This is a genomic window from Mycoplana azooxidifex (genome assembly GCF_014196765.1).
In the GTDB taxonomy this organism is placed as follows: domain Bacteria; phylum Pseudomonadota; class Alphaproteobacteria; order Rhizobiales; family Rhizobiaceae; genus Mycoplana; species Mycoplana azooxidifex.
Map to the genome: position 1 here is coordinate 109,654 of NZ_JACIEE010000005.1, position 228,632 is coordinate 338,285.

Annotated in this window: 208 protein-coding genes, 2 tRNA genes and 3 pseudogenes (2 of these 213 only partly in view); 100 read left to right on the forward strand and 113 right to left on the reverse strand. The window is 64.9% G+C overall.

The genetic code is table 11. The features are described 5' to 3' along the window. Positions 1-171, forward strand: the final stretch of a protein-coding gene (locus tag GGQ64_RS12435; RefSeq protein WP_183804632.1) for an SPFH domain-containing protein. Its footprint begins 843 nt before the window's first position; 171 of the gene's 1,014 nt are visible here — the last part of the coding sequence; its start codon lies off the left edge, out of view; its stop codon occupies positions 169-171. A 4-nt stretch (positions 172-175) separates the two neighbouring features. Continuing rightward, a complete protein-coding gene (locus GGQ64_RS12440; protein ID WP_183804634.1) occupies positions 176-634 on the forward strand; it encodes an NfeD family protein in 459 nt (152 codons plus the stop codon). An 83-nt stretch (positions 635-717) separates the two neighbouring features. Here GGQ64_RS12440 and GGQ64_RS12445 read toward each other — a convergent pair whose 3' ends face one another. Further along, entirely contained in the window at positions 718-1,713 is a 996-nt protein-coding gene (locus GGQ64_RS12445) for a KpsF/GutQ family sugar-phosphate isomerase (RefSeq protein ID WP_183804636.1), read from the reverse strand. A gap of 411 nt (positions 1,714-2,124) precedes the next feature. Between GGQ64_RS12445 and GGQ64_RS12450 the strand changes: the two genes are divergently transcribed. Beyond that, positions 2,125-3,609 carry an outer membrane beta-barrel protein gene (locus tag GGQ64_RS12450; RefSeq protein WP_183804638.1) on the forward strand — a complete coding sequence of 495 codons (1,485 nt, stop codon included), beginning with the start codon at positions 2,125-2,127 and terminating at the stop codon, positions 3,607-3,609. Positions 3,610-3,702: 93 nt separating this feature from the next. On the opposite strand, the gene galU is transcribed toward GGQ64_RS12450, so the two are convergent. Continuing rightward, on the reverse strand, positions 3,703-4,590 hold the full coding sequence (galU, locus tag GGQ64_RS12455) for a UTP--glucose-1-phosphate uridylyltransferase GalU (protein ID WP_183804640.1): 888 nt from the start codon (positions 4,588-4,590) through the stop codon (positions 3,703-3,705). A 204-nt stretch (positions 4,591-4,794) separates the two neighbouring features. Here galU and GGQ64_RS12460 point away from each other — a divergent pair, with 204 nt between their 5' ends. The 3 genes from GGQ64_RS12460 to GGQ64_RS12470 all read left to right on the forward strand — a co-directional run bounded on the left by GGQ64_RS12460 (position 4,795) and on the right by GGQ64_RS12470 (position 7,810). Beyond that, on the forward strand, positions 4,795-6,018 hold the full coding sequence (locus GGQ64_RS12460; protein ID WP_183804642.1) for a lytic murein transglycosylase: 1,224 nt from the start codon (positions 4,795-4,797) through the stop codon (positions 6,016-6,018). Positions 6,019-6,197: 179 nt separating this feature from the next. After that, positions 6,198-7,412 (forward strand): SGNH/GDSL hydrolase family protein, encoded by a 1,215-nt coding sequence (locus GGQ64_RS12465; RefSeq protein ID WP_183804644.1) that lies wholly within the window; start codon positions 6,198-6,200, stop codon positions 7,410-7,412. Beyond that, on the forward strand, positions 7,409-7,810 hold the full coding sequence (locus tag GGQ64_RS12470; protein ID WP_183804646.1) for a VOC family protein: 402 nt from the start codon (positions 7,409-7,411) through the stop codon (positions 7,808-7,810). The genes GGQ64_RS12465 and GGQ64_RS12470 overlap by 4 nt, the downstream gene beginning before the upstream one ends. Before the next feature lie 87 nt (positions 7,811-7,897). On the opposite strand, the gene GGQ64_RS12475 is transcribed toward GGQ64_RS12470, so the two are convergent. Then, positions 7,898-9,355 carry a glutamate synthase small subunit gene (locus GGQ64_RS12475; RefSeq protein ID WP_183804647.1) on the reverse strand — a complete coding sequence of 486 codons (1,458 nt, stop codon included), beginning with the start codon at positions 9,353-9,355 and terminating at the stop codon, positions 7,898-7,900. Positions 9,356-9,538: 183 nt separating this feature from the next. Further along, positions 9,539-14,260: a glutamate synthase large subunit gene (gltB, locus tag GGQ64_RS12480; RefSeq protein ID WP_183804648.1), complete on the reverse strand. Its 4,722-nt coding sequence runs from the start codon at positions 14,258-14,260 to the stop codon at positions 9,539-9,541. 559 nt (positions 14,261-14,819) lie between these two features. On the opposite strand from gltB, the gene GGQ64_RS12485 reads away from it, so the two are divergent. Then, positions 14,820-15,872 carry a threonine aldolase family protein gene (locus GGQ64_RS12485; protein WP_183804649.1) on the forward strand — a complete coding sequence of 351 codons (1,053 nt, stop codon included), beginning with the start codon at positions 14,820-14,822 and terminating at the stop codon, positions 15,870-15,872. Between the two features lie 22 nt (positions 15,873-15,894). Here the strand turns inward: GGQ64_RS12485 and GGQ64_RS12490 are convergent, their stop codons facing one another. Further along, positions 15,895-16,752, reverse strand: a complete 858-nt coding sequence (locus GGQ64_RS12490) for a LysR family transcriptional regulator (protein WP_183804650.1) — start codon at positions 16,750-16,752, stop codon at positions 15,895-15,897. 108 nt (positions 16,753-16,860) lie between these two features. Between GGQ64_RS12490 and GGQ64_RS12495 the strand changes: the two genes are divergently transcribed. Beyond that, positions 16,861-17,853: a bile acid:sodium symporter family protein gene (locus GGQ64_RS12495; RefSeq protein ID WP_183804651.1), complete on the forward strand. Its 993-nt coding sequence runs from the start codon at positions 16,861-16,863 to the stop codon at positions 17,851-17,853. A gap of 76 nt (positions 17,854-17,929) precedes the next feature. On the opposite strand, the gene GGQ64_RS12500 is transcribed toward GGQ64_RS12495, so the two are convergent. Continuing rightward, entirely contained in the window at positions 17,930-18,391 is a 462-nt protein-coding gene (locus GGQ64_RS12500; RefSeq protein WP_183804653.1) for an Hsp20 family protein, read from the reverse strand. A gap of 434 nt (positions 18,392-18,825) precedes the next feature. Here GGQ64_RS12500 and GGQ64_RS12505 point away from each other — a divergent pair, with 434 nt between their 5' ends. Beyond that, complete coding sequence (locus tag GGQ64_RS12505) at positions 18,826-19,788, forward strand: alpha/beta fold hydrolase (RefSeq protein ID WP_183804655.1); 963 nt, start codon at positions 18,826-18,828, stop codon at positions 19,786-19,788. Between the two features lie 52 nt (positions 19,789-19,840). Here GGQ64_RS12505 and hisN read toward each other — a convergent pair whose 3' ends face one another. Continuing rightward, positions 19,841-20,614 (reverse strand): histidinol-phosphatase, encoded by a 774-nt coding sequence (gene hisN / locus GGQ64_RS12510; protein ID WP_183804657.1) that lies wholly within the window; start codon positions 20,612-20,614, stop codon positions 19,841-19,843. Between the two features lie 316 nt (positions 20,615-20,930). Next, positions 20,931-21,812 (reverse strand): N-formylglutamate amidohydrolase, encoded by an 882-nt coding sequence (locus GGQ64_RS12515; protein WP_183804659.1) that lies wholly within the window; start codon positions 21,810-21,812, stop codon positions 20,931-20,933. Between the two features lie 188 nt (positions 21,813-22,000). Between GGQ64_RS12515 and cpdR1 the strand changes: the two genes are divergently transcribed. Continuing rightward, positions 22,001-22,363 (forward strand): response regulator CpdR1, encoded by a 363-nt coding sequence (gene cpdR1, locus GGQ64_RS12520; RefSeq protein ID WP_097137193.1) that lies wholly within the window; start codon positions 22,001-22,003, stop codon positions 22,361-22,363. A 67-nt stretch (positions 22,364-22,430) separates the two neighbouring features. Here the strand turns inward: cpdR1 and GGQ64_RS12525 are convergent, their stop codons facing one another. Next, positions 22,431-22,979, reverse strand: coding sequence for a Pycsar system effector family protein (locus tag GGQ64_RS12525; protein ID WP_183804661.1), 549 nt, complete (start codon positions 22,977-22,979; stop codon positions 22,431-22,433). A gap of 95 nt (positions 22,980-23,074) precedes the next feature. Here GGQ64_RS12525 and GGQ64_RS12530 point away from each other — a divergent pair, with 95 nt between their 5' ends. The 4 genes from GGQ64_RS12530 to pbpC all read left to right on the forward strand — a co-directional run bounded on the left by GGQ64_RS12530 (position 23,075) and on the right by pbpC (position 36,489). Further along, on the forward strand, positions 23,075-26,797 hold the full coding sequence (locus tag GGQ64_RS12530) for a FecR domain-containing protein (RefSeq protein ID WP_246422616.1): 3,723 nt from the start codon (positions 23,075-23,077) through the stop codon (positions 26,795-26,797). Continuing rightward, positions 26,797-28,776 (forward strand): CHASE2 domain-containing protein, encoded by a 1,980-nt coding sequence (locus GGQ64_RS12535; protein ID WP_183804663.1) that lies wholly within the window; start codon positions 26,797-26,799, stop codon positions 28,774-28,776. Before GGQ64_RS12530 ends, GGQ64_RS12535 begins: the two co-directional genes overlap by 1 nt. 170 nt (positions 28,777-28,946) lie before the next feature. Continuing rightward, entirely contained in the window at positions 28,947-34,394 is a 5,448-nt protein-coding gene (locus GGQ64_RS12540; RefSeq protein WP_183804665.1) for an alpha-2-macroglobulin family protein, read from the forward strand. A gap of 10 nt (positions 34,395-34,404) precedes the next feature. Continuing rightward, entirely contained in the window at positions 34,405-36,489 is a 2,085-nt protein-coding gene (gene pbpC, locus GGQ64_RS12545; protein ID WP_425488510.1) for a penicillin-binding protein 1C, read from the forward strand. Positions 36,490-36,888: 399 nt separating this feature from the next. Here the strand turns inward: pbpC and GGQ64_RS12550 are convergent, their stop codons facing one another. From GGQ64_RS12550 to GGQ64_RS12565, 4 genes are all read right to left on the reverse strand, one after another. Then, a complete protein-coding gene (locus GGQ64_RS12550; protein ID WP_183804667.1) occupies positions 36,889-38,874 on the reverse strand; it encodes an acetyl-CoA carboxylase biotin carboxylase subunit in 1,986 nt (661 codons plus the stop codon). A 100-nt stretch (positions 38,875-38,974) separates the two neighbouring features. Continuing rightward, on the reverse strand, positions 38,975-39,358 hold the full coding sequence (locus GGQ64_RS12555) for a RidA family protein (RefSeq protein ID WP_183804669.1): 384 nt from the start codon (positions 39,356-39,358) through the stop codon (positions 38,975-38,977). A gap of 21 nt (positions 39,359-39,379) precedes the next feature. Next, a complete protein-coding gene (locus tag GGQ64_RS12560; RefSeq protein WP_183804671.1) occupies positions 39,380-40,987 on the reverse strand; it encodes a carboxyl transferase domain-containing protein in 1,608 nt (535 codons plus the stop codon). Continuing rightward, a complete protein-coding gene (locus GGQ64_RS12565) occupies positions 40,987-42,135 on the reverse strand; it encodes an isovaleryl-CoA dehydrogenase (protein WP_183805442.1) in 1,149 nt (382 codons plus the stop codon). Before GGQ64_RS12565 ends, GGQ64_RS12560 begins: the two co-directional genes overlap by 1 nt. A 352-nt stretch (positions 42,136-42,487) precedes the next feature. Here GGQ64_RS12565 and GGQ64_RS12570 point away from each other — a divergent pair. From GGQ64_RS12570 to GGQ64_RS12610, 8 genes are all read left to right on the forward strand, one after another. Next, positions 42,488-42,562 (forward strand) — tRNA-Val (locus GGQ64_RS12570). A gap of 103 nt (positions 42,563-42,665) precedes the next feature. Beyond that, positions 42,666-43,010 (forward strand): helix-turn-helix domain-containing protein, encoded by a 345-nt coding sequence (locus tag GGQ64_RS12575; protein ID WP_183804673.1) that lies wholly within the window; start codon positions 42,666-42,668, stop codon positions 43,008-43,010. Positions 43,011-43,660: 650 nt separating this feature from the next. Beyond that, positions 43,661-43,996, forward strand: coding sequence for a hypothetical protein (locus GGQ64_RS12585; protein ID WP_183804677.1), 336 nt, complete (start codon positions 43,661-43,663; stop codon positions 43,994-43,996). Positions 43,997-44,167: 171 nt separating this feature from the next. Next, positions 44,168-44,374 (forward strand): hypothetical protein, encoded by a 207-nt coding sequence (locus GGQ64_RS12590; protein WP_183804679.1) that lies wholly within the window; start codon positions 44,168-44,170, stop codon positions 44,372-44,374. 611 nt (positions 44,375-44,985) lie between these two features. Continuing rightward, positions 44,986-45,237, forward strand: a complete 252-nt coding sequence (locus GGQ64_RS12595) for a hypothetical protein (protein WP_183804681.1) — start codon at positions 44,986-44,988, stop codon at positions 45,235-45,237. A gap of 597 nt (positions 45,238-45,834) precedes the next feature. Then, positions 45,835-46,065 carry a hypothetical protein gene (locus tag GGQ64_RS12600; RefSeq protein WP_183804683.1) on the forward strand — a complete coding sequence of 77 codons (231 nt, stop codon included), beginning with the start codon at positions 45,835-45,837 and terminating at the stop codon, positions 46,063-46,065. Beyond that, positions 46,062-46,322, forward strand: coding sequence for a hypothetical protein (locus tag GGQ64_RS12605; RefSeq protein WP_183804685.1), 261 nt, complete (start codon positions 46,062-46,064; stop codon positions 46,320-46,322). The genes GGQ64_RS12600 and GGQ64_RS12605 overlap by 4 nt, the downstream gene beginning before the upstream one ends. After that, complete coding sequence (locus GGQ64_RS12610; protein ID WP_183804687.1) at positions 46,312-46,482, forward strand: hypothetical protein; 171 nt, start codon at positions 46,312-46,314, stop codon at positions 46,480-46,482. The genes GGQ64_RS12605 and GGQ64_RS12610 overlap by 11 nt, the downstream gene beginning before the upstream one ends. A gap of 158 nt (positions 46,483-46,640) precedes the next feature. Here GGQ64_RS12610 and GGQ64_RS12615 read toward each other — a convergent pair whose 3' ends face one another. Beyond that, the gene (locus GGQ64_RS12615; protein ID WP_183804689.1) at positions 46,641-47,012 is read right to left on the reverse strand and encodes a DUF1515 family protein; all 372 of its coding nucleotides are present in this window, start codon (positions 47,010-47,012) and stop codon (positions 46,641-46,643) included. A 107-nt stretch (positions 47,013-47,119) separates the two neighbouring features. On the opposite strand from GGQ64_RS12615, the gene GGQ64_RS12620 reads away from it, so the two are divergent. Beyond that, positions 47,120-47,353 (forward strand): hypothetical protein, encoded by a 234-nt coding sequence (locus GGQ64_RS12620; RefSeq protein WP_183804691.1) that lies wholly within the window; start codon positions 47,120-47,122, stop codon positions 47,351-47,353. Here GGQ64_RS12620 and GGQ64_RS12625 read toward each other — a convergent pair. The 8 genes and pseudogenes from GGQ64_RS12625 to GGQ64_RS12655 all read right to left on the reverse strand — a co-directional run bounded on the left by GGQ64_RS12625 (position 47,326) and on the right by GGQ64_RS12655 (position 54,951). Continuing rightward, positions 47,326-47,499, reverse strand: a complete 174-nt coding sequence (locus GGQ64_RS12625; protein WP_183804693.1) for a hypothetical protein — start codon at positions 47,497-47,499, stop codon at positions 47,326-47,328. The two genes, GGQ64_RS12620 and GGQ64_RS12625, sit on opposite strands and share 28 nt — an antisense overlap. A gap of 11 nt (positions 47,500-47,510) precedes the next feature. Beyond that, on the reverse strand, positions 47,511-47,828 hold the full coding sequence (locus tag GGQ64_RS12630; protein ID WP_183804696.1) for a cell wall anchor protein: 318 nt from the start codon (positions 47,826-47,828) through the stop codon (positions 47,511-47,513). Between the two features lie 13 nt (positions 47,829-47,841). Continuing rightward, the gene (locus tag GGQ64_RS12635; protein WP_183804698.1) at positions 47,842-48,501 is read right to left on the reverse strand and encodes a glycoside hydrolase family protein; all 660 of its coding nucleotides are present in this window, start codon (positions 48,499-48,501) and stop codon (positions 47,842-47,844) included. A gap of 884 nt (positions 48,502-49,385) precedes the next feature. After that, the gene (locus tag GGQ64_RS12640; protein WP_183804700.1) at positions 49,386-49,796 is read right to left on the reverse strand and encodes a hypothetical protein; all 411 of its coding nucleotides are present in this window, start codon (positions 49,794-49,796) and stop codon (positions 49,386-49,388) included. Then, the gene (locus GGQ64_RS12645; protein WP_183804702.1) at positions 49,786-50,208 is read right to left on the reverse strand and encodes a hypothetical protein; all 423 of its coding nucleotides are present in this window, start codon (positions 50,206-50,208) and stop codon (positions 49,786-49,788) included. The genes GGQ64_RS12640 and GGQ64_RS12645 overlap by 11 nt, the downstream gene beginning before the upstream one ends. Before the next feature lie 6 nt (positions 50,209-50,214). Next, the gene (locus GGQ64_RS12650) at positions 50,215-54,273 is read right to left on the reverse strand and encodes a phage tail protein (RefSeq protein ID WP_183804704.1); all 4,059 of its coding nucleotides are present in this window, start codon (positions 54,271-54,273) and stop codon (positions 50,215-50,217) included. 58 nt (positions 54,274-54,331) lie between these two features. Next, positions 54,332-54,712: pseudogene (locus GGQ64_RS28290) on the reverse strand (DUF6950 family protein); the annotation flags it as partial. Further along, entirely contained in the window at positions 54,712-54,951 is a 240-nt protein-coding gene (locus GGQ64_RS12655; protein ID WP_183804706.1) for a hypothetical protein, read from the reverse strand. The gene GGQ64_RS12655 and the pseudogene GGQ64_RS28290, both read right to left, overlap by 1 nt. Positions 54,952-55,132: 181 nt before the next feature. Between GGQ64_RS12655 and GGQ64_RS12660 the strand changes: the two genes are divergently transcribed. After that, positions 55,133-55,513, forward strand: a complete 381-nt coding sequence (locus GGQ64_RS12660) for a hypothetical protein (RefSeq protein ID WP_183804708.1) — start codon at positions 55,133-55,135, stop codon at positions 55,511-55,513. On the opposite strand, the gene GGQ64_RS12665 is transcribed toward GGQ64_RS12660, so the two are convergent. The 12 genes from GGQ64_RS12665 to GGQ64_RS12720 form a co-directional block, all read right to left on the reverse strand. Continuing rightward, entirely contained in the window at positions 55,514-56,461 is a 948-nt protein-coding gene (locus tag GGQ64_RS12665; RefSeq protein WP_183805484.1) for a C40 family peptidase, read from the reverse strand. Beyond that, entirely contained in the window at positions 56,437-58,332 is a 1,896-nt protein-coding gene (locus GGQ64_RS12670) for a phage tail length tape measure family protein (protein WP_183804711.1), read from the reverse strand. Before GGQ64_RS12670 ends, GGQ64_RS12665 begins: the two co-directional genes overlap by 25 nt. Next, entirely contained in the window at positions 58,332-58,622 is a 291-nt protein-coding gene (locus GGQ64_RS12675; RefSeq protein WP_183804713.1) for a hypothetical protein, read from the reverse strand. Before GGQ64_RS12675 ends, GGQ64_RS12670 begins: the two co-directional genes overlap by 1 nt. 71 nt (positions 58,623-58,693) lie before the next feature. After that, positions 58,694-59,113: a hypothetical protein gene (locus GGQ64_RS12680; RefSeq protein ID WP_183804716.1), complete on the reverse strand. Its 420-nt coding sequence runs from the start codon at positions 59,111-59,113 to the stop codon at positions 58,694-58,696. Continuing rightward, positions 59,113-59,307, reverse strand: a complete 195-nt coding sequence (locus GGQ64_RS12685) for a hypothetical protein (RefSeq protein WP_183804718.1) — start codon at positions 59,305-59,307, stop codon at positions 59,113-59,115. The genes GGQ64_RS12680 and GGQ64_RS12685 overlap by 1 nt, the downstream gene beginning before the upstream one ends. Further along, a complete protein-coding gene (locus GGQ64_RS12690; RefSeq protein ID WP_183804720.1) occupies positions 59,304-60,236 on the reverse strand; it encodes a phage tail tube protein in 933 nt (310 codons plus the stop codon). The genes GGQ64_RS12685 and GGQ64_RS12690 overlap by 4 nt, the downstream gene beginning before the upstream one ends. Before the next feature lie 30 nt (positions 60,237-60,266). Beyond that, positions 60,267-60,695: a hypothetical protein gene (locus GGQ64_RS12695; protein ID WP_183804722.1), complete on the reverse strand. Its 429-nt coding sequence runs from the start codon at positions 60,693-60,695 to the stop codon at positions 60,267-60,269. Positions 60,696-60,698: 3 nt separating this feature from the next. Beyond that, positions 60,699-61,097: a hypothetical protein gene (locus tag GGQ64_RS12700; RefSeq protein ID WP_183804724.1), complete on the reverse strand. Its 399-nt coding sequence runs from the start codon at positions 61,095-61,097 to the stop codon at positions 60,699-60,701. Next, the gene (locus GGQ64_RS12705; RefSeq protein ID WP_183804726.1) at positions 61,054-62,802 is read right to left on the reverse strand and encodes a terminase large subunit; all 1,749 of its coding nucleotides are present in this window, start codon (positions 62,800-62,802) and stop codon (positions 61,054-61,056) included. The genes GGQ64_RS12700 and GGQ64_RS12705 overlap by 44 nt, the downstream gene beginning before the upstream one ends. Then, positions 62,780-63,214 carry a P27 family phage terminase small subunit gene (locus tag GGQ64_RS12710; protein WP_183804728.1) on the reverse strand — a complete coding sequence of 145 codons (435 nt, stop codon included), beginning with the start codon at positions 63,212-63,214 and terminating at the stop codon, positions 62,780-62,782. The genes GGQ64_RS12705 and GGQ64_RS12710 overlap by 23 nt, the downstream gene beginning before the upstream one ends. 125 nt (positions 63,215-63,339) lie before the next feature. Then, a complete protein-coding gene (locus GGQ64_RS12715) occupies positions 63,340-63,570 on the reverse strand; it encodes a hypothetical protein (protein WP_183804730.1) in 231 nt (76 codons plus the stop codon). Positions 63,571-63,587: 17 nt separating this feature from the next. Further along, positions 63,588-63,920: an HNH endonuclease gene (locus GGQ64_RS12720; protein WP_183804732.1), complete on the reverse strand. Its 333-nt coding sequence runs from the start codon at positions 63,918-63,920 to the stop codon at positions 63,588-63,590. 146 nt (positions 63,921-64,066) lie between these two features. On the opposite strand from GGQ64_RS12720, the gene GGQ64_RS12725 reads away from it, so the two are divergent. Beyond that, a complete protein-coding gene (locus GGQ64_RS12725) occupies positions 64,067-64,243 on the forward strand; it encodes a hypothetical protein (RefSeq protein WP_183804734.1) in 177 nt (58 codons plus the stop codon). Between the two features lie 252 nt (positions 64,244-64,495). On the opposite strand, the gene GGQ64_RS12730 is transcribed toward GGQ64_RS12725, so the two are convergent. Both GGQ64_RS12730 and GGQ64_RS12735 read right to left on the reverse strand, forming a co-directional pair. After that, complete coding sequence (locus GGQ64_RS12730; RefSeq protein ID WP_183804736.1) at positions 64,496-64,729, reverse strand: hypothetical protein; 234 nt, start codon at positions 64,727-64,729, stop codon at positions 64,496-64,498. Positions 64,730-65,028: 299 nt separating this feature from the next. Beyond that, positions 65,029-65,102 (reverse strand) — tRNA-OTHER (locus GGQ64_RS12735). A gap of 1,008 nt (positions 65,103-66,110) precedes the next feature. Between GGQ64_RS12735 and GGQ64_RS12740 the strand changes: the two genes are divergently transcribed. Further along, complete coding sequence (locus GGQ64_RS12740) at positions 66,111-66,263, forward strand: exopeptide (RefSeq protein ID WP_183804738.1); 153 nt, start codon at positions 66,111-66,113, stop codon at positions 66,261-66,263. Positions 66,264-67,089: 826 nt separating this feature from the next. Here the strand turns inward: GGQ64_RS12740 and GGQ64_RS12745 are convergent. Together GGQ64_RS12745 and GGQ64_RS12750 are read right to left on the reverse strand one after the other, a co-directional pair. Further along, a complete protein-coding gene (locus tag GGQ64_RS12745) occupies positions 67,090-67,491 on the reverse strand; it encodes a hypothetical protein (protein WP_183804740.1) in 402 nt (133 codons plus the stop codon). Then, entirely contained in the window at positions 67,488-67,697 is a 210-nt protein-coding gene (locus GGQ64_RS12750; RefSeq protein WP_183804742.1) for a hypothetical protein, read from the reverse strand. Before GGQ64_RS12750 ends, GGQ64_RS12745 begins: the two co-directional genes overlap by 4 nt. Positions 67,698-67,825: 128 nt before the next feature. On the opposite strand from GGQ64_RS12750, the gene GGQ64_RS12755 reads away from it, so the two are divergent. Both GGQ64_RS12755 and GGQ64_RS12760 read left to right on the forward strand, forming a co-directional pair. Continuing rightward, positions 67,826-68,092, forward strand: a complete 267-nt coding sequence (locus GGQ64_RS12755) for a DUF982 domain-containing protein (RefSeq protein WP_183804744.1) — start codon at positions 67,826-67,828, stop codon at positions 68,090-68,092. Between the two features lie 143 nt (positions 68,093-68,235). After that, positions 68,236-68,484: a DUF982 domain-containing protein gene (locus tag GGQ64_RS12760; protein WP_183804746.1), complete on the forward strand. Its 249-nt coding sequence runs from the start codon at positions 68,236-68,238 to the stop codon at positions 68,482-68,484. A 38-nt stretch (positions 68,485-68,522) separates the two neighbouring features. On the opposite strand, the gene GGQ64_RS12765 is transcribed toward GGQ64_RS12760, so the two are convergent. From GGQ64_RS12765 to GGQ64_RS12785, 5 genes are all read right to left on the reverse strand, one after another. Then, the gene (locus GGQ64_RS12765; RefSeq protein WP_183804748.1) at positions 68,523-68,762 is read right to left on the reverse strand and encodes a hypothetical protein; all 240 of its coding nucleotides are present in this window, start codon (positions 68,760-68,762) and stop codon (positions 68,523-68,525) included. Beyond that, positions 68,759-69,025, reverse strand: a complete 267-nt coding sequence (locus tag GGQ64_RS12770) for a hypothetical protein (RefSeq protein WP_183804750.1) — start codon at positions 69,023-69,025, stop codon at positions 68,759-68,761. The genes GGQ64_RS12765 and GGQ64_RS12770 overlap by 4 nt, the downstream gene beginning before the upstream one ends. Then, positions 69,022-69,708, reverse strand: a complete 687-nt coding sequence (locus GGQ64_RS12775) for a P-loop NTPase family protein (protein WP_183804752.1) — start codon at positions 69,706-69,708, stop codon at positions 69,022-69,024. Before GGQ64_RS12775 ends, GGQ64_RS12770 begins: the two co-directional genes overlap by 4 nt. A gap of 72 nt (positions 69,709-69,780) precedes the next feature. After that, positions 69,781-70,065 (reverse strand): hypothetical protein, encoded by a 285-nt coding sequence (locus tag GGQ64_RS12780; protein WP_183804754.1) that lies wholly within the window; start codon positions 70,063-70,065, stop codon positions 69,781-69,783. Then, on the reverse strand, positions 70,062-70,295 hold the full coding sequence (locus tag GGQ64_RS12785) for a hypothetical protein (RefSeq protein ID WP_183804756.1): 234 nt from the start codon (positions 70,293-70,295) through the stop codon (positions 70,062-70,064). The genes GGQ64_RS12780 and GGQ64_RS12785 overlap by 4 nt, the downstream gene beginning before the upstream one ends. 334 nt (positions 70,296-70,629) lie before the next feature. On the opposite strand from GGQ64_RS12785, the gene GGQ64_RS12790 reads away from it, so the two are divergent. The 9 genes and pseudogenes from GGQ64_RS12790 to GGQ64_RS12825 all read left to right on the forward strand — a co-directional run bounded on the left by GGQ64_RS12790 (position 70,630) and on the right by GGQ64_RS12825 (position 75,461). After that, positions 70,630-71,271, forward strand: a complete 642-nt coding sequence (locus GGQ64_RS12790; protein WP_183804758.1) for a helix-turn-helix domain-containing protein — start codon at positions 70,630-70,632, stop codon at positions 71,269-71,271. A 79-nt stretch (positions 71,272-71,350) separates the two neighbouring features. Beyond that, positions 71,351-72,046, forward strand: a complete 696-nt coding sequence (locus tag GGQ64_RS12795) for a hypothetical protein (RefSeq protein WP_183804760.1) — start codon at positions 71,351-71,353, stop codon at positions 72,044-72,046. Positions 72,047-72,119: 73 nt separating this feature from the next. After that, on the forward strand, positions 72,120-72,464 hold the full coding sequence (locus GGQ64_RS12800; protein ID WP_183804762.1) for a hypothetical protein: 345 nt from the start codon (positions 72,120-72,122) through the stop codon (positions 72,462-72,464). After that, positions 72,461-72,856: a hypothetical protein gene (locus GGQ64_RS12805; protein ID WP_183804764.1), complete on the forward strand. Its 396-nt coding sequence runs from the start codon at positions 72,461-72,463 to the stop codon at positions 72,854-72,856. Before GGQ64_RS12800 ends, GGQ64_RS12805 begins: the two co-directional genes overlap by 4 nt. A 17-nt stretch (positions 72,857-72,873) precedes the next feature. Next, a complete protein-coding gene (locus tag GGQ64_RS12810) occupies positions 72,874-73,236 on the forward strand; it encodes a hypothetical protein (protein WP_183804766.1) in 363 nt (120 codons plus the stop codon). After that, positions 73,230-73,547 (forward strand): hypothetical protein, encoded by a 318-nt coding sequence (locus tag GGQ64_RS12815; RefSeq protein ID WP_183804767.1) that lies wholly within the window; start codon positions 73,230-73,232, stop codon positions 73,545-73,547. The genes GGQ64_RS12810 and GGQ64_RS12815 overlap by 7 nt, the downstream gene beginning before the upstream one ends. Continuing rightward, positions 73,547-73,684 (forward strand): annotated as a pseudogene (locus GGQ64_RS28295) (excisionase family DNA-binding protein); the annotation flags it as partial. The gene GGQ64_RS12815 and the pseudogene GGQ64_RS28295, both read left to right, overlap by 1 nt. 14 nt (positions 73,685-73,698) lie before the next feature. Beyond that, positions 73,699-74,724: a tyrosine-type recombinase/integrase gene (locus GGQ64_RS12820; RefSeq protein WP_183804769.1), complete on the forward strand. Its 1,026-nt coding sequence runs from the start codon at positions 73,699-73,701 to the stop codon at positions 74,722-74,724. Between the two features lie 377 nt (positions 74,725-75,101). Continuing rightward, positions 75,102-75,461, forward strand: coding sequence for a hypothetical protein (locus GGQ64_RS12825; protein WP_183804771.1), 360 nt, complete (start codon positions 75,102-75,104; stop codon positions 75,459-75,461). A 399-nt stretch (positions 75,462-75,860) separates the two neighbouring features. On the opposite strand, the gene GGQ64_RS12830 is transcribed toward GGQ64_RS12825, so the two are convergent. From GGQ64_RS12830 to GGQ64_RS12840, 3 genes are all read right to left on the reverse strand, one after another. Next, the gene (locus GGQ64_RS12830) at positions 75,861-76,085 is read right to left on the reverse strand and encodes a hypothetical protein (protein WP_183804773.1); all 225 of its coding nucleotides are present in this window, start codon (positions 76,083-76,085) and stop codon (positions 75,861-75,863) included. A gap of 403 nt (positions 76,086-76,488) precedes the next feature. Next, positions 76,489-77,766, reverse strand: a complete 1,278-nt coding sequence (locus GGQ64_RS12835; protein ID WP_183804775.1) for an alpha/beta hydrolase — start codon at positions 77,764-77,766, stop codon at positions 76,489-76,491. A gap of 262 nt (positions 77,767-78,028) precedes the next feature. Beyond that, positions 78,029-78,814, reverse strand: coding sequence for a FadR/GntR family transcriptional regulator (locus GGQ64_RS12840; RefSeq protein ID WP_183804777.1), 786 nt, complete (start codon positions 78,812-78,814; stop codon positions 78,029-78,031). A gap of 255 nt (positions 78,815-79,069) precedes the next feature. Here GGQ64_RS12840 and GGQ64_RS12845 point away from each other — a divergent pair, with 255 nt between their 5' ends. Continuing rightward, positions 79,070-80,599, forward strand: a complete 1,530-nt coding sequence (locus GGQ64_RS12845) for a UxaA family hydrolase (protein ID WP_183804779.1) — start codon at positions 79,070-79,072, stop codon at positions 80,597-80,599. Positions 80,600-80,724: 125 nt separating this feature from the next. Beyond that, positions 80,725-81,168, forward strand: a complete 444-nt coding sequence (locus GGQ64_RS12850) for an SRPBCC family protein (RefSeq protein ID WP_183804781.1) — start codon at positions 80,725-80,727, stop codon at positions 81,166-81,168. Between the two features lie 27 nt (positions 81,169-81,195). Here the strand turns inward: GGQ64_RS12850 and GGQ64_RS12855 are convergent, their stop codons facing one another. Next, a complete protein-coding gene (locus tag GGQ64_RS12855) occupies positions 81,196-82,224 on the reverse strand; it encodes a GntR family transcriptional regulator (protein ID WP_183804783.1) in 1,029 nt (342 codons plus the stop codon). 237 nt (positions 82,225-82,461) lie between these two features. On the opposite strand from GGQ64_RS12855, the gene ilvD reads away from it, so the two are divergent. Beyond that, a complete protein-coding gene (ilvD, locus tag GGQ64_RS12860; RefSeq protein WP_183804785.1) occupies positions 82,462-84,297 on the forward strand; it encodes a dihydroxy-acid dehydratase in 1,836 nt (611 codons plus the stop codon). Positions 84,298-84,384: 87 nt separating this feature from the next. Here ilvD and GGQ64_RS12865 read toward each other — a convergent pair whose 3' ends face one another. Continuing rightward, a complete protein-coding gene (locus GGQ64_RS12865; protein ID WP_246422618.1) occupies positions 84,385-84,792 on the reverse strand; it encodes a lysozyme inhibitor LprI family protein in 408 nt (135 codons plus the stop codon). Between the two features lie 188 nt (positions 84,793-84,980). Here GGQ64_RS12865 and GGQ64_RS12870 point away from each other — a divergent pair, with 188 nt between their 5' ends. The 14 genes from GGQ64_RS12870 to GGQ64_RS12935 all read left to right on the forward strand — a co-directional run bounded on the left by GGQ64_RS12870 (position 84,981) and on the right by GGQ64_RS12935 (position 108,040). Continuing rightward, positions 84,981-85,715 (forward strand): DUF899 domain-containing protein, encoded by a 735-nt coding sequence (locus GGQ64_RS12870; RefSeq protein WP_183804787.1) that lies wholly within the window; start codon positions 84,981-84,983, stop codon positions 85,713-85,715. A 103-nt stretch (positions 85,716-85,818) separates the two neighbouring features. Beyond that, positions 85,819-86,583, forward strand: coding sequence for a VOC family protein (locus GGQ64_RS12875; RefSeq protein ID WP_183804789.1), 765 nt, complete (start codon positions 85,819-85,821; stop codon positions 86,581-86,583). Between the two features lie 214 nt (positions 86,584-86,797). Continuing rightward, positions 86,798-87,832: an aldo/keto reductase gene (locus GGQ64_RS12880; RefSeq protein ID WP_183804791.1), complete on the forward strand. Its 1,035-nt coding sequence runs from the start codon at positions 86,798-86,800 to the stop codon at positions 87,830-87,832. A 122-nt stretch (positions 87,833-87,954) separates the two neighbouring features. Next, on the forward strand, positions 87,955-91,269 hold the full coding sequence (locus tag GGQ64_RS12885; RefSeq protein WP_183804799.1) for a transglutaminase family protein: 3,315 nt from the start codon (positions 87,955-87,957) through the stop codon (positions 91,267-91,269). A gap of 63 nt (positions 91,270-91,332) precedes the next feature. After that, positions 91,333-93,684 (forward strand): circularly permuted type 2 ATP-grasp protein, encoded by a 2,352-nt coding sequence (locus GGQ64_RS12890; RefSeq protein ID WP_183805446.1) that lies wholly within the window; start codon positions 91,333-91,335, stop codon positions 93,682-93,684. 12 nt (positions 93,685-93,696) lie between these two features. Beyond that, positions 93,697-94,584, forward strand: coding sequence for a transglutaminase family protein (locus GGQ64_RS12895; protein ID WP_183804801.1), 888 nt, complete (start codon positions 93,697-93,699; stop codon positions 94,582-94,584). Positions 94,585-94,852: 268 nt separating this feature from the next. After that, complete coding sequence (locus GGQ64_RS12900; RefSeq protein ID WP_246422619.1) at positions 94,853-96,055, forward strand: vWA domain-containing protein; 1,203 nt, start codon at positions 94,853-94,855, stop codon at positions 96,053-96,055. Positions 96,056-96,276: 221 nt separating this feature from the next. Then, positions 96,277-98,736, forward strand: coding sequence for a glycogen/starch/alpha-glucan phosphorylase (locus GGQ64_RS12905; RefSeq protein ID WP_183804805.1), 2,460 nt, complete (start codon positions 96,277-96,279; stop codon positions 98,734-98,736). Then, entirely contained in the window at positions 98,736-100,937 is a 2,202-nt protein-coding gene (glgB, locus tag GGQ64_RS12910) for a 1,4-alpha-glucan branching protein GlgB (protein WP_183804807.1), read from the forward strand. Before GGQ64_RS12905 ends, glgB begins: the two co-directional genes overlap by 1 nt. Positions 100,938-100,959: 22 nt before the next feature. Next, on the forward strand, positions 100,960-102,222 hold the full coding sequence (glgC, locus tag GGQ64_RS12915) for a glucose-1-phosphate adenylyltransferase (RefSeq protein ID WP_183804810.1): 1,263 nt from the start codon (positions 100,960-100,962) through the stop codon (positions 102,220-102,222). Between the two features lie 3 nt (positions 102,223-102,225). Then, positions 102,226-103,665, forward strand: coding sequence for a glycogen synthase GlgA (glgA, locus tag GGQ64_RS12920; protein WP_183804812.1), 1,440 nt, complete (start codon positions 102,226-102,228; stop codon positions 103,663-103,665). Between the two features lie 3 nt (positions 103,666-103,668). Continuing rightward, positions 103,669-105,297 carry an alpha-D-glucose phosphate-specific phosphoglucomutase gene (locus GGQ64_RS12925; RefSeq protein ID WP_183804814.1) on the forward strand — a complete coding sequence of 543 codons (1,629 nt, stop codon included), beginning with the start codon at positions 103,669-103,671 and terminating at the stop codon, positions 105,295-105,297. A gap of 179 nt (positions 105,298-105,476) precedes the next feature. Further along, on the forward strand, positions 105,477-107,438 hold the full coding sequence (glgX, locus tag GGQ64_RS12930; protein WP_183804816.1) for a glycogen debranching protein GlgX: 1,962 nt from the start codon (positions 105,477-105,479) through the stop codon (positions 107,436-107,438). Positions 107,439-107,551: 113 nt separating this feature from the next. Continuing rightward, positions 107,552-108,040: a MaoC family dehydratase gene (locus GGQ64_RS12935; RefSeq protein ID WP_183804818.1), complete on the forward strand. Its 489-nt coding sequence runs from the start codon at positions 107,552-107,554 to the stop codon at positions 108,038-108,040. Positions 108,041-108,045: 5 nt separating this feature from the next. Here GGQ64_RS12935 and GGQ64_RS12940 read toward each other — a convergent pair whose 3' ends face one another. The 6 genes from GGQ64_RS12940 to GGQ64_RS12965 form a co-directional block, all read right to left on the reverse strand. Beyond that, positions 108,046-108,333 (reverse strand): type II toxin-antitoxin system RelE/ParE family toxin, encoded by a 288-nt coding sequence (locus GGQ64_RS12940; protein WP_183804820.1) that lies wholly within the window; start codon positions 108,331-108,333, stop codon positions 108,046-108,048. A gap of 3 nt (positions 108,334-108,336) precedes the next feature. Beyond that, the gene (locus GGQ64_RS12945; RefSeq protein ID WP_183804822.1) at positions 108,337-108,618 is read right to left on the reverse strand and encodes a CopG family ribbon-helix-helix protein; all 282 of its coding nucleotides are present in this window, start codon (positions 108,616-108,618) and stop codon (positions 108,337-108,339) included. Positions 108,619-108,686: 68 nt separating this feature from the next. After that, positions 108,687-109,235: a sarcosine oxidase subunit gamma gene (locus GGQ64_RS12950; protein ID WP_183804824.1), complete on the reverse strand. Its 549-nt coding sequence runs from the start codon at positions 109,233-109,235 to the stop codon at positions 108,687-108,689. Then, the gene (locus GGQ64_RS12955) at positions 109,228-112,221 is read right to left on the reverse strand and encodes a sarcosine oxidase subunit alpha (protein WP_183804826.1); all 2,994 of its coding nucleotides are present in this window, start codon (positions 112,219-112,221) and stop codon (positions 109,228-109,230) included. The genes GGQ64_RS12950 and GGQ64_RS12955 overlap by 8 nt, the downstream gene beginning before the upstream one ends. Next, positions 112,218-112,562: a sarcosine oxidase subunit delta gene (locus GGQ64_RS12960; protein ID WP_183804828.1), complete on the reverse strand. Its 345-nt coding sequence runs from the start codon at positions 112,560-112,562 to the stop codon at positions 112,218-112,220. The genes GGQ64_RS12955 and GGQ64_RS12960 overlap by 4 nt, the downstream gene beginning before the upstream one ends. A 227-nt stretch (positions 112,563-112,789) precedes the next feature. Further along, complete coding sequence (locus GGQ64_RS12965) at positions 112,790-114,043, reverse strand: sarcosine oxidase subunit beta family protein (protein WP_183804830.1); 1,254 nt, start codon at positions 114,041-114,043, stop codon at positions 112,790-112,792. 325 nt (positions 114,044-114,368) lie between these two features. On the opposite strand from GGQ64_RS12965, the gene rpsU reads away from it, so the two are divergent. Further along, positions 114,369-114,599, forward strand: coding sequence for a 30S ribosomal protein S21 (gene rpsU / locus GGQ64_RS12970; protein ID WP_183804832.1), 231 nt, complete (start codon positions 114,369-114,371; stop codon positions 114,597-114,599). Between the two features lie 300 nt (positions 114,600-114,899). Further along, positions 114,900-115,787, forward strand: a complete 888-nt coding sequence (locus tag GGQ64_RS12975; protein ID WP_183805448.1) for a tetratricopeptide repeat protein — start codon at positions 114,900-114,902, stop codon at positions 115,785-115,787. Positions 115,788-115,904: 117 nt separating this feature from the next. On the opposite strand, the gene GGQ64_RS12980 is transcribed toward GGQ64_RS12975, so the two are convergent. The 6 genes from GGQ64_RS12980 to GGQ64_RS13005 form a co-directional block, all read right to left on the reverse strand. Beyond that, positions 115,905-117,302 carry an NAD(P)(+) transhydrogenase (Re/Si-specific) subunit beta gene (locus GGQ64_RS12980; protein WP_183804834.1) on the reverse strand — a complete coding sequence of 466 codons (1,398 nt, stop codon included), beginning with the start codon at positions 117,300-117,302 and terminating at the stop codon, positions 115,905-115,907. 10 nt (positions 117,303-117,312) lie between these two features. Next, positions 117,313-117,723, reverse strand: a complete 411-nt coding sequence (locus GGQ64_RS12985; protein ID WP_183804836.1) for an NAD(P) transhydrogenase subunit alpha part 2 — start codon at positions 117,721-117,723, stop codon at positions 117,313-117,315. Further along, positions 117,723-118,874, reverse strand: a complete 1,152-nt coding sequence (locus GGQ64_RS12990) for a Re/Si-specific NAD(P)(+) transhydrogenase subunit alpha (RefSeq protein WP_183804839.1) — start codon at positions 118,872-118,874, stop codon at positions 117,723-117,725. Before GGQ64_RS12990 ends, GGQ64_RS12985 begins: the two co-directional genes overlap by 1 nt. An 84-nt stretch (positions 118,875-118,958) precedes the next feature. After that, a complete protein-coding gene (locus GGQ64_RS12995) occupies positions 118,959-119,183 on the reverse strand; it encodes an aa3-type cytochrome c oxidase subunit IV (protein ID WP_183804841.1) in 225 nt (74 codons plus the stop codon). Between the two features lie 200 nt (positions 119,184-119,383). Further along, complete coding sequence (locus GGQ64_RS13000) at positions 119,384-120,148, reverse strand: N-acyl amino acid synthase FeeM domain-containing protein (RefSeq protein ID WP_183804843.1); 765 nt, start codon at positions 120,146-120,148, stop codon at positions 119,384-119,386. Positions 120,149-120,311: 163 nt separating this feature from the next. Next, positions 120,312-122,624 (reverse strand): putative bifunctional diguanylate cyclase/phosphodiesterase, encoded by a 2,313-nt coding sequence (locus GGQ64_RS13005; protein WP_183804845.1) that lies wholly within the window; start codon positions 122,622-122,624, stop codon positions 120,312-120,314. 477 nt (positions 122,625-123,101) lie between these two features. Between GGQ64_RS13005 and GGQ64_RS13010 the strand changes: the two genes are divergently transcribed. After that, positions 123,102-123,881 carry a gamma-glutamyl-gamma-aminobutyrate hydrolase family protein gene (locus GGQ64_RS13010; RefSeq protein ID WP_183804847.1) on the forward strand — a complete coding sequence of 260 codons (780 nt, stop codon included), beginning with the start codon at positions 123,102-123,104 and terminating at the stop codon, positions 123,879-123,881. Between the two features lie 10 nt (positions 123,882-123,891). On the opposite strand, the gene GGQ64_RS13015 is transcribed toward GGQ64_RS13010, so the two are convergent. The 4 genes from GGQ64_RS13015 to GGQ64_RS13030 form a co-directional block, all read right to left on the reverse strand. Continuing rightward, positions 123,892-124,305 carry a hypothetical protein gene (locus GGQ64_RS13015; RefSeq protein WP_183804850.1) on the reverse strand — a complete coding sequence of 138 codons (414 nt, stop codon included), beginning with the start codon at positions 124,303-124,305 and terminating at the stop codon, positions 123,892-123,894. A 100-nt stretch (positions 124,306-124,405) separates the two neighbouring features. Further along, complete coding sequence (locus GGQ64_RS13020; protein WP_183804852.1) at positions 124,406-125,368, reverse strand: 2-hydroxyacid dehydrogenase; 963 nt, start codon at positions 125,366-125,368, stop codon at positions 124,406-124,408. Positions 125,369-125,397: 29 nt separating this feature from the next. After that, the gene (locus GGQ64_RS13025) at positions 125,398-126,429 is read right to left on the reverse strand and encodes a LacI family DNA-binding transcriptional regulator (RefSeq protein WP_183804854.1); all 1,032 of its coding nucleotides are present in this window, start codon (positions 126,427-126,429) and stop codon (positions 125,398-125,400) included. A 52-nt stretch (positions 126,430-126,481) separates the two neighbouring features. Then, positions 126,482-127,003, reverse strand: a complete 522-nt coding sequence (locus GGQ64_RS13030) for a MarR family winged helix-turn-helix transcriptional regulator (protein ID WP_183804856.1) — start codon at positions 127,001-127,003, stop codon at positions 126,482-126,484. Between the two features lie 96 nt (positions 127,004-127,099). Between GGQ64_RS13030 and GGQ64_RS13035 the strand changes: the two genes are divergently transcribed. The 5 genes from GGQ64_RS13035 to GGQ64_RS13055 all read left to right on the forward strand — a co-directional run bounded on the left by GGQ64_RS13035 (position 127,100) and on the right by GGQ64_RS13055 (position 131,542). After that, positions 127,100-127,894 (forward strand): creatininase family protein, encoded by a 795-nt coding sequence (locus GGQ64_RS13035; protein WP_183804858.1) that lies wholly within the window; start codon positions 127,100-127,102, stop codon positions 127,892-127,894. Positions 127,895-127,999: 105 nt separating this feature from the next. Next, positions 128,000-129,109 (forward strand): CobW family GTP-binding protein, encoded by a 1,110-nt coding sequence (locus tag GGQ64_RS13040; protein ID WP_183804860.1) that lies wholly within the window; start codon positions 128,000-128,002, stop codon positions 129,107-129,109. A gap of 58 nt (positions 129,110-129,167) precedes the next feature. Next, positions 129,168-130,157, forward strand: coding sequence for a WD40 repeat domain-containing protein (locus GGQ64_RS13045; protein WP_183804862.1), 990 nt, complete (start codon positions 129,168-129,170; stop codon positions 130,155-130,157). 95 nt (positions 130,158-130,252) lie between these two features. Beyond that, entirely contained in the window at positions 130,253-131,086 is an 834-nt protein-coding gene (gene cysE / locus GGQ64_RS13050) for a serine O-acetyltransferase (protein ID WP_183804864.1), read from the forward strand. Between the two features lie 57 nt (positions 131,087-131,143). Beyond that, complete coding sequence (locus GGQ64_RS13055; protein ID WP_183804866.1) at positions 131,144-131,542, forward strand: VOC family protein; 399 nt, start codon at positions 131,144-131,146, stop codon at positions 131,540-131,542. Positions 131,543-131,585: 43 nt separating this feature from the next. Here GGQ64_RS13055 and GGQ64_RS13060 read toward each other — a convergent pair whose 3' ends face one another. The 3 genes from GGQ64_RS13060 to GGQ64_RS13070 all read right to left on the reverse strand — a co-directional run bounded on the left by GGQ64_RS13060 (position 131,586) and on the right by GGQ64_RS13070 (position 134,116). Next, complete coding sequence (locus GGQ64_RS13060; protein WP_183804868.1) at positions 131,586-132,029, reverse strand: glyoxalase superfamily protein; 444 nt, start codon at positions 132,027-132,029, stop codon at positions 131,586-131,588. A 194-nt stretch (positions 132,030-132,223) separates the two neighbouring features. Continuing rightward, the gene (locus GGQ64_RS13065; protein ID WP_183804870.1) at positions 132,224-133,258 is read right to left on the reverse strand and encodes a serine hydrolase domain-containing protein; all 1,035 of its coding nucleotides are present in this window, start codon (positions 133,256-133,258) and stop codon (positions 132,224-132,226) included. A gap of 159 nt (positions 133,259-133,417) precedes the next feature. Further along, the gene (locus GGQ64_RS13070; protein WP_183804872.1) at positions 133,418-134,116 is read right to left on the reverse strand and encodes an OmpW/AlkL family protein; all 699 of its coding nucleotides are present in this window, start codon (positions 134,114-134,116) and stop codon (positions 133,418-133,420) included. A gap of 427 nt (positions 134,117-134,543) precedes the next feature. Here GGQ64_RS13070 and GGQ64_RS13075 point away from each other — a divergent pair, with 427 nt between their 5' ends. Next, a complete protein-coding gene (locus GGQ64_RS13075) occupies positions 134,544-136,472 on the forward strand; it encodes a hypothetical protein (protein ID WP_183804874.1) in 1,929 nt (642 codons plus the stop codon). A gap of 42 nt (positions 136,473-136,514) precedes the next feature. Here the strand turns inward: GGQ64_RS13075 and GGQ64_RS13080 are convergent, their stop codons facing one another. Together GGQ64_RS13080 and odc2 are read right to left on the reverse strand one after the other, a co-directional pair. Continuing rightward, entirely contained in the window at positions 136,515-137,105 is a 591-nt protein-coding gene (locus tag GGQ64_RS13080; RefSeq protein WP_183804876.1) for a GNAT family N-acetyltransferase, read from the reverse strand. Between the two features lie 94 nt (positions 137,106-137,199). Further along, positions 137,200-138,333, reverse strand: coding sequence for an ornithine/lysine decarboxylase (gene odc2 / locus GGQ64_RS13085; protein ID WP_183804878.1), 1,134 nt, complete (start codon positions 138,331-138,333; stop codon positions 137,200-137,202). 548 nt (positions 138,334-138,881) lie between these two features. Between odc2 and GGQ64_RS13090 the strand changes: the two genes are divergently transcribed. The 3 genes from GGQ64_RS13090 (at position 138,882) to GGQ64_RS13100 (ending at position 141,606) form a co-directional block, all read left to right on the forward strand. Then, on the forward strand, positions 138,882-139,784 hold the full coding sequence (locus tag GGQ64_RS13090; RefSeq protein WP_183804880.1) for a LysR family transcriptional regulator: 903 nt from the start codon (positions 138,882-138,884) through the stop codon (positions 139,782-139,784). A gap of 107 nt (positions 139,785-139,891) precedes the next feature. Beyond that, positions 139,892-140,533, forward strand: coding sequence for a DUF1007 family protein (locus GGQ64_RS13095; RefSeq protein WP_183804882.1), 642 nt, complete (start codon positions 139,892-139,894; stop codon positions 140,531-140,533). Then, complete coding sequence (locus GGQ64_RS13100; protein WP_183804884.1) at positions 140,527-141,606, forward strand: nickel/cobalt transporter; 1,080 nt, start codon at positions 140,527-140,529, stop codon at positions 141,604-141,606. Before GGQ64_RS13095 ends, GGQ64_RS13100 begins: the two co-directional genes overlap by 7 nt. Before the next feature lie 15 nt (positions 141,607-141,621). Here GGQ64_RS13100 and GGQ64_RS13105 read toward each other — a convergent pair whose 3' ends face one another. The 4 genes from GGQ64_RS13105 to GGQ64_RS13120 form a co-directional block, all read right to left on the reverse strand. Continuing rightward, positions 141,622-141,837 carry a hypothetical protein gene (locus tag GGQ64_RS13105; RefSeq protein ID WP_183804886.1) on the reverse strand — a complete coding sequence of 72 codons (216 nt, stop codon included), beginning with the start codon at positions 141,835-141,837 and terminating at the stop codon, positions 141,622-141,624. Further along, positions 141,834-142,526: a GNAT family N-acetyltransferase gene (locus GGQ64_RS13110; protein ID WP_183804888.1), complete on the reverse strand. Its 693-nt coding sequence runs from the start codon at positions 142,524-142,526 to the stop codon at positions 141,834-141,836. Before GGQ64_RS13110 ends, GGQ64_RS13105 begins: the two co-directional genes overlap by 4 nt. Before the next feature lie 99 nt (positions 142,527-142,625). Next, the gene (locus GGQ64_RS13115; protein WP_183804890.1) at positions 142,626-143,366 is read right to left on the reverse strand and encodes a tellurite resistance TerB family protein; all 741 of its coding nucleotides are present in this window, start codon (positions 143,364-143,366) and stop codon (positions 142,626-142,628) included. Between the two features lie 144 nt (positions 143,367-143,510). After that, on the reverse strand, positions 143,511-144,149 hold the full coding sequence (locus GGQ64_RS13120; RefSeq protein ID WP_183804892.1) for a 2-dehydro-3-deoxy-phosphogluconate aldolase: 639 nt from the start codon (positions 144,147-144,149) through the stop codon (positions 143,511-143,513). A 202-nt stretch (positions 144,150-144,351) separates the two neighbouring features. Here GGQ64_RS13120 and GGQ64_RS13125 point away from each other — a divergent pair, with 202 nt between their 5' ends. The 3 genes from GGQ64_RS13125 to trhO all read left to right on the forward strand — a co-directional run bounded on the left by GGQ64_RS13125 (position 144,352) and on the right by trhO (position 146,737). Then, entirely contained in the window at positions 144,352-144,849 is a 498-nt protein-coding gene (locus tag GGQ64_RS13125; RefSeq protein WP_183804894.1) for a CYTH domain-containing protein, read from the forward strand. After that, complete coding sequence (locus GGQ64_RS13130) at positions 144,824-145,726, forward strand: CHAD domain-containing protein (RefSeq protein WP_183804896.1); 903 nt, start codon at positions 144,824-144,826, stop codon at positions 145,724-145,726. The genes GGQ64_RS13125 and GGQ64_RS13130 overlap by 26 nt, the downstream gene beginning before the upstream one ends. Positions 145,727-145,792: 66 nt before the next feature. Next, complete coding sequence (gene trhO / locus GGQ64_RS13135) at positions 145,793-146,737, forward strand: oxygen-dependent tRNA uridine(34) hydroxylase TrhO (RefSeq protein ID WP_183804898.1); 945 nt, start codon at positions 145,793-145,795, stop codon at positions 146,735-146,737. Positions 146,738-146,771: 34 nt separating this feature from the next. Here the strand turns inward: trhO and GGQ64_RS13140 are convergent, their stop codons facing one another. From GGQ64_RS13140 to GGQ64_RS13165, 6 genes are all read right to left on the reverse strand, one after another. Continuing rightward, on the reverse strand, positions 146,772-147,170 hold the full coding sequence (locus GGQ64_RS13140) for a GFA family protein (protein WP_183804900.1): 399 nt from the start codon (positions 147,168-147,170) through the stop codon (positions 146,772-146,774). Between the two features lie 364 nt (positions 147,171-147,534). Continuing rightward, positions 147,535-148,719: a Gfo/Idh/MocA family protein gene (locus GGQ64_RS13145; RefSeq protein ID WP_183804902.1), complete on the reverse strand. Its 1,185-nt coding sequence runs from the start codon at positions 148,717-148,719 to the stop codon at positions 147,535-147,537. Between the two features lie 204 nt (positions 148,720-148,923). Next, positions 148,924-149,976 (reverse strand): sugar phosphate isomerase/epimerase family protein, encoded by a 1,053-nt coding sequence (locus tag GGQ64_RS13150; RefSeq protein WP_183804904.1) that lies wholly within the window; start codon positions 149,974-149,976, stop codon positions 148,924-148,926. A 210-nt stretch (positions 149,977-150,186) separates the two neighbouring features. Beyond that, a complete protein-coding gene (locus tag GGQ64_RS13155) occupies positions 150,187-151,131 on the reverse strand; it encodes a substrate-binding domain-containing protein (protein WP_183804906.1) in 945 nt (314 codons plus the stop codon). 68 nt (positions 151,132-151,199) lie between these two features. Next, positions 151,200-152,210 (reverse strand): ABC transporter permease, encoded by a 1,011-nt coding sequence (locus tag GGQ64_RS13160; RefSeq protein WP_183804908.1) that lies wholly within the window; start codon positions 152,208-152,210, stop codon positions 151,200-151,202. A 64-nt stretch (positions 152,211-152,274) separates the two neighbouring features. Continuing rightward, complete coding sequence (locus GGQ64_RS13165) at positions 152,275-153,801, reverse strand: sugar ABC transporter ATP-binding protein (protein ID WP_183804910.1); 1,527 nt, start codon at positions 153,799-153,801, stop codon at positions 152,275-152,277. Positions 153,802-153,974: 173 nt separating this feature from the next. On the opposite strand from GGQ64_RS13165, the gene GGQ64_RS13170 reads away from it, so the two are divergent. Further along, positions 153,975-154,994 (forward strand): substrate-binding domain-containing protein, encoded by a 1,020-nt coding sequence (locus tag GGQ64_RS13170; protein ID WP_183804912.1) that lies wholly within the window; start codon positions 153,975-153,977, stop codon positions 154,992-154,994. Positions 154,995-155,148: 154 nt separating this feature from the next. Here the strand turns inward: GGQ64_RS13170 and GGQ64_RS13175 are convergent, their stop codons facing one another. The 7 genes from GGQ64_RS13175 to GGQ64_RS13205 all read right to left on the reverse strand — a co-directional run bounded on the left by GGQ64_RS13175 (position 155,149) and on the right by GGQ64_RS13205 (position 163,933). Next, positions 155,149-155,400: a GlsB/YeaQ/YmgE family stress response membrane protein gene (locus tag GGQ64_RS13175; protein ID WP_183804914.1), complete on the reverse strand. Its 252-nt coding sequence runs from the start codon at positions 155,398-155,400 to the stop codon at positions 155,149-155,151. Positions 155,401-155,525: 125 nt separating this feature from the next. Next, positions 155,526-156,836 carry a xylose isomerase gene (gene xylA, locus GGQ64_RS13180; protein WP_183804916.1) on the reverse strand — a complete coding sequence of 437 codons (1,311 nt, stop codon included), beginning with the start codon at positions 156,834-156,836 and terminating at the stop codon, positions 155,526-155,528. A 168-nt stretch (positions 156,837-157,004) separates the two neighbouring features. Further along, complete coding sequence (xylB, locus tag GGQ64_RS13185) at positions 157,005-158,462, reverse strand: xylulokinase (protein WP_183804918.1); 1,458 nt, start codon at positions 158,460-158,462, stop codon at positions 157,005-157,007. Positions 158,463-158,474: 12 nt separating this feature from the next. Then, the gene (locus GGQ64_RS13190) at positions 158,475-159,539 is read right to left on the reverse strand and encodes a LacI family DNA-binding transcriptional regulator (RefSeq protein WP_183804920.1); all 1,065 of its coding nucleotides are present in this window, start codon (positions 159,537-159,539) and stop codon (positions 158,475-158,477) included. A 99-nt stretch (positions 159,540-159,638) separates the two neighbouring features. Next, complete coding sequence (locus GGQ64_RS13195; RefSeq protein ID WP_183804922.1) at positions 159,639-160,775, reverse strand: metallophosphoesterase; 1,137 nt, start codon at positions 160,773-160,775, stop codon at positions 159,639-159,641. 95 nt (positions 160,776-160,870) lie between these two features. Further along, complete coding sequence (locus GGQ64_RS13200) at positions 160,871-162,466, reverse strand: DHA2 family efflux MFS transporter permease subunit (protein WP_183804924.1); 1,596 nt, start codon at positions 162,464-162,466, stop codon at positions 160,871-160,873. Positions 162,467-162,703: 237 nt separating this feature from the next. Next, entirely contained in the window at positions 162,704-163,933 is a 1,230-nt protein-coding gene (locus GGQ64_RS13205; RefSeq protein ID WP_183804926.1) for an HlyD family secretion protein, read from the reverse strand. A gap of 140 nt (positions 163,934-164,073) precedes the next feature. On the opposite strand from GGQ64_RS13205, the gene GGQ64_RS13210 reads away from it, so the two are divergent. The 4 genes from GGQ64_RS13210 (at position 164,074) to lysS (ending at position 169,270) form a co-directional block, all read left to right on the forward strand. After that, positions 164,074-164,763 carry a TetR/AcrR family transcriptional regulator gene (locus tag GGQ64_RS13210; RefSeq protein ID WP_183804928.1) on the forward strand — a complete coding sequence of 230 codons (690 nt, stop codon included), beginning with the start codon at positions 164,074-164,076 and terminating at the stop codon, positions 164,761-164,763. Between the two features lie 181 nt (positions 164,764-164,944). Beyond that, on the forward strand, positions 164,945-165,703 hold the full coding sequence (locus GGQ64_RS13215; RefSeq protein ID WP_183804930.1) for a TerC family protein: 759 nt from the start codon (positions 164,945-164,947) through the stop codon (positions 165,701-165,703). 423 nt (positions 165,704-166,126) lie between these two features. Continuing rightward, positions 166,127-167,596, forward strand: coding sequence for a glutamate--tRNA ligase (gltX, locus tag GGQ64_RS13220; protein WP_183804933.1), 1,470 nt, complete (start codon positions 166,127-166,129; stop codon positions 167,594-167,596). A gap of 177 nt (positions 167,597-167,773) precedes the next feature. Beyond that, positions 167,774-169,270: a lysine--tRNA ligase gene (lysS, locus tag GGQ64_RS13225; RefSeq protein WP_183804935.1), complete on the forward strand. Its 1,497-nt coding sequence runs from the start codon at positions 167,774-167,776 to the stop codon at positions 169,268-169,270. Between the two features lie 260 nt (positions 169,271-169,530). Here the strand turns inward: lysS and GGQ64_RS13230 are convergent, their stop codons facing one another. Next, a complete protein-coding gene (locus GGQ64_RS13230) occupies positions 169,531-170,220 on the reverse strand; it encodes a hypothetical protein (RefSeq protein WP_183804937.1) in 690 nt (229 codons plus the stop codon). A 267-nt stretch (positions 170,221-170,487) separates the two neighbouring features. On the opposite strand from GGQ64_RS13230, the gene GGQ64_RS13235 reads away from it, so the two are divergent. From GGQ64_RS13235 to GGQ64_RS13260, 6 genes are all read left to right on the forward strand, one after another. After that, complete coding sequence (locus GGQ64_RS13235; protein WP_183804939.1) at positions 170,488-171,384, forward strand: metal ABC transporter substrate-binding protein; 897 nt, start codon at positions 170,488-170,490, stop codon at positions 171,382-171,384. A gap of 2 nt (positions 171,385-171,386) precedes the next feature. Further along, positions 171,387-172,268, forward strand: coding sequence for a manganese/iron ABC transporter ATP-binding protein (locus GGQ64_RS13240; RefSeq protein ID WP_183805450.1), 882 nt, complete (start codon positions 171,387-171,389; stop codon positions 172,266-172,268). Between the two features lie 32 nt (positions 172,269-172,300). After that, positions 172,301-173,131: a metal ABC transporter permease gene (locus GGQ64_RS13245; RefSeq protein ID WP_210300260.1), complete on the forward strand. Its 831-nt coding sequence runs from the start codon at positions 172,301-172,303 to the stop codon at positions 173,129-173,131. Next, a complete protein-coding gene (locus GGQ64_RS13250; protein WP_183804943.1) occupies positions 173,128-173,991 on the forward strand; it encodes a metal ABC transporter permease in 864 nt (287 codons plus the stop codon). Before GGQ64_RS13245 ends, GGQ64_RS13250 begins: the two co-directional genes overlap by 4 nt. Before the next feature lie 149 nt (positions 173,992-174,140). Then, the gene (locus GGQ64_RS13255; protein WP_183804945.1) at positions 174,141-175,379 is read left to right on the forward strand and encodes an NAD(P)/FAD-dependent oxidoreductase; all 1,239 of its coding nucleotides are present in this window, start codon (positions 174,141-174,143) and stop codon (positions 175,377-175,379) included. Between the two features lie 20 nt (positions 175,380-175,399). Continuing rightward, positions 175,400-176,362: a nucleoside hydrolase gene (locus GGQ64_RS13260; protein ID WP_343059480.1), complete on the forward strand. Its 963-nt coding sequence runs from the start codon at positions 175,400-175,402 to the stop codon at positions 176,360-176,362. Between the two features lie 165 nt (positions 176,363-176,527). On the opposite strand, the gene ung is transcribed toward GGQ64_RS13260, so the two are convergent. Beyond that, positions 176,528-177,223 (reverse strand): uracil-DNA glycosylase, encoded by a 696-nt coding sequence (ung, locus tag GGQ64_RS13265; RefSeq protein ID WP_183804949.1) that lies wholly within the window; start codon positions 177,221-177,223, stop codon positions 176,528-176,530. Between the two features lie 215 nt (positions 177,224-177,438). Between ung and GGQ64_RS13270 the strand changes: the two genes are divergently transcribed. Continuing rightward, entirely contained in the window at positions 177,439-177,753 is a 315-nt protein-coding gene (locus GGQ64_RS13270; protein WP_183804951.1) for a plasmid stabilization protein, read from the forward strand. Between the two features lie 22 nt (positions 177,754-177,775). On the opposite strand, the gene GGQ64_RS13275 is transcribed toward GGQ64_RS13270, so the two are convergent. The 14 genes and pseudogenes from GGQ64_RS13275 to GGQ64_RS13335 form a co-directional block, all read right to left on the reverse strand. After that, entirely contained in the window at positions 177,776-179,044 is a 1,269-nt protein-coding gene (locus tag GGQ64_RS13275) for a glycerate kinase type-2 family protein (protein ID WP_246422625.1), read from the reverse strand. 6 nt (positions 179,045-179,050) lie between these two features. Continuing rightward, complete coding sequence (locus GGQ64_RS27790) at positions 179,051-179,368, reverse strand: Dabb family protein (RefSeq protein WP_246422626.1); 318 nt, start codon at positions 179,366-179,368, stop codon at positions 179,051-179,053. A 9-nt stretch (positions 179,369-179,377) separates the two neighbouring features. After that, on the reverse strand, positions 179,378-181,033 hold the full coding sequence (locus tag GGQ64_RS13280; RefSeq protein ID WP_183804953.1) for a GMC family oxidoreductase: 1,656 nt from the start codon (positions 181,031-181,033) through the stop codon (positions 179,378-179,380). A 283-nt stretch (positions 181,034-181,316) separates the two neighbouring features. Beyond that, positions 181,317-182,114, reverse strand: coding sequence for a 3-ketoacyl-ACP reductase (locus GGQ64_RS13285; RefSeq protein WP_183804955.1), 798 nt, complete (start codon positions 182,112-182,114; stop codon positions 181,317-181,319). Then, positions 182,114-183,622: a GMC oxidoreductase gene (locus GGQ64_RS13290; protein ID WP_183804957.1), complete on the reverse strand. Its 1,509-nt coding sequence runs from the start codon at positions 183,620-183,622 to the stop codon at positions 182,114-182,116. Before GGQ64_RS13290 ends, GGQ64_RS13285 begins: the two co-directional genes overlap by 1 nt. A gap of 9 nt (positions 183,623-183,631) precedes the next feature. Next, positions 183,632-184,747: an ABC transporter ATP-binding protein gene (locus GGQ64_RS13295; RefSeq protein ID WP_183804959.1), complete on the reverse strand. Its 1,116-nt coding sequence runs from the start codon at positions 184,745-184,747 to the stop codon at positions 183,632-183,634. Between the two features lie 5 nt (positions 184,748-184,752). Further along, on the reverse strand, positions 184,753-185,634 hold the full coding sequence (locus GGQ64_RS13300) for a carbohydrate ABC transporter permease (protein ID WP_183804961.1): 882 nt from the start codon (positions 185,632-185,634) through the stop codon (positions 184,753-184,755). Then, positions 185,631-186,512 carry a carbohydrate ABC transporter permease gene (locus GGQ64_RS13305; RefSeq protein ID WP_183804963.1) on the reverse strand — a complete coding sequence of 294 codons (882 nt, stop codon included), beginning with the start codon at positions 186,510-186,512 and terminating at the stop codon, positions 185,631-185,633. Before GGQ64_RS13305 ends, GGQ64_RS13300 begins: the two co-directional genes overlap by 4 nt. Positions 186,513-186,713: 201 nt before the next feature. After that, positions 186,714-187,955: an ABC transporter substrate-binding protein gene (locus GGQ64_RS13310; RefSeq protein WP_183804965.1), complete on the reverse strand. Its 1,242-nt coding sequence runs from the start codon at positions 187,953-187,955 to the stop codon at positions 186,714-186,716. A gap of 186 nt (positions 187,956-188,141) precedes the next feature. Then, positions 188,142-189,650: an aldehyde dehydrogenase family protein gene (locus GGQ64_RS13315; RefSeq protein WP_183804967.1), complete on the reverse strand. Its 1,509-nt coding sequence runs from the start codon at positions 189,648-189,650 to the stop codon at positions 188,142-188,144. After that, positions 189,650-190,429 carry an enoyl-CoA hydratase/isomerase family protein gene (locus GGQ64_RS13320; protein ID WP_183804969.1) on the reverse strand — a complete coding sequence of 260 codons (780 nt, stop codon included), beginning with the start codon at positions 190,427-190,429 and terminating at the stop codon, positions 189,650-189,652. Before GGQ64_RS13320 ends, GGQ64_RS13315 begins: the two co-directional genes overlap by 1 nt. Further along, positions 190,422-192,032 (reverse strand): acyl CoA:acetate/3-ketoacid CoA transferase, encoded by a 1,611-nt coding sequence (locus GGQ64_RS13325; RefSeq protein ID WP_183804971.1) that lies wholly within the window; start codon positions 192,030-192,032, stop codon positions 190,422-190,424. The genes GGQ64_RS13320 and GGQ64_RS13325 overlap by 8 nt, the downstream gene beginning before the upstream one ends. A gap of 148 nt (positions 192,033-192,180) precedes the next feature. Further along, positions 192,181-193,209, reverse strand: coding sequence for a Gfo/Idh/MocA family protein (locus tag GGQ64_RS13330; RefSeq protein WP_183804973.1), 1,029 nt, complete (start codon positions 193,207-193,209; stop codon positions 192,181-192,183). A 49-nt stretch (positions 193,210-193,258) separates the two neighbouring features. Further along, a pseudogene (locus GGQ64_RS13335) lies at positions 193,259-194,269 on the reverse strand (LacI family DNA-binding transcriptional regulator); the annotation flags it as partial. 472 nt (positions 194,270-194,741) lie between these two features. Between GGQ64_RS13335 and GGQ64_RS13340 the strand changes: the two are divergent. Continuing rightward, on the forward strand, positions 194,742-195,908 hold the full coding sequence (locus GGQ64_RS13340; RefSeq protein ID WP_183804977.1) for a dihydrodipicolinate synthase family protein: 1,167 nt from the start codon (positions 194,742-194,744) through the stop codon (positions 195,906-195,908). 12 nt (positions 195,909-195,920) lie between these two features. Here GGQ64_RS13340 and GGQ64_RS13345 read toward each other — a convergent pair whose 3' ends face one another. After that, complete coding sequence (locus GGQ64_RS13345; protein ID WP_343059469.1) at positions 195,921-196,757, reverse strand: pseudouridine synthase; 837 nt, start codon at positions 196,755-196,757, stop codon at positions 195,921-195,923. Positions 196,758-197,301: 544 nt separating this feature from the next. On the opposite strand from GGQ64_RS13345, the gene GGQ64_RS13350 reads away from it, so the two are divergent. Both GGQ64_RS13350 and GGQ64_RS13355 read left to right on the forward strand, forming a co-directional pair. Continuing rightward, the gene (locus GGQ64_RS13350; protein WP_183804981.1) at positions 197,302-198,399 is read left to right on the forward strand and encodes a carboxynorspermidine decarboxylase; all 1,098 of its coding nucleotides are present in this window, start codon (positions 197,302-197,304) and stop codon (positions 198,397-198,399) included. A 50-nt stretch (positions 198,400-198,449) separates the two neighbouring features. After that, positions 198,450-199,688, forward strand: a complete 1,239-nt coding sequence (locus GGQ64_RS13355; RefSeq protein WP_183804983.1) for a saccharopine dehydrogenase family protein — start codon at positions 198,450-198,452, stop codon at positions 199,686-199,688. 83 nt (positions 199,689-199,771) lie between these two features. Here the strand turns inward: GGQ64_RS13355 and GGQ64_RS13360 are convergent, their stop codons facing one another. Further along, a complete protein-coding gene (locus tag GGQ64_RS13360; RefSeq protein ID WP_183804985.1) occupies positions 199,772-200,494 on the reverse strand; it encodes a GntR family transcriptional regulator in 723 nt (240 codons plus the stop codon). 243 nt (positions 200,495-200,737) lie between these two features. Between GGQ64_RS13360 and GGQ64_RS13365 the strand changes: the two genes are divergently transcribed. The 6 genes from GGQ64_RS13365 to GGQ64_RS13390 all read left to right on the forward strand — a co-directional run bounded on the left by GGQ64_RS13365 (position 200,738) and on the right by GGQ64_RS13390 (position 206,682). Next, a complete protein-coding gene (locus GGQ64_RS13365) occupies positions 200,738-201,826 on the forward strand; it encodes an ATP-binding cassette domain-containing protein (protein WP_183804987.1) in 1,089 nt (362 codons plus the stop codon). 55 nt (positions 201,827-201,881) lie between these two features. Then, positions 201,882-203,171, forward strand: coding sequence for an ABC transporter substrate-binding protein (locus tag GGQ64_RS13370; RefSeq protein WP_183804989.1), 1,290 nt, complete (start codon positions 201,882-201,884; stop codon positions 203,169-203,171). A gap of 161 nt (positions 203,172-203,332) precedes the next feature. Beyond that, positions 203,333-204,244 carry an ABC transporter permease gene (locus GGQ64_RS13375; protein WP_183804991.1) on the forward strand — a complete coding sequence of 304 codons (912 nt, stop codon included), beginning with the start codon at positions 203,333-203,335 and terminating at the stop codon, positions 204,242-204,244. A 3-nt stretch (positions 204,245-204,247) separates the two neighbouring features. After that, positions 204,248-205,066 carry an ABC transporter permease gene (locus GGQ64_RS13380; protein ID WP_183804993.1) on the forward strand — a complete coding sequence of 273 codons (819 nt, stop codon included), beginning with the start codon at positions 204,248-204,250 and terminating at the stop codon, positions 205,064-205,066. Between the two features lie 12 nt (positions 205,067-205,078). Then, a complete protein-coding gene (locus tag GGQ64_RS13385; protein ID WP_183804995.1) occupies positions 205,079-205,825 on the forward strand; it encodes an aspartate/glutamate racemase family protein in 747 nt (248 codons plus the stop codon). Continuing rightward, the gene (locus GGQ64_RS13390; RefSeq protein WP_183804997.1) at positions 205,822-206,682 is read left to right on the forward strand and encodes a GNAT family N-acetyltransferase; all 861 of its coding nucleotides are present in this window, start codon (positions 205,822-205,824) and stop codon (positions 206,680-206,682) included. The genes GGQ64_RS13385 and GGQ64_RS13390 overlap by 4 nt, the downstream gene beginning before the upstream one ends. Positions 206,683-206,719: 37 nt before the next feature. Here GGQ64_RS13390 and GGQ64_RS13395 read toward each other — a convergent pair whose 3' ends face one another. Beyond that, positions 206,720-207,358, reverse strand: a complete 639-nt coding sequence (locus tag GGQ64_RS13395) for a TetR/AcrR family transcriptional regulator (RefSeq protein ID WP_183804999.1) — start codon at positions 207,356-207,358, stop codon at positions 206,720-206,722. 248 nt (positions 207,359-207,606) lie between these two features. Between GGQ64_RS13395 and GGQ64_RS13400 the strand changes: the two genes are divergently transcribed. The 10 genes from GGQ64_RS13400 to GGQ64_RS13445 all read left to right on the forward strand — a co-directional run bounded on the left by GGQ64_RS13400 (position 207,607) and on the right by GGQ64_RS13445 (position 221,110). Further along, the gene (locus GGQ64_RS13400; RefSeq protein WP_183805001.1) at positions 207,607-209,706 is read left to right on the forward strand and encodes an oxidoreductase; all 2,100 of its coding nucleotides are present in this window, start codon (positions 207,607-207,609) and stop codon (positions 209,704-209,706) included. 9 nt (positions 209,707-209,715) lie between these two features. After that, positions 209,716-210,999, forward strand: coding sequence for an MFS transporter (locus GGQ64_RS13405; RefSeq protein WP_183805003.1), 1,284 nt, complete (start codon positions 209,716-209,718; stop codon positions 210,997-210,999). After that, entirely contained in the window at positions 210,996-213,014 is a 2,019-nt protein-coding gene (locus tag GGQ64_RS13410) for a CocE/NonD family hydrolase (RefSeq protein ID WP_183805005.1), read from the forward strand. Before GGQ64_RS13405 ends, GGQ64_RS13410 begins: the two co-directional genes overlap by 4 nt. Before the next feature lie 259 nt (positions 213,015-213,273). Continuing rightward, positions 213,274-214,218: an ABC transporter permease gene (locus tag GGQ64_RS13415; protein ID WP_183805007.1), complete on the forward strand. Its 945-nt coding sequence runs from the start codon at positions 213,274-213,276 to the stop codon at positions 214,216-214,218. Position 214,219: 1 nt separating this feature from the next. Further along, the gene (locus GGQ64_RS13420) at positions 214,220-215,128 is read left to right on the forward strand and encodes an ABC transporter permease (RefSeq protein WP_183805009.1); all 909 of its coding nucleotides are present in this window, start codon (positions 214,220-214,222) and stop codon (positions 215,126-215,128) included. Further along, the gene (locus GGQ64_RS13425) at positions 215,125-216,102 is read left to right on the forward strand and encodes an ABC transporter ATP-binding protein (protein ID WP_210300249.1); all 978 of its coding nucleotides are present in this window, start codon (positions 215,125-215,127) and stop codon (positions 216,100-216,102) included. The genes GGQ64_RS13420 and GGQ64_RS13425 overlap by 4 nt, the downstream gene beginning before the upstream one ends. After that, the gene (locus tag GGQ64_RS13430; RefSeq protein WP_183805019.1) at positions 216,099-217,112 is read left to right on the forward strand and encodes an oligopeptide/dipeptide ABC transporter ATP-binding protein; all 1,014 of its coding nucleotides are present in this window, start codon (positions 216,099-216,101) and stop codon (positions 217,110-217,112) included. Before GGQ64_RS13425 ends, GGQ64_RS13430 begins: the two co-directional genes overlap by 4 nt. 59 nt (positions 217,113-217,171) lie before the next feature. Continuing rightward, positions 217,172-218,728: an ABC transporter substrate-binding protein gene (locus GGQ64_RS13435; RefSeq protein ID WP_183805021.1), complete on the forward strand. Its 1,557-nt coding sequence runs from the start codon at positions 217,172-217,174 to the stop codon at positions 218,726-218,728. 290 nt (positions 218,729-219,018) lie between these two features. Further along, positions 219,019-220,542, forward strand: a complete 1,524-nt coding sequence (locus GGQ64_RS13440) for a trimethylamine methyltransferase family protein (protein ID WP_183805023.1) — start codon at positions 219,019-219,021, stop codon at positions 220,540-220,542. 109 nt (positions 220,543-220,651) lie between these two features. After that, positions 220,652-221,110: a DUF6790 family protein gene (locus GGQ64_RS13445; RefSeq protein ID WP_183805026.1), complete on the forward strand. Its 459-nt coding sequence runs from the start codon at positions 220,652-220,654 to the stop codon at positions 221,108-221,110. Between the two features lie 63 nt (positions 221,111-221,173). Here the strand turns inward: GGQ64_RS13445 and GGQ64_RS13450 are convergent, their stop codons facing one another. From GGQ64_RS13450 to GGQ64_RS13485, 8 genes are all read right to left on the reverse strand, one after another. Beyond that, positions 221,174-221,920, reverse strand: a complete 747-nt coding sequence (locus GGQ64_RS13450) for an SDR family NAD(P)-dependent oxidoreductase (RefSeq protein ID WP_183805028.1) — start codon at positions 221,918-221,920, stop codon at positions 221,174-221,176. A 43-nt stretch (positions 221,921-221,963) separates the two neighbouring features. Continuing rightward, the gene (locus GGQ64_RS13455) at positions 221,964-222,863 is read right to left on the reverse strand and encodes a carbohydrate ABC transporter permease (protein WP_183805030.1); all 900 of its coding nucleotides are present in this window, start codon (positions 222,861-222,863) and stop codon (positions 221,964-221,966) included. Positions 222,864-222,876: 13 nt separating this feature from the next. Further along, positions 222,877-223,809, reverse strand: a complete 933-nt coding sequence (locus GGQ64_RS13460; protein ID WP_183805033.1) for a carbohydrate ABC transporter permease — start codon at positions 223,807-223,809, stop codon at positions 222,877-222,879. Positions 223,810-223,928: 119 nt separating this feature from the next. Beyond that, on the reverse strand, positions 223,929-225,236 hold the full coding sequence (locus tag GGQ64_RS13465) for an ABC transporter substrate-binding protein (RefSeq protein WP_183805035.1): 1,308 nt from the start codon (positions 225,234-225,236) through the stop codon (positions 223,929-223,931). A 162-nt stretch (positions 225,237-225,398) separates the two neighbouring features. Then, a complete protein-coding gene (locus GGQ64_RS13470) occupies positions 225,399-226,466 on the reverse strand; it encodes an ABC transporter ATP-binding protein (protein ID WP_183805037.1) in 1,068 nt (355 codons plus the stop codon). 103 nt (positions 226,467-226,569) lie between these two features. Continuing rightward, positions 226,570-227,346: an SDR family oxidoreductase gene (locus GGQ64_RS13475; RefSeq protein ID WP_183805039.1), complete on the reverse strand. Its 777-nt coding sequence runs from the start codon at positions 227,344-227,346 to the stop codon at positions 226,570-226,572. Beyond that, the gene (gene denD / locus GGQ64_RS13480) at positions 227,346-228,329 is read right to left on the reverse strand and encodes a D-erythronate dehydrogenase (protein ID WP_183805041.1); all 984 of its coding nucleotides are present in this window, start codon (positions 228,327-228,329) and stop codon (positions 227,346-227,348) included. Before denD ends, GGQ64_RS13475 begins: the two co-directional genes overlap by 1 nt. Before the next feature lie 42 nt (positions 228,330-228,371). Beyond that, a protein-coding gene (locus GGQ64_RS13485; protein ID WP_183805043.1) for a FadR/GntR family transcriptional regulator crosses the window boundary here: on the reverse strand, positions 228,372-228,632 show its 3' portion. 516 nt of this gene lie beyond the right edge of the window; 261 of the gene's 777 nt are visible here — the last part of the coding sequence; its start codon lies off the right edge, out of view — the gene reads right to left on this strand; the stop codon is at positions 228,372-228,374.

A 228,632-nucleotide genomic window follows, 5' to 3' on the forward strand; every position in this document is an offset into this window, starting at 1 on the left:
ATGCCGATGGAAGCCTCTTCCCTGATCGGCTCGCTCGGCGGCATCGGCGCGATCGCGCGCGAGGTCTTCGGCGATGGCCCGCAGCCGGCCCCGCCCCGTCCGCGCGCCTCGACGCCGGCGACCGCCACGGCCGTCCGCAACCCCTTCGACACCACCCAGCGGGAAAGCTGAGTCCATGATCGCCAAGATCGCAGCCGAACTCGGCCCCTGGGCCTGGTGGGTGCTCGGCGTCGTGCTCCTGACGCTGGAAGTGCTGATGCCCGGCGTGTTCCTCGTCTGGATCGGCGTCGCCGCCGTGCTCACCGGCGCCCTGTCGCTGCTCCTGTGGGAGGCGGGCTGGTGGGTCTGGCAGGTGCAGTGGCTCGTCTTCGCCGCCCTCTCCATCGCAGCCGTATTGGTGGGACGCCGGCTCGTCGCCCGCAACGAGAAGCGCACCGACGAGCCCTTCCTGAACCAGCGCGGCCAGAGCCTCATCGGCCGCACCGCCACGCTCGAGCAGCCGATCGCCGAGGGCCGCGGGCGCATCCGGCTGGACGACACCATGTGGAACGTGCAGGGGCCGGACCTGCCGGTCGGCACGCGCGTGCGCGTCGTGGCAAGCTCCGGCCGCGACTTGACGGTGGAGCCGGTTTAGCCGTCGACCCGAGAAACGAAAAATTCCGCCGCGGCGGTGCCGGCGGCGGGACCATGATCGTCAGCGCATGCCGGCTGCAGCCCTCAGGCGACGCCGATGCGCAGGAGGTCGTGGAAATGCACGATGCCGACCGGCCGCACGGTCTCGTCGGTGACGATCAGCGCCGAGATGTTGTGCTGGTTCAGGAGCCCGAGTGCCGCCGTTGCGAGCGTCGTCGGGCGCACGGTCTTCGGCGTGCGCGTCATGATGTCATCGACGTCGAGCGCGGCCAGGTTGCGCGACAGGTTGCGGGCGATGTCGCCGTCGGTGACGATGCCGACCAGCTTGCCTTCGTCGCTGACGACCCCGACACAGCCGTAGTGCTTCTGCGACAGAAGCAGGACGGCGGCCGGCATCGAGGTGCCGAGCGGCACGAGCGGCATGTTCTCGCCGCTATGCATGATATCGCCGACATGGGTCAGGCTCGCGCCCAGCTTGCCACCGGGATGGAAGGTCTTGAAATCGGTGGCGGTGAAGCCGCGCGCCTCGAGCAGGGCCACGACCAGCGCGTCGCCGAGCGAAAGCTGCATCAGCGTGGAAGTGGTCGGCGCCAGCCCGTGCGGGCAGGCTTCCTGCGCCTTCGGCAGTAGCAGCACGATGTCGGACTCGCGCGCCAGCGCCGAGCGTTCGCCGGAGGTGATCGCGATCAGCGGGATCGAAAAACGCCGGGAATAGGAGACGATCCCCTGCAACTCGGAGGTCTCGCCGCTCCAGGACATGGCGAGGATGACGTCGTCCGGGCCGATCATCCCCAGGTCGCCGTGATTGGCCTCGACCGGGTGAACGAAAAAGGCGGGGGTGCCGGTGGAGGCAAGCGAGGCGGCGATCTTGCTGCCGATATGGCCGGACTTGCCGATGCCGGTGACGATGACCCGTCCCCGGATGTCGCCGATCGTGCGCACCGCTTCGCAGAAGGCCGCGTAGAGGGAGCCGTTCAGCGCGTCGGCCAGGGCTTCGAGGCCGGCACGCTCGGTTTCGACGGTACGGAGCGCAGAGGCGATCGCACCGCTGCTTTCCACGAGAGCTTGTCTTTTGATCATGCCAGCCTGTTAGCGCTTTTGCCCCGCGATGTCCATCAGGCGCCGCATCCGACCCGGTCACACAGCGTAATACCAACCTGCACTGATATTGACCGATTGCGTGGGACCGCCTGCGGTCATCCGGCGAGGAGCATACCGCAGAGCGATGCCTGGGCATCGGTCGAGGATTGCGACGCTGTCGGTGGCCGACAGACGGCCCACCCGGAGGGCCGGGCGCTTTTGGCCTGCGGACGGCGTCGAAAATCCTCGCCGGACCGACAGGTCCGGCTGCGGTTTTCTCCTGGCCGCAGGCCAAAATCGCTCCGGCGCAATCGGTCAATATCAGCGCAGGTTGGTATAAGCCACGGAAACCGAACGTTAACCCTGTTGCTTTACCTGTGGTTAGGAATTTCAGAAATCATTGCGAACACCATGGCATACCGGCACGACAAACCAGACACGGTGCGACAGATCGCTCCGCCGCACCGCAAGGCTGCCGGCGTGCTCGTCGTCGCCACGCTGCTGGCCGTCGCCCCGGTGCACGCGCAGGAAGCCGATCCGTCCGCGCTCGGCACCGTCGAACCCATAGGCACCGCGGCCTCGCTCCAGGCGCTGGATGCCGCAGCCACGGCCGCCCCCCAGGGCGCCTCGTTCGCAGCGCCCGCCCCGACCGCTCCAGCCGCACCCGACGCGATCGAGACGAAAGCCGTCGAGGCGGCGCCGGATGCCGGCCGGCAGAACCTGCCGACGGCCTCCGTCGAAGGCTTTCGCGCCGGCGGCGTCCCCTATTCCGAAGACCCTCCGGGCATCGGCATCGGCACCTTCACGCTGCGGCCCTCGATCTCCCAGGGCATCGGCTACGAACGCACCAAGACCGGCGACCAGACCGACACGCGCAGCTTCTCCACGACCACGCTGCGCGGATCGCTCGTCTCCGACTGGTCGCGCCACCAGTTGACGATCGACGGTGCGGGCACATACGAGCGCAACTTCACCAGCAGCGACAACACCGAGCCCGAGCTCGATATCGGCGCCGACCTGCGGCTCGACCTCTCCGACCAGACGACCGCCGACCTCACCGCCGGCTACAGCCTGGAGCGGGAGGACATGGCCGATCCGAACGCCATCTCGGGCGCTGCGGTGCAGTCGGCGGTCCAGACGTTCAGCGGCGGCGCCCGCATCCAGCGCGACTTCGGCCTGATTCGCGGCACGCTGGGCGGAACGGTCGACCGCGAGACCTATGGCGACGTGGAGCTGTCGGATGGCTCCGAACTGTCGCAGAAGGATCGCAACACCACCACCGGCATCCTCACCGCCAGGATCGGTTATGAGATCTCGCCGGCGCTGATCCCCTTCGTCGAAGCGTCGGGCGGGCGCGTCCGCTACGACGAGGAGCGCGATTCGTCAGGCTACGCGCGCTCCGGCGACCTCTATGCCGGACGCGCCGGCGTGGAACTCGATCTCGGCGAGAAACTGCGCGGCGAACTGGGCATCGGCTTTGATCGCCAGACCTTCGACGACGACCGCCTGAAGGCCATCAACGCCTTTGCCGCTGACGGCGCAGTCGACTGGTCGCCCCAGCGCGGCACGAACGTCAACCTGGGGCTCAGAACCTCGATCGAGCCCTCCACTGCGCCCGGTGAGAGCGGCTACGTCTCCTATCTCGCCAGCAGCGAGATCACCCAGGACGTGCGCAGCAATCTCGTGGCGCGGCTGACCGGATCCTACGAGTGGCGCGATTTCCAGACGGCCTCGGCGTCCGACCAGAACGTCTACATCGTCGGCACCGGGCTCGCCTGGAACTTCAACCGCTACGTGGCGCTGAGCGGCGACGTCTCCTATGAACTGACGACGCAGAAGAACACCGAGGACACCGGCGTCACGCGCGCCGGACTGGGACTTGTCCTGCGCCGTTGAGCCTTCGGTTTTCCAGAAAAAGAGACGCCGGCCCGGAGCATGCGGGCTCCGGCGGAGGTTCCGCGCCGGAGCCGGCGCGGAACGGGAAGCGACCTACTTCAATCCCTTGAGCAGGGATGCAAGCGGGCCTTCCACCGTGGGGCGGATGTCGGCGCGCGCCAGCGCAAAGGCGACGTTGGCGAGGATGAAGCCGTCCTTGGCGCCGCAGTCGTAGGTCTCGCCCTCGAAGTGGTAGGCAGCGAACGGCTGGTCCTTCAAAAGCTTCAGCATCGCATCCGTCAGCTGGATCTCGTTGCCGGCACCGCGCTCCTGGGTGGCGAGAATCGAGAAGATCTCCGGCTGCAGGATGTAGCGGCCGTTGATGAAGAAGTTCGACGGGGCCGTGCCCGGCGCCGGCTTTTCCACCATCGCGGTGATCCGGCGGCCGTCGCCGACCTTCTCGCCGACGCCGACGATGCCGTATTTGTGCGCCTGGTCCGGCGCGCATTCCTCGACGGCGATCACGTTGCCGCCATCGTGGTCATAGAGCTCGACCATGCCCGACAGGCAGCCCTTCGGCGCCTTCATGATCATGTCCGGCAGAAGCAGCGCGAAGGGCTCGTTGCCGACGAGATCGCGCGCGCACCAGACGGCGTGGCCAAGGCCCAGCGGCTCCTGCTGGCGGGTGAAGCTGGTCGAACCCGCGACCGGCAGGATGCTCTCCAGGAGCGTCAGTTCCGCGGCCTTGTTGCGCTGGCGCAGCGTCTGCTCCAACTCGACCTGGATGTCGAAATAATCCTCGATGACCGCCTTGGAGCGGCCGGTGACGAAGATCAGGTGCTCGATGCCCGCCTCCAGCGCCTCGTCGACGACATACTGGATCACCGGCTTGTCGACGACGGTCAGCATTTCCTTCGGAACAGCCTTGGTGGCGGGGAGGAATCGCGTCCCCAGACCCGCAACCGGGAACACTGCTTTTCGTACCTTGCGTTTTTCGGCCATCATCAACCTCATATTGGCCCCTCGATCATCGAGGGCTTAGTTCAGTCCTGCATTAGCTTCAATTTGCTATCATTTTGCAAAGAGAGACGCGCTGGGGATTCCATGGTAAAGAATTTGTTGACTTCATGTCTGTAGGCTGAGCTTTCCACCGGAAGCTTACTGCTCCGCCCTGTCGAAATTTCGAAAGACGGAAACCAACGACCGATGCATCAGCTTAGCAACTCCAGGCTCCTTCGCTCCGCACGCGCCATTGTCGTCTCCGCAGCTCTCCTGGTTCCCGCCACGGCCGCGCATGCCGACGCGGGCTTCCAGAAGTGGATCGCCAATTTCTACGCGACGGCAGCCAAGGGCGGCATCTCAAAATCGACCTACCAACAGGCGTTCAAGGGCGTCAAGACGCCCGATCCCGACGTCCTGGAAAAAGCCGGCTACCAGCCGGAGTTCAAGCACAAGATCTGGGACTACCTCGATTCGCGCGTGAACCCCTACACCGTCAAGATCGGCCAGGAAATGGCTGCCAAGTACGGCCGCACCCTCGCCGCCGTGGAGAAGCGCTACGGCGTCGACCGCAACATCCTGCTCGCCATCTGGTCGATGGAATCGAACTATGGCGCCGTGCTGTCGAAGGAGGACCGCCTCCATTACGTGCCGCGCGCGCTCGCTACCCTTGCCTATGCTGACCCGAAACGGGCCAAGTTCGCCCGCACCCAGCTAATCTCCGCCCTCAAGATCATCCAGAACGGCGACATCCCGGCCTCCGAGATGACCGGCTCCTGGGCAGGCGCGATGGGCCACACCCAGTTCATTCCGTCGAGCTACCTGCTCTACGCTGTCGACGCGGACGGCAACGGCCACCGCGACATCTGGAACTCGGTTCCCGATGCGCTGGCAACGGCCGCCAATCTGCTCCACAAGAACGGCTGGCAGCCGGGCAGGACCTGGGGTTACGAGGTGGTGACGCCTGGCGGCGGCAGCGCCTATGAAGGCCAGACGAAGACGCTGGCGCAGTGGCAGAAACTCGGCTTCAAGCGGCCGACCGGCAGCGGCTTCAAAAACGGCGGCGAGCGCGCCGAATTGCTGATGCCGGCCGGCGCGGACGGCCCGGCATTCCTGATGACGCGCAATTTCTTCGTCATCAAGCGCTACAATGCCTCGAACTCCTATGCCATGGGCGTCGGCATGCTGGCCGACCAGCTCGCCGGCTACGGCGGCGTCAAGCAGCGCTGGCCGCGCCCGGACGGCGCCCTCGACATTTCCGAGAAGTTCGAGCTGCAGACACGGCTGAAGGAACTCGGCTACTACGAAGGGGAAGTCGACGGCAATCTCGGCTCCGGATCCAAGGCCGCCATCGAGGCCGTCCAGAGCCGACTCGGGCTGGCGGCGGACGGCCAGCCGAGCACCCGCCTGCTGCAGGCCCTGCGGAAGTAGGGCCAGCCACATCGCAGACCCATGACGGGCGCCATCCGGCGCCCGTATTCGTCAGCCCGGCACGCATGAACCGCACCTTGATGGGCATTGACGCTTTCCCGATCCCGCGCAATTTGCGATGATCGCCTGAAAGGGATGCCGGCTGCCCGGCTCAGACAGCAACGAGGACCCCGCCGCGCATGGTACGCTTCCACCGCCTGCTGGTGTTTCTGGCCTGCCTTGTGATCGCCGTGCCACCGGCCGCGATCTATTCGGACGCCGTTGCGCAGGAGCGGGTACAGCGCCGCACCGTGCTTGATTTTCTCTTTGGCGGATTCCGGCGCCGGCCCCGGGCGGAAGCGCAGCCGCGCGCGCAGCAGCGGGTGCAGCCCCGCCGCACCCAGGCGAGGAGCCAGAAGCCCAAGGCCCGCACGAAGGCGCCGCAGGTCGCCGCTCCCGCAGCCCCCGTCGTGGTCGATAAACTTGCCGACGCCCGCCGGGTGCTCATCGTCGGCGATTTCGTCGCAAGCGGCATCGGCGACGGCCTGACCGAGGCCTTCCTGCAGATACCGGGGGTCGCGATCGAGGCGCGCACAAACGGCTCGTCCGGCCTCGTGCGCCAGGACTACTATAACTGGGATCAGGAACTCCCGGCGCTGATCGACGAGATAAAGCCGGCGGTCGTCGTCCTCAGCCTCGGCGCCAACGACCGCCAGATGATGTCGATCGGCGGCGCCAAGGAGAAGTTCCGCAGCGAGGCCTGGACGGCGGAATATGCACGCCGCGTCGCAAAACTCGCAACCGACATCCGCGCCAAGGACGTGCCGCTCCTGTGGGTCGGCATGCCTGCCTTCCCCACGGCGTCGATGACCGCCGACATGTCCGCGTTCAATACCGTCTATCGCAGTGCGGTGGAAAAGGCCGGCGGCACCTTCATCGACATCTGGGACGGCTTCGTCGACGAGGGCGGCAAGTTTGTCGTCACCGGCTCCGACATCAACGGCCAGCAGGTGCGCCTGCGCGGCTCCGACGGGATCTCGATGACCAAGGCGGGCAAGCGCAAGCTGGCCTTCTACGTCGAGAAGGACATCCGCCGGCTGCTGGGCGACGCCATGACCACGGACGGCCAGCAGCCAGGCGGCGAGGCGGTTTCCGACACCCTCGTAATGGCCCCCGCCGATCCGGCCGATATCCTCCGGACCCAGCCGATCAGCCTGACCGACCCCACGCTCGACGGCGGCCTGGTCCTTCTGGGCGGCACCGCGCCCGACAAGGCCAGCGGCCGCAGCCCGCGGGACCGGATGATCGAAAAAGGCGATTTCGCCGAAGCCCCCGCCGGCCGCGTCGACGACTTCCGCCTGGACAAGCTCCGCCCGGCGATCAATGCGGCACCGGCAAGACAGGATTCCCCATGACAGACGACACGGCGGCCAAAGTCCGCTCGACCTTCCTCGCCGTTGAGCCGCAGCTCTTCGTCACCAATGTCGAGGCGGCTTGCGACTATTTCAGCGACAAACTCGGCTTCGCCGTCGCCTTCCTCTACGGCGAGCCGCCCTACTATGCGCAGGTCCATCGCGACGGCGTGCATCTGAACCTGCGCCAGGTAGACGAGCTGCCGCTCAGTGCCGACTTCCGCGCAAGGGAGGAGGACGCGCTCGCAGCGACGATCCTCGTCGAGGACGTGGCAGGACTTGCAGCAGAATACGAGGCCTCGGGCGCCACGTTCCACCAGATCCTGCGCACGGAGGAATGGGGCACGAGCACCATCATCGTGGCCGACCCGGACGGCAATCTGATCGCCTTCGCCAGTTGAACCGGCGCCGAAACGCAATATGCGAATAGCCCCGCATGTCGGCCGGACATGCGGGGCTTTCGTGTCTCGCGAGATCGACGGGCCTCTTCAGCGCGGAAGCGTCGTCGAGCCCATCAGCGCCTCGTCGATCGCGCGCGCGGCCTGGCGGCCTTCGCGGATCGCCCAGACGACCAGCGACTGGCCGCGGCGGACGTCGCCCGCGGTCCAGAGCTTGTCGACCGAGGTCTTGTAGTCGCGGTCGTTGGCGACGACGTTGGAGGAGCCGCGCTTGTCGGTGTTGATCGTCAGCCGCTCGCCGAGGTCGTCCAGCACGCTGTCGGTGAAGGGGCCGCGGAAACCGATGGCGATGAAGACGAGATCGGCCTTGATGATGAATTCCGTACCGGCGATCGGCTTGCGGCGATCGTCCACCTGGCAGCACTTTACGCCTGTCAGGACGCCGTCCTCGTCGCCGACGAATTCGAGCGTGCCGACCTGGAACTCGCGAACGGCGCCTTCGGCCTGCGAGGAGGACGTGCGCATCTTTGTCGCCCAGAACGGCCAGACGGCGAGCTTGTCTTCCTTCTCCGGCGGCTGCGGGCGGATATCGAGCTGGGTGACCTTGACCGCGCCCTGGCGGAAGGCGGTGCCGACGCAGTCGGACGCCGTGTCGCCGCCGCCGACGACGACGACATGCTTGCCGCCGGCCAGGATCGGATCGGACGGCCAGCCGACGCTGTCGACATTCTCGCGGCCGACGCGGCGGTTCTGCTGCACGAGGTACGGCATGGCATCGTGGACGCCGGCGAAACCGACACCAGGAATGCCGGCGTCGCGCGGGGTTTCCGAGCCGCCGCAATAGAGCACGGCGTCGAATTCGGAGAGAAGCTCGTCCATCTTCTTGTCGACGCCGACATTGACGCCGCAATGGAAGGTGACGCCCTCGCCGCGCATCTGGTCCACACGGCGGTCGATGAAGTTCTTCTCCATCTTGAAGTCGGGAATGCCGTAGCGCAGCAGGCCGCCGGCCTTGGATTCGCGCTCGAAGACGTGGACTTCGTGGCCGGCGCGGGCAAGCTGCTGCGCCGCCGCCATGCCGGCCGGGCCGGAACCGATGACGGCCGTCTTCTTGCCCGTCTTCACCGTCGCCGGCTGCGGCACGATGTAGCCCATCTCGTAGGCCTTGTCGGCGATCGCCTGTTCGACCGTCTTGATCGCGACCGGCGCATCCTCGAGGTTCAGCGTGCAGGCTTCCTCGCAAGGCGCGGGGCAGACGCGACCGGTGAATTCGGGGAAGTTGTTGGTCGAGTGCAGGTTGCGGATCGCCAGTTCCCAGTTGCCGCTGTAGACGAGGTCGTTCCAGTCCGGGATCTGGTTATGGACCGGACAACCCGTCGGGCCGTGGCAATAGGGAATGCCGCAGTCCATGCAGCGCGCGGCCTGCTTCTGGACCTCCTGGTCCGACATGGGGATGGCGAATTCGCGGAAGTGGCGGATGCGATCGGACGCCGGCTGGTACTTCGCAACCTGACGATCGATCTCCAAGAAACCTGTAACCTTACCCACGAGTGTAGTCCTCACTTCATAGCGGGGGAACCGATGGTCCCCAGTACCAGTAGGCAAATCCCGTTGCCGCACCCAGTACGATAAACTCAAAACCGATTTCGCCGTTCATCCAAAAGGCGGCCGCCGGAACAGCGACCGCGATGCCGACAGAAATCACCCGGTGAATGATGGCCGGCCGGCCACTCACTCCGCTGCTTCGGCCATATTCATGCGCTCCATCTCCTCGAGCGCGCGCCGGTATTCGACCGGCATGACCTTGCGGAACTTCGGACGGTAGTCCGCCCAGTTGTCCAGGATGTCCTTGGCGCGTTTCGAGCCCGTGTAGTGCAGGTGGTTGGAAATGAGCTGGTAGAGCCGTTCCTCGTCGTGGCGCGTCATGTCGCCGGAAACGTCGACCCTGCCCTTGTGCATCAGGTCGCCGCCGTGATGGTGCAGCTTCTCCAGCATGTCGTCTTCTTCCGGCACCGGCTGCAGCTCGACCATCGCCATGTTGCAGCTGCGGGCGAAATCGCCCTCCTCGTCCAGCACGTAGGCGACGCCGCCCGACATGCCGGCCGCGAAGTTGCGGCCCGTCTGGCCGATGACGACGACGACGCCGCCGGTCATGTACTCGCAGCCGTGGTCGCCCACGCCCTCGACGACGGCCACCGCACCGGAGTTGCGCACGGCGAAGCGTTCGCCGGCGACGCCGTTGAAGTAGCACTCGCCCGCGATCGCGCCGTAGAGCACGGTGTTGCCGACGATGATGGACTCTTCCGCAACCGTCTTCGATGTCTCCGGCGGACGGACGATGATCTTGCCGCCGGACAGCCCCTTGGCGACATAGTCGTTGCCGGCGCCCACGAGGTCGAAGGTGACGCCGCGCGCCAGGAAGGCTGCGAAGGACTGGCCGGCCGTGCCGTTCAGGCGAACGGTGATCGTGTCGTCCTTCAGGCCCTTGTGGCCGTAGCGCTTGGCGACTTCGCCAGACAGCATCGCGCCTGCCGAGCGGTCGACGTTCTTGATGTCGACCTCGAAGGCGGTCGGCGTCTTGTTCTCGAGCGCCGGCCTGGCCTTTTCGATCAGCGTGCGATCGAGGATGTCCTGGATCGGGTGGTTCTGCCGCTCGGTCCAGTAGGTTGCTTCCTTCGGCGCATCGACCTTGTGGAAGATGCGGCTGAAATCGAGGCCCTGCGCCTTCCAGTGCGAGATCAGCGCCTCCTTCTCCAGAAGCTCCGACGCGCCGATGATCTCGTCGAGCCTGCGCACGCCGAGCGATGCCAGGATTTCGCGAACCTCCTCGGCGACGAAGAAGAAGTAGTTGACCACATGCTCCGGCGCACCCTTGAAGCGCTTGCGCAGGACCGGATCCTGCGTGGCGACGCCGACCGGACAGGTGTTCAGGTGGCACTTGCGCATCATGATGCAACCAGCCGCGATCAGCGGCGCGGTGGCGAAGCCGAATTCGTCGGCCCCGAGCAGCGCGCCGACGACGACGTCGCGGCCGGTCTTGAGCCCGCCGTCGACCTGCAGGGCAATGCGCGAACGCAGGCCGTTCAGCACCAGCGTCTGGTGGGTTTCGGCCAGGCCGATTTCCCAAGGCGAGCCCGCATGCTTCAGCGAGGTCAGCGGCGAGGCGCCGGTGCCTCCGTCGAAGCCGGAGACGGTGATATGGTCGGCGCGCGCCTTGGCGACGCCGGCGGCAACCGTGCCGACGCCGACTTCCGAGACGAGCTTGACCGAGATGTCGGCCGAAGGATTGACGTTCTTCAGGTCGTAGATCAGCTGCGCCAGATCTTCGATGGAATAGATGTCATGGTGCGGCGGCGGCGAGATCAGGCCGACGCCCGGCGTCGAATGACGAGTCTTGGCGATCGTCGCATCGACCTTGTGGCCGGGCAACTGGCCGCCCTCGCCGGGCTTGGCACCCTGCGCGACCTTGATCTGCAGCATGTCCGCATTGACCAGGTATTCGGTGGTGACGCCGAAACGTCCCGACGCGATCTGCTTGATCGCCGAGCGCTCCGGGTTGGAGGACCCGTCCGGCAGCGGCAGATAGCGGTCCGCTTCCTCGCCGCCCTCGCCGGTGTTCGACTTGCCGCCGATCCGGTTCATGGCGATCGCGAGCGTGGTATGCGCCTCGCGGCTGATCGAGCCGAACGACATCGCACCGGTGGAGAAGCGCTTGACGATCTCGTTTGCCGGTTCGACCTCGTCGATCGAGATGGGCTCGCGGCCCCAGGCGCTCGCACCCTTGATCGAGAACAGGCCGCGGATCGTGTTCATGCGCAGCGACGAGGCGTTCACCATCTCGGCGAACTCCGTGTAGCGATCCTGCGCATTGCCGCGCACGGCATGCTGCAGCGAGGCAACCGCATCCGGCGTCCAGGCATGTTCCTCGCCGCGCATGCGGAAGGCATATTCGCCGCCGATGTCGAGCGTGTTGGCCAGGATCGGGTCGCGGCCGAAGGCGGCCTTGTGGCGGGAGACGGTCTCGCGGGCGATCTCCTCCAGCCCGACGCCCTCGATGGTCGTCGCGGTGCCGAAGAAGTACTTGTCGACCAGCGCCGACGACAGGCCGATCGCGTCGAAAATCTGCGCACCGCAATAGGACTGGTAGGTCGAGATGCCCATCTTGGACATGACCTTCAGAATGCCCTTGCCCACCGCCTTGATGTAGCGGTAGACGACTTCGCCCTCATCCACTTCCTTCGGGAACTCGCCGCGCTTGTGCATGTCGGTGAGCGTGTCGAAGGCAAGGTACGGGTTGATCGCCTCCGCGCCGTAGCCGGCGAGCAGGCAGAAGTGATGCACTTCGCGTGGTTCGCCCGTCTCCACCACGAGGCCGACCGAGGTGCGAAGCCCCTTGCGGATCAGGTGGTGGTGCACGGCGGCCGTCGCCAGAAGTGCGGGGATCGCCACCCGGTCCGGGCCGATCTGGCGGTCGGAGAGCACGATGATGTTGTAGCCGCCCTTGACCGCCGCTTCGGCCCGCTCGCACAGGCGATCGAGCATTTCCGGCATCGCTTCCGCACCGCGCGAGACGTCGTAGGTGAAGTCGAGCGTCTTGGTGTCGAAGCGGTCTTCCGTGTGCCCGATCGAGCGGATCTTCTCGAGATCACCGTTGGTCAGGATCGGCTGGCGCACTTCCATGCGCTTGGCATGCGCCGCGCCCTCGTGATCGAGGATGTTCGGCCGCGGACCAATGAAGGAGACGAGGCTCATCACCAGTTCCTCGCGAATCGGATCGATCGGCGGGTTGGTGACCTGGGCGAAGTTCTGCTTGAAATAGGTATAGAGCAGCTTGCCCTTGCTCGACATCGCCGAGATCGGCGTGTCCGTGCCCATCGAGCCGATCGCCTCCTGGCCCGTCGTCGCCATCGGCGACATCAGGAGCTTGGTGTCCTCCAGCGTGTAGCCGAAGGCCTGCTGGCGATCGAGCAGCGAGACATCGCGGCGCAGCGCCCGCGGCTCCACCGGACGCAGTTCCTCCAGGATCAGCTGCGTGTTGTCGAGCCACTGCTGGTAGGGGTGCTGGGAGGCGAGGTCGGACTTCACCTCCTCGTCGGAGATGATGCGGCCCTTCTCCATGTCGATCAGCAGCATCTTGCCCGGCTGCAGGCGCCACTTCTTGACGATGTTCTCCTCCTTGACCGGCAACGTGCCGGCTTCGGAGGCGAGGATCACGCGATCGTCGTCGGTGACGATGTAGCGGGCCGGACGCAGGCCGTTGCGGTCGAGCGTGGCACCGATCTGCTTGCCGTCGGTGAACGCGACCGCCGCCGGGCCGTCCCACGGTTCCATCAGCGCAGCGTGATATTCGTAGAAGGCTTTCCGCTCGGGCGACATCAGCTGGTTGCCGGCCCAGGCTTCCGGGATCAGCATCATCACCGCATGCGCCATCGAATAGCCGCCGCGGATCAGGAATTCGAGCGCGTTATCGAAACAGGCGGTATCGGACTGACCTTCGTAGGAGATCGGCCAGAGCTTGGTGATGTCGTCGCCGAACAGCGGCGAGGACACGGATGCCTGCCGCGCCGCCATCCAGTTGACGTTGCCGCGCAGCGTGTTGATCTCGCCGTTATGGGCGACCATGCGGTAGGGATGCGCCAGCTTCCAAGACGGGAAGGTGTTGGTGGAGAAGCGCTGGTGCACCAGCGCGACGGCGCTTTCGAAGCGCGGATCGGCCAGGTCCTTGTAGTAGGCGCCGACCTGATAAGCCAGGAACATGCCCTTGTAGACGATCGTCGAGGACGACAGCGACACGGGATAGAACCCGCTTTCCTCGCCCTCGTACTCGTCATAGATACGGTTCGAGATCACCTTGCGCAGCGTGAACAGGCGACGCTCGAACTCGGCGGTCGAGGCGGCATCGCGCCCGGCACCGACGAAGATCTGCACATGCCGCGGCTCGGTTGCGGCGATCTCGGACGCCTTGGAGAGCGACGAATTATCGACCGGCACGTCGCGGAAGCCGAGCAGCACCTGCCCCTCTTCGGCAACGACGTCCCCGATGACCTTCTTGAAATGCGCGATCAGGGTCTCGTCCTGCGGCATGAAGATGTGGCCGACGGCATATTCGCCGGCCTTCGGCAGGGTGACGCCCTGCTTTGCCATCTCCTCGCGGAAGAAGCGATCCGGGATCTGGACGAGGATGCCGGCACCGTCGCCCATCAACGGGTCGGCGCCGACGGCGCCGCGATGCGTCAGGTTCTCGAGCATGAACAGCCCGTCCTTGACGATCTGGTGCGACTTCTGGCCCTTCAGATGCGCGACGAAGCCGACGCCGCAGGCGTCATGCTCGTTGCGCGGATCGTACAGCCCCTGCCTTTTCGGAAGACCGACGCGTCGCGCCGTCGTTTTGGCGTCCGTCGCATTCGTCTGCGCGCGGTTCAAACCAAAACTCTTCGACGCGAAATCCGCCATCGTCTTCCCTCCTGTGGCCCGCTCGGGCGCGGGCAGGCTTTCGCCCGCGTGCCGACCGTCTGCAATCCTTGCAGTCCGGCCCCGCGGGCATCATCGTTGCATGAACCGTACCGGGCGGCAAACTGAAGCCGGCCCGATCAGGCATAAACGTCAGAAACCGTCGCAATCTGCATAGCATTCGCGATCGGCTTGCGATCCGCGGCACTTGCATCGCGCCCGAACGCCCGCAAAGGGCGAGAGATCGGACAGCGTTTCGGTCCCTTGACCGAAATAGGACAGCAAGACTGTCCTATTTCGTAGGTTCTATGCCAGAAACGGCCCGGCACCGCAAGGGCATCTGGCCAAAATATTAACATCCAATGACGAAAGATTGCGAATGGGCGCGTCACTTTTGAAATTTAATTACGACATTGCGACCGAAGGTTTCGGTTAATTCCAAAATCGCGCCCCGCCACCGTTTTGCCACCGTTTCGCCGCCGGATCCCGTTGATCGCCGTCCACGCTCGGCTATGGTCGCATCGATCGATGACACTGGAGCCGGCCGAGCCGGAAGAACCGCATGTATTTCGCCTCCGACAACTGGGCAGGCGCCCATCCCGAGATTGCCCGCAGCCTTGGCGAAGCCGCCGGCGGTTTCGCCAAGGCGTATGGCGCAAGCGATCTCGACAAGAAGGTGGAGCACACCTTCAGCGAGATCTTCGAGCGCGACGTCGCCGTCTTCTTCGTCGGCACGGGAACGGCGGCCAATTCGCTCGCGCTCGCGAGCTACAACCGCCCCGGGGGCCAGGTCTTCTGCCACGCCGAGGCCCATGTGAACGTCGACGAGTGCAACGCGCCGGAGTTCTTCGCAACCGGCGCCAAGCTCGTTTCCGTCGCAGGGCAAGAGGCACGTATGGCGCCCGAGGCGCTGGCAGCCGCGATCGCCCGCTTCCCGCCCGATTTCGTCCATGGCGGCCAGCCGATGGCCGTCACCCTGACGCAGGCGACCGAGGCCGGAACGGTCTATGGACTGGACGAGATCGCCGCGATCGGCAGGATCGCCCACGACGCGAAGTTGCCTCTTCACATGGACGGCGCGCGTTTCGCCAATGCGCTGGTGACGCTCGACACCACGCCGGCGGAAATGACCTGGAAGCGCGGCGTCGACATCCTCTCCTTCGGCGGAACCAAGAACGGCTGCTGGTGCGCCGAGGCGCTGGTGCTCTTCGATCCCGGCCGCGCCCGCGAGATGCACTACCTGCGCAAGCGCTCCGCCCAGCTCTTCTCCAAGTCCCGCTTCATCGCCGCCCAGTTCGACGCCTATTTCCGCGACGGCTTGTGGCTCGAGCTCGCCCGGTCGTCGAACGCCATGGCGTCGCGACTGGCAGACGGCTTCGCCGCGGCGAAATCCGCTCGCCTCGCCTGGCCGACCGGATCCAACGAGGTCTTCGCCATCCTGAAGAATGCCACCCTGCAGGCCCTGCGTGACGAGGGAGCCGTCTTCTACGACTGGCCCGCCCCGGCCGGCATCCGCGAAACCATGGCCGCGGACGAGACGATGATCCGCCTCGTCACCAGCTTTGCCACGACCGGGGACGACGTCGACCGCTTCCTGTCGATCTGCACGCGCTGAATCTGCAAGCGCTGCGCGCGCATCAGTCGGCGCCGTGCGGCAGGATGCGGGCGACGATCAGGCTGGAAAGCGCCTCCGTCAGCGCCGCATCGGCTCCGCGCCGGGGAATCAGCATGAACTCGACGTCCTCGAGCTGCGGCAGGCGGTCGGCGGGGATCTCTTTCAGCCCGGACGGCACCATGCTGCGCGGCTGCACCAGCACGCCCATGCCGGCGCGCGCCGCCGCCGTAAGCCCGCTGAGGCTGCCGCAGGTGCAGACGATGCGCCAGGCGATCTTCGCCCGGTCGAGCGCCTCCTGCGCTGCCCGGCGGGTGATGCTCGGCGCCGGGAAGGCGATCAGCGGCAGGGCGTCGCCCCGCGACATCACCAGATCCGGATCGCGCGCCAGCCAGACCAGCGGCTCGCGATAGAGAAGCTGCCCCTGTGTCTCGCCGGCGTGCCGCTTGGCGAGCACCAGATCGAGGTCGCCGGCCTCCTGCATCTGGTAGAGCACCGCGCTCAGCGCCACGGTCAGTTCGAGGTCGACGAACGGATGCAGCCGGATGAAATCCTCCAGGATCGCCGTCAGCCGGTTCGCCACCACGTCCTCCGAGACGCCGAGCCGCAGCCGCCCGCGCAGGCGGCTCTCGGAAAACAAGGACGTCACCTTGCCGTCGAGGTCCAGCATGCTGCGCGCATGACCGAGCAGCGCCTCCCCCTCGCCGGTCAGCCGGACATGATGGGTGTCGCGGAAGACCAACTGCCGGCCGAGCGCCTTCTCCAGCCGCTGGATATGCTGCGTCATGGTCGACTGGCCGATGCCGAGCCGCTCGGCGGCCGCGGTGAAGCTGCCGGTCTGCTCCAGCATGACGAAGCTGTTGAGATGGGTCAGGTTCAGCATGGTTATCTCAATTCGTGATAACTGTTAGTGTTTGCATCCTGCTTCATGATGAGCGAGGGGTAAAGCCGAAACCCAAGGAACCCCGACAGCCAAAGGGAATACCAGAGCATGAGCCGCTTCCTGCCCGACCGCTTCACGATCATGCTGGTCTGCACCGTCATCCTTGCCTCGCTCCTGCCGGTGAGCGGCGTTGCGGCCGACTATTTCTCGATCGCCACCAATCTCGCCATCGCGCTGCTGTTCTTCCTGCACGGCGCCCGCCTGTCCCGCGACGTCGTGGTCGCCGGCATGCTGCACTGGCGCCTGCACCTGGTCATCATGCTGACGACCTTCGCGATCTTCCCGCTGCTCGGCCTCGCAATCGGCTTCCTGCCCGAATCGATCCTGCCCAAGCCGCTCTATCTCGGCATCCTGTTTCTCTGCGTCCTGCCTTCGACCGTCCAGTCCTCGATCGCTTTCACCTCGATGGCCGGCGGAAACGTGCCGGCGGCGATCTGCGCGGCATCGGCTTCCAACATCCTCGGCATGTTCCTGACGCCGCTTCTCGTCGGCCTGCTGTTTTCGATCGGAGGCCATGGCGGCTTTTCTTGGGATGCGCTGCAGAAGATCCTGCTGCAGTTGCTGGCGCCGTTCGTGCTCGGCCAGTTGCTGGAGCCCTGGATCGGCAACTGGATCCGCAGCAAGAAGAAGATCCTTAGCCCCGTCGACCGCGGCTCGATCCTCATGGTCGTCTACCTCGCCTTCTCAGAGGCCGTGATCCAGGGCATCTGGCGCACCTTTTCGGCCGGCGACATCGCCACGCTGGTCGCAATCGACATCGTGCTCCTCGCCGCCGTGCTGCTGATCACCTTCTACGGCAGCCGCCTGCTCGGATTTTCACGGCAGGACGAGATCACCATCGTCTTCTGCGGTTCGAAGAAGTCGCTTGCGAGCGGTGTCCCGATGGCCAACGCGATCTTCGCCGGCCAGCCGGTCGGCGCGATCCTGCTGCCGATCATGCTGTTCCACCAGATCCAGCTGATGGCCTGCGCGGTGATTGCGCAAAAATATGCACAGCGGACGAAGGAGCGGGAAGCGCTGGCGGCCGCAGCCGCTGCTTGAGGATAACTGGATCCCCCAACGAAAAACGGCGCCCTTTCGGGCGCCGTCCGCATTTTGGCGAATGGGTAAGCGATCGTTAGGCAGTCTGGGCCTCGATCTGCTTGGCCTCGCGGCTGACCGAGGCGATCTCGATCTTGCGCGGCTTGGCGGCTTCCGGGATCTCGCGGACGAGATCGACGTGGAGCAGGCCGTTCTTCAGCTGCGCGCCGCGGATCTCGACATGGTCGGCAAGCTGGAAGCGGCGCTCGAAGGCGCGCTTGGCAATGCCCCGATAGAGGAACTGCGGCTGGTCGGCGCTTTCCTCGGCCTTCTCGCCCTTGACGGTGAGCACATGCTCGCGGGCCTCGATCGAAAGCTCGCTTTCATCGAAACCGGCAACCGCCATGGTGATGCGATAGGACGTCTCGCCGGTGCGCTCGATGTTGTAGGGCGGATAGCTCTGGCCCTGGTCCGGCTGGCCGAGGCTGTCGAGCATCGTGAACAGGCGGTCGAAGCCGACGGTGGAACGGTAGAGGGGGGAGAAATCGAAATGACGCATGGTGTCCTCCATTTGAGCAACGTGATTGCGATCGGAAGCCGACACCTGATTTCAGGGGTGCCGGCCGGTTCTAAGGGCCCCCACCCCGATTTGGCGGTGAGTGCCCATGCAGCAGGCCCTTCCGGCGCCCGCACGGTTGAGATGGTGATACCGGCCGGGCAGTTCAAGACCACTGCGACGGGGATGCGGGTCCGCCCGGCGCCCCCCTGAACGGCCGATGAACGCGGCCTTCCGGCTCCGTTCACCTGTCGCCGGATACACCTTGACCATCGGAAGCACGATCTTCCGCGACCGGGGTGAAACGTCCCTTCCACCCCGGTCAGCTCGGCCGGCACACGCTGACGTTCCCGCGTCGCGTGGCCGGCTTTTTTCTTTGACGCGAACCGGACGAGCCCCTACCCTCGTGCGAAATCGCATCCTGAGCCCGGCCGGACATGGACGAACTCCTTTTCGCAACGCCAGACAATCCCGTTCCCGACAATCATTTCACCGGCTTCTTCGAAGGCAGGGGCGGCGTGAAGATCCGCTACGCCGTCTTCCGCTCGGCGGCGCGCGAGGCGAAGGGAACGGTCGTACTGCTCCAAGGGCGCAGCGAGCAAATCGAGAAGTACTTCGAGACGATCAACGAACTAACCGCGCGCGGGCTCTGGGTCGCGACCTTCGACTGGCGCGGACAGGGCGGTTCCGGCCGCATGCTCGGCGATCCGCTGCGTGGCCACGTGGTCCGCTTTTCCGACTACGAGGCGGACCTCGGCCAGTTCCTCGAGCAAGTCGTCCTTCCCGATACAAGACTGCCGTTCTTCATCGTCGCCCACTCCATGGGTGCGCTCGTCGCCCTGTCGCAGGCGCCCGAACTGGAGAGCCGGATCGATCGCATGGTGCTGGCTGCTCCCTTCCTGGCGCTCGCCGGCCAGGTGATGAGCCAGCGCAAGATCACCATGATCGCCAACACGGCAAGCCTCTTCCAGCTTGGCGGCCGCACCTTCCGCAAGCATCCGCCGGCGCAGCCGTTCGAGGGCAATGCTTTGTCCAGCGACCGGCGCCGCTTCGAGCGCAACATGGCGATCTGCAACGCTTTCCCGGATCTGACCCTCGGCCAGCCGACCGCCCGCTGGCTCAAGGAATCGCTTTCTGCCATCGCCCGCGTCTCGCGCCAGGAACACCTGACGCGCATCCGCATCCCCACGCTCGTTCTCTGCCCGACGCTGGACCCGATCGTGCCACGTTCTACGCTGAACGCCTTCGCCAGGAAGTTTCGCGCCGGCCGCCTGATCGAGATCGACGGCGCCCGCCACGAACTCTTCAGCGAAGCCGACCGCTACCGCGCGCAGGCGATGGCGGCGATCGAGGCCTTCATCCCCGGAAGCCAGGCGGAGCAAACCGCACTCGGCGCGTGAGCCGACGCGCGCGGCGTTTTTCGACGCGATGGAAATTTCGACCGGGCTCCGGTCAGCTGCGAAGGATTGCCATCGCCTCGTCGTAGACGGCGCGGCTGCCGGCCGCGATCACCCGGCCGCCCATCTCCGCGCGCCCGCCATCCCAATCGGTGATGATCCCGCCCGCCTGCTCGATGACCGGGATGAGGCCGCCGACGTCATAGGCTTTCAGCGACGTCTCGATGACGAGGTCGACATGGCCGGCGGCCAGAAGTGCATAGGCATAGCAGTCGACGCCGTAGCGGAACAGGCGCACCTTGTCCTGCACCGCTTCGTAGCGCCGGCGGTCGCCGTCGACGAAGATATGCGGCGACGTCGTGAACATGATCGCGTCCGAAAGGCCCGCACAGGCGCGCGTACTCAGCACGCGCTCGCCTTCCGGGCCGCTGTAGAACGACTGCTTGCCGTCGGAAAAATAGCGTTCGCCCGTGAACGGCTGGTCGACGAGCCCCATCACCGCCCGGCCGTTCCTGTAGAGACCGATCAGCGTTCCCCAGACCGGCACGCCCGAAATGAACGCGCGCGTGCCGTCGATCGGATCGATCACCCACACATATTCCCGATCGAGCCCCACCGAACCGTGCTCCTCGCCGAGGATGCCGTGCTCGGGAAAGCGCTCGGTGATCACGGCACGGATCGCAGCCTCGGCGGCGCGGTCGCCCTCGGTCACCGGATCGAAGCCCTTCTCCTCCTTGTTCACCACATGGGCGCCGACGCGAAAGCGCGGCAGCGTCTCCGCCTTGGCGGCATCGGCAAGAAGGTCGAAGAAGGCGCGGTCGGGAAGCATGGCAATCTCACATTTGGCTCGGGTCGATCGTCCTTAGAGCAAGACGGGACGAAACGAAACCTCGGGCATCAACCCGGAAGGCTCCGGGGGGCGGGCAGAAGATCAATCGAATGGCAGTTGCCCTGGAGGACTTGACATTTGTGCAGCGCAATATTAAGGTTTTGTCACAGTCATTCGTGACTGTAATACCCTCCTTGGGTGTTTCCTCCCTAGACTTAACCGCGCCCAAAGCGCGGTTTTTTTTGACCGGCCCGGACATAAGCGCTCGAGACACGAGGCGCTCAAGACAAGGGGCGTTCAAGCGAGCGCCCGGCCCTCACTCCGCGGCAAGGGCGCTTTCGGAGGCATATTTCTCGACATAGCTGGAAAGTTCGGCGAGCGCCCAGGCGATCCCCGCCCTAACCGTTTCGAATTCCGGCTTCTTCCGGAGCGTCGTCTCGTCCACGTAGAGCGCCCGGTTCACCTCGATCTGGATGGCGTGCAGCCCCTTGGCGGGCCGCCCGTAGTGCTCGGTGATGAACCCGCCGGCATAGGGCTTGTTGCGCGCAACCACGAAGCCCATGTCCTCGAACAGGCGAACGACGGCGCGGGACAGATCGCCGGCGGCACTGGTGCCGTAGCGATCGCCGATGATGAAGTCCGGCTTTCCGCCGCCGGCGATGCGGATGTTGCCGGGCATGGAGTGGCAGTCCACCAGCACGGCAAAGCCGAATTTCAGGTGCGTGCGCACGATCAGGCTGCGCAGGCAGGCATGGTAGGGCTTGTAGATCGTCTCGATGCGCTCCAGCGCCTCGCCGACCGGCATGCGGCGTTGGTAGATCTCCATGTTCTCCGCAACCACCCGCGGCACCGTGCCGAGCCCCCCGGCGACCCGCATCGAAGAGACATTGGCATAGGGCGGAAGCGTGCCTTCGAACATGCGCGGATCGAGCTCGTACGGCTCGCGGTTGACGTCGAGGAAGGCGCGCGGGAAGTGCGCGAGCAGCATCGGCGCACCGAGTTCGGGTGCCGCGCCGAACAGTTCATCGACATAGTGATCCTCCGACCGGCGGATCGAAAGCGCGTCCAGGCGCGAATCACGGACAAATCCCTGTGGATAGGCACGCCCGCTATGGGGGGAATTGAACACCAGTGGAAGGGTCTGCGAGGCCGGCTCCAGGACCTCGAAGAGGCCTTTGTCGCTGAATTCCGGAGCCATTTCGGTCCTTTACCATATGACAAGATCGCGATGTCCTGTATGTTGCCAGCCGCGGACACCCGTGTCCATAGTCGCAGCGACGCAACGAGGCCGCGATTCGTCCGTTCATCGGATTTTTACCGGAATCGTTATTTCGTATCAGAACCGCCGCACCGGCAGAACAACCAGCAGTAACGGCTCCCACGTACATGAGTTCAAAGATCCTCCTCGCCGAAGACGACAACGACATGCGCCGCTTTCTCGTGAAGGCTCTCGAGCGTGCCGGCTACAAGGTCACTTCCTACGATAACGGCGCGAGTGCCTATGACCGGCTTCGCGAGGAGCCGTTCTCGCTGCTCCTGACCGATATCGTCATGCCGGAGATGGACGGCATCGAGCTCGCCCGCCGCGCCACCGAGCTGGACCCGGATCTCAAGGTCATGTTCATCACCGGCTTCGCCGCCGTTGCGCTGAACCCGGATTCCAAGGCCCCGAAGGACGCCAAGGTCCTCTCCAAGCCCTTTCACCTGCGCGACCTCGTCGACGAGGTCAACAAGATGCTGGCCGCCTGAGCGCCGGCTTCCCTGCAGGGAAATCTGTCTTGTCGAGTGCCGCGGCCCGGATGGGTGCGCGGCATTTCTATTGGCGCAGAAGCAGCAGCGCCACATAGGCGACCACGGTCAGGAGCAGCCCGCGAAAGGCGAAGCGCACCATGCGGTACTTGTCCAGCGCAAGCTTCGCCATCGCATCGGCGTTCTCCACGTACTGCCCGAAGAGATAGTCCATGTCGCCTGCGGCACTGGCGGCGAGCAGGCGAGCGCGCTGGTCCTTCCACGCACCCCAGAACAGCGAGGTGCCGTGTTCGGCCTGCCGCGGCAGCACGACGAGGATGGCGCAGACGATGGTAAAGACGACCGACGCGGCAAGGACAGCGGAGGCCAGCGCCCAAAGATGCGCGCTGCCGGTGTATCGCGACAGCTGAAAGACGCCCTGGCCTTCGGCAGACCACATGAGAAAGGCCAGCATGAAGGTAAAGATGTAGGCCGCTTTCTGGTCTGCCGACCTTAGCTGGTCGTAGAAGACGTCGTTCACCTTCTTGATGTGGTTGAAATGCTCGATGGAAATCGGCCCCTCATCCGTCTCTACAGGGTTACTGCCATCCTTCAAGATATATCCGATGCCCGCCATGAACTTGTCGCCCCGTCCCCAGCCCCGTTTCCATGTGTTTCCATGTGTTTCCCTGTTAATACAGCAAGGGATAAAAGCAAGCGAAAGCCCCCTGCATGCTTGACATTTGCCTCGCCACCGGCAGTTCTTCGCGCATGGGACTAGGGACGGGCTGGAGGATGATTGCGGCGCTGCCGCTTCTTCTCGCATGCGGGCATTCGGCTGCCCTCGGCGAGCCGATTACGCGTGCCGCCCCGGCGGCCGGTTCCGTCATCGCCCGCAAGACGGGCGAGGAAGTCCGCTTCTTCGACGTCTCCAGCTGGAACCATGTCGACCTCAACCAGGATCTTCTGATCGGCGACGAACTGCGCACCAACGCGGTCGGCCAGTTGGCGATCCTGTTTGCCGACAACACCCAGATCCGCCTCGGCCGCAACTCTTCGCTGCTCGTCCGGCAGATGGGAGCAACCGGCGACACCGTGCTGGATCTCAACAGCGGCACCATCTGGGCGCGCGCCCAGCGCGGCGGACGGGGCCTGAAGGTCGAGACCCCCGCCGCCGCCGCCGCCATCCGCGGCACCGACTGGTCGCTGACAGTCGACGGCGACAAGACCTCTCTCGCCGTGCTCGAAGGCACGGTCGAGCTCACCAACGCCCAGGGCACAGTCCAGGTCCGCCAGGGAGAGGCGGCCGTCGCCCGCATCGGCCAGGCGCCGCAGAAGGTCATCGTCGTCAATTCCGACGACCGCGAGCAGATGCTGTTCTACCTGCCGCTGCGCGACGCCTTCGTCTACATGCAGGCCTCGCCGCTGACGGCGCAGGAGATGCGCGGGGCGATCGACCGCATAGAGCAAATCCCGGAACAGGCCCGCAGCGCCGAAGACTGGCTGACGCTCGCCGAGGCGCAGTTCACGCTGGATGGCCGGCAGAAATCGGTCGCCTCGCTGGACAGGGCGCGCGCCATGTCGCTTTCCACCGCGGGGCGCGCCCGCCTCGACCTGATGGACGCCATGGTCGCCGGCGCCGAACGCCGCTTCTCCGATTCCGCCCGGCTCTTCGCCCGTGCCGTGCCGGGCCTCGATCCGAAGCGCGCCAGCGTCGCCGACTTCGGCGGCTACTTCGCCCGCGCGCTGGCCTACCCCGACCACCTCGAAAAGCAGCCGCGCCGTGTCACCGGCCCGAACGGCGCCTTCGGGCAGGCCTATGCCGCAGGCTTCCTCGAAAGCATCCGGGCAAGTATGGAGGTGCTGAAGGAGGCCGAGAAGACCTATCCGGACGATGCCCGGCTGCCGGCCTACCGCTCCGCCTTCGCCTTCATCATCAACGACCGCGAACAGGTGAAGGAAGCGATGGGCCGCGCGCTGGCGCTGGATCCGAACCAACCCTACGGGCTATGGTCGCTCGCGCGCTATCAGGGCGGCATCGAAGGCGATATCGACGCCGCGATCGCCACGCTCGAAAAGGCGGTGAAGGTCGCCCCCGGCTGGAGCACGCTGTGGAACGATCTGGGCAACGCCCAGGACGCGCGCGGCGACTGGCAATCGGCCGAAAAAGCACTGAAGCGCGCGATCGAACTCGACCCCGAGGATGCACTGGCCCGGTCGAACCTCGCAGGCCTCTACCTTCAGCAGGATCGGGTCCGCGAAGCCAAGCGGGAGATCGAACGCGCGCTCGCCGCGGACCCCGGCTTCGACCTCGCGCTCATCACGCGCGGCCGCTACCATCTGGCAACCGGCGAACTGGAGAAGGCGACCGAGGACCTGCTGGCAGGCACCGTCGCCAATCCGGCCTTTGCCAAGGGACAGCTTCTGCTGGCGGTCGCGCAACAAGAGCAGCGCAACCGCGTCGCAGCGCAGCAGGCGCTGGACAACGCCGACAGGCTCGATCCGAACGATCCGTTCGTCCCCGGCTTCCGCGCAAGCTTCGCAATGGATGAATACGATTCCGACACAGCCATCGCCGCAGCCAGGGAGTACATGCGCCGTCTGCGCGCGCGGGGCAGCGATTACCAGTCCGTCAGCTTCAACCACGACGCCGGTTCGGTCCTGAACAACGCCTTCCGCCTGCAGGGCCTGAACGCCTGGGGCCAGTACTACGGCGACATCACCTTCGACCCGTTCACCGGCACATCCTACGCCGACCAGTGGCTGCATGGCAGCGTCAATCCGTTCTTCAACGATTATCTGTATGGCAGCGATCGCATTGAGCCGACGACGAATCCGTCGACGTTCTCGTCGCTGCTGCAGGGTTTGATGTACAGTCCTTTTATGCTCACGGGTCCCGTAGCCCGGCCCTACTACATTCACCACCCTTTCGCCGAAGTCGAACTCGGCTATGGCATCTCGACCTATAACGGCAACTCTCGGCCTGTCTATCAGGGCGGCTGGAACAGCTTCGCCAATTGGCCTTTCCCTGTCAGCACCATGGGCCAGCTCGAATGGTCGAATATGTCCCTGGCGGGAGACCTGCCGGACGTACCGTCCCGTATCGACGGCGACATCGAGGTCGTCGGCGGGACCGGTTATTTCATGGCGACCCCGACGCCGAACGACCGGATCATCGCCTACGCACAGCATGCGAAAACGACACTAGATCTCCCCTACGATTTCTATGAAGCGCCATCGCCGTTGACCCTGGATCGGGACAACGATTCGAAAGGCACAGCGGTCGGCGTCGGCTGGAGCCATACGATCAGCTTTGAGAACGTGATCAACGCTGCCATTTTCTACAGTGATATCGATCGCCGGAGTCTGGCCGAAATATCGGCCGCCGGTACTATCAGTCTGGACCAGAAATCGTCGCAGACAAGCTATATCGGGGCCATCAATCATACGATCGCGTCCGGCGACCTGATCTGGCGCTACGGCATCGAAGGCGGTATCGTCAACCTGACATTCGACCAGGACATCACCGGCCTACCTTCCGAGTCCATTGAGACGCGGGTCGACTACGGACGCCTGTATGTCGACGTAATGCACGACATCAATCGCCAGCTCAAGGCCGAGTACGGCCTATTCGGCACCTATGCCGATGGCGATCTCATCGAAACTCGACGGCTGGAACCACGGGCGGGCATTGCCTACGCACCTTCCGACAAACAATGGCTGCGTGCGGCGTTCATCCGCCAGAGCTATGACTATGACGTCAACACGCTTGCTCCTGTCAGCATTGTTGGCATCCAGCCCAATCAGGTGGAGTTGGCGACCGATGGCTATGCGGATACGCTCGCCCTGAGATGGGACGCAGAATGGACAGATCGGATCTTCACGGCGCTCGACTACCAGCACCAAGAGCTGACGGGCCTTGCTCTCGGCTATCCGCTACTATGGCCGACACCGCTCTTTCCCGATATGGCGGGCGTGGCGGAAGGCCGCATCGATCGTCTCAGCCTGACCTCCAACATCCATATCGGCAACGGCTTCGGCCTCTCCGGGACGCTAGCCTACATCGATTCGGAAAACCGCGATCCGGACAGCTTCGACGAGGGCGCTTCGCTGCCTTTCATCCCCGAATGGGCGGGGCAGGTCGCCCTGACCTGGGTGAACGAGGCCAATGTGAGAGCGACACTGGCCGCAAATTACATCGGCACGCGTCCCGGCAACGAAACCTTTCTCGTTTCCGACGAGGGCACGGCTGATCCGGCGGACGACCTCTACCTCTTCCCGCAAGACCTCGGCGCCTTCTGGACCCTCGACGCCAGCGTTACCTGGGAACCGTTCGAAAAGCGCGTCGAGATGAGCCTCGCCGCCTTCAACCTGCTGGACGAAGACTTCGAGGTCGCGACCGGCATTCCGGGCTGGGGACGGAGCTTCAAGGGCATCCTCAAAGTGCGGTTCTGATGAAACGGACCTGGCCGTTCCGCCCCGGTGCCGTCCTGAACGCGGGGACCCGGCCAAGCCGCAGGCTGCGGCTCGTGCTCCTGACGCTCGCCACCATCCTCGTCGTCGCCACGCTCACCCGCTTCCCGTTCTGGACGCTGCAGGAACTGCGCAGTTTCGACTTCCTGTCGACGCTCCACGATCCCACCCCGCCCGCCGACAGCCCGATCGTGGTGGCGATCGACGAGCCGTCGCTGGCCGAGATCAACATGCAATGGCCCTGGCCGCGCGATATCCATGCAAGGCTGATAGAGGCGCTGCGGGCGGCCGGCGCCAGGGCGATTGGGCTCGACATCATCTTCGCCGAGCCCTCCACGCCGGAGGGGGACGCAGCACTCGCAGCAAGCCTCGGCCCTGACGTCGTGCTCGCCGGCGACGAGAGCGTGATCGTCACCCCGCAGGCCGAACAACTGGTGCGCACCACGCCGCTGCCGGCTTTCTCCGAGGCGGGCGCGGTCACCGGGCTTGCATCCATCTCGCTCAGCGGCGACGGCATCTTCCGCGACCTGCCCCGCTACGAGGACGGCTTCGCCCGCCAGATCGCCCGCGTCGCCAGCCATCCGTCCGGGCTGCCGGCGGGCGAATGGATGATCCAGTCCTACGGCCCCGCCCGCAGCTATCCGACCGTCTCCTATTACCAGGCGCTCGATCCGCAGGCCTTCCTGCCGGAGGGCTTCTTCCGCGACCGCGTCGTCATCGTCGGCCTGAGCCTGCAGAACGCGCCGGAGATCAACCACGGCGGCGCCGATGCCTTCGCCACCCCCTATACGGTACACACCGGGCGGCTGGTGGCGGGCGTGGAGATCCAGGCGACGATCTTCGACAACATCGTCCACGCCAGCGCCATCCGCCGGGCCGGGGCGCCGGTCGTCCTTATCGGCATCGCTCTTGCCGCAATCCTTGCCGCCGGCACCGTATGGCGATCGACGCGCTGGCAGACGGCCGTGATCGCGCTTGGCGCGGCACTCGGCTTCGCCGCCATCAGCTTCCTGCTGATCCGCCATGCCCAGTTGTTCGCCTCGCCGCTCGGCCCAGCGCTCGCCTTTGCCGGTATCGCAGTCGGACAGGCGGCGTTCGACTATGCGGACGAACGCCGCAACCGCAAGCAGATCACCCGCGCCTTCTCGCAATATCTGTCGCCGGCACTGGTGGAGCGGCTCGCCCGCGATCCGTCGCAGCTGCGCCTCGGCGGCGAACGGCGCACGCTCTCGATCCTCTTCTGCGACGTGCGTGGCTTCACCACCATCGCCGAGACGATGAAGGACGACCCCGAGCAGCTGACAACGCTGATCAACCGCCTGCTGACGCCGCTCTCCGACATCGTGCTCGGCCACGGCGGCACGATCGACAAGTACATCGGCGACTGCCTGATGGCCTTCTGGAACGCACCACTGGACGACGAAGACCATGCCAACCACGCCGTGGCCGCCGCGATCGACATGCTGGCCCGCATGGAGACGCTGAACGTCGAACTGAAGCGCGAGGCCGCCGAGCGCGGCAGCGTCTACCACCAACTGAAGATCGGCATCGGCATCAACACCGGCGAATGCGTCGTCGGCAACATGGGGTCCTCCCAGCGCTTCGACTATTCGGTGCTGGGCGACGCGGTCAACCTCGCCTCGCGCCTGGAAGGCGCGTCGAAGAACTACGGCGTGCCGCTTTTGATCGGCGAAGGCACCGCCATGCTCGCCGACCGGTTCAGCGTGCTCGAACTCGACCGCATCACGGTCAAGGGGCGCACGACCGCCTCGCCCGTCTTCACCGCCCTTGCCGGCGTGCCGGAGGAGGCCCTGACGCAGCACAGGCGCCTCATGGCCGCCCGCGAGGCGGGAATGCTCGTGGCGACCGACCCGCTCTTCGACCAGCTGTTGGCCGCCCTTCCGGCACTTTCGCCCTACTATGCGATCGTGCGCGCCGAGCGCGCTGCCGGCACCGCCTGAGCACAGGCCGCCGATTCCGCTTCGCGCGGCGATGAAACCCGCCGCCTGAGCCGTCCTAGTGGTTGGAAGTACCACTTCTCCCCCGCCATAACACCTTCGGTTGACATCGCTTTCCGAAGCTTCGAGAGTGGCCGGTGCCGGGCCTGATTTATCTTGGAGGACAAGGGTTTATGCGCGCGTTCATCGGTTTCCTCTGCGTCGTTCTGTTCACCCTCACGACAGGCATCCACCCCGGACATGCAGCCGAAACGCGGCGCACCGTGGTGACGACGGACAACGCCGACTATTTCGGCTTCGACCTTCGCACCGTCCAGAACGTGACGCTCGACCAGTGCAAGGCGCAGTGCATCGACGACATGTCCTGCCGCGCCTTCACCTACAACCCCAAGGTCAAGTGGTGCTTCCTCAAGTCGGATTTCAGCCAGCTGAACGGTTTTGAGGGCACGGTCGCCGGCAAGATCGCGCTCACCGACGGCGAGGCCGACATCGGTGCAGCACCGTCGCTCGCCTTTATCTCCGACGGCCTGCAGCAGGAAGCGCGCGCGCTGCGGTCCAGCCTGTCGCTGCTCAGCGCGCAGGACGGGCAAGGCGTCGAGAGCCTGGCCGCGCTCGGCCGGATCGAAGCCTCGTCCAGCCGCTATTCCGAAGCGCTCGACGCCTATAAGGGCGCGCTGTCGCTCTCCCCTGACGATCGCTTCCTCTGGACCGAGATGGCGCAGACGGCTTCGCAGGTGACCGACAACAGCTATCTCACAGGACAAGGCCCGCTCGCCGCCCTCAACGCCTACTGGCTGACGCGCACTACCTCCGCACGCGCGGAAACGCTCGCGGTTCTCGCGCTGGCGCTGGACAAGTCCGCCAACTACCGCGCCGGCATCGACGCCTACAGGGCGAGCCTTGCCCTTGTCGACGACCCAACCGTGCGCGCCGCCTACCTCGATCTCAAGGCGCGCCAGGGCTTCCGCGTCGTCCAGCACACGATCGACAACGACAGCGTCAGCCCGCGCGCCTGCGTTCAGTTCTCCGAGCCGCTGGTGAAGTTCGGCACGGACTATGCGGGTTTCGTGACCCTCGACGGCACAGCACCGAAGGGCGTCGAGGCCAAGGACAACCAGATCTGCGTCGAGGGACTGAACCATGGCCAGCGCTACCGTCTCGCCTTCCGCCCCGGCCTGCCGTCTTCGGTCGACGAGAGCCTCGAGGCCGCAGTCGAGCTCGACATCTACGTCCAGGACCGCAGCGCCAGTGTGCGCTTTACCGGCGACAGCTTCGTCCTGCCGAGCACGGCCCGGCGCGGCATCCCGATCGTCTCCGTCAACACCGACAGCGCCGACCTGAAGCTCTACCGCGTCGGCGACCGCAGCATCGCCGCCCTGCTCACCGGCTCGCAGTTCCTGACTCAGCTCGACGGCTACGGCGCCGGCCGCATCGAAAGCGAACTCGGCGAGCTCGTCTGGCAGGGCCAGATCGAGATGCAGCGCGACCTGAACAAGGACGTCGTCACCTCCTTCCCCGTCGACGAGGCGCTGCCGGAACGCAAACCCGGCATCTATGTGCTAACGGCAGCGGCCGCGAACGGGGCGAAGCGCGACTGGGATGCGAAGGCCACGCAGTGGTTCCTCGTCTCCGACATCGGGCTTTCCACCTTCGCCGGCACCGACGGGCTGCACGTCTTCGCCCGCGCGCTCGGCAGTGCCGCGCCGATGGCCGGCGTGGAACTGCAGCTGCTCGCCAAGAACAACGAGATCCTCGGCACGGCGACCACAGACGCGGACGGCCGCGCCACCTTCACGGCCGGCCTGATCCGCGGCACGGCGGCGACGATGCCGGCCGTGCTCACCGCCCGCAACGGCAGCGCGGACTACGTGTTCCTCGACATGACCCGCGCCGGCTTCGATCTCTCTGACCGCGGCGTCACCGGCCGCGCGGCACCCGGCGCAATCGATATCTTCGCCTGGACCGAGCGCGGCATCTACCGCGCCGGCGAGACGGTCCACGCCGCAGCCCTTGCCCGCGACATCGAGGCGAACGCGGTGGAGGGCCTGCCGCTGACCTTCGTCTTCCTCCGCCCCGACGGCGTGGAAGACCGCCGCGTCGTCAGCAACGACAGCCAGCTCGGCGGCCACACGATCGATTTCCCCGTCCTGTCGAACGCCATGCGCGGCACCTGGACGATGCAGATCTTTGCCGATCCCAAGGCGCCATCGATCGGCGAGAAGACCTTCCTCGTCGACGACTTCGTGCCCGACCGCACCGAATTCGACCTCACCAGCGCGGCAACCGAGATCATCGGCGGCACGCCGGTGGCGATCGATGTCGACGGGCGCTATCTCTACGGCGCCCCCGCCGCCGGCCTTGAGATCGAGGGCGACGTGGCGCTGAAGCCGACGCGGACGAGCGAGGCCTTCAAGGGCTATGTCTTCGGCCTCGCCGACGAGGAGGCGATGGAGGAGAACCGCATGCCGATCGAGGGGCTGGAGCCGCTCGATGAAGACGGCAAGGCACGCTTCGAGGTGGACATCGCCGAGCGCCCGGCGACGACGCAGCTTCTCAACGCCGACATCACCCTCCGCATGAGCGAGGCGGGCGGCCGCGCCGTCGAGCGCTCGCTGACCCTGCCCGTGCGTCCCGAGGGACCGATGATCGGCATCCGGCCGGCTTCGGACGGCGACGTTGCCGAGAATTCGACCGCCCGCTTCCACGTCATCGTGACGAGCCCGGACGGCGGCAAGCAAGAGATGGCGGGCCTGCCCTGGAAGCTTCTCAGCGTCGAGCGGGACTACCAGTGGTATCGCGACGGCTCGTCCTGGCGCTACGAGCCGATCCTTTCGACCCGGCAGGTCGAGGCGGGCGTCATCGACGTCGGCCCGGACGGCGCCGACATCGCAGCCCCCGTCGGCTGGGGCCGCTACCGGCTGGAGGTCGAGACCGCGGCCGCGGACGGCCCGGCGACCAGCATCGAGTTCGATGCCGGATGGTATGTCGCGGCGACATCGACGGAGACGCCCGACGCGCTCGAGATCGCCCTCGACAAGGAGAGCTACAAGGTCGGCGAGACGGCCAAGCTCAAGGTCTCCTCCCGCTACGCCGGCGAACTTCTGGTGACCAACGGCACCGAGACCCTGATTTCCGTCAGCACCGCCGAAATCGGCGACAGCGGCGGCGAGGTCGAGATCCCCGTCACCGCCGACTGGGGCGCCGGCGCCTATGTCACCGCCACGCTCTATCGTCCCGGCGACGCCCGGGAAAGCCGCATGCCGATGCGCGCCATCGGCGTCAAATGGCTGAAGGTGGACCCGGCCGAACGCAAGCTCGCCATCACCCTCGACGCGCCCGAAAAGACGCTGCCGCGCCAGCCGCTCGACATTTCCGTCTCCGTCGCCGGAGCAGGGGCGAACGAGGACGCCTATGTCACGGTCGCAGCCGTCGACGTCGGCATTCTCAACCTCACGCGCTACGAGGCGCCAGACCCGGATGGCTGGTACTTCGGCCAGCGCCGCCTCGGCCTCGAGATCCGTGACCTCTACGGCCGCCTGATCGACGGCTCGCTCGGCGCCACCGGCAGGCTGCGCACCGGCGGCGACGGCGGGCAGACGGCGGTGGAGGGCAGCCCTCCGACGCAGAAGCTGGTCGCCTACTTCTCCGGTCCGGTGAAGCTGGACGGCGAAGGCAAGGCAAGGGTCTCTTTCGAGATCCCGCAGTTCAACGGCACCGCCCGCGTCATGGCCGTCGCCTGGTCGAAGGAGGGGATCGGCCACGCCGAGCGCGACGTCATCATCCGCGATCCGGTCGTCATCACGGCGAGCCTGCCGAAGTTCCTGGCGCCGGGGGACCGCGCCAGCCTGCGGCTCGACATCGCCAACACCGACGCGCCGGCCGGCGACTACCAACTGGCGGTCACCCACAATCCCGCCGTGATGGTCGAGCAGACCGGCGCATCGCAGACCGTGCGGCTGGAAGCGGGCGGCAAGGCCGACCTGACCCTGCCGCTGATCGGCGGCGAGGTGGGCGATGGCATCGTCACCGTCTCGCTTTCGGACGGCAGCGGCCAGCGCTTCGAACAATCGCTCGACATCCCCGTCCGCCCCGCCTCCCTGCCGGTGACCACCCGGCGGGTGCTGGAGCTTGCCGCCGGCAGCAGCCTCACGATCGACGACCAGTTGCTGGCCGACAGCCTGCTCGGCAGCGCGTCTGTCGCGCTCAACGTCTCGCGCGCCTCCGCCTTCGACATCCCCGCCATGCTGATGACGCTCGACCGCTACCCCTATGGCTGCGCCGAGCAGACCACCAGCCGCGCATTGCCGCTGCTCTATCTCAGCGAACTGTCGAAGGAGAGCGGCCTGCCCGACGACGCGGAGACGGGCAAGCGGGTACAGGACGCGATCTATCGCGTGCTCTCCTACCAGTCCTCCTCCGGCAGCTTCGGTCTCTGGGGTCCGGGCTACGGCGACCTCTGGCTCGATTCCTACGTCACCGACTTCCTGACCCGCGCCCGCGAACAGAAGTTCGAGGTGCCGGAACAGGCGATGGTGCAGGCGCTCGACAACCTCCAGAACGCGCTGTCCTACGACAACGACGTCAAGGTGCGCGGCAACGAGATCGCCTATGCGCTCTACGTGCTCGCCCGCAACCGTAAAGCCGCGATCAGCGACCTGCGCTACTATGCGGATACGCGGCTGTCGGAATTCCCCACGCCGCTCGCCAAGGCGCATATCGCAGCCGCCCTCGGTCTCTATGGCGATGCGCAGCGCTCCGGCCAGATTTTCGGGCAATCGCTGCGCATGGCGGGCGACGTGACCAATGTCAGCCTGGTCCGGTCCGACTACGGCTCGGCGCTCCGCGACGGCGCGGCCGTCCTGGCACTCGCCGCTGAGGCGCGCCCGGCGCCCGCGATCATCCCCGAACTGGCACGGATCGTCGAGCGCGAATGGGAGCGCAAGGCCTATACCAGCACCCAGGAACAGACCTGGATGCTGCTGGCCGCCCGCGCCATTCGCGGGCAGGACGATTCCCTGAAGCTCGAGGTCAACGGTGCCGGCCACGACGGCCGCTATGCCGCCCGCATGAGCGGCGAGGACCTGTTGAAGACGCCGGTGACCATCGTCAACCGCGGCACCGAACCCGTCTCGGCCGTGCTGACCACGGTTGCGGCCCCGGTCCAGCCGCTGCCGGCCGGCGGCGATGGCTTTGCCATCGAGCGCAACTACTACACGCTCGACGGCGAGCCGGCCACCATCTCCGAAGCCCGCCAGAACGAGCGCTACGTCGTCGTGCTGAAGGTGCGGGAAGACAACACCTGGCCGTCGCGCGTGCTGATCGCCGACCTGCTCCCGGCAGGGCTCGAGATCGACAATCCGAGCCTCGTCAACAGCGCCAGCCTCGCCAATTTCGACTGGATCGGCGAGGTCGAGGCCGCCCACACCGAGTTCCGCAGCGACCGCTTCGTCGCCGCCTTCGACCGCTCGGGCTCGAGCAACGACGACATCACGCTCGCCTATGTCGTGCGCGCGGTGACGCCGGGAACCTACGACCATCCGGCGGCAAGCGTGGAGGACATGTATCGCCCGCAGTTCTCGGCCCGGACCGCGACCGGCCGCATGCAGGTGCTGGCGGAATAGGAGACGGCCCGTGTCCCCCTTCCGCTTCGGGCTGCTGGCTCTTCTCGGCAATGCGGTGCTCTGCACCGCGCTGCTGCAAGGGCTGAACCGCGCCGACGAGACCTTTCCGCCGCCGGTCGAACGGGCGAAGGAAACCTCCCGCGAAGTGGTGGATGCCGATGGGCGCCTGCTCAGGGCGTTTTCGAACTCCGAAGGCCTCTGGCGGCTGCGGACGACGTCTGATGACGTCGATCCGCAGTTCGTCCGGATGCTGCTGGCCTACGAGGATCAGCGCTTCCACGCGCACAAGGGCGTCGACCCGCTGGCGCTCCTGCGTGCCGTCGGCCAGTTCGTCCGCAATGGCCGGATCGTCTCCGGCGCTTCGACGCTGTCGATGCAGGTCGCCCGTCTCATCGAGCCGCGCGACGGCCGCTCGCTCCTGGCCAAGGCCAGGCAGATGGCGCGCGCGATCCAACTCGAGCGACGGTTGACCAAGGCGGAGATCCTCGACCTCTACCTGACCCACGCCCCCTACGGCGGCAATCTGGAAGGCGTGCGCGCGGCGAGCCTTTCCTATTTCGGCAAGGAGCCGAAGCGGCTCTTGGTCGCCGAGGCCGCCCTCCTGGTCGCCCTGCCGCAACTGCCCGAACGGCGCCGGCCGGATCGCTTCGCCAAGGCCGCGGAGGCGGCGCGCGGGCGCGTGCTCACTCGCATGGCCGTCTCGACCGTGATCGGTGAGGGCGAGGCCGAGCGAGCGTCCGCGGAAGCCGTCCCGATCCGCCGCCTGCAACTGCCGGCCCTTGCGCCGCATCTTTCCGAACTTGCGCTGCGCAAGGAGCCCGGCCGCCAGCGCCACGAGACGACGATCCGCCGCGAGGTCCAGCAGGCGCTTGAAACGGTTGCCCGGAGCGCTGCCGTGCGCCTCGGGCCGAAGCTTTCCGTCGCCATGGTCATGGCCGATGCTCGCACCGGCGAGATCGTCGGAGAGGTCGGCTCGGCCGACTATTTCGACGCCTCCCGCTCTGGCTGGATCGACATGACGCGCCAGCTTCGGTCGCCAGGCTCGGCGCTGAAGCCCTTCATCTACGGCCTCGCCTTCGAGGAAGGGCTGGTGGCGCAGGAGACGATCGTCGAGGACCGCCCGGCCGACTTCTTCGGCTACCGGCCGCGCAATTTCGACATGAGCTACCAGGGCGACGTCAGCGTGCGCCAGGCGCTGCAGCTGTCTCTCAACGTGCCGGCGGTGCGGCTGCTCGACGCCGTCGGGCCGACGCGGCTCATGGTGCGGCTGCGTCGGGCCGATGTCCGCCTGGCGCTGCCCACAGCCGAGGCGCCGGGGCTTGCCATCGCGCTCGGCGGCGCCGGCATCACCTTGCGCGATCTGGTCCAGCTCTATGCGGCGCTTGCCAACCAGGGCAAGGTGGTCCGCCTCGGCAACGGCGTCGAGCGCGTGCCCGAAGTCGTCGTCGGCGATCCGCTGGTCGAGCCGGCCGCCGCCTGGAACGTGAGCGACACGCTTTCCGCCGTGCTACCCCCGCGCGGCAGCCGCCGGCTCGGCATCGCCTACAAGACCGGCACGAGCTACGGTTACAGGGATGCCTGGTCGGCCGGCTATGACGGCCGGCACGTGCTCGGCGTCTGGGTCGGCCGCGCCGACAATGCCGCCGTCCCCGGCCTGACCGGCTACGAGGCCGCAGCCCCGATCCTGTTCGAGGCCTTCTCCAAGTCCGGCATCGCCGTCACTCCGATGCCGGGCGCGCCGAGCGGCGCCGTGCGCATCGCCCAGTCCGAGCTGCCGATCGGCCTGCGCCGCTTCGCCCGCACCGCCTCCGGCCTCGTCTCCGCCACCGCCCGCGAGCCCGCGCCCCAGATCGTCTATCCGCCGGAGGGCGCCCATGTCGAACTCGGCGCCCGCACCGGCAGCGACATCGCCCCGCTCGCGCTCAAGCTGCAGGGCGGCCGCGCCCCCTTCCGCTGGCTCGCCAACGGCCGCATGCTCCCCGAAAGCTCCCGCCGCCGCACCACCCATTGGATCCCCGACGGCGCCGGCTACTCGACGCTGACGGTGATCGACGCGGTCGGCCGGGCCGCGAGTGTGCGGGTGTTCGTGGAGTAGCGCTGGAGGGTTCCTCCGCGTCAGCCGAACCACACGTCACCCTCCAAAGCCGTTGCAAAGCCCCTCACCCCAACCCTCTCCCCGCAAGCGGGGAGAGGGGGACCGAGGCGTCGCGGCATCCCTCCTTCTCCCCGCCTGCGGGGAGAAGGTGCCGGCAGGCGGATGAGGGGCAGACGAGAACAACGGACTTTGCCCGCAAGGCCCGGGAGCGACAGCGGACGACCATGACCGCCTCGCACGACGGCCGCCGCGGTCTCCCGCTTCTCCCCTCGGGGAGAAGTGCCGAACGAATGTAAGGCGATGAGGGGGGCCACCGCGAACGCCGAGTGCCGCCGCCCCCTCATCCGGCGCTTCGCGCCACCTTCTCCCCGGTGGGGAGAAGAGGAACCCGCGGTATCCCTACTCCGGCTCCTCCTCCACCAGCCGCAACAGCACCGCGCCCTCGCTGACCTGGTCGCCGGCCGCCACCGCCACCGTTTCGACCGTGCCGTCGCGCGGGGCGGTCAGCACCAGTTCCATCTTCATCGCCTCCATGGTCACCAGCGGGTCGCCCCTTGCGACCGTTGCCCCCGCAGCCACCTGGACGAGGCGCACGAGCCCGGGCATCGGCGCAGCGAGCACGTCGCCGCCGGCTTCGTCCTCCCCCTGCAGGCCGGCCGCTTCCTCGGCGTGGAAGACATGGCTCTCGCCCCCGGCAAAAAGCGTGATCTGCAACCCGTCGCGCACGACGGTCGCCTCGACGCTGCGATCGCCGAAATCGACGAGCACCCTTCCCTCCGCACCGCTCCGAATCGCAAGCGAGAGCCCGACATCGCCCACTGCGACATCGAATCGGCGGCCGTCCCCGGCTGCGACGCGGACCTCCAGCACCTGGCCCTCCTGCTCGATGAAGACCGATTGCCACGAAGCGCCCCACAGCCGGAAGCCGCGCAGGCGCTGCCAGGGATCGTCCTCGCCCGGAGGGTCCAGCAGGCCGAGTGCCGCGATCGCGGCCAGCGCCTGCACGCGCGCACTGGGTAAAGGGTTCGGCAGGAGCGTCGCGGCCTCCCGCTCGATCAGCCCCGTATCGACATCGCCGGCCGCAAAATGCGGCTCCCGGCAGAGCCGACCGAGAAAGCCCGCATTGGTCGTGACGCCTGCGATCCGGCATTGCGAAAGCGCCCCCGAAAGCCTACCGAGCGCCTCGGCGCGGTCTTTGCCGTGGGTGATCACCTTGGCGATCATCGGGTCGTAGAACGCGGTGATCTCGTCGCCGGCGCGCACGCCGGAATCGACGCGGATGCCGTCGGGAACGTCGAACCGCGCCAGCCGGCCGGTCGAGGGCAGGAAGTCGCGCGCCGCATTTTCGGCATAGAGGCGCGCCTCGAAGGCCCAGCCGTCGATCGAAAGCTCCGCCTGCGTCTTCGGCAATGGCTCGCCCGCAGCCACGCGCAATTGCCATTCGACCAGGTCAAGGCCAGTGATCGCCTCCGTCACCGGATGCTCGACCTGCAGCCGCGTGTTCATCTCCATGAAGAAGAAGCGGTCGGCCCGAAGCCCGCCGGAGACGTCGGCGATGAACTCCACCGTGCCCGCGCCGCTGTAGGAGATCGCCTGCGCGGCGCGCACCGCTGCCGTCCCCATCGCCTCGCGCATCTCCGCCGTCATCCCCGGCGCCGGCGCCTCCTCGATCACCTTCTGGTGCCGCCGCTGCGCCGAGCAGTCGCGCTCGAACAGGTGGACGACACCGCCGTGGTTGTCGCCGAACACCTGCACCTCGATGTGCCGCGGCTTGGCCATGTACTTCTCGACCAGCACGCGGCCGTCGCCGAACGAGGCCTCGGCCTCGCGCCGGGCGCTCGCAAGGGCCGCGGCGAAGGCCTCTGGCCGTTCCACCCGCCGCATGCCCTTGCCGCCGCCGCCGGCCCGCGCCTTGATCAGCACGGGATAGCCGACCGCCTCGGCCTGCGTGGAAAGGAATTCCGCTTCCTGGTTCTCCCCGTGATAGCCGGGCACCACGGGCACGCCCGCCTGCTCCATCAGCACCTTGGCCGCGTCCTTCAGCCCCATCGCCCGGATCGCCTGCGCCGACGGGCCGATGAAGACGAGCCCGGCCGCCGTCACCGCCTCGACGAAGTCGGGGTTCTCGGAGAGGAATCCGTAGCCCGGATGCACTGCCTCGGCGCCGCTTTGCCGGCAGGCCTCGATGATCGCACCGCTGTCGAGATAGCTGCGCGCCGCCTCCGCAGGCCCGATGCGATAGGCCTCGTCGGCCATCTGCACGTGCAACGCCGCGCGGTCGGCGTCCGAGTAGACCGCAACAGTGGCGATGCCGAGCTTGCGGGCCGTGCGGGTGATCCGGCAGGCGATCTCGCCGCGATTGGCAATGAGGATCTTCTTGAACATCGTCTCTCCCGGCTGTGCCCGGCCCGGTTGCAGGTCCTGTCATGTCCCCCGGCCCCGGGCAGAGCCGGGCCGGAAGGTTGCCATTGCCGTTACGCCGCACTCACTGCGCGGCGACCGCTTCGATCTCCAGCATCCACCGCTCGTCGAAGATGCCGCAGATCACCACCGTCATCGCCGGGGCGACGGCGCCGAGATATTCGCTGCGCAGCTCCCGGTTGGCGCCGGCATGCTGCCGGTCGGCCAGATAGGTCGTCAGCTTGACGAGATTGGACTTGTCCATGCCCGCCGCCTTCAGCTGCGCGTCGATGTTGCGCCAGACCTGGCGCGCCTGCGCCTCGAAGCCGTCGGGGACCTTGTCGTCGGAGTCCGCCGGTATCTGGCCGCTGATGAGGACCAGCCGGTCATACGCCTCGAGCTTCACCGCTTGCGAATACCCCCCGTGCGGGTCCGGTGCATTCTTCGCGTTGATGTTCTCCCGTTTCATGGTCGTCCTCCAGGGTTGGATCTACATGCGGAACAGGCCGAAGCGTGTGGGCTCGATCGGGGCATTGAGCGCGGCGGACAAGGACAGGCCGAGCACGTCGCGCGCCTTGCGCGGATCGACGATGCCGTCGTCCCAGAGCCGCGCCGAGGCATAGAGCGGATGGCTCTGGCGTTCGAACATTTCGATCGTCGGTCGCTTGAACTCCGCCTCCTCCTCAGTCGACCAAGCAGCGCCCGAGCGCTCGATCCCCTCCCGGCGCACCGTGGCCAGCACACCCGCCGCCTGCTCGCCGCCCATCACGGCGATGCGGCTGTTCGGCCAGGTCCAGAGGAAGCGCGGCGAATAGGCCCGCCCGCACATGCCGTAGTTGCCCGCGCCGTAGGAACCGCCGATCAGCATGGTGATCTTCGGCACGCCGACGGTTGCGACCGCCGTGACCAGCTTGGCGCCGTGCTTGGCGATCCCGTCCGCCTCGTACTTTCGCCCGACCATGAAGCCGGTGATGTTCTGCAGGAACACCAGCGGCACGGAGCGCTGCCCGCACAGCTCGATGAAATGGGCGCCCTTCAGCGCGGCCTCCGAGAACAGCACGCCGTTGTTGGCGACAATCCCCACCGGCATGCCATGGATAGCGGCGAAGCCGCAGACGAGCGTGGTGCCGAAGCGCGCCTTGAACTCGTCGAAGCGCGAACCATCGACCACGCGCGCGATCACCTCGCGCACGTCATAGGGCACCTTCGTGTCGGAGGGCACGAGGCCAAGGATCTCTTCCGGATCGTAGAGCGGCGCCTCGCCGTCGCCCTTTTGCGGCAGCGGTTGCTTGCGGCCGTTGAGATTGGCGGCGATCCGCCGCGCCAGCGCCAGCGCATGCCGGTCGTCGCGCGCCAGATGGTCGGCGACGCCCGAGAGCCTCGTGTGCACGTCGCCGCCGCCGAGGTCTTCGGCGCTCACCACCTCGCCGGTGGCAGCCTTCACCAGCGGCGGGCCGGCGAGGAAGATCGTGCCCTGGTTCTGCACGATCACGGTCTCGTCGCTCATCGCCGGCACATAGGCGCCGCCCGCCGTGCAACTGCCCATGACCACGGCGATCTGGGCGATGCCCTTCGAAGACATCTGCGCCTGGTTGTAGAAGATGCGGCCGAAATGGTCACGGTCGGGAAAGACCTCGTCCTGGTTCGGCAGGTTCGCGCCGCCGGAATCGACGAGGTAGATGCAGGGCAGCCGGTTCTGCTCGGCGATCTCCTGGGCGCGCAGATGCTTCTTCACCGTGATCGGATAGTAGGTCCCGCCCTTCACCGTCGCATCGTTGCACACGATCATGCATTCGAGCCCGGAGACGCGGCCGATGCCGGCGATCATGCCGCCCCCCGGCGAGGCACCACCATAGAGACCGTGCCCGGCCGCAATCCCGATTTCCAGGAAAGGCGAGCCGGGATCCAGCAACTGCGCCACGCGGTCGCGCGGCAGCAGCTTGCCGCGCCCGAGATGGCGTTCGCGCGCCTTCGCCCCGCCCCCCTCGAACGATAGCACGGCGGCTGCTTCGGTCGTCGCGATCGCCTCCAGCATCGCCGCCCGGTTGGCGGAAAACGCTTCGCTGCGCGGGGAAATACCGGACCGCAGAACTGCCATCACGCGGTCTCCTGGAAAATCTCTCTTCCCATCAGCATCCGGCGGATCTCCGACGTGCCGGCGCCGATCTCGTAGAGCTTGGCATCACGCAGCAGACGCCCGGTCGGGTAATCGTTGATGTAGCCGTTGCCGCCGAGCGCCTGGATCGCCTGCAGCGCAGCCTGCGTCGCCTGCTCCGCCGCATAGAGGATGCAGCCTGCGGCGTCCTTGCGCGCGGTTTCCCCCCGGTCGCAGGCGGCCGCCACCGCATAGACATAGGCGCGGGCGGAATTGAGCGCGACATACATGTCGGCGACCTTGCCTTGCATCAGCTGGAACTCGCCGATCGGCCGCTCGAACTGGCGGCGCTCGTGCGCATAGGGCACGACGACGTCGAGGCAGGCGGCCATGATGCCCAGCGGGCCGCCGGAGAGAACCACGCGTTCGTAGTCGAGGCCGGACATCAGGATGTTGACGCCGCGCCCCTCGCCGCCCATCACGTTCTCGGCCGGCACCTCGCAATCGGCGAATACCAGTTCGCAGGTATTGGAGCCGCGCATCCCGAGCTTGTCGAGCTTCTGGGCGGTCGAGAAGCCCTTGAAACCCTTCTCGACCAGGAACGCGGTGATGCCCCGCGGGCCGGCATCGGGATCGGTCTTGGCATAGACCACGAGCACGTCGGCATCCGGCCCGTTGGTGATCCACATCTTGCTGCCGTTCAGAACGAAGCGGTCGCCCCGCTTCTCCGCCTTCAGCTTCATCGACACCACGTCCGAGCCGGCGCCCGGTTCGGACATGGCGAGCGCGCCCACATGCTCGCCGGAAACGAGCTTCGGCAGATAGGCCGCCCTCTGCGCGTCCGAGCCGTTGCGCATGATCTGGTTGACGCAGAGATTGGAGTGCGCGCCGTAGGACAGGCCGATCGACGCCGAGGCCCGGCTGATCTCCTCCATCGCCACGCAATGGGCCAGATAGCCCATGCCCGCCCCGCCATAGGCCTCCGAAGCGGTAATGCCGAGCAGCCCGATATCGCCGAGCTCCCGCCACAGCGGCATGGGGAAGGCATTGCTGCGGTCGACCTCCGCCGCGATCGGCGCGATCCGCTCGGCGGCGAACCGCCGGACCGTGTCGCGCAGCGCCTCGACGTCTTCGCCGAGCCCGAAATTCATTCCGGCCGTATACATCCTCACATCCTCCCGCAGCGACCGCCCGGCATGGGTGCCAGGCATTGCCGGACCGCAGGAAGGCTGCACCCTGCGACAGTGCCCGACACAGCGTCGCGCCTCGTCGCCGGCCTGCCTCCCGCAGATCCGCCAGCGTTCCTCCCCGAACGCCAACTCCAGACATAGGGTGCCATTTTCTCGCGGGGAGAGCGATCCCCATTTTATCCCCAGCCCTTTTCGGCAGCCCGATCCCGGCGAAATCGCGGCCCCGAAACCGGCGTCGAAAAACGGTGAAAAAAGCTTCACAGAACCTATTGACGCCGCTCGGGCTTTTGTGGTCTATGCGCCCACATCGGATGGGCGTGTAGCTCAGCGGGAGAGCACTACGTTGACATCGTAGGGGTCACAGGTTCAATCCCTGTCACGCCCACCATTCGAATTCTAAATGTATCAAGGGCTTAGCGAGAGATCGCTGAGCCCTTTACATATTTCCCGGTAGGTTCAGTGAACCGCCACATGATGCTGGTGATATGGTGTTGGGCGATCTGCAAGTGACGACAGACGAGCCAGAAACAAAGCTCCTTTACAGCACCGCTGAGACAGCCGCACTCCTGAGCATATCGACCAAGACTCTTCGGGAATTCGTGCGGGCCGGGGAGATCGTCTATGTCCCCCTCGGCCGCGGGCAGAGCAAGCCGCGCCTAGGCTTTCACATCGACGACATCAATGACTTCGTTAGGGGACGCAGGACACGCGAGTGTCCGCCCGCCAGCACACAAATGGTCCGTACTGCGTCGATCTCCAAGTCTCCGGTCTACGACATTCTGGCGCTACGCGAACAGCGAAACGCAGAGAAACAGAAGAAGAAGGGCAAGGCGTAGCCCAGGGTGCCGCACTGCCCATGCAGGTAAGGTGCAGCACCGCTCAACTACCTCGACGACAGCGGCGTCCTATCATCCACTGCCGGCCGCATCCACTTAGGGTCCTCGCCAGTGACCCCTTTGATTGTTTCGCAAATGGAATCATTGAGATTCGTGAGTGCGCGGTAGTCCGCTCCTGACGTAGCCAGGTCTCGACTGGCCTCCATCATCATTTTGTGAAGCGCTGTGGCGCGGGTGACGAACTCCGCGCGCTCTGCGTCGTACAGGCTTTCTCTACGGGAGTGGCGTCGAGACATGGCCATATTCCTTCTTGCATTCTGGTGGGGCCGCATGCCTCATTGGCGTGATGGCATACCAAGAACAAAAATGGAACATGGAATCGCTGACTGAAGCGATTACACCCGAAGCGTTCGTAGCCAAGCTGAGGGAGGCAGGTATTGATATTTACGAGCGGAAGCTTAGAGAGACGGCGCGCGCTGGGCTTCGCTCAAAAAAAAGGAGCCGGGCGGCGGCCGGCAAGGAAAAGTCCGCCGCTCCATTTGACAATTCGAACGACGCTCGTACTCTGAAGGTATAGGCTTGTTCCGTTTTCACGGACTGTTTATCCGGGATACGGTGGCGGCACGGGAAGGAAGTAAGTGGGGTCTCCGATGACCGTCTATGTCGCCGAGATTTTCGGAAGCGGCATTGCCGCTTTTGACGCAGCCAGTGCACATGAAGCAAGAGCGCATCTGACTGACGAGGGGTTCCAGCGGGACCTGATCGTCATGCAGAGCAAGGGCCGTCCGCTATGGGACGGCGTCGCGGAGATCCACGTGCGGATAGCGACCCCGGAAGAGAGCGTGATTTGGCAGACTGGCCTAGCGACGGCAACTCAGTCGACCGATTTTCCCGGCGACAGAACTCGTCATGTCTTCCTTGTGCCCGTAGTCGACCCGTCTTTAGAAAGGTCCGTTGACGATGATGACGACGATGATCGTGACTGAATAAAGCGGTGCTCGGCGGTGCTCGGTGCCGCGTTCAACAGTGAGCTAGGATTGAGTTCTCGCTTTCAGTTCCCCGAGGCAAACATGCGCAGGTTTTTCGCTTTGGCCGCTCTTTCCCTTTCGATCCCTGCGAATGCTGGCGCGGACGTGGCTGTAGCTACGGGAAACCTCATGAGCGCCATGCTCGTCGAATGGATGGTCGCCCACTGCCAGCAAGATCAGATCCCGCCTGCCTCCATCAGTCTCGCCAGTATGGTGATTAACGGCTCGGAGAAGTCGGAAGTCGAACTTATGCGAGGCGCTGTGCATGACCATGTCAAGCGCACCTATTCGAACGATACAGCAGCCTGCGCAGCGCTCCTCTCAACGCTGAAGTGAATGCCCCGTCCGGGTGCGCCAGTTCAGGACCATGGCGTGCCGCACTTTGCGGCCCAACCACTTCCCGATGGCCGAGGCGGAGGCCCCCAAAGCCCCGGCGAGTGGTGCTATTCCAGCATGGATCGAGGCTTTCAAACCGAAGCCAATTGCCTCTCAAAAATGAGGAACGAGCGACCCGCTTTGGCGGGTTTCTTTTTACCGGCAAACTTCGCCCTATCAAGACGTTCAACCTCAAGCCCGTTTACCGAATGTTCAGATCCCGAGCGCACCGTCCCTGTAGGCGCGACATGTCACTGCGTACGCGCTGATTTTTCTCTGGCCCGCTTCGGCGGGCTTCTTTTTACCTACTGGCTGCGATCGTTTCGGTGTGTCAGCGGATATCTCTCTTGAGACCGCAGGCAGCCAGCGGGGTCTCCTCCCACTCGCCGGTGCAGATTGGCGACATGGCGGCTTATTGAAAGCTCTATGGCGGCGGTCACACCCGTTCACGGTTTTCTAGAGTAATTCTAATATACATCGTGGCCCAAGACGCGCATAGTGGGTCATCGTCCTATCTGCAACGGCACATGGCGACTGGGGGTCTAGGATCTCTCGCCCAACGGGAGATTAAAATGACCCAAGTTCCGCAGACCGATGGCACGCACGTGTTCCCTGACGACCATGATCAAAGGGGCAGCTTTTCGCCCGATGAACTGTCCTTGATTCACGAGATGATGAATGCGGCCGTGGCTGAGTGCGGCGTGTCTGCGCCTGGCGACACCGCTCACGCGCTCGGTCGTGCCGTGATTCGGCTCTTCCGCAATGGCGTACGGGATCCGGCAATAGCGGCGCAGATGCTCACCAAAGCATTCAAGAGAGCTTAGGTGCACGCAAGGGCGGCGGCTTCCAGCTTTTGTTTCTGGATATGTCTTTGTTAATGGCAGTGTTTGCGGCCCTCGAACACACTGTCGTCTGTCGGGCTTCATGAATGGACGAAGAAGATGGTAAGCATAAACTACGATGCCGCCGGCTATCCCATGTTTCCGGGGGGCAGTGAGTTCAACACGCAGTTCGGTCCTGATGACCTGAATCGACTTCAGGAACTGTTCGACGACTGCCTTAATCAGTGCCACCTTCCGGTCGACAGCGAAAGGGCGCGCATACTGGGACGGGCGCTTGTTCGCCTCTACTCCCAGGGACAGCATGATCCCGACTTGATACGGGCGCTGCTGGTACCGCCTTTTAGGCGGCATTCCTAGGCGGGAAGGGGTGAGCCTTCGAAAAAAAACTTCAGCAGTGGCTCTAGCGCGATTGTCAGCTTGGGAAGCTCGTGACGTTGCCGCGAAATCAATATGTTGCATGTGCAAACTTGCAAGACGCGCCCCTAACAGCGTCTATGGATTAGCGGCCCGCCGGCGCCCAGGTACCCGTGACCTGTAAAACCAGTTGGCACGCCCTATCCTCCATACAGGAGGAAGCCAATGTCCGAGATTTCCCCGCCCCGAACCCCGATCAGCATGGACCGCCTTCTCGAATGTGAGGAGGCGATAAAGGAAGAACTGCAGAATCTCGTCTGGCGAGCGGTGAAGGCGGGATGGGACGAGATCGAGGTCTGCACTGCGATCGCCACGCTGGCCGATCACCATATCCTTGCGGTCATGGAGAATCGGATGACGGAAACCGATCTAACTTGGGCGCGGAAGAAGCCGTGACCTGGCAGAAGAAATACCGATGGGTGCGAACCTGGGGCGATGAGACCGGCATCGACGGCAAGCCACACGAGGACTATCAGGGGTTCGACGGGGAGCAGAACGTCGGCCGGATATTCCTCGACCTCCAGACCTTGAAGGAAGGCCAGTGGCGGTGGGCCGGGGGCTTCATCCGTGGCGTGCCGGTTGCGATGCCGAATAGCGCGCATGGTCGAGGAATACTGGGACAGGCTGAAGGGGAAATGACGAATGTCGGATGAACAGCAGAACGGCAGCAAGCCGGCCGGCGTACACGTCGATCACTGGTGCCAGCATCCTGGATGCAAGAAGTGGGGATTCTTCGGCTACGACCGCGGCAAGGGTGCGACGGATTGGTGGTGCCTGGAGCATCGCCCGGTGGAAGGCGGGAAGCACCAATAGCAGATAGATTGCTTCACTAAGGAACAACAGGACCCCGAGCGTGTTTCCTACACCGCGGAGGTCAATGCCCCTCCCTCCGCAACACGGAATCTGCCCGTCGTTTTCACCCAACGCGACGGGCAGCTTCTTGCGTGAACGATCCGATTCCTCGCCGCAGACTAACCTTTGCCGATGATCACCAGCCCAATGCGCCGGATCGCATCGGCGAATGTCACGCCGAGCACCATCCCGCCGATGCCGATCACGCCGAGTGCGCCGATCCCCATCAGCTTCCAGCGCTTCACGTCGTCGGTGACCGGCTTCATCTCGGAGACGTCCTCTTTCATCTCGGACATGCCCGTCTCGAGGTGACCGACGCGCGACACGATCTCGTCCATCCGCTTGTGGACCACCGCCCGGCTTTCAGCCGATTTGTCCTCGGATCGCTGCCCACTCTCCTCGATCCGCCGCAGGGATTGCTGCAGCCCGCGCATCCCCTCGGCGAGTTCGCCAAGCTGACGGTGTACATAGGCATCCTCATTTGGCGACATCTCTGCTCCTGGTTGTCACGGGATATTGACGCCCGCGACACGAATTTCCATCTTAGTATCGTTTTTCGGGGCGCCACGGGCTGACGCCCCGAAGAGGGAGAAACGTCATGATCCATCGTCACCTTCCGAAGGAAGGCTTCATCGATCCTGCTGGTCTCTCAATGCTGGGGGACGTGTTCGACGAAGTGTGCCGGCAACGGCAAATCGTGGCTGAGAGCGAGGCAGCGTTCGCTTTGGCCAAGCACTTGCTCAGCCTTTACCAGCAGGGCATCCGCAATCGCGAGAAACTGCTCGCGATAGTGGAACCACCCGATCAGGACTTGTTCGCGGGCGCGATGTAAGTCAGCATGGCCGGCAGCAGCGTCGTGATGGCGTAGAGCGCAAGATAGCCGTACCAGGGCGTGCCTTCCGGCATGAACGGCAGGCCGATGGTTCCGGTTGCTGCACCGCCGGCTGCTGCTGCGATGGCTTTCGAGATTTTCTGCATGGTCGTGCTCCTTATTCGGCGGATTTGGCTTCGCGCAGGGCGAGCGTGATGGCGGCATAGGCCTCGGCAGCCTTCACCAGCGCCGTCGCGGCGGTGACGCTCTCAGGGGCCGCGCAGACGGCTTGCAGAGCGGAGAAGGCCGCGGCCTCCTTGCGGACGGTGGACTCCTTGATATCGCCGGTGCTGGCGACGATGACGAAGGCGGAGTGAGCGGTTGCTGCGGCAGAGCAGATCTGCGGCAGGTTCTTCTTGATGGCCCCGTCGATGTTCGAGGTGGTGGTGCAGGCGGACAGGGCAATCGCCGCCGCCGCGATGATGAGGTATCGCATGGGTTGATCCTTTTCAGGGTTTGATGAAGAGGGCACGTTCAGATGCGCGGCGGTTGACGAGGCCCTTGAGAACCCGCCCGCCCGCCTTGTTCCAGACGATGAACTGATCTGCTGCCCCGGCCCGATCACCGGCATTCAGCTTCTTGACGAGCGTGGATTTCGAGAACGCGCTGACGCCGATGTTGAAGGCCAGCGAGACGAGCGCGTCGAACTCGTTCTGGTTCAGCGGCACCTTGACGGCGGAGCGAACGCCGGCTTCGAATGTCTTGAGGTCACGCGACAGGATTTCATCGCTCTCCGCTGCGGTGATCTTCATGCCTCTGACGACCTTCGGCGGCCCGGCGGCACTCGTATGCCCGACGCCGATCGTCCACGGCTCCCCGCCCGTCGCCGGGTCCGGATATGCCGTGAGGACGTTGTCCTCGTGCGCTGTGATGGCCTTGCGGCCGGCGGCGCTGGTCGTCATCTCGCCAGAGGATTTCGGTGCATCCGTCTTTTCGCGGAGCCGCGCCCATGTCTTGGGGCCAGCGATGCCATCGACTGGCAAGCCTTCCGCAATCTGGAATATCCGGACGGCGGCCTTGGTCTTCGCTCCGGGGATGCCGTCGGCCGGACCAGGGTTATAGCCAAGCACGGTCAGGCGCCGCTGGAGGTCCAGCACGGTCGTGTTCATGGTGATGATCCTTGGAAAGTGTTGCAGGGGTGCACTCGACGTCTTCCGACGCGAGGTGTTTCAATGCCGATCTCAAGAGAGGTGCTGGCGATGGCGTATGATTGGGACGCTCAGCGCGCCGGGCGCGCGAGGCTATTCAAACTGGTTTTTGTAGTGGCAGCGGCGACGTTCACTGTCGGACTTCCAGTTGGGCACGTCCTGGTGGCTCTGATGTCCGACTAGTCACAGCCTCACGCAAGGTAAGCCTCTTAAATGGACAGCGTTCGACCGCACTTCGAGCACTCGCGCAGGCTTTCCCTCCCGCCAAGAGGGGAACCTGCGCCTTCCCCTCCCAGCGCTATACGCAACCGCGCGCAGGTGGAGCGGCGATTGTGCTGGGTGTATCTTTCATCCTAAGCGGACGCGTCTCAGCTAGGGTCTGTCGGACGGAACTGCGACAGATTGAGACGCGCGCGTGACAATGAGAGCCCCGTGGCCCCCGCGGGGCTCTTTTTGTGCTTCATGCGCCGTTGCACGGGCCACCGGTCGTCGGTGGCCGTCAGCGAACAACTGGCGGATGGTGGTTGTACGAATGCAAAAGAGGTAGAATGATAGGGCGCTGAAATGTTGCAGCTTTTGATACCGTATAAAGATGCGACAAAGCCCGCGTGAGACTGAGCCCCGTTCTCCCCGAGCGGGGCTTTTCTCTGTCACAGTTTTTTTGCTTTTAATGAGCTGCAAATCCTGCCTGGCCATGTCCATGATGATTTCTTTGATGCGAGGGAACTTCAGTTGGGCAACGGCGTTTAGTGACGTCGTCCATGGAGGATGCAACGATGTATGACGGGTTTGTGGAGTTGTCAGTCTTCGGAATTGCGGCGCTGTTTGTGTTCCTGGTGATCCTGTTAGTCTGATGTCGCAACGGCGACGATATCGGTCCAATCGACGTCTGCAGCGCCACGTGCAGCGAAAGTTGAAGTTGCGGCTTGCACGGCAGCCTTGGCGGAAAGGCGTCGCGTCTCGATCATGGCGGAAACGCTACTCCAAGCGGCAGCTTGCGCGAGGATCTCAACTGCCTTCTCGGCACGCGTCACATCGAATGCGGCTGCCTCGCCGGAAATATGCGGCGTAAGCTCGTGCGCTATAGCCGGGTTGGCTTGCAGAGCCTCCGCCTCGCGCCGCTTCTCCTGATAGATCATGTCCTGTCCGGGCGCGTCGGTGATGAACAGCAGCCGGATTTCCCCGGCGCCTCGATCGATATCCGCCTGCAGCTTCAGCTTCAGCGTCGACAGATCATCGCGAACGTCAAACCGCATAGGTCGCCTCGATGGTGATGGTTCGGGGAATGTAGGGAAAAGGCGGAGCGAAATCGAAAACGTAGCGGCCGGGAATATCGGTGGTGAAGGCGAACAGATCGTCAGCCGTAACGTCCGTCTCGCCCCGAAAGGTGATAGTGGTGCCGACCGGCAGGGGAACCGTCACTTCCTCCTGAGCGTCAGCAGCGATCGTGAAGCTGAAGGCGCCAGCAAGTGTCGGGCGGGGCTCCGGCGCGCCTGCGACCATATAGTGCGTCTCGCCGTCGACCGCTTCCGAGTAGACGTAGTGATCAGGCCACCCGTCGAGTTGGTTAGCCACACTGTCCGCAGGGGAACAAAGGCCAGAGCACATCACCTCCCCGGTCTCCGGGTCGTAGATCGAGTAGTATGATTGGTTCGTGTTCTGCACCATGGGTGCTTACCTCCTAAGCGCGGTTGCTTCCACGAAGCGATTGCGGAAGTCGAAATCAAGAGTGGTCGTCCTCGCCGAGGCAATACGGATCTGGCAGTTGAAGGTTGTAGATGTCCGACCACTCGGGGGAGACCAGGCCGAGTAGATTTGGCAAGTCCCATAGGGATAGATGTTGGTGAAAGTCTCGATAATGTTACCCGTGTTGCTATCCACAAAGCGCATATCGACTAGGGGGAAGTCTCCCTGCAATTTCGGGATGTCGGCGCTGTGGGTACAGATGCCCTTAAGAAGCACCTTACCTCCGGTGTTACCATGGGCTAGCGTCACGGACCCGATGCCCGCCCAGCTATTGGTAACGGAGATAGTGGTAATCGAGTTCGTATAGGCCGTCGCAGTAACCGTGACTTCATTGTTCCCTATCTCTTCGTAGGTGACACCCCCGAGGATCAGCTTATCCGCGGTAATAACGCGAGTGGCGATCTTAGCTGCGGTGATGGCAAGGGCCGCGATCTTGCTGGTTATGACCGAGTTCGTCGCAAGCTTGTCGGCGATGATCGCCCCATCCACGATCAGTTCAGAGTTCTTCTTGCGACGGATAAGCAGGTTCGCCACAAAGGCAGCGCCATCGCCAGTGCTGCCCGCGGCACGCCGCATCTGAACAAATCCGATGGTGACCGTGCCCGCTGGCGCCGTGATCTCGCCGCTGGCGGTAGCCCAACCCGTAGAACTGATGGTCGCGGACACGGTGCCGTTGCCAATGGATGCACCAGCGGCATCCCTAAAATTCATCAGCAGTTGGAACGTCCCGGCGATGGACCCGCCGCTGCCGGCATAGTCAAACTGGGCGTGGAACTTGTCACCGGGTGAGCATTGAATAGTCCGCGAGGTGGCCATCAGATCAAGAGTAGCGGTGGCCTCGTACCGAGCGATGAAAGGCGAAGGTGCTGGGGACCTAGAGGTGCCTTGCACCACAGAGATGTTAGTGGAGATGGTATCCCATCCGTCCAGTGTCCCGACAGCCGTGCCAAAGAACCCGTTCGGGATGACGTTCTCAAAGTCGACCAACAGGAGCTCTCGTGCGGTGATCGAGTTCGCCACCATCTTGTCGGACGTGATCGTATTGGCTGCGATCTTCGCCGCAACAACGGCCTCGGCCGCAAGCTTAACCGTGGTAACAGCCTCAGCACCAATCTCGGTAGCAGTGACTGCCCCCGCTACAATTTTGCTCGTCGTGACCGAGTTCGTCGCAAGCTTGTCGGCGATGATCGCACCATCCACGATCAGTTCAGCCGTATTGCGCTTGCGCATCGAGACGTTGGTGAAGAAAGCGAATTGCCCAGTAGAGGTTCCCAGCCGAATAACGGTAAGCCGACGAATAGCAGCAGCCCCCGCCGGCGCTACCACTATGCCGGCTGCAGTTATCCAACCCGCACCCGTCGAGGGTGCTACAATGTTTGAGGTGGAAAGCTGGCTCCCACTTTCGTCGTTCCAAGCGACCTGAAGCTGGGCATTCAAGGTCGGAGGGGACCCGCCACCGGCGACATCCATGCTCACATAGTATTCATCACCCTCCTTGGTAGGCACGTTGAGCGTGAAATTTGCGGACTGGTTGGACGCATCAACAGCGAGAGTGCCGATATAGGGAGACTTTCCCGAGCGATTGGAGCCGGGAACTACTCCGGCAAAACCTGAGCCACTCCAGCCATCACCCGACCCGCCGGCGAACTGGCCATTCATCACGACATCGGTCGTATCGCTGACCAGGATCTTACCCGCGGTGATGGCGTTTGCCGCCACCTTGTCACCAACAATGGCACTGGCCACGATCTTGGGCGTGGTGATCGCGTCATCTGCGATAGTCGTGGTGGTGACCGCGTTGTTTGCGATCTTACCAGCAGTGACAGCCAGAGCCGCAAGCTGCGCATCGCCAATAGCCGCGTTGGCGATCTTCGACTGCACGATAGCCGCATTGTCGACCAGCTCAGTCTTGATGGCGCTCAGCTTCACCTTGATGGTGCTGATGGCACGATCGGCGATCTTGAGTTCTTCAACTGCACCGTCCATCAGCTTGGCAGCAGTGATGGCCGCATCCGCGATCTTCGACGCAACAACCGCGCCATCGAGAATGTCCTCGGCGATGAACTGCACGTCGGGCGTGGTCACCGGCTGCCAAGTGCTCCAGGCGAACAGTTCGGTGTTGCTGTTCGTGATGAACTTGGCCCGGACTTCGTAATCCTCGTTCCCCACCAGCGAGAACGGGGCGAGCAACACCTGCCCATCTTCAGGCTGGTCGAAGCGGCCGACAAAAACCTTCTTTTCATCGTCGGCGCGGCGCACCTGGAAGGCGATGGCACGAATAGCAACATCTTCCGCATTCCAGGGCCAGACCAGCAGGATTGCGGGCCGGCGATCGTTGCCGTTGGCATCCTTCACCGTGTCAGGGAACACGCCGAAGCCGGTCAGAACCTGCGGCTGGGGCTTGACGCGGCCGATTGGTCCGACGCTGTCCGGCAGTTCGTAGTCGGTTGACCAGTCGTAGTCGGCCGGATCAAGTTCCGAGAACGCGGCCGACTGGTTGACGTTGCTCAGGTCATCGATCGCGCCGAGCTGGAAACGCTTGTTGTCGTACCCGTTGCGCGCCGACGTCCACGAAATAACGTCCAGCGGTTCTAGAAGCTTGGCCGCCGGTGCGAACACGCCCTGATGCGACCGGAAACGACGGTTCGCTTCAAGCGCCGCGCGCATGAGCCTCTGCACCTGGCGCTTGTAGGGCACGGCCTCATAGGTGAGGTTGGCGATCAGTCGGCGGCCGTCGTCTTCCTCTTCGAGGTCGGCCCGGTAGCGCGGCGGCGCATCCTTCGCGGCCCATGCCTCATCAGGCTCCGGATAGCTGGCATGCGCGCCGTTGTAGACCTTCTCCAGGCCGGGGAACGGATTGAAGCTCTGCGGCTCGGAGACGATGAGGTTTTCATCGGTGAAATAGTAGACAGGCATTCCGGGGTTGCCGCTCACGGTCTTGTAGATGCCGCCGTTCTCGGCCGTCTTGCCGTTGCAGGCGCGGTCCAGCTTCTGGCAAAGTTCGATCGGCTCGAGATCGCCCTTCACCTCGAAGCCGCAACGGAAGTTCATTTCCGTGCCGCCGGCCTTGATCGGCACCAGGCGGTCGCATTCGTTCATGGCGGCAAACCACGACGAAACCGGCAACTGGAACGCGCGCATCCCCTGGCCGCCATACACCCACTCGCCGCCGTAGTAGATGCCGCGCATCACGTTGTACTGGATGACCTTCGGATTGTCCGACCATTCATAGGTGCTGCGGTCGCCCCACCGGTGCGCCCCGGAGCCACCGGCCGTCGTATCCTTGCGAGGATCGTAGAGCTTGATCCCCTCGACGACGAAGGTGCAGCGCGGCGGGCCCGTCAGGACGTCCCGCTTGAACTGCGCCGTGACGATGGCGTAGGGCACGCCGCGACCGAGCATGTCGGACGTCCACGGGCGTTCGGGATGATCCCCGAATTCGGCGATCAGCAGTGGATCGGCGGTGGTCTGCGTCCCGTCATAGAACTTGATCCACAGCGCGTTGTCGCCGTCGTCCTCGAAATCGGTGACCGGAAAGCCCCAGTCGCCATACTTGGTCTCGTCGTAGTCGATCGTGCATTTTTCGCCGTTGACGAACAGATCGACGAGCCCATTGACCGGCAGATCGCCGAGCGAAATCACCTGCGTCAGATAGGCGTTCGGCGTTTTCCCGGCCGTTCCGAACGTGCCGACATATTCCAGTTGCCCGGTCGTGGCGTATGTCCCCACGATGAAGGAAATAGGATTGTCGCCGCCGACCTCGATCTGCCCCCGGACGCCGACAGGGTCCGGTTCCTTCGTCATCGCCTTCGCCAGGAGGCTGGCGCCGATCTTCAGCGCCAGGCCGAAAATTGCCTGCCCGAACGCACCGAGGCCGCCGATCGCCGAAGCAATGGCCGTCACAAGCGCGGTGATTGGATCGGCATGCGCAGCCGAAGGCATCGCCAGGACGAACCAGGCGGCCAGAAGGAGAACCAGAAATTTCATGGAGAACCCGGAGCGTTACGCAGAGAGCCAGCGGCGGCGGATGGAGGAGATCAACAACGCCGAGGCCGAGCGTGCCGGGCTGCGCGACATAGATTCGCGAGCCCTGGACGATGCCGAGGCCGTGGCCGGTTTCGGTATCGATGACGGCGATGTCTCCGACTTGCGCCATGGCAGGATGGACCTCAGCGAAGAGCGAGGCGGCATAGTCGACGTGACTGTCAAAGCCGAGCGTCTTCAACTGCAGCATCCCGCCGCGCAGCGTGCGATAGCGGCCGAGGAAGTTGGCGTAGAGATTGACCCCCGTCATCGCCTCGACGGCGCCGGCCGCGAACAGCGTGCAGTCGAACTCGCCATAGGCAAACGGCCTGCGGAAAGCGCCGTCGATGTAGGTAGACAGGCTCGAATACCAGTCGTCTTTGCGAACGATTTCCATCGGCATCACCCCATCGTCTCGCCTTCACGCTCGCCCCACCAGTATTGCCACTGGCCGGCGACGGTGTTGTATTGGCGGAACTTGTCGCCCGACCGGAGCTTTTGCGCCTCGTGCGACTTCTTCGCAGGGTTCGTCCGGGTCAGCATGCGGCTGTGCGACACGCAATCGAGTTGGATAAGCGTCACGTCGCCCCGCCACAGACGCGGCGCGAGGTCGGCGACCAGGAAGTCACCCCCGCCCGTCAATGACGCCTCCTGGTGCTCCTGTAACCACCAGCGCACGGACTGGATGCGGAGCTTGTCAGCGAACTCCGGGGCGGTTAGGGGGAAGGTTAGAGCCATGCGCCACCTTTGCTGGAAATTAACTCGTTAATGGGATATGCGGCCGCGGCGATGCAATGGAGCATCCCCGCGCATTGGGCATGACATGGAAAAGACATTCACCGGAGCACCTGCCGAAGCCATCCACTTTCTCGCAGACCAAGTGTCAGGTCTCTCCAGCCGCATCCGGCAACTTGAGTACGAGCGTATAGCCGATCAGATTATCGCCAAGATCCTGCTATCGGCCCTGAAGGCTGGAGACAGCGCCGCGTCCGAGGCCGCCATTTACCTGCTGCAGTCGAGCAGAGACGACTACGCCTCAATGCTGATCAAAACCGATTTTGGAGAGACAGGAATTTCCGCCGTCGAACTCGACCGCATGCGTTGGAGCTTTCAGGTCACGATTGACCGGATCGACTATCTCTTGAATTCAAGCAAATCCCCAAATGCGCCTGCGCTCACCATCATCGACGGGGGCAAGAAGTAGTTATCCCCTCGCATGCGGGTCGTCGTTGTAGCGCTTGATGTCGTCCTGCACGCCATTCCGGCGGTACTCGCCAAGCCCCTGCTGGACGGTGCTGGCGCTTTCCTCGCGAGAGAGTTTCCTGACATGCGCATCCAGCGTGCCATCCTTTTTCATGAAGACCTCCACGTCGACCTTGACCGAACCGGCGCTATTGCTGTTCGCCGCCGAGGAAAGCAGGTGCTCGGTCTTGTGGTTCGGAACCACCTGTGAGCCTCGCGGCAGGTTGACAAGCTCGCGGCCGCGCTCTCCGACGATGGCCAGCCCGCCCGGCGCCGATTGTGTTCCATCGGCAAACAGACCGGGCAGCAGGCTTCCGGAAACGGCCGCAGCCCACTGCGTTCCTGCGCCATTGGTCAGATTGCCCCAGAAATTTCCGAGCAAGGTGCCCAATCCGCCGCCGCTGACGCCACCACCTGGAGCCGCCGGGAAGAGGCCGGCGAGATTGCTTCCCAATGCGCCGAGGCCGGACCCGAACTGGCCGAGCCCCTGCGTCGCGCCGGCTGAGGTCGAAGCAAGACTTGCCAGCGCATCCGACGCGTCAGTCGCGCGACGCACCTGCAGATCGACAGCGTTGAACCAGTCGGTTCCGACGCCGTTGCTATAGTTCCCCGACAGCATCTCTAGCTGCGACTGCCCGTTGAACATTCGCGTCGCGCCGGTCGCAAAACCGACATGGCCGCCCGTCTGCATGGATGATAGGCCGTTCGACTTCAGAAGCACGTCGCCGCGGAGCACCTGGCTCGGGTCAACCTGGCTGCCCCAGTTCTGGAACGAGTTCGCGAGGAGCGAGCCGCTGCCATCGACCCCGACCTGTTGCAGCGACGAGTTGACGAAGGCCGCACACCAGGCGGTGCGCGCCGCATCGATGTCGACGCCACCCTGCTTCAGGAAGCTGTTGATCTGCGACACATTGGCGGTCTCAGTCGAGCCGAGCAGCGCACCGGCGAGATCGACGGCGCCACCGGGGCTGGCGACGTTCGAATTTGCCGGGTTGAACATCCGCGTGGTACCGGCAGCAGTGCTAGATCCGCGCGAACCGAAGATCGAGCCCACGACCGAGCCTGCGACGCCGCTACCGCCTGCGCCACTGCCGGCCGAAGCCCCTTGATCTCTTCGCGCTGCTGCGCGGTGATCTCGCGGCCCTTGTCCTGCGCCTTCTGCAAAAGATCCATCTCGAACCGGAGCGCCTGCGCTGCAATACCCGCCTGTCCCGAGACTTCGGCCTCAAGCTGCATCTGGGCTACGCGGTCGTTGGCGGTCTTGATCAGATCGCGATAAGCGTTCTCGGCGCGCTTCGCTTCCGTCTCCGCCTTTCTGTCCGGTTCGCCGGCAAGCGGAGACGGCTTGCGTTCCGGAATCGGCACACCGACAGTGACGCCGTCCGAATTCGTGATCGTCGCACGATCGGGGTCGCGGTCGAGTTCGTAGAGCGGCCGGCGCTCCGGCACCGGCGTGGCGCGCGGAACGAAGTCGGTATCGCGATAGGTGCGGCCGTTGTCGGTGAACGTCCGATTGCTGAGGATGTCCTGAACGGTGGCGGCGCCCGCTGTCGCCGCGGCCCATTCGCCTCGCGCCTCCTTTGCCGCCTCTAAGCTACGATAGAAGGCCGAAGAGACATCATCGATGCTGGCGCTGAAATCCTTGAGAGCCTGTAGCCCGAACTTGGTGATGGCGTCGTCAAGCGTGCTCCTGGCCTTGTCGAAGTCGGCAACCGTCGCCGTGCCGGCCGTGACACGTTCCCTCAGATCGTCCCAGGCATAGCCCAGCGCACGCACGGTGTCGTCCGAACCCGGTCGCGCCCGCAGCGCGGCGAATGCCGAGACGGCCTTGTCGCGCAGAGCGTCGAGTTTGGTGGACGTTTCCTCCAGGATCTTGGTGGCAAGCACCCCGCCGGCCTCGCGGCCCTGGTTCAGCTTGTCGGCGCGATCGAGTTCATCGACATAGGCCTTGAGCGCAGGCGTTGCATCACCCCAGATCTTGGCGGCATTGCGGATGATGTCGTTCTGCTCCTTCAGGAGCTTGTTCGCTTTTTCGGCAGAGCTCTCCGCGGTCATGAAATACTGGATCAGCGCGGCGCTACCTGCCACAAGACCGATTGTGATAAGCGAGAGCGGGCTTACAACCGAGGCGAAGGCGGCGGCCAGGGCCGACCCGGCGCTCTGCCCGCTCGCCTTCATCTGCTCGAACACCATCGACAACTGCGTGCCCTGCTGCAGGGCGATTTGCAGCGGCGCCATGCCCATGGCGGCGGTTACGCCGATGTCCTGGAACTGCGCAGCGATGTTGGCGGTCTGGAAGCTCCCAGGATTGAGGTTCGCCGGTCGCTGACCGAGGACGCCGTTCTGGTTCGCAGGTGTGATCTTCTGCTGCGCTGCCAAGCGGGTATTGGCCTGCTCGACAGCGCGGGCAAGATCCAGTTGGCCGCGCTGCGCGATCTGCGCGGCATCGGCCATCAACCCGTAGCGCTTGTAGATGCCATCGAGGATGACGGTCGCCTGCGTCATCTCGATCTTGCCGAGCTCGACGCCGCGCGTTAGCTGGTTGATGGCGGCATTGAAGCGCTGTGCGGAGGCGAAGCCGTCGACATACTGCCGCGACAGCCGCGCAAGCACATTGCCGGTCTGGCTCACTTTCTGGTCGGTCTCCGTAAACTGGAAAACGACCTCCTTGCCAGAGGCGGACATGGCCTTGTCGGCAGCCACCTTGCGGGCAGCGCCGGCCGTGTAGGCGCTCTCGTCCATGTCGGCGACGACGCGAAGACTGCGAACCTCAGTGACCATTACCGCTTCGCCTCATCTTGCTTTTTCTGGCGATCGTCGGCGTCGGCCTTCTCCTTCTGGAGTTTCAGCCATTCGCCGTCGACGGCGTTCATGAACAGGTGGAAGTGGCGAAGATCGTCGCCGTGGATGGAGTGGTCGCGCGCATATTGGCTGAGGGCGAGGTAGCTGATCGGCCCCTCGCCCCCAAAAGTCCCATAGAAGCGGTCGTATTGAAGCGCGTCGAAGGCGCGGAAATAGAGCTCGTGCCAGTGCTCCGGCTCGAACTCCTCGTCGTCTCCCTCCGGCTGCAACCATTCCTCATCCGGGAAGGCTGCAGCCAGTTCGTCGAGCCAGTCGTAGAAGGCAACCGCCCCCGCCCGCTTTATGCGGCTGCGGAAGGCTTTGCGGAGTTTCCCACCTCGTCCTCGACGAACTCGATATCCGTCTCGGACACCTGGCCGGCGCAGTATTCGACGGCGGCGACAACGTTGCGGTACTCGGGGTCGGCCAGGATCTCCAGCGCCTTGTCCATGGAATAGGTGACGTCCAGGCCGCGCCAGCCGTGCAGGATGTGCTTGGCATAGAGCTTTCCGAGTTCCCCTACCATGACCGCGGAAGGGATCGCCGTCTTCTTGTGTTGCCGCGACAGCCGCTTGAAGAGGATATCCCGGGCGGTCTGGTAGGCCGGCAGGTGGAGCGACGAGACATTGAACTCGACGCCGGGCCAGTCCGGAAACTCGATCCAGTCGCCTTTTTCTTCGCGCTTCAGATCTGCCTTGAGAGAGGAGAGCTTTACGACCATCAGAGATCACCTTCGGGAGTGGAGACGAGGCCCTTTTCACGCATCAACTGCGCGAACTCGGCCGATACCGGGGCGCTTTCCACCCCGGCGATGAACTGGACCGGCGTTTTCCCATCCGGGTAGCCGGTGAATGAAACCGCCGGAACAAAGGTTTCGGCAGGCGTCGGGGACGAAAGTTCACGCTTCCTGGTCATGCCGGCGTCCGCGTGATGGTGATGGAGGCGCCCGACGTGCTGTCGTAGCGCGCCTGGAACGGCACCTCGAGCAGCACAGCCCGGCCGTTGCCGCCTACGGTCGGCCCGCCGTCGAGAAGCTTCACCTTCGGCAAGGCGATGGCGTAGGAATTGCCCAGTTCATCGGTGAGCGTCGTCGAGAGCGCCACGTCGTCATGATCGAGGATGGCCTTGTAGGTGTCCATGTTCTCGAACAGCGTCGTCAGTGAGCCGGTCACCTCGAAGCGACCGAGACCGTGCGAATAAGGCTCGTAGGAGCCGATGACGTCGTTGGCATAGATGTTGTTACGGATGCTGACGTTCATCGCCTGCACCTTCGGCGCGTTGGCAATGCCGGTGAAGGACATGGCGGAGACGTTCAGGCCGGCATTCATGACCGGCGTATCGGTCGCAGCCGTGTACGTGGCACCAGACAGGATCGCGCTCGTCGGAGCGGGCGAGCGGATACCCATGATGCCCCAGTTCGCGCCGATCGACTGCTTGGAGGAAAGGCGAAGATCCAGCGTGTTCCAGCGGCAACCGACGTAGCGGATGAACGTGTCCGTCGCGCCCTGCTCGAACATCTTTTCCAGCGTGCCCGCCTGGTGCGCCACGCCGTTCTTCAGCACGTTGGTCGCCCAGTTCGCGCAGAGCAGCCGCTCGAACCACGTGTCATAGGTTCCGTAGGAGAGCAGCGTATTGATGGTGCCCTGGACCATCCGGCCGACGTCGACGATCGACGCGACGTTGCGGTCGGCGCGGATCTCGTCGGGAATGTCGGTCTGCTTCGAAATGCGGATGTCCGAAGAGACATAGCGCATGGTCTGGAACGTGGGGGTCGTCGGTGTGGTGCCGATGACGGTTTCCGTCACGTCGGCAAGGCGGACCTGTGAGCCGTCAGCTACGGTCATGGTAATCTCCTATGGTTGAGAGTGCCGGCGTTACGGCGTGGGGAGGCTGGTGGTATCGCGGCGATACCAACGGACGGTCGCCGCGATGGAGAAATATCCGGGGAAGTCCTGTCCGGGTTCACCCGCTCCGATCGACATTTCCGGCATGAACAACGAGCCGATCGGCTGCTCGCGAAAGAGGTTCAGGAGGTCATTCGCCCAGACACGCGCCTGACGGCTGCCTTCGCCCGATTTGGTCATGACATGCAGGTAGGCCACGCCCTCCTCGAGGAACTGGTTCGCCTGTGGCGCTCCGAACGTCTCCTGCGCGTAGCTGTCTCCGTAGACCTCGACGAAGACGAACGGCGCGCCGGCATCGAGCAGGTGTTGCGCGAACTCGTTTTCGAAGACGAGCGCGGTTGCCGCCCAAGCCGTCTTCAAACGGTTCTCGAAGGCGTCGAACGTTGCGGGACTTGCCATGTGTCAGACCTGATTGATGACGACGGAGGGATAGGTGATCGGCATACCGGTCTGCCGGTCCCTGCGCGGGGCGAGCGTGGTGCGGCCAGCCCTGAACGCACTGGATCGGCGGTTCGTGGCCGCGACACCGCCTACAGTGCCTCCCTTGAGGATATACGGGATGTCAGGATGGAGGCCCGAACCGAGCTCAAGCCAACGCGTCTCGAAGCTGAACGCCGACGAATTGCGCCCCTCATTGCCGAAGGCTCTTGCCAGCGCCCGCTTGGTGCCGTCGAAGATCGCAAACCGCTTCGTGCCGAGGACGCCGCTTTCTGCTTTGCGGATGTAGGGCTGGAAGTTCGTGATGATCACTTCGTCCTCAGGCCCGATGCCGTCGAAATTGGTGACGATCGCCCGGTTCACGATGACGATGAAGGAATTCCGGAACCGCCCGCTTTTGACGGGTGTTCTGCGGATCGGCCTGAATAGCCGCGTTGCCGGAACACCACTTCGTCACCGGGCTCTCGTCGATCGCGATCTGCTTCGTCAGGATCATGTCTTCGAGCTGCTGGAGGCTGCGGGGCATCCAGAGCGCCTTTTTCGACTGCATCCCCATCCGGCCTTGGCCGTGGATCATGATCTTGAGGCCGGAGCCATACTCCTCCTCCGGAGACCACACCCAGGTTTCGAGCCCGATACGGTCGCACGCCTGACGGAAATCCGTGAGGAATGCCGGGTCGACGACCATCACCTCGACGTCGAAGTCGTTGACGAGCTTTTGGACCTCGGTCGACACGAAATCGTATTCGATCGAGCGACCCGGCACAGCGTTGATCAGCTTTGCCGCCGCCCACTCGACATATTGCGCGTGGTCCTCTTTGGCCCGTTCGGCGAGCTTGTATTCTGGCTTCCAGTACCGGACAGTAGCGTGCAGCACGTCGTCATCGTCCCGGAAGCCGACGCCAAGCGCTGTGAGGTCGTTCTTCTTCGACAGATCGAGCGACAGGAACACTGTCCGACGCTTCGCCTGCCTCAGGTCGACTTTCTGCTGAACACCTTCCCAGGCGTCCAAATCGATCCAGTATTCCGACGAGCCGACCGGCACTCCAAAGTAGAGCCTTTCCGTCTGCAGCCGCGTCCCCACCGAGTGCCGCGACGAGTTGACCTCGATCCGGACGTTCTCGATCGGGAATGTGATGCCGAGGCACGGCATGGACTTCGGCCAGCAGCTTTCGTCCTCGAACGGCTTGTCCTTGGCGTCCACCCTGGCGATGAAAGCGAAGGCGGAATCGTCATCGGCCTCGCCGCGCAAGATGCGCTGATGCGTCTCGCTCCATTCGGTGGCGATGATCTGGTCGGCGGCCGGCGTATTCGTGCTCATCCAGAGCAGGAAATCGCCCGGCATCTTCGCGCCGGCAGAGCGCCACGTCTTGAGCGACCCGTCCGACTTCCATTCGTGGATCTCGTCCGCCGCCACAAACGACGGCCGGGGACCGTTCACCTTCTCGTCACCTGCAAGCGCCCTGAACTTCGATCCTGTCGCCGGGTGCTCAAGCATCCATGTCATGTCGCCCGTGCCGCGCGGCAGGACGTCGCCGCGGCCAACGAGGGATTCCCCTTCATAGGCCGGGTCGGGCATCTCGGCATTCGCCATCGCGACGGCATCACCGAACAGGACGTTCGCCTGGTTCCGGTCTTTCGCGATCGCGTAGCATTCGGCGCGCGGGATGCCACGATAGGCCAGCGTGTAAAGGCCGATGGCGGCAGCTACCGGCGATTTGATCTGGCCCTTGCCTGCCTCGACCCACGCAGTGCGGAACCGGAGCCGGCTGCTTTCCTTCCGAAACCATCCGAACAGCGAACCGACGACGAACGTGGTGTAGCTCGGAAGGTTGAACGGCTCGCCAGCCTTGGCGCCAGCCGTCACCGTCAGCATTGCCGGGAAGAACCCGAGCGCATGGGCTGCCTTCTCCGGACGCCACACCAGGCCGCGCTTGTGGCCGTTCTCCAGGTCGTCGAGGTGGCGCCGGCAAGCGCGTATCGCAAACTCGCCAGCAACGGTCCTCCCTTCCACGACATCGCGTGCCCAGGCGGTGGTTGGATCTTCAACCTCGACCGGTGTAGGCATCCGCCGCCCTTGGTTTCGGCTGCTTGCGATCGATCTTCGTCGCCGAGCCACGCCGACGCGGAGAGATCCCGAGCTCGGCCTCGAGCGATGCGGCGTCAGATCCGGCTTCGCGCATGGCCGTGAAATATGGGCTGATACGCGCAATCGCCTTGCTGTTGCCCCGCCGCGGCTTCGTCACCACGCCGTTTTCAGCAACCTCGCGATACATGCGATCGAACATGATGTAGGCGCAAACCAGGCGCTGGATCGAATGCCCATTGGCTGCCGCGAGCAACTGGCGCTCCTTGAGCTCCGTCGTCACGATGCGCCAGTGTTCCTTTGCTGCGGTCTGCTCCAGTTCGTCGTTGAACAGATGCGACCATTCCGGCTCCGACACGACAGCGCCGGAACCCACGATACTGGTTAGGGTCATGTCACCTCATCCCTTCGGGATGGCTTCAACTTTTTGGTCTGAAATTGGTCTCACTGCAAACGATGGCCCCGGATGGTCAGGCCCCCTGACCGCCTTTGAAGGCGACCCTCCCCCTCCCTGAGGGCTCATGCGGGGTCTACGGGAGTTGCCCTCGCCGTGATGGTGGCTGCCGTCGTGCCGATCACTCGGTCGATGGTGACCGTGACCAGCGGCGCGTCAGGTATGATGTCACCCTCGACGATGAGGCGGACTGCTTCGCCGCATGCCTCCGATCCTATAACCCTGATCCCGACCATCTCGAATGCCGCGCAAATCTGAGGGAGGCATTCAACGTCCACGTCTACTGTTGACCTCATCGCCATTCCCTCCTGCGCTAAGACCCTGCTCGGTGCCATGGGTGATTGGGGTCGAGTGGCGTCCCGTCCGATCGGGCACCCTTGACGATCAGCTTGCCGTCCTGCCTGCGCTTCCCCGTCGCCGTCTCCTTTACGAGGGCGTCGTGATTGCCACAGAGCGTGCGGGTGTTGCTCATCACGTCATAGGCTGTCGGGCCGTCCACGTTCGGCCGACGCTTGATGTGGTCGCAGGTGAGACGGTGTGTCGGTGTCTGGCAGCCCGGTACGATGCAGCGCCATCCATCCCGCTCGTGTGTCGCTTTCTTCAGCGCTCGCCAGTGGGGGGATCGGTAGTAGGTGTTACGTGCCATGGAACGCCTGATACATCTTGCGGCACTCCTCCGCTTCTGCTGATCTGTTTGCATGCCGCCCGCTTCAGGACTGGCATGGTCAACCTTGGGAGGATGGAATGTAGCTTGAACTACACGACAAAGAGGGGCGCAGCATTTTTGTGAACATGGCCGTGGCGACCGAGTTCAGAAAATGGAATCCTGACGATCCCTACACGAACATTTACATGGAATCTTTCGGGGAGAAGGGACACACCGTCCTCGTAGTTGAAGAGCCGAACGACATCATGAACATGATTGTGGTCGAGCAGAGAAGGCTGGCAGAACTGGCCCAGCCTCAATAGTTTGTCTCGGTGCCATCGGTGGCGGAGGTAGGCGGTTTTCATTTGCACTCCCGGCGCACCACGACGCGAGGTCGATAACCTCGCCATCCGGGCCAAGCAGTACCCAAGGCACGATGACGACCTTGCTGCAGGCGCCGGCGTCTGGCTGGGCCTCGATCGTCTTCTTTGGCTGGATGCGTATTTCCGGCTTCACCTGTTCTACTGCTGCCAAGGCTTGGGAGGATATGAGGGCAGCGAGGAGAGCGAGGCGGGTCATGTACGGCAAGTCTGACCTTCCGCCAGACCAGATACGATGCTGCTATCCTTGGGGTGTCTCCGCAGAGACCTCGTAAGGACCTCTGCCCAGAAGTCTGCCCTGCCGCCGCAGATTTCGACCACCTCATATCCGATCAGGATGGCGGTGCCATGAGCGGTGCTCACGATCTTGGCGAAGGCGCAGTCATCGATGGCGCGTTCAATAGCTTCTTCTTCGAGACTCTGGCGCATGGGATCTCCTGCTTCGGTAGGTTGGGAGATTGACTGCTTCTGATCGCCCAGCCGGAGCCTTTGCCGATCTTCATCGCTCTCTCCAACGAAAAAGCCCCGCCGGTTAAGGCAGGGCTATGCGGCTCTAGGCCGGGGTGATCGCTAAACGGCCAGCCGGCCAGGTCAAAACGCTGGTTTCTCAGGGCTTTGAGGGTGATCGCCTCGCGAAGACCGGCAGGAGCGCTGATGATGGTGGCAACTGCTTCCAAAATGGAAGTGGTTCGATCCTCGCCTGCCTACAGGCTCATGCCCCAGAGGCAGGCTCCCGACGGGATTCGAACTCCGCGACCTCTCAGGATTAGCCAAGCGCTCTATCCGGCTGAGCTACGGGAGCCTGTTTGCCCTCTGAGACTTCCAGGACGGCCGGGGCGCAACTCCCGGCTTTCGACGCGGGGTCCTCAACGATTGCTGATGAGGTTCGTCCGCTGCGCAGCATCGCGCCGTCCTGTTCCCTTGCGGGATGATGTGCGAGGGGCCGGGATGCTCCCCGGCTGTCAGACCCTACCCTCCGAAGTCTGCAGGATGAGTGCAGTCCTCGTTTGTGGGATCAACGGGCCATGGCGCACTTGCCAACCCTCGCTTCCGGGAGGCTGGGCATTACGCGCCGGTCACTGGCTTCCCAGCTTCCGCTTCTATCCGACGCGCTGCTCCCGAACTGTGAAAGGCGACCGGTGCCGCCTTAATACTGACCACTCGTGCATGGGGTGAACAGCCGACGAACGCACGGTGAACCTGAGTTTAGCGCTCCGGAATATGCGGAACGACTCACGATCGATTCACGAACCAACTATCCCAATGGCTTAACCCAATTGGGTGAGCCGGCGATGGCTAGTGCAGCATGCGCCCTACAAGCAGCAGAAACCCGATCAGCAGTAGTGCAGCAGCAACACCGATGACAACATCGCGGTAGTTATTGTCCATGAGTGAGGCATGGAGGAGTCGGCCGTCACAATCAACCCGTACCGTTGTCTTATGCCGCCTCGCGGGCGCGGCGCTGCTCCCGACCTATGATTGGTGGGCCAAGCCGGCGCTCCGTCACATCCACGGCTTCACTTGTCTCGGATCGGTGGAACATCAGCATCCCATTCACTCAAAACCCTTGCCACCAGAGGCAATTGGAATGAAAATTTCCGCACTAGAACCGCAAGAGTGGAGGATGCCGTGACCAGGCGCTTCTTATTCGTTGTGACGCTGACAGTCTTGGCTCTATTGGGCTGTCAATCTGAGCGGACAGACACTTCTCAATCACCAGCCAATGATACCAGTCGAGGCGATTCCGGCGGCGACAGTTCAGGCGGCTCCGGCGGTTCCGGCGGTTACTGAGACGACGCTAGGATGATCCATGGACAAGTCCGGCCTCTCCTTCGTGATCCTTTTATGCGCCTTAGCCGCCATGGTGCTGAGTGTAGGGCTCATGAACACCCGGGAACCAGTTGTGCCGCCGGACGATGCATCGCTGATACCGCCGCCAGATGTTCAGGACCAGCCGCTTTAGCGCTATGCCGCCTCTCGCGCTGGCAGCGTATCGCTTTCCGCTTTGCCGCCCACGAAATGGTTCCTTGCTATTCCGATGTGCTGCGCGCACTGTGATTTGTCGGCAGTCTTTTTCAGGGCGCTGCTGCTTGAGGGCTAGGTACCCTGGCCCCGGCGCGAAAGGAGGACGCAATGTCTTCCACGAAGCATGTCGATTTCCGGATTTGTGACATCTGGATCATTCAAAGTATGCTCAAGCGAGCTAACTACTTGACCGCCAATCTCCGTCCCTTGCAGGGCCCCTTGTTCTGCCGCTCGAGTGAGGTCCTTGGACGCTTTCTGAGGGCAGCATGAGCGGCTTGGCAACAAAGAACGGCTTTGAGCCCCGACTGGACCCCAACGGAACATGGAGCGTGTTCGACACTCTGTCGGGTATGCCCGCAACACGGTCGATTGTGCCTATCTGCAATCTCTCTCAGGTCAAGGCGACAGATATCGCGAGGGCGATGAACCGAGCTCCCGCGATCTCACCATCACGCCTGCACCGCTATGCAATCCAAGGACTTCCGCCCATCCAATGATTTCGGATCAAAGCCGCGGCCGCGTGTCCTAACCGGGATGCGGTTTTGGGGGCAGGAACACGTTGGTGGTGGCAGCCACGACCTGTTCGCGGGTAATACCGCCGTGCCGGCGAAGCCCGATGCCTGCATGCTGCCCGAAGAATGATCTTAGGAATTATGGCATTGTTCTTCATGGGAGCGGAGTGGTGAAACCTCCGCGTGGCCCGGCGAGTATTCCCTCTGATGAGGTCCGCACTGGACAACCACAAATCACCTATACGCGAGATTCTATGCGACTGCGTCGACTGGCGCAAGCCCCTCGCAACTCTCCAGGGTGTCCAACTCCTTGATAATCCCCAATACTCGCTGCTTCAGGCCATCCGGGAGGGACTGGATTGCCTTCTGCGCCTGCTCGCGAACATTGAACCGAACTGCCCTGCCTTTTCGTGGGATGAACCGGCGCAACTGCCCGTGCAGAGCGTCGCGCCTGGACAGGCGCTCGGCCTCGGCGTGCTGCGCCATGCCAAACTGGAACCTCTGCGTTTCGTCGAACTCCTCCAACAGAAGCATGCGCATGTCCGCTTCAGAGAAGCGCAGCGGGCCACTCTCCCGGCTCGACTGCAGGAAGCACATGACACCGTCTACGGACCGTACCTTTTCGAAATCAAGGCTCGGCAGATTCACGATCACGTAATCCAAACCCGTGACGGCGGGTCGATCCGGTACCAACTGCCATCCGCGTCGAGGAAGTACTGCAGCCCCTCGGTGATGAAGTCGCCGGCCATGTCGTTGAACAGCAATTCGCAGATCGTGCCGTCCGCCTTGACGTCCTTCATCGGGCGCCACGGGTTTTCGCGGTCGTGGGCCTCGCGGGCCTGTCGTTCGGCGATGGTCACGCTGCCCCCTTCACAAATGCAAGTGGGGGCGTCGTCAAGTTTGCGGCAGCCGCGTTCTGCCTGCCGATCGTGTCAGTCATCGGAACATGTTGCGAGTTGGGTGGTTGTTGGACGCGGAGGTCGAGTTCATGACCACACACAAAACCGGAAAATGGCTGAGAGCCGTCTTCGTTGAGATTGAGTTTGAGGAAGAAACAGCAGTGCTCCAGATCGACAACACGCGGGAGGCTGCCGAGTGCCTTTCGAACCTGTGGCCCTACGACGACGGGATCGAGTTCTTGAATGCTGTTCGGCTTTGCTCGGCAGCGATGGATGGGAGAACTGACGACGAGAGCGCCCGAGTTGCGTTCATGGCGGCGGCCATGGAAGCCGACATCGCCGTTCCGATACATTGACACGTAATGCTTCATGCTGCTGCCCCTTGCTTAGGGCCCAGTTCCCGCGCATCCAGGCAAAAAACGCTTGCAATGCTGCGATTGGAGGGCGACTTACCGCCGAGGAAGCCCGAGTTGCCAAGCACTAGTCCGAGGACCGGAAGATGGACCCGAAGTTTTGGAACAAGCCGATCTGTTTTGAAGCTGCCAGCTCGCAGGAGTGGCGCATAGTGAATAGCACGGCTGAGGCCGCGTTGATCTTGATGAACCAATGGCCTCTGGCGAGCGGAAAGAAGTTGGTCAAAGCCAAAAAGGTCTGCATCAAAGTGCTCGAAGGAAAGCGCTCGGTCGATAAAGCCCGCGTCGCCTTCATGAAGGCCGCCAAGGAAGCGCGCATACCTGTCGAAGGTTAGCACACAGCCCCAAAGGCGTGCTCCTATCTGCCGCACGTTCATATCCCGCCCCTCTCTCGCTGTGCGTCCCTTTCAGCGGTTTCCCCAGCCAGAATAGCCGCGAGGAAGCTGCATGCGTCCCCAGCATCGCCGGCGCCGGGTGATGCCCACATCTCCATCCGGACCAACTCGCCGAGTTGTCGTGCTTCCTCGTCGCCAAGCTTCGCGCAGAAGTCTTCCGCAGCCTTGCGGAAGCCGTAAGCGAGGTTGCAAAAATTGGCGTAATCAGAATCCGTCATGCCGCCACCTCGCCCTGACGAGGGTGCAACTCACGCGCCTGGTGCAACGCTTCAATGAAACTTGAGTGATCGACCCACTGTTTTGTCGACATATGAGCAGGCCACATCTCGTGATGAACATCGCGTGCGGCTATCCAGTAGCCGGTTGCACCTGGAACCTCCTCCAGCACGAAATTCGTCACTCTCCACTGATCGTTGCGCCACAATTCTACCTCTCCGGCGAGCAAACGGTTGTCGTCTAGACCGTGTTCGTCTCTGGTCATATGTCTTCCTTTCCAAGCGGCTGATAGCTGTCTGGGATTGCTACAAAGCGCCGATCCACGCCGACGAATTCGAAGCGGACGGACCCGACCATTCCGCAAATCGGTTGGCGGCGAATCTTCTTGGCGATGACGAAGGTTTGCCCCCTCTCGTAGTCGCGGTAGACCACGATCCCGGCATCGGCTTTGTTGCGCCAATGTGCACTGCCGGCCAGGTCGTACAGGCTCGGCACTGGGTCCTTGCCGTCTTCCGTCGCCTTCAGCTTTGTAGGGTGGATGACCATCCAGACGGTGCAGTCGTGAAGCTTCCCGAACCGCTTGCACTTCGAGATGAGCTGCGAGACAAACTCGGTTTCCGTCATCTTGTCCGGTCGCGATGCTTCGATCTCGTTGTAAGGATCAAACACCACGTTTCTCACGCCGTATCTGATGACCGCCGCCCTCGCGCGCTCCAGAAGCCAGTCGATCGACGGCGTGTGCTCGATCGTTCCGAGGAGGAAGACGCGCTCGCGAAGCCACAGCATTGCGTCCTCGACGTCGCCCGCACTCATTCGGATTGTCGGCCCGTCGTAAAAAGGATTACCCGCCCAGATTTCGCAGAGATCCGCAACCTGGTTTGCAAAGCCTGTCTCTGGCGAGAAGATTGCCCACTTCTCCTCCCGCATACGGGCGGTCTGAACGATCACCTGCGAAAGCCATCGGGACTTGCCGTGGTTAGGGCAACAGGCAGTGTTGGAAGTCTGGGACATAATCGATGTTCATTGGCGATCGTCCTCGCGTGACTTCTGCTGCCTTCTTTCCTGTCGATCACACCAGCGATGAGCATCGCTGATGCTTTTCGCTTCCTTGTCCCAGTCATACTCGGCGCCGTACCATTCGAGCTTGTCGCCGAACCGCAGCGCCCTGAGCAAAAAATGTCGGCCGAGCGCCGTCATGGGCAACCTCACCACATTCCCAGCGGACTGGTCGAAGGCGCAACCAGATCGTGTCAGATGAACAGGAAAGAGGAATGTGCCGTCGCGCAGTGGAATGACCTTGATCATCGATCGGGCCTCATGCGTATCTCCGGTGCATCCGGTCGCTCGGCGGCGCGCTGATAGTCTTCAGCCGCCTGCTGCAACACGCCCAGATGTTTTCGTTGAGTTTGGATTTCGTAATCGGGCCGCTTTTTCGGCCCGTTCGAGAATGTTTCCAGCCAGTCAGCCTTGGATGCCGCCATCCTGCGGATATCCTCGGCCATGTCGGCACAGGATAGTCGCTCCGGCGCCGACATCAGGCAACCGCTCCCTCGGATCGCTTGCCAACGTAGACCTGCCGCACCTGAGCCCAAGACGCAGTCGTCACCTGGCCTTCGCTAATCATTTCCATCCGCAACAGGAGGTCGATAGGCGGGACACGCTCGCCGGTTTCATATCTCTGCCAGGTTCTCGCAGCGTTCTTTCCGGAGATGCCAAACATCGTCGCCGCGCCTGCCATCGTCAGCTTTCGAAGCTGTCGCCAGCGCTTTGGGGTTAAGGATTGATTTGCCATTCCGAAATATAGCCATAACAGCTATATCCTAGTCAACCCCACCCTTAGCCAATTCGGTTATATATTTGGTAACGGCGTTGAGCCATAGTGGCTATATGAAAAATCCTCAATCAAACCGCCTTTCCCAAGTTCGAAAAAGCAAAGGACTGACTCAACAGGCCTTGGCAGACAAACTCGGCATTCATTGGATCACCGTGAGCAAGCTGGAGCGCGGGGTCATGCAACTCACGTTCACCTGGATCGAACGGCTAGCCGAAGCTCTGGGCGTCCCGCCATCCGAACTATGGGCTCCACCCGTTAAGCGAACATTTGAAGTAGAGGCCAGAATTGTCGACGATGGCTCCCTCAAGAAGTTTGAAGCCCACGATGTCATTGCATTTTCGACCTATAGCCCCATAAATCTTGATGCCGGGCATCTTGCCTACATTGTCGCAACGCGTGCGTTTGAGCCATTTCTGTGTGCCGGAGATGTAGTGGTGTTCGAGCCATACCTGTACGGTGGCCCTTTGCCCGAGATGATGACGGGCCGCCTCAGCATCGCCCGCCCCACCCCGCGTGACGGCCTGGTCCTTACCTCCTTTCAAGGTCTTGATCGGGAAGGGAAACCAGCGTTCCGCCGGATGAATGGTGAACGATTTGAAATCCAACAAGACGACTTAGTCCTGTTTTTGAGCGGCTATGTTCCGTTATGGCTTCTCGGCAGTCCTGATGAACCATAGCCATTAAGGCTAAATTATAATTTGACTTTCGCATAGCAGATATGGCTATATCCCTTCATCTGAACCGATGGAGAGATAAATGGAAATTTCCACGCCCGAGAAATTGACGCCTGGCAGGCCTGAGGGCACGCCCCGAAAATTAAGCCCGATCACTCGCAACGCGCAGACCGTCGCAGCGATACTGGTCCATGCTGCCGGCCGAAACTTTGTGCCGTACGACGTCGTCGCGACCAATGTAGAGGCCGAGATCCGGGCGGGCACGTTCGGCGGATGCAATCTAGAACCAGACGAGCAGATCCAAGGTGTGATCATGGGCATCACATCGCGTCTGATCCGTTGCGGACTTCTGGAATGCAATAGATACGATGAACCCCGCGGACGAGTTAGCTACGGCCAGAACACCGCGATCCGCGTCTCAGACGCCATGTCGATTTGCCTGGAGCAAGAGGCATACCGCATCGCCGACCCGGCAGAAGATGTCCCTTATTTTGGAAGCGATGTAGCCGATGCGCTCGTGGAGCGAATGGGCAATGTCTATTTCAAAGTAATGAACAGCGCGGGACTGCATACGCAGAAGGACCATCTGTCCTTTACCTTCGGCAACGACATCACCTTTGAAAATATAGCCGCCGCGCAGGAACTCGCGCACCTGTTCGATACGGATGTCGAGGTCCGCAAGGGCATCGTTGCGCGCTGCTTTGCAGACGGCGCCGTCTATCTTGATCTGGGTGATGCCGATCTCGGCTTCAAGGACCACGACAGCGCACTGAACTAAACGGGCAGCAGACGGGCCGTGTCGCCAAACCCGCCCGTCGCTGCGAGATCCACATCAACAAGGGATGTCAAAAATGGACAAGCAGTCCAATAGCACAACTGCGCCCGCAGTTTCAATCGGGGAAGCCGCCGCGGCAGTCGTCGAGACCGTCGCAATGAAACGGAAGGACGCGAAGGCTCTTGAAGCGCTCCGCGACCTGGAAAACGAGATCTTCGATCTTGCCAGCATGGCCCAGATCATGGGTGACTTGCTCGACAACCTGACGAACCAGAATGAAAACGGGTCTGGGACTGTCCGTTACGACATTCCCGAGAAGACCATGTCTATGCTCTGGTTCACCTGGCACGACGTCATCAAGCGCACCACGCGCCTGGAGAAGGCATTTTCTGCGGCATACCACGGGAGGGCCGCAGAATGACCGGGCGTGCCTTCAATTTCACCCGTCGCCAATCCCTCGGCCTCCTTGCCGCTGTCTCCGTCCCGCCAACGGCGGTCGTAGCCGTCGCGGCACAGCCGACTGAAAAGCCCTTCGATCTGCAGCACTGGCTTGATACGGCCGACGCCAGCGACGTCATTGCCTATCACACCGCCAAGCTCGTCGAAGCCATGGACGGCAAGGATGAGACCCGGGCCTACCGTGCCACCATCGACCACGAGAACGGCTTCATTCTCATCGTCGGCCATCCGAGCAAGGGGCGGGCCGGCACGGTCGCGAAGGTCCATATCGATGATGGTGCGCCGCTTCTCCCTGACGATGTAACCAGCACGACGGCCTTTGCGGACTGGGAGGCACGCCAATGCAAAGCATGAGGCCCGACCAGATCAACATGGCCGGCATCTCCAGCTACGGATGGCAGGCGGCCCTCGACGCGCTCCAACTTGCCATCAACGGCATATCCGGTATCCGCGAGCAACCACGATGCGCAGGCAAGAACTCCCGCCAGTACAATGCCGCCGGGGAATATCTGGAGGATTTGCAGGGTATCCTGAACCGCGAGGTCGAGCGGTTGATCGCCGCGGCGACGTCGGACCAATGCGACGAAGAAGAGTGGCAGCACCGTGCCCAGATCCGTATCCAGGTCGCGGCCAGGGACAACGAGCTGAACCTTCTCGAAATGGCTGACTTTGCGTTGCGACTTCACAAGGAAGGACGCAACCGCCTCTCGGCTGAGGAGGGCAGCGAATGCTGACCGCCCTTATCGCCGAATACAAAGCAGCCGACGCAGCCTTCCGCAAGGCTTGCGACCTCTCGCTCCTCGATGCCGAGACTGATCCTCTGTACGATGCAAAGGAAGCCGCAGAACTCGATGTTCTGCGTGCTCCCTGCCTCACGCTCGACGACGTGCAGGCAAAGACCCGGCTCGCCCTCGCGGACGAGAGCATCTTCGACAGCCTCACGAATTGCACGACCAACGGTGGCGAGCACGTCCTGACGATCTTCCTGTGCTCGTTGCTGGGTGAGGCTGTGGATAACATTGTGAACAGCGGGGAGAACCAGTGATGGAGACTATCTTCACGCCGGCGACCCTCGCCAAGCGGTGGGATTGCTCGGAACGTCATATCCGAAATCTGATCAATGAAGGAAAGCTCGGATGCTTCCGGCTCGGCGGCAAGCTGGTCCGAATCCGCGCGAGCGATGTGGAGAAGTTCGAATGTCAGAATGGAGAATCACCCGTCTCCGGGGAAAACTCGCCCTCACCTTCGAGCGCGACGGAAAACGTCAGCGTCATTCACTCGGCACCGATGATCCGCGCCAAGCTTACCTCATTGCGCCGGCCCTTTTCGCAGAGCTGACACGCCCCACCGGCAGGACCGTCCAGGATCTCTGGACGGCCTACATTCAAGACAAGGCCGGGAAAGCCGTTCTGGTCACCATGGAATACACATGGAAGGCGCTCAAGGAGCGCTTCGGTGCCAGAGACGGGGAAAGCATCACGAAGGAAGATTGCCGGGCGCATACGATCGCACGGCACCAGTCGGGGATAAGCGACGGCACCATTCACACCGAGCTCGGGCACCTTCGCACGGTGCTGGTCTGGGCGGAGAAGAACCGGCTGATCGACAAGGCGCCGCAGATCGAGCGCCCGGCGAAGCCCGATCCGAAGGACCGATACCTCACGAGAGAAGAGGCACAACGCATCCTGGCAAGCGCAAAAACCCCTCACCTACGCACTGCCATTCATTTGATGCTCGGCACCGCGGCTCGCGTGACAGCAATCCTCGAACTGAAATGGGATCGCGTCGATTTCGACCGCAAGCTTATCCACCTGCGTGATCCTGACGACAAAGTGAAGAGGAAAGGGCGCGCGATCGTGCCGATCAATTCTACCCTGCTCACGGCGCTAAGGGATGCCCAGGCGGGTGCCCTTACTGACTACGTGGTGGAATGGGGCGGAGAGCCTGTGAAGAGCCTCAAGCGAGGCATTGCGACGGCGGCGCGGGAAGCGAAGATCAAGGACGTGTCGGCGCACGTCTTCCGGCACACGGCGGCGGTATGGATGGCCGAGGCCGGCGTGCCGATGGAGGAGATCAGCCAGTACCTCGGACACAGCAGCGCCGAGATCACGAGGAGGGTCTACGCCCGGTATTCGCCCGACCACTTGAGAAAAGCCGCCGACGCACTGAACCTCGGACTATACGTAGCACCCTCCCAAAACGGCAAAGCGCGGCGGGGCTAACGAACGGTGAACATCGGCCCTATACGTAGTGCCCGCAGGTTCACTTGAACCTCGAAAACGGAACGCAGGGTGAATCAGCGCCGAAGACGCACTTTACGAAGCGCCCATTTCCAGGCTATTCCGAGGTTTCATTGGCGGGCCACTCTTTGACATCGTAGGGGTCACAGGTTCAATCCCTGTCACGCCCACCATTCGAATTCAGGCAGGGCCTTTCGGGAAACCGGAAGGCCTTTTGCATTCTTCTCCATCCACGCAATCACGGTCCGATCCGATTGCGGGAAACGCCGAAGTGGACTATCCGGACGGACGAATGCGGGGGGCAGATCTCCCTGCAGCCCTCTCGAAGAACACGGCAACGCACAGCGGGAGACGACACCTTGAAGCCTGGCGCGCGAAGCAACCATCCGCAGGAGCAGTTTCACCTGGCCATGCTGTCGCTCTACGCCGCCTGCGCCAAGCTCGGCTTCCGGCCGGTGCTGTTCCGGCGCTACGTCATCCTCAACTGCGGCGTGGCCGCGGCGAAGGAACTCGTCTTCAAGCCCGGCACCACCGGCCTCGAGCGCCTGATCGATCTCGGCAAGACCGAGATCTCCATGGAGGCGACGATGCTGCGAAGCGAATTCCAGCCGCTGTTCGCGCCAGGTGAACTGAAAGAGGCGCGAGAGAGGCTGGCAAGCGCGAACCGCACCCGCTCACGCGGACGCCTGACCGCGCAGCCAACGGAGCGCCGCGGGTAGGCGGCCAGCTTCGGAGCAAGTCCCGGGGTAAGCCACCGGAGGCAAACTCGACCGAAGGCAGGCTCCGGCAATGGCCGAGGGCGCCGCGCGAAAACATTTCACGCAACGCCCTCACGCCATGCAAGCCTGATCCGATACGCAGGACACGATCTTCGGCTTGCATTCAGGCGCAAAGGTGGGGATGGGCGATCCCGCCACCGGCGAAAGGCCTATGGGATCGGCTGCATGGCGTCGATGCAACGGGCGCAATACCGATCAGTTGCGTCGAGCGCCATGAGACGGATGAGCAGATTTCGTACTGATGTCCGAGGCGCCGTTGCAGGATCCCCGATCCTGGCCCTGGGCCAAGCCTGCTTTGCCTCGACGACCGGGTCGCGGGGTAGCCGGACGACATCCGCCTCAGGCGTGGAGGCGGCTCCGTGCAACGATCGGACCTTGCAGGCCGACAAGGGCGTCGTCACGCCCCTGCAGGCGGGCTTCGGCAACGATGACTGCAATGGTTTCGGTGATGATGCGCGAGCAATCCGGAGACATCGCCGGAAGCATGAACCGCGGGTCACTTGCCTGCATCTTCGCTAGGGTACTGCCAAGCAGCGCCCCCCATTCCTCCGGCGTTCGGGCCATGGAATTCCCCTTTGAAGCGTGACTGTTGTGGCTAGTCTTTGTAATTGTGAATATATAAACACAACCACACACACAATTCCACAAAAATGTGGGAACTTCACAAGAATAAATCACGGGCTTAGAACGTTTCACCCTGCAAGCCGATCTGCGTGGCAGCGCCCCCGCGCCGCCGTGGTCTCGCGCGTCCTGAACGCAGGCGATCAAACCGCCGTCAGGAACCACTATCTATCCAAAATTATCGTATTAAAACAATACATTGGCGCTCAGGCTACCGCCGCACAGTGGGCGCGCCCACCGCTACGGCTCTTGCGCCACGAGGAAGGCAAGCTATCTCACATAAACGAGGGTTTAAGTGGAATTAGCGAACTACACGAGGGAAGTCGTGTGGTTTTGTGGTGCGCCGCTACCGCACCGGTTGCGGGGCCGGTTTCGGGGCCGGTTGAGTGGCCAGTTGCGGGGATTCCTGCGCCTCATCGTCGAACATCAGCGCCGGATCGACCTTGCCGCTAAGCCTTTCTTCCGACGGCGACATGGTCAGAAGATCGATCGGCGTCGCGACCGTGGTGGCCGCAACGCGACCGATGCCACCCGCCGTGCCGGCGACGATGGCGGTGATGCCTTCGCCGAGCGAGACATCCGAATCCGTCAGCGTCTGGCCGTTGACGAGCCTTTCGCCGATCAACTGGACGATCTGCGGGCTCTCTGCGAACTTGCCGTGGGCCAACCGGTCGCCCGTCTTCACCTTGGTCAGGTCGACCACCGTGATCCCGGCTTTCTCGAACTGGCTGCGATAGGGTTCGTCGGCGGGGTTGATCTGCCCGAGACGCTGCACGTCGCCCGAAATGAAGCGCGAAAGCGCCAACGCCTTGTCGTCCTGCGAGACGAAGATGGTGAAGGTCGGCCTGTGGGCGCCGAGTTCCGACCATTGGCGGGCGAACACGTCGACATCGAGGTCCGGCGAGGCGAGGACCACATTTTCGATCTTCGACGCAACCCGGCCGTCGCGAATCGCCATCTGGCGCAACGCCTCCATCGCCAGCCACGTTCCCATCGAATGGGCCAGGATGGTGATGTCGGTGACGCCCTTTTCCTTCTGCAGCGCCTGCAGCAGCCGCTCCAGCCCGCTGCGGGAGTAGTTGGTGCTTTCCTTGTCGTAATTGTAGTCGAACAGCTTGGCACGGGACGGCCAGGTAAACAGCACCGGCGTCACCTGCGCACCAGAATCGTGGACGATCTGCGCGAAGCGGAACACCGCATCCTCGTAGCGGTTGTTGAACCCGTGCACGAAGACCATCACATGGCCGTTCCGATTGTGCACGCGGAACCATTCCTCGCCGCTTTCGAGCGAGGACAGCTGCTGGATGCGCAGGACCGAGAAATCCTTCTCCGGATTGGGCGGGAGCTTCTTCGGCCACTGCACGCTGCCCGGCTTGCGGTTCTTTTCCGGCGGGATCGAGACAGCGATGTCGGTCAGGTAGGGGCGAGCGCTGCGTTCGCCGGAGAAGAGCGTGTTAGGATCGCCTGACGGCGTACGCGTCGTGGCCACCAGCATGTTGACGGTCGAGGTACCCGGGACTGCCGCCGTTTCCGGGATCGGCGCCATGTAGCCCTTCTTGCCGCCGCAGGCCGCAAGCGCCACAGAAAGCGACAGGACAATCGCGATACGCCACACACTTCGCATCCCGTCACACCCTATATGACCATGCCGCGCGACGCGGCTCCCCCAATTCTTAAGCATTGTTTAATGGGCAAAGGGGAGCCAGGCAATCGGTTATCGCCCGCGCGCCGGGCCGGAAGAGAGAAACGCCCCGGGCCTGCGGCGCTTCGGACACAATGGAGCCGTGGGGGAACCCCGTAGGCGCGCGCCCACGCTGCCGTCGGCGTGACGCCGGACGGGATTGCGCCGGCGGGAAGACGTGTGATGTGAGCCGAATCGGGCCCGCTCAGGACCCGTCGGCATCCTGCCGGCCGCCGCGCAGGGCGGGCGCCAGATCCCGCACGGCGGTGTCCAGCATCCGGTGCGAGGCGGCGCGCGCCGCCGCCCCGTCGCGCAGCCGCAAGGCCTCGACGAGATCCCTGTGGATATCGAGCGCCTCGTCGCGATGATCGATCACCTCGTTGGAGCGGTGCAGCGAATACATCAGCGCGGCATGGATGATGGAAGAGAGCTGGCGGAAGACCTGGTTGTGGCTCGCCTTCAGCAGGATCTCGTGGAACTGCACGTCGGCGCGGGTGAAGGCTTCCGTGTCGGGGCCAGCGTCGTGCATCCTCTTCCACGCGGCCTCGAGATCGGCGATCTCCTGCACACTCGCCCGTTCCGCGGCGAACTCGGCCGCAACGGGCTCGACGGTGCGGCGCGTCTCGAGGATGCAGCCGAGCAGGTCGAGATCCTGGATGCGCGGCCCCATCCATTCGAGGATCTGCGCATCCAGCAGGTTCCATTCCGCCTTGTCGCAAACCACGGTGCCGACGCGCGGGCGGCTGTTCACCAGCCCCTTGGTGGCGAGGATCTTCAGCGATTCCCGCACCACGGTCCGGCTCACGCCGTACAATTCGCAAAGATCGCTTTCCTTGGGAAGTGCTGTGCCGACCGGGTAGCGCTCGGAGCAGATGTCGAGACCGAGAGCGGTCGTCACGTTCTTCTGCACCCGTGGCCTGCGGGCCGGGGGTGCAATCTCACCGCCGGCATCCGGTCCACCCGCCTGCCCGGTCACGGGCCCCGTCTCCATCCCAGTATCCACGTCCACCCCATCTCCCCCGACGCACCTTGGCGCATCGCTCCACCATCGATCCCGCGTGCCTTCGGTGTCAATAGGTCTTTGTCTGACTTAATCCATAAATAGTATGACTATACGGGAAGAGAGCTTTCATGCGCCGTCCTTTGCCGACGACACGGCGAACCGTATCACACGGCCGCTCCGCATCAATTGACTTTTGCAGACATTGTGCATAACTGCGCAGATCAATTGCCGCAGGAGCCTGTCATGCTTGCCGAGATCCCCGCAGTCCTCGTCCTCAACCCCAAGGACAATGTCGGCGTCGTTCCGGCAAACCTCGACGCCGGGCGCTCGCTGCCGAACGGCGTCGTCACCACTGAGCGCATCCCGCGCGGCCACAAGGTGGCGATCGCCCCGATTACCGAGGGCACGCCGGTGCTGAAGTACGGCCAGATCATCGGCTACGCGACCCGGGCGATCCGGCCGGGCGAACATGTCCACCTGCAGAACCTCGCGATCCTCGAGGTCGCCCTGAAGCACGAGTTCTGCGTCGACAACGCCCCGCCGGTGATGGTGCCGGAAGCCGAAAGGCGCACCTTCGACGGCTACGACCGCGGCAACGGCCGCATCGGCACCCGCAACTACATCGGCATCCTCTCGACCGTGAACTGTTCCGCCACGGTCTCGCGCTATGTCGCCGAGCACTATGCCAGGCGGTTCCGCGAGGCCGGCCACGACAACATCGACGGCGTCGTGGCGCTCACCTATGGCGGCGGCTGTGCGCTGAACCTGAAGTCAGAGGGCGGGCGCATCCTCACCCGCACCTTCAAGGGCTATGCGAGAAATCCCAACTTCGGCGGCATCCTGATGATCGGGCTCGGCTGCGAAACCTTCCAGTATGGCCCGCTGGTCGAGGAGGCGGGCCTGGAGGAAGGCAAGACCTTCCGCACCATGATGATCCAGAACCAGGGCGGCACCCGCAAGACGATCGAGGCGGCTTGCGAGATGATCGACGACATGCTGCCCGACGTGGGCGCGATCCGCCGCACGCCGCAGCCGCTCTCCGGTATCCGACTGGCGCTCGAATGCGGCGGCTCGGACGGCTATTCCGGTATTTCCGCCAATCCCGCGCTCGGTGTCGCCTCGGACATGCTGGTGAAGGAGGGAGCGACGACCGTTCTCTCCGAGACGCCCGAGATCTACGGTGCCGAGCACCTGCTCACCCGCCGCGCCGCCCGGCCGGAGGTGGCCGAGAAGCTCCTGTCGCGCATCGACTGGTGGCGCGATTACACGGCCAAGAACGACGCCGAGCTCAACAACAACCCCTCGCACGGCAACAAGGCCGGCGGGCTGACGACGATCCTGGAAAAGTCCCTCGGCGCTGTCGCCAAGGGCGGCTCGATGCCGCTGAACGCCGTCTACGAATATGCCGAAGAGGTCAAGGAAAGCGGCTTCGTCTTCATGGACACGCCCGGCTACGACCCGGCCGCCGTCACCGGCCAGATCGCCGGCGGCTGCAACCTCGTCGCGTTCACCACCGGCCGCGGCTCCGTCTCCGGCTACAAGCCCGCCCCCTGCATCAAGATCGCCACCAACACGCCCATGTACGAACACATCAAGGACGACATGGACATCAACTGCGGCACGATCGTCGACGGCACCGAAACCATCGAACAAGCCGGCCGCCGCATCTTCGACTTCGTCGTCGAGACGGCGTCAGGGAAGAAGACGGCAAGCGAAGGCTTCGACTACGGTGACAACGAATTCGTGCCGTGGCAGGTTGGGGCTATTACGTAAGCTTCGGCTCGGCAGCACCGGCTTCGGTAAAATTCGTTGAATGAAAAACGAATCCCGTGTCGGATCGGCATAGCCCCGTTCGTCCTTAGGGCCGTCTATTCCGACGTATCAAGAGGATCACGACCATGCCGAACACCGTAAATCTGCACCGCGTTCTCGCCACCACCCCGGAAAAGGTCTATCGCGCATTCATCGAGGCGGACGCGCTTGCCAAGTGGCTTCCGCCGAACGGCTTCATGTGCACCGTACACCACCTGGAGCCAAAGACCGGTGGCACGTTCCGGATGTCGTTCCGGAACTTTACGACAGGCAAGAGCCACGCCTTTGGCGGCGAATACCGCGAGCTCGTCCCCGGCGAACGCCTGCGCTACACGGACAAGTTCGACGATCCGAACCTGCCCGGCGAGATGGAAGTCACGGTGACGCTGAAGAAAGTGTCGGTCGGAACCGAGCTGGAGATTACGCAGGCCGGCGTGCCGGACGTCATCCCGCTTGAGGCTTGCTATCTCGGCTGGCAGGACTCGCTGCGGAATCTGGCGAAGCTCGTTGAGCCGGAGATCAACGAATAGCGCATTGCAATCGACTGTGTCGGCGTCTCAATGCCCGATGTCGCCGACATAGGCCGATACATCCGGCCGGTGCGTCTCACGAAACTCGGTGACGCGCCCGATCACCTTCGGCAGCGAGATCGCGATGTGGTGGCGGAGCGCCTCGGCCGCCGCGTCGACATCCCCCGCCTCCAGCGCCGAAAACACTACAAGGTGTTCGGAGATGAACGGCTCGTCCTTTGGCATCACGTGCGAGACACCCATGATGTGCTTGCTGACGTTGAGCATGAAGCGGGCGCGGCGCAGCGCGATCAGGATCTCGCGGTTCGGGCAGTGGCCGAGGCAGGTGATGTGGAGATCGGTCTCCATCCCGTCCATCTCCGCAAGCGAGAGGTCGGGATAGCCGGCGAGCGCGCGCTCCAGCCGCGCCGTCATCGCCGCGCGCTCCTCTTCCGGCATGAAGGGAAACGCCTGCTTCAGTGCTACCGGCTCCAGCGCCACGCGGATGTCGTGCAGGTCGCGCATGCGCTTTTCGTCGAGCGGCACGACGGTCCAGCGCATCCGCTCGTCTTTCTCGACGATGCCGACCGCCTCGAGCCGTGTCAGCGCATCGCGCGCCACCTGGCGGCCCACCCCCTTGGCACGCGCCAGTTCCACCTCGTTGATGCGGTGGCGCCCGAAGACGGAGAGATGCACCATCTCGCGCTCCAGCGCCTCGTAGATCGCCTCCCAGGCCGGCGCCTTGCGCAACGCCTGCGCCTCGCAGCCGTCGCCGAACATCGCCGCTGTCAGGGCGAGCCGGCGCGGCGCTTCCCGGCCCGGGCCGACGATGAAGCCGCGGCCTTCGAAACGGCGGATCGCGCCGGCGGCTTCCAGCAGCGCAAACGCCTGGCGCACCGGCGTCCGCGTCGAGGAGAAGATGCCGGCCACGTGGCCTTCGAGCAGAAGCGCGCCCTTCGGCAGCCGTCCGGCGGCAATGGCATCGGCGAGCGCGTCGCGGATGCGCAGGTAGAGCGGGCCCGTCTCCGTTGGCTCCGCCCTGTCGGCCTGTCTGCTGCCGGCCTGTTCCTTCGCCATCACCCTTCCCATGCCTTTCAAAGGCGGACAGTCTCACAAATGCCTCGTGCCGACAACGGTCATTGCTGCAGGGCAACGCGACAAAAAATTCCAAGTTTCGGCATGAAAAATGACATTCCTTTCGTGACGCCGCGGGGGATTTGCGCTAGGGAACCCAGGACAACGGCTGGCGGAAGGGGCCTTTCGACCCTACTTTCCCCGAGATGCCGTGCCTGATCGGATCTGAGGAACACGTCGATGCCAGCCTATCGCTCCCGAACCACCACCCACGGCCGCAACATGGCCGGTGCCCGCGGCCTGTGGCGCGCGACCGGCATGAAGGATGCTGACTTCGGCAAGCCGATCATCGCGGTGGTGAATTCGTTCACGCAGTTCGTGCCCGGCCACGTGCACCTGAAGGACCTCGGCCAGCTGGTCGCCCGCGAGATCGAGGCCGCCGGCGGCGTCGCCAAGGAATTCAACACGATCGCCGTCGACGACGGCATCGCCATGGGCCATGACGGCATGCTCTATTCGCTGCCGAGCCGCGAGATCATTGCCGACTCGGTCGAATACATGGTCAACGCCCATTGCGCCGACGCCATGGTCTGCATCTCGAATTGCGACAAGATCACCCCCGGCATGCTGAATGCCGCCATGCGCCTGAATATCCCCGCCGTCTTCGTCTCCGGCGGGCCGATGGAGGCCGGCAAGGTCGTGCTCCACGGCAAGACGCACGCACTGGATCTCGTGGACGCCATGGTCGCCGCCGCCGACGACAGCGTCTCCGACGAGGACGTCAAGGTCATCGAGCGCTCCGCCTGCCCCACCTGCGGCTCCTGCTCGGGCATGTTCACCGCCAACTCGATGAACTGTCTGACGGAAGCGCTCGGCCTGTCGCTGCCCGGCAACGGCTCGACGCTCGCGACCCACGCCGATCGCAAGCGGCTGTTCGTCGAGGCCGGACACCTGATCGTCGACATCGCCCGCCGCTACTACGAGCAGGAAGACGAGAGCGTGCTGCCGCGCAACGTCGCCAACAAGAAGGCGTTCGAGAACGCCATGTCGCTCGACATCGCCATGGGCGGCTCGACCAATACGGTCCTGCACATCCTCGCCGCCGCCTACGAAGGCGGGATCGACTTCACGCTGGAAGACATCGACAAGTTGTCGCGCAAGGTGCCGTGCCTCTCCAAGGTCGCGCCGGCGAAGGCCGATGTGCATATGGAAGACGTCCACCGTGCCGGCGGCATCATGCGCATCCTCGGCGAACTGGACCGCGGTGGCCTGATCCATCGCAACAGCCCGACCGTGCATGCCGAGACGCTCGGCGACGCGATCGACCGCTGGGACATCACCCGCACGAGCAGCGAGACCGTGCGCACCTTCTTCCGCGCCGCCCCCGGCGGCATCCCGACCCAGGTGGCGTTTTCGCAGGAAGCCCGCTGGGACGATCTGGATACCGACGGCGAAAAGGGCGTCATCCGCTCCGTCGAGCATCCGTTCTCCAAGGACGGCGGCCTCGCGGTCCTGAAGGGCAACATCGCGCTCGACGGCTGCATTGTGAAGACCGCCGGCGTCGATGAATCGATCCTGAAGTTCACCGGCCCCGCCATCGTCTTCGAAAGCCAGGACGCGGCCGTGAAGGGCATTCTCAGTGGCGACGTGAAGGCCGGCGACGTCGTCGTCATCCGCTACGAGGGCCCGAAGGGCGGCCCCGGCATGCAGGAAATGCTCTATCCGACGAGCTACCTGAAGTCGAAGGGGCTCGGCAAGGCCTGCGCGCTGATCACCGACGGCCGCTTCTCCGGCGGCACCTCGGGACTTTCGATCGGCCATGCCTCGCCAGAGGCAGCACAGGGCGGCACGATCGGCCTCGTCCGCCAGGGCGACACCATCGAGATCGACATTCCGAACCGCACGATCAACCTGGTGATCAGCGACGCCGAGCTTGCCACCCGCCGTGCCGAACAGGACAAGCTCGGCTGGAAGCCGGCCCAGCCGCGCAAGCGCAACGTCACCACCGCGCTGAAGGCCTATGCCGCCTTTGCAAGCTCCGCCGACCTCGGCGCCGTGCGCATCCTGCCGGAATGACATCCATCCGGCCCAGCTACGCCTGAGCCGCATGCCATCGCGAAGAACCTGGAACGATCGGTCCGACCTCGCGACCGGTCGTTTTCGTCAGAACGGCCGGCTGATGTTCTTGTAGGCCTCGTCGAGTTGCTGCATGCGCCTGTCATAGGCGCCCTGGATGCAGGCGACGTCGGCGGCACAAGCCTGCCGCTCCTTCAGCCACAGCGTCTGCTGGTCCTGCATCTCGCCGCGCGCGCCCATGGCCACGAGGCCCGACAGAATGTCGAAGGTGGTAACCATCCGCACGTCCGCATCGTTCAGCACCCGGTTGTCGCAGATCGCCTTCTCGTCCTGGGCGAGGTCGCCCCGTTCGCAGTCGAAGCTGGCCGCGACGGCCGGCTCGGCCAGGGTCAGAGACAGGATGGAACAGGCGACCGCGAATACGGGTGCGAGAATGCGGCCGGCGGGGCGGTAAACAGGCTCATGGATAGGGCGGTGAACTGGCAGTCTTTCCATAATCGAACTCCTCGTGAGCGGCGTTAGATATGGCCTGCGCGTTTTTTGACAAGGGAATGTCGGATTGCCCGGTTATGCTTCGTCCTTGAGACAACCGGCCCTCGAGCGCCGGCAACTTTGACAGGCACGGTAAACGTTGATATCAACGCAACCAGTCGAAATGTCCCGTGAAAAGAGGAGTTACGAGCATGAGACAGCATCATGAGGTCGTGTCCCGCGAGGAATGGCTGAAGGCGCGCCAGGCGCTTCTCGCCATGGAGAAGGAGGAGACGCGCCTGCGCGACAAGGTGCGCACGGAGCGGCAGGCGCTACCATGGGTCAGGGTGGAGAAGACCTACACGTTCGACACGCCGGCCGGAAAGAAGACGCTGGCCGATCTCTTCGACGGCCGCAGCCAGCTGATGGTCTATCACTTCATGTTCGGCCCCGACTGGGAGGCAGGCTGCCCCGGCTGCTCTTTCGTGGCCGACCATGTCGACGGCATGCTGCCGCATCTGAACCACCACGACGTCACCTTCGTCTGCGTCTCCCGTGCACCGCTCGACAAGATCGAGGCCTACAAGAAGCGGATGGGCTGGAAATTCCCGTGGTTCTCGTCCTTCGGCAGCGACTTCAATTTCGACTACCACGTCTCCTTCACCAAGGAGGAACTGGCGCGCGGCAAGGTCTACTACAACTACCGTGAGACGGCCTCGGAAGACGCCCATGACGAACTGCCCGGGATGAGCGCCTTCTTCCGTGACGACGACGGCACCGTCTACCACACCTATTCGGAATATTCCCGTGGCGGCGAGGAACTGCTCGGCACGCTGATGACGCTCGACCGCGCGCCGAAGGGCCGCAACGAGACGGGCACGCTGAGCTTCGTCAAGCGCAAGGACGAATACGAGGATGCGCCGAAGGTGCAGTCCTGCTGCAGCTGACGTAAAATGTGCACATGTCGACTGCAGACTGCCGATGGCGGAATGCGGTCGACGGCACCGACCTCATCCACTTTGCAAAGTTTGAACCACACTGGAGGAACCCATGTCCAGCAACCAAGGAAAGTTCGTCTGGTACGAACTGATGACAGGCGATACCGACGCGGCCGAGGCCTTCTACAAATCCGTTGTCGGCTGGACGGCCAAGGACACCAGCATCCCCGGCATGAAGTACACGACCTTCTCCGCCGGGGAGCAGATGATCGCCGGCCTGATGGCCATACCGCAGGAAGGCGAGGGCATGCCGCCGGCCTGGTTCGGCTATATCTGCGCCGACGACGTCGATGCGACCGCCAAGGAGATCACCGCGAAGGGCGGGCAGGTGCATCGCGAGCCGGACGACATTCCCGGCATCGGCCGCTTTGCTGTGGTCGCCGACCCGCATGGCGCCGTCTTCTGCCTATTCAGCGCCAATGACGACGGCCCGCCGGCCGGCGACCAGATGGCGCCCGGGCATATCGGCTGGCACGAGTTGATGGCGGGCGACCTCGACGGCGCCTGGAACTTCTACTCGTCCATGTTCGGCTGGGAGAAGGACGAGGCCCTCGACATGGGCGAGATGGGAACCTACCAGCTCTTCAAGATCCACGGCCAGACGGCGGGCGGCATGATGACGAAGCCGAAGGACCTGCCGGCCCCGCCGCACTGGGGCTTCTACTTCGTCGTCGGCAACATCGATGAGGCCATCGAGCGCGTCAATGCCGCCGGCGGCAAGGTGGTGATGGGACCAATGGAGGTGCCCGGCGGCGCCTGGATCATCCAGGGCGTCGACCCGCAGGGCGCCCATTTCGCCCTCGTCGGATCGAGGTGATCGACCGATCCCGGTCCAACCAGACGACCCCCGGCGCGTCCGCGCGTCGGGGGTACACCGGACGCGTCGACAACCGGGCGGCGACGGCCGCCAGCGGCCGATACGTGAATTCAAATCACAGATACTGTTCCCGCCTGCCGTCTAGTGGCGGGATATATCCGCGTCCATCTTGATGGCGGACGGTGGCTTTGCGCCGTAACGACAGGAGACGGACATGGAATACAGACGATTGGGGGCATCCGGCCTGATGGTGCCGGCCTTGAGCTTCGGAACCGGTACCTTCGGCGGCGAAGGACCGCTGTTCGGCGCCTGGGGCAACACGAACGAAGCGGAGGCGCGTCGACTGGTGGACATCTGCCTGGAAGCGGGCGTCAACCTGTTCGACACCGCCGACGTCTATTCGAACGGCGCTTCGGAAGCCGTGCTCGGGGCGGCGCTGAAGGGACGCCGCCATGAGGCACTGATCTCCACCAAGATGGCGCTGCCCACGGGCGACGGCCCCAACGACGCCGGCACCTCGCGCGCCCGCATCCTCACTGCGGTCGATGCGGCGCTCAGGCGGCTCAGCACCGACTACATCGACCTCCTGCAACTGCATGCCTTCGATGCCGGCACGCCCGTCGAGGAGGTCCTGGCAACCCTTTCCAGCCTCGTCGATGCCGGCAAGCTGCGCTATGTCGGCGTCTCCAATTTCGCCGGCTGGCAATTGATGAAATCGCTGGCGGCCGCGGAAAAGCACGGCTATCCGCGCTACGTCGCCCACCAGGTCTACTATTCGCTGGTCGGCCGCGACTACGAATGGGAACTGATGCCGCTGGCCCGCGACCAGGGCATCGGCGCGCTCGTCTGGAGCCCGCTCGGATGGGGACGGCTGACCGGCAAGATCCGGCGCGGCGCCCCGCTGCCCGCCGGAAGCCGGCTACATGCGACGGCCGACTTCGGCCCCCCGGTCGACGAGGCCCGTCTCTACGACATCGTGGATGCGCTGGAGGCCGTCGCCGAGGAGACCGGAAAGACGGTGCCGCAGGTGGCGATCGCCTGGCTGCTCGCCCGCCCGACCGTCGCCAGCGTCATCATCGGCGCGCGCAACGAGGAACAGCTTCGCCAGAACCTCGGCGCCGTCGGCTGGCAGCTTTCGGACGATCAGATCGAACGGCTTTCCACAGCCAGCAGCACGACCGCCCCCTACCCATACTTCCCCTACTATCGCCAGGAAGGGTTTGCCCGGCTCAACCCGCCGATCCGCTGAACCCGAACCATGCGTAGAAAGACGTAGGTGCTGCGGCCATTGCCGCTTGCAATCCGTCTTCGCATTGCACAAACTTCCCCTCGATGGCGGCGAAGACCCGTCACGAGGGGAAAAATGAGCCTATGTCGATCAAGGCCAGCATCTACCATCTGACCCACTACAAATACGACAATCCGGTCCGCCTCGGGCCGCAGATCATTCGCCTGAAGCCTGCGGCACATTCCAAGACGAAGGTGATCAGCCATTCGCTGCGCGTCTCGCCGTCGGCCCACTTCGTCAATCTGCAGCAGGACCCCTACGGCAACTATCTCGCCCGCTACGTCTTCCCCGACCCGGTGACCGAGTTCAAGATCGAGGTCGACCTCGTCGCCGACATGACGGTCTACAATCCGTTCGATTTCTTCATCGAGGAAGAATCGGAGCACTGGCCCTTCGCCTATCCGGAAGACCTGCGCGAGGACCTGCATATCTACATGGAACCGGAACCGCTGACGCCGGCCCTTGCTGCCCTCCTCGATACGGTGGATCGCTCGCGCCAGCGCACTGTCGACATGGTTGTCGGCCTCAACGCACGGCTGCAGCAGCAGGTCGGCTATGTCATCCGCATGGAGCCCGGCGTGCAGACGCCGGAGGAAACGCTGATCGCCGCCCGCGGCTCCTGCCGCGATTCCAGCTGGCTGCTGGTACAGATTCTGCGCAACCTCGGTTATGCCGCGCGCTTCGTCTCCGGCTACCTGATCCAGTTGGCGCCCGACTTGAAGGCACTGGACGGCCCCTCCGGCACCGACCACGACTTCACCGACCTCCATGCCTGGTGCGAGGTCTATCTGCCCGGCGCCGGCTGGGTCGGCCTCGACCCGACCTCGGGCCTTTTGACCGGCGAAAGCCACATCCCGCTGGCCGCGACGCCGCATTTCCGCAATGCCGCGCCGATCACGGGCGGCTATTTTGGCGAGGCGAATACCAGCTTCGACTTCGACATGAGGATCACCCGCGTCGCCGAGCACCCGCGGATCACCAAACCCTTCTCCGACGATTCCTGGGAGGCGCTGAACGCGCTCGGGCAGGACGTCGACCGGGTGCTGTCGCAGAACGACGTGCGGCTCACCATGGGCGGCGAACCGACCTTCGTCTCGATCGACGACTTCGAATCCGACGAGTGGAACACCGACGCCGTCGGGCCGACCAAGCGCGAAAAGGCCGACGCGCTGATCCGCCGCCTGCGCGAGCGCTTCGCCCCCGGCGGCTTCCTGCACTACGGCCAGGGCAAGTGGTACCCCGGCGAAAGCCTGCCGCGCTGGACGTTCTCGCTCTACTGGCGCCGCGACGACAAGCCGATCTGGTCCGATCCCGGCCTGATCGCCGAGGAAAACGCCGACCACCCGGTCTCCAACGGCGACGCCGAGCGCCTGCTGACGACGATCGCGGCAGAACTCGGCCTCGAGACGGACATGGTGTTGCCGGCCTACGAGGACCCGGGAGAATGGCTGCTGAAGGAAGCGAACCTCCCCGACAACGTCGATCCGTCGAATTCGAAGCTGGAGGATCCCGAAGCCCGCAGCCGCCTCGCCCGGGTCTTCGAGCGCGGCCTGACAAAGCCGAGCGGCTACGTGCTGCCGGTGCAGGCGTGGAACGCGCGGGCGGCCGGCCACCGGTGGATCAGCGAGAAATGGCAGACCCGGCGCGGCCGCCTGTTCCTCGTCCCCGGCGACAGCCCGGTCGGCTACCGCCTGCCGCTCGGCTCGCTGCCTTGGCTGCCGCCCTCGTCCTATCCCTACATCAACCCGGTCGATCCCACGGTCGAGCGCGGCGAATTGCCGAATTTCGCCGAGCCCCATCGTCAGATCAAGGTGGACTTTCACGCAGCCGAGGGCCAGCAGGAGCAGGTCGAACAGGTCGTCTCCGACATCGCCGGCAAGGTCCGCACGGCCATCAGCGTGGAGGCACGCGACGGCCGCCTGTGCGTCTTCATGCCGCCGACCGAGGGCGTCGAGGAATATCTCGAACTCATCGCCACCGCCGAGCGCGCGGCGAGCACGCTGGGCCTTCCCTTGCATATCGAGGGTTACGCGCCGCCGCATGACGAGCGCCTGAACGTGATCCGCGTCGCACCCGATCCGGGCGTCATCGAGGTCAACATCCATCCCGCCTACAGCTGGGGAGACTGCGTCGACATCACCACCGCGGTCTACGAGGAGGCGCGACAGAGCCGGCTCGGCGCCGACAAGTTCATGATCGACGGCCGCCACACCGGCACCGGCGGCGGCAACCACGTCGTCGTCGGCGGCAAGAACCCGAACGACAGCCCCTTCCTGCGCCGGCCGGACCTGCTGAAGAGCCTGGTGCTGCACTGGCAGCGCCATCCCTCGCTCTCTTATCTCTTCTCCGGTCTCTTCATCGGCCCGACGAGCCAGGCCCCGCGCATCGACGAGGCCCGCCACGACGGTCTCTACGAACTGGAGATCGCGATGGCGCAGGTGCCAGCGCCCGGCGAAGGTGCGCCGCCCCTTCCCTGGCTGGTCGACCGGTTGTTCCGCAACCTGCTCGTCGACGTCACCGGCAACACCCATCGCTCCGAGATCTGCATCGACAAGCTGTTCTCGCCCGACGGCCCGACCGGCCGGCTCGGCCTTGTCGAGTTCCGCGGCTTCGAGATGCCGCCGAATGCGCGCATGAGCCTGGCCCAGCAGCTTCTGATCCGCGCCCTGATCGCGCGCTTCTGGCTCAGGCCCGTCGCCGGTTCCTTCGTGCGCTGGGGCACGACGCTGCACGACCGCTTCATGCTGCCGCACCATGTCTGGCAGGATTTCCTCGAGGTGTTGGCCGACCTGCGCGAAAACGGCTTCGACGTGCGCCCAGAGTGGTTCGAGGCCCAACTGGAATTCCGCTTCCCCTTCTGCGGCGAGGTCGAATACGATGGCGCGAAGCTCGAGCTCCGCCAGGCGCTGGAGCCGTGGCACGTGATGGGCGAACAGGGCGCGATCGGCGGTACGGTGCGCCATGTCGATTCGTCCATGGAGCGCCTCCAGGTGAAGCTTCAGACGGCAAATTCCGAACGCTACATCGTCACCTGTAACGGGCGGCGCGTGCCGCTCGCGGCCACCGGGGCCAGCGGCGTCGCCGTCGCGGGCGTCCGCTACAAGGCGTGGCAGCCCTCGTCCGGCCTGCACCCGGCCCTGCCCGTCAACACACCGCTTACCTTCGATGTATATGATACATGGTCGCGCAGGGCAGTGGGTGGCTGCATTTACCACGTTGCCCATCCGGGCGGACGACACTATGACACCTTCCCTGTGAACGGAAACGAGGCGGAAGCCAGAAGGCTGGCCCGCTTCGAGCCCTGGGGGCACAACCCGGGCAGCTACGGGGTGTACGAGGAGACGATCTCGCGGGAATTTCCGCTGACGCTCGATCTTCGACGCCCGCCAGGAGTGTAGGACTTGACATCGAAGGCGGCAGAGGCGGAGCGTATCGCGGGGAACCCGCTGCTGGAGGGGCTCATGACCTATGCGCCCTTGCCGGGCATCGCCGACGAGATGGTCTCGCCCGACGGTTCGATCCGTCCGGCATGGCAGAAGCTGCTTTCCGCGCTCGGCCGGATGGACGAGACGGAGCTCGCCAACCGCTTCGCCCGCGCCGACCGCTACCTGCGCGACGCCGGCGTGTTCTACCGCGCCTATGGCAAGGACGCCGGCGGCGAGCGCGCCTGGCCGCTGTCCCACATCCCCGTCGTGATCGACCAGGCCGAATGGGAGAACCTGTCGCGCGGGCTGATCCAGCGCGTCGAACTGCTGGAGATGATCGCGGCCGACATCTATGGCCCTGCCCGGCTGGTATCGGAAGGTCTCCTGCCCGCGCAGCTGATCGGCACCAATCCGGAATATCTTCGCCCCGTCGTGGGCGTGGCCCCGGCAGGCGGCCATTTCCTGCATTTCTGTTCCTTCGAGGTCGGCCGCGGCCCCGACGGAAACTGGTGGGTCCTCTCTGACCGAACCGAGGCTCCCTCCGGCGCAGGCTTCGCACTGGAAAACCGCGTCGCCACCGCCCGCGCCTTCTCCGACGTCTACGCCGAGACCCATGTGCACCGGCTCGCCGGCTTCTTCGGCGCCTTCCGCGATGCGCTGCTGGCCGGGCGCCAGTTCGAGGACGATCGCATCGCCGTGCTCTCGCCAGGCCCCGCGAACGAGACCTATTTCGAGCACGCCTACATCGCCCGCTATCTCGGATTCATGCTCCTGGAGGGCGAGGACCTCACCGTCGTCAACGGCCGCGTCATGGTGCGCACCGTCGCAGGCCTGAAGCACGTCAGCGTGCTCTGGCGGCGGCTCGACGCGAGCTTCGCCGATCCGTTGGAGCTGAACCACCAGTCGCAGCTCGGCACGCCCGGCATCGTCGAGGCGCTGCGGGCCGGGTCCGTGCGGATCGTCAACGCGCTCGGTTCCGGCATCCTCGAGACGCGCGCGTTGCTCGCCTTCACGCCGACGATCAGCCGGCACCTGACCGGCGAGGACCTGCAATTGCCGAGCATCGCCACCTGGTGGTGCGGCCAGCAGGCCGAGCGCGACCATGTCGCCGCCAACATCGAGAACATGGTGATCGGCCCGGCCTATTCGACGCGCCCCTTCTTCGACGACAACGGCCGCTCCGTGCTCGGCTCGACCCTGCGCGAGAACGCAAAACTCCCGATCGCCGACTGGCTTTCGAACGATGGCGCCCGCCTCGTCGGCCAGGAGGCGGTAACGCTGTCGACGACGCCGGCCTATGTCGACGGCAGGCTCGTGCCACGGCCGATGAGCCTGCGGGTCTTTGCCGCCCGCACCCGCGACGGCTGGCAGATCATGCCCGGCGGCTTCGCCCGCATCAGCTCCGGCAGCGACGTCTCGGCGATCACCATGCAGGAGGGCGGCTCCGCCGCCGACGTCTGGATCGTCAGCGACCGGCCGGTCGACCGCACCTCGCTTCTGCCCGCCGACGAGGCCTTCACCCGCAACCTGCCCGGCAGCCTGCCGAGCCGCGCGGCCGACAATCTCTTCTGGCTCGGCCGCTACATCGAGCGCGCCGAAGGGGCGCTGCGCATCCTGCGCGCCTGGCACGGCCGCTTCGCCGAATATGCCGACCCGGACCAGCCGCTCCTGAAGGACGTCTCCGATTATCTGAAGCAGCTCGACGTCGATACCGCCGAGCCGGTGCCCTCCACCCTGCTCGCCAGCATCGACAGCGCCGTCTTTTCCGCCAGCAACATCCGCGACCGCTTCTCCCCGGACGGTTGGCTGGCGCTGGCCGATCTCGCCAAGACCGCGCGCCGCTTCCACGACTCGATCCAGCCCGGTGACGACGCCACCCGCGCCATGACCGTGCTCCTGCGCAAGCTCGCAGGCTTCGCCGGCCTCGTGCACGAGAACATGTACCGCTTCACCGGCTGGCGCTTCCTGTCGGTCGGCCGCTACCTGGAGCGCGGTCTGCACATGACGCGGCTGCTGCGCCATCTTTCCGGCGAGGATGCGCCCGATGGCGCGCTCGACATGCTGCTGGAGATCGGCGACAGCGTGATGACCCATCGCCGCCGCTACAATGTCGCGACCGCCAGGCTGACCGTCACCGACCTTCTGGCACTCGACCCGCTCAATCCGCGCTCGGTGCTCTACCAGCTGAACGAGATCAAGACCGAGATCGAGCAACTGCCGAATGCCTATTCGAACGGCCAGATGTCGCCCTTCTACCGCGAGGCGATGCGGCTGCATGCCGGCCTTGCGGTGATGACGCCGGAGGGAATGACGCCCGAGGCCTACCGGCACTTCGAGACCGAACTGGAAAAGCTCTCCGACATTCTCGGCGAAACCTATCTGAGCTGAGACGGGTCCCCCATGCTCTATGACATCAACCTGCGCATCGAGTACGACTACGACTTCCCCGTCTCGGGCGGCCGCCATATGGTGCGCGTCCTGCCGCGCTCGATTGCGGGCCGGCAGCGCCTGATCGCCGGATCGGTCGGCATCAGGCCCCAGCCGGTCGAGCGCACGGGCGTGATCGATTTCTTCGAGAACCAGGCGACGCTGATCCTCTTCCGCAACGCCCACGACCGGCTCGAGATCGACATGCAGGCGCGGGTGCAGGTCGACGCGACAAACGACCAGCCCGATTTCTCGCCGCAGATCGGCGAGCTTTCCCGCGAGATCGCCGCCTGCTGGTCGCTCGCCCCCGCCTCGCCGCACCATTTCACCGGCCACAGCCCGCGTCTCCCCGATTGTTCGGAAATCTCGGACTATGCCCTGTCGGTCGCGGCACCGGGCATGACCGTCCGTGAAATCGCCTCCGCCCTGTGCACACGCATCCACAGCGATTTCACCTACGACGTGGACGCCACGACCGTGGACACCACACCCCAGGAGGCCTTCCGGCTGAAGCGCGGGGTCTGCCAGGACTTCGTCCACGTCATGATCGTGGCACTGCGCAGCCTCGGCATTCCCGCCGGCTATGTCAGCGGCTTCCTGCGCACCATCCCCCCTGCCGGCAAGGAGCGCCTGGAAGGTGCGGACGCCATGCACGCCTGGGTGCGGCTGTGGTGCGGCCCGACCAACGGCTGGGTGGAGCTGGATCCGACCAACGACATGCCGGCCGGAACCGACCACATCGTCGTCGGCTACGGCCGCGACTACGCCGACGTGGCGCCGGTGATCGGCATCGTCAAGAGCTACGGCCAGCAGCAGACGAAACAGGCGGTGGACGTCGTGCCGGTGCGCCAGCCCGCGTAAGGGGCGGCGAACGGAGAACGGCTGCCGGTGTCGCAAGCCGGTGCAGCGAGTCCCGATTGGAGACAGCCCGTCCCGGCCTTAAACAGCTGCTTTCAGGGGCTTTCTGCCGGTTCGATCGTATTTTAGCAATCCCGGAAACCGGCTGATCATTTATCCAAGCTAATGTCCGCCCAACATTATGATGATGGGGTGGCGCAAAATGAAATCGGCAACGGAAAAGCAGGGTGTCCTTTCCCGCCTTCTAAAGGACCGTCTTGGAAATTTCGGCATGATGACCGCATTGCTGCTGCCGGTGCTGCTGGGCGCCGGCGGCATTTCCATCGACCTGACCAAGATGATGATGACCAAGAACCGGCTGCAGGACGCCTCCGATTCGGCGGCGCTCGCAGCCGCGTCCGCACTCGCAAACGACAACATGAGCATCGAGGATGCGAAGCTCCTCGCCCTGGAGTTCCTCAAGACCCAGATGCAGAGCGGCGGCGCCTCGCCCGGCGACCCGGACAGCGCAGACACCGGCGGCCAGCCGGAGGAGACCAACGCCTATGCCTCCAGTCTGGTCCAGATCGACGAAACGTCCACAGTTGGAACCGGGAAATCCTGGGTCATCAACGTCAGCGCAAACTACGACATGCCGCTCAATCCCCTGACCCGCCTTCTCGTCAAGGACAAGACGACCATCAGCGCCAGCACCACGGCGGAAAGCGCCACGGAATCGAAGAGCGCGCTCTCCATGTTCCTCGTGCTCGACCGGTCCGGCTCGATGTCGTTCAAGACGGGCGACATCGCCAGCAGGACCGTGCCCTGCAAGAACTGGATAGAGAGCAACTGGCTGAAACCCGAAGTCACGGCAACGACGCCTTGCTACATCAGGAAGATCGGCGCCCTGAAGTCGGCCGTCGCCAACCTGACGACGCAGTTGAACACGGCCGATCCCGAGATGGAACTCGTCCGCACCGCTGCGGTGTCCTACAATGACCAGATGCAGACGGAGACCCAATTGGCGTGGGGGACGGCAGGCGCTTCGACCTACGTCAACGCGCTGCCGACCGAGCCCACGGGCGGCACGGATTCGCACGCCGCATTCGCGAAGGCGCTGGATAAGCTGGTTCCGTCGGACGCCTCCGACGAAACCGAAATTCCGGCGCACAAGGACAAGAACGGCCAGGTTCCGACCAAGTACATCATCTTCATGACGGATGGCGAGAACACGGCCTACAACGGCAAGTCGAACGACGCGAATGGCAAGAGATCCGACACCGAGACGAAGGCCTCCTGCGACAAGGCCCGTGCCGCCAAGGTCGAGGTCTTCACCGTGGCCTTCATGGCGCCGACCCGCGGCCAGACGCTTCTGAAGTATTGCGCCACCACGCAGTCCAACTACTTCGAGGCATCGAACATGACCCAGCTGGTAGCCGCGTTCAAGGCGATCGGCGAGAAGGCCGTCGCTGCGGTCGCCCGCCTGACCCACTGAACCGCGGCAGATCCCGACAAAACTGAAAGCCCGCTGACGCCCTGCGCGCAGCGGGCTTTGCCTGTCCGGCGTCTATTCCGCAGGCATCCGCTCTGCGCCAGCCGCATGGCTCCTTTCTCGCCGGGCCGTATTGCAAGCGCTTCGGATAGATGCAAAATGGCCTCGAGAGGTCACGCTTCGATGGCTTCGGAATACAGCGAAGGGGTTCGTGGTCGCTCATGATGAACAGGGTCTCCTCCAGCGAAATTCCAGCCCCCGCATTACGTTCGACCGAGCCGTCGCAACTGGCGACCGAGCTGGTCGAACGCCTCAAATACCGCATCGGCAAGGATCCCAAGGTCGCAAAGCCGCATGACTGGCTGACCGCCGCGATCCTGGTGGCGCGCGACCGCATCACCGACAAGTGGATGGATTCGACGCGGCGCACCTACGCCACCGGTTCCAAGCGCGTCTACTATCTGTCGCTGGAATTCCTGATCGGCCGCATGATGCGCGACGCCATGACCAATATCGGCATCATGGACGAGATGCGCGAGGCGCTCATGTCGCTGGGCGTCGACCCCGACATCATCGCCGAACTCGAACCGGATGCAGCGCTCGGCAATGGCGGCCTCGGCCGGCTTGCAGCCTGTTTCATCGAATCCATGGCGACGACCGACGTGCCGGCCTACGGCTACGGCATCCGCTACGTGCACGGCCTGTTCCGCCAGGAGATCGCCGACGGCTGGCAGGTCGAGCTGCCGGAGACCTGGCTGGCACACGGAAACCCCTGGGAGTTCGAGCGCCGGGAAAGCTCCTACGAGATCGGCTTCGGCGGCGGCGTGGAGACGCTCGATCTCGGCGACGGCAGGCAGCGCTCCGTCTGGAAGCCCGCGGAAAGGGTGATCGCCACCGCTTACGATACCCCGGCCGTCGGCTGGCGGGCGAAGCGGGTCAATACGCTGCGCCTGTGGTCAGCCTACCCGATCGATCCGATCCTGCTCGACGCCTTCAACGCCGGCGACCACATCGGCGCGCTGCGCGAAAGCAACAAGGCCGAGAGCCTCACGCGCGTCCTCTATCCGGCCGATGCCACGCCGGCCGGCCAGGAACTGCGGCTGCGCCAGGAGTTCTTCTTCTCCTCCGCCTCGCTGCAGGACATTCTGCGCCGCCACCTGCAGCAGTATCCGGATTTCACCTCGCTGCCCGATGCCGTGGCGATCCAGCTGAACGACACGCATCCGGCTGTCTCCGTCGCCGAACTCGTCCGCCTGCTCACCGATGTCCACGGCATGGATTTCGACACCGCCTGGGGCATCGCCCGCGAGACGTTCGCCTATACGAACCATACGCTGCTGCCCGAGGCGCTGGAAAGCTGGCCGGTGCCGCTGTTCGAGCGCCTGCTGCCGCGGCACATGCAGATCGTCTATGCGGTCAACGCCAAGATCCTCTTGGAGGCGCGCAAGGAGCACGGCTACGACGACCAGCAGATCCGCAACATCTCGCTGATCGAGGAAGGCGGCGAGCGGCGCGTGCGCATGGGCAACCTCGCCTTCGTCGGCTCGCACTCGGTCAACGGCGTCTCCGCGCTCCATACCGAACTGATGAAGGAGACGGTCTTCGCCGATCTCCATCGCCTGTACCCGGCCCGCATCAACAACAAGACCAACGGCATCACCCCGCGCCGCTGGCTGATGCAGTGCAATCCCGGCCTGTTCAACCTGATCCGCGAGGCGATCGGCCCGGAATTCGAGGACGATGCCGAAAAGCTGAAGGCACTCGACGCCTTTGCCGGCGACAGCGCCTTCCAGAAGCGCTTTGCCGCGATCAAGCGCGAGAACAAGATCAGGCTCGCAAACCTGGTGCAGGCCCGCGTCGGCGTGCGCATCGACCCCGACGCGATGTTCGACATCCAGATCAAGCGCATCCACGAATACAAGCGCCAGCTTCTCAACATCGTCGAGGCGGTAGCGCTCTACGATCAGATTCGCTCGCGGCCGGAACTCGACTGGGTTCCGCGCGTTAAGCTGTTCGCCGGCAAGGCGGCGCCGAGCTATCACAACGCCAAGCTGATCATAAAGCTCGCAAACGACGTTGCGCGCGTCATCAACAACGACCCGGCCGTCCGCGGCCTGCTGAAGGTGGTCTTCGTGCCGAACTACAACGTCTCGCTCGCCGAGATCATGGTTCCCGCCGCCGACCTTTCGGAGCAGATCTCGACCGCCGGCATGGAAGCGTCGGGCACCGGCAACATGAAGTTCGCCCTGAACGGCGCGCTCACGATCGGCACGCTGGACGGCGCCAATGTCGAGATGCGCGACCATGTCGGCGAGGACAACATCATCATCTTCGGCATGACGGCGGACGAAGTGGCGCGCGTGCGCACCGAGGGACACGATCCCCGCGCGATCATCGAAGGCTCGCCCGAACTCTCGCAGGCGCTGGCTGCCATTTCCTCCGGTGTCTTCTCGCCTGATGACCGCAGCCGCTTCACCGGGCTGATCGACGGCCTCTACAACCACGACTGGTTCATGGTCGCAGCCGATTTCGATTCCTATGCGAAGGCCCAGCGCGACGTCGATGCGCTCTGGAACGACAAGACCGGGTGGAGCACCAAGGCGATCCACAACACCGCCCGCATGGGCTGGTTCTCGTCCGACCGCACCATCCGCCAGTACGCAACCGAGATCTGGGGCGTCTGATGGCAAGCAAAGACCCGCTGGAGAAACCATCGACGGGTCTGGCGGATGCCGACATCGAGGCCATTCTGGGAAGCCGCCATCCGGATCCCTTCGCCGTCCTCGGCATCCATCAGGCCGGCGACAAGTTCGTGGCGCGCTGCTTTATCCCGCACGCTGCGGCCGTCACCGCGGAAACCATCGCCGGAAAGGCGATCGGCGAACTTGACTGCCTCGATCCCGCCGGCATTTTTGCGGGTGCGATCTCCGTCCGCAAGCTCCAGCCGATCCGCTACCGCGCCCGCAACGAGGGCGGCGAGTGGATCGTCGTCGACCCCTACTCCTTCGGCCCGGTTCTCGGTCCAATGGACGACTACTATATCCGCGAGGGCTCCCACCTCAGGCTGTTCGAGCGCATGGGTTCGCACCCGCTGACGCTCGAGGGCGTCGATGGCTTTCATTTCGCCGTCTGGGCGCCGAACGCGCAGCGTGTTTCCGTCGTCGGCGACTTCAACGAATGGGACGGCCGCCGCCATGTGATGCGGCTGCGCGGCGACACCGGCATCTGGGAGATCTTCCTGCCGGGCGTCGTGGCCGGCCACGCTTATAAATACGAGATCGTCGGCAAGAACGGCGAGGTGCTGCCGCTGAAGGCCGACCCGTTCGCCCGCCGCTCCGAACTGCGCCCGCGGACCGCCTCGATGACGACGGGCGAGATCGAGCAGGTCTGGGAGGACGAGGCCCACCGCGACCACTGGGCGACGATCGATCCGCGCCGGCAGCCGATCTCCATCTACGAGGTGCATGCCGCCTCCTGGCAGCGGCGCGACAACGGCGACATGCTCTCCTGGGACGAACTCGCCGAACGGCTGATCCCCTACTGCGACGAGATGGGCTTCACCCATATCGAATTCCTGCCGATCTCCGAATACCCCTTCGATCCCTCCTGGGGCTACCAGACGACCGGGCTCTACGCGCCGACGGCGCGCTTCGGCGATCCGGAAGGCTTTGCCCGTTTCGTCAACGGCGCCCACAAGGTCGGCCTCGGCGTCATCCTCGACTGGGTGCCCGCCCATTTCCCGACCGACGAGCACGGCCTGCGCTGGTTCGACGGCACTGCCCTCTACGAGCATGAGGACCCGCGCAAGGGCTTCCATCCCGACTGGCACACGGCGATCTACAATTTCGGCCGCCAGGAGGTGTTGGCCTTCCTCATCAACAACGCGCTCTACTGGGCCGAGAAGTTCCATGTCGACGGCCTGCGCGTCGACGCGGTCGCCTCGATGCTCTACCTCGACTATTCGCGCAAGCACGGGGAATGGGTGCCGAACGAATATGGCGGCAACGAGAACCTGGAAGCCGTCCGGTTCCTGCAGACGATGAATGCACGCGTCTACGGCACCCGGCCGGGCGTGATCACCATCGCCGAGGAATCCACCTCCTGGCCGAAGGTCTCCCACCCCGTCCACGAGGGCGGGCTCGGCTTCGGCTTCAAGTGGAACATGGGCTTCATGCACGACACGCTGCAATACATGTCGCGCGAGGCCGTGCACCGGAAGTTCCACCACAACGACATGACCTTCGGCCTGCTCTACGCCTTCACCGAGAATTTCGTGCTGCCGCTCTCCCACGACGAAGTGGTGCACGGCAAGGGCTCGCTGATCGCCAAGATGGCGGGCGACGACTGGCAGAAATTTGCCAACCTGCGCGCCTACTACGGCTTCATGTGGGGCTATCCGGGCAAGAAGCTCCTGTTCATGGGCCAGGAGTTCGCCCAGTGGCGCGAATGGAGCGAGGACCGCGCGCTCGACTGGAACCTGCTCGAATATCCGATGCACGAGGGCATGCGCCGGCTGGTGCGCGACCTGAACGGCACCTACAGGCGCAAGGTCGCCCTGCATGGCCGCGACTGCGAGGGCGAAGGCTTCGAATGGCTGCTCGCCGACGACCGAGACAATTCCGTCTTCGCCTGGCTGCGCAAGGCGCCGGGCGAAAAGACGATCGCCGTCGTCACCAACTTCACGCCGGTCTACCGCGAGCGCTACCGCGTTCCGCTGCCCGTCGAAGGGCGCTGGAAGGAGATCCTGAACACCGACGCCGAAATCTACGGCGGCTCGGGCAAGGGCAATGGCGGCGCCGTGCAGGCGGAGAGGGACGCCAACGGGAACGTTTCAGCCGTGATAACATTGCCGCCGCTGGCGACACTGCTGCTGGAACAGGAATGAGTTAGTGGTCGGGGAGGACACGATGGAGCAGAAGCGCAATCAGCCACTCGCGCGTGACGCGATGGCCTATGTTCTGGCAGGCGGAAGGGGGAGCCGCCTGAAGGAATTGACCGACAGACGCGCGAAACCCGCGGTCTATTTCGGCGGCAAGGCCCGTATCATCGATTTCGCCCTCTCGAATGCGCTCAATTCCGGCATCCGCCGCATCGGCGTCGCCACCCAGTACAAGGCGCATTCGCTGATCCGCCACCTGCAGCGCGGCTGGAACTTCTTCCGGCCGGAGCGCAACGAGAGCTTCGACATCCTGCCGGCCAGCCAGCGCGTTTCCGAGACGCAATGGTACGAGGGCACGGCGGACGCGGTCTACCAGAACATCGACATCATCGAGGATTACGGCGTCGAATACATGGTCATCCTCGCCGGCGACCATGTCTACAAGATGGACTACGAGCTGATGCTGCAGCAGCACGTCGATTCCGGCGCCCAGGTGACGATCGGCTGCCTCGAGGTGCCGCGCATGGAGGCCACCGGCTTCGGCGTGATGGCGGTGAACGAGAGGGACGAAATCAGCGCCTTTGTCGAGAAGCCGGCGGATCCGCCGGGCATTCCGGGCAATCCGGAGATGGCGCTTGCTTCCATGGGCATCTACGTGTTTCACACGAAGTTCCTGATGGACCTCCTGCGACGCGACGCGGCCGACCCTAATTCGACCCGCGACTTCGGCAAGGACATCATCCCCTATATCGTCGAGCACGGGAAGGCCGTCGCCCATCGCTTCGCCTCGTCCTGCATCCGCTCCGATTTCGAGCGCGAGGCCTACTGGCGCGACGTCGGCACCATCGACGCCTACTGGCAGGCCAACATCGACCTGACCGACATCACCCCCGAACTCGACATCTACGACAGCACGTGGCCGATCTGGACCTTCGCGGAGATCAAGCCTCCGGCCAAGTTCGTCCACGACGACGAGGACCGCCGCGGATCGGCGATCTCCTCGCTGGTGTCCGGCGACTGCATCATCTCCGGCTCCGCCCTGCATCGCAGCCTGCTCTTCACCGGCGTCCGCGCGAACTCCTATTCGCGCCTCGAGGGCGCGGTCGTCCTGCCGGACGTCACGATCGGCCGCCATGCGCAACTGCGCAACGTCGTCATCGACCGCGGCGTCGTGATCCCGGAAGGGCTGATCGTCGGCGAGGACCCGGGTCTCGACGCGAAGCTGTTCCGCCGGTCCGAAAACGGCATCTGCCTGATCACCCAGGCGATGATCGACAAGCTGGACCTCTAGGCCATGAATGTTCTGTCCGTCGCATCGGAAGTGTTCCCGCTGATCAAGACCGGGGGGCTTGCCGACGTGGCGGGCGCGCTCCCGATTGCGCTCGACGGCCAGGGGGTGCGGATGCGCACCCTTTTGCCCGGCTACCCGGCGGTGATGCAGCAGCTGACGCGGCCCCACAAGATCGCCTCGCTGACAAGCACCTTCGGCGACGAGATGCGCATCCTCGCCGCGCAGCAGGCCGGGCTGGACATCCTGATCCTCGACGCACCCGCCTATTTCGACCGCAGCGGCGGACCCTACCTGGACGTGACGGGCCTGGACTATCCCGACAACTGGAAGCGCTTCGCCGCCCTTTCGTACGCGGCCTGCGAGATCGCCCGCGGCCTTCTGCCGGACTGGCGGCCAGACATCGTCCATGCCCATGACTGGCAGGCGGCGATGACGCCGGTCTACATGCGCTATACCGGCCTGGAGCGCGTGCCGAACATCATCACCGTCCATAACCTCGCCTTCCAGGGCCAGTTCGGCCCGGAGATCTTCCCCGGGCTCGGCCTGCCGCAGGAAGCCTTCGGCGTCGAGGGGCTGGAATTCTACGGCCACGTCAGCTTCCTCAAGGGCGGCCTGCGCACGGCCTGGGAAGTGACCACCGTCAGCCCGACCTATGCGCAGGAGATCACCACGCCGGACTTCGGCATGGGGCTCGACGGGCTGGTCAACGCCCGCGCGCACCAATTGATGGGCATCGTCAACGGGATCGACACGACGGTCTGGGACCCGGCCACCGACCCGCACATCGCCGCCCGCTACGGTGCCGCCTCGCTGCGCCAGCGCGGCGAGAACAGGAAGGCGCTGATGGAACGCTTCGACCTCGACGACGGGGCCGGCCCGCTCTTCTGCGTCGTATCGCGGCTGACCTGGCAAAAAGGCATCGACCTGATCGCCGAGGCGGCCGACTGGATCGTGGCGGAAGGCGGCAGACTTGCCGTCCTGGGTGCGGGCGATGCGGCCCTCGAGGGCGCGCTGCTTTCTGCGGCCGCGCGCCATCCCGGCCGCATCGGCGTCGTCATCGGATACAACGAGCCGCTGTCCCACCTGATGCAGGCCGGCGCCGACGCGATCCTGATCCCGTCCCGTTTCGAGCCCTGCGGACTGACCCAGCTCTACGGCCTTCGCTACGGCTGCGTGCCGATCGTCGCCCGCACCGGCGGCCTTGCCGACACCGTGATCGACGCCAACGAGGCGGCGCTCACCGCCCGCGTCGCCACCGGCTTCCAGTTCGCGCCCGTCACCGCGGACGGGTTTCGACAGGCGCTCCGCCGTGCTTTCACCGCATTTGCAGAACCTAAGGTCTGGGCCCGGTTGCAGAACCAGGGCATGAAGTGCGACGTTTCCTGGGAACGAAGCGCAGAGCGCTACAGCAAATTCTATTCCAGCCTCCTTGCGAGAGTCTAAGCGATGATCAAGACCGTATCCACCACGCCCTACAGCGACCAGAAGCCCGGCACGTCGGGCCTTCGAAAGAAGGTGCCCGTGTTCCAGCAGCAGAACTATGCGGAGAACTTCATCCAGTCGATCTTCGATTCCCTGGAAGGATTCGCCGGCCAGACGCTCGTGATCGGCGGCGACGGCCGCTATTACAACCGCGAGGTCATCCAGATCGCGATCAAGATGGCGGCCGCGAACGGCTTCGGCCAGGTTCTCGTCGGCCGCGGCGGCATCCTGTCGACGCCGGCCGCCTCCAACGTCATCCGCAAGCACAAGGCTTTCGGCGGCATCATCCTGTCGGCGAGCCACAACCCCGGCGGACCGACCGAGGACTTCGGCATCAAGTACAACATCGGCAACGGCGGCCCGGCCCCGGAAAAGATCACCGACGCGATCTTCGCCCGCTCGAAGGCGATCGACAGCTACAGGATCGCCGATGCCGCCGACGTCAATCTCGACATCGAAGGCACGCAGACGATCGAGGGCATGACCGTGACGGTCATCGACCCGGTCGCAGACTATGCCGAACTGATGGAGCAACTCTTCGACTTCGCTGCGATCCGCGCCATGTTCGGCGGCGGCTTCCGCGTCGTGTTCGACGCCATGAGCGCCGTCACCGGGCCGTATGCGAAGGAGATCATCGAGAACCGCCTCGGCGCGCCCAAGGGCTCGGTGCTGAACTTCATGCCGCTGCCCGACTTCGGCGGCCATCATCCCGATCCCAACCTCGTCCACGCGCGTGCGCTCTACGAGACGATGATGGCGGACGACGCGCCCGATTTCGGGGCCGCCTCCGACGGCGACGGCGACCGCAACCTCATCATCGGCCGCAGCATCTTCGTCACCCCATCCGACAGCCTCGCCATGCTCGCCGCCAACGCCCATCTCGCGCCCGGCTACGCCAAGGGGCTTTCCGGCATCGCCCGCTCGATGCCGACGAGTGGTGCTGCCGACCGCGTGGCCGAGAAGCTCGGCATCGGCATGTACGAGACGCCGACGGGCTGGAAGTTCTTTGGCAACCTGCTCGATGCCGACAAGGTGACGATCTGCGGCGAGGAAAGTGCCGGCACCGGCTCCAACCACGTGCGCGAGAAGGACGGCCTCTGGGCGGTGCTCTTGTGGCTCAACGTACTCGCCGTGCGCAAGGAAAGCGTCATCGACATCGTCCGCGAGCACTGGGCGACCTACGGTCGCAACTACTATTCCCGCCACGATTACGAGGAAGTGGATTCGGCCGCCGCCAACGGCTTGATGGCCGACCTGAGGGCGCAGCTTGCCGATCTTCCCGGCAAGAGCTTCGGCGGCCTGACCGTCGAGACGGCGGACGACTTCGCCTACCACGACCCGATCGACAAGTCCGTCAGCGAGCACCAGGGTGTGCGCATCCTCTTTGCCGGCGGCTCTCGCATCGTCTTCCGCCTCTCCGGCACCGGCACCTCCGGCGCCACGCTGCGTGTCTATATCGAGCGCTACGAGCCGGATGCCGCGCGCCACGACGTCGAGACGCAGACCGCGCTCGCCGACCTCATCGCGATCGCCGACGAAATCGCCGGCATCAAGTCCCGCACCGGCCGCGACGCGCCGAGCGTGATCACCTGATCGCCCATTGACGTCCGCTCCCGCTTCTCCCCTCGAGAAAAGCGCGGAGCAGGCGGCTGCAGGCGACCTTGCCGCAAGTGCTGAGGCCGCACGGTCACAGCCCTCTTCCGGTCCTTCGGACCACCTTCTCCCCGGATGGGGAGAAGGAACCCCCTTTCCGCCGGAGGCTCGTCCAAGCGATGCCAGAACCGCTCGATGCGACATTGGGGGCAAGGGTCCGGGATGGCGGCGTCGCCTTTGCCGTCCGATCGCAAGATGCCGCCCGGATCGACCTTTGTCTCTTCGACGACGAGGGCCGGCAGGAAGTCCGCCGGATTCCGATGCAGCGCGACGGCGATCTCCACTATGTCTTCGTTTCGGGTCTGGGCGCCGGCAGCCGCTACGGCCTGCGCGCAGACGGCGTCTATTCGCCCGACGACGGCCTCTGGTTCGATCCGGCGAAACTTCTGGTCGACCCCTACGCCAAGGAACTCGACCGCCGCTTCACCCACGACGTCCGCCTCACGCAACATGGCGAGGACACCGCTGATCTCGTGCCGAAGGCGATCGTCACGGTAGACCGGCCGGTGGAGCTCGCTCCCCCGCGCTTTCGCCGCGGCGGCGTCATCTACGAGGTCGCCGTCCGCGGCTTCACCATGCTTCATCCCGATATCCCGGACCACCTCCGCGGCACGATCGCAGCGCTCGCCCATCCCGCGGTGATCGCGCATCTGAAGCGCATCGGCGTCGATGCCGTCGAGCTGATGCCGGTCGTCGCCTGGATCGACGAACGCCACCTCCCCCCGCTCGGACTGCACAACAGCTGGGGCTACAACCCGATCGCCCTGATGGCGCTGGATCCGCGGCTTGCGCCGGGCGGCATGGCCGAACTCGCCTCGACGGTGGCGAAGCTGCACGCCGAAGGCATCGGCGTCATCCTCGACCTCGTCTTCAACCATTCCGGCGAGAGCGACCGCTTCGGCGCGACGCTGTCCATGCGCGGCCTCGACAACCGGACCTACTATCGCCACGACGCCGGCAACCCGGGCACCCTCGTCAACGACACCGGCTGCGGCAACACGATCGCCTGCGACCATCCCATCGTCCGCCGCCTGATCCTCGACAGCATGCGCCATTTCGTCGTCAATACCGGCATCGACGGTTTCCGCTTCGACCTCGCCTCGATCCTCGGCCGAACGGCCGACGGCTTCGATCCGAAGGCGGCGCTCTTCGGGGAGATGCGGGCCGACCCGGTCCTGGCCGACCGGATCCTGGTCGCTGAACCGTGGGATATCGGTCCCGGCGGCTACCAACTCGGCAATTTCCCCGAACATTTCCTCGAATGGAACGACCGGTTCCGCGACGATACCCGTCTGTTCTGGCGCGGCGATCCTTGGCGGCTCGGCGCCTTTGCCACTGCGCTCTGCGGCTCGTCCGACGTCTTCGGGCGCAACGGCGCAACGCGCACCCGCAGCGTCAATTTCGTCGCCGCCCATGACGGCTTCACCCTGACGGATCTCGTCTCCTACCGCGAGAAGCACAACGAGGCGAACGGCGAGGACAATCGCGACGGCCACAACGACAACCACGCCTGGAACAACGGCATCGAAGGCGAGACGGACGACCCGGACATCTGTGCCGCCCGCCGCCGCGACGCGAAGGCGCTGCTGACAAGCCTCTTCGTCTCGAAGGGAACGGTGCTTCTGACCGCCGGCGACGAGGGCGGACGCAGCCAGAAGGGCAACAACAACGCCTATTGCCAGGACAATGCCATCACCTGGCTCGACTGGACGACGCTCGACGAGGGGCTGATCGCCCATACGACCGCCCTTGCCGCGATCCGCCGGCGCTTCGCCGTGTTCACTGATCCGGAGTTCTTCGGGGACGATGGCGAGATCGTCTGGCTTCGCCCCGACGGTGCGCCGATGCAGGTTTCAGACTGGGAGGCACCATCTGCCGGCGCCCTGGTGATGCTGCTCGAGAGCGACGACGAAGCGGGGCGCATGGCCCGGCTGGCCGTCTGCATCAACCGGGGCGCTGAGCCTGTGGCGCTTGCGCTTCCGGCTGCAGGCGGTTCATGGCGCAGCCTCCTCGCAGAGAGCAGCGGGCCGCCGGAAGAGATCGCACCGCGCAGCATCGACGTCCTTCTCGCTTCATCCTGATCCCGCGCGCTCTCCGGGCGGAAATCGCAGCGAAACCAGTTATCAATCGGCTCGGCTTAGGCTAAAGATCGCGTGAGGACATGCGCGCGTTTTACCGGACGAAAGGATCCAGAATGCCTCGCGAAGTTCATCTTGCCGACGTCAATGGCCTGGTCGGGCAGGAGATCGGCGTGTCCCGCTGGTTCACGGTCGACCAGACCATGATCGACCGCTTCGCCGAGGCGACCGAGGACCACCAGTTCATCCACACCGATCCGGTCCGCGCCGCCGCCGAAACCCCGTTCGGCGGTACCATCGCCCACGGCTTCCTGTCACTGTCGCTCCTGTCGGCGATGAACTACGATTGCCTGCCGCACGTGATCGAGCAGACGATGGGGATCAACTACGGCTTCGACAAGGTGCGCTTCATGACGCCGGTGAAGTCCGGCGCACGCGTCCGCGGCCGCTTCACCATGGCCGACGCCCGCTTCCGCGGCGCCGGCATGCTGATGATCACCTACGACGTCACCGTCGAGATCGAGAACGAACGAAAGCCCGCGCTCACCGCCAACTGGCTGACCATCATCCAGTTCGATCCGAAGGATCGACCGGAAGATGCTTGATCCCATCAGACGCTGAACCTCCCAGGATCGCCGCGCTGATCCCACACGCGCAGGATTTCCACGCGTTCCGATCTTATGCGATAGATGAACGTGAACGGCGTTCGGCGGATGGGAAACTCGCGAACGTCCGCAATTCCCAGCATCTCGCCAACATGCGGATTTCCGGATAACAGTCGTTCTGTCGCAACGACCTGTTCGCGCGCACGTTTGGCGCCCTGAGGAAAGATGGAAACATAGTAGCGGCGCATCCATCGGAGATCGGCCACAGCCTGCGGAAGATAGACGACCTCCACCAGTCAGCGTCCGGCGGGCTTGACATCCGCTTCGGGGTCTGGCGCAGGCTCACCCCCATCCCATCCGTCCATCCATCGATGCACTGCGGAAGCTGACACAAACACGCCGGCGTCTGCATCGCTGATTGCCTGTTCGATGGCCTCGCGTTTGGCATCCTGCGCATCGAGAAACTGCGCTATCGCCTTTGTCGCGACGTAGGACGCGGAGCGGTCCTGATGACGCGCCTCCTCTTCGAGCCGCGATTTCAGGGCTGGATCGAGGCGAAGTGAAAACGGAGCAGTCATGGCACACCGATACAATGTAGCGCAGATCGCTACATTGTATCGCAATGCCTGCATCGATGAAATGGAAATTACAGCCCCGCGTCTTCCGCTCCTTCCGCCAGCAGCGCGAACGCGTAGGGTGCGAACGAGCGCCAGCATTCCACGCGGTACTCCTGCTCGCCGGTGCGGAAGATCACCACTTCGATCTTGCCGAACACCGTGCGCGCGCAGGCCCCCACCGGGAATACCTTGGGCGAAAGGTCGTGCGGGCTGGCGCTGGCGATCGCCTCGGCCGCCCTTGCGCCGGCGACGAGCACCGCGGTGTTGCGGTGGGAGACGTCGACCGCCGAATGCAGCGCATCCGCCTTCGCGGCAAGGGCTGCGAGATCGGCTTCGTTCTCGTCGATCAGCAGCCACTCGTCGGGCCCGAGCCACAGCGCATGGCGGCCGTTCGCCGACGCCGATGTCTTCGGCTTTTGCGGCAGGTCGAGGCCGAGCGCCTTCGACAGCGCGGAAACGGCGTCGGCACCGGCCCTCAGCGACAGCCGCGTGGCCGGGCCGGCGGCGGTGACATGGGCTGCGGCGGAGCCGCCATGGAAGCCGCCCAGCGGGGCTTTGCGGAGTGCTTGTTCAGCCATTGAGGCGAACTCCTTCCTTGTCGATGAACACCATGTCCGTCACCTCGACCGCGATCGTACGGTCCGGCATCGGCACGTAGAGCGTCTGCCCCATGCGCGACTGCCCGCCCTCGACGAGGGCGAAGGCGATCGACTGGCCGCAGTTTTCCGACCAGTAGGCCGAGGTGACATGGCCGATCATCTTCATCGGCACCGGCTGGTTCGGATCGGCGACGATCTGCGCGCCCTCCTCCAGCACCACCTTCGGGTCCTTTGTCTTCAGGCCGACGAGCTGCTTGCGCCCTTCCTTGACCAGGTCCGGGCGCTTCAGGCCGCGGATGCCGACGAAGTCCGTCTTCTTCTTCGAGACCGCCCAGGCAAGACCGGCATCGAAAGGCGTCACCGTACCGTCCGTATCCTGACCGACGATGATGTAGCCCTTCTCGGCGCGCAGCACGTGCATGGCCTCGGTGCCGTAGGCGCAGGCGCCGAGCGCTTCCGCCCGGGCCCAGATGGCTTCCCATACGGCCTGGCCATAGTCGGCCGGCACGTTGACCTCGTAGCCAGCCTCGCCGGTGAACGACATGCGGAACAGCCGGGTCGGCACACCGCAGATGCTGCCCTCGCGCACGCTCATGTGCGGGAAGGCCTCGTTGGAGATGTCGATGCCCTCCACGAGCGGCGCGATGATCTCGCGCGCCTTCGGTCCCTGGACGGCGATCACTGCCCATTGCTCGGTCGTGGACGTCAGCCACACCTTCAGGTGCGGGAACTCGGTCTGGAGATAGTCCTCCATGTGGTTCATCACCCGCGGCGCGCCGCCGGTGGTCGTGGTGACGTGGAAGCGGTCCTCGGCGATGCGGCCGACGACGCCGTCGTCATAGACGAAACCGTCCTCGCGCAGCATGATGCCGTAGCGGCAGCGGCCGGGCTTCAGCGTATCCCAGGCGTTGGTGTACATCAGGTTGAGGAATTCAGCCGCGTCCGGACCGACCACCTCGATCTTGCCGAGCGTCGAGGCATCGAACACGCCCGCGGCCTCGCGCACCGTCTTGCACTCGCGGTCGACCGCCTCGTGCATGGTCTCGCCCGCCCGAGGATAGTACCAGGCACGCTTCCAGTTGCCGACGTCCTCGAAGATGGCGCCATGCGCCTCCTCCCAGGCATGCATCGGCGTCTTGCGGGCCGGATCGAACAGGTCGCCGCGCGAATGGTTGATGATCGTGCCGAAGGTCACCGGCGTATAGGGGGCGCGGAAGGTGGTGAGCCCCACCTTCGGGATTTCGCGACCCAGCGTCTCGGCTGCGATCGCAAGCCCGTGCAGGTTGGAAAGCTTGCCCTGGTCGGTCGCCATGCCGTTGGTGGTGAAGCGCTTGATGTGCTCGATCGAGTGCATGCCCTCGCGCACGGCAAGGCGGATGTCCTTGGCGCAGACGTCGTTCTGGAAGTCGATAAACGCCTTGACGTTGGTATCGGCACCCGCGCCCTCGGCCGCACCGGCCATGCCGCCAGTCCATTCGAAGGCGTTCTCCGCACGCACCTCGACCTTCGCGCCGCCCTCGTTGCCGGTGGCGCGCGCCATCAGTTCACCCGCCGCGAGCGCCTCCTCGATGGTTGCCTGCAGGCTGCCCGTGCCGTTGCAGGCGCCGACGGACAGGCAGTCCTGGGCGTAGGTGCCGGGAAGGAACTGGCCGGTCTCGGTATTGTAGGCGACCTTGCCGCGCGACTGCGAGAACAGGTGCACCGACGGCGTCCAGCCGGCCGAGGTCAGGAGCGCATCGACGGCGATCGTGCGTTTGCCGCCACCGCCATTGCGGCAGACGATGATGGAGGACACGCGGCGGTGGCCCTTGGTGTCGATCACCGAATGACCGGTCAGGACCTCGATGCCGTGGCTGCGAGCCTCGTTGACGACTGCATCGCCCGGCTTGGCGCGGCTGTCGATGATCGCGGCGATCTGCACGCCCGCCCGCTTCAGGTCGAAGGCCGCCTCATAGGCCGAATCGTTCGCCGTGTAGACGGCCACCTTCTTGCCGACGGCGACGCCGAAATGGTTGAGGTAGGTGCGTGCGGCAGACGCCAGCATGATGCCCGGCCGGTCGTTGTTGCCGAAGACCATGTGGCGTTCGATCGCGCCGGTGGCGAGGATGACGCGCTTGGCGCGCACCTGCCACAGCCGCTCGCGCGGGGACTTCTTGTCCGGGCGGGCGACGTGGTCGGTGACCCGCTCGACGAGGCCGACGAAGTTGTGGTTATAGTAGCCGAACGCGGTCGTGCGCGTCAGGACGGTGACGTTCTCCATCGCTGCAAGCCCTGCTGCGGCGGCCTGCGCCCAGGCGAAGCCGTCCTTGCCGTCGACGGTGACGGAGCGGTCGTAGTGCAACGCGCCGCCCACTTCCGGCTGCTCGTCGCAGAGGATGACACGCGCGCCGGTGGCAGCGGCCGAGAGCGCTGCGGAAAGGCCCGCGACGCCGGCGCCGACGACGAGCACGTCGCAGGTAGCATAGCGGTTGGCATAGTGGTCCGGATCCTCTTCCGTCGGCGCAGTGCCGAGACCTGCCGCGCGGCGGATGACGGGTTCGTAGACCTTCTCCCAGGCGGCCTTCGGCCACATGAAGGTCTTGTAGTAGAAGCCGGCGGCGAAGAAGGGCGACAGCAGGTTGTTGAACCCGCCGACGTCGAAGGAAAGCGACGGCCAGCGGTTCTGCGAGGTGGCCTTCAGGCCGTCGAACACCTCCTGCACCGGGGCGCGGACATTCGGCTGGCGGCGGGCGGCGTCGCGGGCGACGTCGATCAGCGCGTTCGGCTCTTCCGGTCCCGCCGAGACGATGCCGCGCGGGCGGTGGTACTTGAACGACCGGCCGACGAGATGAACCCCGTTGGCGAGCAGCGCCGAGGCGACCGTATCGCCCTCCAGCGCCTCGTAGTTCTTTCCGTCGAAGGAAAAACGCGCAGTTCTGGCAGGCGTCAGGCGGCCCTGGCCGGCAATGCGATTGGCGCCGCTCATTTCGCAGTCCCTTCCGTGGCTTCGTAGGTTTCGACCGTCTTCTCCGTGGCGGGTGAGATGCCGGGAAGGTCGGGCTTCGGTTCGCCGGCCTTGTAGCTGGCGAAGAACTTGTCGCTCACCGTGTCGCGCGCGGCGTTGAAGAAGCGGCCGCAGCCGTGCACATGGCGCCAGCGCTCGAAAATGAGGCCCTTCGGGTTGTCGCGCAGGAAGAAGAACGCCTCGAACTCCTCGTCCGTGATGTCGGCAATGTTGGTCGGCCGCGCGATATGCGCATCGCCGCCGTGGCGGAATTCGAGCTCGGAGCGCTCTTCCTCGCAATAGGGGCAATAGATCAGTAGCATGCGGGATTTCCTTGTACCCTCTTCTCCCCAGCGGGGAGAAGATGCCCGACAGGGCAGATGAGGGGGATGAGCGACGCAGGGAGCGAACGGCAGGAGCGGACAAGAGCGAGGGCGAAACATGCCGCCCCCCTCATCCGGCCTTTTGGGCCACCTTCTCCCCGCCGAGAAGAGGGAGCCTGCCGCTGCTGCACGTCATGGAAAGAAGACTTGGCCATCGGCGCCCTCGTTCAGTGCGCCACCGCGGCGGCCGCGGCCTCGTCGATCAGGCGTCCGGAGCGGAAGCGGTCCAGCGTCAGGCCGGAAGCCAGCTTGTGCGGCTCGCCCTTGGCGATGAGGTGAGCGAATAGGTTTGCCGAGCCCGGCGTCGCCTTGAAGCCCCCCGTTCCCCAGCCGCAGTTGACGAACAGGTTCGGCACCGGCGTGACGCCCTGGATCGCCGAGCGGTCGGGGGTGTTGTCGGTGATGCCGCCCCACTGGCGCATCATCTTGACGCGGCGGAACATCGGGAAGAGCTCGCAGATGGCGTCGAGCGTATGGGTGATGATCTGCAGGCCGCCGGTCTGGGAGTAGGAATTGTACTGGTCGGTGCCGGCGCCGATGACGAGTTCGCCCTTGTCCGACTGCGAGATATAGGCATGCACCGTGTTCGACATGACGACGCACGGGAAGATCGGCTTCATCGGCTCGGAGACGAGCGCCTGCAGCGGCACCGAATGCAGCGGCACGCGCACGTCCGCCATCGACATGATCACCGAGTTGTGGCCGGAGGCCGATACGGCGATCTTCTTGGCGCCGATGAACCCGCGCGACGTCTCCACACCCGTCACCTCGCCGCCCGGTCCGCGGCGGATGGCCTTGACCTCGCAGTTCTGGATGATGTGGACACCCCGGTCGGACGCTGCGCGCGCATAGCCCCAGGCCACAGCGTCGTGGCGGGCCGTGCCGCCGCGGCGCTGGAGGGCGGCGCCGTTGATCGGGTAGCGGGCAGTGGCGGCGATGTCGAGCGGCGGGCAGAAGTCCTTCGCCTGCTCGGGCGTCAGCCATTCGTTGTCGATGCCGTGCAGGCGGTTGGCATGGATGTGGCGCTTGAACGACTGGCGGTCGTGGACGTTGTGCGACAGCATCATCACGCCGCGCGGCGAGTACATGACGTTGTAGTTGAGCTCCTGGCTCAACCCTTCCCAGAGCTTCAGCGAGTGCTCGTAGATGTCCATGCTCTCGTCGTAGAGATAGTTGGAGCGGATGATGGTGGTGTTGCGGCCGGTATTGCCGCCGCCGAGCCAGCCCTTCTCGATCACCGCGACATTGGTGATGCCGTGCTGCTTGGCGAGATAGTAGGCAGCACCCAGTCCGTGGCCGCCGCCGCCGACGATGATGACGTCGTATTCCTGGCGCGGTTCGGGCGAAACCCACTGGGGCTCCCATCCCTTGTGGCCGCGCAGCGCCTCGCGTGCGACGGCGAAGACCGAATATTTGCGCATCCGCCTTACTCCGTATGTCGGGATCGTTTCCGTATCGCCGATAGAAAGCAAATCTGGCCGAGTTACAACGTTTTCTTTGCGACGCATTCCGGCGTGCCTTGTACGCATGCGACATCCCGCGAGGGGACTCGTCGTCGCATCTGCGCGGCCCTGGGCAACCCGGTTAATTTTGCACCGGTTTCGGCTGAACCGTCTGGACTTGGGGGCTGCGATCTGGTATCCGAGCAGTCAATCGCACGCCTTCCGGGCTGCGAAACGATATATGCATTGCCTCGTTGACCTGATGCTCCGAGGCGTTCAACACAAACAAAGGAACGGGATACTCGTGCAGGTACTAGTCCGCGATAACAACGTCGATCAGGCGCTCCGCGCTCTCAAAAAGAAGATGCAGCGCGAAGGTATCTTCCGCGAAATGAAGATGCGGGACTACTACGAGAAGCCGTCGCAGAAGCGCGCCCGCGAGAAGGCTGAAGCCGTTCGCCGCGTTCGCAAGCTGGCCCGCAAGCGCGCTCAGCGCGAGGGTCTGGTCAGCGTCGGCCGTCCTGCGGCTCGCTGATCCGTCGTTTTTTCGACGTTTTCGGATGCAAGGTCTGGCGGTGGCGAAGCGATTGCCACCGCCTTTTTTGATGCGCTCGGGACAGCAAGCAGGCACATCATCCGGGGCGGCTGGAGAAGCCCGCCCTGGACGTCGGGGAGGCTGGTGGAACCGGGGATGTTGGCCGATGGCCGCGACCCCGGGCGAAGGGCCCGGGCATTGCCCGATGGACACGCCACGACGTGGCGAGAAGCATCCCGACGCAAGCGGGTGTTAGGATCGGCGCATGAAGCGCCTTGTTGAGGGACATCTATCTTGAAAATGGCAGCAAATACGGGGCAATCGCCTTTCTCCCTGAAATGCCTTGTTCCCGTCTCGGATCTTCACAGGTCCACGGTAGTGGCGCTCTTCTCCATCATCGCCGCCGCATCGCTCAGCGCCTGCCAGAGCGCCAGCACGAGCACCGACGTCATCCGCGTCGAGCGTGCCCAGGGTTCCACGGAGAACATCTCCTCGCTTTCGAGCGTGATCGCGGCGAACCCGCAGGATCCGGAAGGCTACAACGTCCGGGGATCGGCCTATGGCCGGGCCGGCGAATATCGCAAGGCGGTCGACGACTTCAACCGCGCGATCGAACTCAATCCGCGCTTCTACCAGGCCTATGCCAATCGCGCGCTGGTCCAGCGCAGCCTCGGCAGGCAGGGGGAAGCCGCCTCCGACTACAACATGGCGCTGCAGATCAACCCGAGCTATGACGTCGCCTATATCGGCCGCGGCAATCTTTACCGCCAGGCGGGCCGGGTCGACGAAGCCTTCAACGATTTCAACAAGGCGATAGAGCTCGACACCACCGATCCGCGCGCCTATCACAACCGCGGCCTGATCTACCAGCGCCGCGGCCAGCACGGCCCGGCGATCGAGGACTTCTCCAAGGCGATCTCGCTGTCGCCGAGCTCGGCCGAGCCCTACAACGGACGCGGCCTCTCCTACGCCGCCCAAGGCGACGACGACAACGCATTCGCCGACTTCAACACCGCGATCGGCCTCGACGGCAACAACGCCGAATCCTGGACGAACCAGGCGCTGATCTACGAGCGCCGCGGCGACATGCCGAAAGCTGCGAAGTCCTATTCACATGCCCTGCGCCTCAACCCGAAGTACCAGCCGGCCAAGGACGGCGTCGCCCGCACCCGCGGCGGCGCGGCATAGGCGTCCCTCTTCGACAACTGGTTCAAACGACAAAGCCCGCGGCATCGCCGCGGGCTTTGTCGTTTGATCAGCAGCCCTCATCTGCTTGGGACGGCCCAGGGGCGTCCCGGGGGCGCCTCAGTGGTTCATCGCCTTGACGATGTCGTCCGTCATCTTCTTGGCGTCGCCGAGCAGCATCATTGTTCCGTCCTTGTAGAACAGCGTGTTGTCGATGCCGGCATAGCCGGAGCCCAGCGAACGTTTGACGAACAGGCATGTCTTGGCCTTGTCGACGTCGAGGATCGGCATGCCGTAGATCGGCGAGGTCTTGTCGTCGCGGGCGGCCGGATTGGTCACGTCGTTGGCGCCGATGACATAGGCGACGTCGGCCTGCGCGAACTCGGAATTGATATCCTCCAGCTCGAACACCTCGTCATAGGGCACGTTGGCCTCGGCGAGCAGCACGTTCATGTGGCCGGGCATGCGTCCGGCGACGGGGTGGATCGCGTACTTCACCTCGACGCCGTTCGCTTTCAGCTTGTCGGCGAGTTCGCGCAGCGCATGCTGCGCCTGCGCCACCGCCATGCCGTAGCCGGGCACGATGATGACCTTGGACGCGTTGGCCATCAGGAAAGCAGCGTCGTCCGCCGAACCCTGCTTGACCGTGCGCTGGACCCCATCGTCGGCAGCTGCCGCAGTCTCCCCGCCGAAGCCGCCGAGAATCACGGAAACGAAGGAGCGGTTCATCCCCTTGCACATGATGTAGGAGAGGATCGCACCCGACGAGCCGACGAGCGCGCCGGTGATGATCAGCGCCAGGTTGCCGAGCGTGAAGCCGATGCCGGCCGCGGCCCAGCCCGAATAGGAGTTGAGCATCGACACGACCACGGGCATGTCCGCCCCGCCGATCGGCACGATGATCAGGACCCCGAGCACCAGGGCCAGGACGACGACCGCCCAGAAGTCGAAATGGCTCTCGCTGACCGCAAGCCCGAAGATGAAGAAGACGATCAGCGCCAAAAGCGTCGCGTTGATCAGGTGCCGGTAGGGCAACAGGATCGGCTTGCCCGACATGCGCCCGTCGAGCTTGAGGAAGGCGATGATCGATCCGGTAAACGTGATCGCGCCGATCGCGACGCCGAGCGCCATCTCGACGAGCGCCTGGGCATGGATCGAGCCGACCTCGCCGATGCCGAAGGCGGCCGGCGAATAGAGCGCGGCCGCAGCCACCAGCACGGCCGCAAGGCCGACGAGCGAATGGAAGCCGGCGACGAGCTGCGGCATCGACGTCATCGGGATCGCGCGGGCGATATAGGCCCCTGCCCCGCCGCCGATGGCAAGGCCGAGCACGATCAGCGCCAGCCCGCCGATGGACGGTGTCGCCAGCAGCAGCGTGGTGACGATGGCGATCCCCATGCCGGCCATGCCGAGCGTGTTGCCCCGCCGGCTGGTGGTCGGATGCGACAGGCCGCGCAGCGCCATGATGAACAGCACGCCGGAAACGAGATAGAGGAAGGCAGCAATATTGGGCGACATCAGCGCGACCTCACTTCTCTTTTTTCTTGTACATCGCCAGCATGCGCTGGGTGACAAGGAAGCCGCCGAAGATGTTCACGGAGGCGAGGACGAGGGCGATGAATCCGAAGCCGGTGGCGACACCGGAAAGCGAAATGCCGACGGCCAGCAGCGCGCCGACGACGATGACCGACGAAATCGCGTTCGTCACCGCCATCAGCGGCGTGTGCAGCGCCGGCGTCACCGACCAGACCACGTAATAGCCGACGAAGATCGACAGCACGAATATCGCAAGGCGGAACACGAAGGGATCGATCGCCCCGCCGGAAACGCCGTGGGCGGCAGCACCCGCAGCGTCGGGCACGTATTCCGCCGCGGTGCGAACCGCTTCGACCGCGCGCTCGAGATCGGCGATCGCCTTGTCCAGAAGTTCGTTTGCCATCATGCGCCTCCCTTGCTGTCGGCCGCCGCGAAGTTCGGATGGACCACAGCACCCCCGCGCGTCAGCATGGTCGCCTTGACCAGTTCGTCCTCCGGGTTGACGGAGAGCGCCCCGGTGTCCTTGCCGACCAGTGTCTCCAGGAAGGTGACGAGGTTCTTGGCATAGAGCAGCGAGGCGGAGGCGGCGATGCGGCCGGGCACGTTGAGATAGCCGATGACCCTCACGCCCTCGACGTCGACGACCTTGCCGGGCGCGGATCCCTCGATGTTCCCGCCCCGCTCGACGGCGAGGTCCACGGCAATCGAGCCGGACTTCATGCTCCGCAGCATGTCGCGCGAGACGAGCTTCGGCGCCGGGCGGCCGGGGATCAGCGCCGTGGTGATGACGATATCCTGCTTGGCGATGTGATCGGCGACCAGTGCTGCTTGCTTGGCCTGGTATTCCTTCGACATTTCCTTGGCATAGCCGCCGGCGGTCTCGGCCGCCTTGAATTCCTCGTCCTCGACCGCGATGAACTTGGCCCCGAGCGAGGCGACCTGCTCCTTGGCGGCCGGCCGCACGTCGGTTGCGGTCACGGCAGCGCCGAGCCGCCTTGCGGTGGCGATCGCCTGCAGGCCGGCAACGCCCGCCCCCATGACGAACACCTTGGCGGCGGGAACGGTGCCCGCAGCCGTCATCATCATCGGCATGGCGCGGTCGAATTCGGCCGCCGCATCGATCACCGCCTGGTAGCCTGCGAGGTTTGCCTGCGACGACAGGACGTCCATCGACTGGGCGCGGGTGATGCGCGGCATCAGTTCCATGGCAAACGTCGTCAGGCCGGCCTTGGCGATCGCCGCCAGCGCCTTTTCGTTGCCGTACGGATCCATGATCGCAATCACGGCTGTACCGGGCTTGTAGGATTTGATTTCCGCCGTGCTCGGCCGGCGCACCTTCAGCACCACGTCGGCGCCCTTGGCCTCCGCCGCCGTGCCGACCGTGGCACCTGCGGCGGTGAAATCGGCATCGGAAATGCGCGACGCCGCCCCGGCGCCGGCCTCGACGATGACGTCGAAGCCCAGGGCCCTCATCTTCTTGACCGTTTCAACCGATGCCGCGACGCGGCTTTCCGCGGGATCTGTTTCCCGCGACACGAACACTACCTCACCCACGCCAATCCTCCCCCGAGTTGGCCGCGCCAAGTCCTCCCGGCGCCCGGCAAGGGACGCCGCATGAGCAGATCCGAACGGGAACCGCTAGCGGAGGAGGACGAAGCCGAGAACGTTAAGGACGATCAACAGGATCAGGGCGGAAAAGAAACCGGCGCCGGTAAAGAACCCGGCGGCCATGGCGATCAGGAGCGTGACGCAGAACATCGTGCCGTATTTTGTCGCGCCGATGAAGAAATCGTAGGTCTTCTCGTGCTCGGAATAGTCCATCGGAGCACCCGTCTCGACCGGCCCGGAGTGATGTTCTGCCATGCTATCGTCTCCTGTCTGCGTGCGTCCGACGCTGAACCGCCGGTCCGCCTCCTCGTTGCCAAAGTACCGGCCGCCGCGCCGCCGTCCCTTGCACAAACTCCACCTTCTCTGGCCTTACACAAAGGCCGGCAAAAGCGCAACGCGCAACCGCGCAATATCCGACGGAGCGGCCCCGGACGGCTCCCCGGAAATTTCAGGGGTCAGCCGATGATGCTCGCCGGGTTGATCTGGATGCGGCTGGAGCCGAAATGGGCGAGCCGCGCCGTCGGCCGGACAGTCAGCGGGTCGCCGCTGCGGTCGAACATCATCCGACGCTCGAAGGGCTCCGACTTGAAGAAGGGGAAGCGCTCGTAGAGCTTCGGCAGGACCTCCTTCACCCGCGTGGCCATCAGCATCAGGTCGATGATGAACTTGCCCTGGTTACTCTTCGGCGAGGCCACGAAATCCGCGTCGAACACGCGCTTGTAGAAGGCCGAATGCGCCGGCTTGACCATCTGCAGGCAGCGATCGGTCTGGAAATAGTCGGTCGCCATGGTGGCGAGCCTGAGCGTGAGATAGGGAATGGCCGGCATTTCGCTCCATATCTCCGGATCTGCGGCCAGGCGAACAGGATCGATCAGCGACATGCCCGCATCGAGGAAGGCGGTGATCTCGTCGGGAAACACCTTGCCGGACGAGGTGACGCGATGCTCCGGCGTCACGTGGTGCAGGCGGACGGTGGAGATTAGCCGCTCCTCGTAGTAGATGCCGAAGACATAGGCGTGGCTGTCGAAATCGACCTCGTCGATCAAAAGCGGCGAGTCGTCCCCGAGATGCATCACGGCGCCGGCCTTGTAGGCCTTGTAGCGGATGCGGGCGACCTCCTCCATATCCTCCCCGGTCTCGACGCGGCGGTATTCTACCTGATCCAGAAGTTGCATGAGCTTGTCTGAAAATCGATTGGTCGCCGATTGCACGCTGGCCATGAAACACAAATCCCCGATTGAATGCCCGCGGTTGCCGCACCGCCCCGCTACACTCAATCATTTCGGTCAATTTGTGTAAATTACCAATTATTAACGTTAACAGTAATTAACCATGTTGTTGAGAATCAACGTTTTAGCAACTTCTGGATTACAGGGGGAGGTATCAGGCGACGTGCCGGCCGCTCTTTGCGCGGTTGTCGGCTGCCTTGCGGGCGAGCGCCTGGGTCAGGTCGATGATCGCGCTGTTCGACATCGGCGCAGCGAAGACGTAGCCCTGTATCAGATCGGCGCAGTTGTACTTGTTGATGAGCGCGAGCTGCTCGCGGGTTTCCACGCCTTCCACGACGATCCGCAGGCCGAGTTCCCGCGAAAGATTGACGGTGCCGCGCAGGAGCTTGAAGCGGCGCGCATCCTCGCTGATGTTGCGGACGAAGGAGCGGTCGATCTTGATCAGGTCGAGCGGCAGGGCATCGAGATAGCTGAGGCTGGAATAGCCGGTGCCGAAGTCGTCGATGGCGATCGTAATGCCGCGCGCGCGCAGTTCCTGCAGCACCGCCTGGACCTTGACCGGTTCTTCCATCAGGCAGCTTTCGGTGACTTCCAGATGAAGCCGGGACGGTTTCAGCCCCGCCTTCAGGAGCGCATCCGTCACGACGCCGACGATCTCGGAATTGCGCAGGTCCTGGACCGACAGGTTGATCGAGACGCCCATGTGCTCGGGCCAGCCGACGCAGTCCGTGCAGGCCCGTTCGATGATCCGGCGCGTGATGTCGGAAACGATCCCCATTTCCTCGGCGATCTGGATGAAGACGGTGGGCGGTATAGGCCCGCGTTCGGGATGGGTCCAGCGCGCCAGCGCCTCGCAGCACGCGATGCGCGAGCCGTCCGGCAGGAACATCGGCTGGTAGGCGATCGAAAGCTCGTTGTTGGCAACCGCCTCGCGCAGGTCCAGCTTGAGTTTCTGCCGTTCCAGGTAGCGCGCGTCCATCTCCTCCTCGAACACGGTAAAGCCGCCCTTGACCCGCGATTTGGTCTCGAACAAGGCGAGGTCGGCCTTGATCTGCATGTCCTCCATGCGGAACTCGTCGCTCTCGCAAAGGACGGCGCCGGCGCTGAGCGAGACGCGGAACGTGGTGCCGGAAAGCTCGTAGCTTCCCTGCACCTGCTGGTGCAGCCGGCGCATGCGTTCCTCGAGGTCCTTGCGGTTGTTCTCGTTGGGGAAGAACAGGATGAATTCGTCGCCCATCAGATTGCCCGCCACCGCGCGGTCGCCCGCGACCTTGCGGATGCGCTCGGCGATCATGCAAAGCAGCCGGTCGCCGGTCACGTGTCCCTTGACGTCGTTGACGTGCTTGAACTCGTCCACGTCGAGCACCAGGAAGCCGACCGTCCCCGACCGCTTGCGCTCCGAAAGCGCCTGCTGGACCAGATCGCCGAAGTAGGCCCGGTTCGGCAGCCCCGTCAGGCTGTTGTAGCGGATCATGTGCAGAATCTTGTTTTCAGCGCGCATGCGTGCCGTCACGTCCTCGAAGATCAGGACCGCCCCGCCGTTCTCGCGCTGGCTGGCGGTGAACTCCAGGTAGAAATCGTCCGTCACCTGCACGAGCGCGCGCGATCGCTGCCCCCGAAGCAGCTCGTCCAGCTTCTGCAGCATGGCCTTGCTCTGCTCGGCATTGAGGAAGGTGCTGCGCACGCCGTAGCGCAGCACCACGTCGAGGTGGCAGTCCTTCAGTCGCTCCTTGTCTCCGAGCTGGAGAAGCTCGCAGGCGCGCCGGTTGGCGACCAGGATGCGGTGATCCGCGTCCAGCATCAGCAGGCCGTGCGGCATGTTGTTGAGCGCCGCATCGAACCGGTCGGCGATCGTCTTCATCTCGCGGGTAGCGAGTGCCGCTTTCTCGAGAAAGCTGCGCACGCCGTTGGCCATCATCCGCGTCGTCAGGCTGAAGGGCAGGATGAGCAGCGCCAGCACGGCGTGATAGAAATCCTGCAGCCCGAGGAAGCCCACCACCATCGGGAAACAGGCGCAGAAGGTCATGTAGTCGACGGCCCGGCGGGAGCCGCAGTTGCGGCCGACGACCGAGACCATGGTGGCAAGCGTCACCGAGATCGTCGCAAGCTCGGCAAAGCTGTCTCGGCTGATCAGCAGGCTGTAGCCGCTCGCCGTGCCCAGCACCAGCGTGGTTCCCACCGCACCCGTGTTGTACCAGTTCTCCCAGTACCGGATGCCGTCATTGTCGAGCTTGGACTGGTCGACGAGGTCGAAGCGGCGCATGCCGGAGGCGCGCAGCGACCAGATCAGGATGATGGCGCCGGCACAGGCAAGGAAGAAGGAATCGGCCGTCTTCGCGTAGACGAACGCGAACGTCACCACATGGGAGATCATGCCGACGAACAGCGTTTGACGGTTTCCGTAAAGCGAGCTGACGAACGACAAATACACATCCGTCGGCAGCGTGCTTTGACCTCGATCCTTCATGGACTCGGCGCTCCCATTGACGGGCGAGGGTTACCGGCGAAATTTTAATGAATGATTTCGCGAGATTATTCTATTGTGCGGGGGAATGCACAGGAATTCCGCTACCTTGCCGTTGAATCGCACGAAGCACTCAACCTGGTATTGCAGATCGCTTTCTGAAGTTGTGCCGACGCAACCCTGCATAGACAAGCGATGCAAAATGGCATCGATGCCCGGCGACGGTGCGCGCCGATTGCATCACGCTCTTTTCAACGCGGCCCGCCGATTTCGCGAATCAGGGTTAGCCGGATCCTAACGAGGGACGGCAAGATTTCGCCCCAGCGCAGTCAGGTGAGATCCGCCGGGCCACCGTGGGGGAATTGACTGGACAGCATTTTCCCGGCAAGCCTTGGAAGCGAAGAGCAGCGGCGCATGTGAAATGACGGCCGGCTCTTCCGCCGGCGCCTGCCGCGCCCCAAACTTCGGAGTTCCTTCATCATGCCGAAACCTGTCGTCGCCATCCCTGCGGACATCCGCGAAATTGAAGGCAACGTCTGGCAGGCCACGCCCAATCAGTACGTGCGCGCCGCCGTCAAGGGCGCAGGGGTCATCCCCCTGCTGGTCCCTGCGCTGGAAGCAGGGCACGATTTCGACGAGATCCTCGATCGCGTCGACGGGGTGCTGGTCAGCGGCTCGCGCACCAACGTCCATCCCTCGAACTACGGTCTCGAGGCGACGGAAGCCGACGGCCCCTTCGATCCCGCGCGGGATGCGACCTCGCTGCCGCTCATCACGCGCGCGCTGGAGCGCGGGATCCCGCTGCTCGCCATCTGCCGCGGCCTGCAGGAACTCAACGTCGCCCTCGGGGGGACGCTCGCCAACGAGATACAGGAGATCCCCGGCAACTGGGACCATCGCAAGCCCGATACTGCCGATCTCGACGTCGCCTACGGCATTCGCCAGGACGTCATCGTCAAGGAGGGGACCTGTCTCGCCTCGGTGGTCGGAGCCGGAACCGTGCGCGTGAACTCGCTGCATCGCCAGGCGATCTCGGCGACGGCGCCGCGGCTCGCCGTCGAGGCGGTCGCCGAGGATGGAACGGTCGAAGCGGTCTCGGTGATCGGCTCGAAGGCCTTCGCCGTCGGCGTGCAGTGGCATCCGGAATACTGGGTGGGGTCGGACGAGCCGTCCAACAATCTCTTCAAGGCATTCGGCGAGGCCGTGCGCGACTACGCCGCCTCGAAGCAGCCTTCCACCAAGCGCCAGGCTTCCGGCTGAACCGGCCGCGCTACTCCGCTGCGCGCAGGGTGATGATCGCGCCGGACGGATCGATCACCTCATAAAGGCCGTCGGTTTCGGCAAGCGTGAGGATCGCATCCCCCGCGGCGTCCGTGACGATCACGGTGCCGTCTCCCGCCTCCGTCCAGGTCGAGGCATGCGACAGTCCCGACCAGACCTCCTCGCATGCGTCGGACGCGGCCATGCGCATACTGTGATGGGTCATCCGCTCGCCGCGTGTGAGCACGCAATCCGCCTTGGTCTCGATGTTTGCAACGGCGAATGCCTTTCCGGCGGCAGGTCCCGTATCGCGGGGGATCGACCCGGAAATCACGGGATCCACATCCGGCGTTGTTCCGTCAAGCGACCAGACACCGGCAAGGAGGACGATAGCCCCTAGGGCCGGCATGATCAGCTTTCGCATGGCTTTCTCCGAATTCGTGCGATTCGCAAGAAAGCATGCGCCAGCAAACTTGCCGCTAGGTTAACGACCGGTTACCGCCTTGGGCGAGGGCTGCATGCCGTCACCCTCCGACCGGCGTCTCCGGCACGGGCGTCAGCGGCCTGCCGGTCCTGAACCAGGTCAAAAGGTTGTCGGCGACGAGGTCGGCCATCGCGTCGCGCGTGGCGACCGAGGCAGACGCCACGTGCGGCAGGAGGCAGGTGTTGGGAGCCGCCAGCAGGGCGCCGGGAACATGCGGCTCGTCCTGGAAGACGTCGAGGCCGGCGGCAGCAATCGTGCCAGCTTCAAGCGCTGCGGCAAGCGCTTCCTCGTCCACGGTCCAGCCGCGCCCGACATTGATCAGAACACCGTTCGGCCCGAGTGCTACGAGCACGCCGGCGTCGATCGTCTTGTAGGTCTCGGGCGTCTTCGGAACGATCGCGATCAGCGTATCCACCGCCTCGGCCATGCCGATGAGCGTCGGATGGTACACATAGGGAGCCTCCTCGCGCCGGCTGCGGGTGTGATAGGAGATGGAGACGCCGAAACCCTCGAGCCGCCTGGCGATCTCGAGGCCGATCCGGCCGAGGCCGTAGATGCCGACCGAACGCCCGCGCAGGGAAAGCTTCGAAAGCGGAAAGGCGCCAGTGCGCTCCCACCGCCCTTCCCTCAGCCAGGTCTCGGCTTCCGGGAAACGGCGAACGGTATTTAGGAGCAGCGCGATCGCCGTATCGGCCACCTCGTCGTTGAGCACATCGGGCGTATTGGTCACGACGATCCCGCGGGCGGCAGCCGCACCGACGTCGACGCCATCATATCCCACCCCGAAATTGGCGATAATCTGGAGATTGGGCAGGCAGCCGATGGCGGCTGCGTCGAAACTGCCCGACACCGCGACGCCGCGGATGCCTTCGGCAATCCCGGGCGCAAGCTTGCCGGGCTCAAGGGCTGCGCTGCAGCGCACCAGCTCGACCTCTCCCTCCAGCCGCTCGGCGACGCGTTCGCGCACCTTCCCGACGATGAGAACCTTCGGCTTTTCCTGCATGGTCTTCCTGCCTTAACGATCGTTCGAATTCAGTGGTCGTGCCCGCTGTGACGGAGCGGCCCCGTCGACTGGCGGATGCGCATTTCCGGCTTGATCAGGTGGATGCCGTCGGGCTCGTGGCTGCCCGACAACTTGTCGAGCAGCGCCCGGGCGGCGCTGCGACCGACCTCGGACTGGCCGTTCCAGACGGTCGTGAGCGAGGGCGTTGCGATCGACGCCTCCTCCAGGTCGTCGTAGCCCGTGACCGAGACGTCGCGGCCCGGCACCAGGCCGGCGCGGGCGATGCCGTTCATCAGCCCGATGGCGACGAGATCGTTCCAGCAGACCGCCGCCGTCGGCTTCTGCGGCAGGGACAGGAAATTGACGGCAGCCTCGAAGCCGCCCTGCTTGGACCGAGGCCCGGGAATGCGAAGCGCCGGGTCGACCTCAATGTTGGCCTTGCGCAGCGCGTTGACATAGCCCTGGTAGCGGTCGCGCCCCGTCGACGTCTGGTCGGTGCCCCCGACCATGGCGATGACGCGATGGCCGAGCCCGATCAGGTGGTTGGTCGCAAGCGAGATGCCGTAGGTATCGTCGCCGCGGAAGATCGGCACGTCCAGGCCGTCGATCGAGCGGGCGATCAGGATGGCCGGCATGCCGTTGTCCTCGGCAAGGAGGATATCCTCCGGCGGTGTGCCGATCGCCGGCGACATGATGACCCCGTCGCCGCCCAGCTGCAGCAGCGTCTCTATGAAGTTGCGCTGCTTCTCCACCGAATCGTAGTGGTTGGAAAGGATGAACGTCTGGCGGTCGCGGTCGAGTTCGCTCTCGATCGACTTCAGGATCTCGCCGTAGAACGGGTTCATGATGTCGTGCACGACGACGCCGATGATGCCGGATCTGGAGGTGCGAAGGCTGGCGGCGCGGCGATTGTAGATATAGCCGAGCGCACGCGCCTGTTCCTTGATCCGATCCCGCGTCGAAAGCGCCACCAGCGGGCTGTCCCTCAGGGCCAGCGAAACCGTAGCGGTGGACACCCCGAGCGTTTCCGCGATCGTGGACAATTTGACCTTTTGCGCCATTCCCCTCCCCATGTTCTTGTCGCAGGCCGTTTAAATCGTTTATTTAAACTATTTAAAATTCCTCCGCAACCGCCTTGTCACCGTCCTGCACGACGACACCCCTCAGGTTGCCGTCCACGGTGCGCAGGAGCTTCAGCAGGGTGCGAACCTCCTTCTCGCTCAGGCCTTCGAGAGCCTGCCGCTCGCTGAGATCGCAGGCCTGGGCGATCTTCTCGAGCGAGTCGCTGCCGGCCCTGGTCAGGTCGACGACCGTCAGGCGACCGTCCGTCGTATCCGGCCGGCGCTCGACAAAGCCCTGCGCCTCCAGCCTGCCGATGGTCCGGGTCATGGTCGGCGCCTTCACGCCGAGGCGGGCGGCCAGTGCGCCGGCGGTCATTCCGCCGCCCTCGGCCAGGGCGAGCATGACGCCGTCCTGCCCCGCATAGAGCCCGCTTGACAGAAGATTACGGGAAAGCACCGTGCGGATGGAGCGCGCCGCCTGGACGATGGCGCCGGAGACGTCGGCCGGTCCGATCGCGGCATGCTCCTTCTTCCGGGCCTTTTCCTTCTTCTCTTCCTTCTTTTTCTTGCCCATCGGGCCTCCCGATCTTGTTTCGCCGCCGCCACCTTGTATGACAGAGGCGACCCGTTGACGACAAGACCATGCGCAAGACATGAAATGGCGGTTCCCATGACGCTCCGACCCGCGCGACGCTGGCAGGACAACGATCCGGCCCTTCCGGCCTCTGCGCGCGCGCACTGGATCGCCGTGCTTCCCCTGGGCGCCCACGAGGGGCATGGCCCGCACCTGCCTTTCGAGACGGACTGGCTGATCGCCGACGCGATCGTCGAACGCCTTGTCGCTGCTCTTCCCACGGATTTGCCTGTCACCTTCCTTCCGACCGAGAAGATCGGCTATTCCCCCGAACATCTCGACGTGCCGGGCACGAAGTCGCTCGACTGGAACGAAGCGGTGTGGCGCTGGCTCGGCATCGCGGGCAGCCTGTCCGAACTGGGCATCCGCAAGTTCGTCATGCTGAACGCGCATGGCGGCAATTCGCCGCTGATGACGATCGTTGTGACCGAGGCGCGGGTGCGCCACGACATGCTGGCGGTGGCGACGAGTTGGACCCGCTTCGGCCAGCCGGACGGCTGGATCGCGCCGGAGGAGAAGGCGATCGACATTCATGGCGGCGACATCGAGACGTCGGTGATGCTGGCGATCCACCCGGAACTGGTCCACCTCGACAAGGCCGAGCGGTTTTCCTCCCGCCAGTCCGATCTCGCCCGCAGGCACCGGCACCTGCGCGCCTACGGCCCGCACGCCTTCGGCTGGAAGATGTCCGACCTCAACGAGAAGGGTGCGGCCGGCGACGCGACGAGGGCCACGGCTGAACGGGGCGAGCAGCTTCTCGCCCACGCCACCACCGGCCTCGTCGAACTGCTGGAAGACGTGCACGCCTTCGATGTCTCAGCCCTGCGCTGACTCGCCGGCGCTCTCCAATACAATCGCGTCGGGGGAACGCGCCATGTATTGCGGCGACCACACCCTGCGCCCTATATGAGGGCTGAAACTTTCAGGGATCCTGACATGACCGACACCGCCACGCAAAAGCCCGTCCCCGTCACCGTCCTTACCGGCTACCTCGGCGCCGGCAAGACGACGCTGCTGAACCGCATCCTCACGGAGAACCACGGCCGGAAGTATGCCGTCATCGTCAACGAGTTCGGCGAGATCGGCATCGACAACGACCTCATCGTCGAATCCGACGAGGAGATCTACGAGATGAACAACGGTTGCATCTGCTGCACCGTCCGCGGTGACCTGATCCGCGTCGTCGAGGGCCTGATGCGCCGGCCCGGCCGCTTCGACGCCATCATCGTCGAGACCACCGGCCTGGCCGACCCCGTGCCGGTCGCGCAGACCTTCTTCATGGACGACGACGTGCGCTCCAAGACCGAACTCGACGCCGTCGTGGCCCTGGTCGACGCCAAGCACCTGCCGCTGCGGCTGAAGGACAGCCGCGAGGCCGAGGACCAGATCGCCTTTGCCGACGTCGTGCTCGTCAACAAGACCGACCTCGTGACCCCGGAAGAACTGGCCGTCGTCGAGGCGACCGTGCGCGCCATCAACCCGTCGGCGCGCATCTACCGCACCAACCGCTCTGACATCGACCTGACCAAAGTGCTCGATCAGGGCGCATTCAATCTCGAGCGCGCGCTCGAGAACGATCCGCACTTCCTCGACCACGACGCGCCCGACCATGTCTGCGGCCCCGATTGCGGCCACGATCACAGCCACGATCACGACCATGACCACCACGGCCATCATCACGATCACGACCATCACCACCATGACCACGGACATCACGACCACGGCCCCTCGCCCATCCACGACGTGACGGTGCAGTCGATCTCGCTGCGCGGCAGCGAGATGAACCCCGATCGCTTCTTTCCCTGGATCCAGAAGATCACCCAGACGGACGGCCCGAACATCCTGCGCCTGAAAGGCATCATCGCCTTTGCCGGCGACGAGGAACGCTATGTCGTCCAGGGCGTGCACATGATCGTCGAGGGCGATCACCAGCGCGCCTGGAAGGATGGCGAGAAGCGAGAGAGCCGCCTCGTCTTCATCGGCCGCGACCTCGACCGCGAGAAGATCGAGCGCACCTTCAAGGCCTGCGAGGCGCAGGCGGACTGATGCCGAAAACGACCAACCTGTTTTCGGACAATGGTATGCTGAAGAAAGTTGCCCGCTGATGCCGACTGTCGCTCCTCTCGATCTCGACGGCCATGTTGTCGCCGCGGCGTTCCTCGGCGATGTGCCGTTCTTCGCCAGCGCGACCGGCGAAATCCACCGGCTCGACCATGGCCACAAGGTGAGCCAGGCCAATGACGGGCTGCTGGCCTGCGTCCGCGACGAGGCGAGCGACACGCTCGTCACCGGCGGCGAGGACGGCAAGGTCTTCCGCATCGCCGCCGATGGCACCGCCACGCTTCTCTCCGAGGTGCCGCGCAAGTGGATCTCGGTCGTCGCGGCCGGTCCGCAGGGCGCGGTCGCCTTTGCCGAAGGCCGCACCACCCGCGTCCGCCTTGCCGACGGCACGCTGAAGGAGTTTGCCGAAAGCCGCACCGTCGAGGGCGTCGTCTTCGCGCCGAAGGGGCTGCGCATCGCCGTTGCCCGCTACAACGGCGCCTCGCTGCACTGGGTCGCCATGGCCGGCCAGCCCGTCGATCTCGAATGGAAAGGCGCCCACAACGGCGTCACCTTCTCCCCCGACGGACGCTTCCTCGTCACCAGCATGCAGGAAAACGCCCTGCACGGCTGGAAGCTCGACACTAAGCCCGGCGCCGAGACGCGCCACATGCGCATGACCGGCTATCCGGCTAAGGTGAAATCCATCTCCTGGTCGGCCAAGGGCAAGTGGCTCGCCTCCTCCGGTGCGCCGGCTGCTATCGTCTGGCCCTTCGCCTCGAAGGACGGCCCGATGGGCAAGGCGCCGCTGGAACTCGGCACCCGCGGCGACGTGATGGTGACCGCGGTCGCCTGCCATCCGGCCGAAGACGTCGTCGCGATCGGCTATTCGGACGGCATGGTGCTCGCGGCCCGCTTCTCGGACAACCGCGAGGTCTTGCTGCGCCGGCCCGGCAAGGGCGCGATCTCCTCGCTCGCCTGGAGCGGCAGCGGCAAGCTGCTTGCCTTCGCCAGCGAAGCGGGAGACTGTGGCGTGGTCGACATCGCCGGCTGACGGCGGCGGAGACAATTCCGACACGAATTTCCGATAGGAAGCAGGACAGAAGCGGCCCTTCGGGCGAAGGGCGGAAGGTGCACCGAGGGATTTCCATGCAAGGCAAGCTGCAAGGCGTCGCACAGGACGCCCGGGCGGACCAGTCCCGGGGTCTTCCCGGCACGGGCGACGGCGTATGGAGCACGATCCGCACGGAAGCCATAGCTTTGGCAGAACGCGAGCCGATGCTGCGCTCGCTCGTCCAGCCGATCCTGATATCCTCCTCCGGCACGCAGATGCTCGTCCGGGTGCTGGCCGCCCGCCTGTCCGCAGGCGGCGTTGACCGCGGCACGCTCGAGCAGGTGATGACGGCTGCGGCCGACGGCGACCTGCTGCGCGCCGCCGAGGCCGACATCGCAGCCGTCACCACCCGCGATCCCGCCTGCCCCGGCCCCTGCCATGTCCTCATCAATCTGAAGGGCTTCCAGGCGCTGCAGGCCTATCGCTTCACCCACCGGCTCTGGCGCGCCGGAAAGCGCGAAAGCGCGCGCTTCCTCGCCACCCAGGCCGCGCTCGCCTTCGACGTCGACATCCACCCGGCTGCCCGCATCGGCTCCGGCGTCATGCTCGACCACGGCTCCGGGATCGTCATCGGCGAGACTGCCGTCGTCGAGGATGATGTCTCGATCCTGCAGGACGTCACCCTGGGCGGCACCGGACGGGAGACGGGCGACCGCCATCCGAAGGTCCGCCGCGGCGTGATGATCGGCGCCGGCGCCAAGATCCTCGGCAGCTTCGAGGTCGGCGAATGCAGCAGGGTCGCCGCCGGCAGCGTGGTCCTCAAGCAGGTAACGGCCAGGACGACGGTCGCCGGCGTGCCGGCAGCGCTCGTGCGCGTTCACGAGCGGGCCGAGGTTCCCGCGGAAGAGATGTCGCAAGACATCCTGTAACCGCGGTTGCGACTGCGCGACAAAAACGGACCGGAGTTCCAGGGCAAGGAGGGTACGATGGTCGCCTCGGTCAAACCGTTCCTGATGTTCCAGGGGAGGAAGGCGGAGGAGGCGATGGATTTCTATGCCTCGCTCTTCCCCAACTGCGCCATCGACGAGATCGTCCGCTACGGCCCCGGCGAGGCGGGACCGGAGGGAACGGTCATGGTCGCCCGCTTCCATATCGGCGACCAGTCGATCCTGTGCATCGACAGCCCCGTTACCCACGCCTTCACCTTCACGCCCTCCTTCTCGCTCTTCGTCGAGTGCGAATCCGAGGCGCAGATCCGCGAGATCTACGCAACCCTTTCTGAGGGCGGCGAGGAATTGATGGCGCTCGGCGACCATGGCTTCAGCCGCGAATTCGCCTGGGTCACCGATCGCTTCGGCGTCTCCTGGCAACTGAACCTGAAGTGAGACGGCGGCGGCCCGTGCCAGTACCAGTGCCCGGGCCCCACCATTACCATTCCAACTCCAGGTGCGGCCGGCCGTCGGAGGTTCTCGCAGCCGTCCTGCCCGTCTCGTCGACCGTGCAGTTCACGCGCTGCCGAAAGGCGGAAAAGCTCTCGAAGGTGACCACGTCGACCGGCTCGTCGAAATGCAACGTCAGCCGGTAGTGTCCCGGTTGCGCCGTCAGCGCCTGCACGCCCAGCACCTTCGCATCGAAGGGCTGGCCGAGATAGTGGCCGCGCACGCGTGAGCCGAGCCGCCAGGGATCGAAAGGCGGCCGGTTGCCGACGGCGGCATGCAGGGTGTTCCAGTCGCGATAGCCGTATTGCGCGGCGATGAGCTCTAGCGCGCGGGAATGGCCGATCGGCTGGCCATCGGCTTCGAAGCGTGCCCGAAGGCGTCTGGCCTGATCCTTCAGGCCGTCGAGGGAAGGGAGTGGCGTCGACAGACGCATGGGTTTCTCCAGTGTCTGCATGCGTCATTTCGGAGGGGTCCGCATTGCCGCCGGTTCGCATGCCTAGCAAGCTGGAAAACCGTGTGCTTGTACGAGAGACTTCACCAAAGCTTGCGCTTGCGGACGGCAGGGGCTCTCACCCTGCGCGATTGGGTACACGTCCGGGCAGCCCCTGTCAATTTGTGCAGCGCGCGTCAGCTCTCCGCCGTGCCGATGATCTTCGCCAGCAGCGCATGCAGGTCGTCGCGGTATCCGTTGCGCGCGGAAGGCCCGCTTTCGTCCGAGGTCATCGTCACCGTCAGCCCGAGATCCGGCACGATGTAGAGCATCTGCCCGCCATAGCCCCAGGCGAAGTGAACGGTCCTGCCGCCGATCACGCGCTCGAACCAGCCATAGCCGTAGCCGTCGTTGGAGAAGCGCGAACGGGTGCGCGACTGCCAGGATTGGCGGATCCAGTCCTCCGGGATCAGTTGCTCGCCCTCCGGTGTCCGCCCGCCATTGCGGTAGAGTTCGCCGAAGGCAAGCAGCGACCGCGCGCTCATCGCCATCTGGTTGCCGCCGAGGTAGACGCCCTGCGGATCGCGTTCCCACGCCCCGATGCGAAAGCCGTCGAGCGGTCCCAGCCAGTCGCGCGCCAGCGCCAGCGTCGGCTTGCCGCCGACCTTGGTCAGGATCGCCGAGAGCAGATGCGTCGATGCGGTGGAGTAGAGCATCGCACCGCCGGGTTCGTCGACGAACGGTGCCGCCAGCGCCGTCCGCACCCAGTTCCGGCTCGACACCCAGCGACCGTAGTTGCCCCCCGACATCCGCTCCAGCCCGGCCTGCATGGAAAGGAGATGGCCGATCGTGACCCGCGCCAGCCGCGGATCCGGCCCCGCCGGCAGGTCGGCCCTGAGGATCGGCGCGATCGGCTGGTCGACGCCCTCGAGCAGCCCCTTGCCGATGGCGATACCCACAAGGGCCGAAACGATGCTCTTCGACGCCGACTTGATGTTGGTGCTCTCATCGGTCCTGTGGCCGCGATAGCCCCTCTCCGCTGCGATCGCGCCGTTGCGGGAAACGATGACCGTCCTAAGCGCCGGCAGCGATTGCGCTTCGTCGAGGACGCGCGACAGTGCCGCCGCATCGACCGCCGGCTGTTGCGTGGACGGTTGCACCTGCGCAAAGGCGGCGGACGGGGCCACGGTGGCGGTGAGCGCGAGGGCGGCAAGGAGGGTTCGTCTGTTCATGACGGACACCTAGGACACGGCTTCGCCGAAATCGTGGCCCGTGGGTCGGCATCACGCGCTTTTGAAATGCGGTGATGGCCGGCGCGACCTCGTCTGCGCGCCGGCCCCGCGGCCGCTTGGCGACCGCGGCTCTTCCGCGTCCCTCCCGGAAGAGCGTCTTCAGAAGCGGTAGGTGATACCCGTGCCGATCAGCCAGGGGTCGAGCTTGGCCTTGCCCGACAACGGCGCGCCGTCGAGCTTGACCTTCCATTCCGGCTCGAGGAACAGCTTCTTGACGTCGAAGTTCACGCCCCAGTGCTCGTCGAGCATGTAGTCGAAGCCGACCTGCAGGGCCGCGCCGAACTCGTTCTTGACGTCGAGGTCCGAAAACGCGCCCTTGCCGGACTGGTTGTAGAACAGCGTGTAGTTCACGCCCGCGCCCACATAGGGCTTGAACGCGCCGAAATCGGTGAAGTGGTACTGCAGCGTCAGCGTCGGCGGCAGCAGCCACGTCTTGCCGACCTTGCCGAGTGCATCGATCGAGCCGGCAGCGTCGATATTGGCATAGGTTGTGCCCAGGATCAGTTCGGCCGCGATGTTGTCGGTGAAGTAGTAGGAGATGTCCAGTTCCGGAACGATCGTGTCGCTGTAGGAGAGATCCGATCCGTCGATGCCGTTCACGCGGCCGGAATTGTTGGTAATCACGCCCAACGCACGCAGACGGATCTGCCAGGGACCGAGGGCCTGGATATCCGCCGCCTCCGCCTCCGCCGCCGCGGCCGCCGGTGGCGTCAGGTCCGCCGCCGCAGCAGCCTGCCCGATCGCCACGAGTGCTATGGCCGCAACAAGGCTCAAGGGGCGGGTCAGGGTGTTCGACATCTCTTCTCTCCTTCGTCGATCAACGACAGCGACTCGAAGCGCTGCACCGTGGCCACTATCGTCGGCGGCAACGAGACGGAGTTGAGATGGATCAATACTTTAGCACTGTCTGCCCGCGACATTGCCGCACGCATAGCGACCGTGGCCGATGTGTCACGCTCCCCTCGGCCTGCCGGCCGACCGGGGGGACGGGCCGTGCACCGCAACCGAAAGAGGTACTTCGCAGGTATAAGTTGACTTTGTTTTATAAGCGACGGATCATATTCCCTTGTTTTGCGTGGAGGCTGCCATGGCAATATTTGCGGTGCCTTTCAAAGTCTCACTTCTGGTATTCGGTCTGATCCTTGTCGGCGCCCTGGTTGCAAGCGGAAGCGTGCAGGCCCAAAGCCCGTGCAATCCCAGCATCAGCCAGTGCACATAAGCGACAATGGCAACCGCTCCGGCACAGGATCAGGTCGCTGGCTTTCTCAGCGAGCAGAGTTCCTTTGCGTTGTCGCTTGCGGTGGGCGCGATCGTGATCGCGCTCTATGCGAGGAAACGCATAGAGGAATTCACGCGGCCGCCGAAAGGCGAGGAGTTTGACTTCACCAAGATGCTGACGATGGGCGACATCGTCGGGCGGTCGATCTTCAACCGGTCCTTCGTGCTCTACCTGATCTTCCTGGAGTTCCTGTATCTCTTCATGTGCACGGCCAAGCCCGTCGTGCTGCTGATCGCCAACGATCCGACCGGTGCGCAGGCCCCCTTCCAGGGCATGGCTTGGCCCTTCGGCGCGGCCCTGATTGTGGTCGGCATTCTGCCTTCAGTGCCGATGGTCGCCCAGATCGAGGCGATGCTGCGCGGACTTGCCCAACGCGTCGCCAGCATTCCCGGCGAATTCTATGCCCGCGTGCAGCGCCTGTCGCGCAACGACATAGAGACGCTGGTGGCGGACTCGCCGGACTACAGGCGGGACATGCGCAAGTTCTGGCGCATCCGCAACCTCCTGCTCAGCCTCGGCTTCAACGAGGACCAGGCGACGCTGATGGGGCGCAACTGCATCGCCTTGCGGCTGTTCGCCGGGCTGACGATCCGCGGCGAACGAATCTGGTCGAAGGAGGAATACGAGAAGTACCGGGAGATCATCCAGGTCCTGCGGCCAAAATCCGACATGCTGGAAAACGAGATCGAGACGCTCGTCTCGACGACGCTCAAATCGCCGCAGGTCAGGGAGATCCTGGCGAACTCGAACATCGAGGATCCGGCGCAGGATCTTTCAAGAGAAACCGGCGAGAAGCTGAACCGCGATGCGGAGGCACTGGTCCGCGCTCTGAATGATTCCGTCGACGAGAAGGATCTTAAAGCCGCAAGGAACTACGAGGAACTGGTGAAGCGCTGGTCGCTGCTGGCGAGCGAATGCGAAACCGGCGCAAAGCGCCTCTCCGCCCTCTTTGCGATCCTCGCCCGCAACGATCGCGAAACAGCACTGACGATCAAGAGGGGCGCTGCCCCAGGCATGCTTCCGGCGGCGAAGAAGCCCGACGCCGTTCTGGCAACCCTGTTCAGGCTGGTCAACGACAGCGTCCCCACCTATCCCTGGAGCAATGCGGCGCTGCTTGCGATCGGCATCGGCTTCGTCGGCTGCGTCGTTCCGCTCTGCATCTACCTCTACATCACGGAAGTCCTGACACAGGCCGCAAAGCCTGCAGTCGACTGGGGACAGGCGATCGCCCGGACCGACGCGACGACGATCATCAAGAGCGGGCTGATCACTGCGCTCACGGTGGGCGCCATGTTTGCCCTCACGAGCCTGATCGCCCTGTTTTTGCGTTCGCTGCGGATCGAGGAGGAGAACTGGGAGAGGTTTACCAGCATCTGGAATTTCCCGTTCGCGAACTACCTGGCCATCGTCTGGTGGGGCAGCCTCGCGGCCTTCATGCCGCTCTTGGTATCGTTCATCATCTACTACTACCTTGGTCCAGGCGTGAACGACCTCGACAAGATGACGCCGGAGATCATCGCCAGCGACATGTTCTTCCGCTACATCCTCGGTTTCGTTGCGGTTGCCTACGGCATCAGCACATGCATCATCGCCGATTTCATCGATGAAGGCCGAACGGAAAGCGCTAGGTACATCGTCTATCCGCTGATCTTCATTCTCACGGTCGAGGTCCTGTGCCTGCTCGTCAACCCGAGCTATGCCGAGCAGCCCCGCGCCTTCTGGCACAATTTCGTGGCCGTCGCCTGCTACAGCCTCGTGGCGCTGAAGGTGTTCCAGCGAAGCTTCAGCGAGATCGTCGCGCGGTCCGGCAACAGCGAACCGCGCGAGGTGGCGTCACGGGAGGCATCGCTCGTCTATGGCGGGCCGATGATCTGACCCGCCCCGGCCAAAGGCGAACAGTCGAAGGGCAATAGCCAGTCAGGCAGCCTTCGGAAGCTCGCCCCGCCCGAGCCGGCGCCCGGCGGCGACGAGCAGGCCGGCAGCGCCGTCCAGCCAGCCGTCCTTGAGTTCCAGCGCCAGGAAACGATGGCGCTCGAACGGACCGGGCATGACGAGATGGGCGGCCTTGGCCGCAAAGAAGCCGAAACGCTCGTAATAGGCCGCGTCACCGACGAGCAGCACCGCGCCGTGGCCGCGCTGTGCGGCCTCGGTGATCGCCGCGCGCATCAGTGCCGAGCCGATGCCCGTGCCCTCGTAGGCCGGATCGACGGCGAGCGGGCCGAGCAGCAGCGCCGGCACCGGATTGCCCGACGCGTCGACCCCGGCCTCGACGTTCCAGAGCCGCACCGTGCCGATCACGTGGCCGTCACCATCGCGGGCGACGAGCGCCAGACCTTCCGCCGGCACGCGGCCGCGGCGCAGCTTCTCCGACGACTTGCGGAAACGCCCCTCGCCCATGGCATGGTCGAGCAGGCGCTCACGCGCCAGCACGTCGCCGGCATTCTCCCGGTCGATTGCGAATGCGGATTGCGCGAAAAACGCGCGGACAGAACCAAGAACAGTGGCCATCCCGGCCTCCCGAACTTCAATTGCCGCCACTAGCGGTCATCGGATTTCATTGTGAGTGGCGCTCCCGCCTGCCGCGGGAGCTGCCTCGACCGGTTCAGATCACGTAGGACTTCAGCGGCTCGAAGCCGTTGAAGGCGACGGCCGAGTAGGTCGTCGTGTAGGCGCCGGTGCCCTCGATCAGCACCTCGTCGCCGATCGAAAGGGTGATCGGCAGCGGGTACATGTTCTTCTCGTAGAGCACGTCGGCGGAATCGCAGGTCGGGCCGGCGATCACGCAGGGCTCCATCTCGTCCTGGTCGCGCGCCGTGCGGATCGGGTAGCGGATCGCCTCGTCCATCGTCTCGGCCAGGCCGCCGAACTTGCCGATGTCGAGGAACACCCAGCGATGCGCGTCGTTGTCGGACTTCTTCGAGACGAGCACGACCTCGGCCTTGATCACACCGGCATTGCCGACCATGCCGCGGCCCGGCTCGATGATCGTCTCCGGGATGTGGTTGCCGAAGTGCTTCTTCAGCGCACCGAAGATCGCCTGGCCATATTCTTCGGCCGCCGGCACGTCGCGCAGGTACTTCGTCGGGAAGCCGCCGCCCATGTTGACCATCTTCAGTTCGATGCCCTGCTTGGCAAGCTGGACGAAGACGCGCTTGGCATCGGCGAGCGCCGAATCCCAGGCATCGACCTTCGTCATCTGCGAGCCGACATGGAACGAGACGCCGTAGGAGACGAGACCGAGCTGGTGGGCGTAGACGAGCACGTCGACGGCCATCTGCGGCACGCAGCCGAACTTGCGCGACAGCGGCCATTCGGCACCTTCGCCGTCCGTCAGCACGCGGCAGAACACGCGCGCACCCGGAGCGGCACGGGAAATCTTCTCGACCTCCTCGTGGCTGTCGACGGCAAAGAGGCTGATCCCGAGCCCGTGGGCGCGGGCAATGTCGCGCTCCTTCTTGATCGTGTTGCCGAACGAGATGCGGGCAGGCGTCGCGCCGGCATCGAGCGCCATTTCGATTTCGGCGACGGACGCGCAATCGAAGTTGGAGCCCATGCTGGCGAGAAGGCGCAGGACTTCCGGCGCCGGGTTGGCCTTGACGGCATAGTAGATCGCGCTGTCGGGCAGCGCGTGGCGGAACGCCTTGAAGTTGTCGCGCACGACATCGAGGTCGACCACGAGGCACGGGCCGTCGGGACGTCGGGTGTTCAGGAAGTCGATAATGCGTGCAGTCGCCATTTCAGTAGTCCCCATGATCCAAGGCTCCGGCCAGAAAACCGGAGGACAAAGGGCATACGCGATCATGCGATGGAACCAGCCGGTGGAGACCCCGGAACCAAGCATGCGCGTAGTGCGCGAACGGTGAACCTGAGCCTGCCTAGGCTCGGATTCGGCTTTGTCTGCCATGGATTGGTGGGGGTATCCCAACCGCACTTCCGGCAATGAAGGTGTGCCTCTTCAGTAACCCCGGCTGATGGAAAGCCGGCAGACACCAGAAAGGCCCGCACCGTCGTTGCTTCAAGATGTCCTCGCATTTCCCGGTTGGCCGGAATAGCGACTGGAGCGGTTAGTTCCAGGTACCTTACCGATGACCTCACCTTAGGGACTGATCCCAGTTCGAGGGTCGGCGGACACCCACAGGCACGTGCGACTTTGGGCAAGGGCGGAGATAAGAAGATTCCCTGTCGCAATCAAGAGTTTTTTGGCCCCGCTATTGAAAAAATTCGTACAGCCCACGACATTTCGGTTCCCGCATCCGATACGGCATCGCAGCAAGGACTCATTGCATGGATACGCTGACCCGCATTCGCGCCTACATAGACGTCGTGGATGCAGAGGGGTTTTCCGCAGCGTCCCGCAAGGTCGGCAAGTCCAAGGCGCTCCTGTCCAAGTATGTCCGCGAACTGGAAGACGAGCTCGGCGCGCTTCTCCTGAACCGCACCACCCGCCAGTTCTCGATGACGGAAGCGGGCCACACCTACTACCGCACGGCCTCCGAGATCCTCAAGGAGATCGACAACCTCGCCGATCTCGTCCGCGAGAACAACACCGACCTGAAGGGCAAGCTGAAGATCTCCGCGCCGCGCACCTTCGTGGATGCCGAGATCGGCCAGTCCCTCATCGACTTCGGCCGCGAGCATCCCGAGTTGTCGCTCGAGATCGTTTCCGACGACCGCTTCGTCGACCTGGTCGAGGAAGGCTTCGACGTTGCGATCCGCATCACGCGGCTGGAGGATTCCACCCTGATCGCGCGCAAGCTCGGCGATTTCTACCTGAAGATCTGCGTGGCACCCGAATTCCTGGAAAAGACCGGCCCGATCACCCACCCCTCCGAGCTCTCCCGCCTTCCCTGCGTGATCGACACGAACGGCAAGTCGCACAGCAACTGGCGCTTCATCGACGCCAAGGGAACGAACTTCAGCGTGCCCGTCAGCGGGCACATCGAGGTCAACAGCCCGACCTCCGCCGTGCGCGCCGCCCAGAGCGGCCTCGGCATTGCGCAGGTACCCGAGTTCATCGCGCGCAGCCGCCTCGAATCGGGCGCCGTCGTCTCCATCCTCGACGACTACCTGCCCGCCGACCGCGGCATCTACGCGATCTATCCGCACCGCCGCTACCTGCCGGCGAAGGTGCGCACCTTCGTGGATTTCCTGCATAACTGGTTCAGGAAGAACGGCGACGGCGCCTGAATGCGCGGGGCGCGACAATTCGCGCCCGGCCGAAGTCCCAATTCCGGCCCAATTGCGGTACATTCGGTAACGAATCCTCAAGGCCGGACGAGAGGTTACCCTCGCGCATGAAGCACGCTCCCCTCCTCATCGCAGGTGCCGTCTGGCTGTCGCCGGCAGCCGCCATGGCGCATCCGCACATCTTCGCCGAGGCGCGGCTCGAGGTCGTCGCCGGCGACGACGGCACGGTGTCGGAACTGCGCAATGTCTGGCGGTTCGACGAGATGTTCTCCTCGAGCGTCGTTCTCGACTTCGACAAGAACTCCAACCTCAAGCTCGACCCGGACGAACTGGCCGAGGTGGGCCAGACCGTTCTCGAATCGCTGGAGGAGTTCAGCTACTACACGACGATCACCGAAGACGGGAAGGACGTGAAAGTCGGCAAGCCGGACGCAATCAACGTCGATTTCCAGGACGGCCAGCTTCTGATGTTCTTTACGCTCAAGCCCGGCCAGGCCATGCCTCTGAAGGGCAAGCTGACATTCGGCGTCTATGATCCGACGATGTATGCCTCGATGGATTTTCCGGCGGACGACAACATGGTGGTGGTCGGCGACAGGTTTTCCGCCTGCAAGCACCAGGTGGTGCGGCCGGACCCGGACGAGGTGCTCGCGCAGAACGAAGGCACGCTGACCGACGCCTTCTGGAACGACCCGACCGGCACCGACATGTCGAGGCTGTTTGCGACGAGACTGGAAGTGACATGCTGAGACCTCGACATGCCAAGCCCGCCGCAGCCCTTGCCCTGCTCGCCTTCCTGGCCGGTGCCGGGGCCGCGATCGCGCAGTCGCCGCTCGGCATCGGCAGCGCCGAGCCGGGCTTCAATACCACCGGCATGTTCGGCAGCCTGTTCGCCTGGATCAACGCCCACCAGCAGGCCTTCTATCACGCGCTCACGGGTGCGCTGAAGAACATGCGCGAAAACCCGTGGGCGGCCTCCACCCTCGTCGGGCTGTCCTTTGCCTACGGTGTCTTTCACGCCGCCGGCCCCGGCCACGGCAAGGCGGTCATCTCCTCCTATATGCTGGCAAACGAGATCGAGCTGAAGCGGGGCGTGCTGCTGTCGTTCATCTCGTCGATGCTGCAGGGGATCGTCGCCATCCTGCTCGTCGGTGCTGCCTATCTCGTCCTGCGCGGAACCGCCATCTCGATGACGGACGCCACCCGGGTGCTGGAGACGACGAGCTACGCACTGATCGCGGCCTTCGGCGCCTGGCTGCTCTACCGCAAGCTCTGGCGGAGCCGGTCCCGTTCCACGGCCCCGGTCGAAGCCTATGCCATGGGCCTGGCCGACACCGCCGGCCACGGCCGCCACCTGCATGCCCTTGCCGACCATGGCGCGCATGCACATGGCCACGCCCATTCGCACAACACCCATGCTCAGCATTCGCATGCAGCGGGTGAAGTCTGCGCCACCTGCGGCCATACCCATGCGCCGGATCCCGAACTCCTGAAGGGCGACCGCTTCGCGCTCAGCGAGGCCTGGTCGGCGATCGTCGCCGTCGGCCTGCGCCCATGCTCGGGCGCGCTGATCGTGCTCTCCTTTGCGCTATTGAACGGACTTTATCTCGGCGGCCTGCTCTCGGTCATAGCCATGTCGATCGGCACCGCCATCACGGTCTCGGCTCTCGCTACGCTGGCGGTCACCGCAAAGGGTGTCGCGATGCGCCTTGCGGGCGGCGACAGCGCCGCCCTCCGCGTCGGCAATGCCATCGAGATCCTCGGCGCGCTGCTGGTGATGGTGCTGGGGCTGGTGCTGCTCGGAGCCTCGCTGCAGGGCTGAGCCGGAGGAGCGTCCCTATCTGCCCCTGCGCCTCTGGTGGCGGGCCCTCAGCCAGAACAGCAGAAAGAAGGCGAGCACGAGCGCGGTGCCCAAAGCCGCCGCAAGCCAGGGCGAGACACTGCCGAGCGAGATCATGACGCCCGGCAGGAAGAAGAAGGCGAGCCCGGTGACGAGCAGGATGACGGCGGCGGCGATCGCCGAGGATCGATTTCCCTTCTCGTCTCCGTTCATGGCGCACCCGCCTGCTTCAGCTCTGCCCGGATGTCTTCCAGCCGCCGCTTCTGGTTTCCCTGCGCGTCGAAATTGGCGGGCGACAGCCACGCCTCGAAGGCCTTCGCCGTGACCGGCCACTCGCTGTCGATGATGGAGAACCATGCGGTGTCGCGGTTCTGCCCCTTGGAAAGCATATGCTGGCGGAAGACGCCCTCGAAACTGAAGCCGAGCCGCTGCGCGGTGCGCTTGCTCGCCTCGTTGAGGTTGTGACACTTCCATTCGTAGCGGCGATAGCCGAGATCCTCGAAGGCATGCTTGGCGAGCAGGTACTGGCCTTCCGTCGACAGCGGCGAACGCGCCATCGCCGGGCCATGCGCGATGCCGCCGATTTCCACCACGCCGTTGGCAGGATCCGGCCGCATGTAGTTCGCCATGCCCATGACCTTGCCGTTCGCCTTGTCACGGAAGACCTCCGTCACCCAGCCGCCCTTCTGAACCGAGGCGAGCCAGGCGTCGAAATCCGCGATGCCGGAAAACTCGTCCTGGGTGAAATATTTCAGCAGCGGATTGATCGACAATCCGCCGAAGCCGTCCCACAGGGCTTCGAGATGCTGCGCGCGATCATAGGGCTCGACGCGGACGTACTGCCCTTCGAGCGTCACGGGAGCCGGCGCCGGCCGCGCCGTCCAGTGCTTCAGATCGTGCATGCCTTCTCCCCCCGTTCCCCGGATTGCCGCCGCTTCGCGCGCAGAAGAGGCATAGGGCAGCGACGGCCGGGAAACAAATGCAAAGTGCTGATGGGACGATCAGGCCCAGGGACTGGAACTGGGGCCAGAGTTGGGGTCAACTGGAACCTTCGCCGAGGACACGGTTGCCTCGATGTGATCGACGAGCGCATCCGGCAGTCCGAGGCGGCCGGCGAGCAGGTCGAGATAGCCACGCTCGGCCCGGCTGTCGGGCTCGATCGTCAGCCGCGAGGCCGTATAGAGCTCCACCCGCTGCTCCTCGGTCTTGGCGGCCGCGACGATGCCGTCGAGATCGGTCGGATCGGCGAGTTCCTTCTCCAGGAAGGCGGCCGCATCGCCACTGAGGCCGGAGACCTTGAGCTTGTCCATGATATGCGCGCGCTCGCCGGCGTCGATGTGTCCGTCGGCGCGGGAGGCGGCGATCATCGCGCGGATCAGCGTCAGCGCGAAATCGTCGCTGACGGCCTGCGTGGCAAAACCGGAATCGGATGGCGGCGGCAGAAGCTCCGGCTGCCGCTCGGCATCCGGCGCCGGCGCTGCGGGAGCCTGGCCGGCCTTGTAGTTCTTGTAGGCCTGGTAGCCGAGGCCGGCGATCGCGGCCAGTCCGCCGAGCTTCAGGGCGGTGCCTGCAACTTGACGGCCGCCGCTCGTGCCGAGGAGCACGCCGGCGATGGCGCCTGCTGCAAGCGGGTTGTCCTTGGCGGCCTGCGTCACCTGGCCTGCGCGATCACGCACGGTGCCGCCCGCGCCCGGGATCTGCGATCCGAGAAACTGATCCAGCAACTTTTTCGCATCGAACATCGTGTTCTCTCCCTTCCAGTGTGAGCCGGAGTGACAGATAGGCACGCAAGGCCGGATTACAAACCGTGGCTTTCGAAATCGTGATCGCCGCACGCAAGAGCCGCGCGGCGACCGGTGGCGCAGGAGCCTTTCGGCGTCCCCGGCTCAGCCCTTCAGTTGCGCCGCCTCGGCGGCGAGCCTGGTGATGCCGGCCCAGTCGCCCTTTGCGACCAGATCCTTCGGCGCGACCCAGGAGCCGCCGACGCAGATGACGTTAGGAAGCGACAGGTAGTCCTTCGCGTTGGCAAGCGAGATCCCCCCGGTCGGGCAGAACAGCGTGCCGGCGAGCGGCGAGGACAGCGCCTTGAGATAGGATGCGCCGCCGGCCTGTTCGGCGGGGAAGAATTTCAGCACCTCGTAACCCTCCTCGCGCAGCGCCATGACCTCGCTGGCGGTCGCCGCGCCCGGCAGCAACGGCACCGGCGATTGCGAGGCGGCATCCAGCAGTTCCTGGGTGGTGCCGGGGCTGACGATGAACTGCGAACCGGCCTCGACCGCCTCGTCGAACTGCGCCGCGTTCAGGATCGTGCCGGCGCCGGCGACAGCGCCTTCGACCTCGTCGGCGACGCGGCGGATCGCTTCCAGCGCGGCCGGCGTGCGAAGCGTGATCTCGATCGCCTTGAGGCCGCCTGCGACCAATGCGCGCGCCAGCGGGACCGCTGTCGCCACGTCGTCGATGATCAGGACAGGAACCACCGGCTGCAGCTTCAGCACGGACAGGAGCTTTTCGGTTTTCTCGGCCATCGGCGCATTCCCTAAAACGATTGAATCTGGCGCTGGAATACCTTTTCGAGCCGCTCGTGTCGAGAAAAAAGGCCCGATGCGAAGCCTCGCGGAACCGGATCACGACAGGGCCGGCAGGCACCGGATCCTTTCGCGCCTTGCCATGACAGGCTCATCGTGTACAGTTTGTTCAACCGACTACCACAATGCGAAAGCGAGTGGCATGGCCAAAGAAATCGAAAGAAAATTTCTGGTTTCCGGCAAGCGGTGGCGTCTTTCGGCAGACGCCGGCGTCTCCATCAAGCAGGGCTATCTCGCCACGATGGACGATCGGTCCCTGCGGGTCCGTGCCTATAGTGACGGGCGCGCCTGCCTCACGCTCAAGATCGGGCAGACGGCACTTTCCCGCGACGAATACGAATTCGAGATCGACCCGGCCGTCGCCGAGGAAATGCTGGGCCAGGCGATCGGCACGGTGATCGAGAAGGTGCGCCACGAGGTCGAGCACAAGGGCTTCACCTGGGAGGTCGACGTCTACGGCGGACGCTACAGCGGTCTCGTCGTGGCGGAGGTGGAACTGCGCGACGAGACCGACAAGCCGGAAATTCCCGATTGGGTTGGACGGGAGGTGACCGGCGACTACCGTTACTCCAACCAGGCAATGGCCCTGTCCGAAGGAGCGCTCCGGTCCTCTCATGAGCCTCAGTCTCAAAGCGGATAAATCTCTTCAAAGCGAAGTCCGTCGCGTTGCGTCCCGATATCTCTCGCGGGCGCTCGACGCGCTCGAGCAACAGCCCGAGGGACCGCACGAAGCCATCCACACCGCCCGCAAGCAGTTCAAGCGCGTCCGCAGCCTCTACCGGCTGGTGGCCGCCGCCGACAAGGCCTTCCAGAAACGGGAGAACAAGCGGATCGGAACGCTCGGCCGCAGCCTCGCGGCGAGCCGCGACGCGACGTCGCTGGTGGAAACGGCGCGCAGGCTCGCCGAAGCCGCCTCGACCGTCGAGGAGCGCATGGCGCTGGAACGCATCCACGCGAAGCTGGTGACGCGCCGCGACGCGATGGCCGACACCGCCGTGACGAAGGAACTGATGGAAGAGGCCGTGTCCACCTGCAAGGAGGCGCTGGCGGCCGCGGGACGTCTGCGCATGGACGGGGGCCACAAGCGCGCCGCCGAAATCCTCGGCCACGGCTGGCGGTCGACCGGCCGGAAGGCCGCCGAGGCGCTCCGGCGGGCGAGGGATACCGGCGGGCCTGACTGCTACCACACGCTGCGCAAGCGCACGCAGGACCGATGGGTGCACTGCCGCTTCCTCGCTGAGGCCTGGCCGGCGGCCCTGAACGGAACCCGCAAGCAGGCGAAGGCGCTCGTCACGCTGCTGGGCGAAAACCAGGACATCGCCTTGCTGACGAGCTTTGCCGACGCCCATCCGGGCGAGATCGGCACGCCGAAGGATCTGACGCACCTGCTCGCCGTGATGATCGCCGAGGGCAACCGCCTGCGTACCGAAGCGCTGCCGCTGGCCGAACTGCTCTTTCCCGAAGACACCCGCGAGGATGCCGGCCGCATCGAGCTTCTGTGGCGGCATGCGGCCTGAAGCCGGCCGACATCGCGGCAACGGGGCCGATTGCACCGCAACGCGCAAAGCTGTATTCCAGCGGCCATGACCGAGATTCAGACCGACCCGGCGCCGCAGACGGAAGCATCCTTCCTCGTCGCAGCCCTCTATCACTTCGTTTCCGTGCCGCGCTTTGCCGCGTTGCGCGCGCCGCTGCAGGCGCTGTGCGAGGAAAACGGCGTGCGCGGCACGCTGCTGCTCGCCCATGAGGGCATCAACGGCACGATCGCCGGGCCCGCCGACGGCATCCGCGCCGTCCTCGCCTTCCTGCGCGCCCAGCCCGAATTCGCCACGCTGGAGCACAAGGAGAGTCACGCAGCCGAGATGCCCTTCCTGCGCATGAAGGTGCGGTTGAAGAAGGAGATCGTCACCATGGGCGTCGAGGACATCGACCCCAACCAGGTGGTCGGCACCTATGTCGAAGCGAGGGACTGGAACGCGCTGATCTCCGATCCGGACACGATCGTCATCGACACCCGCAACGACTACGAGACGGCGATCGGCATCTTCAGGGGCGCGGTCGATCCGCAGACCAGGACTTTCCGCGAGTTCCCGGACTGGGTGCGCAACCATACCGGCCTGCACAACAAGCCGAAGATCGCCATGTACTGCACTGGCGGCATCCGCTGCGAGAAGGCGACCGCCTTCATGAAGGAGCAGGGTTTCGACGAGGTCTACCACCTCAAGGGCGGCATCCTGAAATATCTGGAGGACGTGCCCGCGGACGAGAGCCTGTGGGAGGGCGCCTGCTTCGTCTTCGACGAGCGCGTCTCGGTTACCCATGGCCTCCAGGAGGGCGAGCACACGCTCTGCCGCGCCTGCCGCCATCCCCTGACCGCCGAGGAGATCAAGGCCGATACCTTCGAGCCCGGCGTCTCCTGCCCGCACTGCTTCGACAGCCGCAGCGACGAAGACCGCGCCCGTTTCCGCCAGCGCCAGCTGCAGATGGATCTCGCCCGCAAGCGCGGCGAACGGCACCTCGGCAAGTAGCCAGAGGCCGCACCCTCAGCCCACCGGATAGACCCTATTCGGGCATGCCTTCGAATTCGGGAAGGTTGCCCGCCATATGGTCCCACGGCTGGCGGCTGCGGGTCATGATCGCATCCTGCGGGACGAATTCCGAAGGGTCGTCCAGCGTGCCGCCATAGATCGTCCAGCGATCGTCGCCGTCCGGCCCGGAGCCGAGCACGATGGACCCGCAGTTGGGGCAGAAGTGCCGATACGAGGGCTGGCCGCTTTCGCCGGTCACCGCGTAGGATCGCACGTCGCCGCTCCAGGAAAAGTCCGATCGGCTGAAGATCATGTAGCAGCTGTGCCCCGTGCCGGTCGCCTTCTGGCAGTCGCGACAATGGCAGAACCCGGAATACTGCGGGGCGGCGATGGTCTCGTACCGGACCGAACCGCAAAGGCATCCACCCTTCATCACCTGCTCCTCCCTGTTGCAGGAACCATGGACTCTTCGGCAGCATACGCCCGTCTTGCGCTGCAATTACGCGGCCGCTTCCTCACCGCCTCATTCGGCCGCGTCGCGCGCGTTCCCCAAAACGGAAACTGCGGAATCGTTATATTATGTGGTGCATCACGATAGTTCCATTTGGTCCGCCGGAAAAGGCGCCGGCAATGTCCGCGTGCGCCGCCACCGGTGGACGATGCGCATCGCCCCGCCCGCTCGCCCCCGAAGACGCCAGGGCTATCGCGCTTCGCGGCAAGGAGCGATCCGCACGGCGAAGCGCGCCGGTGAGGACAAGCTTCCCCTCACCCTGCACGATCCAGACGCGCAATGGCGATCAGACCTTGACCCAGGCCCCGTTCTTCTTCGACGACTGCACGCAGGCATCGACGAAGAGCATGCCCTTCAAACCGTCGTCGATGGTCGGGTAGACCACGGCCGGGTCGATCTGCTCGCCCTTGCGCCTTGCGAAGATCGCCCGCGCGGCTTCGGTGTAGATGTTGGCGAAGCCTTCCAGATAGCCCTCCGGGTGGCCGGAGGGGATGCGGGAGACGCGCGCGGCAGCGGCATCGGAGCCCGCGCCGCCCCGGGTGAGCAGGCGCTTCGGCTCGCCGAACGGCGTGTACCAGAGATAGTTGGGGTCGGCCTGCACCCACTCGATGCCGCCTTTGGTGCCGTAGACGCGCACCTTCAGCCCGTTCTCGTGGCCCGGCGCCACCTGGCTGCACCAGAGCATACCCTTGGCGCGCGCGCCGTCCTTCTCCTTGAAGCGCATCATCACATGCGCGTTGTCGTCGAGCTTGCGGCCGGGAACGAAGCTGTCGAGATCGGCTGACAGTTCCTCCAGCTCCAGGCCGGAGACGAAGCAGCCGAGATTGTAGGCATGCGTGCCGATGTCGCCGGTCGAGCCGCCGGCGCCGGAGCGGGCCGGATCAGTGCGCCACTCGGCCTGCTTCGACCCACTCTGCTCGACCGCCTCGGTCAGCCAGTCCTGCGGATACTCCATCTGCACCAGCCGGATCGTGCCAAGATCGCCGTTCTTCACCATCTGGCGCGCCTGGCGCACCATCGGATAGCCGGTATAGTTGTGGGTGAGCACGAACAGCGCCTCGCTCTCGCCGGCGAGCTTCTTCAGCTTCTTCGCGTCACCCAAGGTCGAGGTCAGCGGCTTGTCGCAGATGACGTGGATGCCGCGCTTGAGGAATTCCTTGGCCGCCTCGTAGTGGACGTGGTTCGGCGTGACGATCGCCACCGCCTCGATGCCATTCTTCAGCTTCGCCTCGCGGATCGCCATCTCCTTGAACGAGCCGTAGCAGCGCGAGGGATCGAGGCCGAGCTCGCGCCCCGAGGCTATGGATTTTTCCGGTGTCGAGGACAGCGCGCCGGCGACGAGCTCGAAATGATCGTCGAGGCGGGCGGCGATGCGGTGCACCGCACCGATGAAGGCGCCGGCGCCCCCGCCCACCATGCCGAGCCTGATCCGCGGCTGCCGCGCTTCCGTCGTGCTTCCTTCGATGGCCATGCGTGTTCTCCTGAAAAATCTATGCCTGACTTTGCCCCTCATCCGCCTGCCGGCACCTTCTCCCCGCAGGCGGGGAGAAGGACCACGATCGCGACGCTCGCCACGGACGGAACGTCTGAGCAGGCCACGTCCCCTCTCCCCGCCTGCGGGGAGAGGGCTAGGGTGAGGGGCAAGGGTGACGGGTCCTACATTGCTTGCCGGGCCTCAAATCCCCAGCATGCGCCGGTTGGCCGCCTCGTCGGTGCCGGCGCCGGCGAAGTCGTCGAAGGCCTTCTCGGTCACGCGGATGATGTGGTGCTTGACGAAGTCAGCACCCTCGCGGGCGCCGTCCTCGGGATGCTTCAGCGCGCATTCCCATTCGACCACGGCCCAGCCGGCGAAGTCGTTGGCCGCCATCTTGGAGAACACCGCACCGAAATCGACCTGGCCGTCGCCGAGCGAACGGAAGCGCCCGGCCCGGTTCACCCAGCTCTGGTAGCCGCCATAGACGCCCTGCCGCCCGGTCGGGTTGAACTCGGCGTCCTTGACGTGGAACATCCGGATGCGGTCCTTGTAGATGTCGATATTGTCGAGATAGTCGAGGCACTGCAGCACGTAGTGCGACGGATCGTAGAGCATGCAGGCGCGGGCATGGTTGCCGGTGCGCTCCAGGAACATCTCGTAGGTGATACCGTCGTGCAGGTCCTCACCCGGATGAATCTCGTAGCAGACGTCGACGCCACAGCTCTCGGCATGGTCGAGGATCGGCTTCCAGCGGCGGGCCAGCTCGTCGAAGGCCGTCTCAACCAGGCCCGCCGGGCGCTGCGGCCAGGGATAGACGAAGGGCCAGGCGAGCGCGCCGGAGAAACTCGCCATCGCATCCAGCCCGAAATTCCTCGAGGCCGTCAGCGCCAGCTTCACCTGATCGACCGCCCATTCCTGCCGCGCCTTCGGATTGCCGCGCACCTCCGGCGCCGCAAAGCCGTCGAAGGCCTCGTCATAGGCGGGATGCACGGCCACGAGCTGGCCCTGCAGGTGGGTGGAGAGCTCAGTGATCTCGACGCCGTTGTCGCGGGCCTTACCCGCGAACTCGTCGCAATAGGCCTTCGATTCCGCGGCCTTCTTCAGGTCGATCAGCCGGCTGTCCCAGCTCGGCACCTGTACGCCCTTGTAGCCGATGTCGGCGGCCCATTTGGTGATTGAATCCCAGGAATTGAAGGGAGCCGCATCGCCGGCAAACTGCGCCAGGAACAGGCCCGGCCCCTTGATCGTCTTCATCCCGTGCTCCTCGCATCGCGTGCCGCACTTCCGGCCGCGTCTCTCTATGAATGTGCGACACAGGCATCTCTCAGCGCAAACTGCGCCACCTGCAACGTTGCCGCGGACGAAACTAGCGTCGTTTCCCGCATCCGGCAACGGCCGTCGCCCGGCGAAAAACAGACAAGCGGAAGACGCCCGGGCCACAGGGCCCGGGCGTCGTATCAAGGATCAGAACGGCGAGTCGGGGAAGTAGTAGGCTTTCGCGTTCTCGGGCGTGATCAGGGTGGCGTCCAGCGTGTAGGTGCCGTGAACGGGAACCTGGTCGTAGAGTGCTGCCGCCGTCAGTTCCATGGCGGTGGCGACCATCGACGGCGGATAAAGGACGTTGACCGGGAACATCTTGTCGCCGTCGATCACCTTCTTGATCATGTCCTTGGAGCCGGCGCCGCCGATGACATACTTGATGTCGGTGCGGCCGGCCTGCTCGATCGCCTGCAGCACGCCGACGGCCATGTCGTCGTCCTGGCACCAGACCACGTCGATCTTCGGGTGCTTGGTCAGGTAGTCCTGCATGACCTTGAAGGCGTCATCGCGGTTCCAGTTGCCGAACTGGCGGTCGAGCACCTTGACGTTGGAGCCGGCGATGCCCTTGTCGAAGCCGTCCTGGCGTTCCTGATCGATCGGAATCGGCAGGCCGCGGATGACCACGACTTCGGCATCCGGCGTGTTCGCGGCGATGTACTTGCCGGCCACTTCGCCGAGCGCGCCGTTGTTGCCGGCGATATAGAGGTCGCGCACGGAACTGTCGTTGGTCGACGGTGCACGGTCGACGATCGACACGAACGTGCCCTTGCCCTTCACTTCCTTGATCGCGTTGACCAGCGGATCCGGATCGGTCGGCAGGATGACGAGCGCGTCGATGCCCTGGATCTCGAGATCCTGGAGGGCGTTGGCCTGGGTCGCCGGATCCGGCGAGGTCTTGACGATCACGTTCAGGCCCGGATGCTCCTTCATGAGCAGTTCGGCGACGCGGTTGGCGTGGTAGACGACGCCGGCGGTCCAGCCGTGGTCGGCGGCGGGGATCGAGACGCCGATCGTCTTCGTGTCCTGGGCGTAGGCTGTGCCGAACGCCATCGTCGTGGCCACCGCAAGGCCCATCAGTCTCTTGTGCATGCTTTTTCCTCCCGAGGTAACAAAGGGGTCCATGAAGCGGCGACCGGGCGACCCCAAGCCCGGCCGGTTCACGATTTGCGCGTCAGCGAGCGCTGGACGAGCATCGCAATGATGATGATCGAGCCCTGGATGGCACCGATCAGATATTCGCTGATGAAGTTGGAAAGCAGCATGATGTTGCCGACCAACTCCAGGATGAAGGCGCCGCAGATGGTGCCCCAGACGCGGCCTGCGCCACCCTTCAATGCAGTGCCGCCGACGACGACGGCCGTGATTGCCTGCAACTCCCACAGGATGCCGGTCGTGGCCGAAGTGGAGCCGAGGCGCGGCACGTAGAGCAGCACGGCGACGGCGACGCACAGGCCCTGGATGACGAAGGCGATGGTGCGCACGCGATCCACCGCAATGCCCGAATAGCGCGCCACCTCGCGGCTGGAGCCGACGGCGACCACATGGCGGCCATAGCGCGTGCGGTAGAGCACGAAGGCGGCAATCGCCGTCACCAGCAGGATGATCAGGATCGGCACCGGCACGCCCAGCACGTTGCCGAAATAGGCCGGCCGGTAGAGCGCCTGCAGCTCGGACGACTGCAGCGTGATCGCCCCGCCCTGGGAGAGCCAGGTGGTCAGCCCGCGATAGATGCCCATGGTGCCGAGCGTGGCGATGAACGGCTCGATGCGGCCGAGCGTGGTGATCAGGCCGTTCAGCAGACCGCACGCGCCGCCGATGACGACGGCCAGCACCATGGCGGCGACCAGCATCAAGGACGGGTCGGCGATCGCACCGGAATTCATGAACAGGATCATCAGGCTCGCCACGAAGGCGACCATAGAGCCGACCGAAAGATCGAGGTCGCCCGACGAGATCACGAAGGTCGCGCCGACGGCGATGATGGCGATGAAGGCGCTGCGGGTGGCGACGTTGGCGAGGTTGGTCAGCCCGATGAAGTTCGGGTTGACCAGGGCGCCGATGATGAGCAGCAGGATGAGCGCGGCGAAGGGCGCGACCGCCCTGAGATCGACGTCCCGCCAGGTGCGCCGCCGCGGCGCGCGCTCCTCGATTTCGCTGTTCGTGCTCATGTCCAGTGTCAACCTCCCGATGGCGCTAGGCGCCGAAAATCCCTGTCGTCTGCCTTGCGCGCGCTCAGCCTGCAGCCTTCCGCCTCAGGCCGGCCGCATAGCGCATGATCATCTGCTCGGAGATTTCCTCTCCCTCGAGCATGCCAACCAGATGCCCTTCCCGCATCACCGCCACCCGCGTGCAGAGCCCGATCACCTCGGGCATCTCCGAGGAGACGACGATGATCGAGCGTCCCTCGCGGGCAAGGGCTGCGATGAAATGATAGATTTGCTGCTTGGTGCCAACGTCGATGCCACGCGTCGGCTCGTCGATGATGATGACCTGCGGCTCGGTCTCCATGACCTTGGCAAGCAGGAGCTTCTGCTGGTTGCCGCCCGACATGCGCCCGACGCGCACCCGGTCATCGCGCACGCGGATATCGAAGCGCCGCCTGGCGCGTGCCATCGCCTTCGCCTCGCTTGCCGGGTCGAGATAACCGTGCGTCAGGTGCTGGCCGAGCGACTGCAGGGTCAGGTTGGTCGTCATCCCCTCGTCGAGCAAAAGGCCCACGCCCTTGCGGTCCTTGGTCATGTAGGCAAGGCCGCGGCGGTTCGCCTCGCGGAAATCGCCGGCGACGAGCGGCTCGCCATGCAGAAACACCTCGCCGGAAAGGCGCGGACGCAGGCCGGCGATCGCCTCCATCAGTTCCGAGCGGCCCGAGCCGATCAGCCCGGAGAAGCCGAGCACCTCGCCCTTGCGCAATTCGAAGCTCGCATCCTGCACATAGCCGGTGGTCAGGCCGCGGACAGAAAGGACGACCTCCTCGTCGACATCCGGCTCGTGCTTGGTGGGATAGAGGCTGGAGAGTTCGCGGCCCACCATCAGCTGGGCGATCGCCTCGCCGTCGAGCATCGATGTCGGCGCCGTCTTGATCCACTGGCCGTCGCGCAGCACGGTGACACGGTCGCTGATCTCCATCACCTCGTCGAGCTTGTGGGAGACGAAGACGAAGCTCGTGCCCTTGGCCTTCAGCTTGCGGACCTGGTCAAACAGGACGCCCGCCTCCTCGCGCGACAGCACGGCCGTCGGCTCGTCCATGAAGATCACCCGCGCATCGCGGCTGATCGCCTTGGCGATCTCGACCATCTGCTTGTCGGCCACAGCGAGCGAGCTGATCAGCGCGTTCTCGTCGATCCGCGATCCGAGCACGTCGAGCACCCGGCGCGTCTCTGCCCGCATGACTTTTCGGTCGAGCACACCGAAGCGGGCGATCTCGCGGCCGAGGAACAGGCTCTCGGTCACCGTCAGATGCTCGGCGAGATTGAATTCCTGGTGGATGAGGATGATGCCGAGCGCCTCGGCGGTGCTGTTGGCCGGCAGCGTCACCGGCTCGCCGTCGAGCAGCATGCGGCCCGACGAAGGCGGCTGGAAACCCGACAGGATCTTGATGAAGGTGGACTTGCCCGCGCCGTTCTCGCCGACCAGCGCATGGACCTCGCCCGGAAGGATGTCCATATCGACACTGAAGAGAACCTGAACCTCGCCGAACGTCTTCGATATCCGCTCGGCTGCAAGCACCGGCACGGATGCGATCGCCCCATCGTTCGCCATGTTCCCTCCCTGTGGCTCCCCACCACTGGGATCGGTATGTAAACCTTTACATCGCATATGTAAAGGTTTACATCATGTGCATCAGCGGGAATTCCACACCCATGCCGCTTTCAAAGAGTGGCGCTTTGGTTCTAGGGTGCAGGCGATTCCACCCGCAAGGACATCAGGCCAACGTGTCGATCCAGACCCCTGCCACGATCGAGGACGTCGCCCGCCTGGCGGAAGTGTCGATCGCCACCGTCAGCAGGGCAATTCACAATCCCGAGAAGGTCGCCAAGTCGACCCGCCAGCGCGTCAACCAGGCGATCGCGATCACCGGATATACGACCAATGCCATGGCGCGATCCTTGCGCATGGGCCGGTCGAACATGATCCTCGTGCTGGCGCCGGACATCGGCGACCCGAATTTCTCCTCCATCCTGATCGGACTTGAGAACGAGGCGCGCGCGCACGGCTACGGCGTCCTCATCGGCCATACCCAGAACGATCCGGAGCGCGGGCTCGAATACCTGAAGTTCCTGAACTCGAACCAGGCGGCGGGCCTGCTGCTGTTCACCGGCCACGCGCCCTTCGGCCACCAGGAGATGACGCAGCGCCTGCCGCCGTCCGTCGCCGTCTTCGAACCGGTGTTCGGCAGCACCATCCCCTATGTCGGCGTCGACGACACCGCCGGCGCCCGTAAGGCGGCCGAATACCTGTTGTCCGCCGGCCACCGCCGGATCGCCTTCATCGGCGACAGCAAGACGCGGCTCGGCCATCTCAGGCGCCGCAGGGGCTATGATCTCGCCCTCGACGCCGCACGCATCCCGCCGGAGCAGCGCATGGTCATCGACGGCGAAGGCACGATCGAAAGCGGCCGGCTCGCCGTCGAGCAACTCTTCATGCGCGACACGCTGCCGACCGCCTTCATGTGCGTCAACGACGCGACCGCCGTTGGCGTCATGAACGGCCTGTCCGCCCGCGGCTACGATCTGCCGAAGGACTTTTCCGTCATCGGCTTCGACGACGTCCCCCAGGCGACCTACCTGAACCCGGCGCTGACGACCATCCGCCAGCCACGCTCGGCGATCGGGCGTCAGGCGATGGCGCTGTTGCTGCAAAGCCTGTCGCAACCGCTGGCGGAAAGCCGCGAGGTGCTGATCATGCCCGACCTGGTCGTGCGCGGATCGGTGACGTCACCGGCCAAGCGCTGACCCCAACGGGCCACGGTCGGTCAGTGTAACGACGTTTCCGGCATAGATCCGGCCGCCGAGGCGGTCGGATTGCATTGTTCCGCAGACGATCGTTGAAGCGACGTACCGGCACGCAACGACCGGGCACTGTCGACGCCCGGCAGAGCCGCATGCCCTATCGCTTGATCGCCCTTCCCACGGCGATGAGGATGCAGGCGCCGATGAAGCCGGCGATCAGGTATCCGAGCCAGCCGCCCAGCGATACGCCGACGAGGCTGAGAATGAGATTGGCGACGAAAGCGCCGACGATCCCCAGTATGATGTTCATGAACACGCCCATATTGGACTTCATGAACATTTCGGCGAGCCAGCCGGCGAGCCCGCCGATGATGATGGCTGCGATCCAGCCGATACCTGCGTCTTCCATTCCATCCTCCTGGGTTGCACGCTGAGGATGAGACTAGGGCGCGCCGTCCGCGATTCAACCGGTAACCTACGGAAAGGTCTCGATCAGGAAAGACGGGGCCCCGTCCGATCGGGGCCCCGTCCGCGTCAGACGTAGCGGTTGACGACGTTCTCCAGGTATTCCTGTCGACCGGACTTCGGCTCGGGATTGACATCGTCCCGCTCCACCCTTGCTGCGATGTCTTCCAGCTTGAAGCCGCCGGCGAGCATCTTCTTCGCCTCCGCCCCGTTCCAGCCCGCATAGCGGTCGTCCAGCGGCTTCGACAATGCCTTGTCCTCGATCATCTTCGCCGCTGCCTTCAGGCCACGGGCGCAGCAGTCCATGCCGCCGATATGGCCGATCAGGAGGTCTTCCGGGTCGATCGACTGGCGGCGCAGCTTGGAGTCGAAATTGGTGCCGCCCGTGGTGAAGCCGCCGCCGGCGAGAACCTGATAGTAGGCCAGCGCCATTTCCGGCACGTTGTTGGGGAACTGGTCGGTGTCCCAGCCGGACTGGTAGTCGTTGCGGTTCATGTCGATCGAGCCGAGGATGCCGAGCGCGTTCGCCAGCGCCAGCTCGTGCTCGAAGGAATGGCCGGCGAGAATGGCGTGGCCCTGCTCGATATTGAGCTTCACCTCGTTTTCCAGGCCGTACCGCTTGAGGAAGCCGTAGACGGTGGCGACGTCGTAGTCGTACTGGTGCTTGGTCGGCTCCTGCGGCTTCGGCTCGATCAGGATCGCGCCCTTGAAGCCGATCTTGTGCTTGTACTCGACGACGAGGTTGACGAAGCGGCCGAGTTGGTCGAGCTCGCGGCCGATATCGGTGTTCAGCAGCGTCTCATAGCCCTCGCGGCCGCCCCAGAGCACATAGTTCTGCCCGCCGAGCCGCTGCGTCGCGTCGATGCAGGTCTTCACGGTCGCCGCGGCGAAGGCGAAGACGTCCGGATCCGGGTTGGTCGCGGCCCCGCCCATGTAGCGGCGATTGGAGAAGAGGTTCGCCGTGCCCCAGAGAAGCTTCACGCCGGTCTCGGCCTGCCTCTTCTCGAAGTGGTCGACGATCTCGTTGAGGTTCTTCGTGTTCTCCGCGAAATTCCTGCCTTCCGGACGCACGTCAGCGTCGTGGAAGCAGTAGAACGGCGAGCCGAGCAGCTGGAAGAATTCGAAGGCCACGTCCGCTTTCAGTTTGGCCGCCTTCATCGAGTCCTCGAACCACGGCCGCTGGAAAGTCTGCCCGCCGAACGGGTCGCCGCCCGGCCAGACGAAGGTGTGCCAGTAGGCAACGGCAAAGCGCAGGTGGTCCTCCATCCGCTTGCCGAGCACGACCTCGTCCTTGTCGTAGTGGCGGAAGGCCAGCGGATTGGTGCTCTCCGGTCCCTCGTATTTGATCTTGGGCGTATCGCCGAAAAAGCCTGTGCTCATGGGTTCCTCCTTGGATGGATGTTGGAATTCGTTGTCTCATGGTCGGTGTACGATGGAGCCCCCTCATCCGCCTGCCGGCACCTTCTCCCCGGTGGGGAGAAGAGGGATGTGGCAGCGCCGCGGCATGCCCACCTCTCCCCTCGGGGAGGGGGGGTGAGGGGGTTGGACTCAGCCTGTCACCGCATCGCGGATCGCCGGATAAAGCCTCCGATATCGCCCATAGGCCTCCTCGTAGGCCGAGGCCAGCGATGCGTCCGGTTCGATCGTCTCGGCCGTCGCAGGCGTCTGGCAGACGGCCACCGGATCGCTTCCCGTTGCCGCGATCAGCCCGAGCCGGGCCGCCCCGAAGGCAGCGCCGAAGTCGCCGTCGCCCGGCACGTCCACCGGCAGCGACAGCGCAGTCGCGATCGACTTCAGCCAGTAGCGCGAGCGCGAGCCGCCGCCGATCGCCGTGACCCGCGAAAGGTTGGTGCCGGCAAGGCGCAGCGCCTCGAGGCTGTCGCGGATGGCAAACGAAACCCCCTCCAGTACCGCCTGCGTCAGCACCACCCGGTCACTCTCGTGGCCAAGGCCAGCAAAGGCGCCGCGGATCGCGGCGTCGTTGTGCGGCGTGCGCTCGCCGGAGAGATAGGGCAGGAAGGTGACGCCGGAGGGCGCCTTCAGCCCCTCCCCGAGTTCCGCGGTGAGGTCGGCAGCCGACGCGCCGGTGATGCGCGAATGCCAGTTGAGCGCATCCGTCGCCGACAGGATCACGCCCATCTGGTGCCAGGTGTCCGGCAGCGCATGGCAGAAGGCGTGAACGGCGCTTGCCGGGTTCGGCAGGTAGCTGCCATTGGCCGCAAAGAGCACGCCCGAGGTGCCGAGCGAGACGAAGGCCGCCCCGTCGCTGACCGTCCCCATGCCGCAGGCGGAAGCCGCATTGTCGCCCGCACCGCCGGCGATCACGACGCCGGAGCCGAGCCCCCAGCGGGCGGCGAGTTCGGGACGCAGCGTGCCGGCACTGTCGGTACCTTCCACGAGGTTGGGCATCTGCCGTTCCTCCAGCTCGGTGGCCGCCAGAAGGTCCGCCGACCATCGGCGCGCGCCCGTGTCCAGCCAGGAGGTGCCGGCCGAATCCGACATTTCCGACATATGCTCGCCGGTCAGCCACAGGCGCAGATAGTCCTTGGGCAGAAGCACCCAGCGCACCTGCGCAAAGATGTCCGGCTCGTTGTTCTTCACCCAGGCGAGCTTGGGCGCGGTGAAGCCGGGGAAGACGATGTTGCCTGTGATCGCCCGGAAGCGCGGATCGGCATCCAGCGCGGCCGCCTCCACATGGCTGCGGGTGTCGTTCCACAGGATGCAGGGGCGCAGCACCTGGTCCTGCCGGTCGAGCAGCGTCGCCCCGTGCATCTGGCCGGAAAGCCCGATGCCGCGCACGGCGGCGAGCGCTGCGGGATGGGCCGCCTTGAGCGCGTCGAGCGCTTCCTCGGTGGCGCGGACCCAGTCGGCCGGTGCCTGCTCCGACCAGCCCGGATGCGGCCGCGACACGGTAAGCGCGCCGTTCGCCGAGCCGATGATCTGCTGGCCGTCGTCGATCAGCATCGCCTTCACGCCCGACGTGCCGAGGTCGATTCCGAGATACATGGGCTGGTCCTCCTATGCTTCTGCCGCCCGCGCCGTCCCGGTCTCGTCGAGGGGCTGCGGCAGGTTTTCCTTGATGAAGATGTCGATGCGGATGCGCTCCTGGGCTGCGATCACTGGCAACCCGTCAGCCTTTGCCCGCAACACGCGGATGGCACTGCGAACCTCGTGGCCGGCATCCTGGTTCAGCACGGCGTCGATGACGCCACGTTCGAGACCGAGGCGCGTCGGCTCGGTGATCTCGTGGGCGATGACGCAGACGTCACCCCGACCGGCAGCCTCGAGCGCCGCGACCAGGCCCGCATTGCCCGCCCCGAGGCTGTAGATCCCGGCAAGCTCCGGATGGGCCACCAGGCACGCGCCGACAAGCGCACGAGCCCGCTCCGGCTCGTCCTGGCCTTCCAGAACGTCCAGCACCTGCCGCCCTCCTCCGGCCTCGGCCATCAACGCGCGAAAGCCCTCCAGGCGCTCCCGGTGGTCGCGCACCAGCATCGAGCCGGCAAGAACCGCGACCGCTCCCGGGCGGGCGCCGAGGAAGCGCGCCATCAGGCTGCCCGCGGTGCGGCCCGCGGCCAAGTTGTCGACGCCGCAGAAATGGTCACGCGCGGACGCGGCGAGATCGGAAACGAGCGTCACGAAGGCGATACCGGCCGCCCGCGCGCGCCCGATCGCCGCGGCGACCTCGGGCGCATCGACGGCGACGGCGGCGATGCCGGCCACGCCCTCGGCGATCGCCGCATCGATCGCCTTCGCCAGCGCGGGCGCATCGAACGGGGGAACGTGGACGACGGCGATGCGGGTCCGCTCGAAGGACGAACGGGTGGCGGCCAGGCGCACCTCCGCCTCCAGCCCGCGCATGAACGGGTTCTCGCCTTCCGGAATGATGAAGACCAGCGGATAGACCCGCCCCTTGGCGAGGTTGGCGGCGGCGACGTCGCGCACGTAGCCGAGCCGCTCGATTGCCTCTTCGACCCTCGCCCGCGTCACCGCGCGCACGCCGGGACGGCCGTTCAGGACCCGGTCCACGGTCGCGAGGCTGACGCCCGCCTTGGCAGCGATGTCGTGGACGGTCGGTCGCATGATGTCCTCCGCGGCGACCATTAGCGATATTTCTGATGTACGTAAATCAGAAATTTCGCCAAACCATCCGGAACGACCACGCGACCCGCTCGAACGACCCTACGGCGCAGGCCCAAGAGGCTTGCTGAAGGCGTTGGTGAAGACCACGTCGCCGCGGTCGCCATAGGCCCGCGCCAGCACGACGTCGAGGGCGTCGTCGGTGACCCGCGCGACCACGAAGCCGCCCATGTAGGAGGCAATCGGCTTGAACAGGTCATGCCCCTCGGCACGATAGATCATCGGCGTCGGATGCTCGTGACCGTGGAAGATGCCGATGACGTTGGTGTCCCTGATCGCGTCCAGGAGCGCCTGCCGGTCCTCCTCCGTCCACCAGTGCGCAGCCCCCGCGCCATGGTCGTCGAACGTCCGGGCAGCGGGGTCCCACCGTTCCAGCGAGAACGGATCCCAGCCGTAGTGCTGGAACAGCACCACCGGGCGGCCGTCGCCGGCATAACTGGCGAGATCCTGCTTCAGCCAGTCGATCCCGCTGACGGCGCCCTTGGAACGGTCGCCGCCGAAGCGCTGCAACTGGACGAGATGCAGCCCGCCCCAGTCCCAGGAATAGTTGTCGGAAGGCACGTCGTAATTGGTCACTGGCACCGGCGGCTTATAGAACACCGACGTGCGGTGATTGAGCTCGACATAGTCGCGCAGCTCGCGGCGATAGAAGTCGATATGCGGCGGCGCGCCGTCCTGGTCGAGATCGTGGTTGCCGAGCCCGGCATAGACGGGAAAATGCAGCTGGTCGAGCCCCGTGCCCTGACGGTAGCGGTTGGCGAACTGCTGCAGCTGCCAGCCCTCTCCGGGTATCTTGCGCTGCCCGCCGCCGTCGTCGGTCATGTCGCCGCCGATGATCACCCCGTTCGGCGGGCGGATCGGGGTGCCGGCGCCGCGCAGCCCGCTCGCCACCCCGTCGATCATGCGCGGCCAGTCCTTCTTCGCGATCTCGTTGATCGCCCGCACATGGCGCACGAGGTTGGCGTCGGTCTTGCCCTCGGCCTCGCAGTTCGGGCTGAGCCCGTCGGCGGTTACGAGGCAGGCATGGATGTCGGCGGCGAAGACGAACGTCGCGTCGACCTTCGGCCACGGATTCTGCGCGTGCGCCGGAAGGCCGGGTAGCATGCCCACCGCGGCGGCACCGGCCGCGCCTGCGATAAACGTACGCCGCGAGAGCGGCGAAAACGGGGGAAATGCCATGCTGCCACCGGGTTGTTGCCGAAGATCAGCGCATCCTAGAACCGAGGCGGGGGCGTCGTACAGCCCCCAGACGAGTCTGGCCGGCGAGCTCGGCGTCAGTGCCCGCCACCACCCCCGCCGGTGCGTGGCTGTGGCCTGCGGATCATCGTCACGCACAGGAGCATTCCGGCGAACAACACCGTCAGCAGCATGAACACGTCGCTGAAGGCCATGACCATCGCCTGCCGCTCCACGAGGTTGACCATCTGCCTGATGGCCGCGGTCGCCCCGTCCAGCCCGTGCGCGGTATAGTTGGCCGCCATGTTGTTCATCTGCTCGACCGCCTGGGGGCTGCCCCAGTCGACGTGCTCGCGCAACTGCATGTAGTGCACGTCCTGCCGCGTCGTCAGCACCGTGTTGATGACGGCCAAGCCCACCGCCCCGCCGAGGTTGCGGGTCAGGTTGTAGAGGCCGGATGCATTGCGGATGCGGGCCGGCGGCAGTGTGCCGAGGGCGACGTTGTTGATCGGCACCATGCACATCATCAGCCCGAAGCCGCGCAGGATCTGCGGAATGAACAGCTCGTAGAAGTCCCAGTCAGCGGTAATGCCCGTCATGATGTAGGTGCCGGCGCCGAAGGAGATGAAGCCGATCGACATCATCACCCGCGGATCGAGCTTGTTCGACAGGATGCCCGCCACCGGCGCGGTGAAGAACATCGCCAGGCCCGAGACGAACATGGTCTGGCCGATCATCAGGGAATCGTAGCCGCGGATGTGCCCGAGATAGACCGGATAGAGATAGGTCAGGCCATAGAGACCGATGCCCATGATGAACGAGAACATCGAGCCGAAGGCGAAGTTCCGGTCGGAGAAGGCCTTGAGATCCACCACCGGAAACTCGACGTTGAAGGCGCGCCAGAAGAACACGAGCGCGCCCGTGGCTGATGCGATCGCCCCGATGACGATGTATTCGTCGTTGAACCAGTCGTTGCCGTTGCCCTCTTCCAGCACGTATTCCAGCGCGCCGAGGAAGATCGCCATCGAGGCGAGCCCCCACCAGTCGAACTTCTTCATCAGCGACCACTCCGGCTTGTCGAAGTCGATGAAGTTCCAGGCGACGATGGTGACGATGACGCCGGGCACCAGGTTGATCAGGAACAGCCAGTGCCAGGAAAACGCATGGCTCAGATAGCCGCCGATCGTGGGACCGATGGTCGGGGCCAGCGTCGCGATCAGGCCGATCAGCGGATTGACGATGCTGCGCTTCGACGGCGGAAAGATCGTGAAGGCGGCCGCAAAGACCGACGGGATCATGCCGCCGCCGATGAAGCCCTGGAGCGCGCGGTAGACGATCATCTGCTCGATATTGGTCGCCGTGGCGCAGAGCACGCTGGCGAGCGTGAAGCCGGCGGCGGAAATGGTGAAGAGGTAGCGCGTCGAGACAATCCGGGCGAGCGTGCCCGACAGCGGGATCATGATCACTTCGGCGATCAGGTAGGCGGTCTGCACCCAGGCGATCTCGTCGGTGCCGGCGCTCAGGCCCGCCTGGATCTCGGAGAGCGAGGCGGAGACGACCTGGATGTCGAGGATGGCCATGAACATGCCGAGCACCATGGCCAGGAAGGCGATCAGCCGCTTCGGATCCATGGTCTCGGTCGCAGGCGCTGCGGGTGCTATGCCCTTGCCCGGTATGGCGGTGGTGGCAGACATGCTCGGCTCCGCTGGCGCATACCCATGGGATCAGAACCGGAGGGGCATTGCGCCGTCATAGGGGTCCAGCTGCCACCCCGCGCTATCGACGGGGCAGGCAGCTTCGGTTCATGCCGGCGCGGCAAGGCGCCCGGCATCGGAAGGAGGCTTACCGGCCTGACCGGTCAGGCACCCGGATGCGGATGCCTTACGGCTCGGGCCTTGAAATGCTGCGCGCCCGTCATGGGCGCGCAGCACTCACTTTCCCGCAACGGTGCCTGCCTCTGGAGCCGTGCGAGTATCGACATCGACGACCACGCTGAGGCCGGCCCGCAGGCGACCGCTGTCGAGCGCCGCCGGCGGCAGCGCGATGCGAACGGGCACGCGCTGGATGATCTTGGTGAAGTTGCCGGTCGCGTTCTCGGGCGGCAGCAGCGAGAAGACCGAGCCGGAGGCGGGCGCGATCGACTGCACCGTCCCCGTGATCGGATCGTCGTCATAGGCGTCGACGTAGACGGTGACCTTCGAGCCGGGTACGAGATGCTGGATCTGCGTTTCCTTGAAGTTCGCGTCGATATAGAGTTCGCGGGACGGAACCAGCGCCATCAGCCTCTGGCCGGGCGAGACGAGGTCACCAACCTGGACGGATCGGTTGCCGACGACGCCGTCGTAGGGCGCCTTCAGCACCGTGAAGCTCAGGTCGCGCGCGGCCTTGTCGCGCTGCAGTTCGAGCGTGCGGATCGAGCCTTCGGTTTCCTTGCGCTGCGCTTCCAGCAGCGTGACATTGGCCGTTGCCGACACGATGGTCGCCTCGCCGCCGGCCAGGTTCGCACGGGCCTGGTCGAGCGCGACATTGGCGGTATCGAGGTCGGCCGTGGTACCGACGGCCTTCGACTGCAGGTCGCTCGCACGCGTCTGGTTGATCTGCGCGCCGCGCACGGCCGCCTCCAGCGCCGACTTCTGCGCCTGCGCCTGGGCGAGCGAAGCCCGTGCCCCGTCGATCTGCGCGTCGATGCGGTGCAGTGAGAGCTGAACGGTCTCGATCTGCGCATTGGCCTGGTCGAGCGCATTGCGGTAGTCGCCGTCGTCCAGCGTCACGAGCACGTCGCCGGCCTTGACCAGCTGATTGGCGACAACATCGACCTTGGCGACATAGCCGGTGACCTTCGGCGAGATCGTCGCGATATCGCCCTCGACATAGGCGTCGTCGGTGGAGACCATGAAGCGGCCCGTCGTCCACCAGTCGTAGCCGTACCAGGCGCCGCCGGCGAGCGCAGCCAGAAGCAGGATGGGCAGCAGGCGACGCTTGCCGCCTGACTTTGCGGCAGGAGCTGCCGGCGCGGGGGGAGCCTGCTCGACGGTCGCCGGGGCGGCGGGCTGCGGTGCCGACGGGGCTTCGGCCACCGGCTGCGCCTCCGCGGTCTCGGCGATGAAATCGTCGTCGACGGGGCGGACCTTGGCTTTGCTCGTGCTTTTTGGGACGGACATCTGCTCACCCGGAAAATGTCAGGAAAAGGTGAATTTCACTGAACTGAACCGTTCAGTTCGATTTGACATAGTCCCAAAACTGATCCATATCAAGAGCAAATCGAACCGCGCGGTTCGAAAATATGATCTGGCAGGAGGTTATGCAAAACGCGATGGCGACGGAGTTAACAAAAGACTCCCGCGAAGACTGCGCAACGCCGCAGGGCGGGCGCCGAGCCGCAGGGGAGGATCCAGTCAAGCGCGAGCAGATTCTCGACGGCGCCAAGCGCGTTTTCATGGAGCAGGGCTTCGACGCCGCCAGCATGAACGACATCACCCGGGCTGCCGGGGTCTCGAAGGGGACGATCTACGTCTACTTCCAGAACAAGGAAGACCTGTTCGCCGAGCTCATCCAGCGCGAACGCTTCCGCATCACCGAATCCGCCCGCCACGCGCTGAACCCCGACCTCACCGTCGCCGAAGCGCTGCACGATTTCGGCGTCCTGTTTGCCCGCCACATTTCGTCCGAATACACCATCAAGGCCATGCGCATGGTGCTCGCCGTCAACCAGCGCATGCCCACGCTCGCCTGCGGCTTCCTCTCCGCCACGCCGATGAACCCCGTATCCGTCCTGAGGGACTATCTCGACCGGCAGGTTGCCGGCGGGCGGCTTGCGATCGACGATACCGAGCTCGGCGCCCGTCAGTTCCTCGAACTTGCGACCGTGGGCATTTTTAAGCACCGCCTGTTCGGCACGATGCCGTCCCCCCCACCCGACGCCGAGATCGAACGCATCGTCACCGGCGGCATCCGGGTCTTCCTCGCCGCCTACGCCACGCCGCAGTCCTGACGACGGCTGCGCGATCGGCCGGCATCACGCATTTTTGATCCGGATGGCGTCCAGACGGCGTAGTTTGTGCACGTAGGCGAGCGCGATTGCACCAGCATCGGCTGTCGCCGTCTTGCAACCTCTCTGATTCTCCATACATACCTGCCTCACCAAACCCTGAAACCGGAGAGGAAGATATCGGATGGAAAGCATCCTGGTCCTGATGCAGAGCCCAGAAGCGTGGATCGCTCTTATAACGCTGATCGTTATGGAGGTGGTTCTCGGCATCGACAACCTGATCTTCATTTCCATCCTCACCAACAAGCTTCCACCCGAACACCGGGTCTCGGCCCGACGTATCGGCATCGGCCTGGCGCTCGTCATGCGCCTCGCTTTGCTCGGCACGATCGCCTGGATCGTCAAGCTGACGGCGCCGGTGTTCGAACTCTTCGGTCACGGATTTTCCTGGAAGGACATGATCCTGATCGCCGGCGGCCTCTTCCTCGTCTGGAAGGCGACCAAGGAGATCCATCACAACGTCGATCCCGACGACCACAACGAGGACTTCATCGCCTCTTCGGTCAATGCTTCGTTCGGCGCCGCCATCGGCCAGATCCTGCTGCTCGACCTCGTCTTCTCGGTCGACAGCATCATCACCGCCGTCGGCATGACCCCGCACCTGCCGATCATGGTCGTGGCCGTGGTCGTCGCCGTCACCGTCATGCTGGTGGCCGCCACCCCGCTTGCGAACTTCATCGAGAAGAACCCGACCATCGTCATGCTGGCGCTGGCCTTCCTGCTGATGATCGGCACCACGCTGATCGCCGAAGGCATGGGCTTCCACGTGCCCAAGGGCTACGTCTACGCCGCCATGGCATTCTCGGCGCTCGTCGAAGTTCTGAACATGGTGTCGCGCAACGCGCGCCTGAAGAACAAGCCGGGCAACCAGAGCCTGCATTGAAGGCACCCCCTGAATGCGACCATGAAAAGGGCCGGCGAGTGAACACTCGCCGGCCTTGAGTTGTCTGGGAAGCGGTGGCGCAGGCCGGACGGGTAAAGGAGCTCGACTGCCGTTTCGTTGGCCGCAGGAAGAAACCGGAAAAATCCCTGCGTTCTCCATCTCCGCCGTGTCCGGTTGGCACGGCCGCGCCACCCGTGCGGATAATGATGCCGGAACGATATGGTTCCGGCCGCCTTGGCCCTCAATCGGCGGCCCTTGACGCGCCGGATCGAATGTGGTCTCACCCGACCCCAAACGGAAAGCTCCGGATCCGCCGCTTTTTCGGCGGAAATTCGGGCGTTCCCTCCCTTAAAAGCATGAGCCGATCACGCGGAAATCCCTCCTGCGGACGGCTTCACCGCATTTCGACCGGGCCAAACGAACATGAGCACCTCCGCACCGAACGCCCCCGTACGCGTCCGCATCGCCCCCTCGCCCACCGGCGAGCCCCATGTGGGCACGGCCTATATCGCGCTGTTCAACTATCTCTTCGCAAAGAAGAACAACGGCACCTTCATCCTGCGTATCGAGGATACGGACGCGACGCGTTCGACCCCGGAGTTCGAGACGAAGGTGCTGGATGCGCTGAAGTGGTGCGGGCTGGAATGGTCGGAAGGTCCGGATATCGGCGGCCCCTACGGCCCCTACCGCCAGTCAGACCGCAAGGAGATGTACCAGCCCTACGCGCAGGAACTGCTCGACAAGGGCCACGCCTTCCGTTGCTTCTGCACGCCCGAGCGGCTCGAGCAGATGCGCGAGGCCCAGCGCGCGGCCGGCAAGCCGCCGAAGTATGACGGCCTGTGCCTGCATCTGAGCGCCGAGGAAGTCACCTCGAAGATGGCCGACGGCGAAACGTCGGTCATCCGCATGAAGATCCCGGCCGAAGGCTCCTGCGATTTCATCGACGGCGTCTATGGCGACGTCTCGATCCCGTGGGATTCGGTCGACATGCAGGTGCTCATCAAGGGCGACGGCATGCCGACCTACCACATGGCCAACGTCATCGACGACCATCTGATGAAGATCACCCACGTCGCCCGCGGCGAGGAGTGGCTGGCATCGGTGCCGAAGCACATCCTGCTCTACCGCTATTTTGGCTGGGACCAGCCGGTGTTCATGCATCTCTCCCTGATGCGGAATGCCGACAAGTCGAAACTGTCGAAGCGCAAGAACCCGACGTCGATCTCCTATTACTCGGCGCTCGGCTACGTGCCCGAAGCGCTGATGAACTTCCTCGGCCTGTTCTTCATGCAGATTGCCGAAGGCGAGGAACTGATGACGATGGCGGAGCTTACAGAGAAGTTCGACCCGGAGAACCTGTCGAAATCCGGCGCCATCTTCGACATCCAGAAGCTCGACTGGCTGAACGGCCGCTGGCTGCGCGAGAAGTTTTCCGAAGAGGAATTCGCCGCCCGTGTACTCAACTGGGCGATGGAGAACGATCGCCTCAAGGAAGGCCTGAAGCTTTCCCAGTCGCGCATCACCAAGCTCGGCGAACTCCCCGAGCTTGCGGGCTTCCTGCTGAAGTCAGATCTCGGGCTGGAGCCGGCCGCCTTTGCCAAGGTGAAGTCGACCCCGGAAGAGATCCTGGAGATCCTCAACACCGTCCAGCCGGATCTGGAAAAGATCTTCGAATGGAACGTCGAAAGCATCGAAGCGGAACTGCGCGCCATCGCCGAGCGCATGGACAAGAAACTGAAGGTGGTGTTGGCACCCCTCTTCGTTGCCGTCTCCGGCTCCTCGCGCTCGCTGCCGCTGTTCGACAGCATGGCCATCCTAGGCCGCTCTGTCGTACGCCAGCGCCTGAAGGTGGCCGCCAAGGTGGTCGCTTCGATGGCGGGGGGCGGGAAGTAAGGGAATTCGCGACGCGCTCCCTCCCCCTTGTGGGGAGGGTTGGGGAGGGGCCTTTCTGGGCTGAACAAGAAGACCCCTCCCTGTCGCTTCGCTCCGACCCTCCCCACAAGGGGGAGGGACAGGCCGAGCCAGCCGCACCGGCAAACAGAACAAAAGCCCTACCGAAGGCGAAACACCATGACCGACAACAAGACCGAAACCGCCCTCTCCTCCGACGCCACCGAAGTGCGCCGCCAGAAGCTCGACCTTCTGCGCGAACAGATCGGCGACGTCTATCCGGCGCATTTCCATCGCACGCTGACCAATGCGGAACTGGCTCAGAAATACGAGAGCCTGGAGCCCGACACCGAGAGCGGCGACGTCGTAACGGTTGCCGGTCGCGTCTATTCCTCGCGCAATTCCGGCATGTTCATGGACATCCATGACGCCTCGGGCAAGATCCAGATCTTCTCCCACAAGGACACGACGCCGGAAGTAGCGCGCGGCCTGCTGCCGATGATCGACATCGGCGACATCATCGGCGTCACCGGCGTCGTTCGCCGCACCAAGCGCGGCGAGCTGACGATCAATGCGCAACAGATCACCATGCTGACCAAGTCGCTGCTGCCGATGCCCGAGAAGTGGCACGGCGTCGCCGACGTCGAGATCCGCTACCGCAAGCGCCACCTCGACATCATGACCAACGAGGAATCCAAGCTGCGCTTCCAGCAGCGTTCGAAGATCGTCTCCGGCATCCGTCGCTTCATGGAAGAAGACGGCTTCATGGAAGTCGAGACACCGATGCTGCATTCGGTCTATGGCGGCGCGACTGCCGAGCCCTTCAAGACGCATCACAACACGCTGAAGCTCGACATGTTCCTGCGCATCGCGCCGGAACTGTTTTTGAAGCGCACGCTGGTTTCCGGCCTCACCGACAAGGTGTTCGAAATCAACCGCAACTTCCGCAACGAAGGCGTCTCCACCCGGCACAATCCCGAATTCACGATGATGGAGTGCTACTGGGCCTATGCCGACTACGAGGACATCATGGACCTCGTCGAGCGTATGTTCGCCGAACTTGCCATGAAGATCCACGGCTCGACCGAGTTTGCCTACGGCGACAAGGAACTGTCTTTCAAGGGCCCGTTCAGGCGCGTGCCGATGCCCGACGCCGTCAAGGAAGCCACCGGCATCGATTTCCTTTCGATCAAGACGGACGAGGAGGCCCGCGCCGCCGCAAAGGCTGCCGGTTTCGAGGTCGAGAAGGACTGGACCTGGGGCGAATGCCTCGCCTTCATCTTCGAGGAGAAGGTCGAGCCGACGCTGATTCAGCCCAGCCACATCACCCATTTCCCCAAGGACATCTCGCCCTTCGCCAAGGAAGTGCCGGGCGAGCCGCGCCTGGTCGAGCGCTTCGAGACCTATTGCAACACCTGGGAACTCGGCAACGCCTTTTCCGAGCTGAACGACCCGATCGAGCAACGTGCCCGCATGGTCGAGCAACTGGAACAGGCGCACGCCCGCGGCGAGAAGGCCAAGCAGCTTGACGACGAATTCCTCGACGCGATCGACCAGGGCATGCCCCCTGCTGGCGGGCTCGGCATCGGCGTCGATCGCCTGATCATGCTCCTGACCAACGCCCCGTCGATCCGCGACGTGATCCTGTTTCCGGCCCGGCGGGCGAAAGCGGACTGAGACAGCCGTCACCGCTCATCGCTTGCCCGGATGCCCCTAACCCTAACCCTCTCCCCGCACGCGGGGCGAGGGGACGTGACCCACGCAATGTCGAAAATTGAGGAAACGGTGCGGCATATCTTCCTTCTCCCCGCCTGCGGGGAGAAGGTGCCGGTAGGCGGATGAGCATCCCTGGCTTGCCAAATCCGACGCCGACTGATCGCTGCTATTTGATGAAGTAGTGCGGGGGTTTCACCCGCCGCGGCGTTGGTCGCTGGCTCTCAGTGGACCGACGCGGCCGCGTGCTCCTGCGGTGGGGCGGCTGCCTCGCCGTCACCGGATGCTGCCGCATGGTCTTCGCCGGCCGGCTCGCCCCCGGCGGATGCGATCGCGTTCTCGCCGGTGGCATCCGGGTCCAGACAGTCCGTCCGGTCGGCCATGGCGGTGACGATCCCCTTGATCTCGTCCAGCTTCAGCGCCTTGCGCTCGCCGTAGAACTCGCCGTTCTCCGCAGCCGTACCTTCCACATAGCTGGCCTGGAACGCTGCCGTCAGGCCGGCGATCTTGCCGGGCTCGCGCGAGAACAGGACCTCCGCGCCTATCGCCCGGCCGCGCATGCCCGCCCGCACGGCCGGCCCGGCCTCGTCGAGCAGGACGACCTGGTAGAGATCGGCGTGTTCCTGGTTGGAAAGCGCGCCGGCCACCCGCAGGGCCGTCTTGATGCGCATGTCGCCGTCCGCGGCATTCGCGCGGATGTAGCGGCGCAGCCATTCCTGGCCGTCGCGGCTCTGCCGTACGGTCATGATGGTGGTGCAGGCGACCCCTGAAATCCGCTCCGCGGGCGGGCCGAGGATGGCATCGCGGCCGACGAAGACAGCCACCGCTCCCGAGGCGCCGGTCAGCACGATCACGCCGGAAAGCAGGATCAGCACCTTCTTCGGCAGCCACAGATTTGACGGGAGAAGCCTCAACGGGACGCACCACTTTTTGAAGTGAAAAGGCCGCCCCAAGGAGGCGCGGGATCAATTTCACCGTATTTCCCGGCACGTTTCGGAAACCTTAAAAGTCGACGCGACAGGCGTCCGCGGTCCATTTCCCGCTTGCGATGGTTAACAGGCGGTCGCCAGCTCGGTCGCCTAAAAGGGCGATCTTGCGAATGATTTGCAATTGCATTGACATGCTGCGCTCGCCACCTATATTTGATTGCAACTCATTTGCAAAAGCGCTTAGGAAATTTGATGATCTTAGATCTGGCCCGGTCCGCCCTCCTCGCAGCAGCTTTGATCCTGGGCGGGGCCCCGATCGCTGCGGCACAGGAAAAGCCCAAGGTCGTCACGACCTTCACCGTCATCGCCGACATGGCCCGCAACGTGGCGGGCGACGCGGCAATCGTGGAATCGATCACCAAGCCGGGTGCCGAGATCCACAACTACCAGCCGACCCCGCGCGACATCCTCAAGGCGCAGGACGCATCGCTGGTTCTGTGGAACGGCCTCAACCTGGAGGTCTGGTTCGAGAAGTTCCTCGCCAATCTCAACGACGTGCCGAGCGCGATCGTCAGCGACGGCATCCAGCCGATGGGGATCAACGAAGGCCCCTATACCGGCAAGCCCAATCCGCACGCCTGGATGTCGCCGGAAAACGCGCTGATCTACGTCGAGAACATCAGGAAGGCGCTCGCCTCGGTCGATCCGGACAACGCCGCCATCTACGAGGCCAACGCGAAGGCCTACGGCGAAAAGATCAAGGCGCTTTCAGCCGAGATCAAGGCCGAGCTCGACAGGCTTCCCGAGGACAAGCGCTGGCTCGTCACCAGCGAGGGCGCGTTCAGCTACCTCACCCGCGATTTCGGGCTGAAGGAGCTCTTTCTCTGGCCGATCAACGCCGACCAGCAGGGCACGCCCAGGCAGGTCAAGGCGGTGATCGACGCGGTGCGCGAGCACGATATCCACGTCGTGTTCTCCGAGAGCACCGTCTCCGACAAGCCCGCCCGCCAGGTCGCCGCCGAAACCGGCGCCGCCTATGGCGGCGTCCTCTACGTCGACAGCCTCAGCGAGGTCGACGGCCCCGTGCCGACCTATCTCGATCTCCTGCGCGTGACGTCCGAGACCGTCGTGAAGGGCCTGTCGCAATGATCATGGGCGGACGCAGCAAGCCCGTGGACGGCATCGTCGCCGAGGACGTCACGGTCACGTACCGGACGGGCGTCACCGCTCTGAAGCATGCCAGCTTCTCCGTGCCCCGCGGCACGATCACGGCGCTGGTCGGCGTCAACGGCAGCGGCAAGTCCACCCTCTTCAAGGCGATCATGGGCTTTGTCCCGCTGGCCGGCGGCACGGTGACGATCCTCGGCATGCCGATCCGCCAGGCGCTGAAGAAGAACCTCGTCGCCTATGTGCCGCAGGCGGAAGAAGTCGACTGGACCTTTCCCGTGCTCGTCGAGGACGTGGTGATGATGGGCCGCTACGGCCACATGAACTGGCTGCGCATTCCCACCAGGCGCGACCACGAGATGGTGTCGGAGGCGCTCGCCCGGGTGAACATGAGCGACTACCGCAAGCGCCAGATCGGCGAGCTTTCCGGCGGCCAGCGCAAGCGCGTCTTTCTGGCGCGCGCGCTCGCCCAGGAGGGCCAGGTCATCCTGCTGGACGAGCCCTTCACCGGCGTCGACGTCACCACCGAGGAGCAGATCGTCGCGCTCTTGCGCACGCTGCGCGACGAGGGCCGGGTGATGCTGGTCTCGACCCACAATCTCGGCAGCGTGCCCGACTTCTGCGACCGCACCGTCTTCGTCAAGGGCACCGTGATCGCCTCCGGGCCGACCGCCGAGACGTTCAACGAGGCAAATCTCGAGCGTGCCTTCGGCGGCGTGCTGCGCCATTTCATCCTCTCCGGACAGGACCTGCACGACGACGAGGATCCCCGCCAGGTCAAGGTCATTTCCGACGACGAGCGGCCCTTTGTCATCTACGGCGAGAGGAAAAAGGACGCTGCCGAAGCGGAGAAGGCTGCAAAGTGAGCACGCTCCTCGAACCCTTCGGTTACGGCTACATGGTCAACGCCATGTGGGTCAGCGCGCTTGTCGGCTGCGTCTGCGGCTTCCTCTCCGCCTATCTGATGCTGAAGGGCTGGTCGCTGATCAGCGACGCGCTCTCGCACTCGATCGTGCCGGGCGTCGCCGGCGCGTATATGCTGGGCCTGCCGTTTTCCGCCGGCGCCTTCCTTTCCGGCGGGCTCGCCGCGGGCGCCATGCTCTTCCTCAATCACCGCACGAAGCTGAAGGAGGACGCGATCATCGGCATGATCTTCACCTCCTTCTTCGGCGTCGGCCTGTTCATGGTCTCGCTCTCGCCGACCTCGGTGAACATCCAGACCATCGTACTCGGCAACATCCTGGCGATCACGCCCTCCGACACGCTGCAACTCGCCATCATCGGCGGCCTGACCCTGCTGATCCTGCTGCTAAAGTGGAAGGACCTGATGGTCACCTTCTTCGACGAGAACCATGCCCGCTCGATCGGCCTGAAGCCGCTGGCGCTCAAGCTGCTGTTCTTCACGCTGCTGTCGGCCTCGACGGTCGCCGCCATGCAAACGGTCGGCGCCTTCCTCGTCATCGCCATGGTCGTGACCCCCGGCGCCACCGCCTATCTGCTGACCGACCGCTTCCAGCGGCTGATCGTCATCGCCGCCCTGCTCGGCGCCGGCACCAGCCTCGTCGGCGCCTATGCCTCCTACTTCCTCGACGGCGCCACCGGCGGCATCATTGTCGTGCTGCAGACGCTGATCTTCCTCACAGCCTTCGTCTTCGCCCCGAAGCACGGAATGATCGCGATCCGCCGCAAGGGCCGGCTGGCGCTCGAGCAGAAGGGAGGTGCGGCATGAGCGAGACACTCGAACTGCTGCTGCTGCCCTTCCGCCTCGGCTTCATGCAATATGCCTTTGCGGTGACCCTGATGATCGCCGTGCCGATGGCGCTGCTGTCGTGCTATCTCGTGCTCAAGGGCTGGTCGCTGATGGGAGACGCCGTCTCGCATGCGGTGCTGCCCGGTGTCGTCATCGCCTATGTCCTGGGCCTGCCCTTCGCCGTGGGCGCCTTCGCAGCCGGCCTCTTCTGCGCGCTCGCCGCAGGCTACATCCGCAACAACAGCCGGGTGAAGGAGGACACGGTGCTCGGCATCGTCTTCTCCGGCATGTTCGGGCTCGGCATCGTGCTCTATGTGGCGGTCGAATCCGACGTCCATCTCGACCACATCCTGTTCGGCGACATGCTGGGCATCGCCACGTCCGATCTGGTCGAGACCGGACTGATCGCGCTCGCCTGCACCGCCTTCATCCTCCTCTTCCGCAAGGACCTGCTCGTGCAGGCCTTCGACCGACAGCACGCCGCCGCGATCGGACTGCCCGTCCGCCTCCTGCACTATGGTCTCCTGGCCGTTCTCTCGCTCGTCGTGGTCGGCGCGCTCAAGGCGGTCGGCATCATCCTGTCGGTGGCGATGCTGGTAGCGCCGGGGGCAATCGCCGCCCTTCTCACGCGGCGGTTCGGCTCGATGCTTGCAGTGGCCGTGCTGGTCGCCGTCGGCGCCTCGATTGCGGGCATCTACCTGAGCTTCTTCCTCGACAGCGCCCCCGCCCCCACCATCGTCGTTTTGATGACGATCCTCTTCGTCTGCGCCCTCCTGTGGCAGGCCATCCGTGCCCGCGCTATCGCGCAGCGAGCAGACGGTCCCGCCATGCCCCGATAGCCGCACGCCGGGCCGTCGGGACCACACCAACCGGGAATTGAAACTGCCGCCACGCGCGGTCGACAGACTTTTCTTTTCCGTCTATCGTCCGGCCCGATCAGGAAAGGGCCCCCGGCACGCCCTTTCGGCGGACCAAAAGCAGGACAGGCATGACACATATCGGCATCGTCGGCGGCGGCATCATCGGCTGCGCCACGGCACTTCACCTTCTCGACCGCGGCCACCAGGTGACCATCATCGAGCGTGATGCCGGCGGCCTGCCGGCCTCGGTGGGCAATGCCGGCATCCTCGCCATTCCCGAGATCGACCCGATCGCCCGGCCCGGCATGCTGCTGTCCGCGCCCCGCTGGCTGCTCGATCCGCTGGGCCCGCTGGCGCTACGCTGGGGCGACGTACCCTCGCTGCTGCCCTGGCTCTTGCGCCTTCTCGTCGCCTCCCGGCCCGCGCAGGTCGAGCGCTCCCGCCGGGCTTTGACCTTCCTGATGAAGACGGCCACGGCCGACCACGCCGCCATGGCGCAGATGATCGCCATCACCGGCCATCTCCGACAGACGGGCGCCCTTTCGATCTTCGACACCGAGGCCGCGCGCGACAAGGCCTTTGCCCACGAGGTGGACAACGCCCGCATCCTCGGCGGCTACGACGTCGAGAAGCTCGATGCCGCCGAGACGCGCCGCCGCGTGCCGGCGTTGGCCGGCGAGTTCGCGGGTGCCGTCTACAATGCCGGCTACCAGACCTTCGAATATCCCCTGACCTTCCTGCGTCGCCTGCAGGCGACGATCCGCGAGCGCGCGTCGTTCATCGATGCCGCCGTCACCTCGCTCGCCTGGAGCGACGAAGGCATTTCGGTCCGGACCGAGGCGCAGAACACCCACGTCTTCGACAAGGTCGTCGTCGCCGCCGGCATCTGGTCCAAGCCGCTTGTCGAGCGGGTCGGCCTCCACGTCCAGCTTGAGACGGAGCGTGGCTACAACACCACCTTCGTCAACCCGTCGGTGACGCTGGAAATGCCGGTGTTCTTTTCCGAGCACGGCTTCGTGGCCACCCCCTTCGAGAACATGCTGCGCGTCGGTGGCGCCGTCGAGCTGGCGCGGCCGGAGACGGCGGCCAACTACGCCCGTGCGAGTGCGATGCGCAAGAAGATGCGCCGCTATGTGCCGGACCTGCCCGACGAAGGCGGCACCGAATGGATGGGGCGCCGCCCCTCGACGCCGGACTCCGTCCCAGTCATTGGCCTTCATCCGGGCGATCCGCGCATCGCATTTGCCTTCGGTCACGGCCACCTCGGCCTGACGCTCGCAGCCACCACCGGCCGCCACATTGCCGATCTGTTTGCCGGCGAGACCAACCCGGAGCTCGACGCCTTCTCGATCCGCCGCTTCCAGTAGCCGGCCCATAGAACCGAAAGATCCGCCTTCATGCAAAGGTCATATTCGACACCGATCCCGGCATCGACGACGCCATGGCGCTGCTGTTTTTGCACCAGCACCCCGAGATCGACCTGATCGGCATCACCACCGTCTTCGGCAACGCATCCGTCGAGACGACGACGCGCAACGCGCTGTTCCTGAAGCGCGAATGGGAAATCGCAGCACCCGTCGCCAAGGGCAACGGCAAGTCGTTCGACCCGATGCGCAACCCGGTCGACTGGCCGGTGATGATCCACGGCCATGACGGTCTCGGCAATATCGACGTGCCGGAGACGATCGACCTCCCCGTCGATCCCCGCCCCGCCCATCGCTTCATCATCGATACGGTGCGGCAAAACCCCGGCGAGGTGACGCTGATCGCCGTCGGCCGCATGTCGAACCTCGCCTTTGCGCTGAAGGAGGCCCCGGAGATCGCCACGCTCGTAAAGCAGGTGATCATCATGGGCGGCGCCTTCGACGTCCCCGGCAACATCACGCCCGCAGCGGAAGCCAACATCCACGGCGATCCGGAAGCCGCCGACGTCGTGATGACCGCGCCGTGGAAGGTGGTCGTCGTCGGTCTCGACGTGACGATGAAGACGGTGATGACGCGCACGCTCCTGAACGAGATCGTCGCGAAAGGCGGCGCACGGGCAAAGCTGCTCTCCGACATCTCCCAGCTCTACATCGACTTCTACGGTCGGCACGTGAAAGACGGCATGGTCGTGCACGACAGCTGCGCCGGCGTCTATCTCGTCGCACCGCATCTCTTCACCGCCCGCAGCGGCGCGATCCGCGTCGTCGCCGGCGGCATAGCCGACGGCCAGACGATCCAGAAACCGGACGGCCGCGCCTTCCCGCCCGGCAACTGGGACGAACTGCCAAGCCAACAGGCCTGCATCGGCATCGACGCCGAGGCGGTGCTGCGTTTGCTTGCCGAGACGCTGTCGCGCGCTGCCTGACGCCAACCGCTGGCTCCCTCTTCTCCCGATCGGGGAGAAGTGCCGAGCGAAGCGAGGCGATGAGGGGGGCTTCGCCGCAAACGCCACGCCCGCCACGCCCTCATCCGCGCTACGCGCCACCTTCTCCCCGCTGGGGAGAAGAGGTCCGGAGGCTCCGCTGCTGCCCTACTCCACCCGCTCGGGCAGCGCCCAGTCGATCGGCGGCCGGCCGTGGCTTTGCAGGAAGGTGTTTGCCTTGGAGAAATGGCGGCAGCCGAGGAAGCCGTTGTGCGCCGACAGCGGCGAGGGATGCGGCGCGCGCAGCACCAAGTGTTTCGCCTGGTCGACGAAGGCCGCCTTTTTCTGTGCGTACGAGCCCCAGAGCATGAAGACGACCGGTTGGTCACTCTCGTTGACGGCACGGATCACCGCATCGGTGAAGCGCTCCCAACCCTGCCCCTGATGCGAGGCGGCGCGGCCCATCTCCACCGTCAGGACGCTGTTGAGCAGAAGCACGCCCTGCCGCGCCCAATGCTCCAGAAAGCCGTGCCGTACCGGCGCGATCCCGAGGTCGGACGCGATTTCCTTGTAGATGTTGACGAGCGACGGCGGGATGCGCACCCCTGGGCGCACGCTGAAGCAGAGGCCGTGCGCCTGGCCCTCGCCGTGATAGGGATCCTGCCCGAGGATCACCACCTTCACGTCCTGGAGCGGCGTCAGGTCGAGGGCGCGGAAGTACTCGGCGCCCTTTGGAAAGATCCGCTTGCCCTGTTCCTTCTCGCTGACCAGGAAGCTCTTCAGCGCCGCCATGTAGGGGCTGGCGAATTCCTCCGAAAGCATCCCGCGCCAGCTTTCACCGATCCGCACCTCCGCACCCGTCATGCCGCTTCTCCACGCTCGTGCCTTCCCATTGGATAGCGCAGCCGCCGCAAAACCGAAACCGGCTTCCTACGATTTGCACCGTAGCCTGCGAACCGCCGCGGGTTGCCGAGAACCGCTCAACCAGCTTCCGGCGCCGGAACAGGACCGGTGCCCAGGCGTTGGGGAAAATTGAGCGATGCCGACGTGGCATCGCCAGTGCCTGGAAGGAGACGGCCATGCCGCGCGGAGACAAGTCGAGCTACACGGACAAGCAGAAACGGAAGGCCGAACACATCGCCGATGGCTATGAAGAGCGGGGCGTGTCGGAGAAGGAAGCCGAAAGTCGCGCCTGGGCGACGGTGAACAAGGAGGACGGCGGCGGCAACAAGTCCGGCTCCGGGCGCGGCAAGCCCGATACGCATGTTTCTGCCCGGAAGGGCGGCCGCAAGGGTGGCGCTGCGGCCGCCGGCAGGACCGCCGCCGAACGCTCCGCCTCCGCCAAAAAGGCCGCCGCCACCCGCAAGCGCAACGCGCAGAAAACCACCCATTGAACTTGAGGGCGGATGTCTGACCTCAGCGGATCAGGATCGCCCGGAAATCGTTGACGTTGGTGCCCGTCGGCCCGGTCGTGAAGATGTCGCCGGCAGCGTCGAAGGCGGTATAGGCGTCGTGGCCGATAAGCCGCGCGCGCGGGTCCTCGCCGGTGGCGCGCATGCGCCCGATCGAGCCGCCATCGGCAAAGGCGCCGGCATTGTGCTCCGATCCGTCGCGGCCATCGGTATCGGCAGCGAGCGCGTGGACGTTCTCCAAACCGTCGATGGCCATGGCGAAGGCCAGCAGGAACTCGCTGTTGCGCCCGCCCCTGCCAAAACCCTCCCCGCCGATCGTCACGGTCGTCTCCCCGCCGGAGAGGATCAGCACCGGGGGAGCAAATGGGCGGCCGCGCGTGCGCACCTCGCGGGCGATCGCCGCATGCATCAGGCCGATGTCGCGCGCCTCGCCCTCGATGGAATCCGACAGGATCACGGTCTCGATCCCGGCAGCGCGCGCCCTGGCGGCGGCGGCCTCCAGCGAGACGCGGGCGGATGCGATGACATGATGCGCGTGGCTGGCGAAGGCGGCATCTTCCGGGCCGGGAGCCGCGGCGGCCTCCGAATTAAGGTGCGCCATCACCCGCTCGGGCAGGTTCATGCGGTACTGGCGGACGATTTCCAGCGCATCCTGCGGCGTCGAGCCGTCCGGCACGGTCGGGCCGGAGGCAACATGAGCGGGATTGTCGCCGGGAATATCGGAAACGATCAGGCTGATCACGCGCGCCGGTGCTGCGGCATGGGCTAGCCGCCCGCCCTTGATCTGCGAGACGTGCTTGCGCACCACGTTCATCGCCGATATCGGCGCCCCGGAGGAAAGCAGCGCGCGATTGACGGCGATCTCGTCTTGAAGCGTCAGCCCTCCCGCAGGTGCCGGCAGCAGAGAGGAGCCGCCACCGGAGATCAGCGCGATCACGAGATCGTCCGCAGTCAACCCCCGGACCGTTTCCAGCAGCCGCGTCGCGGCCTGAAGTCCCGCCTCGTCCGGCACGGGATGGGCGGCCTGCAGCACGACGATCCTCTCCAAGCTCTCGACCGGACCGTGCTGGGCGACGACCACCCCCTCGATCGGTCCGTCCCACAGGCTCTCGAAGGCCTTCGCCATCTGGCTTGCCGCCTTGCCAGCGCCGACGACGATGGTGCGCCCCCTCGGGCGCTCCGGTAGGTGGGCACGAATGGCCGCCAGCGGATCGGCGGCCTTGACCGCTTCATCGAACAGGGAGGCGAGAAAGGCGCGGGGATCGTCTGTCATGACCGATCAATCGTCCGTTTCGAGATCGAAGACAAGGATCCCTTTCACGCCGTCGAGCGCGGCGGCCACGAGCTTGGCGCCGATCTTCTTGTGCTCTTCGTCCTCGAGATAGGCATCGCGGGCGAAGCTGTCGTCGAAGTCGACGATGAAGCCGTCGGAAAATCCCTTGTCCATGCCGGTCTCCGGACTGACGTTGGTGCCCGAATGGACCGCCAGCAGGCCGGGGATGCGGTCCTTGAGCGCTGCGATCTCGTCGAAGATCTCGGTCTTCGCCGCAGCGCCGATCGTCGGCTTGAAACGGATGAACACACAGTGGCGGATCATGCGGTGCTCCTATCGAATGTCGGCCCGGGCGCGCGCACGGGTGTCGTTGCGCTCGTGGGCGAAGATCTGCCGCGGCAGCGGCGGCAGGTCGCGAATGATGTCGGCGCCCTTCTCGCCCACCATGATCGTCGGCGCATTGGTGTTGCAGGAGGGCACGCGCGGCATGACGGAACTGTCGCAGACGCGCAGGCCCTCGAGCCCGTGCACCTTTAGGTCGAGCCCGACGACGGCATCCGCGCCCGAGCCCATCTTGCAGGTCCCCACGGGATGATGGTCGGTCTTGGCATTGGTGCAACCGTAGTCGAACAGGTCGTCATCGGTGACGTATTTGGGACCGGGCAGCCGTTCAGCAAGGATAAACGGTTTCAGCGCAGCCTGTTGCATGATCTCGCGGGCGACCTTCAGACCCTCGATCGACATCTTGCGGTCGTGCGGATCGGCCCAGTAGTTGGGGTCGATCAAGGGGGCTGCGGCAGGATCGGCCGAGGAAAGACGGACCGTGCCCCGCGAGCGCGGGTGCAAATAGGCCGAGTTCAGCGTGACGCCGGCGTTCTTCAGCCGCTCCACGCCAGCCTCGATGCCCGAACCGAGACCGAGGTGGAACTGGATGTCGGGCGAGCGCGCATCGGGATCGGCATACCAGAATCCGCCGGTCTCGAAGAGCGAAGACGCGACCGGGCCGGAGCGGAACAGCACGTATTGCAGGCCGGCCCAGAGCGTGCGGTGGAGCTTTGCCACGTTGTCATAGGTGTGGTCGCCGGTGCATTCGCAGATGACGAACAGGTCGAGATGGTCCTGCAGGTTCGAGCCGACGCCGGGCAGGTCGTGCTTTACGGTGACACCGGCGGATCTCAGATGTTCGGCCGGGCCGATCCCCGATTGCAGCAGGAGCTTCGGCGAACCGATCGCCCCCGATGTGACCAGCACCTCGCGCTCAGCCCGGATCGTCTCGATCCCCCGCACGGTGACCACTTCGACGCCGACGGCGCGGCTGCCTTCCAGCAAGATGCGGGCGACGCGCGCGCCGGTGCGGACCGTCAGGTTCCTGCGATCCTTGATGGGCAAGAGATAGGCAAGCGAAGCCGACGAGCGCCGGCGGTCGCGCTGGGTCAGTTGGTAGAAGCCGAGGCCGGCCTGCTGGCGGCCGTTGAAGTCGTGGTTGTAGGGAATGCCGAGTTCCTGGCCGGCCCGGATATAGGCATCGCAGATCGGCAGGCCCGAGACGGGCATCGAGACGCCCAGCGGACCTCCGTAGGAGTGATAGTCGTCGGCGAAGCGCTGGTTGTCCTCGGCGCGCTTGAAATAGGGCAGGACCGACCGGTAGTCCCAACCCTCGCAACCGTCTTCGCTGGCCCACAGGTCGTAGTCGACGGCGTTGCCGCGGGTATAGAGCTGGGCATTGATGGACGAGCCGCCGCCGATGACCTTGGCCTGCGTATAGCGCAGCACGCGGCCCTTCATGTGCTTCTGCGGCACGGTCTCCCAACCCCAGCTGGCAACGCCCTTCGTCATCTTGGCAAAGCCGGCCGGCATGTGGAACAACGGGTTCCAGTCGCCGCCCCCGGCTTCGAGCAGCAGGACGCGCACGCTCGGGTCTTCGGAAAGGCGATTGGCGAGCACGCATCCCGCAGGTCCGGCGCCGGTGATGATGTAGTCGTAAGCCATGCACGTTTCCTCAAAAGCCGATAACGGCGCGTCTTCCATTCCGTCGCAGCGCGTCTCATGGACACGCGCCCCTGCGGCGACTTCCCCCTCATCCGCCTGCCGGCACCTTCTCCCCGCCGGGGAGAAGAGACTTGCCGCACCGTTCCAGCGTCCCTTGGCCAAGCCGCTGGCCGGGCTCCCTCCCCTCGGGGAGAAGTGCCGAGCGCATGCGAGGCGATGAGGGGAACTTCGCCTCAAGCGCCGACACTCGCCATCCCCTCCCCCCAACGGAGCGGCGGAAAACTCACAGCCGCCCGATCGAAAGCCCTCCATCGAGGTCGAGCACCGATCCGGTGGCGAAGGCGAAGCGGCCGGAGGCAAGGGCTGCGACGGCGGCGCCGATGTCGTCCGGCTCGCCCCAGCGCTTCATCGGCACCAGTCCGCCTGCGATCAGGACGTCGTATTTCGAAGAGACGCCGGCGGTCATCTCGGAGCGGATGATGCCGGGACGGACCTCGAACACGGAAATGCCGGTATCGGCCAGCCGCAGCGCCAGCCCCTGGCTGAACGCGGCGAGCCCCGCCTTCGTCATGCAGTAGTCCAGCCGCTCGGGCGACGACAGCGAGGCCGAAACGGACGTGATGTTGACGATCGACCGCGGATGGGTGGCCGGTACCGCAAGCATCGCGTGCAGTACGGCCTGCGTGAAGAACACCGTGCCGCGCAGGTTGGTGGCGACGATCGCGTCGAAATTCTCAGGCTCCAGATCGAGAAAGTCGCCCCGCACCACCGAGGCGATACCGGCGTTGTTGACCAGGCAATCGATGCGGCCGAAAGCATCGACAATCGCCTCCACCGTATCCCTGTGGACCTCCACCGCCGCGAGATCGGCCTGGAAATAGACCGCTTTCGCTCCGGCCTTGCCGAGTTCGGCGAGCACCGTGTCGGTGCCCTCGTCCGAGGCGCCGATGCCGGTGATGGCAATGTCGAAGCCATCAGCCGCGAGCGCCCGGGCAATGCCGAACCCGATGCCGCGGCGCCCCCCGGTGACGATGGCCAGAGGGCGAGGCTTCCGATGGCGGGGCGAGCGAAAGGATGTCATTACGCCACGAGCTCCCTTGATCGGATGTGGTCGGCCACCCGCAGCGCTTGGGCTGCGACTGTCAGCGCCGGGTTGACCGCAGCCGAAGTCGGCAGGAACGAGGCATCGACGACGAACAGGTTCGGATGGTCGAACGAGCGGCAGTAGACGTCAAGCGGCGAGGTTGCCGGGTCGTTGCCGATCCGCACCGTTCCGCACTGGTGCGAGGGCGTGCGCTTGTCGAAGGCGCGCGACAGGACGATCGGAAATCCGGCCTTCTTCAGTACCGCCTTCAGCCTCGCCACCAGTTCCAGATGGGCGTCCCAGTTGGTGCGGGTCCATTTCAGCACGATCCTGTCGCCGTCCACCGTGATCCGACTTTCGGGGTGCGGCAGGTCCTCACTCATGGCGTAGAAATCGATCGCATGTCGCGAGACCCGCTCCAGCAGCCATTCCGGCACCGAGGGCATGTTGGCCTTGAGGATCTTCCCCGAAACGCGGCCAAGCAGCTGGACATTGCCGAGCGGCGCTCCGCCGGCGCCGTCGGAGAGATAGAAATCGTTGAAGCCGAAGGACTTCTGGTAGACCGAGGTGTTGCGATAGGACGGCGAGAGCGCGATCACCGCGCTCGAATTGTGGTTCATGAAGTTGCGGCCGACCTGATCGGACGAATTGGCAAGCCCGCGCGGGTTGGCCTCGCTGGCCGAACGCAGCAGCAGCGCCGCGGACTGCACCGCGCCGGCTGCCAAGATCACCAGCTTTGGCGAGACGCTGTGCTCATCGCCATCCCTGATGTAGCGGATGGTCGTGATCGAGCGGCCATGCGGCGCGGTGTAGAGGCGCGTCACGCGGCTGCCGGTCTGCAGCCGGACGTTCGGATATTTCAGGGCCTCGGCAAGTGCGGTCGTCTCGGCGTCCATCTTGCCGTCGTCGGCGTTCGGATGGGCGTCCCACGGTGTCTTCGCCTTCTTCAGCCAACGCTCGATATCGACGCCGAGCGGAAGCGCGTATGGGTGCATGCCCCCGGCCTTCAGCCGCTTCTTGACCTGCGCGATGGGCGGCTCGTCCGGTACGGGCGGAAAGGGATACGGCGCCGAGTGGAACGGCTCCGTCGGGTCCTCCCCCAGGCTTCCATGGACCTGGTAGAGCCTTTCGGCCGCCGAGTACCAGGGCTCCAGCTCCTCGTAAGGATAGGGCCATGCCGGCGAGACGCCCTCGCGGTGGCGCATCTCCAGGAAATCTTCGCGGCGGTAGCGCACGAGAACTGCGCCATAGAACTTCGAATTGCCGCCGACATTGTAGTAGTTGCCGGGATTGAAGCCCTCGCCGCCGGCCTCGTACCAGGTCTCCTTCGGGCGGAAGTGGCCGCGCTGGAAGATCGCGCGCTGGTCGCGGTTCTCCGGCCGGTCCTCGATGTGGCCGCCGGCCTCGAGGATGAGAATGCTGGCGCCGCTCGGCGCAAGGCCGGCCGCAACCGTTGCCCCGCCGATGCCGGAGCCGATGATGACGATGTCGGGCTGCGAGGTCATGGCTTCTTCTCAGGCGATGCGGCGCTGGCTGTCGGGGTCGAAGAACACCGCTTTGTCGAGATTGAAGGCGAGCCGTGCCTTCTGCCCAGCGGAGATGCGCGCGTCGGCGCGCAGGCGGGCGACGATCTCCTTGCCGCCGAGATGGGTGACCGCGAAGGTGTCGGCACCGGCGGGCTCGACCACCTCGATCAAGCAATCGCCTTGCGCAATCGTGCGGGCGTTGTGGTCGGCGCCCTCGGGATCGGTCAGCGCCTCCGGGCGGATGCCGAAGATCACCTCTTTGCCGCGATAGGCGCCGAGCCCGGACGGTGCGTGGTCAACGACAAGCCTGAGCGGCTCGGCCTCGGGGCGGGCGAGCGACACGGCAAGCGCGCTGCCGTCGCCTTCGACCTTCGCCTTCAAAAGGTTCATCGCCGGCGACCCCATGAAGTCGGCGACGAAGATGTTCGCCGGATTGTTATAGATCTCGGCGGGAGTCCCGAACTGCTGCAGCATGCCGTCCTTCAGCACGGCGATCTTGGTCGCCAGCGTCATCGCCTCGATCTGGTCGTGGGTGACGTAGACGATCGTCGTCTTCATGCGCTGGTGCAGGCGCTTGATCTCGGTGCGCATGTCGACGCGCAGCTTGGCGTCGAGGTTCGACAGCGGCTCGTCGAACAGGAAGAGCTTCGGATCGCGCACCAGCGCCCGGCCCATGGCGACACGCTGGCGCTGGCCGCCGGAAAGCTGGCCGGGCTTGCGATCGAGCAGGTGGCCGATCTGCAGCATGTCTGCGACCTGCTTGATCGCCTTGTCGCGCTGGTCCTTGGGCACGCCGCGGATCTCCATGCCGAAGGCGATGTTCCCGGCGACCGTCATGTTCGGGTAGAGCGCGTAGGACTGGAACACCATGGCGATGTCGCGCTTGGAGGGGTGCAGGCCGGCGACCGAGCGGCCGTCGATGGCGATGTCGCCGGAAGTGATCGGCTCGAGCCCCGCGATCGTGTTCAGAAGCGTGGACTTGCCGCAGCCCGACGGGCCGACGAGCACGAGGAAGCCGCCCTGCTCGATCTCCAGGTTGATGTCCTTGAGGATTTCCAGCGCGCCGTAGGACTTGCGAAGATTGCTGATCTTGAGAAACGACATGCTGGTCATCCTTTCACGGCGCCGGACATCAGGCCGCGGACGAAGTAGCGGCCGGAGACGATGTAGACGATGAGGGTGGGAAGGGCTGCGAGGATCGCGCCCGCGAAGTGGACGTTGTATTCCTTCACGCCGGTTGACGAGGAGACGAGGTTGTTCAGCGCCACCGTCATCGGCGTGGAATAGGGGCCGGAGAAGGAGGCGCCGAACAGGAAGTCGTTCCAGATGTTGGTGAACTGCCAGATGACGGAGACGACGATGATCGGCCCGGAGGACGGCAAGAGGATGCGGCGGAAGATCTGGAAGAAGCTCGCGCCGTCGATCTGTGCGGCGCGCACCAGTTCGGTCGGGAAGTTTTCGTAGTAGTTGCGGAAATAGAGCGTGGTGAAGCCGATGCCGTAGATCACGTGCACCATGATCAGCCCCCAGATCGAACCGGCGATCCCGAAGATGCCGAGCATGCGCGCCATCGGGATCAGCACGATCTGGAACGGGATGAAGCAGGAGAGCAGCAGCAATCCGAAGAAGATGTTCGAACCACGGAACGGCCATTTCGTCAGCACATAACCGTTCAGCGCGCCGATGATGGTGGAGATGGCGACGGCCGGCACGACCATCAGGATCGAGTTGATGAAGAACGGACGAAGGCCGGTCGGCTGCACGCCGATCTGTGCCGTCGACCAGGCCGACAGCCAGGGCTCGATCGTCCAGACCTGCGGCAGGTTCAGCATGCCGCCCTGGCGGATCTCCTCCAGCGGCTTGAACGAGTTGACCAGCATCACATAGAGCGGCAGCAGGTAGTAGAACGCGAAGATGATCAGCGCCGTATAGATGAGGGCGCGCGTGAGCCGGTCGTGGCTGATGACGTTGTCGGAGCTTGCAGCGCTCATCGGCCCTTGCCTCCACGGATTTCGGAATAGAGATAAGGGACGATGATCGAGAAGATCATGATCAGCATGATGATCGCAGACGACGCGCCGATGCCCATCTGGTTGCGGGTAAACGTGTAGGAATACATGAAGGTCGCCGGCAGTTCGGTCGCCTGTCCGGGGCCGCCGCCGGTGAGCGCGATGACCAGGTCGTAGGCCTTGATCGCAAGATGCGCGAGGACGACGAAGGCCGAAAGGAAGATCGGGCGCATCAGCGGGATGATGATGCGGCGGTAGACGGTCATGGTCGAGGCGCCGTCGATCTGTGCTGCCTTGATGATCTCGTTGTCGACGCCGCGCAGGCCGGCGAGGAACATCGCCATGACGAAGCCGGACGACTGCCAGACGGCGGCGATAACGACGCAGTAGATGGCGTAGTTGCGGTCCTTGATCCAGTTGAACGAGAAGCTCTCCCAGCCCCACAGGTGCATGGTGTTCTCAAGCCCGATACCCGGATCGAGGAACCATTTCCAGGCGGTCCCCGTGACGATGAAGGACAGCGCCATCGGATAGAGATAGATCGGCCGCAACAGGCCCTCGATGCGGATTCGCTGGTCGAGCAGGATCGCCAGCCCGAGGCCGAGCACGCTGCAGATGACGATGTAGAGCGAGGCAAAGATCGCGAGATTCGAGATCGCCCGCCACCAATGCGGCAGCGCCCAGAGCTTCACGTAGTTCGACAGCCCGACGAAGTTGAAGGAAGGCAGCATCCTGCTGTCCGTCAGCGACAGAAGCGCCGTATAGGCGATGAAGCCGTATACGAAGACGAGCACGATAAGAAAGCTGGGGGCGAGCACGAGCTTGGGAAGAAGCTCCTGCAGGCGCGAGCGGCTGTCCATGGGCGTTACCACCGTTAGCGTGAAATACAGATGCGAGCAGACTGCCAGAAGCGGATGTTGCAGGGCGCCTCTGCCCCTCATCCGCCTGCCGGCACCTTCTCCCCGCAGGCAGGGAGAAGGACACTGGTTGCGGCGTCTGCGTCCCCTCTCCCCGCTTGCAGGGAGAGGGTCAGGGTGAGGGGCAATCCGGCACTAGGCCGCCTACTTCGCACCCTCGACGGCGGCGACCAGTTCGGTGACGGCTTCCTCGGAGGAAAGCTCGCCGTTGAACTGGCGCGTGACGACGTCGTAGATCGCGTTCTTCACCGAGGCCGGATTGGCGTGGCCGTGGGCCATGGAGCCGTAGAGCGTGCCGCTGGTGTTGGCATCGGCCAGATCCTTGATGGCCTTCTTGCCGCAATCGTCGAAGTCGGTGTCAGGAACGTCGGTGCGGGCGGGGGCCGAGCCCTTGACCACGTTGAAGGCCGACTGGAAGGTCGGGCTTTCAATCGCCGAGGCCATGGCGAGCTGTGCCGGGACCTTGTCGTCGGCCACCTTGAACATGGCGAACTGGTCGGAGTTGAAGGTTACCGACCCCTGCGTGCCGGGGAAGCGCATGCAGACGAAATCCGCGCCCGGCTTCTTGCCGGCCTTCAGGAACTCGCCCTTGGCCCAGTCACCCATGAACTGCAGGCCTGCCTTGTCCTCGATGACCATGGCAGACGCCAGGTTCCAGTCGCGGCCGGAGAAGTTGTCGTCCACGTAGGAGCGCAGCTTCGTCATGCGGTCAAAGGCTTCCTTCATCTGCGGGCTGCCGAGCGTTTCGGGATCGAGGTCGATGAAGGCTTTCTTATAGAAATCATTGCCGAGCGAGAGCACGACCGCGTCGAAGATGGTCGCGTCCTGCCAGGGCTGGCCGCCATGGGCGACGGGCGTGATGCCCTGCTCCTTGAAGTTATCGAGCAGCACGATGAGTTCGTCCCAGTTGGCCGGCTCCTTGCCGCCCGCCTTGTCGAGGGCTGCCTTGTTGATCCACATCCAGTTGGTGGAGTGAACGTTGACCGGGGCGGCGATCCAGTGGCCGTCATACTTGGAGAACTGCTGCAGGGCACCGGGGACCACCTTGTCCCAACCTTCCTTGGCAGCGATCTCGTCAAGATTGCCGAGCGCGCCTTCCTTGGCCCAGTCGAGAATGTCGAAGCCGAGCATCTGCACGGCCGTCGGCGCGTTGCCGGCGGTGACGCGGGCGCGCAGCACGGTCATGGCCTCGGTGCCGCCGCCGCCTGCGACCGGCATGTCGGTCCAGCTGATCCCCTTGGATTCGAGGTCCTTCTTCAGGACGTCGAGCGCGGCAGCCTCGCCGCCGGAAGTCCACCAGTGAAGCACTTCCACGTTTTCCGCGGCCTGCGCCGCACCCGCCATCAGTGTCAGTGACATTGCAGTCGTCGTCAGAAACTTGCGCATCGTTTTCCTCCCAGCTAGCAAGTTGTATGGCGGAAGCCCTTCCGCCTCAGGGTGTATCCCAATCCGTGTCTGCAGTTTGTCTGTTGTGCGGCCTCCTCGCCGCTCTCCCAATTAAGATGTGACTGTCGCGCGCGCGTCAAGCGCCACTTCGGCATTGCTTAAATCGATTAACACTCCGCCTTTCGCTCATCGCGGCATCCACCAGTTGGTGCGCGCGCCGATGTGCATGTTGAGCGTCTTCGTCTCGGTATAGTCTTCCACCGCATGGCGACCCAGTTCGCGTCCCAGACCCGACTGGCGATATCCGCCGAAGGGCAGTTCGGAAGCGCCATCCATGAAGGTGTTCATCCAGACCGTACCGGCGCGGACGCGGCGGCCGATCGTAAGGCAGCTGTCGAAATCGCGGCTCCAGACGCCGGCGGAGAGGCCGTAGTCGGTGGCGTTGGCGATCCGGATCGCCTCCTCGGTCGTCTCGAAGGTGAGAACGGAAAGCACGGGGCCGAACACCTCCTCGCGCGCGACCGCCATGTCGGGCTTAACGCCAGAGAGGATGGTCGGCGCCATGAACTGGCCGAGGCCGAGATCGAGCGGCTCGCCGCCGAGTGCTACGCCAGCGCCCGCCTGCTGCGCTCCCGAAACGTAGCCGGCGATCTTCTCCAGATGCTGCGGCGTGATGATCGCGCCGACCTGCGTGGTCGGATCGAGCGGATCGCCGACCCGGACCTTCCCCGAGAGTTCGGCGATGCGGCCGGTGACCTCGTCGGCGATGTCGCGATGCAGGATGAGGCGGGAGCCTGCATTGCAGCATTCGCCGGCGTTGAAATAGGCGCCGAACACCGCCGCATCGATGAAGTCGTCCAGATTGGCGTCCGGGAAGACGATCTGCGGGTTCTTGCCGCCAAGCTCGAGCGAGACCTTTTTCAGCGTCTGCGCCGCGTTCGCCATGGTCAGCCGCCCGACGCCGGTGGAGCCGGTGAACGAAACCATGTCGACGTCGGGATGCGTCGTCATCGGCGCGCCGACCTCGGGCCCGGTGCCGGTGATGATGTTGACGACGCCTGCCGGAACACCGGCCTCCTGGAGGATTTCGCCGAGCACCAGCGTCGAGCCGGACGTCAGTTCCGACGGCTTGACCACCGTCGTGCAGCCGGCGGCCAGCGCGAAGGGAAGCTTCTGGCTGACGATCAGGAAGGGGAAGTTCCACGGCGTGATGATCGAGACGACGCCGATCGCCTCGCGCAGCACGACGCCGAGCGTGCCGTCGCCGAGCGTGTTGTAGCTCTCGCCGTGCAGGTCGCGGGCGAGCGCCGCCGCATAGCGCCAGATATCGACGGCGCCGCCGAGTTCGCCCTTCGCCTGGCTGATCGGCTTGCCGCTCTCGATCGCATCGAGGAAGGCGAGTTCCTCGGCGCGGGCGGCGATCAGGTCGGCCGCCTTGAGGAGGATGTTGGAGCGCTCGGCCCCGGTCATGCGCGGCCAGAAGCCGTCGTCGAAGCTGCGGCGGGCGGCGGCGATGGCGCGCTCGGCATCCTGCCGCGTACCGGCCTGATAGCGACTGACGGTGACGCCATGGCCGGGCGCGACGCGCTCCAGCGTCCCGCCGCCGTCGGTCTCCACCCATGCCCCGTCGATCAGCATGCGGAAGTCGCGCACCTTGTGGTTTTCGAGCGCCTTCGGCTTCACGATAGCAGTCATCACCATTCTCCCTTGAATTCCGCCGGGCGCTTGCCGGTAAAGGCGGCAACGCCTTCCTTCAGGTCCCCGGTCTTGGCGACGAGGATCGAGCCGAGGGCTTCCACTGCGCTGCCGTTGTCCTCGCCGTTGGCAACGGCGATCATCAGTTTCGAGACTTCGGTCGCCGCCGGTCCACGTGTCGCGATACGCGCCGCGTATTCCTTCGCCGCCTCGACGGATCGCCCGGTCTCCACGACCTTGTCGACGATGCCCAGTCCCGCAGCTTCCGCGGCTGTCAGAACCTCGCCGCCGAGCAGCATCCGGCGCACGGCCTGCGCACCGAAGCGTTTCACCAGCCGCTGCGTGCCCGACCAGCCGGGCACCATGCCGAGGCCGGCTTCCGGCAGGCCGATCTTCACCTGGGTTTCGGCGATGCGGATATCGGCGGCCGCGGCAAGCTCCAGCCCTCCGCCCAGCGCGTGGCCGTTGACGGCGGCGATCAACGGCATCCGCAGCGTCGCCAGCCGCTCGAACACGCGGTGGCCGAAGCGCACCCAAGCATGGCCGAATTCGTTCGGCTCCATGCCGCCCCAGGCCTTGATGTCGCCGCCGGCGGAAAAGGCCTTGCCTTCGCCGGTCAGGATCGCAACGCGAACGGCGGCGTTCGCCTCGACGGTGTCACAAGCGTCCGACAGTTCCTTCAGCATGCCGATATCGAAGGCGTTCAGCTTCTCCGGCCTTGCCACGGTGATGGTGGCCACGGCGCCCTCGACGGCGATCCTGATGCGCGGCTCAGACATGGCCCGCTCCCAGCGTGCGCTGTGCCTTGCGCGGCAGCGTCAGGCCGAGCGGCGCATCGGCAAAGAGCGCGCCATCCATCACCTTCAGGTTTTCGGAGACGATCAGCGGAAACTCCGACTGATCGAGGACATGCGCCTGCAGGTCGACGCCCGGAGCGATCTCCGTGAGCACGATGCCATCAGGCGTCAGCGTCATCACGCAGCGCTCAGTGACATAGGTGATGTCCTGCCCCTGCTCGATGGCGCGGCGGCCGGAGAAGGTCACGTGCTCGACTTCGTTGACCAGCTTCTTCAGCTTGCCTTCCTTCTCGATCACGAGCTTCCCGCCCTCGACCCCGAGTTTAGCGCCGGCGTTGAACATGCCGGAAAAGACGATCTTTTTCGCCCGCGCGGTGATGTCGACGAAGCCGCCGGCACCCGCCGTGACATGCGGGCGGAAGGAGAGCTTGGAGACGTTGACCGAGCCGTCGCGGCCGATCTCGAGGAAGGACAGCAGCGAGGCGTCGAAGCCGCCGCCCTGGAAATAGGTGAACTGGTAGGGCGAGGGCATGTAGGCATCGGCGTTCGAGGCACAGCCGAAGGCAAAATCGAGCAGCGGCACGCCGCCGACCGCCCCCTGTTCGATCACCCAGGTGACGTCGCCGTGCAGGCCCTCCTCCAGCAGGATGCGCGGCACGTTGGCGGAGATGCCGAAGCCGAGGTTGACGCAGCTTCCGGCTTCCAGTTCCTGCGCGACGCGGCGGGCGATCACCTTCTGGATGTTGAATTCCGGCACGCGGAAACTCTCCAGCGGACGCATGATCTCGCCGGAAATGGCAGGATCGTAGGGCGTCTGCGTCGTCTGCTTCTGGTCGGGATCGACGACGATATAGTCCACCAGCATGCCCGGCACGCGCACGTCGTGTGGCCGCAGCGCGCCTTCCTTGGTGATGCGTTTGACCTGGGCGATGACGATGCCGCCATTGTTGCGGGCGGCGAGCGCCTGGTCGAGGCCGCCGAGCGTGGCGCCCTCGTGCTCATAGGTGAGGTTGCCGCGCTCGTCGGCCGTCGTGGCGCGGATGATCGCCACCTGCGGCACGATCGCCGGAAAATAGAGCCATTCCTCGCCCTCGAACTCGACCTTCTTCACCACAGGCTGGTCGGCTGCCTTGTCGTTCATCGCGCAGCCCTGGCGGGACGGATCGACGAAGGTATCGAGGCCGACCTTGGTGAGCACGCCCGGCCGCTTGGCTGCCGCCTCGCGGTGCATGTCGAACAGGATGCCGGAGGGGATGTTGTAGGCGGGGATCTCGTTGCCGGTGACCATCTGCCAGATCAGCGGCGGCTCCGCCGTCGAAGGTCCGGACGGATAGGAACCGCCGATGATCCGTGCCAGCAGCCCCTTCCGGGCAATATGGTCCACGCCCCTGATGCCGCTCATATCGCCGGCGGCGATCGGGTGCAGCGTGGTGATGTCCTTCGGGTGGCCGGTCGCCTCGAACCGCTCGCCGATCGCCTTCAGCATCAGGTCCGGGCAGCCGAGGCCGGACGAAGAGGAAACCGAGACGACCGCGCCGTCCGGGATGAGGCTTGCCGCTTGCGCTGGCGAAATGTGCTTGCTCATGATGCTACTCGAGGTCTTACTTGATTGGTCGACAGTGTTTCCGTCTTCTCCCCGCCGGGGAGAAGGTGCCCGAAGGGCGGATGAGGGGGTCTGCAGGCACCGATTTTGCGGGAACGCGACAACGTCGTCTGGATCATGGGCCGCATCCTCATAGCCCCGGTTCGATCTTGACGGCTGTGCCGCTCTGCGCGGCCTGGACGACCGCGAGCCCTGCGGCCAGCGACCAGACGCCGTCCTCACCGGTGGCGGACGGCTGGCCCTTGCCGGCGATCGCGGCATGGAAGGCGGCAAGGCCGGTCTCGTAGAGATTGCGATGGTCGAGCGGCAGGTCGCGTTCGCCGTCCGCGTCGCGCAGCGTCACCGTGCCCACGGCCTTCTGGGTCATGACGTTGCGGCCGATCAGCGATCCCTCGCTGCCATGCACCTCCAGCCCCGTCTCGGCGAACTTCGTGGTGAAACCGTCGTGGAACTGGGCGATGACGCCGGAGCGAAACCGCAGCACGCCCATCACCGCATCCTCGAGCCCGGCCTTCGCCATGCCGCTTTGCTGGCTGAAGGCGACGGCTTCGACCGGATCGTCGCCGAGCACGAAGCGCAGCGTGTCGGTATCGTGCACCGTGATGTCGAGGATGACGCCACCGCCGGCCTCCGGCCTGTCGAGGCGCCAGCCCTGCAGGTGCGGCGGCAGGTAGACGGCGTGGAAAACCCGGGCGGCGAGCGGCCGGCCGATGCGGCCCGCCGCGATCGCGTCGCGCATGGCGCGATGGGTGGCGGCGTTACGCAGGTGATGGTTCGTCGCAAGGACCACGCCCGAATCCCTCGCGGCCTTGACCATGGCGCGCGCGTCTTCCAGCGAAGTGGCCAGCGGCTTCTCGCAGAGGACATGCTTGCCGGCGCGGGCCGCGGCGATCGCCTGATCGCGGTGCAACTCGTTGGTGGTGGAGATGTAGACGGCATCGATCTCATCGTCGCCGAGCAGGCCCTCCAGGCTCGTGACCGATTTCGCAATGCCCTGCTCGGCGGCATAGCCGCGACCGCGCTCCGCGCTGGTGCTCATGACGGAAACGACCTCGCCGCCGGTGGCGCGGATCGCTCCGATAACCCACTCACGCGCGATCGTGCTGGCGCCGATCAGTCCCCACCGTGTCTGAGCCTGTGTCGCCCGGGGCTGTGTCATGCGAGGTTCCTCCATCCCATGTCTTCCCTCCATCCCAAGTCTTCGTCTTCGCGCCGCAACTCTGGCGCACCACCAGCCGAACCGAAGCGATCGTCGCCTCGGCCTCCACCCGGCCGGAATTGATCTGTTTCAGCAGCATCTGCGCTGCCCGCCGCCCCATCCCTTGCGGATCGACGGACACCGTCGTCAGCGCCGGCACCGCCGTCTGCGCCTCGATCACGTCGTCGAAGCCGACGACGCCGAAATCGCGGCCGGGCTCGAGCCCGCGGGCGCGCAGGCCATCGCAGACGCCGAAGGCGACGGCATCGTTGAAGCAAAGCGCGGCGGTCGGCCGCTCGGAAATCAGCATGGCACGCTCGATCGCGGCCACGCCGCCGGCGCGCGACGGCGCGGAATTGACGACGAGGGACGCATCCGCGTCGAGCCCGGCCGCCGAAAGCGCCTCACGATAGCCCTGCATGCGTTCGCCGGAGACGGCGGTATCGGCAAAGCCGCCGAGAAAGGCGATGCGGCGGTGGCCGAGCGAGATCAGGTGCTCCGTCGCCGCCCGCGCACCGGCGCGGTTGTCGGACAGGAGCGAGGACACCTTGGCGCCGGCGACGTTGCGCACGACGACGACGACGGGCACGCCGCTCGCCGTCAGCGGCTTGAAGTCCGCAGCCTCGGTGCCGCGCGCCGGCGAGATGATCAGGCCGGAAATGCCGTGCTCGCGCATCGAGGCGATCACCTCTCGCTGGCGGTCGATGCTCTCGCCGGTATTGGCGAGGAACTGCACGAAGCCCGCCGACTGCATGACCATGTCCATGCCGACGGCAAGCTCAGCGAAGAAGGAATTGGTGAGGTCGTTGACGACGATGCCGACGATCTTCGAAGACGCCGTCTGGCGCAGGTTCGCCGCGCCGCGATTATAGACGTAGCCGAGCTCGCGGATAGCGGCATTGACCTTGGCGCGGGTCTGCTCGTTGACCAGCGGGCTCGCCTGCAGCACGAGCGACACGGTCGACTTCGACACGCCGGCGGCGTGCGCAATGTCGACGACTGTCACTCTGCTCTTGGTCACGCACATCCTCCCAGGCGGCCCTCTTGCGTCCGCTTTCGGATTGGAGATCTATTGGAACGTTCCAAAATAGTCAAGCATCATTTGCGGTGACTCGACGAAAGGGGAAAGCATCCGCCGCACGCCGCCTCGCTCCACGTCGTGGCACTGCGCAACACGTCCAGCCGATGCCCCACCCCCACGTCGTCATCCTCGGGCTTGTCCCGAGGATCTGATTCTGGATCATCACGCGCTCCATAAATTAATGAAATAAAACGCTTTTATCGAGATCATCAGATCCTCGGGACAAGCCCGAGGATGACGTCCAGAAAGGGGGAGGTGCGGCGAATAGAAGGACCCCCGACCTCGCATCCGGCCATCCAGCGCCGGCCGCCTCGCTCCGTCCGACGGGCCAGCTACGGCTCGCCTTCATTCCGGCCCTTGCAATTTGGATCGATCTAAATTATCACCCCTCCAAACCGTGGAGGAGGTTCCCATGTCGACAGTCCAGCTGCCGAAGGCGGACGGCACGATCGAGCGCTATGTGCTTTCGGGCACGCCGACCGAAAGGCCGGCGGCTCCGCCCGTCTTCAACCGCATCGCCTATGCCGCAGCCCACGTCGTGTCCGATCCCCTCAAGGACACGCGTCCCTGGGACGCGCCGGCGGTCGACTGGGAAGAGACACTCGCCTTCAGGCATCATCTCTGGTCGCTGGGCTTTCGCATCGCCGAGGCGATGGATACCGCACAGCGCGGGATGGGGCTCGACTGGGCCGGCGCGCAGGAACTGATCCGTCGCTCGCTGGCGGAGGCGCGCACCGTGCCGGGTGCCGACCTCGCCTGCGGGGCGGGAACCGACCAGCTCTCGCCTGGCGACGCAAAGACGCTCGACGACGTCATCGCTGCCTACGAGGAACAGATCGGCCTCGTCGAGAAGCATGGCGGCCGCGCCATCTTGATGGCGAGCCGGGCGCTGGCGCGGGTCGCCCGTTCGCCCGACGACTACCGCAAGGTCTATGGCCACCTCCTGGGCCAGGCGAAGGACAAGGTCGTGCTGCACTGGCTCGGCGACATGTTCGATCCGCAGTTGAAGGGCTACTGGGGCAGCGACGACTTCGAACGCGCGCTCTCGACCGTGTTGTCAATCATCGCGGAGAATCGCGACAAGGTCGAAGGCATCAAGATCTCGCTGCTCGACAATGCCTGCGAAGTGGCGTTGCGCGACCGGCTGCCGGAGGGCGTGCTCTGCTTCACCGGCGACGACTTCAACTATGCCGAACTGATCGAGGGCGATGGGCAGAGATACAGCCACGCCCTGCTCGGCATCTTCGATGCCGTCGCGCCGCAGGCTTCGAAGGCGCTTTCCTCGCTCGCGTCCGGCGATGTCGCCACCTTTCGCGCGGTGATCGAGCCGACCGTGCCGCTGTCGCGCAAGATCTTCGAGGCGCCGACGCCGTATTACAAGGCCGGCGTCGTCTTCCTCGCCTGGCTCAATGGCCACCAGTCCCATTTCACCATGCCGGCCGGCCTGCAGTCGGCCCGCGGCGTCGTCCACTATGCCGACATTTTCCGCCTTGCCGACCGCGCCCGTGTGCTGGACCGGCCAGACCTGGCGACGCTGCGGATGAAGAGCCTGCTGGCCGTGCACGGCATCGAGGGCTGACGGGACCAGCCGTCAGCCCGCCTTGCGCCCCTTGACCGGACGCTTTTCGCCCGCCCTGGCATCCGGCCGAAGCCCGGTGCTCTCCCGCAGCGACCGGACCTCGTCGTCGCTTAAGAGACGTGTCGCACCCTTGGCAAGATCGCCGAGAGGAATGTCACCGATGGAAACCCGGACAAGCCGCAGGCACTCCATCCCGAGCGCTTCGAGCATGCGCCGGATCTGCCGGTTCTTGCCCTCGGTGAGCTGCACCTCGAGCCAGGCGTTCTTCTCGCCCGATCGCAGCAGGCGCACGGCCGCCGCCGTCAGCAGTTGATCGTCCGCGACGATCCCGGCCCTCATCCGTGCAAGCTCCGCCTCGCCCGGTACACCGGACACCTGGACATGATAGATCTTCCGGACGTCCTTGTCGGGATCGAGCAGGCGCTGCGCCATCTGTGTGTCGTTGGTGAACAGCAGCAACCCCTCACTGGCCTTGTCCAGCCGGCCGATAGGGGCGACGAAGGGCAGGTCGAGCCCTTCCAGGCAATCGAAGACGGTATCGCGACCTTCCGGGTCGTCCCGCGTGGTGACGAGGCCGCGCGGCTTGTTCAACGCGAGATAAACCTTTTCACGCGCCGTCAGCGGCTTGCCGTCGAGCTCGATCCGGTCGGATTTCATGTCGACCCAGGTATCGACGGCGGTGGTCACCTTCTCGTTGACCCGCACCCGCCCGTCCAGAATGAAGGCCTCCGCCTGCTTTCGCGAGCAGATGCCGAGCTTGGAGAATGCCCGCTGCAGCGTCACCCGGTCGGCCTTGCCCGGTCCGGGCCTTCCGGACGGTGGCTTTCCGGCAGCCCCCTTTCCGGACACGGGTTTTCCGGCCAGGGATTTTCCAGAAAGGGGTTTTCTCGGCAGGGCTTTTCTGGGCAAGGGCGACGCTCCGGGGGCGTACCTGTCGATCTTGGCAGACCGCACACAAGCGGGATCTGCATCTCGATCGTCAGATAACATTCCGCTGCGATTTCGCAAGGCCGGATCGCGTCCGCCCGGCAGCCCATAAGCAGCCCGCCTGCCTTGACTTCCCTGACCATGAAGCTAGATAGGCGCCATGCTGTCTTTGCTCTCTCAAACCGGTCAGGAGTTGTCGCGCCTTGGCGCGCGATTGTAGCCCGACCGTCACATTTGCCCTGTAGACGGTCGGGACAGACCGTTCGCCAACCTGGCAGATGCCGAGAGACGACAATGCCGCCCCTTTGGGGAGGCAGCCTTCCGGAATGATGATGACAGTTCCCTGACACGACGACCGCAACGGCCGTTCGCACCACGGAAATGACGATGGGCCCGAAGTCTGACACCGCCTGCGCCTGCCGGCGGGCAGGACGCGCCTTTTCACGCCACGAAAGACCCGACCCGCATGATTGAGACGCCCTACTATCTGATCGACAAGTCCAGCCTGCTCCGCAACATGGAGAAGATCGCCACGTTGCGCGAACTCTCCGGCGCCAAGGCGCTGCTGGCGCTGAAGTGCTTCGCAACGTGGTCCGTCTTCGATTTCATGCGCGACTACATGGACGGCACGACGTCGTCGTCGCTGAATGAGGTCCGCCTCGGCCATGAGCGTTTCGGCAAGGAAACGCATGCCTATTCGGTCGCCTATGCCGACTATGAAATCGACGAGGTCGTCTCCCACGCCGACAAGATCATCTTCAATTCCATCGGCCAGCTCGAGCGGTTCTCCCGCAAGGCTTCCGGCATCGTCCGCGGCCTGCGCCTCAATCCGCAGGTAAGCTCCTCCACCTTCGACCTTGCCGATCCGGCCCGGCCCTTCTCCCGGCTCGGCGAATGGGACGTGGCCAAGGTGGAGCGCGTCATGGACCGCGTCTCCGGCTTCATGATCCACAACAACTGCGAGAACGGCGACTTCGCCCTGTTCGATCGCATGCTGGGCACGATCGAGGAGAGGTTCGCGCCGCTCCTGAAGAAGGCCGAATGGGTCAGCCTCGGCGGCGGTATCCATTTCACCGGCGACAACTACCCGCTGGAGAAGTTCGCCGAGCGGCTGAAGCGCTTTGCCGGCGAGTATGGCGTCCAGGTCTATCTGGAGCCCGGCGAGGCTTCGATCACCCGATCGACCACGCTGGAAGTCACCGTGCTCGACAAGCTTTACAACGGCAAGGACCTTGTCGTGGTGGATTCGTCCATAGAAGCGCACATGCTGGATCTCCTGATCTACCGTGAAAACGCGAAGGTTCATCCCAACCAGGGACCGCATCGTTACATGGTCTGCGGCAAGTCCTGCCTGGCCGGCGATATCTTCGGCGAGTTCGATTTTCCGAACGAGCTGAACGTCGGCGACCGGATCTCGATCCAGGACGCAGCCGGCTACACGATGGTCAAGAAAAACTGGTTTAACGGCGTGAAAATGCCGGCAATCGCCATCCGTGAACTGGATGGCAGCCTCAGGACGGTCCGCGAGTTCGATTACGCGGACTACGAACAGAGCCTTTCCTGAAACCCTCAGGAAGACTTTCTGACGATTGGACGCAAGGAGTTGGTCCCCAAATGAAGAAGAACGTACTCATCGTCGGCGCCGGCGGCGTCGCGCAGGTTGTCGCGCATAAATGCGCCCAGAACAACGACGTGCTCGGCGACATCCATATCGCCTCGCGCACCAAGGCGAAGTGCGATGCCATCATCGCCTCGGTTCACGAGAAGAAGGCGATGAAACAGGAAGGCGTGCTCGAAGCCCATGCGCTCGACGCCCTCGACATTGAGGCCACCAAGGCGCTGATCGAAAAGACCGGCAGCCAGATCGTCATCAACGTCGGCACCGCCTTCCTCAACATGTCGGTGCTGCGCGCCTGCATGGATACCGGCGTCGCCTATATCGACACCGCCATCCACGAGGACCCGAACAAGATCTGCGAGACGCCGCCGTGGTACGGGAACTACGAGTGGAAGCGTGCCGACGAATGCAAGGAGAAGGGCATCACCGCAATCCTCGGCGCCGGCTTCGACCCGGGAGTCGTCAACGCATATGCGCGTCTCGCCAGGGACGAATATCTCGACAAGGTCACCGACGTCGACATCGTCGACATCAATGCCGGCAGCCACGGCAAGTACTTCGCCACCAACTTCGATCCGGAAATCAATTTCCGCGAGTTCACCGGCGTCGTCTACTCGTGGCAGGGCGGCGAGTGGAACGTCAACAAGATGTTCGAGATCGGCAAGGACTACGACCTGCCGGTCGTCGGCACACGCCGCGCCTATCTCTGCGGCCATGACGAGGTGCATTCGCTGGCCAAGAACATGGACGGAGCCGACGTGCGCTTCTGGATGGGCTTCGGCGATCACTACATCAACGTCTTCACCGTCCTGAAGAATATCGGCCTGCTCTCCGAGCAGCCGGTCAAGCTGGCGGACGGTACCGAAGTCGTGCCGCTCAAGGTGGTCAAGGCCTGCCTGCCCGACCCGTCTTCGCTCGCCCCCGAATACCAGGGCAAGACCTGCATCGGCGACTTCGTCAAGGGCATCAAGGACGGCAAGGAACGCGAGGTCTTCATCTACAACGTCGCCGACCACAAGGAAGCCTATAACGAAGTCGGCAGCCAGGGCATCTCCTATACAGCCGGCGTCCCCCCGGTCGCCGCCGCCATGCTGGTTGCGAGCGGCGAATGGGACGTGAAGCAGATGGCCAACGTCGAGGAACTGCCGCCCAAGCCGTTCCTCTCGGTCCTCGCCAAAATCGGCCTGTCCACCTGGATCCGCGAAAACGGCCAGGAGCGCCCGCTGTTCGAGTAACGAAACGCGCCGGGACCCGCGATACGCTCGCGGGTCTCGGCCTCAAGGGGCCGGCGCGGCTGGTCACCGCGTCCTTCCGCCGCCTAGATCGCCAGCGCGTCCTTCAGCGTCAGGCCTGCCTTGACCCTCAGGTCGAGGTCGGCCTCGATGTGGCCGATGTGGCGCAGCATCAGCGCCTGCGCGCGCGGCACGTCGTGCGCTTCCACGGCGTCCAGCAGGTCGGCATGGTCGTTGTGGCCGCAGCTCGATGCGCCGGAGCGGCCGTAGAGCGCGATCACCAGGGACGAGCGGGCGACGAGTTCGTCCATGAACTTCTGCAGGATCGCATTGCCGGCGACGGCGGCGAGCATCAGGTGAAAATCGCCGGACGCCTTGATCTCGGCCCGGCGGGCGGCCGCCCCCCGCTCCTGCTTGTGGCGCGTTTCCGCTGCGAGGTGCGAGCGGAAGGCGCTGACGTCGGCGGGCGTCACCCGTTCGATCACGGCCGCGATGATGCCCGGTTCGATCAGGCGGCGCGAGGCGAACACTTGCAGCGCCTCCTCCGGCGTCGGGTCGGAGACGAAGGCGCCGCGGTTGCGCTCGACCTTCACCAACCCCTCGAAGGCCAGCATCTGCAGCGCGGCGCGGACCACCGTCCGGCTGACGTCGAACAGCGTGCCGACCTCCGCTTCGGAAAGCTTCGTCCCCGGCGCGAGCCGCCGGTCGACGATGGCATCCCTCAGCGAATCGCGAATGGATTGCGCCCGGTCCTCCTGGTTCGGATCGAGCGGCAAGCGCGCCTCGGCAATCTGCAGTGACTTGTCCATGCCTCTTTCTAGCGCCGACGGTGCTGCGAGTGAATAGGCGCGTACCGGATTTCAGAAATGTTTTGCATCCAATATAGCCACAAGATTGAACGCAATATCTGTTTTTTGTGCACACATCGCTGCGATGCAGCACAAACATTCGGCAGCCGAAATTAAAACCGCGCGAATCCAACGCCTTGGCCGGGAGCGCAAAAAATTGGCACGTCTCCTGCATCGGCAAGACCGACCCAGGAGAGCTGCCGCGTGACCAAAGCCGCCGAAATCGACATCGCCTCCGTCTCCAAGATCTACGGCCAGTCGACCGCCGTCCATGCCATCAGCCTGAAGATTCCGGCCGGGACCTATTGCTGCCTGCTCGGGCCTTCCGGCTGCGGCAAGACCTCGACGCTGCGCATGATCGCCGGCCACGAAAGCATTTCCAGCGGCGACATCCGGCTCGGCAACACGGTCGTCACGGACCTGCCCCCGGCAAGGCGCGGCACGGCGATGATGTTCCAGTCCTACGCGCTCTTTCCCCATCTCGACCTCGTCGACAACGTCGCCTTCAGCCTGAAGATGAAGGGCGTGGACAAGGACGAGCGGCGGCAGAAGGCGATGGATATGCTGCGGCTGATGCAGCTCGAGGCCTATGCGACGCGCCGCCCCGCCCAGCTTTCCGGCGGCCAGCAGCAGCGCGTGGCGCTTGCCCGTGCGCTGATCACCGATCCGGAGGCGCTGCTCCTGGACGAACCGCTGTCGGCCCTCGACCCCTTCCTGAAGATCCGCATGCGCGCGGAACTGAAGCGCCTGCAGACCTCGCTCGGCATCACCTTCGTGCATGTCACCCACAGCCAGGAGGAGGCAATGGCGCTCGCCGACCTGATCGTCGTGATGAACGACGGGCGGATCGAGCAGGCGGCAGCACCCCGCGTGGTGTTCGAGCGGCCGGCCACCGCCTTCGTGGCGCGCTTCATGGGCGACCATAACGTGATTTCCGGACGGGCAGCTTCAAGCACGAACGGTGCCGTGACGCTCGATGTGGTCAACGGCGGACAGTTCACGGCGCAGGGCGCTCCGATCGAGGCTGGCCAGCCGGTCGACATCGCCGTGCGGACGGACCGCGTTCGCATCGCGCCGACCGGCGTCCCCGGCCTTGGCTTCACAGGCATCGTCTCGAACATCGAGTACCGCGGCTCGACGGTGAAGCTCAGCATCGACGGCGCCGGCATCGAGGACTTCACCGCCATTCTCGACGACGCAGCCTTCTTCGAACAGACGATCAAGGTCGGCGATGCCGTGCCGCTTTCGTGGGGAGAGGCAGACGCGATCGTGCTCGGACGCATCCCGATATAGCCGCCGGCCATCCGGCGGAACCGACAATCACAAAGCAAAAAATAGGAGAACAGCCATGACCAAGACGACTTCCGCAAAGGCGGGCATCAGCCGCCGTTCGCTCCTGAAGACGGGTGCGGCCGCCGCCGGCCTCGCCGCCGGCTCCGGCGCCATCACCGGCTTCCCGACCATCTGGGCGCAGAACCCGATCACGCTGCGTCAGTTCGGCACCGGCGTGTCGAACATCAACGCGGTCGCGCAGAAGTGCAAGGAGGACCTGGGCATCACGCTGGAGATGACGGCCATGGACTCCGACGCCGCCGCCCAGCGCGCGGTCACCCAGCCGAATTCCTACGACATCGCCGACATCGAATACTGGATCCTGAAGAAGGTCTATCCGAGCGGCGTGATCCAGCCGATGGAGACGTCGAAGCTGAAATTCTACGACAAGGTCGTTCCGCTGTTCAAGACCGGCAAGCTTCTGCCCGACAGCGTGATCGCGCAAGGCACCGCGCCGCACACCGTCGGCTATGTCGAGAGCAAGGACGCCAAGACGTTCACCACGAGCGAGACCGAATTCTTCACGATGATGCCCACCATCTACAATGCCGACACGCTCGGCATCCGCCCCGACCTCGTCGGCCGCGAGATCACCAGCTGGGCCGACATCATGGACCCGGCCTTCAAGGGCAAGGCCTCGATCCTCAACATTCCCTCGATCGGCATCATGGATGCGGCCATGATCATGGAGGCGCTCGGCAACATCAAATATGCCGACAAGGGCAACATGACCAAGGAAGAGATCGACGCCACGATCGACTTCCTCATCAAGGCCAAACAGGACGGCCAGTTCCGCGCCTTCTGGAAATCGTTCGACGAGAGCGTCAACCTGATGGCCTCGGGCGAAGTCGTCATCCAGTCGATGTGGTCGCCGGCTGTCGCCGCCGTCCGCTCGCGCGGCATCGCCTGCAAGTATCAACCGCTGAAGGAAGGCTACCGTTCCTGGGGCGGCGGCCTCGGGCTGGCCTCGCATCTCTCCGGAGCTCAGCTCGACGCCGCCTACGAGTACATCAACTGGTACACCTCCGGCTGGGTCGGCGGCTACCTGAACCGCCAGGGCTACTACTCGGCCTGCATGGACACCGCCAAGGAATTCATGTCCGCCGACGAATGGGGCTACTGGATCGAGGGCAAGCCGGCACAGGGCGATATCATGTCACCGGAAGGCCAGGTGATGGAGAAGGCCGGCGCCGTCCGCGACGGCGGCTCGTTCGAGGAGCGCATGGGCAAGGTCGCCTGCTGGAACTCGGTCATGGACGAAGACCGCTACATGGTCCGCCGCTGGAACGAGTTCATCGCGGCCTAAGCGAAAACCACAGGAAGAGGGCTGCCCCTCACCCTAGCCCTCTCCCCGCAAGCGGGGAGAGGGGACTGGAGACGGTGCGGCTTACATCCTTCTCCCCGCTTGCGGGGAGAAGGTGGCGGCAGCCGGATGAGGGGCAGCCCCCCGCACTCAAGGAGTTGACCATGGTCGCAGTGACAGAATCAGCACCGATCGCCACCGCCGCACGAACCCGCAAGCCCGGCAGCCCGCTGGCAGGGCTCTCCGCCTACCTCCAGGCGCTGCCGCTCTTCCTCGTCCTCGGCGTCTTCCTGCTGCTGCCACTGATCCTGATCGCGATCGTCAGCTTCTGGGACTACGACTTCGCGGCGATGTATCCCGATTTCGTCACCTTCAACTACACCGAGACGCTCGGCTCCTGGGTGACCTGGAAGACCTATCTCAACACGCTGAAATTTGCTGCCATCGTCTGGGTTATCACGCTTTTCGTCGGCTTCTGGGTCGCCTATTTCCTGGCGTTCCACGTCCGCACCGCCTCCATGCAGACCGTGCTGTTCCTCATCTGCACCGTCCCGTTCCTGACGTCGAACATCATCCGAATGATCTCGTGGATTCCCGTTCTCGGGCGCAACGGCCTGGTCAACTCGGCCCTCGTCGAGGCAGGGCTGGTTTCGGCGCCGGTCGAATGGCTGCTCTATTCCGATTTCGCCGTCGTTCTCGCCATGGTGCATCTCTACACGCTGTTCATGGTCACGCCGATCTTCAACACGCTGATGCGCATCGACAGGGCGCTGGTGGAAGCTGCCCGCGACGCCGGCGCGTCGAGCTGGCAGGTCCTGACCAACGTGATCCTGCCGCTGGCAAAGCCCGGCATGGCGATCGGCACCATCTTCGTCGTCACGCTGGTGATGGCAGACTTCTCGACCGTACAGGTCATGTCCGGCGGCCAGAGCGCCTCGGTGGCGCTGATGATGAAGAACCAGATGTCCCTGCTGCAATATCCGGCCGCCGCCGCCAACGCGATGGTCCTACTCGTCCTCGTCTTGATAATGGTGGCGGGCATCCTGCGCATAGTCGACATCCGCAAGGAGCTGTGAGCCATGCACCGTGAACCCCGCAGCCGTGAATTCTACGTCCTTGCCATTTTCTTCGCCCTTTTCGTGGTCTTCCTCTATGGGCCTCTCTCGGCCATCGTGGTCCTGTCCTTCCAGGGGCCGAGCGGCGGCCTGACCTTCCCGCTTAACGGCGTATCGCTGCACTGGTTCGCCAATCTCCTGGAAACGCAGGCCGTCGGCGATTTCGGCGGCAGCTTCCGCCGTTCGCTGGCCCTCGGCCTGATGGTGATGGTGGTCACCGTGCTGGTATCGCTGCTCGCCGGCCTTGCCTTCCGCCGCAAGTTCCTGGGCGCAACGCCGCTCTTCTATCTCGCCGTCGCAAGCCTCGTCGTCCCCTCCATCATTGTTTCGCTCGGCATAGGCGTGCTGTTCCAGCAGTTAGGCCTGCAGCCGGCCTGGTACTCGTCCGCCTTCGGCGCGCACCTGACCTGGACGCTTCCTTTCGGCGTGCTGATCATGTTCGCCGTCTTCAACCGCTTCTCCCCTGCCTACGAGGAGGCGGCGCGCGATCTCGGCGCCAGTTCATGGCAGACCTTCCGGCATGTCGTCCTGCCGATGATCGCCCCCAGCCTGATCGGCGTCGGCCTGTTCGGCTTCTCGCTCTCCTATGACGAGTTCGCCCGGACGCTGATGACGTCCGGCACCTACAACTCGCTGCCGCTCGAGATCTACGCCATGACAACCAACGTCACGACGCCGGTGCTCTATGCGCTCGGCACGGTGACGACGCTGTTCTCCTTCCTGGTGATCGTCGCCACCGTCGGCGCCATCTTCTTTCTCAACCGGCGCCGCACGCGCGCCTGAGGCTCTTTCGAAATGCGCATTGCAATCATCAACCCCAACACCACCCAGTCGATGACAGCGACGATCGCCGACGCCGCCCACCGCGCGGCCGCGACGGCCACCGAGATCGTGGCCGTGACGTCTTCGATGGGACCGGCCTCGATCGAGGGCTACTACGACGAGGCGCTGGCCGTGCCCGGCCTGCTTCTGGAACTGACAAAGGCCGAGCGCGAAGGTGCGGATGCGGCGATCGTCGCCTGCTTCGACGACACCGGGCTGGACGCCTGCCGGGCGCTCGCCTCGATCCCGGTGCTCGGCATCTGTGAAGCGGCGGTCTCCACGACCTCCTTCATCGCCCGCCGTTTCACCATCGTCACGACCATGGAGCGTTCGCGCCTGCCGGTGGCCGATCTCGTCCACCGCTACGGCATGGCCGCCCGCTGCAACGTCCGCGCTGCCGACATTCCGGTCCTGTCGCTGGAGGATCCGCAATCGAACGCCCGCGATCGCCTCCGCAACGAGATCGACGCGGCCCTGCGCGAAGACCGGGCGGAGGCGATCGTGCTCGGCTGCGCCGGCATGGCCGACCTGACGGCGGCGCTCAGGGCCGAGTTCGGCGTCCCGGTCGTCGATGGCGTTGCTGCCGCCGTCAAGCAGGCGGAGGCGCTGGTGGCACTCGGCCTGCGCACCGCCAAGCGCGGCCCCTACGCTACCCCGGTCGGCAAACCCTATCGCGGCGCGCTTGAAATCTTCGCCCCGCAGGCCATCCTGTCGGCATGAACGACAATGCACCCGTCATCCGGACCCTGACGCTTGAGGAAGCCGAAGAACTGGTCGGCTGGGCCGCCGGCGAAGGCTGGAACCCGGGCCGCGGCGACGCGCCCGCCTTCCACGCCGCCGATCCGGCAGGCTTCATCGGCGCCTTTGTCGACGGGGCCATGGTCGCCGGCATCGCCGCCGTTGCCTATGGCGAAGACTTCGGCTTCATCGGCCTCTATATCTGCCGCCGGGATTGCCGTGGCCGCGGCTATGGACGGCTGGTGTGGGACGCAGGCATGCACCATCTCGAAGGCCGCACGATCGGACTCGACGGCGTGCCCCAGCAGCAGGCGAACTACGGAAGGATGGGCTTCCGCCCCCTCTACGAGACCTGGCGCTGGAGCGGTAGTCTCAGGCCCGCACAGGCAGCGGCACAGGACGCGAGCCTTCGCGACGTCATCCCGGTACGGCCCGAGCTCGCCTCGGCGATCGAAGCCTTCGACCGCCGCTTCTTCCCCGCCCCTCGTCCCGCCTTCCTGGCCCGCTGGCTGGAAAGCCCGCGGATCGCCCGCGTGCTCCTGCGCAACGGCGTCGTGCGCGGCTACGGCGTTGCCCGGCGTTGCGGTGACGGCTTCAAGATCGGGCCGCTCTTCGCAGAGGACCCGCAAGGGGCGAGCGCGCTGCTGACCGCACTGACGGCCGAATGCGGCGACGAGACCATCCATCTCGACGTCCCGGAAACAGCCGCGCAATTTTCCGCCATGCTCGCGGAAGCCGGCCTGCAGAAGGGCTTCGTCACCGCCCGCATGTACCGCGGCGCGCCACCCGCGGTGGAGACACCCGGCGTCTTCGCCGTCACCACGCTCGAACTGGGGTGAACACGGGGCCGGATGCGGCCCGCAACTTCTGGAACTTCTAAGCGTAAGCGCCGCGACGAAGTCCTTCGATCCAGTTGCGGCAGAGCTGTACGCCCTCCTGCGGCTTGAAGGCGGAGGGATTCAAGCACCAGGCGAGCCAGAGCCCGTCGAGCAGCGCGGTGAACGCCACGGACGTCAGCCGGATATCGCCGATTGAGAAACCTTCGGCTGCCGCCAGGTCGCCGATCAGCCCCTGGACGGTCGTGACGTAGTCGGAATATTCGCCCTGCTGCGACACGCTCATGCGTGGCGAATGCAGGATCAGCCCCCAGAACACCACCCAGACGCCGAGCACGTCGCGGTCGAACAGGATGGGCGAGAACGACGCCTCGATGAAGGCGTCGAGGCGCTTTTGCGGCGCCGGCTCGGCTTCCTCCACGGCCCGTGTGATCGCCTGCAGCACACCGTCCGACATGATGTCGAAGGCATAGGCGACGAGCTCGTTGATTTCGCCGAAATGGTGGGTGATGAGCCCCTGGGTCACGCCCGCCTCGGCGGCGATCTGGCGAACGGAGACCCCGGCATTGCCGTGCTTGACGATGCAGCGCAGCGCCGCCTCCCCGAGCTGCCGGCGGCGGTCCTCGGGTGTTTCGCGCCGGAAGCGCGCCCTGCTTCTCGTGACTGCGTTGCGTGCCAATCCCGGTGCCTCTTTCGCCCGTCGAACCTACGCAAAGCAACCGTCAGGCGCCAAGGCGCAGTTGCAATGCGGGAACGCCGCCTGTTGATAACAGCGAGCGGCTTAGGAAGTAAATACATGAAATAAAATGCATTTCAACACTTGTTATACGATCTTATAATTTCTGTTGCGCAAAGCCTGCGTCCATGCCTATCCTTGTCGTCAATGACCTGCCGGACACACGGCGGGCGGGGAACGAGGACAAGAGCATGGCACGGGATTCCCGTTACGATGTGCTGTTCGAGCCGGTTCGGATCGGCCCTGTCACGGCGCCGAACCGCTTCTACCAGGTGCCGCATGCCAGCGGCATGACCAACGCCCTGCCGCGGGTCCGCGCGGCCTTCCGCGAGGCCAAGGCGGAGGGCGGATGGGGCGTCATCTGCACCGGCGCCTGTTCCATCGATCCGAGCTCCGACGACGCGCCGCTGCCGATGGCGACAATGTGGGACAGAAACGACATCCGCGCGCATGCACTGATGACCGAGGCCGTGCATCGCCACGGCGCGCTGGCCGGCGTCGAGCTCTGGCATGGCGGCGCTTCGGTGATGAACCGCGCGAGCCGCCTGCCGCCGCTCTCCCCCTCCGGCATTCCTTGGATGGCGACGCATGTCGGCTTCATGGGCAATCTGCGTCCGCGCAGCATGGACAAGGCCGACATCCGCGACGTGCTGCGCTGGCAAGCGGACGGCGCCCGCAAGGCCCGCACCGCCGGCTTCGACATCGTCTATGTCTATGCCGGCATGGGCTATCTCGGCTACGAGTTCCTGCTGCCGGAATACAACCACCGCACCGACGAATATGGCGGCTCGATCGAAAACCGCGTCCGCTTCGTCCGTGAGATGCTGGAGGTCACCCGCGATGCCGTGGGCAAGGATTGTGGCGTGGCCCTGCGCGTCAGCCTCGAGGAACTGCACGGCCGGCCGGGCACGCACCAGCCCTCCGAGGCGCACGAACTCGTGGCCCTCCTCTCCGACCACGCCGACCTCTTCGACGTGAAGATGGATTCGAGCCCGACCGACTGTTCCGCCTCCCGCTTCACCGGCGAAGGCAGCCACGAGCCGGTGATCGACTTCGTGAAAAAGATGACCGACAAGCCCGTCGTCGGCGTCGGCCGCTTCACATCGCCGGACACCATGGTCTCGCAGATCCGCCGCGGTGTGCTCGATTTCATCGGCGGCGCCCGCCCCTCGATCGCCGATCCCTTCCTGCCGAACAAGATCAGGGACGGCCGGATCGAGGAGATCCGCGAGTGCATCGGCTGCAACATCTGTATTTCCAGCTGGCACGACGGCGTGCCGGTGCGCTGCACGCAGAACCCGACCGCCGGCGAGGAATGGCGGCGCGGCTGGCATCCCGAACGCGTCGCCCCGGCGCGCAAGCGCGAGAAGGTGCTGATCGTCGGCGGCGGCCCCGCCGGGCTGGAATGTGCGCTGACGACAGCCCGGCAAGGACATGAAGTGACGCTCGCCGAGGCCGGAAGCGCCTGGGGCGGCAGGCTTGCCTTCGAGAGGACCCTGCCCGGCCTCGCCGCCTGGAACCGCGTGGTCGACTACCGCCTCGGCCGTCTCAACGAAATGACCAACGTCTCGATGTATCTAGAAAGCACGCTCGGCGTCGACGAGATCATCGATCTGGCGCCCGATCATCTGGTGCTCGCGACCGGCGCCCGCTGGACGCGCATGCTCTATTCGTCGATGGAGATCCCGGTCGGGACGCTCGATGGCCCCGAGGTCTACACGCCCGACGACATTGCCGCCGGCCGGCTGCCGCAGGGCCCGACGCTCGTCTTCGATTTCGACAACTACTACCATGGCGGCGTGCTGACCGAGCATCTGGCCGCACAGGGCATCGACGTCACCTACGTCACACCCGCCGGCCAGGCGTCCGCCTGGACGATCATGACCAACGAGCTGCCGCTGGTGCACCAGGCGCTGTCGCGCCGAAAGGTGCCGGTCAGGACGCTGCAGATCCTGAAGGAATTCGACGGCGAGACGGCGACCCTTGCCCATCTCTTCACGGGCGAGCAAACGAAGCTCGCCTGTCGCTCCGTCCTGATCGTCGGCCTGCGGGCGCCGCGCGGGCAACTGAAGGACGCGCTCGACACCCGCCTCGCCGATCTCGAGACCGCCGGCATCGGCAGCGTCACCGTGATCGGCGACGCGCTTGCACCCGGCGCCATCGCCCACGCCGTCCACTCCGGGCACCTTGCCGCCCGCGAACTCGGCCAGGGTGGCCGCAAGCCCTATCTGCGCGACACCCCGATCACCGACCGCGAGCCGGGCTTCGCGCCGGCCGAAGCAGCCGAATAGGGGGGGCCGATGGCAGAGGTCCCCACCGGTATGTCGCGCTTTTCCATCGCCTCGCCGCTGGCGGGCGGGGCGCTGCATGCCGTGGGCTCGGGACTGTTTCACACGCTCCTGCCGCTGCGGCTGGTGGCCGAGGGACACGGCCCGGATGCGGTCGGCCTCGTCGTCGGCGCGGAGGGCGCCGGCTTCCTCTTAGGCTGCATCGGCTCCGTCCGGCTGATCCGCAATGTCGGCGAAGTCCGTGCCTATGCAGCACTTTCCGCCACCTCCGCCGTGCTCATCCTGTCGCTCGGGGCCCAGCCGCATCTCGTCGTCTTCATGGCCATCCAGGCCGTCGTCGGCTTCTCCAATGCCGGCCAGGCCGTCGTCATCGAAAGCTGGATGAACGCGATGGTCGCAAACCGCAACCGCGGCCGCATCCTGACCCTGTATGTCCTGCTGCTCGGCCTGTTCTACGGAATGGGCCAGTTGCTCGCGACTGATATCGACCCGGCCGGCCAGGCCCTGCTGATGATCACCGCCGCCTTCTACGTGCTGGCGCTGGTGCCAGTCACCGCCATCTGGGTGGGCGAGCCGCAACTGCACGTGCCTGTCGGCATCAAGCTGTTCAAGACCTTCCGCATATCGCCGATCGGCGCGTTCGCCTGCCTGATGACCGGGCTGATCTCGTCGACTTTCGCCTCGATCGGCCCGCTCTACGGGCTGGAGCTGCAGTTTTCCCAGCAGACGATCGTGCTCCTGATGGCCGCGACCCAACTCGGCGCGCTGTTTTTGCAGTTCCCGCTCGGCTATCTCTCCGACCGCACCGACCGGCGCATGATGATGCTCTGGCTGTCGCTGGCGCTGGCAATCATCTGCTCCGCCTTCCTGCTGGTCGGGCCGACCACTCCGTTCTGGGTGCTGTTGATCCTCTTTTCCGTCTTCGGCGGCATTTCCGAGATCTTCTACCCTCTCGGCGTCGCCCATGCGAACGACCGCGCCGATCCGGGCGAGTTCGTCACGCTGTCGTCGAACCTGCTTCTGATCTGGGCCTTCGGCGGCACGATCGGGCCGGCGATCGTCACCGCCGGCGTGACGCCCTTCGGCGCCAACATCTTCTTCTGGTATTCGATCGGCCTTTCGGTCCTCTTTGCCCTCTATGCCCTGTGGCGCCACTATCGCCAGCCGGCTGCGAAGGCGCGCGAGCAGTTCGTCGCCTATCCGCAGACTTCGCCGATGGTCTACGAATGGACGCCGCACGACGAGGCGGAAACGGACCAGCCCGGCAGCGCCGGGACCGGGAAGGGTGCGTCATGACCCGGATCGTCGACACCTTCCCGCGCGAAGTCCGCACGCTCGACCCGGTCTTCATCACCATGCGGGACGGCGCGCGCCTGGCCGCCACCATCTGGCTGCCGCGCGATGCAGTCGAGCGCCCCGTGCCGGCCATTCTCGAGCTCATTCCCTACCGCCGCCGCGACGGCACGGTCTTCCGCGACATGAAGATGCATCCCTACGTCGCCGGCCACGGATTTGCGTGCTGCCGCGTCGACATTCGCGGCTCGGGCGATTCGGAAGGGCTGCTGGCGGACGAATATGCCGAGCAGGAGCAGGACGACGCCTGCGAGATCATCGCCTGGCTGGCAAGCCAGCCCTGGTGCACCGGCGCCGTCGGCATGACCGGCATTTCCTGGGGCGGCTTCAACGCGCTGCAGGTCGCAGCCCGGCGCCCGCCGGCGCTGAAAGCCGTCATCGCGCTCTGCTGCTCCGACGACCGCTATGCCGACGACGTTCACTACTATGGCGGCAACCTTCTGACCGAGGACGGCATGTGGGCCTCCTTCATCCTCGGCCTCGGTGCTCTGCCGCCCGACCCGCAGGTCGTCGGCGAGCGCTGGAGGGCGATGTGGCGGGAGCGACTGGAGGCGACCGCCTGCTGGTCGTCGGTGTGGCTGCGCCACCAGCGCCGCGACGCCTACTGGAAGCGCGGCTCGGTCTGCGAGGATTTCTCCCGCATCGACATCCCCGTCTATGCGATCAGCGGCTGGGACGACACCTATTTCAACGCCGTGCCCCGGTTGATGGAAGGGCTCTCCAGCCCGCGCAAGGGGCTGATCGGCCCGTGGACGCACGCCTATCCCTTCCTCGGCGATCCCGGCCCGGCCATCGACTATCTGGGCGAGGCGATCCGCTGGTGGCGTCACTGGCTGGAGGGCATCGATACCGGCATCATGGACGAGCCGGCCTATACCACCTACCTCAAGGACCCGCACCGGCCGGCGCATTGCTATCCGCATCACTCGGGTCGCTGGGTCCGCGATCCCGCCTGGCCCTCCCCCAACATCGCCGACCGGGTGCTCTTCCTCAATGCCGGCACGCTCGACGCCGAACCGGCGGAAGGCCGGACGATGCGGCTGCGCTCACCGGTGACGGCAGGACGCGATTGCGGCCGCTACGGCGGCTATGGCGGCGAGGTGCCGGACATGGCAGGTGACCAGCGCCGCGAGGACGGCCTCGGCCTGTCCTTCGAGACGTCCCCGCTTGCGGACGACATGGACCTGCTCGGCGCTCCCGCGCTAAAGATCACGCTGCGCTCGGACTTGCCCTTCGGCATGCTGGTCGCGCGGCTCTGCGAGGTTCTCCCCGACGGCACCTCCACCCTCGTCACCTGGGGCGCGCTGAATCTCGCGCATCGGGAGAGCAGCGAATATCCGGCGCAGCTCGAGCCCGGCGAGGCAGTGGACGTCCGGCTGGACCTGAACCATTGCGGCCGCCGCTTCGGCACCGGCAACCGCGTGCGGCTGATCCTTTCCAACCAGCACTGGCCCGCACTCTGGCCGCAGCCGGGCATGCCGGCCTTGGAGTTGGAACCCGGCGCCTGCCGGCTCGTCCTGCCCGTGCGCACGCCACAGCCGGGAGACGGCGAGGCCATCTTCGGGGAGGCAAGAATCGCGCCGCCGGTGCCGATGACGTCGCTGGAGGACGAGGCGCATTCCCGCCGGCTCGTCATCGACGCCGGCAGCCGCACAGAGACGCTGACGCTCGACAGCAACCATGGCCGGCAACACCTGACGGACCGCGACAACGAGACCTGGGCCCGTGTCGTCGACCGCATGACGATCACCGAGGACGATCCGCTCTCCGCACGCCTGGAGACTGGCTGGGTGCTCGGCTATCGCAGCGGCGAGGCGGATGCGGAAACGAAGTCGCGTGTCGTGGTAACATCGACGCAGACTCAGTTCCGGCTGGAGTGGCGGCTGGAGGTCTGCGAGCGCGGGCAACTCATCTTCGAACGGGAGGGGGACGAATGGATCGACCGCGACCATTTGTGATAGACCGTGCAGCCCCCCCTCTGCCCTGCCGGGCATCTCCCCCTCAAGGGGGGAGATCGGCAAGACGGGCCGCCGGCGCGTTTCCGTTGAGCATCCCCGACGCAGCGATCTTTGCTTCTAGCGGGATTTCAGCGGGGGAGACTTTTCTTCCAATGTGGCGCCACGGGTTTCCAATTTTCCCCCTCGAGGGGGAGATGTCGCGAAGCGACAAAGGGGGGCATCCTTCTGTGTTCGTTCCCGGTTTTGGAGGTCTTCTCCAATGACCCTGTTCCTCCTCCGCCGGACGGCGCTGGCCGCCGTCATTCTCCTCATCGTCGCGATCCTGCTGTTCTCCATGATGCACATGATCCCCGGCGATCCGACCGTGGTCGCGCTCGGGCCGCGCTCGACGCCGGAGATGCGCGAGGCATTCCGCGAGATGATGGGGCTGGACCGGCCGGTGCTCGAGCAACTCAGCATGTTCCTCGGCCGCCTCGCCCAGGGCGACCTCGGCCAGGATGTCTGGAGCCGCCGGCCGGTGCTGACGATGATCCTTGAGGTCCTGCCTTACACGGTGACGCTGGCGCTCGCGAGTTTTGTCTGGGCGGTCGCGCTCGGCGTGCTGCTCGGCTGCGTCGCCGTCGTGCATCACGGCAAATGGGGCGACTGGCTGATCGGCCTCGTCTCCATCGCCTTCGTCGCCGTCCCGTCCTTCGTCGTCGCCCTCTACTCCCTCCTCGTCTTCGCCGTCTGGCTGAACTGGCTGCCGGCGATCGGCGCCGGCGCTCCCGGCGACATCGCAGCGCAGGCCCGCGCGCTGATCCTGCCGTCCTTCGCCGTCGGCCTCGGCTGGGTCGGCTACGTCTCGCGCCTCGTGCGCGCCGCCATGATCGAGGCGATGGGCGAGGACTATGTGCGCACCCTGCGCGCCTATGGCGTCGCCGAGACCCGCATCGTCTACCGCTACGCGCTGAAGCAGGCGTTGCTGGCCATCCTCTCGGTCATCGCCATCGGCTTCGGCGGGCTTCTGACCGGCTCCGTCTTCGCCGAGATCGTCTTCACCCGCCCCGGCCTCGGCAAGATGACCTACGACGCGGTGATGTCGCGCAACTATCCGCTCGTCATGGGGACGGTGCTGGTCACCTCCGGCCTCTACGTGACTTGCATGATACTCGCCGACGCCGTTACCGCATGGCTCGATCCCCGCGTCAGGAGCGCTCTGTGAGATGGCGGCGGTAACGGCAACGACAGCAGGCGAAACGACCATCCGTGAACCCGGCCCCTTGCAGCGCGCCGGCATCACGCTCGCCCATGTCCTCTCCCATCCGCTCGGTGCGATCGGTTTCGTTCTCGTCGTACTGATCGTCGCGACCGCCCTCTTCGCCCCCTGGATCGCCCCCTACAGCCCGACCGCGATCAGCGTGAAGGAGCGGCTGGCCGATCCCTCGCTCAGTCACCTTCTCGGCACCGACCAGCTCGGCCGCGACCTCTTCTCGCGCGTGATCGTCGGCACGCGAACGGCGATGACGGTGGCGCTGACCGCGCTTTCCGTATCGATCGCCATCGCCCTGCCGCTCGGGCTGATCGCCGGCTACGGGCCGCGCTGGCTGGACGCAATCATGATCCTGGTCTTCGACAGCGTCAGCTCGCTGCCGATGATCATGCTCGGCCTCGCCGTCGTCGTCCTGCTCGGCCCCGGCGTCTCGACCGTGATCCTGGTGATCGTGCTCTACTCGGTGCCGTCCTATGCGCGGCTGGTGCGCACCCAGACGCTGAGCCTGAAGACGAGGGACTTCATCAAGGCCGAGCAGGTGATGAACGCCGGCACGCCGCGCATCCTGTTCCGCCATCTCCTGCCCAATGTCATCGGCCCGCTGGTCATCCTCGCCTGCCTCGACATCTCGACCGTCATCACGCTGGAGGCCGGTCTGTCCTTCCTCGGCCTCGGCGTGAAACCGCAGATCCCGAGCTGGGGCAATATCCTGAGCGACGGCTTCGCCGTCATCCGCAACAGCGCCGTGCCGGTCATCGCCGGCGGTGCGCCGCTGATCCTCGCCACGGTCGGCTTCACCTTCTTCGGCGAGGCGCTGCGCGACGCGCTCGACCCGAAGCTGAACCCGGAGCGCAAGCCATGAGCGCCCCGGCCATGAAAACACCGGTCCTCGACATGCGCGCCATCTCGGTCACCTATGGCGGCAGGGTGCCGGCCGTGGTCGGCGTCGACCTGAAGGTCCGGCCGGGCGAGATCGTCGGCATCATCGGCGAGAGCGGCTCCGGCAAGTCGACGCTGGCCCATTCCGTCCTGGGCCTGCTGCCGAAGGCGGCGAGCCTGCAAGGCGAGCATTTCGACCTTGCCGGCACGGACATGCTGTCTGCCGGCCGCGGCACGCTCACAGCCCTGCGCGGCCCCGCCGCCGCGATGATCTTCCAGAACCCGATGACCGCCTTCAGCCCGATTCACACGATCGGCCGGCAACTGACGGAGCTGCTCTGGCGCGACCGCGACCAGGCCACCGGCCAGAAGCGCGAGCGGATCGTCGCGGCACTGCGCGACGTCGGCATTCCCGATCCGATCGGCAAGCTCGAGGCCTATCCCTTCCAGCTTTCCGGCGGCATGCTGCAGCGGGTGGCGATCGCCGCCGCGCTGTTGATGAAGCCGCAGCTCCTGATCGCCGACGAGCCGACGACGGCGCTCGACGTGACCATGGAAGCGCAGATCCTGCACCTGATGCGCACCCTGCGCGATACGGCCGGGGTCGCGATCCTGATCATCTCCCACCACCTCGGCGTCATCGCCGAGATCTGCGATCGCGTCGCCGTCATGTATGCCGGCCGGATCGTCGAGGAAGGCACGGTCGAGACCATCTTTCGGCAACCGGGCCATCCCTACACCCGCGCCCTCTTTGCCTGCGAGCCGGCGCTGATCCCGACCGGCGCCCGGCGGCTGCCGGTGATCGCCGGCGAGGTACCGCGCCCGGGCGGGACGGGATGCGACTTCGCCGGACGCTGCCTCTTCTGCGAAGAGCGCTGCCTCAACTGCGCTCCGCCGTGGGCAACGGCTGCCGCCGACCCGTCGCATCATTCCCGCTGCCACAGGAGCATGTCATGAGCGCGACGCCTGCCCTGATCGAAGCAGACAGGCTCTCGGTGCAGGTCCCGACCGGCCGGCTGCCGTTTTCGCAAAAAGCGCCGCTGTCGATCCTCATCAACGTCTCGCTTTCGATCCGCCCCGGTGAAATCGTCTGCATGGTGGGCGAGAGCGGGTCCGGCAAGACCACCTTCGGCCGCGCCCTGCTCGGCCTCATCAAGCCCAGCGCCGGCAGCATCACGCTCGACGGCGCAGCCCTGCCGGACTTCTCCAACCGCAGCTTCCGAGCCGTCCGAAGGCAGGCCGCCCTCCTCTTCCAGGATCCGCTCAGTTCCTTCAACCCCCGCCAGCGGATCGGGGCCATGATCGCCGAGCCCCGCCGCATCGCCCGCTCCGGGTCGACGCGGATGCAGGACATTGCAGCGCTCGCCCGGCAGGCCGGCCTTTCCGAACGCCTCCTCGCCCGCTTTCCGCATGCGCTGAGCGGCGGGCAGGCCCGGCGCGCGGCGGTCGCGCGTGCGCTCTCGGTCGTGCCCCGCCTCATCGTCGCCGACGAGCCGACGGCCGGGCTCGACGTCTCGATCCAGGGCGGTGTGCTCAACCTTTTCCTCGACATCCGCGAGCAGCACGACACCGCGTTCCTCCTGATCACGCACAATCTCTCGGTCGTCCGCCACGTCGCCGACCGCATCGTCATCCTCTATCTCGGCCGCGTGGTCGAAAGCGGCCCGGCGGCCGAAATCCTCGCATCACCCAGGCATCCCTATACGCGCGCGCTGCTGGAGTCCGAGCCGGTACCAGACCCCGCACGGCGGCGTGCCGAGCCGCCGGTGATCGGGGAGGTGCCGAGCATCGCCGCGCGGCCACCCGGCTGCGAATTCCACACCCGCTGCCGCCACGCGCAGGCCCGCTGTCGCAGCGAGGCACCGAGGCTCGCGGACGGACCGGGAGACCGGCAGGTCGCCTGCCATTTCCCCTTGCCCGAGCCGCAGCCGGCCGCGCGGGGCAGTCTCCGCCTCGTATCGAACTGACGGAATCGAAATGGCAGGACAGAACGACGCATAAGCAAGAAACCAGAGGGAAGATCATCATGAACGCGATCTCGATGAACCGACGACATTTCCTGGCAGGTGCCGCAGCCGGAGCGGCAGCGCTGGCGCTCAGGCCGGGCCTCTCCTATGCAGTGGAGGGCGACACGCTGATCGTCCGCGGCGCCTCCGACATCGAAGTCCTCGACCCCGCCTTCCAGAACGGCCTGCTGGAAGAGGAGATTGGGCGCTGCCTGTTCGTTTCCCTCAACCGGCTGGACGACGTCCGCGAAGGCGTCAGGTGGCAGCCCTATGCGGCGAGCGAGCTGAAGCAGAAGTCGCCGACCGAGATCGAGTTCACGCTGCACGACTGGCTGGTCTGGAGCGGCGATTTCGGCCCGGTAACGGCCGAGGACGTGAAATTCTCGTTCGAACGCGTCGCCAATCCCGACAACGCATCGCCCTGGGCCTACGCCTTCGACGCGCTGAAGGAGGTCGAGGTGACCGGCGATCGGAGCGGCATCATCCGCCTCAAGGCGCCGTCGGCGCCGTTCTGGGTGACCACGCTGCCCTATTACATGGGCCACATCGTCTGCAAGAAGGCGGTCGAGGCAGCCGGCGGCAAGTTCACCACCGAGGCGCCGGCCACCGCCGGTCCCTATGTGATCGAGAAGTGGGTGCCCAACCAGAGCCTGACGCTGGCGCTGAACCCGGCCTGGAAGGGCGAGCCGCCGACCTTTCCCAAGGTGCAGTTCCAGATCGTCACCGACGACGACGCCGCAGCACTCGCCTACGAATCCAGGGCGCTCGACTACACCAAGATCAGCCTCAACACGCTTGCGACCTACAAGGACACCCTGCCGGAGAAGACGCAGTTGATCCAGATGGACGGCAACCGCTTCTCCTGGCTGGCGATCAACGTCAACAATCCGAAATTCAAGGACGAGAAGGTGCGCCGCGCCATCCAGTATGCGATCGACGTCAGCCAGATCATGGAAGGCTCCTATTCCGGCCTCGCGGCACCCGCGACCGGCGTCGTGCCGCCCGCCCTCGTCGGTCATCGCGAGGCGATCCTCTATCCCGCCGATGCCGAGAAGGCGCAGGCGCTGTTCGCCGAGGCCGGCGTCTCCGACCTGACCGTCGAGCTTTCCGCCCAGAACGACAAGACCAGCCAGCTCACCTGCCAGATCGTCCAGGCCCTGCTCGGTGCGGTCGGCATCACCGTCGACATCAAGACCTATGACGACGCCATCTACTGGACGCTGGGCGACAAGAGCGCCGGCGACACCTGGCAGACCCTCGAGATCGTGCTGATGAATTTCGCCGGCGGCGTCGACCCGTCCGAAAACCTCACCTGGTTCCGCCCCTCGCAGATCGGCATCTACAACTGGTCGCAATTTGACAGCCCGGAATTCGAGAAGCTCTACCAGGACGGCATGGCCGAAACCGACCAGGAGAAGCGCGGCGGGATCTATCGCAGGATGCAGGACCTGATGGAAGAATCCGGCGGCTTCGTCTTCATCACCCACGAAACCTTCGCCGCCGTCGCCCGCGAGGGCCTGAAGCCCTGCATCCTCGCCGACGGGTACCTGGACATGACGCGGTTTACGAAGGCGTGAGGAACAGGCCTGGCGAACTGAGGCGCCGCCCCCTCATCCGGCCCTTCGGGCCATCTTCTCCCCGATGGGGAGAAGATGGAGCTCGCGGCGGTCGACACGGCAAAGGAGCCTGACCGTGGCCGCTCATGGAAGTGCCAACAGCAGGACTTCTGACAGGCGAAGTTTGGGACAAATACGGCGCCACATGCCTCTTCTCCCCCGCGCGGAGAAGTGCCGGAGCGAAGCGAGGCGATGTGGGGGAGCGGCACCCGGCAACGTCCGCGCCACAACGAACGAGAGGAAACCAGACCATGGCCCGTAGTGCAGCCGGAAGACGCGAACGCAGACTTGCGGAAGGGGCCGGGGTCCGGCAGATGCGCTTTGCCCGGGTGGAGAACCGCTATCCGCCGATCGAGGTGGCGAGCGCCGACGAGATCGAGGCGATCCACCGGGCTTCTCTAGGGCTTCTGCGCGATACCGGCATGGAGATCATGCACGAGGAGAGCCGACGCCTTCTCAAGGCGGCCGGCGCCGACGTCGACGAGGCGACCCAGCGCGTCCGCTTCGATCCGGACATGGTGGAGGAGACGATCCGCACCGCGCCGTCGAGCTTCACCCTGCAGGCGCGCAATCCGGCGAAAAACCTCAAGGTCGGCGACGGCAGCCTGATCTTCGCCGCCACCGGCGGCCCCGCCTTCGTCAGCGATCTCGACCGCGGCCGCCGCGCCGGCAACTATGCCGACATGTGCGACTACATCCGCGTCGTCCAGAGCCTGAACGTCATCCACCAGGAGGGCGGCTGCCCCTGCGAGCCGACCGACCTGCCACCCGACAGCCGCCATCTCGATTTCTACCAGGCCGCGATCCGTCTCACCGACAAGAACTGGCAGTGCTGGGCGCTCGGCGGCTACCGCGTCGAGGATGCGATCGACATGCTGTCGATCACGCTGCGCCAGTCGCGGCAGGAACTGAAGGCGAACCCTGCCACGCTGACGATCATCAACTCCAACTCCCCGCTCAGGCTGGATATCCCCATGGGCGAAGGCCTCATCGCCATGTCGCGGGCCGGCCAGCCGATCGCGCTGACCCCCTTCACGCTGTCGGGCGCCATGAGCCCTGTGACGATCGCAGGCGCGCTGACTCAGCAGAACGCCGAGGCGCTGGCCCTGATCGCGCTCGCCCAGATCGTCTCGCCGGGCGCACCCGTGCTCTATGGCGGTTTCACCTCGAACGTCGACATGCGCACCGGCTCGCCGGCCTTCGGCACGCCCGAATATGCCAAGGCGCAGATCGCCTCGGGGCAACTGGCGCGACGCTATGGCGTGCCGTTCCGCTCCTCCAACGTCACCGCCTCGAATGCCGTCGACGTGCAGGCCGCCTACGAGAGCGGCATGTCGCTGTGGAGCACGATCATGGGCGGCGTGCATTTGATCGAGCATGCCGCCGGCTGGCTGGAAGGCGGGCTGACGGCATCGTTCGAGAAGCTGATCCTCGATGCCGAGATGCTGCAGATGATGCGCAGTTTCCTCACGCCCATTGCAGTGGATGAAGGCAGTCTCGCGGTCGATACGATCAGCGAGGTCGGCCCCGGCGGCCACTTCTTCGGCACCAGCCACACACTGGCGCGCTTCGAGAACGCCTTCTACGAGCCGATGCTGTCGGACTGGCGCAATTTCGAGAACTGGTCGGAAGGCGGCGCCCGCACCGGAACGGACCGTGCCAACGCCATCTGGAAGGAATTGCTGCGCACCTACGAGCAGCCACCGCTCGACCCCGCGATCGACGAGGAACTGGAGGCCTTCGTGGCGCGCCGCAAGGAAGAGATACACGGATAGCGGCGCCATCGTTCGGGAATGAGATAAATCGCTACTTGCCGAGGCGGTGCGCTTGTGCAGCCGCTTCCACAATCTATGATGGTGCCGTTCGCAAACCGGGGGAATGCCGATGTACCTGCTGATGCTGCTGGCCCTGATGGTCGTCCTTCCGATCGTCTCGATCCTGATCGAACAAGTGTCCGGGACGGACGCCAGCCTGTTGTTCCTCATCGGCAAATGGTTCGTGTTCTGGATCGTCGGCGTCCGGCTCCTTCTCGCAGGCGTCCGCCAGGTGATGCAGCCCTCTTACACGGCGACCAAGATCTTCCAGATCAAGGATCCGGAAGCCGAGAAGCTCGTGACCGAGATCGGCTTCGGCAACCTCGCCATGGGACTGGTCGGGGTGCTGACGCTTCTGGAGCCGGCCTGGGTGGTGCCCGCAGGACTGACCGGCGGCCTCTATCTTGGGCTCGCCGGCGTCAAGCACGCCATGAATGCGGATCGCTCGCGGGCCGAGAATATCGCCATGGCGACCGACTTCTTCGGCGCCGCCGTCATCGCCGTCGGCGTGATTGCGCGCCTGGCCTGATCGGAGCCGCCGCCTGAAATGGCCAATCGGCCGGCTGAAGGCGGCCGCACGGCACCCACCCGTTCAGTAGGTCGCCCGTCCGCCTGAGAGGTCGAACACGGCGGCGGTGGTGAAGCTGTTTTCCTTCGACACCAGCCAGGCCACCATCGAGGCCGCCTCCTCGACCTCGAGGAAGCGGCCACGCGGGATGCGCGATCGCATGTATTCGATGAACTCCGGCGTCAGTTGCTCGAGGATGCGCGTCTCGGCTGTGGCCGGCGTGATGCAGTTGACGGCAATGTCGTAGGAGGCGAGCTCCTTGCCGAGCGACTTGGTCAGCCCGATCACGCCGGCCTTCGAGGCCGAATAGGCGGAAGCGTTCGGATTGCCCTCCTTGCCGGCGATCGAGGCGATGTTGACGATCCGCCCGTAGTTGCGCGCCTTCATGCCCGGTACGATCGCCCGGCAGACATGGAAGGTGCCGTGCAGGTTGACGTCGACGATCTTCTTCCAGGTCGCGACGTCGTAGCCGTCGAGCGGTGCCGCGGGACCGGCGATGCCGGCCGAATTGACGACGGTCGTGATCGGCCCGCCGCCGGCTTCCGTCTCTGCCGCGGCCGCTTCGACTGCGTTCCAGTCCGTCACGTCGACACTGACCCCGCGTGCATGGCTCCCAAGTTCTGCGGTCGCCTTTTCCAGAAGCGGGCCGTCCATGTCCCAGAGCGTCACCTTCGCCCCCGAGGCGACCATGCGCCGGGCCATGGCGAAACCCAGCCCCTGCGCGCCTCCGGTGATGACGGCGTGCTGGCCTGCAAGATCGATCCGGTTCATCGGCAAATCCATCCTTGAAAAGAAACGCTGAAAGACACGCGGGCTATTCCTTCACCGCGCCCGTCATCGACGACACGTAGTAGTCGACGAAGAACGAATAGAGGATCACGACCGGCAGCGAGCCGAACAGCGCTCCGGCCATCAGCGACCCCCACTCGAACACGTCACCGCGCACGAGTTCCGTCAGCACCCCGACGGGCACCGTCTTGTTCTCCGACGACTGGATGAAGGTGAGCGCGTAGATGAACTCATTCCAGGACAGCGTGAAGGCGAAGATGCCGGCCGAAATCAGCCCGGGTACGGCGAGTGGCAGGATGATCCGGATCAGGATCTGCCACCGCGTCGCCCCATCCACCAGCGCGCTTTCCTCCAGCTCGAACGGGATCGAACGGAAATAGCCCATCAGCAGCCAGGTGCAGAAGGGGATGAGGAAGGTCGGATAGGTGAAGATCAGCGCCAGCTTCGTATCGTACATCCCGAGTTTGAAGACGATGAAGGCGAGCGGGATGAACAGGATCGACGGCGGCACCAGATAGGCGAGGAAGATCATCAGCCCGACCGGCCGCGCGCCGGTGAAGCGCACACGCTCGATCGCATAGGCGCCGAAGACGGAAGCGGCCAGCGACAGGAAGGTCGAGCAGACGGCGACCAGCATCGTGTTCCACAGCCAGCCCGGATAGGAGGTCTCGAACAGGAGATACTTGATGTGGTCGAGCGTCGGCGAGACCACCCAGAACGGGCTGTAGTTGTTGTAGTCGGTCAGCTGCGCGTTCGGCTTTATCGCCGTGATCGCCATCCAGTAGAAGGGGAACAGCAGCACGAAGACGAAGACGGCCATCGGCAGGTAGAGCGTGACCATCCGCCGCGGCAGGCGGTTGAGGTAGCTCATCCCCTCGGCATTGTCGGTCAGGACGTCGGGCTGGATCTTTGTGGTCGAGGTCATCGTCGTTCTCCAATCAATCCTGGCCGCCCTGCTGCCATTTGCGGCGCTGCAGACCGAAGAAGCTGAACATGATGGCGCCGAGCAGGAACGGGATCATGGCGACCGCGATCGCCGCCCCCTCGCCGAGCTGGCCGCCGGGAATGCCGCGCTGGAACGACAGCGTCGCCATCAGGTGCGTCGCATTCACCGGTCCGCCCTTGGTCAGTACGTAGATCAGCTGGAAGTCCGTGAAGGTGAAGAGCACCGAGAACGTCATCACCACGGCGATGATCGGCGTGAGCATCGGCAACGTCACATAGCGGAAGCGCTGCCAGTTCGTTGCGCCGTCGAGCGAGGCTGCCTCCTGCAGCGAGGCGGGGATCGTCTGCAGGCCGGCGAGCAGCGAAATCGCCACGAAGGGGATGCCGCGCCAGACGTTTGCCGCGATCACCGACATGCGCGCATTGGTCGGGTCGCCCAGGAAATTGATCGGCGCATCGATCAGCCCCAGTTGCATGAGCGACCAGGAAATAATCGAGAACTGGCTATCGAAGATCCACCAGAACGCCAGCGCCGAAAGCACGGTCGGCACGACCCACGGCAGAAGCACGATGGCGCGGAAGAACGACTTGCACGGCAGGTTCTCGTTCAAAAGCAGCGCCAGCCACAGCCCGAGCGCGAACTTCAGGATCGAGGCGATCAGCGTGTAGAACAAGGTATTGAAGACGGCGAGCCAGAACACCTTGTCGCCGGCGAGAAACACGTAGTTTTCCAGCCCGATGAAGACGCCGTCGCGGCCGATGCGGGTGTCGGTGAAGCCGAGCCAGACGCCGAGACCGAGCGGATAGGTCAGAAAGCAGACGAGAAAGACAGCGGCCGGCAGCATGAAGAAGAAGCCGAGCAGGTTGTTGTTCTGCAGCCAGGGCGCCGACGTCGCTGTCGGCTGGGTCGTGGGTACGGTCGTCATCGGGCGTCTCCGGCGATGCGGTTGCACGGAATTTCACTGCGGCGCCGGGTGGCGTCGCGCGGGCGTTCCGGGAAGGCGCGGGGGAGAGTCCGCGCCTTCCCTTGGCGAGGCTGCGGGGCTTAGACGCGATAGTAGCGGTTGGCCCGGCGTTCGGCCTCGACCATGGCTTCTTCCGGCGTCATCTGGCCGGTCACGGCTGCGGCGAACATGTCGACCAGCACGTAGTCGGCCATCGTGCCGGCAGATGCGTAACCGAGAGGACCGGCGTAACCGTTCGGACGAAGCGTCTCGGACGCCTTGGCATAGGGGGCCAGGATCGGAGAAGACGTCCAGATCGGATTGTCGGCAAACGCCTTGAGCGGCTGGCAGCAATAGCCGCTGGCGCTCGTGATCCACGAGTTCATCTGGTCGGCTTCCATCATGAACTTGATGTAGGCCTTGGCCGCTTCCGGATACTTGGTGTGGCTGAACAGGAGCAGCGAGCTGGTCTGGTGCAGTTCCACGCTCTGGCCGACCGGGCCGATCGGGAAGTTGGTGGTGCGGATGTCGGCTGCGATCTCGGCGAGCGCCGGATCCTTCTGCGCCGCATAGTAGACCGATACGCCGTTTGCGATCAGCGACACCTGGCCGGCCAGGAAGGCGCGGTTGTTGTTGATGTCCTGCCAACTTTCGGTGCCGGGGATGAAGGTTTCGTAGAGCGCCTTGGCATATTCGATCGCCTTCAGCGTCTCCGGGCTGTTGATGGTGACGGCGCCGCCTTCGTCCACCATCTTGCCGCCGTGGCTCCACAAGAGCCAGTGCGCATAGTTGTTGCCGTCGCCCACGGCCTTGCCGTGCGGGAAGCCGGCGGGCGTGCCCTTGGCCTTCATCGCCTTGCAAAGCTCGAGGAAGCCGCCGGTGTCGTTCGGGAATTCGTTGAAGCCGGCTGCCTTCATGTGGCTGTCGCGGTAGACCACGGCGTTGCCGATCGCCGTCAGCGGTACGGCGATGAACTTGTCGCCGCGCGTGGCATAGCCCTTCATGCCGTCATACCAGCCGCCATACTTGCCGCCGAGATAGGTGGCGAGCTCGGTCATGTCGACGAGCTTGTCGGGATACTGGTGCGCATCGTCGAACCAGCACATCACCATGTCCGGGCCGGAGCCGACATTGGCGGCAACGGCTGCCTTCGGGCGGATGTCTTCCCAGCTTTCCTTGTCGATGCGGACCTCGACGCCGGTCGCCTCGGTGAACTTCGCGGTGTTGGCGAGCCAGGCGTCTTCGTCGCCCTTGACGAAGGGCGTCCAGCGCAGGAGCCTGAGGCTTGCGCCTTCCTCGGGCTTGTAGACCGGCTCGGCGGCCTGCGCGAAGGATGGCCGGATGCCGAGGCCGGCAATGCCGGCGGCGGCAGCGGATGCTGCAAGAAAATCGCGTCTCTTGAACGTCATGAAAGTTCCTCCTCGAAAAATACGGGAACATCACATTCCGGCATCCGTCGTCCCGTTTGGCGGATGCTGCGGCATCGGCTCCCGGCAGCGCCGGAAACGTCCGTCCCGGAAGCGGCATGGCGGGGCTCCTCTCCCCGGCATGCACGCCACCGCGACAAGTATTCAGTCGAACAGCCTGCTGCCGCTCTCGACATCGAAGAGATGCACGTGCTCGGCATCGATCTTCAGGTGGATCGTCTCGCCGGGCCGGACGTCGACCCGCTCGCGGAACACGCAGGTGACATCCGTGCCGCCGAGGCGGACGATCATCTGCGTCTCGTAGCCGGTCGGCTCGATCACCACGACTTCGGCCGGCTGGCCCTCGCCTGCAAGCGCCATGTATTCGGGGCGCAGGCCGTAGACGAGGTCGCGGCCCTTGGCGGCCGCCGGCGGCCGATGCACCGGCAGGGTGGTCCCGTCGGTCGCGACGAAGCGGGTCGGATCGCCCGGATCGAGGCGGCCCCTGATCATGTTCATCGCCGGCGAGCCGATGAAGCCCGCAACGAACAAGTTGGCCGGACGGTCGTAGAGTTCGAGCGGCGCGCCGACCTGCTCGACGACGCCGTCGTGCATCACCACGATCTTGTCGGCCATGGTCATGGCCTCGATCTGGTCGTGGGTGACGTAGACCGTCGTCGTCTTCAGCCGCTGGTGCAGTTCCTTGATCTCGGCGCGCATGGCCACGCGCAGCTTGGCATCGAGGTTCGACAGCGGCTCGTCGAAAAGGAACACCTGCGGATCGCGCACGATCGCACGGCCCATGGCCACGCGCTGGCGCTGGCCGCCGGAAAGTTGGCGCGGAAAGCGGTCGAGCAACTTGGTCAGGCCGAGGATGTCGGCTGCCGCATTGACGCGCTTGTCGATCTCCGCCTTCGGCGACCCGTTCAGCATCAGCGAGAACGCCATGTTGTCGGCGACCGTCATATGCGGATAGAGCGCATAGTTCTGGAACACCATGGCGATGTCGCGATCCTTCGGCGGCAGCGCATTGACGGTGCGCCCGCCGATACGGATCTCACCGGCGGTGATGTTTTCCAGCCCCGCAAGCATCCGCAGCAACGTCGACTTCCCGCAGCCGGAGGGCCCGACCAGGATGACGAACTCGCCGTCCTCGATCTGGATGTCGACACCCTTGATCACCGGAAAGGCACCGAACGATTTTCTCACATCGACGAAGTCGACACCTGCCATCTGCGTTCCTCCCAGAACGTTGTTCCTCTTCCCCGGCAGTTCGCGGCGGGCCTCCTCAGGCCGTCTGCCGCCACGCCGGGACGCATCTTCCTGCCAGTCGCCGCTATCCGCGGCCGACCAGCGGCATCTTGGTCGCCATCACCGTCATGGTCAGCACGTTTGCCTCCAGCGGCAGGCTTGCCATGTAGACGACGGCGTCGGCTATGTGCTCGACGGCGATCGTAGGCTCCGTCGCCATCTCGCCGTTCGCCTGTATCACGCCGGAACTCATCCGCGCCGTCATGTTCGTCGCCGCGTTGCCGATGTCGATCTGGCCGCAGGCGATGTCGAAGGGCCGCCCGTCGAGCGCGGTGGATTTCGTCAGCCCGGTGATCGCGTGCTTGGTCGCGGTATAGGGGGCGGAATGCGGGCGCGGCGTCGTGGCGGAGATCGAGCCGTTGTTGATGATGCGTCCGCCACGCGGTTCCTGCGTCTTCATCATCTTCAGCGCCTGCTGCGTGCAGAGGAAAGCGCCGGTCAGGTTGGCGGAAACGACCTTGTTCCAGTGCTCGAAGGTCAGATCCTCCATCGGGATCGTCGGCGCGCCCGAACCGGCATTGTTGACGAGAAGATCGAGCCTGCCGAACGCGCTGCGGACCGTGTCGAACAGGCTTGCGACCTGTCCGGGATCGCCGATGTCGCAGGGAATCGCTCGCACCGTCGCGCCAGTCTGGCCCGCAATCTCGCCCGCAGTCGCCTCAAGCACGTCCGCGCGCCGGCCGGTGATGACGACGGCATAGCCCTCGGCGGCAAGCGCTTCGGCGATGCCGCGCCCGACCCCCGTGCCACCGCCGGTGACAACCGCGATCCGGCCCTTGCCCGTCTGCTCCCTGCGCGCCATCAGACCTTTCCTCCGAGTTCGTCCTCGATGTGGATCCGGATGATCTCGTCGAAGGTCGTCTCCGCCTTGAACCCGAGCGAACGTGCGCGGCTGGCATCGAAGTCGGTGGCCCAGCCGGAGACGATGCGGTCGATGACCGGGTCGGGCTCGTGGCGAATGAGCTTGACCGCCTTCTCGCCGGCCACCCGTCGAAGCGCTTCGATCTCCTCGCCGACCAGCGCCGAGAGGCCCGGCATCGTCAGGTTGCGGCGGGGACCGATCGCAGACGTGTCCATCCGCGCGGCATGGAGGAAGAAGCCGACCGCGGACCGGGGGCTTGCAAACCAGTGCCGCACGCTCTCGTCGACCGGAAGCACCGCCTCCTTGCCGGACAAGGGCTCGCGCAGGATGTTGGAGAAGAAGCCCGAGGCCGCCTTGTTCGGCGTACCGGGGCGGATGCAGATGGTCGGCAGGCGGATGCCGACGCCGTCGAAGATGCCGCGGCGCGAATAGTCCGCAAGCAGCAGCTCGCAGATCGCCTTCTGCGTGCCGTAACTCGTCAGCGGCGTGGTGAAGAACTCGTCTCCGATCTTCTCCGGGAACGGCTCGCCGAAGACGGCGATCGACGATGCGAAGATCACCTTCGGAGCGTAAGGCTCGCGCTGGCCCTCGTGCCGGATCGCCTCGAAAAATGCGCGCGTGCCGTCGAGGTTGACCCGGTAGCCCTTGTCGAAATCGGCCTCCGCCTCGCCCGACACGATCGCGGCAAGGTGGAACACCAGATCGGGGCGCATCTCGACGAGGCGCAAAGCCTCCCCGGGCTGCGACAGGTCCACAGCCAGCGTCTTGCCGACCGCAGCCAGCGCCGGCGGAACGGAAGGTTCGATCACGTCGACAAGGGTCAGCCTGTCGACGTCCGCCCCGACCGCCGCCGGGTCGGCTGCGATCGCTTCCACCAGTTTGCGGCCGATCATGCCTGCCGCGCCTATCACCATTACATGCATTCTCGGCCAACCCTCCCAGTTGTGCCGTCCGGAATGGCCGGATCAGCGTGCCGTTGTTTCGATCTTAGTCTCCTCCGGGCTCTGGCCGATCTGGGCCAGAAGCTCGCGCGTCGTCTCGTATATGCGTGTCAGGTGGTGCCGAAAGGCCGCGACGACGGCGTCGCGGTCCCGTCGCCTCAAGGCGGCGACAATCTCGGCATGGTCCTCGTAGCTGGCATCGATCGCGCCGGGGCGCGACATTGCGATGCGCCGGTGGTTCATCATGTAGGTGTAGAGATCGGTGACGAAATCCGACAAAAGCGC

Bases quoted from the DNA above. Each gene is read 5' to 3' on its own strand.
- GGQ64_RS12440 (WP_183804634.1), top strand. From the start codon at position 176: ATGATCGCCAAGATCGCAGCCGAACTCGGCCCCTGGGCCTGGTGGGTG.
- GGQ64_RS12445 (WP_183804636.1), bottom strand. From the start codon at position 1,713: ATGATCAAAAGACAAGCTCTCGTGGAAAGCAGCGGTGCGATCGCCTCT.
- GGQ64_RS12450 (WP_183804638.1), top strand. From the start codon at position 2,125: ATGGCATACCGGCACGACAAACCAGACACGGTGCGACAGATCGCTCCG.
- galU (WP_183804640.1), bottom strand. From the start codon at position 4,590: ATGGCCGAAAAACGCAAGGTACGAAAAGCAGTGTTCCCGGTTGCGGGT.
- GGQ64_RS12460 (WP_183804642.1), top strand. From the start codon at position 4,795: ATGCATCAGCTTAGCAACTCCAGGCTCCTTCGCTCCGCACGCGCCATT.
- GGQ64_RS12465 (WP_183804644.1), top strand. From the start codon at position 6,198: ATGGTACGCTTCCACCGCCTGCTGGTGTTTCTGGCCTGCCTTGTGATC.
- GGQ64_RS12470 (WP_183804646.1), top strand. From the start codon at position 7,409: ATGACAGACGACACGGCGGCCAAAGTCCGCTCGACCTTCCTCGCCGTT.
- gltB (WP_183804648.1), bottom strand. From the start codon at position 14,260: ATGGCGGATTTCGCGTCGAAGAGTTTTGGTTTGAACCGCGCGCAGACG.
- GGQ64_RS12485 (WP_183804649.1), top strand. From the start codon at position 14,820: ATGTATTTCGCCTCCGACAACTGGGCAGGCGCCCATCCCGAGATTGCC.
- GGQ64_RS12490 (WP_183804650.1), bottom strand. From the start codon at position 16,752: ATGCTGAACCTGACCCATCTCAACAGCTTCGTCATGCTGGAGCAGACC.
- GGQ64_RS12495 (WP_183804651.1), top strand. From the start codon at position 16,861: ATGAGCCGCTTCCTGCCCGACCGCTTCACGATCATGCTGGTCTGCACC.
- GGQ64_RS12500 (WP_183804653.1), bottom strand. From the start codon at position 18,391: ATGCGTCATTTCGATTTCTCCCCCCTCTACCGTTCCACCGTCGGCTTC.
- GGQ64_RS12505 (WP_183804655.1), top strand. From the start codon at position 18,826: ATGGACGAACTCCTTTTCGCAACGCCAGACAATCCCGTTCCCGACAAT.
- hisN (WP_183804657.1), bottom strand. From the start codon at position 20,614: ATGCTTCCCGACCGCGCCTTCTTCGACCTTCTTGCCGATGCCGCCAAG.
- GGQ64_RS12515 (WP_183804659.1), bottom strand. From the start codon at position 21,812: ATGGCTCCGGAATTCAGCGACAAAGGCCTCTTCGAGGTCCTGGAGCCG.
- cpdR1 (WP_097137193.1), top strand. From the start codon at position 22,001: ATGAGTTCAAAGATCCTCCTCGCCGAAGACGACAACGACATGCGCCGC.
- GGQ64_RS12525 (WP_183804661.1), bottom strand. From the start codon at position 22,979: ATGGCGGGCATCGGATATATCTTGAAGGATGGCAGTAACCCTGTAGAG.
- GGQ64_RS12530 (WP_246422616.1), top strand. From the start codon at position 23,075: ATGCTTGACATTTGCCTCGCCACCGGCAGTTCTTCGCGCATGGGACTA.
- GGQ64_RS12535 (WP_183804663.1), top strand. From the start codon at position 26,797: ATGAAACGGACCTGGCCGTTCCGCCCCGGTGCCGTCCTGAACGCGGGG.
- GGQ64_RS12540 (WP_183804665.1), top strand. From the start codon at position 28,947: ATGCGCGCGTTCATCGGTTTCCTCTGCGTCGTTCTGTTCACCCTCACG.
- GGQ64_RS12550 (WP_183804667.1), bottom strand. From the start codon at position 38,874: ATGTTCAAGAAGATCCTCATTGCCAATCGCGGCGAGATCGCCTGCCGG.
- GGQ64_RS12555 (WP_183804669.1), bottom strand. From the start codon at position 39,358: ATGAAACGGGAGAACATCAACGCGAAGAATGCACCGGACCCGCACGGG.
- GGQ64_RS12560 (WP_183804671.1), bottom strand. From the start codon at position 40,987: ATGGCAGTTCTGCGGTCCGGTATTTCCCCGCGCAGCGAAGCGTTTTCC.
- GGQ64_RS12565 (WP_183805442.1), bottom strand. From the start codon at position 42,135: ATGAATTTCGGGCTCGGCGAAGACGTCGAGGCGCTGCGCGACACGGTC.
- GGQ64_RS12585 (WP_183804677.1), top strand. From the start codon at position 43,661: ATGACCGTCTATGTCGCCGAGATTTTCGGAAGCGGCATTGCCGCTTTT.
- GGQ64_RS12590 (WP_183804679.1), top strand. From the start codon at position 44,168: ATGAGCGCCATGCTCGTCGAATGGATGGTCGCCCACTGCCAGCAAGAT.
- GGQ64_RS12595 (WP_183804681.1), top strand. From the start codon at position 44,986: ATGACCCAAGTTCCGCAGACCGATGGCACGCACGTGTTCCCTGACGAC.
- GGQ64_RS12600 (WP_183804683.1), top strand. From the start codon at position 45,835: ATGTCCGAGATTTCCCCGCCCCGAACCCCGATCAGCATGGACCGCCTT.
- GGQ64_RS12610 (WP_183804687.1), top strand. From the start codon at position 46,312: ATGTCGGATGAACAGCAGAACGGCAGCAAGCCGGCCGGCGTACACGTC.
- GGQ64_RS12615 (WP_183804689.1), bottom strand. From the start codon at position 47,012: ATGTCGCCAAATGAGGATGCCTATGTACACCGTCAGCTTGGCGAACTC.
- GGQ64_RS12620 (WP_183804691.1), top strand. From the start codon at position 47,120: ATGATCCATCGTCACCTTCCGAAGGAAGGCTTCATCGATCCTGCTGGT.
- GGQ64_RS12625 (WP_183804693.1), bottom strand. From the start codon at position 47,499: ATGCAGAAAATCTCGAAAGCCATCGCAGCAGCAGCCGGCGGTGCAGCA.
- GGQ64_RS12630 (WP_183804696.1), bottom strand. From the start codon at position 47,828: ATGCGATACCTCATCATCGCGGCGGCGGCGATTGCCCTGTCCGCCTGC.
- GGQ64_RS12635 (WP_183804698.1), bottom strand. From the start codon at position 48,501: ATGAACACGACCGTGCTGGACCTCCAGCGGCGCCTGACCGTGCTTGGC.
- GGQ64_RS12640 (WP_183804700.1), bottom strand. From the start codon at position 49,796: ATGCGGTTTGACGTTCGCGATGATCTGTCGACGCTGAAGCTGAAGCTG.
- GGQ64_RS12645 (WP_183804702.1), bottom strand. From the start codon at position 50,208: ATGGTGCAGAACACGAACCAATCATACTACTCGATCTACGACCCGGAG.
- GGQ64_RS12650 (WP_183804704.1), bottom strand. From the start codon at position 54,273: ATGAAATTTCTGGTTCTCCTTCTGGCCGCCTGGTTCGTCCTGGCGATG.
- GGQ64_RS12660 (WP_183804708.1), top strand. From the start codon at position 55,133: ATGGAAAAGACATTCACCGGAGCACCTGCCGAAGCCATCCACTTTCTC.
- GGQ64_RS12670 (WP_183804711.1), bottom strand. From the start codon at position 58,332: ATGGTCACTGAGGTTCGCAGTCTTCGCGTCGTCGCCGACATGGACGAG.
- GGQ64_RS12680 (WP_183804716.1), bottom strand. From the start codon at position 59,113: ATGGTCGTAAAGCTCTCCTCTCTCAAGGCAGATCTGAAGCGCGAAGAA.
- GGQ64_RS12685 (WP_183804718.1), bottom strand. From the start codon at position 59,307: ATGACCAGGAAGCGTGAACTTTCGTCCCCGACGCCTGCCGAAACCTTT.
- GGQ64_RS12690 (WP_183804720.1), bottom strand. From the start codon at position 60,236: ATGACCGTAGCTGACGGCTCACAGGTCCGCCTTGCCGACGTGACGGAA.
- GGQ64_RS12695 (WP_183804722.1), bottom strand. From the start codon at position 60,695: ATGGCAAGTCCCGCAACGTTCGACGCCTTCGAGAACCGTTTGAAGACG.
- GGQ64_RS12705 (WP_183804726.1), bottom strand. From the start codon at position 62,802: ATGCCTACACCGGTCGAGGTTGAAGATCCAACCACCGCCTGGGCACGC.
- GGQ64_RS12710 (WP_183804728.1), bottom strand. From the start codon at position 63,214: ATGACCCTAACCAGTATCGTGGGTTCCGGCGCTGTCGTGTCGGAGCCG.
- GGQ64_RS12715 (WP_183804730.1), bottom strand. From the start codon at position 63,570: ATGAGGTCAACAGTAGACGTGGACGTTGAATGCCTCCCTCAGATTTGC.
- GGQ64_RS12720 (WP_183804732.1), bottom strand. From the start codon at position 63,920: ATGGCACGTAACACCTACTACCGATCCCCCCACTGGCGAGCGCTGAAG.
- GGQ64_RS12725 (WP_183804734.1), top strand. From the start codon at position 64,067: ATGGCCGTGGCGACCGAGTTCAGAAAATGGAATCCTGACGATCCCTAC.
- GGQ64_RS12730 (WP_183804736.1), bottom strand. From the start codon at position 64,729: ATGCGCCAGAGTCTCGAAGAAGAAGCTATTGAACGCGCCATCGATGAC.
- GGQ64_RS12740 (WP_183804738.1), top strand. From the start codon at position 66,111: ATGGACAAGTCCGGCCTCTCCTTCGTGATCCTTTTATGCGCCTTAGCC.
- GGQ64_RS12755 (WP_183804744.1), top strand. From the start codon at position 67,826: ATGACCACACACAAAACCGGAAAATGGCTGAGAGCCGTCTTCGTTGAG.
- GGQ64_RS12760 (WP_183804746.1), top strand. From the start codon at position 68,236: ATGGACCCGAAGTTTTGGAACAAGCCGATCTGTTTTGAAGCTGCCAGC.
- GGQ64_RS12765 (WP_183804748.1), bottom strand. From the start codon at position 68,762: ATGACGGATTCTGATTACGCCAATTTTTGCAACCTCGCTTACGGCTTC.
- GGQ64_RS12770 (WP_183804750.1), bottom strand. From the start codon at position 69,025: ATGACCAGAGACGAACACGGTCTAGACGACAACCGTTTGCTCGCCGGA.
- GGQ64_RS12780 (WP_183804754.1), bottom strand. From the start codon at position 70,065: ATGATCAAGGTCATTCCACTGCGCGACGGCACATTCCTCTTTCCTGTT.
- GGQ64_RS12785 (WP_183804756.1), bottom strand. From the start codon at position 70,295: ATGTCGGCGCCGGAGCGACTATCCTGTGCCGACATGGCCGAGGATATC.
- GGQ64_RS12795 (WP_183804760.1), top strand. From the start codon at position 71,351: ATGGAAATTTCCACGCCCGAGAAATTGACGCCTGGCAGGCCTGAGGGC.
- GGQ64_RS12800 (WP_183804762.1), top strand. From the start codon at position 72,120: ATGGACAAGCAGTCCAATAGCACAACTGCGCCCGCAGTTTCAATCGGG.
- GGQ64_RS12805 (WP_183804764.1), top strand. From the start codon at position 72,461: ATGACCGGGCGTGCCTTCAATTTCACCCGTCGCCAATCCCTCGGCCTC.
- GGQ64_RS12810 (WP_183804766.1), top strand. From the start codon at position 72,874: ATGGCCGGCATCTCCAGCTACGGATGGCAGGCGGCCCTCGACGCGCTC.
- GGQ64_RS12815 (WP_183804767.1), top strand. From the start codon at position 73,230: ATGCTGACCGCCCTTATCGCCGAATACAAAGCAGCCGACGCAGCCTTC.
- GGQ64_RS12820 (WP_183804769.1), top strand. From the start codon at position 73,699: ATGTCAGAATGGAGAATCACCCGTCTCCGGGGAAAACTCGCCCTCACC.
- GGQ64_RS12830 (WP_183804773.1), bottom strand. From the start codon at position 76,085: ATGGCCCGAACGCCGGAGGAATGGGGGGCGCTGCTTGGCAGTACCCTA.
- GGQ64_RS12835 (WP_183804775.1), bottom strand. From the start codon at position 77,766: ATGCGAAGTGTGTGGCGTATCGCGATTGTCCTGTCGCTTTCTGTGGCG.
- GGQ64_RS12840 (WP_183804777.1), bottom strand. From the start codon at position 78,814: ATGGAGACGGGGCCCGTGACCGGGCAGGCGGGTGGACCGGATGCCGGC.
- GGQ64_RS12845 (WP_183804779.1), top strand. From the start codon at position 79,070: ATGCTTGCCGAGATCCCCGCAGTCCTCGTCCTCAACCCCAAGGACAAT.
- GGQ64_RS12850 (WP_183804781.1), top strand. From the start codon at position 80,725: ATGCCGAACACCGTAAATCTGCACCGCGTTCTCGCCACCACCCCGGAA.
- GGQ64_RS12855 (WP_183804783.1), bottom strand. From the start codon at position 82,224: ATGGCGAAGGAACAGGCCGGCAGCAGACAGGCCGACAGGGCGGAGCCA.
- ilvD (WP_183804785.1), top strand. From the start codon at position 82,462: ATGCCAGCCTATCGCTCCCGAACCACCACCCACGGCCGCAACATGGCC.
- GGQ64_RS12865 (WP_246422618.1), bottom strand. From the start codon at position 84,792: ATGGAAAGACTGCCAGTTCACCGCCCTATCCATGAGCCTGTTTACCGC.
- GGQ64_RS12870 (WP_183804787.1), top strand. From the start codon at position 84,981: ATGAGACAGCATCATGAGGTCGTGTCCCGCGAGGAATGGCTGAAGGCG.
- GGQ64_RS12875 (WP_183804789.1), top strand. From the start codon at position 85,819: ATGTCCAGCAACCAAGGAAAGTTCGTCTGGTACGAACTGATGACAGGC.
- GGQ64_RS12880 (WP_183804791.1), top strand. From the start codon at position 86,798: ATGGAATACAGACGATTGGGGGCATCCGGCCTGATGGTGCCGGCCTTG.
- GGQ64_RS12885 (WP_183804799.1), top strand. From the start codon at position 87,955: ATGTCGATCAAGGCCAGCATCTACCATCTGACCCACTACAAATACGAC.
- GGQ64_RS12890 (WP_183805446.1), top strand. From the start codon at position 91,333: ATGACCTATGCGCCCTTGCCGGGCATCGCCGACGAGATGGTCTCGCCC.
- GGQ64_RS12895 (WP_183804801.1), top strand. From the start codon at position 93,697: ATGCTCTATGACATCAACCTGCGCATCGAGTACGACTACGACTTCCCC.
- GGQ64_RS12900 (WP_246422619.1), top strand. From the start codon at position 94,853: ATGATGACCGCATTGCTGCTGCCGGTGCTGCTGGGCGCCGGCGGCATT.
- GGQ64_RS12905 (WP_183804805.1), top strand. From the start codon at position 96,277: ATGAACAGGGTCTCCTCCAGCGAAATTCCAGCCCCCGCATTACGTTCG.
- glgB (WP_183804807.1), top strand. From the start codon at position 98,736: ATGGCAAGCAAAGACCCGCTGGAGAAACCATCGACGGGTCTGGCGGAT.
- glgC (WP_183804810.1), top strand. From the start codon at position 100,960: ATGGAGCAGAAGCGCAATCAGCCACTCGCGCGTGACGCGATGGCCTAT.
- glgA (WP_183804812.1), top strand. From the start codon at position 102,226: ATGAATGTTCTGTCCGTCGCATCGGAAGTGTTCCCGCTGATCAAGACC.
- GGQ64_RS12925 (WP_183804814.1), top strand. From the start codon at position 103,669: ATGATCAAGACCGTATCCACCACGCCCTACAGCGACCAGAAGCCCGGC.
- glgX (WP_183804816.1), top strand. From the start codon at position 105,477: ATGCCAGAACCGCTCGATGCGACATTGGGGGCAAGGGTCCGGGATGGC.
- GGQ64_RS12935 (WP_183804818.1), top strand. From the start codon at position 107,552: ATGCCTCGCGAAGTTCATCTTGCCGACGTCAATGGCCTGGTCGGGCAG.
- GGQ64_RS12945 (WP_183804822.1), bottom strand. From the start codon at position 108,618: ATGACTGCTCCGTTTTCACTTCGCCTCGATCCAGCCCTGAAATCGCGG.
- GGQ64_RS12950 (WP_183804824.1), bottom strand. From the start codon at position 109,235: ATGGCTGAACAAGCACTCCGCAAAGCCCCGCTGGGCGGCTTCCATGGC.
- GGQ64_RS12955 (WP_183804826.1), bottom strand. From the start codon at position 112,221: ATGAGCGGCGCCAATCGCATTGCCGGCCAGGGCCGCCTGACGCCTGCC.
- GGQ64_RS12960 (WP_183804828.1), bottom strand. From the start codon at position 112,562: ATGCTACTGATCTATTGCCCCTATTGCGAGGAAGAGCGCTCCGAGCTC.
- GGQ64_RS12965 (WP_183804830.1), bottom strand. From the start codon at position 114,043: ATGCGCAAATATTCGGTCTTCGCCGTCGCACGCGAGGCGCTGCGCGGC.
- GGQ64_RS12975 (WP_183805448.1), top strand. From the start codon at position 114,900: ATGGCAGCAAATACGGGGCAATCGCCTTTCTCCCTGAAATGCCTTGTT.
- GGQ64_RS12980 (WP_183804834.1), bottom strand. From the start codon at position 117,302: ATGTCGCCCAATATTGCTGCCTTCCTCTATCTCGTTTCCGGCGTGCTG.
- GGQ64_RS12985 (WP_183804836.1), bottom strand. From the start codon at position 117,723: ATGGCAAACGAACTTCTGGACAAGGCGATCGCCGATCTCGAGCGCGCG.
- GGQ64_RS12995 (WP_183804841.1), bottom strand. From the start codon at position 119,183: ATGGCAGAACATCACTCCGGGCCGGTCGAGACGGGTGCTCCGATGGAC.
- GGQ64_RS13000 (WP_183804843.1), bottom strand. From the start codon at position 120,148: ATGGCCAGCGTGCAATCGGCGACCAATCGATTTTCAGACAAGCTCATG.
- GGQ64_RS13005 (WP_183804845.1), bottom strand. From the start codon at position 122,624: ATGAAGGATCGAGGTCAAAGCACGCTGCCGACGGATGTGTATTTGTCG.
- GGQ64_RS13010 (WP_183804847.1), top strand. From the start codon at position 123,102: ATGCCGAAACCTGTCGTCGCCATCCCTGCGGACATCCGCGAAATTGAA.
- GGQ64_RS13015 (WP_183804850.1), bottom strand. From the start codon at position 124,305: ATGCGAAAGCTGATCATGCCGGCCCTAGGGGCTATCGTCCTCCTTGCC.
- GGQ64_RS13020 (WP_183804852.1), bottom strand. From the start codon at position 125,368: ATGCAGGAAAAGCCGAAGGTTCTCATCGTCGGGAAGGTGCGCGAACGC.
- GGQ64_RS13025 (WP_183804854.1), bottom strand. From the start codon at position 126,429: ATGGCGCAAAAGGTCAAATTGTCCACGATCGCGGAAACGCTCGGGGTG.
- GGQ64_RS13030 (WP_183804856.1), bottom strand. From the start codon at position 127,003: ATGGGCAAGAAAAAGAAGGAAGAGAAGAAGGAAAAGGCCCGGAAGAAG.
- GGQ64_RS13035 (WP_183804858.1), top strand. From the start codon at position 127,100: ATGACGCTCCGACCCGCGCGACGCTGGCAGGACAACGATCCGGCCCTT.
- GGQ64_RS13040 (WP_183804860.1), top strand. From the start codon at position 128,000: ATGACCGACACCGCCACGCAAAAGCCCGTCCCCGTCACCGTCCTTACC.
- GGQ64_RS13045 (WP_183804862.1), top strand. From the start codon at position 129,168: ATGCCGACTGTCGCTCCTCTCGATCTCGACGGCCATGTTGTCGCCGCG.
- cysE (WP_183804864.1), top strand. From the start codon at position 130,253: ATGCAAGGCAAGCTGCAAGGCGTCGCACAGGACGCCCGGGCGGACCAG.
- GGQ64_RS13055 (WP_183804866.1), top strand. From the start codon at position 131,144: ATGGTCGCCTCGGTCAAACCGTTCCTGATGTTCCAGGGGAGGAAGGCG.
- GGQ64_RS13060 (WP_183804868.1), bottom strand. From the start codon at position 132,029: ATGCGTCTGTCGACGCCACTCCCTTCCCTCGACGGCCTGAAGGATCAG.
- GGQ64_RS13065 (WP_183804870.1), bottom strand. From the start codon at position 133,258: ATGAACAGACGAACCCTCCTTGCCGCCCTCGCGCTCACCGCCACCGTG.
- GGQ64_RS13070 (WP_183804872.1), bottom strand. From the start codon at position 134,116: ATGTCGAACACCCTGACCCGCCCCTTGAGCCTTGTTGCGGCCATAGCA.
- GGQ64_RS13075 (WP_183804874.1), top strand. From the start codon at position 134,544: ATGGCAACCGCTCCGGCACAGGATCAGGTCGCTGGCTTTCTCAGCGAG.
- GGQ64_RS13080 (WP_183804876.1), bottom strand. From the start codon at position 137,105: ATGGCCACTGTTCTTGGTTCTGTCCGCGCGTTTTTCGCGCAATCCGCA.
- odc2 (WP_183804878.1), bottom strand. From the start codon at position 138,333: ATGGCGACTGCACGCATTATCGACTTCCTGAACACCCGACGTCCCGAC.
- GGQ64_RS13090 (WP_183804880.1), top strand. From the start codon at position 138,882: ATGGATACGCTGACCCGCATTCGCGCCTACATAGACGTCGTGGATGCA.
- GGQ64_RS13095 (WP_183804882.1), top strand. From the start codon at position 139,892: ATGAAGCACGCTCCCCTCCTCATCGCAGGTGCCGTCTGGCTGTCGCCG.
- GGQ64_RS13100 (WP_183804884.1), top strand. From the start codon at position 140,527: ATGCTGAGACCTCGACATGCCAAGCCCGCCGCAGCCCTTGCCCTGCTC.
- GGQ64_RS13105 (WP_183804886.1), bottom strand. From the start codon at position 141,837: ATGAACGGAGACGAGAAGGGAAATCGATCCTCGGCGATCGCCGCCGCC.
- GGQ64_RS13110 (WP_183804888.1), bottom strand. From the start codon at position 142,526: ATGCACGATCTGAAGCACTGGACGGCGCGGCCGGCGCCGGCTCCCGTG.
- GGQ64_RS13115 (WP_183804890.1), bottom strand. From the start codon at position 143,366: ATGTTCGATGCGAAAAAGTTGCTGGATCAGTTTCTCGGATCGCAGATC.
- GGQ64_RS13120 (WP_183804892.1), bottom strand. From the start codon at position 144,149: ATGGCCGAGAAAACCGAAAAGCTCCTGTCCGTGCTGAAGCTGCAGCCG.
- GGQ64_RS13125 (WP_183804894.1), top strand. From the start codon at position 144,352: ATGGCCAAAGAAATCGAAAGAAAATTTCTGGTTTCCGGCAAGCGGTGG.
- GGQ64_RS13130 (WP_183804896.1), top strand. From the start codon at position 144,824: ATGAGCCTCAGTCTCAAAGCGGATAAATCTCTTCAAAGCGAAGTCCGT.
- trhO (WP_183804898.1), top strand. From the start codon at position 145,793: ATGACCGAGATTCAGACCGACCCGGCGCCGCAGACGGAAGCATCCTTC.
- GGQ64_RS13140 (WP_183804900.1), bottom strand. From the start codon at position 147,170: ATGAAGGGTGGATGCCTTTGCGGTTCGGTCCGGTACGAGACCATCGCC.
- GGQ64_RS13145 (WP_183804902.1), bottom strand. From the start codon at position 148,719: ATGGCCATCGAAGGAAGCACGACGGAAGCGCGGCAGCCGCGGATCAGG.
- GGQ64_RS13150 (WP_183804904.1), bottom strand. From the start codon at position 149,976: ATGAAGACGATCAAGGGGCCGGGCCTGTTCCTGGCGCAGTTTGCCGGC.
- GGQ64_RS13155 (WP_183804906.1), bottom strand. From the start codon at position 151,131: ATGCACAAGAGACTGATGGGCCTTGCGGTGGCCACGACGATGGCGTTC.
- GGQ64_RS13160 (WP_183804908.1), bottom strand. From the start codon at position 152,210: ATGAGCACGAACAGCGAAATCGAGGAGCGCGCGCCGCGGCGGCGCACC.
- GGQ64_RS13165 (WP_183804910.1), bottom strand. From the start codon at position 153,801: ATGGCGAACGATGGGGCGATCGCATCCGTGCCGGTGCTTGCAGCCGAG.
- GGQ64_RS13175 (WP_183804914.1), bottom strand. From the start codon at position 155,400: ATGGAAGACGCAGGTATCGGCTGGATCGCAGCCATCATCATCGGCGGG.
- xylA (WP_183804916.1), bottom strand. From the start codon at position 156,836: ATGAGCACAGGCTTTTTCGGCGATACGCCCAAGATCAAATACGAGGGA.
- xylB (WP_183804918.1), bottom strand. From the start codon at position 158,462: ATGTATCTCGGAATCGACCTCGGCACGTCGGGCGTGAAGGCGATGCTG.
- GGQ64_RS13190 (WP_183804920.1), bottom strand. From the start codon at position 159,539: ATGCGACCGACCGTCCACGACATCGCTGCCAAGGCGGGCGTCAGCCTC.
- GGQ64_RS13195 (WP_183804922.1), bottom strand. From the start codon at position 160,775: ATGGCATTTCCCCCGTTTTCGCCGCTCTCGCGGCGTACGTTTATCGCA.
- GGQ64_RS13200 (WP_183804924.1), bottom strand. From the start codon at position 162,466: ATGTCTGCCACCACCGCCATACCGGGCAAGGGCATAGCACCCGCAGCG.
- GGQ64_RS13205 (WP_183804926.1), bottom strand. From the start codon at position 163,933: ATGTCCGTCCCAAAAAGCACGAGCAAAGCCAAGGTCCGCCCCGTCGAC.
- GGQ64_RS13210 (WP_183804928.1), top strand. From the start codon at position 164,074: ATGCAAAACGCGATGGCGACGGAGTTAACAAAAGACTCCCGCGAAGAC.
- GGQ64_RS13215 (WP_183804930.1), top strand. From the start codon at position 164,945: ATGGAAAGCATCCTGGTCCTGATGCAGAGCCCAGAAGCGTGGATCGCT.
- gltX (WP_183804933.1), top strand. From the start codon at position 166,127: ATGAGCACCTCCGCACCGAACGCCCCCGTACGCGTCCGCATCGCCCCC.
- lysS (WP_183804935.1), top strand. From the start codon at position 167,774: ATGACCGACAACAAGACCGAAACCGCCCTCTCCTCCGACGCCACCGAA.
- GGQ64_RS13235 (WP_183804939.1), top strand. From the start codon at position 170,488: ATGATCTTAGATCTGGCCCGGTCCGCCCTCCTCGCAGCAGCTTTGATC.
- GGQ64_RS13240 (WP_183805450.1), top strand. From the start codon at position 171,387: ATGGGCGGACGCAGCAAGCCCGTGGACGGCATCGTCGCCGAGGACGTC.
- GGQ64_RS13245 (WP_210300260.1), top strand. From the start codon at position 172,301: ATGGTCAACGCCATGTGGGTCAGCGCGCTTGTCGGCTGCGTCTGCGGC.
- GGQ64_RS13250 (WP_183804943.1), top strand. From the start codon at position 173,128: ATGAGCGAGACACTCGAACTGCTGCTGCTGCCCTTCCGCCTCGGCTTC.
- GGQ64_RS13255 (WP_183804945.1), top strand. From the start codon at position 174,141: ATGACACATATCGGCATCGTCGGCGGCGGCATCATCGGCTGCGCCACG.
- ung (WP_183804949.1), bottom strand. From the start codon at position 177,223: ATGACGGGTGCGGAGGTGCGGATCGGTGAAAGCTGGCGCGGGATGCTT.
- GGQ64_RS13270 (WP_183804951.1), top strand. From the start codon at position 177,439: ATGCCGCGCGGAGACAAGTCGAGCTACACGGACAAGCAGAAACGGAAG.
- GGQ64_RS13275 (WP_246422625.1), bottom strand. From the start codon at position 179,044: ATGACAGACGATCCCCGCGCCTTTCTCGCCTCCCTGTTCGATGAAGCG.
- GGQ64_RS27790 (WP_246422626.1), bottom strand. From the start codon at position 179,368: ATGATCCGCCACTGTGTGTTCATCCGTTTCAAGCCGACGATCGGCGCT.
- GGQ64_RS13280 (WP_183804953.1), bottom strand. From the start codon at position 181,033: ATGGCTTACGACTACATCATCACCGGCGCCGGACCTGCGGGATGCGTG.
- GGQ64_RS13285 (WP_183804955.1), bottom strand. From the start codon at position 182,114: ATGACATCCTTTCGCTCGCCCCGCCATCGGAAGCCTCGCCCTCTGGCC.
- GGQ64_RS13290 (WP_183804957.1), bottom strand. From the start codon at position 183,622: ATGACCTCGCAGCCCGACATCGTCATCATCGGCTCCGGCATCGGCGGG.
- GGQ64_RS13295 (WP_183804959.1), bottom strand. From the start codon at position 184,747: ATGTCGTTTCTCAAGATCAGCAATCTTCGCAAGTCCTACGGCGCGCTG.
- GGQ64_RS13300 (WP_183804961.1), bottom strand. From the start codon at position 185,634: ATGAGCGCTGCAAGCTCCGACAACGTCATCAGCCACGACCGGCTCACG.
- GGQ64_RS13305 (WP_183804963.1), bottom strand. From the start codon at position 186,512: ATGGACAGCCGCTCGCGCCTGCAGGAGCTTCTTCCCAAGCTCGTGCTC.
- GGQ64_RS13310 (WP_183804965.1), bottom strand. From the start codon at position 187,955: ATGCGCAAGTTTCTGACGACGACTGCAATGTCACTGACACTGATGGCG.
- GGQ64_RS13315 (WP_183804967.1), bottom strand. From the start codon at position 189,650: ATGACTGCTATCGTGAAGCCGAAGGCGCTCGAAAACCACAAGGTGCGC.
- GGQ64_RS13320 (WP_183804969.1), bottom strand. From the start codon at position 190,429: ATGTCTGAGCCGCGCATCAGGATCGCCGTCGAGGGCGCCGTGGCCACC.
- GGQ64_RS13325 (WP_183804971.1), bottom strand. From the start codon at position 192,032: ATGAGCAAGCACATTTCGCCAGCGCAAGCGGCAAGCCTCATCCCGGAC.
- GGQ64_RS13330 (WP_183804973.1), bottom strand. From the start codon at position 193,209: ATGACACAGCCCCGGGCGACACAGGCTCAGACACGGTGGGGACTGATC.
- GGQ64_RS13340 (WP_183804977.1), top strand. From the start codon at position 194,742: ATGTCGACAGTCCAGCTGCCGAAGGCGGACGGCACGATCGAGCGCTAT.
- GGQ64_RS13350 (WP_183804981.1), top strand. From the start codon at position 197,302: ATGATTGAGACGCCCTACTATCTGATCGACAAGTCCAGCCTGCTCCGC.
- GGQ64_RS13355 (WP_183804983.1), top strand. From the start codon at position 198,450: ATGAAGAAGAACGTACTCATCGTCGGCGCCGGCGGCGTCGCGCAGGTT.
- GGQ64_RS13360 (WP_183804985.1), bottom strand. From the start codon at position 200,494: ATGGACAAGTCACTGCAGATTGCCGAGGCGCGCTTGCCGCTCGATCCG.
- GGQ64_RS13370 (WP_183804989.1), top strand. From the start codon at position 201,882: ATGACCAAGACGACTTCCGCAAAGGCGGGCATCAGCCGCCGTTCGCTC.
- GGQ64_RS13375 (WP_183804991.1), top strand. From the start codon at position 203,333: ATGGTCGCAGTGACAGAATCAGCACCGATCGCCACCGCCGCACGAACC.
- GGQ64_RS13380 (WP_183804993.1), top strand. From the start codon at position 204,248: ATGCACCGTGAACCCCGCAGCCGTGAATTCTACGTCCTTGCCATTTTC.
- GGQ64_RS13385 (WP_183804995.1), top strand. From the start codon at position 205,079: ATGCGCATTGCAATCATCAACCCCAACACCACCCAGTCGATGACAGCG.
- GGQ64_RS13390 (WP_183804997.1), top strand. From the start codon at position 205,822: ATGAACGACAATGCACCCGTCATCCGGACCCTGACGCTTGAGGAAGCC.
- GGQ64_RS13400 (WP_183805001.1), top strand. From the start codon at position 207,607: ATGGCACGGGATTCCCGTTACGATGTGCTGTTCGAGCCGGTTCGGATC.
- GGQ64_RS13405 (WP_183805003.1), top strand. From the start codon at position 209,716: ATGGCAGAGGTCCCCACCGGTATGTCGCGCTTTTCCATCGCCTCGCCG.
- GGQ64_RS13410 (WP_183805005.1), top strand. From the start codon at position 210,996: ATGACCCGGATCGTCGACACCTTCCCGCGCGAAGTCCGCACGCTCGAC.
- GGQ64_RS13415 (WP_183805007.1), top strand. From the start codon at position 213,274: ATGACCCTGTTCCTCCTCCGCCGGACGGCGCTGGCCGCCGTCATTCTC.
- GGQ64_RS13420 (WP_183805009.1), top strand. From the start codon at position 214,220: ATGGCGGCGGTAACGGCAACGACAGCAGGCGAAACGACCATCCGTGAA.
- GGQ64_RS13425 (WP_210300249.1), top strand. From the start codon at position 215,125: ATGAGCGCCCCGGCCATGAAAACACCGGTCCTCGACATGCGCGCCATC.
- GGQ64_RS13430 (WP_183805019.1), top strand. From the start codon at position 216,099: ATGAGCGCGACGCCTGCCCTGATCGAAGCAGACAGGCTCTCGGTGCAG.
- GGQ64_RS13435 (WP_183805021.1), top strand. From the start codon at position 217,172: ATGAACGCGATCTCGATGAACCGACGACATTTCCTGGCAGGTGCCGCA.
- GGQ64_RS13440 (WP_183805023.1), top strand. From the start codon at position 219,019: ATGGCCCGTAGTGCAGCCGGAAGACGCGAACGCAGACTTGCGGAAGGG.
- GGQ64_RS13445 (WP_183805026.1), top strand. From the start codon at position 220,652: ATGTACCTGCTGATGCTGCTGGCCCTGATGGTCGTCCTTCCGATCGTC.
- GGQ64_RS13450 (WP_183805028.1), bottom strand. From the start codon at position 221,920: ATGAACCGGATCGATCTTGCAGGCCAGCACGCCGTCATCACCGGAGGC.
- GGQ64_RS13455 (WP_183805030.1), bottom strand. From the start codon at position 222,863: ATGACCTCGACCACAAAGATCCAGCCCGACGTCCTGACCGACAATGCC.
- GGQ64_RS13460 (WP_183805033.1), bottom strand. From the start codon at position 223,809: ATGACGACCGTACCCACGACCCAGCCGACAGCGACGTCGGCGCCCTGG.
- GGQ64_RS13465 (WP_183805035.1), bottom strand. From the start codon at position 225,236: ATGACGTTCAAGAGACGCGATTTTCTTGCAGCATCCGCTGCCGCCGCC.
- GGQ64_RS13470 (WP_183805037.1), bottom strand. From the start codon at position 226,466: ATGGCAGGTGTCGACTTCGTCGATGTGAGAAAATCGTTCGGTGCCTTT.
- GGQ64_RS13475 (WP_183805039.1), bottom strand. From the start codon at position 227,346: ATGGCGCGCAGGGAGCAGACGGGCAAGGGCCGGATCGCGGTTGTCACC.
- denD (WP_183805041.1), bottom strand. From the start codon at position 228,329: ATGCATGTAATGGTGATAGGCGCGGCAGGCATGATCGGCCGCAAACTG.